This window comes from Paenibacillus sp. GXUN7292 (assembly GCF_050864975.1).
Taxonomy (GTDB): domain Bacteria; phylum Bacillota; class Bacilli; order Paenibacillales; family Paenibacillaceae; genus Pristimantibacillus.
The window spans coordinates 1-169,904 of sequence record NZ_JBOZWO010000010.1 but is presented as its reverse complement, the minus strand read 5'-3'; the positions used below and the strand labels follow the sequence as shown (position 1 = coordinate 169,904).

Sequence of the window (169,904 nt, the reverse complement as noted above, 5' to 3'; positions counted from 1 at the left end):
TTAACAAGTAAAATCGACTCTCACGAATGTTCATTCGTTCGCAGGATTTTTAACAAAGAACGCACAGAGGACCGAGTATGGCAACCAAAAGGGCTTTGACCCGTCATGTAAACGCAATCGGTCTCCACGCCTTGGTCAGGTAGAACGAAGGAATGTAAGGGCATAGACCCGTAGAGACATGGGAGGGTGAACCTCCAAGGGACAGGTGGAGAAGTGCAGTAAAGTATGCCTCTAGAAATGCATGAACGTGCGATTTCTGTTCCCGCATGCCCAATTTGTCACCGATCTTCTACAGTCCTTACGTTCTGCCGCCTTATCTGATTTCTACATCATTGAAATCCTGCGAATGAGTGAGCATTCGTGAGAAAAACCCTTAAATACGAGGGACGGTTGCCAGAGAGGCTATTTCGATTATTGTAGCTCATTTGAGATTTTAACGGTTGTCACGAGCGCTATTGTACCCTTTCCCGTGCAAAATCAGTGCTTTTTCGAGAATTAAGCGAAACAGCAACCGTTAGAAAATTTAAAATGCCATTTTTTCACGATTAGCGTTTGTGGCAACCCTTAGAAGTTCATAAATAAAAAAAGCATTGTGCTAGCCGCAGATCATCTCGATCTTGGCAGCCAGCACAATGCTCTTCATTACATTAAGTATTGGATTGGCGCTTTTCCTTCAGCCACTTGGGAGCGCCTTTATTTTTGCCTTCCTTCTTTTTCTTCTCCTTCTGCTGCGCTTTCGTCAGCGGCTTGGGAGCCGATTGCGAGCTAGTCTTATAGCTGCTGTCTGCCCTCTTATCGCCTTTGCTGCTCTTGCTAGATGAAACCGCGGCTTTCCCGGCTCCACTTTTAGCGCCTGCCCGTTTGCTGCTTGCCTCATAATCCGCTGCTGCAGTGCTTCTGCCGTCACGGTTGGAGGCTTGCTCAGCCGGCCTGCTTCTGGCAATTCCGCTACTTTTCTCTGCTGCTTGCGAAGCAGCAGCTTTGCTGGTTCTGTTAGGTGCAGCCGGCTTTCTCATTTCCTCTTGCATTTGCTCCGGTGTAATCAGCCTGCCTTTATACATCACGTATTCCTTCAGATCTATTCCGAGCTGATTGCGGAATTTCTTCATAATAAACAGCTCTTGAGGCATAACAATCGAAATAACTGTTCCCAGGCGGCCCATTCTGCCTGTCCGGCCTGCACGATGCACATAGTGATCAGCGTCGATTGCCGGTTCAAGCTGCAAGACGAGCGGCAAGCTTTCAATATCGAGGCCTCTTGCAGCTACATCTGTCGCCAGCAAGAGATGGCAGCGCCCTTCCCTGAATCTGGCCAAGGTAGCAGAACGCCTTTGTTTATCAGCATCTCCGTACAGCGACTCAACCAAAAAACCCTCGTAACGCAGCTTAGATTCCCAATTTGCAACCTGATCCGTATCATTTAAAAACAAAAGTGCCTGTTTAGGCTTCAGCAAACGAAGCAGCCTTCTGGCTGTATCTGTTTTATCACGGCGCTCGCTGACGATATAAATATTGTCTATCGTTTCTGAAACCCGATGCTCAGGCGCAACGATAATACGCTCCGGCTCTCTCATCCAGCGCTGCTCAAACCTCGCCATCTGATCCGGATAAGTAGCTGAGAAAAAGGCGATTTGACGCTCGCGCCCCATACTGAACAGTACTTCCTCTAAATCCTTCGTAGATCCCAGCTGAAAGACCTGGTCAGCTTCGTCGATAACTACACTTTTCACCTCGCTGAGCTTAAGCTTACGGGCTTTGACCAGCTCGGCAATCCGGCCAGGTGTACCGATAATAAGCTGCGGGCGCAGCTTAAGCTTCTCAATTTGGCGCTTAAGCGCAGCTCCGCCGATTAGCTGCTGCACTTTAATGCCGAGCGGCTCGCCATATGCTTCTGCCACTCTCACAAGCTGCATCGCCAGCTCTTGCGTCGGCGCTAGTATGACGCCTTGAATCGCGCTTGAAGCAGGGTCAATCGCTTGCAGCAGCGGAAGCAGAAAAGCGATTGTTTTACCTGTTCCCGTTTGCGAGCGGGCTGAAACATCCTTGCCGGCAAGCAATACGGGTATCGTAAGCTCCTGCACTTTGGTCGGCGTCACGATTTCAGCTTGCAGCAGGGCATGATTAAGCGGATCGCTTATGCCTAATTGCAGCCAAGTTTTTTCATTGCTAATGCTCATCTTATATTCCTCACTTAATCATCGCTATTTTTGATTGAACAAGCGGCCTGCAAGACGGTCGGCAAGCCTCGGGAATAATCCGTAGATTTTAATTCCAATTGCTGCAAGCAGCGGAAGATCAAGCTCAGCTCTGCCGCTGTTCATAACGGAAACGACGCGGCTTGCCACTTTATCTGTTTTCATCATAAACCATTGTACATTTTTTACATAACTGCCCTCAGGATCCGCCAGTTCAAAAAATTGTGTATCGATCGGGCCGGGATTAATAGCGGATACTTTTATGCCGCCTCCCTTCAGCTCCATGCGCAGCGCATTAGTAAAACCAAGGACAGCATGCTTGGAGGCCGAATACGCCGTTGATTTGGCGGAACCGATCTTGCCCGCCATCGACGCGATATTAATAATATGGCCGCTTCCTTGCAAGCGCATGTAGGGAACTATTATTTTGGTGCATCTGACAATGCCCAAATAATTTGTATCCATCATCTGAGCAAAGCCTTCTACAGGCATGTCCTCAAGTGATAAAAATTGACCATAGCCCGCATTGTTAAGTAATATATCAATTCGGCCATATCTTAGTATAACCGCAGTTACCACCTGCTCAATCTGCTGCATATCCGTTACATCCAGCTGAAAGATAGCATATTCGCCGTCAAGTAAAGCTGCAGCGCGCTCCAGCCGCTCACTGTGACGCCCTGTCAGAATAACGATGGCGCCTTGCCGGGAAGCTTGCAAAGCAACTGCAGCTCCTAATCCGCTGGATGCGCCTGTAATAAATACGACCTTATCCTTTAGCATCTATAATCACCCAAATTACAGTTTACTTGATTATCGCGCAAGATGAAACTACTTCATTGTGTTTTTGCACGGGCTTTCTAAGTTTATCAAAAAAAACAGACTCCAGCGGAGTCCAGGGGAATCTGTTTTTTATGAAGCTATAACGACTTGAATATCAAGGCTGCCGATGCCATCAATAATGAGCGGTATTGTTAAAGCTTTCTTCGCATGAATGCCTGCGCTTAATGCTGATTGCATGACGGTAGGCGGCGTAATATCTACTTGCACACCTTTGTTGTATAGCAGCGTGCTCGCATTTCCGCTAATCATATTCCCTAATTCGGAAATAGCGCTCCTAACCATCTCGTCAATTTCTGAAAGTGCATAACCGCCCATCATGACAGAAACAAGCTGGAGAGCTACCTTATCGCTTAGCCCAAATACAATATCTCCTTGCATCTGTCCATTCAAACCAATTTGAATCCAGGTATAGTTCTCTACAAATTTAATATCCTTTATTGCTAAAGGACCTGCAGATGGCTTTACCTGAACAACCTGTTCAATAACATCCGTAGCAGCCTCAAGAAATGGGTTAATATATTCTGCCTTCATAAAAGAAGTTTCGCTCCTTTTCGACAAAATTCGCCGCGATTCAGTTCTAGTTCTATTATACTTTATACCTTGGTCCTAGTATACTACTTTGTTCATATATATGTTTATTTACTAGTTCTTTACTCACGGGCGAATCCGTCTAAAGCAGCTAGGATATTTTACTTACTGTCTCGCTTCTTCTATATCGCAGCCTTAAAAACCGGATAGCTTCATAGATTTTCTCTTTATTCGTTTGATCAAGCTCGCTCTCTTTCCCGCCATATACCTGCTGCAGCACAGGCTTTAAATATCTGTCCCCTACAGAGGCGATCGCTTCAATAATTGCCTCCTGCTCCTCCTTAGGCACAGTATGCAGCTCCTGCTCGATAAGCGGCTCGACGCTGTAGCCTTCCTCCTCGATTTGCTCAAGACGCACTACAATTTCCCTGCGTGACAAAGACAGCTGCTGCTCCAGCTCATTCATTTTTCCACCGGCATGGATGATTTCCAATATCATTCGTTTCTGCTGCTGTTTGATCAGCTCGGACTTGTATTTTTGCTCCTTCTGCTTGAACTGCCAGCGCTCCAGCTCGCCATAATCAAGCTGCTGCTCCACCCAGTCCAAAGGGAAGCTTAACTGGCGCTCAACCTCTCGTGTAATCGCCAGTATCTCCTCGCCGTAGGCTGTTTGCTTTCCGCGTCCCCAGCCGGGCAGCTGCAGCATTTCCTCCTCAGTATGCGGAACGAAGCAGCTGATCAGGCGGAGCATTCGGTTGTTTGCGATTAAATAAGCTGACTTGCGGTCGGTTACAGCGCGTTTTCGGCGCCAATCCCTGAGCTCTCCGTAGAGCTTCTCATCACTGTGCTGCTCTGCGTAATACTGCAGCATATCATTTGTTTTGCTAGCCGATGGCCGTGCTGCATCCTCCAGCTGGCCTTTAATAACCGGCATATAGCCATCTGCCATTCGGCTTGCTGCGCCGTGACGCAAAGCTGCCAGCATCTCATCCCAGAATACGCCTGCGTACCAGCTTTCAGGCACGGCTTCCGGTTCCCCCAATTCTAGCCACTGTACATGCCAGGTTCCATCCTGCTCGCCGATCGAAAGCTGTGCGCTGCGAAGCAGCTCGCTGCCTTTCTGTTCAAATGTGTTCAAAAAAACAATTCTCATCCTAATCTCTCCTTTGTCGTTCATAATTGTTGCCTGTCATAAAATACGGCCCCAAGCGAACTTGACGCTGCAAACAAAACTAACAGAAGCGGTCCGTTATTACAGGTGTTTTCAAGGCAGCATCCAACAACAAAAAAAAGCACCTCCACTGCAGTTATGCAGTGGAGGTGCTTCCCCCGTATCACTTCTATTAGCTTTGTTGCACTAATCATATCATAGCTTAAGCAGGATCACAAGTATATGACCAGCACTCATTCATGTATAATAAAGTAAAATAGATTGGAGGTTAACCTATGCTTTTATCCGATTATGACTTTATGTCAGATACTACTGAGCAGACTACTACACGTTTTGTAACGTTTATTACCCCTGCGTTAAACCGGTTCGACCTTGCTATTATGACAACAGAACGCTTTTATGGCAAGAAGCTGATTACTAACCTGCAATCTGGCATTACTGCTATTATTGGGCCGGATGATTTGGCTGAGGAAGGTTATTTGGAGCGCGCCTATAAGCTGAATGAGGAAGAAGCAGCTGAACTTAGCCAATTTCTGTACTTAGTAGTAGGTACTGTGAATTTTACAGAGTAAGCTGGGTACACTATAGTTGAAATTTACTAAATAGTGTAGGAGGGGTTTGCTATAGACCGCAACAAAGAAACTGATCGCGATCCTGTCGAAATCGAGAACAGTGTTGAGTCGCAGCTTAGCTCTTATATACCCGAGGAGTTTCCAGAAGGGTCCTATAGCTCAAGCGCTGAGAGCAGCAAGCATTACGCAATGAATAAGCAGCTGCGCAAAGCATTTCCTGAAGTGCAGGACGAGCCTTAATTCATAAACAATTTTGACTAAAGCAGCCCCCTGCCGCAATTTTAAATGGCAGGGGGCTGCTTATACTATACGGCAGCTGGATTTAAATCAAGCTCATCCTCTTCATCTTTATTAAACGATTCGCGATCGAACTCTCCTTCGGAATTTGCAACGAGCAGCGCAGTAACCGTTGTTCCTGTTGCATTCACAGCAGTACGGCCCATATCAATTAACGCTTCCACTGCGACAACGAGCGCAATACCTTCAAGCGGCAAGCCGACAGCTGTCAATACAACCGTTGTTGAAATGGAAGCTGGTCCAGGCACGCCAGCCACTCCGATAGAAGAAATCATGCTTACAAGCACAATAATAATGTAATCCGTAACGCTAAGAGTAACACCATATACCTGAGCAACGAACACGGCTACAATAGCAGGCCATATACCGCCGCAGCCATTAAAGTTCATCGTAGCACCTAGCGGGGCGACGAAGCTTGCAATCTTCGGTGAAACACGCAAGCGCTTCGTAATTACTTCAAGATTAATCGGTAAAGTTGCAAAACTGCTGCGCGTTGTGAACGCAACTGCAATTGTAGGATAAGCCTTGCGGAAAAATTTAAATGGATTTACTTTAGCAACAAACGTTACGAGTCCGCCAAATACGATTATAAAATGAACGATAAGTGCAATATAAGTTACAGCAATCAGCATCGCAAGCGGCTCCATCGTCTCCCAGCCATATCTGGCTGCCATAACTGCAATAAGCGCATATACACCGTACGGAGTAAAGCGAAGTACGAATTTAACAACCTGATGCAAAATATCAGTAGCTGATTGAATGAATGCCTTGAAAGGCTGAACAGCTTCCGGCTTTTTCGCTCCGACCTTGACCGTCGCAACCGCTATAAACAAGGCGAAAATAAGAATGGGAACAACCTTGCCTTGAGCAGCATCATTAATCGGATTTGATGGCACCTGATCTAGAATTACTTTGAAGAAGCTCGGTATTTCTCTAGCTGTAAATTCGCCAGTTGTTGAAACCTCAAAGCCTGCAGACGGGCTAATTATTGCTGCCACTATTAAACCGATAATCGCAGCAACTGCAGTCGTACCAAGAAACCATCCGATCGTTTTAACACTTAACTTTCTTAAAAACGAAATATTCGTAATCGAGATGACACTGTTAATGACTAGAACAAATACTAATGGAATAACAATCATTCGAATCAGATTAATATAAATGGAGCCAATTGTCCCTACACCTTCCGTGTCGAGCTTGAAAATGTTAAATAAAATACCTGCTCCTAATCCAAACCCTAAAGCAAGCAACACGCGCGTGCCGAAGCCCACCCTTTTCTTTGCCATGAAATGCAATACGCCAATGAGCACTAATGTGACGAGCAAAGAAATCCAATTTGATTCTAACGCTGATAACAGGTTATTATCCATCGTGTCTCAAACCCTCCATTAATTATAATATAAAAACAATAATTCACATCTTTTTACTTGGATATAAAAATAATAACGACTTCAGACCTAATTGTCAATCGTTATTTTTATTATCGTTATATGCTTGTTTTGTTTTAAATATGCCAATTTTACAAATAGTGCAATGTTATTTCGCTGCGAACGCCGACTCTTGCATTTATTCCTGCTTGTCCAAGCCCTTTGGATATATAGTAGGCCCCCTGCTTCGAACGGTGCAAACCTTTGTAAATACCTGACGCTGCCAATTTCCCTTTAGGTTTAATCGAAAAGAGAAACGGAATATTAAATTGTTTGCCGTGAAAATGGCCTGCCATCAAATATTGATACGGGCGATCGATTGCAAGCACGGCATTAGGATCATGCGTCATTACAACAATCGGCTTTTCCTGTAGCGGCACTTCAGCAAATGCAGCAGGGATATCGCTGTGCTTGGAGCAGTAGTCATCAATGCCTACCAAATAGAATGAGCCCAGATCGACAGATTGATTGCGCAGCACATGTATGTGGTGAAGCGATAGTATAGTTAAAAGCGGCTGCAGGTCGGGCAGACGATAATCGTGATTGCCAAGCACAGCATAGGCCGGAACTTGACATGCTGCAATTTCTTCCAAATATTGATCAAGCAGCGGCAAGGATCGAACATCGCTGGTAAAATCCCCTGTCAGCAAAATATAGTCCGGTTTGCTTGAGGCAATAATCGCCTTCAATTGGGCTGCAGGTATACGGAGCTTATCAACATGGACATCGCTTATTTGCATAATCATGCTGTTAAGCCCAATCCGATTTTCAATTTTCTCTACTTTAAGCCACTTTGTAGGCAAAATAAATAGGACATATATAAAAACCGCCAAGAAGGCGGCTGCAATAAGAAATATATACAAAGCTGGTCCTTCCCCCTCGCAAATACGAATAAGTCAAGAGTATCACAACTAATAGTACGTAAACAATTGATACAGTATAAGTTTTTCACGTGACAAAAACATAATAAAGTTTATAACGATCAGCTCACAAGCCGCTCGCTCCCAATCATATCTTTGGCATAATTGTTCTATTAATTGCCCAATCGCTACTGGCTTGTCAATCGCCTGCCAAATCCGGCTTCCAATTATGCTGAAGCTGTAGCTCCGCTGGTTGTCTACATCAACCAACACGATAAACTCACCTTTAGTATTAGTAATTAAATTATCCTTAACAGAAATAATGAGCTGCATTGGTAAAAGGTCCGGCAAAGGGATATGCTTATCTAATCGTTCTGCATGCGCTGGCGTTATTTGCGTTCTCATAAGCCCTCCACCTTCATTCTTCGCTCATCATCATCTATAATTCTACATGATTTACTTCATCTCGTGCCATATCATCGTATATTTGCAAAAACGGTCTTAATTGTCGAATCGTTGCAAACTGTTATTTTTTTTGCCTGCAACTGCTTGTCCGGTAAAAAAGTTTGTATATATTTGAAAATAAAACGATTCGAGACGGGCTTGACTCATTCAATATTTGCTCGGTAGAAGGCTGTAAAAAGCTCAATAAACCATAGCATTTATGTCGAAAAGTAAGAACGGATTGAATACGGCTGTTTGGGGACTGATGCGTAGTATCTAGTGTAAGCTGGTTAAGCATGTCATGCGCAAGCCAGTTTGCTTTGCTAGAATGTATAATAAGTTTAATATCTTCATGAGGCGGGATAGAAATAAGCTGCGCCAAAAAAATGATGGTGGCTCCTCCGGCATTGCAAAGCCTGTATTTGCGCAGCAATTCAATAAGCAAAGGCCAATTAATAGATTGGTGCAGCAGTTTTTTCATATCGACAAGCATGCTGGCAATCGTCCAGTTATGTATAATGCCATTAAGCATAATATAAATGAATAAATCTTCGCGGCTCAAGGCTGCAGAAAACCAGCCCTCGCTTCCCCCGCTCCTTCTGCGCTGCCACAGCTGCTCAAAGCCGTATTCACGAATCGGCAAAGGACTCAATCTCCATTGAATAATAACAATCTGCTGCAGCTGCGGGTGAAAATAAGCGAGTCTGTACGACCTGAGCTGGCGGGAGCTCGCTGTTTTGGGCAGCTCAAGCTGTTCGTATCCGAGCTGCATTAATATGTTATTTACTTGAAGCAGATGCTCCTTTTCCACTAAATAGACGAGCTGGCTGGAGGTTTGAAAAAAAATATCAGATTGCCAGTCCTTAACGACAACCGGACCTTGCAAATAGACGCTCCTTATTTGCAGCTTTGCGAAGCCAGCGTTTATTCTGACCTGCTCCTTTTTGCGCTTACTGGCAGCTGCTAAAAACTGCTTATATTTCTGCTCAATTAATGCGAACAAAGCATCAGACACTAACTTAGGCTTCATCGAGTTCATAATATGATACAAATAAGGAACCAAATCATGCTGCTCTACAAGCTCCGCCAATGAGCTGTAATCTACCTGCTGCAGCAATTCATAATATTCGCAATCAAACTCCGAGTGAATGCTAGTTTCAATCCAGGCAAGCAGCAGTTGCATTTCGGCAGACATATGTTTTTTCGTTAATGTAATAATATTGTTCATATAACTCCCCTCGCTTCAGCTAGCAAATAACGAACCAGAATGAATCGACTTCGCTTTCCTTATTCTGAACAAGGCTTGATTAAGCTTCTAGGAGTATGGCATGCAGCTTTTTGTCGTTCTATATAAAGAACACATCATCAGATTATCAAAACCGCTATAATATGTCAATTAACAGATCAGCTATGTTAATATAGCTGTAGAATACTATAATTAGCAGCGCATTGAAAGGAGCTTTTTATGCAGAGTATTGTCATTATTGGAGCTGGCGGCCATGCTAAAGCTGTTATTCATACGATAGAAAGAGAAGGGAAGTATCATATAGCAGGCTTGCTAGATGCTAATAAGGAGCCCGGCTCGCTCGTGTATGGCTATGCCATATTAGGAGATGACACCTGGCTTGAGCAAAATGCTATTCGTGCCGGAATAATCGCTATCGGAGATAATGCTGTACGGGCTGCAGTAAGCGCAGACCTTAAATCCGATTACCCCGATTTCCAATTCATTACGGCGATCGACCCTGCCGCAATTATAGCAAGAGGCGCCGAAATCGGCGCAGGAACTGTCGTCATGGCAGGCGCCATCATCGGAAGCGATGCTGTCGTCGGGGAGCATTGTATCTTTTATGGCCATACGTGCGTAGAGCATGATTCCGTATTGGAATCTTTCGTCAGTCTCGCTCCAAAAGCCACGGCAGGTGGACAGGTACGTATAGGCGCTTGTACCGCAATTGGAATAGGCGCAACCATTATACATATGGCTACGATCGGAGAGCACACGGTTATTGGCGCCGGCGCAACTGTCGTCCGCTCCATTCCAGCATTATGTGTAGCCTATGGCACACCGGCAAGCGCCAAGCGAAGCCGGAGTGCAGGCGATAAATATTTATAGCTTACAAGCGCGCAGCCTCTTTCTCTACTATTTGCTGCAAATATGCGAGCAGCTCGGATCGAAGCTCAGGACGCTGCATTGCAAAATCAATTGTCGTTCGAATAAAGCCCAGCTTTTCTCCAACGTCATAGCGCTGGCCCTCGAACTCATATGCGAATACCGATTCTGTCGCATTTAGTGCTGCTATAGCATCCGTAAGCTGAATTTCACCGCCTGAGCCAGGCGGTTGATTTTCCAATATAGCGAATATTTCTGGCGTAAGAATATAACGACCCATTATCGCAATTTGTGAAGGAGCGGCTTCATAGCTCGGCTTCTCCACTAAATGGTGGACAAGATGAATGCGATTGTCCAGCATGGAGCCATCAATGATGCCATATCGCGATACTTCATGAGGCGCAACCTGCTGCACGCCAATGATAGATGAGTGCCGCATTTCAAATTGCTCGATCATTTGCTTTAAGCAAGGCTTTTCAGCAGCTATAATATCATCGCCCAGCAGTACTGCAAAGGGCTCATTGCCAATAAATTTGCGGGCGCACCAAATAGCGTGACCGAGTCCGCGCGGCTCCTTTTGGCGGATATAATGAATATCAACCATCTCTGAGGATTTGCGCACCTCCTGCAAAAGCTCAAACTTATTGGCTTGCTCCAGCTTATTTTCCAGCTCCCAATAGTTGTCAAAATGGTCCTCAATTGCCCGTTTGCCTTTGCCAGTCACAATAATAATATCTTCAATTCCTGATTCAATCGCCTCTTCTACAATGTATTGAATGGTTGGCTTATCAACGATAGGCAGCATTTCCTTAGGCATTGCTTTTGTTGCAGGCAAAAACCTTGTGCCTAAGCCTGCAGCAGGAATAATGGCCTTTCTTACCTTCATTCTTCTTTCACTCTCCCTTTTCAATACAGGTGCGATGACAGCATTATAACTAATATTGGATTGTATTACCATGATATATTTTTAATACTTCTCCGCTTTAAATGATAAGTAAAAGTGACTAATCCAATACTATTGACGGCTTGGTCGCCAATGCCTCCTTCCTTGCGCTTCTCCAGGAGCGTTTTGCTCCGCTGCAATCTATTCATATGCTGCAACAGCTCGTCAAAGAATCTAACAGGCTCTGCATTGCTGTTGCAGAATAGAAGAAGACCGCCGACCGCCTTCATATGAATACGCAGGCAGGAGAGACGATCTTCTTTCACTTTTACCCTATCAGCTTCAATAAGCTGTTAAATTCAAGCTCTTCAAATTTACTTTCCACATTCGCGCGATTATAGGACCAAACGCATTCCTCCAGCTGAATGGCAACCGGCACCTCGCAGCAAATCGTTGCCAGTTCTCTGGAAAGATGCAGCATGTCTAAATCAGCTTCTATCTTCTTGCGGACCGAAGCTGACAGCTGCTCCAAATTAACAAGCAGCTGGTCGATAGAGCCATGCTCCTGCACAAGCTTGATAGCTGTTTTTTCGCCAATACCGCGAACACCAGGGTAATTATCGCTTGAATCACCCATCAAGCCCTTTACGTCTATAATTTGCGCGGCTGACAGCTGTCTTTCCTCCAATAAGGATTGAGGTGTATAAACCTGATAATTGCCAATGCCCTTCTTCATAATAGCGATTGAAACATGATCGTCCACCAGCTGCAGCAAGTCGTGATCGCCTGTAACGGCGATTACTTCAGCATGCCCTTTAAATGCCGCCGCAAGCGTGCCGATGCAATCGTCGGCCTCATAATTGTCTACGCCTATATTAGGCACATTGAAGCTGGAAACCACTTCTTTAACGAGATCAAATTGCGGTATCAAATCCTCTGGTGCGGAGGGACGGTTAGCTTTATAGCCGTCAAATTGCGTCGTTCGAAACGTCGTGCTTCCCATATCCCAGCAGCATACAACATGGGTAGGCTGAAACGTTTCTACAGCATTAATAAAATACCGGACAAAGCCATGTACCGCGTTAACGGGCACACCGGCACTCGTCCTGCGAATATGTCCTGTAAAGGATGTTGCAAAATAAGCACGGAACAATATGGCCATTCCATCAATTAACAGTAGTCTATCCTTTTTCTCCAATTCTGGCTCATCTCCCTTACAATCATTATAACGTAAAATATGCTTTGCAGGGCTAGCAGCTTTCTCCCCGAATAAACTTGCCGATTCGGCTTGCAGCTTCCAGCAGCTTTTCTTCACTTTCGACGAGCGCTATACGAACATAGCCTTCGCCTGCAGATCCAAAAGCCGCTCCAGGAATAACCACAACACCCGTTCGCTTAATCATTTCCTGCGTAATAGTTCTTGAGTCCCAGTCGCCTTCAATTTCCCATTGCATTTCAGGCAGCGGCGCCCATACAAACATCGTTGCTTTCGGCTTCTCCATATACCAGCCTTCAGCACGAAGCGCTTCAATAAAAATATCACGCCTTCTCTCATACAGCAAACCGGCCTTCTGCCAGTTTTCATCTGCCATCGCTTCCTGCAGCGCTGCAACAGCCGCCTCCTGAACAGGATCAAATACGCCGTAATCAATATTCGCTTTAAGCTCTCGCAAAGCGCTTACTGCCTCTGTGTTGCCAGCTAAAAAGCCGATTCGGCAGCCAGCCATATTGAAGCTTTTGGACATGGAATGGAATTCAACCGCCTGCTCGCATGCTCCTTCCACCTGCAAAATGCTGGGCGGATTATAACCGTCAAAGCCCATTTCAGAATAGGCAAGATCATGTACTACAAGAACGTTATACTGCTTCGCTTTTTGCAGCAGCCGCTCAAAAAAAGCAAGATTAGCTACAGCAGATAACGGGTTATTCGGATAATTTAGCAAAATAAATTTAGCCCGTTTCCAATCCTGCTCAGGTATGCTATCCAAATCCGGCAAATAATCGTTTTCCTTGCGCAAGGGCATTAGTATGGCCTCTACCCCAGCCAATGCGAGCGAGGCCGCATAAATCGGATAGCCGGGATCAGGCAGCAGCGCAGCATCTCCGGAATCGCATATAGCCATCGCCAAATGTGCAAGTCCATCCTGCGAGCCCAGTAAAGTAACGAGCTCCTGCTCTGGATCTATCGTCACATCAAAGCGGTGCTTCATCCAATCCGCCGCAGCTTGACGGAAAGGCATGCCGCTTTTTATAACAGGATAGGCGTAGCTGTCCTCTCTCAGTGCAGCGTTGCTCAGTACTTGGCGCACATGGCTCGTTGGCGGCTGGTCAGGACTGCCTATGCCCAAATCTATCATGTCCTTGCCATTTGCTGCAGCTGCACGCTTCCAGTCTGCAACTTCAGCAAAAATAGATGAGCCTAGCTGTGAAAGCCGATTCGATCTCCAGCTTTTTTCCTTACCCCATTGTTTGCTCATTTCGCTCCCCAAACCTGTTCATAATTTTCTTCTTTATAGCCGACTGTAACTTTAGTCCCATCCGTCACAATCGGTCTCTTAAGCAGCATGCCGTGCTGTGAAAGCAGCTCCAGCTTCTCCTCCTCGCTCATTAACGGCAGCTTGTCCTTTAAACCAAGCTCCCGATACACCTCGCCGGATGTATTAAACCACTTTTTCATATCAAGACCGCTTAACGCAATAAGCTCCTTTAGCTCTGAAGCTGTAGGCGTCTGTTCCACAATATGGCGGGAAGCAACCTCATTTCCTTTGGCCTCCAGCGATTTCACAGCAGCACGGCATGTGCTGCACTTTGGATACTGTATAATGGTTACTTTACCAGACATCAATAGCTCCACTCCATTTCTTAACTTGCATTTCTATATCAACGTTTTCTATTCGTTACATTAAGTAGCTTTTCAAGCTGTGCCAGCTCTGTCGGCAATGGCGCTGTCCACTCCATATACTGCTTCGTAATCGGATGAGTAAAGCCCAGCTGCTCAGCATGCAGCGATTGCCTCCCCGCCGTTTCCTCCCATAGCCGATTGCCGGCCTCCATGAGTCCGTACAGCTTATCGCCGATTAATGGACAGCCAATATGCTTCATATGCACACGAATTTGATGAGTTCGGCCTGTTTCCAGCTTTAGGCGGACAGAGGAGGCTAGGGAACACCCGTCAGTGTATACAGCCGACACCTGATAATGAGTAACTGACGGATAGCCTTTCCCTGGCGGCGTTACGACGCGAAGATGCGGGTTGATCTGATCTCGGTCAATTGGCGCCTCGATTGTGCCAAGCCTGCTGGCCGGCTCGCCATATACAAAGGCCCGATATTGCTTATTCACCAATCCTGCTTGCAATTGTTCAGAAAGCTGCTGATGAACGTATGAGGTTTTCGCGATTGCAACCACTCCCGACGTTTCCTCATCAAGCCGATGGATCGGACGAAAACGCACCTTTTCCCCTCTCTGCTGCCAATGATAGACGACCCCATTGGCAAGTGTTCCGGTATAATGACCATGGGTAGGATGGACAATAATACCTGCGGGCTTGTTAATAATAAGCAAATCGTCATCCTCGAATAATATTTCCAAAGACATTGGCTGCGGGAGTATGTCATCCGACTCTTCCCTCAGCATTCTTAACTTGATAATGTCCCCTTCCGCAACTAGCGCTGTCGTATATACACGCTGTTCGTTAACGGTTAGTCCATGCTCGGTGAGCTTTACCTGTGATAATAGCTTTCGCGAAACGCCCAGCCTGCGCTCCAATACCGTTCGTACCTGCTTGCCTGCATCTTCCTTGCCGACTTCTGCAACTAAAGGCTTGTAATAAAACTGATCTATCATTTATTCTTCTTCAGCCTGAACACATCGGCGCTCCGTTCATACGCGATATCCTCTTCACCAAGCCTTGCATTGGCAATTCTCGCTGCTGCAAAGAAAAAATCAGATAGACGGTTTAAATATTTGATAACGTCTGCGGACACCCCATGCTCGGCGGCAGCCGTTACGGCGCGGCGCTCTGCCCTGCGGCACACTGTTCTGCAAATATGAAGCTGGGAGGATGGCACACTTCCTCCAGGCAAAATAAATTTTGTAATCTCTGAAGCTTCATCAGTAAGCTGATCTATCCATAGCTCCAATCTGTCAACCGATTCAGCTGCTAGCTTGGAAGGAGCGCCTTCTACTGCATAGGCAAGATCTGTTCCGCAATCAAACAGCTCGTGCTGAACGACAAGCAGCATACCTGCAAGATCCTGCAAAGAGTCATGCTGCTTCAGCAGTGCATGGGCTTGTCCTGTAAAGCTGTTCAGCTCATCAATTGTGCCATATGCCTCGACTCTGCTGTCATCCTTGCGGGTTCTGCCGCCAATTAATGAGGTTTGCCCTTTGTCTCCGCCTTTCGTATAAAGCTTCATGGATGTCCTTCCTTCCTGAAAACTTATTCATTTCCTATGTTAAATGAGTCAAGATTGACTTCAAGCACGAACAATTGCTGTTAAACAAACAGCAGGCCGGATGTATAGTCCGAACCTGCTGCTTCGACTTGAACTAGCCTTGCTTTAATTTATGCACAAATGAACCGATACGATCCAACGCCTCTACCAGCTGATTGACAGAGGTTGCATATGAGCAGCGTAAATGCCCTTCGCCGCCTAGGCCAAAAACATTGCCCGGTACTGTAGCTACGTTGGCATCCTCTAGCAGACGCTGAGCAAATTGCTCGCTATCGAGTCCGGTTGAAGCGATAGAAGGAAAAGCATAGAAGGCTCCTTCCGGCTCATGGCACTCAAGACCGATTTCACGGAAGCCGTTAACGACCAGCCTTCTTCTTTGATTATAGGACTCCATCATGCGGTCCTTTTCTTCCATTCCGTTTCTTAGTGCTTCAAGCGCAGCATACTGCCCAATAATCGGGGCGCACATTACGGTATATTGGTGAATTTTGAGCATCGCTGCAATAATATCCGGATGACCGCAAGTATATCCCATGCGCCAGCCTGTCATAGCAAAAGCTTTTGAAAATCCGCTGACTAGTATTGTACGATCCTTCATGCCAGGCATTGCAGCAAAGCTTACATGCTTTATGCCATAAGTCAGCTCTGCATAAATTTCATCGGAAATAACGATTAGGTCGTTCTCTTCGACAATTTTAGCAATCGGCAACCAATCCTCATATGTCATAATGCCGCCTGTCGGATTGCTAGGATAACTTAATATAAGTATTTTGGAGCGAGGTGTGATCGCAGCCTGCAGCTGTTCTGCCTTCAGCTTGAAATTGTCTTCTGCAAATGTCTCAATACCGACAGCTTTGCCACCGCTTAGAGAAGTAATCGGTGAGTATGAAATATAGCTGGGCTCAGGAATAAGAATTTCATCCCCCGGCTGAATCAGCGCGCGCAGTGCGAGATCAATCGCCTCGCTTCCGCCGATTGTAACGATCATCTCGTTGGCAGGATTGTATTCCAATTGAAAAGCATCGTTCAAATATTGGCCGATCTGCTCTCTTAGCTCCGGCATGCCCGCATTGGATGTATATTGCGTTTTTCCCTTTTCCAGCGCATAAACAGCTGCCTCGCGCACATTCCAGGGCGTTACGAAATCAGGCTCTCCAACGCCTAGCGTAATGACATCCTTACGTGTGCTCACCAAATCGAAAAAGCGCCGAATGCCGGATGGCTTCATATCTCTTACCAGCGGAGACAAATAGTCAGCCATCGAATTACGCTGTCTCGTTGAGAGCAATTGTTGCGTCTCATTGTTCATCTTCACCATCATCCTTTATTTTACGGCGATACCATTAAGCGCTGGTCACCTTCACGCTCTTCGAAAATGATGCCGTCCTGTTTATATTTTTTTAATATGAAAAATGTTTTGGTCGATAATACTGCTTCAAGCGGCGAAAGCTTATTGGATACGAAAGAAGCTACTTCTTTCAAGCTTTTTCCTTCTACTTCGACAAGCAGATCATAGGCCCCCGACATTAAATAAACGGATTTCACTTCAGGATATAAATAAATGCGTTCCGCAATGCCTTCAAAGCCGCGGCCGCGCTCAGGCGTAATTTGCACTTCGATTAGAGCAGTAACCTTATCATCATCAACCTTGCTCCAATTTACAACTGTCGCATATTTCACAATAATATGATCGCTTTCCAAGGCGGCTATCGCTTCCTTCACGGCTTCGGCCGTCTCGCCTAACATCGTCGCTATAAGCTCAGCGTCCCTACGGGCATCTTCTTTCAACAGCTCTAATACTTTTAACTGTAATTCGTTCATTCTAAAACTCCTTCCAGCTCGCCAATGGTTATAAAGGATATTTTACAATGAATCTGTATTTCCTGCAAAGATTATTACTGAATCATTCCAATTAGCGATTAATTATTTTGGCATTTGCTCGTAATATATGCAGGATTGAGCTAAATGCCTCCTAAATGCTTCATTTTTCATTAAAAAAAGCTATCCGGTGGCGGATAGCCTTTTTCATCATTCCTTGCTTTTTTTATTGCATGTAATTCGTTTGTGTTTGAGCTCCATTATTTTGCATCATAGCTCCGCTTGCTTGGTTCAAATGCTGCGTAATCCAATTATTCGTATTTTGCTGCGTTGTCTTGTAGGATTGAATTTGCTTATCCACCTCTTGCTTAAGAGCAGATGCGGGAGCAGCATACATATTCAGATTGGACATCGTTGTGTACAACTGGCCTTGCATCGTTAATGTGCTGTTAAGCATATCCGTAAACAATTGACGAATTACAGGACAATTCGATTCTGTTGCTGCGGTAGCATATTCACGCACTACCCGTTTCAAATCGGATAATACCGCTGATGCCAAGTCTTCCTCAGAAAGTATAGATACTGAACCCTGGTTCATTTATTTTATCCTCCTTGTTATTGTGGTTGGGCAGGCGCCATTTGCTGATGCTGCTCCAGGCACTGCAGCAGCTTGCTGTAATGATCCTGATGAGTTTGCACCATTTGCTGGCATAAGCTTTTAAGCTCTTGTTGAGTTGTGGCATTTACAATGCTTGTGCATTGCTTCATTAATAAATCTTCATTACTCATGCAATCGATAACATATTCCAATTCTTTTGATGTGATCGCGTTCACAGTCATTTCCTCCTCAGCTTTATTGAAAACATACGGAACTACCTTTGTATTATGTTCTATGCCGTTTTATTTATGTGGAATTAATCCATCCAATTCAAAACACTTGATGTTCACTTATACTTTCTTATATTTAAAAAAATATCGCATTATCCACCAGCTAATTATAGGAACAGCGCCAACTGCGAACAACAGCCACGTAATCGCTGTTGCTGAATCATTAATTGCCATTACTGCGAAATAAGCTGCCAGGCCAGTAACTCTTCCAATCATAAGCGCTGCTTCGCGGAGTACGACATATTCTTCCCTTTCCTGTACACTTTTTTCATTTTGCCCAATCATATCAAATACTTTAGACGTCATCGGGATGGAATACAATGGCATGAACAGCGATACTCCGATGCCAAATATAAGCAAGCGATTAAATGAAAGCTCCCAAAACAACGGAATAATAACGACAGTAGTCATTACTGCGCCAATAAACATTGCAGTACTGCGATACTTCTCCTTCATCCATCTGCCTGCTGCCCAAAAGCTGATAAAAGCGACAAATGAGGTAACGAGCGCATAAAAACCGACCTTGCTTTCATCAGATGTTGCCGTATACACCGTCAAGCCTACCAGAAACATGAATACACCTTCGCGGACGCCTTGGGCAGCAATAGCCGGAAACAATCTTCTCCAGTCATTTCCTTTTTGCTTTAGCTGCTGCCACCCATGCGTCCAATTATAAACACCTTTAGGCGGTCTTTTTTCGAGCCAAAAGCTCAAAATTGCACCTGCAATAAAAATAATAAGTGATACCGTAAATATAAATCGGTACCCCGCTTCTCCCTTTAGCGTCGTAATCAAAAAACCGGACAGCCAGGGAGCGATGATGCCAGCGCCTGATCCTAATAGTCCAGCCCAGCCATTATAACGATCCCGGTTTTCCGGTGATGTAATTTCAAAATATATAACATTAAATGCAAGCCAAAAAAAACCTAGCGCGATACCCTGCAAAGTGCCCAGCACAAAAATATAGTGCACAGCTTGATCGCCAAGCCACAATACGACACAATAAAATACACCGCATAACGCCATGCCAAGCCGCAGCACATTCATTTTGTTTTTTTGCTTCACCCATTTGCCCGCGATCCAAAAAGTAAAGCCGCCGCAAATATATTGCAGCAGCGTAAAAAAACCTATTACCATATAGGATTCGCTGGATTTCCACAAGTAAACGGGGATAAAGGTGCCTGATAGAGCGGTAGCAGTGACAAACATTGCTTGTACAGCTAACAACAGTATAGATTGTTTATCGAGTATTTTATTAGCCAAAACGCTTCCTCCTGACCAAGGATAAACGGCATCTCGCCCTAGAGAAGCAGGCACGTTTACCAATGAACTATAAGAACTGGTATTAGGAGACAACCTATACGTTCTTATATTTGAAAAATACGTTTTGTACTATTCCCTAAACGTCAAGGCACCATTCGACAAATTCTACACTTTAAAGATTTTCTGCAGAAAGCTTTTGAATCAATTTCAGTCTTTCTTCGGCTGCCAGCTGAGAAGACGTATGGAAGCAAGAAGGACATACATACCATATAATTTTGAATGGACTGCCTAATACACTGTCCTTTAATACAGGTGAAACAGTCGGCTCATAATCAGCACCGCCGCCAATTGACTGCCTGCCCGCTTCAATCATATATTCACGGCAGTGCGGACATTCGGGAACATCCTCCTGCTCATCGACAACGCGCTGAACGTTATGATCCATAGCAAGCGAATGACGATTGCCGCTTCTGAATCCATTATCCGACGTCCACTCATTTGCGCTGCTTGTAGACAACTCATCCTCATCCCATAAATCTTCATCTGTGAGCTGCTGCTGTTTTTTAGCTTCTTCTTCCTCATGCTCCAGATCATTGTCATCGTCTGGTTCATCTGTTAACGGCATTGTGCGGTAGTTGCCGAGCTCATTATCGCAATGCGGGCAAAAATCTTCCGGGCCCAATTCCTCATCCCAAATAATTTCTGATGAGCACCAGGGGCAAATTGTTTGTTCTTCCATATGTAATTTCCCTTTCTAGTCGATTAATTGTTCATTAAATAAATAATTCCGAATACAAAAAATAAAATAGCTACAATTAACAAGGTTACCCATAAATATTTCATAATAGCCTCCTGGATGCAAGCCAAATATTAATTGACAGTTGCCCCAATAACAAATGATATTGAAACTGAAATTATCATCGCTATAAAACCTACAGCGCGGTTATCCTTGGCAATTTCCTCATCAATATGGAAAAAAGGCATCAGAAATTCAAATAAAAAATAAGCGAGCAACAGGATGACAAACCCAAACGCAGCCCAAATAAGGCTTACATAAATAGAGTCATTCGCCGCAATCGAGAAGCGGAAAATGTTGCAGACTCCGAACATTTTCCCTCCTGTTGCCATCGCTACCGCCAAGTTCCCTTTTTTGATCTCAGCCCAGCATTTGTATTTGGTTACCATCTCAAAACAAGCAAGAAACACAATGACCGCAAGAACCGTTACGGACACGTAAAGAAAAGAAGAAGCATACTGATTGTTCAACAGCTTATCAATGATCCCGCTTCTATCCATCTAAAGTCCTCCATTTCAGCAAGCTGTTTATTTCAGCTCGACAACTGTAACGCCGACGCCACCTTCGTTAAAGGCTCCATTGCGGTAGCTTTTAACGTGGCTATGCCTGCGCAAATATTGCTGGATGCCGGTGCGCAGTACGCCTGTGCCTTTCCCATGAATAAGATGCACCAGGCCCAAACCTGACAAAAAGGCTTCATCGAGAAATCTGTCTACTTCCATAATTGCTTCTTCCAAATTTTCACCGCGCAAATCCAGCTCCAGCTTAACATCGTCATCCTTCGTACGCTTCAAGCTGGCAGCCTGCTTCTGCGGCTGCTTGACCGGCGCTGACTGCAGCAGCTCCAAATCGGCAATAGCTACCTTCATTCTCATAATCCCAAGCTGAACTGTCGCTTCGTTGCCATGAAGCTCAACAACAGAACCTTTTTGGTTCAGGCTGATCACCTTCACATCATCCCCTGCTTGAATGGCCGCCGATTTTTTATGGCCGCTTGGCTTGGCGGACAACGCATTAATTGTCGCCGGCTCAGCCTCATCCAGCTTTCGCTTCGCTTCGATCAGCTTGTGCTCTTTGACGGAAGCGCCTTCCTCAAGTGCAAGTTGACGAAGCTCGGCAATAATTTGCTCGGACTCTCGCCTTGCCTTTTTAACGATTTGTGCCGCTTCCTCCTGTGCCTTGACGAGCAGTTTTTCCTTTTGCTCCTCAAAGCGCCTTTTATCCTCTTCATGTTTTGAGCGAAGCTGCTGCACCTCCTGACGCAGCGCCTCTGCCTCGATGCGTTCATGCTCAGCTGTAATCCGGTTTTGCTCCAGAGAGGCAATCATTGATTCTACCCTCATATCCTCCTCGCTGACTTCACCGCGGGCACGATTAATAATATCATGCTGCAAGCCCAAGCGCTCTGCAATTGCAAATGCGTTGCTTCGGCCGGGGACACCAACGAGCAACCGATAGGTCGGGCTTAAGGAAGCGAGGTCAAATTCCATACTGGCATTAATAACGCCTTTGCGATTATAGGCATAAGCTTTAAGCTCGCTATAATGGGTCGTTGCAATAATGCGGCATTCCTTGGCATGAATATGCTCCAGTATAGCAATAGCTAGCGCAGACCCTTCAGCCGGATCTGTTCCTGCTCCAAGCTCATCGACTAGCACGAGGCTTTTGGACGTCATTTGATTCAAGATCCGGATAATATTAGTCATATGGCTGGAAAAGGTGCTCAAGCTTTGTTCTATACTCTGCTCATCGCCGATATCTGCATAAATCGCATCAAACACACATAATTGGCTGCCTTCCTCGGCTGGCACGAATAAGCCCGACATCGCCATTAAGCTGAGCAGTCCGACTGTTTTTAAAGTAACGGTTTTACCGCCAGTATTCGGACCGGTGACGACGATTGTAGAAAAGGAATTGCCAAGCTCTATATCAAGCGGCACAACCTTATGGATATCAATTAACGGATGACGTCCGCGGCGCAGCTTAATAAAGCCTCTGTCGTTCATTCGCGGCTGAATAGCTTTCATACGATGTGCAAGCGCTGCCTTTGCAAAAGCAAAATCAAGCTGTGCCAGCAGCTGCATATCAATGAGCAAATCCTCTTCGCATTCTGCTGCCTGCGCTGTCAGCATTTGCAATATTTTTTCAATCTCGCGTTCTTCGTTTGCCTTGAGCTCGCGCAGCCTGTTATTCATCGCTACAATAGCTTCCGGCTCAATAAACAGCGTGGCGCCCGATCCTGACTGATCGTGAACGATTCCGCCAAAGCTGGACCGGTATTCCTGCTTGACCGGAATAACAAAGCGATTGTTGCGCAGCGTTATAATTGCATCCTGCAGCATCTTCTGAACAGACGTGGAGCGAATCATCGATTCCAGCTTTTCTCTAATGCGGCCTTCGCCGGCTCTTAACTCACGCCGTATTGCTGCCAGCGCAGGACTGGCAGAATCCATTACCTCTGCTTGCTCGTCTATACAAGCATATATTGCATCCTCAAGCTGCTTGTTTTCACTAATCTGCTCCGCCAGGCCGTTTAACAATGGCAGCGGATGATCAGCATTTATATTTATAATATGACGCTTCACACGTCTTCCGCCGCGCGAGGTGTCGGCAATTTCAAGCAGCTCTGCTGCTGACAGCATTCCGCCAATCCTTGCTCTATGCAAGGATGCTTCTATATTTGTTATGCCTCCAAAAGGAGCACTGCCCTTCAAGCGGTCAGCCGCATAGGCTTCATCGGTAGCTTGCAGCATTCGCTTTACATCCTCGAGCGAGGACGAAGGCGCCAGATGCTGCACAAGCTGTTTGCCTAATATAGTCGCGGCATGCGCTTCTAATCGATTGATGATTTTGGGGTACTCCATCGTTGACAATATTTTTGAATCCACTAAAAAAACACTCCCCTCGTCTTTTATTATAGCCGATCAATCACGCTGATGCACGACATCTCATAAAGCAAGAAGAAAAACATAATGATTGTCCTGTTCTTAAAGCTGTAATTTTTCAGCGGCCTACATATTATGCTTCAAAAAAGGACATGATAGTGATGTTTAAACTTTATGCATGGACATAATTGAACAAAACAAGGAGGAACTGCAATGAATTTCTTAGGACATGTTGTACGCTTTGTCGTCGCTGCATTAGTACTTATGCTCGTTGGAATGATTGTACCTCAATTTAGCGTAGGCGGATTTTGGAGCGCGTTTTTCCTTGCGCTTGTAATTGCTGCTTTCGGCTGGATTATTGAAGGTATTTTCGGCAAGAAGGTTACTCCCTTCGGCAGAGGCATCGTTGGCTTCCTGACAAGCGCGTTAGTTATATGGCTCGCTCAATTTATCGTTGGCGGCGTAACGGTTACGTGGCTAGGCGCTATTCTTGCCGCACTTGTAATCGGCATTATCGACCTCTTTATACCGGTCAGCACTCCGTATGAAGCAGGCAGAAAAAATGATGCTCGTTCATAAGAGCAATCAACGGAACGTAACAAGCCCTTGTGGTCGCCTCGCGATCATTAAGGGCTTTTCCTTGTTTATTCAAGGATTATTCATAAGTTTGTCATAAGGCTGTCACTCATTTCCACGTTATCTATAGGTAATATCATTTACAATATAAAAGTAAAGATACTACCTTAGATAGGAAGGGGATTTTAATAATGAAAAAGTGGGCTTCATTAGTAGCGGTTGCATTGTCTTTAGTTCTTGTGCTTGCTGCCTGCGGATCAAATGATAAGGGCGGAAACTCCGACAACGGATCAACTCCAAGCAATAGCGCAGCACCAAGTGAAAACACAGCTGCAGAGGGCGGAGTTACAATTGTTGCTTCCAACTGGAAATTTGACAAAGCTGAGTACAAAATTAAAGCTGGCGAAAGCATCGATATGACAGTCGATTCTGCTGAAGGCATTCATGGCATCAAAATTTTGAAAACAGATGTGAACATCGAAAATAAGCAAACTGTTGCTGTTAAAATCGATGAGCCTGGAACATACGACATTATTTGCAACATTCCGTGCGGCGCAGGCCATGCTAAAATGAAAGCAAAATTAGTTGTTGAAGCTTAATCGCTTAAATAAATCCATAACAGCCGGTAGTACAGCTTAAACTGTACGCCGGCTTTTTTGTATTTATGTACAAATGAATCATTGTATAACGTTTGGTTATTCTAATGAAAAGCAGGAAAGGAGCAAGCAAAATGGGCAGAAGAAGAAAATATGTCGTCCCCGGTGCAGAGCAAAGCATGCAGGCCTTCAAGGCAGAGGTAATGAAGAAAGAAGGGTATAGCGTCAACCCAAACAATCCTGACGAGGTCAAATTTGAAATAGCCAATGAATTAGGCATAACTTTAAAACCTCGGGATAACGGAGATCTATCTACGGAGGAAGCAGGACATATCGGCGGAAAAATTGGCGGATCAATGGTGCGGGAATTAATCCGCATGGCACAGGATCGCTTGTCGAATCAAAAATAACGAATAAGGGACGGCCCTGCAATAGCAGATGCCGTCCCTTATTTCTTTTTCTTGATCGATGTTAAGATTTTACTGCTTGATCCAGCTCACTTAGCTTTAACCGCACCATATAGGGCGCTCGCTTACCCTGCATCCGGTTCGTGGTAGCTAACTAAGTACATTTTGTACATCTAGGTTCTCTTTTTTCGCCGAACAAACGATTCTAAATGGATTCAAGTATCCAGTTTCGTTGAATTACCCTAGATGTAGTTTTTCCCTCTAGAATTAGAAATCAGGCCGTTGAAAAACGCTAACGGAACTGAGAAACGCTATTGTACGGAAATCAGCTTATTCTAAAATCTAAAGGAACTGAGAAACCTTATTTACTCAAAATCTCTACCTAAACGGGAAAAAGATCATTTATAGCGCTCCACAGTTCCGTTACAATTTTAAAACAGCTTTTTATTGCTTAATAGAGCCTCTCAGTTCCATTACAATCTAAACAGATCCTCGCATTTATGCAAGCCAGCTCTTCATCGTTTTCTAACTTTGCTCTATCAATTCAATCCATTCATTATATTCCGTCTGCAGCTTGGAATACTCACTGCGCAGCTTTTGATGCTGCTGCTCCAGTTCCTGAGAAGACTGCTTAAGCTGTTCATATTGCTGCTTCATCTGATTATATTCCTCGAGCATCTGTTCATGCTTATGCTGTGCATCATTGTGCTGATTCATAGCCTCCTCAAGCTTGGCCGAGGCGGCAGCCGCAACTTCCAGTTGACCTGTCGCAAGACGCTCTCTGGCTGCAGTTATTTCTAATATTTCTACCAGCTCCTGCTCCTTCTGCTTCTGCTCTTGCAGCTGTCGCTGCGCTTCCTCAGCTTGTTGCTGGGCTTCATATAACCACTGCTCTGTTGCTGCGGCCTGCTGCTGAGCCTCCGCGAGCTGGCGCTCGGCTAAAGCTGATTTGCGCTGTGCCTCGGCCAGCTGCTTCTCCATTGCTTCGGATTGCTGCTGTACCTTAGCCAGCTGACGTTCAGAGGTCGTTGCCAGCTGCTTGAATTCTGACAGCTCATTCTCATTCTTTTCAGCCCGGTCGCGCGCTTCCAGCAGCTGACGCTCGAGCGCTTCAAATTGCTCCTGAGCTCGCAGCAATTGCTGCTTGCTTGCATCGGCAAGCTTGCCTGCCTCCTCAGCCTGCCGTGCGCTTAGTTCGGCTGCTTGCTCCGCTTCGGCGAAAGCAAGCTGCTGCTGCTCAGCTTCCTTTTGCTGATCATCAAGCAGCGCTTTGATTTCGTCGGCTTCCTGCTGTGCAGCAACTAGCGACTTGGCCATCAGGTCATTTTGCTCTAATGCCTTTCTCAGCTCAAGCTCCTTCTCTTCTGTATGCTGCAAAGCATCAAGCAGCTCCAGCTCGGCTGCTTCCGCCTGCTGCTTCACATCCATCAATTGATTTTTCAGCTGCTCATACTCGCGTTCCCATTCATCAGATTTCTCGGCCAGCTTAGCTTCCAGCTGCTGCTGCAAATTCTGCTGCTGCTCATCCAAGCGCGCTTGCAGCTGCTCAGCAAGCCTTTTCTTCTCCGCCTGCAGCTCAAGCTCGAGTTCCTTTTGACTTTCATGCAAGAGTCGTTCTTCATCAATCGCAGCCTGCAGCCTTTGTTTCAATTCCTCCAGCTGTTCTTGTGCAAATTCCAGCTCCGTGCGGCTGCTATCCGCCTCCTGCTGCAGCCTTGTGCTGGCCGTTCTCCAGTTTTCCTCCTGCTCAAGCGCTTGAATCAAATGCTCATCCGCAACCTCAAGACGCTGCTCAAAAGCAGCCTTTTCTTTATTCCATTCAGCCTGCAATCGGTTTAGACGCTCCTGCAGCTCTGCTGCTTCGCGTTCCCGCTCCTCCGCCAACTGTTCGCGCAGCTCCGCTAATTTGCACTCCCGCTCATTTACTAGCTCTTCTTTAACTTCCGACAATTCTCGCTCCCGCTCCTTAGCAAGAGCATCACGCACTTCCATCAGCTCGCGCTGACGCTCATGAGCAAGCTCCTCGCGAGTTTTTGCAACCTCGCGCTCCTTCTCCCGAGCCAGCTCTTCACGCACGGCTGCGATTTCACGCTCATGCTCTTTTGCCAGCTCATCCAGCACTTCAGCAATTTCACGGGCGTTATCACCAGCCATCGACTCACGCACTTCTGCTGCTTTGCGCTCACTCTCACGTACCAGCTCATCCCGCACACTTGCCAAAGCTTGCTCATGCTCTCTTGCCAGCTCGTCCCGCACACTTTGCACTACTTGCTCATGCTCTCTCGCCAGCTCATCCCGCACACTTGCCACTTCTTGCTCATGCTCTCTCGCCAGCTCATCCCGCACACTTGCCACTTCTTGCTCATGCTCTCTTGCCAGGTCATCCCGCACACTTGCTACTTCTTGCTTATGCTCTCTTGCCAGCCCTTCCCGTACGCTTGCCACAGCTTGCTCATGCTCTTTTGCCAGTTGTTCGCGTACTATCGCTATTTCTAGCTCGCGTTCCTCGGCCAGCTCTTTGCGCATCTGCGCCAGCCCCTGCTCAAGCTCCTGCTGCTTATCTTTTATCAGCTTAGCAAGCTGCTCATCATATTCTTCCTTGGCGATCGCCAGCGCAAGCTCATTTTCTTGCGCATACTGCTCCTTCAATGCCGCTTGAGCTTCCTCCGCTTGCTGACGCCTCGCTATATCACGCTGCTTCAGCTCGCTAAGCTGCCGCTCATATTCAGCAATGCTGGCTGTCTTCTCGGCTTCCAGCTGTGTCAGCAGCTCCAGCGTCTGCTCAACCTCGCCTTGCAAAGCTGCGAGCTCTCCGGAATGCTTCTCCTGTAATGAAGCGACACTCTGCGCATGCTTACTGCTTAATTGCTCGATTTGCTGCTGGTGCTCTGCGCGCACGTTTGCGAGTTGCTCCTCTAGTTGTCCCTGAAGCTTTGCAAGCTCTTCATTGGCCGTCAATAATTGAGCCGAATGCTCCTCTTTCAAAGAAAGAACAGCTTGCTCATGCTTTTCGATCAATTGCTGCAAACGCTCATCCTGCTCGGCTTCGATGCGGGCAACATTGCCGGCATGGCTTACTTTAAGCGCAGCCTCTAATTCATCAAATTCTTTGCTTTTAATAGCCAGCTGCTCAATTCTGTCTGCTTCAAGCTCTGCAAGCAATGCCAGCATTCTGTCTATTTCCGCTTGCTTCGCCTCCAGCTCGCTGTCCTTGCTGCTTGTCAGCTCCTGCAGCATACTCTCATAGGCATCAGCAGCGCTAGCCTGCTCTGTAGCAAATCGGGTTTGCTCAGCTACAAGCTCTTCTTCAAGCCTGGTCAAATCAGCGCGAAGCGCTTCAATCTGTTTATCTTTATCTGCTTTCAGCATTTGTACGGATGACTCATGCTGATTATGTAATCTTGATATTGCAGCTTCGAATTTCTTCTTTTCCTCCGCCAGCCGTTCCTCACTGGCAGCCTGTAGCGCGGCATTTTCTGTCGCCTTTTCGGCTTCTACTTGAGTCAGCAATGCTAATGCCTGCTCCAGCTCAGCAGCCATTTTTTCTCTCTCTGCCGCAGCTGCAAGCTTCAGCTCTTCTATTTGCTGCTCGAATTGGCCTGTCAGCTGCTCGGCCTGATCAGCGCGATCTTGCTCCAGCTTCGCAATATCCGTCTCAAAACGGCTTTTCATTTGAACTAAAGCAGTTTTCTTCTCAAGCTCCAGCTCTTCCTTCAGCTGCTCCAGCGCAGCTATATGCTGATCTGCCAGCTGCAGCTGGCGCTTTTGCTCCTCTTCCCATTTGGCTGTCCATGCTTCCAGCTGCGGCTGCAGCTCTGATCGAACATCGGCAGCCGTCTGCTTGACTCTTTCTTCTGCCTCCTGCCGCACCGCCTCGAGAACAAGCTTTAGATCAGCTAATTGCGCGCGCTCCTGCTCCAAAATCTTACGCACCTCATGCAGCTTGACCTCTTCCTCCTGCAAACGGGTAACGTCTCGACGCAGTCGAAATGATTCCTCTGTAATTTGAACGGCTGATAAAACAGCCAATTTGTTCATATCTAGACTTGGAAAGCTTTTTGCCAGTTTTTTCATAGACTCATCTATAGAGCTGGCTACACGCTTCATATACTCGACATTGGAATGTCCCTTTAGTTTATATTGAATGCCATATATATCAACGGTTACAACAATTTGTTCCGAATCCATACTCTTACCCTCCGTCAGAATGTTCTATTCATTCGCGATTATGCGGATTAATGCTCACAAGGAATAATAGCTCGCCAGTCTTTAAGACAGGCATGTTACCAGTAAATAGAAAAACAATAAAAGCTCTGAAAACCAAAGATAAACGGCTCCGCTGTCCTTTGGACAGCCGCGTTTACCGATGAAATATAAGAACAGATATGAATCAATTACTTAATTGGAATATCAATTAAGAAATTGATTAAGGTTACAAAAACTTATACTTTCTTATATTACAAAAAAAGCAATTCTTGCAATTAAGCGGCTCCTGCGCCTAAAAAACATGGGTAAACGGCTTATAAAAAATATAAAAAAGCCGTACCGAAGTTCACTAGGAACTAATTCGATACGGCTTAAGAAGTTTCCTGCTTATTTTCTCAATTGAGCTGCAAAAGTTTGCTCCAATTGTTGGATAACCTGTCCGTGAAGCTCCGTTACTTCCTCATCTGTTAAAGTACGCTCCTGATGTCTGTAAACTAGCGCAATAGCGACGCTTTTTTTGCCTGCGCCGAGGCGGTCTCCCTTGTACACATCAAACACATGAGCGCTTTCCAGCAGCGCGCCTGCTTGAGCCTGCGCAAGCCCGATGAGTTCCGCAGAGCTGACTGCATCATCAACAACAACTGCGATATCTCTTTGAATAGCCGGATAACGAGGCAGCGTACGATATACAATTTCATCGCCGGCCAGCTCATATATTTGCTCCAAGTCTATTTCAAGCACATACGTATCTGCCAAATCCTCTGCAAGCTGCAATGCAGGATGCAATTGTCCTACGTAACCAATCGTAACCGGCCCGCCGGCAGTTTGCAGCAATACAGCTGCCGTTCTGCCTGGATGGAAGTGCTCTGGCTGTGCTTGCGCATAGCTGATCTTATCCTGCAAGCCCAATACAGAAGCAACGGTTTCAATGATACCTTTCGCATCATAAAAATCTACCGCCGAAGCTTTGCTGTTCCATTGCGGCTGCTGACGATTGCCAGTAAGCAGCGCTGCAAAGCGATGCTTTTCAACAGGCAGTCCAGTAAGCGTTTCTTCATTAGTATGATAGACGCTGCCAATCTCGTATAGCAGAGCAGATTCATTTTTGCGGTTACGGTTATAAGCAGCGGTCTCAATCAGCTGAGCTACAAGCGTCGTTCTTAGCACGCTTCGCTCCTCACTCATTGGCATTGCCAGCTTAACAGGCTTTGTCTGTTCCGCCAGCTGCGGGAACAGCTCCGTGCGCGCAGGAGAAGTAAAGGAATAGCTGATGACTTCGAATAATCCGGCATCCGACAACCGCTTGCGCAGCTCTCTGCGCACAGCCTGCGGCTTCGTTAACGCACCAGGGATAACTTCACCGTAAATTGGCGTTGTCGGAATATTGTCATAGCCGTATAAACGCGCTATTTCCTCAATAATATCCACACTGCGAGTAATATCTCCGCGCCGCGACGGCACAGTAATTTCAAATTGCTCCGCACCGCTAAGCTTATAATCAAATTGAAGCTTGCTTAAAATCGCTTCAACCTCTGCTGCCTGCAGCGCTGTTCCCAAGTAGCTGTTTACTTGAGGCAATTGAACAATAACCGTTTTGAGCTGCAGCTCGCCGGCTTTGTCTTCAACGATTCCGCTGTTTACCGTGCCGCCTGCAAGCTCAGCGATTAAAGCAGCCGCACGATCGAGAGCAGCAATTACATTGCCGGCGTCTGCTTCCTTCTCAAAGCGGATGCTGGCTTCTGAGCGCAATCCTAGCTGACGTGAAGTTTTGCGAATAGAACTGCCTGCAAATTTTGCGGATTCCAGCAATATATTGCTCGTCGATTCCGTAACCTCTGTGCTCGCGCCGCCCATTACGCCTGCGAGGCCGATCGGGCCATTGTCATCGGCAATAAGCAGCATATGCGGCTCCAGCTTTCTCTCCTGGTCATCAAGCGTAACCAATGTCTCGCCTTCCTTGGCTAGACGCACATGAATCCGTCCGCCGGGTATGCGGTCCGCATCAAATGCATGCAGCGGCTGTCCATATTCCAGCATAACGAAATTCGTAATATCGACTACATTATTGATCGGTCTTACTCCTGCAGCCATCAGCTTGCTCTTCAGCCATTGCGGCGACTCGCCAATTGCAATGCCGCTAATATATCGCGCTGCATAGTGGGAGCACTGCTCCTTGGCATCAATACGAACTGCGATATGATCAGCAGCACGGTCTGCGCCTTCTGCCACATTCGCTTGCGGAAGCTGTACGCTGCGCCCAGTAAGCGCGCCTACTTCGTAAGCAACCCCCAGCATGCTAAGGCAATCAGAGCGGTTTGGCGTCAAATCCAGCTCAAGCACTTCGTCATTCATCGCCAGCACATCAACAATCGGCGTTCCAAGCGGCGTATGTTCCGGCAGCACCAAGATGCCTTCCTGCTGCTCCTTCGGCAGCAGCTTGTCGTTTAAGCCAAGCTCCTTGGCCGAGCAAATCATCCCCTGCGACTCAACGCCGCGCAGCTTGGCTCGTTTAATTTTGAAATCGCCAGGAAGTTTAGCGCCGACAATAGCGACAGGCACCTTCTGGCCAGCATCCACATTGGGAGCTCCGCATACAATTTGCAAAATCTCCTCAGTGCCGACATCCACCTTGCACACATTCAGCTTATCCGCATCAGGGTGCTTTTCCTTAGAAACGACATATCCGACAACTACATCAGATACACCTTTATTCAGCGGCTCAACGATATCGATCTCGATACCGCCTCTTGTCATTTGCTCAGCCAGCTCAGCAGCGCTTATTTGCTCCAAGCTAATATAATCAGACAGCCATTTATATGAAACCTTCATTGCTTTCAGTCCTCTCCTTTTCGTTACATTCGCGCAAACTGCTTCAGGAATCGCAAATCATTTGTGTAGAAATGTCTAATATCATCTATGCCGTATTTGAGCAAAGCAATACGCTCGATTCCCATGCCAAATGCGAAGCCTGTTACTACTTCCGGATCATAACCGCCCATTTCAAGCACGCGCGGATGAACCATGCCGCAGCCCAGTATTTCGATCCAGCCAGTATGCTTGCACATTCTGCAGCCATCGCCGCCGCACTGTGCACAGCTTACGTCTACCTCTGCGCTTGGCTCTGTGAACGGGAAGAAGCTTGGGCGAAGCCTGATTTTTGTTTGCGCGCCAAACATTTGTTGAGCAAACTGCAGCAATGTGCCTTTCAAATCGCTCATTCGTATATTTTTGCCAATGACAAGTCCTTCAATCTGGTTGAATTGGAAGGAATGCGTAGCATCATCATCGTCTCGGCGATACACCTTGCCAGGGCAAATGACGCGGATTGGCGTTGCGCCGTTATGCGATTGCATCGTTCTTATTTGAACCGGTGAGGTTTGCGTGCGCATTAAAATTTCGTCAGTAATGTAGAAGGAATCCTGCATATCTCTCGCCGGGTGATCCTTCGGCAAATTCAGCGCTTCAAAGTTATAATAATCGGTCTCAACCTCAGGCCCTTCCGCAATCGTATAGCCCATGCCGATAAAAATATCTTCAATTTCCTGAGCAACCTTGTTGAGCGGATGAATCGCGCCTGTAGGCAGCTGCTTGCCGGGCAAGGTTACGTCAATCGTTTCCGCCATTAGGCGATGATTCGTTTCCGCTTGCTGAAAAGCTTCCTGCTTCTCATCTATAATCGTTTCAATAGCTGTGCGGACATCGTTAGCTACACCGCCGATAATAGGACGCTCTTCAGCACTAAGTCCGCCCATCCCGCGTAAAATTTCAGTTAATGCGCCTTTTTTGCCTAAGTATTTGACCCGCAAGTCATTAAGCTCCTGCGGATTATCCACAGCATTCAATTGCTCTAGTGCTTCCGAGCGGAGCTGCTCCAATCTTTCCTTCATTACTTTCGCCTCCATGCAAAATTAATAAAAAAAAGCCCTTTCTCCACAAAGGGACGAAAGGACCGTGTTACCACCCTAATTCAGATCAATAAAGCAGAAAAAACGAGCCTTATTAAATCTCTTGAGCCCGATAACGGCGGGAAACCGTGCTTGCCCTACTAGCGCTTCAGCTGCTTTAACGCCAGCCAATCCGTTCAGGTGCCTGCTCCAGAGTGAACTTCAACAGCCTGTTGTCACAAAAACGCTCGCAATCCATGGCGTTTTCTCCCTGTGTGAAAGTGCTGCTTACTCTTCTCTTTCTTAGCATTTGCTATTGTCCATTATAAGCAATAGACCTTCAGGTTGCAACTGTCAGACGCTATTTAGTCACAAAATTGAATCAAGGTTGCAATCGTTGAGGAGCTGCTTGTGTAATGTATATAATTGTCATAGGCCTGCTGAATATTATCCAGCTTATACACATCCGTAATTAAAGCTTGAATTGAAATTCTCTTTTCGGCAAGCAGACGAATATACTCGCCAATGTTACGCCCCTCTGTCCATCGTACAAAGCCGATCGGATAATCGATATTATCCTGCTCGTAGCTTGTGTCGTAGCGGCCAGGCCCGCCAGCTCTCGATATGAGCACCTGAGCTTCCTTGCCGAACATAAGCCCCCTAGTATACTCCGTTGATAAATCTCCGACAATTACAATTTTGCCGCGGTCCCGCAGCCAAGAGAAACTGCGGTTGATCAGCACTTCGCCTGGACCGCTTGCGCACAGTATAATAGCGTCCGCACCGTGCTTGCCGACGGCTGCCGTCAGCTGCGCTTCCATTTGCTCCTGCGAGCTGTAGAAATGCGGCAAGCCCCGCTCCCTTACCATTTTGGCACGTTCTTCGTTCAAATCATAACCCGTTGTGCGAAATGCAGCAGCATTTGCAATTTGAGCAATGATATTGCCCAAAATGCCTAAACCTACTACGACAGCCGATTCGCCGAATTTCAAATCCGCAACCCGCAGCGCGTGAATAGCAATTGCGCCAAGACCAGCAAATGCTGCCTCTTTAGGGTCTACATGATCAGGCACTATGGCTGTCAGATTGACCGGTACGCTTAGCCACTGCGCATGCTGAACGTACGGTGCGCCGTAGCAGGCTACGCGTTGGCCGATTTCCAGCTCACATACGCCCTCCCCCAGCTGCTCAACAATCCCGACCGCGCTATAGCCGATTTCAGCTATATGATCGGAATTTCGTCTTATAAAAATCATCTCTGTGCCAGGGCTGATGGCCGAATATTCAACCCTAATAAGTACGTGGCCAGGGCGCGGATGCGGCTTCTCCTTATCGATGATAAGAACCTTGCCATGCTGTACTGCTACTGCTTTCATTAAATAATCCTCCCCGTTATGCTCAGCTGTTGCACTGTTTTCTATATTCGCTTGGTGAAATGCCAAAATACTTTTTGAAGGTAGTAGTAAAAGTGGAGGAATTCAAATAGCCTGTTTTTTCTCCAATTTCCGCAATCGTCAAATTCGTATCCTTCAGCAGCTCTCTTGCATGTGAAAGCCTGACTTTATTCAAATATTCCACATAGTTAACACCAAATGTTCTTTTAAAGTAGCTCGAAAAATATTTAGGCGATGTTTCTGTAACTTCAGCGATATCGTCCAAATATAAATTTTCCATATAATGCAGCTCAATATATTGGGAAATAAATGAAGGATTCAGCTTATTAGCTGTTTCCTGCTTGCTTTGCTTTGCAACAAGCTTAGCCACTTTATACAGCTCCTGTTCAATAACTACGTAATTATTAGTAATTGTCAGGCTCTCAAGAAATTTCTGCTCAATTTGCAGCAGCTCCTGTGTGTCGTTAGGCAGACTGTCAACGTGCTTCAGCATCGAGTAAAACATCGATTTGGCCAGATGGATAAATTGATGATAATTAATGTTACGGTTGCGATTCTCTTCAATAATTTCGGAAATAACATCCTTGCTTTCCTTCAGTTTACCATTTAATAAAAAATTGGAAAGCTTTTCAATCTGCTCAAAAGGATTATATACCATCCACTGATAGCGGATCTTCTCAACATCAATAACATTCGCGTTTTCCCTTACATTGCGGAACTGCATATCCAGCTTTACATCGCCGAATGCTTTTTTGCAATTGTCCACCTCAGATAAATAATTGCGGCTTACACTGGCCCATAGCGTATAGTTAGAAAGTTCATTTTTTTCGAGCTGGCCCAAAATACGTGCAAGCTGTTTAATGAATGGCTCACGATCTGTAGGCTGGTCTAAGCCAATAACAGCCAAATAACGAAAATCTTTTTCATACACAACATCCATTGCCAGCTTATTGGCAGGTAAAGCTTGGGTAAGCATTTGGGCTATTGCATCTGCAGCAAGCTGACTCTCCTCGCTGCCTGGATTTTTTTCGACATGGATAGATATTACGAGAAAATGCTTTAACTTAAAGAAACCAGGTACGTACAGCTGCATTAAACCGTCATCTATAACCTTCTGGTCATATTCGTCGAAGCTGCGCAGCAATATCGTTCTTTGAATATGCTCATCCACCTCGGCAATCTGATTCCGATACTGCTCTACCTCATGCTGCATTTTTATAATACCGCTATGAATTTTCACAAAATCATTGCCTCGGCTATTGCTGGTGCCAAATTGCTTCAAAATATTTTTTATTGGCTTATTCAAATAAACGCTCAACAATATAGAAAGCATAATGGCACTTAAAATCGAAATGATCATAATGATCCGATTGGCTGATGTAACAGATTCGATATTTTGAAATTGATAAGGCAGCTTTTCGATATAAATATAACCGTTATAATCCGACTTAAATAGATGATACTCATAGTTTTCTTTGGTCACGCTTGCTTCTTTTGCCGCGCCCAAAAGCGCTTTATCAAACAGCTCTTGAATATTCCAGTCTGACCCCGTGTCCGCTATGACTCTGCGATCCTGGTCCAGCACGACAAGCGAGCTGCCTGGAATAAGCAGGTTTTGCTGCACGTCTTTCATAAAATCGGCTTCATTAATAAGCAATATAATATTTTTATTCGACATCTTTACTTTATTGCCGCCTGTTACGATCATGAGATTGCGCTTTCCTTGCTGCACATTCGTAGAAGTGGATATGGTGAACATTTCGCTAGGAAAAACACGCAATGAATTACGTGTTTTCATGTAGCTGCGCCAATAGCTGGCATTATATACATTATGCTTGTATTTCTCGTTAAACAAATGCGAGAAGCTGCTCGTTCCTCTTGAAGTGATCGCAAGATCAATATCATCATAAAAAACAATAGCTTCTTCTATATAATCTGTTGAATTAATCAGATTGGAAATTTGATCCTGCAAGCTATAAACGCGGCTCATATCGATCTGCGTGCTGTTTTCATACTCCATATTTTCAAACGGCATGCCATGAATGGTGTGAATCATATTGTAGATCGTCCGGAAATTATTATCGAAGGTTTGAATCATATTTTGGACAGCAAGCGTGTTCACCTGCGCCATTTTATCATAAATACCGGAAATGGAATTTCTATAGACGATATAGTTGGATACGGACATGATGGAGATCACTAATAAAAAAGCAAGCAGTACTTGAAAAATCCCTCTATTTGTAAAAAGCTGTTTCATCTCCGCGTCCTCCGTTTCTCTCATGCTGTGTATCCAACTATTCTACTCTATATCCATCACTTTAGCCCTTCTCTGAACCAAGCATGACCCCTTGCGCAAAATATTTTTGAGCAAATGGATAAATCATAAGCACTGGAATCATAGAAAGTACAATCGTAGCATTTTTCTTCGCCTGCGGCGCCAGCGCAGCGGCATCGACAAGTCCGGAATTATTGCCCTCGCTAAAAATAAGCATATCTCGAAGCACGACCTGCAGCGGGAACAGATGGCTGTCCTGCAAATAAATCATCGGGATAAAGAAGCTGTTCCAATGCCCCATAAAGTAAAAGAGCCCGATTGAAGCAAGCGCAGGCTTCGACAATGGAATAACGATATTGAACAAAATCCGAAATTCAGAAGCGCCATCAATAATGGCCGCTTCACGTACCTGCGAGGACATATTTTCGTAAAAGCTTTTCAAAATAATAAGCTCCATCGTCCAAATCGCATTTGGGATAACAAGCGCCCAAAACGTGTTATAAAGGCCCAGTTCTTTTACAATAAGAAAGTTGGGAATAATCCCCGGGTTTAAAAACATCGTAAGCACGATACCCATCATCCAATATTTTCTCCAAATAAAATCAGGTTTGGATAGCGGGTATGCTGCTATTGACGTAAACAGCAGGTTAATAAATGTGCCTAGTGCTGTATAGAACACCGTATTCAAATACGCTCTTGGAATTTTAACATCTTTCAGCACCTCTGCATAAGCTCCAAAGTTAATTCCCTTAGGCAGAAGCGTCACCTTTCCTTGCACAACTTGCGCAGTCTCACTCAAGGAAACGGACGTAATATACAAAAACGGATAAACCGTTATTGCAGCAATAGCTAGAAGTATAACTGTATTAATTAAAGAAAACAGGCTGAATCTTCTTTCTCCTACCATAGTCCTCGACCTCCAAGCCTTCTGCTAATTAGGTTAGCCGTTAGAAGCATGACCATTGCGATTAAAGCTTCAAACAAACCGACGGCGGACGCATAGCTATAGTTGGATTCCAACAACCCTTTGCGGTATACGAAGGTTGAAAATACATCCGCAACCTCATATGTTGGCGGCGTATAAAGAAGCAGAACTTTTTCATAGCCGATACGAATCATAGAGCCAGTTTTCAAAATAAACATAATTAGAATAGTCGGTAAAATGCTCGGAATCGTAATATACCACATACTGCGCAATCTTGTACTGCCATCAACCTTGGCTGCTTCGTATAAAGTCGGGCTTATGCCCGCGATAGCTGCCAAGTAAATAATGGCTTCATACCCCATCGTCGCCCAAATATCCGATGCTACATAAATAGTACGGAACCACTCTGGCATAATAAGAAAATAAATTTTTTCAAAGCCGAGCGCAGCAATCAGTTTATTGATAATACCGTTGCCTGGAGACAGAAAGTCAATAATCATACTGCTTATAATAACTACCGACAAAAATGACGGCAAATACGTTAACGTTTGTACAGACTTTTTGAACCATCTTGTGCGAACTTCGTTAATAAGAACTGCCAATATAATCGGAACTGGAAAGCCGAAAATTAGTGTAAATAATCCAAGCAGCAACGTATTTTTAAATAAAAGAAAGAAATCATTGCTGGAGAAAAACTTGACAAAATGCTTCAATCCAACCCATTCACTGCCTATTATGCCTTGAAAAACACTATAATCCTTGAATGCAATAATCAATCCGTATAGCGGTCCGTAGCGGAATAATAAGTAAAAAGCTATGCAGGGAATAAAGAGAATTAGAAGCTGCCGATCGCGTTTAATATGCTTCCACGTTTTTGCCAATCGACTGCTGGATGATTTTTTGCTTACCTCTACTGTAAATTCACTGTTGAGTTGCGGCAAGTCTCTTCCCTCCTGAAAGTATAAGGAATGGCACTCGGAAATGGTTCGTCTCCAAGTGCCAATCATTATGCTATGATTTGTACTTTAAGAGAAATAATGAAGCGCTTAGTTAGCAGCGTCATAACGCTTTTGAGCATTGTTGTAAATTTCTACAATTTTGTTAGCGCCAAGCTTTTCAGCGTTTTTAATCCACTCATTCCACTCTTTTTCACCGAATGATTTTTTAAGCACATAGTTCGCATTGAATGCATTCGACTCTTTTTCAATTGTAGACTGCAATTCAGCAATTGCACTCAGCTCATCCTCGCTGAAGTTCAGTACAGGATCAAGCACTTCAAATTTGTTGCCTGCAAGCATTTTGTCTTGTGCTTCCTGCTCTTTTTCAGTGAAGTTGTAGTAAACGCTTCGTCTGTCTGGAGCAAGATACATGCCTTCAAGCCATAGGCCGTAACGGTCCTCAAGCACTTTAATGTCTACAAGAGGCACATCTGTAAGCTCAGGGTAAACCGGTTTGCCGTTTGCATCGAAATTAAATGTTTCGCCTTCAACACCTAGCGTTACCAACGCAGCGCCTGATGGGCTTGTTAGGTAATCAAGCAATTTAAGCGCTACTTCTTTATTAGCATTGTTGGCTACAGTAATGCCCCACTCTGCATCAACCTTAGGAAGCGTACGGATATTGCCTGTAGGTCCAATTGGGTTAGCATAACGCAGGTTGTAATCAGGATTTTCGGAGCTGATCTGGTTGTAGAACAGATCCAAGCGGCCGATCCAATCCCAAGTTACAAATGATTTGCCGGAAGTCATTTTGGAAGTCCAGGAATCTGGTGTGTCTGTAATAAATTCAGGGTCAAGCAAGCCTTCGTCATACAGCTTTTTCATAAAATCAAGCATATCTTTATGTTCAGGCGTAGTTGCTGCGAATTTCCACTCTTTGGAGGACTCATCATAGTAGACTGGGTAAGCTGTACCGCCAATTCCCCATCCGTAAGCCAAGTCTCTGAAAATATATTCCTTTGTTTTAGAAGCCATTGGGTAAGAGTCTGGATACAGCTCTTTCAGCTGCTTCAACACTTGATAAAACTCTTCTGTGTTTGTCCACTCCTTGATGTTGTGCTTATCTAGAATATCTTTACGGAACATCAAGCCGTGGTTTACGTCACGGTTCATATTGTAGATCGGCCAAGTGTAGATATTGCCCTTTTCATCGCCGTAGGATTTGATTACCCAAGGGTTCTCATCTACGTACAGGCGCTTGAAGTTAGGCAGCTGATCCAAGTAATCATTGATCGCAACTACAGCATTTTGTTGTCCGATTTTGTTAAGCTCAGCACGCTTAAGACCGTGGAAAATGTCTGGAAGCTTGCCGGAAGCTACTGTCATTCTTAATTTATCTTGGTAAGTAGCAGATGAATACGCTTGAATGTCTAGTTTAATACCTGTGCGTTTTTCGATTTCTTTTACAATCATTTTGTCATTTACAGGGTTGTCGCTTACAAGCATCCATGTAAGAGTAGTAGGCTTGTCAACGATTGGAAGCTTGATACCGCCTGTGTCACCATACTGGTCGCTGTTATCTGTCTCTTCGACCTTATCGGATGGCTGGGCTGAAGGTGATGCTGGAGGTGTGGAGCTTGCTTTGCCTCCCTCTCCTTCATTGTTTTTCCCGCCGCATGCCGCCAGCATTGTAACCGCTAGCACAAGTACGAGCAAGACGCTGATGATCTTTCTTGACATGTCATTTCCTCCCTATTTGTATTCAATTATTTCGTCAGCCGGCCGTTCAGATCGGCTAATTCGAATTGTAGATTCCGCATCCAAAAACGTAAAGATAGCGTTTTCACAGGCTATTCTTTTTCGCCTCAAAAAGGGATGACATTCCGTGAAAAACCAGCAGTATCAAGGGTTTAAAGCGTGTGGAATTTGCTAAACTAGTAGAAAACCATAATTATTATTTATTATTTTTCAGCTAATTACAGCTTACCTTGAAATAACAGCTCTGTCCTTGCAATATATGGATGATGCTGCTTTTTATATCGCATGCTCCATGCATCGTTTCGATTCTTAGAAGCAGCTTCTGCATCCATCATATTTCGGAAAGATAATCCTCGCAAACGTAAATTTTTTACAGTTGCGCAAAATTGAATCGAGCTGGTCACACGTTCCGCTATTCGGTAATAATTGAGACTTCTTCTGCGATTTATGGATCATTAACGGAACGACTGTCATTTTGCTGCCTCAAAACTGCGATTTTGGATGTAATAACGGAACGACTGACCAGCTGGTGAGTAATGTTTGACTCTAACGGTTGCTACAAAGGCTATTCTCGCTAAAATCGCATATTATATTTTCTAACGGTTACTATCGAGCTTAAATCCCCAATAAACTACTTATTTCTTCAGAAAAGGACGCAATAACCCTCAAGGCAACCGTTACAAGTTTAAATGAGCTAATTTCATCGAAATAGCGCAAGTGGCAACCGTTAGAAGCTAGACCTCTGGACTCCCATTATGCGAGGCACTTCTGCGAAATCGTTAGATATTGGGGCGTATCGGATTTCTGCTCATTAGTATTTTTCTGCGAACTGTTAGTTTTCAAAATGAGCTCATAATTAGCTGAGACTCGCACAGAAATCAAAAAAAGGATGCGCAATAGCATCCTTAGTATCCTTTTCTTATATAACATTCGTACTTCGGTGGTTAAACATTTCATTGAACCAACAGCGGCAACGCCAGTTCTATAGCTTATAGCCGCCAAGCTCGGCCAGCCGCTGCAGCGCAATTGCTGCGAGTAAAGCAGTTCCGTGCGCCAAGCAATCCTCATTCAAGTTATACTTCGGGTGATGAAGCCCGAATGCTTGATCAGCATTCTCGGCTGGACCGGCGCCGAGCCAGAAGAAACAGCCGGGAACCGATTGCAAATAAACTGAAAAATCTTCCCCCGCCAGCGTCGGTGCTGCTTCAACACGATTATTACGCCCAATAACTTCGTCGATGACAGTCTCCATATGCTCTAGCGGCTGCTCGTGATTAACCAGGACAGGTGTTTGCGAAATATATTTCAAATTTGCTTCGCAGCGATAGCTTGCTGCAATTTGCTTTACAATTCTTTCAATACGTTTATGCATCCCCGCCTGCACAGCTGGATCAAATGTTCTAATTGTGCCTGTCATCTCTGCATAATGAGGAATAACATTGTTGGCAATACCCGATTGTATACTGCCGATTGTAACGACAACTGGCTGAAACGGTGATATTTCTCTGCTTACAATCGTTTGGAGTCCCATAACGATAGCAGAGGCGGCTACTACGGGATCAATGCTTTGATCAGGTATAGCGCCATGTCCTCCCTTGCCCTCCAGTTTTATCTCGATCCGATCGACAGATCCCATTAAAGAACCGCTTCTTGTAGCAGCCATCCCAGCAGGCAGTGTCGGCAAATTGTGCAGTCCATAAATTTCGCTAACACCGTCAAGCGCTCCTGCAGCGATTAATGATTTGGCGCCTGCATTAATTTCTTCCGCCGCTTGAAACAGCAAGCGTATCGTACCTTTAAACGATTGCTTGGCAATAATCTTTGCTGCGCCCATGAGCATGGCAGTATGCCCATCATGGCCGCAAGCATGCATAACTCCTTTATTTTTTGAAGCAAAAGGAACCGCTGTCTCTTCTTCGATCGGCAGCGCGTCCATATCAGCGCGCAGCGCAATAACCGGACCAGCTTCCTCGCCTTTAAATTCAGCAATAAAACCGAACCCATCAGGATCGGTTTTAATGATTGCGCCGATTTGTTCGAGCTCTTGCTTTACTTTACGGGATGTTTCACTTTCCTGCAGGCTTAGCTCTGGAAACAAGTGCAGCTCGCGGCGAAATGCTACGAGCTCCTCCTGCATGGCCACCGCTTGCTGCTTTATAACGTCAAAAGACATACTATTGTATCTCCTTTCCATAAAGCCGCTTCATAATGGTTTTACCCGTTGGCGTCGCCGCCAATCCGCCTTTTGCCGTTTCTCTATATTTTTCTGGCATGGCGTTGCCTACATCACGCATCACATCAATGACCTCGTCAGAAGGGATCACGCTGCGTACGCCTGCCATCGCCATGTCCGAAGCTGTCATCGCGGTTACTGCTCCGAAGCCGTTTCGTACGATACATGGAATTTCCACGAGCCCGCCAACAGGATCACAAATTAATCCCAGCGAATTTTTAAGCGCCAGCCCAACAGCATGTATCGCCTGATTGACCGTACCGCCACGCAGCTCTGTTAATGCTCCCGCAGCCATAGCGATCGCTGAGCCAACTTCAGCCTGACAGCCTCCCTCGGCACCGGAAACGAAGGATTGATTGGCAATAACAAATCCGATCGCACCTGCGCTGAACAGTCCGGTTACCATATGCTCATCTGACCAGCCATAGCGCTGCTGCGCGCTTACAAAAACACCTGGGATAATGCCGCAGGAGCCAGCAGTAGGCGTTGCAATCACTCTTCCCATTGAAGCGTTCACTTCAGATACCGCCAGCGCATAAGCAAGTGCAGTGCTGGCTTCTTCACCAAGCGCTGTATTGCCGCTTGTTTTAAGCTCATGAACCCGCTTCGCATCTCCTCCGACAAGCCCGCTGCGGGAAGTTGTGTCTTCATTGATGCCTTTATGGACAGCTTCCTTCATCACTTCGTAATAATTGGCCATTTGCTTTATAATATCAGCCTTTTCCTTGCCCGATTCTGCTGCCTGTTCCATTATCATTAATTGGCCCATAGTCAGACTTTCTTCGGCACAAAGCTGCTCAAGCTGCCTTAAACTGGAAAATCTCATTCGATCCCCTCTTTTGCTGTCAGATCAATTAAGCGCACTTGCTGCACATTCGAAATAGACGCGATATCCTCTCTAATTGTTTGCGGTAATTGCCCATCGCATTCAATCACAGTTAATACAGCGCCGCTGCGAGATTTTCGGTCTACTTCCATAAATCCTATATTTGCTTTAGCTTCTTTCAGCTTGCTCGTTACGTCCGAAATGATGCCAGAGCGATCCTGATGAAAAATAATTAAGGTTGGATAGGCTGCAGTAAATTTAATATCGAAGTCATCGATTCCGATGACTTCGATATTTCCTCCGCCGATAGAGCAGCCTGTCATTTTAATGCTTTTGCCTTGCCGATATGCTGTAATGGAAGCTGTATTAGGATGAACCCCAGGCTTCACCGCTGTACTAAATGAGACTTCCATGCCAATTTCCTCGCTAATATCGAGCGATCTGCGCACACGGGGGTCGTCGGTATCAAAGTCTAGCAAGCCTGCAACTAATGCAAGATCAGTGCCATGCCCTTTATACGTATCAGCAAATGAGCCGTAAAGAACGATGTCTGCACGCTCCGGCAGCTCGCCCAGCAATTGCCTGGCGGTTCTTCCAAGCCTGACTGCGCCTGCAGTATGGGAGCTTGAAGGTCCAACCATGCTGGGACCGATAATGGAGAATACATCCTTGAACCTCATGTCCTAGCCTCCCAAATAATTAATCCTCAAGCCATTGCTGAAGATGTGCAGCCACAAATGAATCATCGTTCAAATGCGGGTAATCGCGGTAGACACGATCAATTTCTTCAGATTGTCCAGGCGACAGCTGCTCATGAGGATTCAAGCACCAAGTTCCCTTGAGCAAGCCTTGTCTGCGCAATACTTCATGTATGCCCGGAATACAGCCGCTGAATGCATGTGCCGGATCAAAGAAAGCAGCGTTGCAATCGGTTACCTCTATATTAGTCGTAAGCCATTTCGTTTCAATAGAGCCAAGCTGGCGGGCTTTTTTAATTTGCTCAAGCATTTCAACCGCCTTATTCGTCCACACTGCCCAATGGCCAAGCAGGCCGCCTACGATTCTTTTTTCGACAGCTGCTCCGTCTACCTGGAAGCGGTAGGTTGTGAACAGGTCTGCAACGATATTGTCGTCATTACCCGTGTAAAGCGCAATTTGATCTCTGCGGCTGGAGTTGCATACAGCGCGTACAACATCGATCGTTTGGTAACGGTTGAACGGCGCCATTTTGATCGCAACAACATTCTCAATATCGGCGAATCTACGCCAGAAATCATAAGTGAAAATACGTCCACCGACAGATGGCTGCAAATAGAAGCCAATAACCGGAATTTGCGCAGCTACTTGCTTCGTGCGTTCAAGAATAGCTTCCTCCGTCCAATCCGTTAGACCGCCCATGCTTAACAGGGCCGCATCATAGCCATGCTTAAGCGCAATCTTCACTTCATTAAGAGCCTGCTCTGTAGGGCCGCAAATGCCGGCTACCATAATAAACGGATGATCCAGCTTAGCCTTGGCGCGCTCCTCAGCAGCCATTCTAAGCACCGTCTCGAACAGATCATGCTCTTTGTCTCTAATTTCAAATTGTGTGGAATGCACGCCCACTGCGATTCCACCTGCGCCAGAAGCAAGATAATAGCGGCTCAGCGCTCTTTGATAGCGTTCATCCAGCTTGCGGTTTTCATCCAAGGCGAGCGGATGCGCCGGAATGACGATTCCGTCGTGCAGCGCTGCCAGCATTTCTGCAGAAAGTGTTGCTTGCATTAGAATTTCCCCTTTCTTTCTTGGAAGCCTGTCGGTTTATCCCAAGTTGCACCGTCGTTCTCAACCCACTCAGTAATCCAATCGATCATTTGCAGCAAGGATACTTCCGGATAGCCAAATATTTGATGAGACTTGGAAGCATTATTTAGCAATGCCAGCTCTGATTCCGTTCCTTCAAAAATCGCTTCCTTGCCCATACGCTTCGCAAACTGCTGTGCCGCCCAGCGGATCGACAATGTTTCCGGGCCTGTAATATTCATTAGCTCCGGCGGATTCGAGCAATGCGCCAGACAGCGCAGCGCCATGGAATTCGCATCTCCCTGCCAAATTACGTTGGCATGCCCCATCGCCAAATTAATAGGACGTCCTTCATGTACAGCTTTTGCAACCTCAAGCAATACGCCGTAACGCATATCGATCGCATAGTTCAAACGGTAAAATAGCATTGGCGTTTCGTTTTTGCGGCCATGATATTCAAAAATTCTTTCGCGTCCAAGCGTCGACTGCGCATATTCACCAATCGGTTCAGGAGCTACAGATTCGTTCGCGCCGCCGCTGCCATAATTCATAAACGGATAAATATTGCCGGATGAAAAAACGACGATACGCGAGTTTTTAAATTTTTCCGCAACGCGGCCTGGCAAATACGTATTCATCGCCCAAGTAAAATGCTCGCGGCCAGTCGTGCCGAATTTATTGCCTGCCATATATATAATATTCGCTACCTCTGGCAGCGCATTCAATTCTTCATCGTTAAGCAAATCGCAAGTAATAGTTTCTACTCCAGCTGCTTCTAATTCATTTCTAGCTTCCTGGCTGGAAAAGCGTGAAACACCGATAACTCTTTTGTTCAAGCCGCCTTCACGTATAGCGTTAACAGCTAATCTTGCAAGGCTAGGACCCATCTTGCCGCCTACACCCAAAATCATAATATCGCCTTCAACATCGGCCAAATCTTTAATAAGCGCTTCCGATGGCGTCGCCAGCTTCGCTTCTAGTTCTTCAACTGTTCTCATTTTCTATTTTCTCCTCCTTCAGCTTTCTTTCATTTCTATCATAACGATAGGACATATATAAAGACAAATCTTTAAATCGTCTTTAAATGGACGGAAAAAACTTCAACTTTTTTACAAGAAAGAACAGTTTGCTCTATTCGGGCAAACCTGCTGATTTATGCCAGGCGAGACAAACTATTTGCTAGTAGAGCAAGACGATTTTATTATTCGAGAAAAGAAAATCTGAATACTTGACGCGGTCTTCCGCGCGGCACCTTCTCCATCCCGGATATATCTACCAGTCCATTGTCAATCCAAAGCTGCAATAAGCGATGACTGCTTCTCACCGTAATATTGAGCAATGCTGCAAGCTCATGAACTTTATATTCATACTTGCCGAATCGTGCCATATTAGCAAGCAGCTTGCTTAAATAAGCATTCGTCATTCCCGCTTCCTCGGCACGTTTAATAAGCTCCGCATCCGTCGGAGCAAGTACAGTTTGAACGGGATCTGCCATCTCCAGCGGACCGATCCATGTTAAATCCTCACGCACGATAAAGCATGCGTTGCCCCCGGCGTCCTTGGATTTGCGCAGCGCAGATCTCGCATTAGTGCCTGCCTCATTCGCGGAAGTGCCAAAGCCGACTCCAAAGCTAAGCGATAAGCCGTGCGCCTGGCTCGCTTCCTTGGCAAGGGGAATGTTTTTGTAGCCGCCTGTTTCGCGTTCAAAAATGCCGCGGGTTGTAAAAAACAAATACTCATCTCCGCCGAGCGTCGTCAAATATCCATCCAGCGATTCAACATAATCAAGCACCATGCGATGAATTTCCAGCTTCAGCTTCTGCACCTCATGCTCATTGCTGCGCTTCATCACAAGCTTGCCGAATTCATCCACGTTAATCATGCCGACAACGATTTGCGATTCCTTGCTGCGTCTTGATTCTGTCGACAAAAGCGCGCGCTCGAGCGCTACTGTCATGTCCTGCTCCGAAGGAATAAGCCACTGGCTGGCTACACCGGCTTCTGCAAGCTGGCGGACAACCTTCTCATCGCCGGAAATAGCGATCGTGCAAGCGCCTTTTTGCGCATGCTCGTAATGAAACTGAAACAGATGCTCGTGCGAATCATGCGCGGGGCCTTTATACACATAGACAGGCAATTGCTCCAAGCCCAGCTCCTTTAAAGCGCTCATCACCATAGATTTGGTCAATGTATCAACCGATATGCCGCCGGAGAGCTTGTTTGCCTGCAGGGCGTTGAACAATGTTCTGTACAATCCGGCACCCGTCAGCGGAACATAATGAACGGGAATCGCCAGCTGCAGCTTCTCTTTCACCTTTCGATGCGATTGCGCGCCAAATAGCAGCAGCACCTCCACCTCATCCTTCATTCGCTCTGCAATGACGAGCAGCTCTTCATCATTTTTGGCGTAGGCAGAAACAGGCGCAAATGTCGGAAATGCGATTATCGTCTTTAGCAGCTTATCGACGGCGTGCCTGGCGCCAATAATTCCTATTTTTATTTGCATGACAGCTCTCCCTCTTTCTAATATTCAGCTACAGTGTACTAAAGGATGAGCAAAAGAACAATAATGGATAAGGATAAACGGCTCCGCCGTCCTTTGGGACAGGCGCGTTTACCGATAAAATATAAGAACAGATATAAGGTTTCAAAAACGTATACTTTCTTATATTTTAATAAACTATGTTATACTTACTATAAGCTTTACTAATAGCTAGCTGCTTTTCTTACCACTTTTGCAAAAATCAATACTTAACAACAAGGGGGATTTTTCGCTTATGGCAAGTCAAACAGATGAAATCGTTCAGCAATCGCTTCAGGCTCTTATGGGAGACGCATCCTTTCTCCCCAACATGACGGGACACCACCGGGAACAGGCTTTTCAGTCCCTCGCAGCAATACTGTCTACGCCAAATAAAGTACATAAAGCGTTTTTGCGCATTCCGCTTGAAAATGGCGATTTGAAGCGTATTCCGGCCTATCGCATTCAACATAACGATACACTCGGCCCCTACAAGGGCGGCGTACGTTTTCACGAGTCGGTCAATGAGCAGGAAGTTACGAATCTGGCAGCGCTTATGACACTAAAAAACGCATTGCATGAAGTTCCTTTTGGCGGCGGTAAAGGCGGCATTATTATTAATCCTCGTCATTACACCGAGAAAGAGCTTAACTTAATTTGCAAAAAATATGTGCAATACTTTAACGACATACTCGGTCCTGATAAAGACATTCCCGCTCCTGATATGGGCAGCGGCGAGCGCGAGATGGACTGGATGATGTCCGAATATAAAAGCATTAATCCAGGCAAGCCCTATCTCGGCAGCTTTACTGGTAAAAGCATCATAAGCGGAGGTTCGCTCGGAAGAAGAGAGGCAACAGGCAAAGGCGTGTATTTTACTTTCCGCTATATGCTGCATGATTTTCTGAAGGATCAGCGTGATACACTTACGGCCTCGTCCGGTTCTTTTGCTTCCTCCCTGCTGCAGCTTGCCGATCGTCCGCGCCCTCTTACGATGGCCGTACAGGGCTTCGGCAATGTTGGCGCCGCTGCTGCGATGGAAGCTTACCGTTGTCCTTATATCAATGGCAAGGTAGTAGCAGTAAGCGACCGCAATGTGACATTGTACAGCGCAGAAGGGTTGCCGATTCCAACTCTGCTTGAGTATTCCTCGCGTCATATGGGTGATTTGCCGACTACGGCCGAGGAGCTGCAGGAGCTTGGTGTTTCAGCAGAAATACTTGATCGGGAAGCTGTGCTTTATTTGGATGTAGACGTATTGTTTTTGGCTGCACTACAGGATCAGCTGCACAAGGACAACGTCGATAAAGTCCAGGCTCGCTTAATCGTTGAAGGCGCGAACGCCCCGGTTACGGGTGAGGCGGATGAGGCGCTGGCGAGCAAAGGCACCATTATCATTCCGGATATTTTAGCCAATGCCGGCGGCGTTATCGTATCCTATTTCGAATGGCTGCAAGGCAGGGAGACGCAGTTTTATAGCGAAGAGGAAGTTTACAAGCTGCTATATGCCAAAATGCAAAAAACGATGAACAGCATACTGCCAGCTTTCTTCGCCAGCCAGTTGGCACTGCGCCAAAACTGCTTCAAGCATGCCGTCATGAAGCTGTCCACAGCGTTATATCGCCAAGGGAAGCTGTTCTAATTTACTGGCTACGTTCGCATCAGACCTAGACCAAAGACCGTTTGCAGCGGTCTGATGATGTCAGAAAAGCCCCGTTTCCGGGGCTTTATTTATAGCAGCCTGAAAAAAATCGCCTATCTCGCCTGTTTCTACAGGTGAAATAGGCGAGATAGGCGATTTTTTTCTGCGGATAGAATCTTGTGCACCTGCGTAATGTACATGATTATTCATATACATTTAGCCGTTTGGACCTGGTGATGGTCGATTCTGTATGGTTTTTCATGTACAATTGTGTTTTTCGGGGCTTTTCTGTGTAATGTATATGAATTTTCATATACATTGTGACGTTTGGAGCTGGCACGGCCGATTCTGTATGAAATTTCATATACAATTGTGTTTTTCGGGGCTTTTCTGTGTAATGTATATGAAATTTCATATACATTGTGCTGTTTGGAGCTGGCGGCGGCCGATTCTGTATGGTTTTTCATGTACAATTGTGTTTTTCGAGGGTTTTCTGTGTAATGTATATGAAATTTCATATACAATTGTTTTTTTGAGGCTTTTCATATACATTGCATTGTGTTGTTTCAACGTGACGCCGACTGGATCTGTAAGAAAAACTACAGTTGGCGCAATGCACAAAATGCACTTAGCTACCACAATTGGCGCACAAAGACGGACACTTCCGCATCTCGGTTCCAAACTTGTTTAATCGATTTGTCTTAAATCAGCATTAAAGCGCACAGAACATGTCTGTGCGCTCTAAATGCCACGGTAGCTTCGGCAGCAATTTAATTACGTGTCTTTGATTGCATACTTTCTTTACTTGCGAACTACTACCTCTGGCGTAGTCAAGCGATCGTAAAATTCAACCGCTTTATCCTTGTCAGGCGAGTTGCGCAGCGCCATAGCAGAGCGCGGATGCTCGTCCAAAATACCAGTAATCATGTAAGGAATAATATAGCCCCACTCTTCTTTTTCACGAAGAGGAATCATAAATTTCTCGATCATATCCAGCACTGGACGTACATTGTACTTCGTATTTTTCAGCTCGGCTACTAGCAGCTCCGTATTGCAGTTGCCGGCAGCACGGCCCATGCCGTATACGGAAGCATCAAGCAGCTCTACTCCTTCTTCAGCAGCAATTAGCGTGTTCGCAAAGGCCAGCTGCATATTGTTATGAGCATGAACGCCTAAACGCTTATTAGGCAAATGCTCTTTAAATTTTCTAACAAGATAAGTCATGTCGCTTGGCTTCAAGCTGCCGTACGAGTCTACTACATAAACAACATCAACTACGCTATCAGCAATTTGCTGGAAAGCTTCTACTAGCTGGTTTTCCATAACGTTAGATAATGCCATTATGTTAAGCGTCGTCTCATAACCGCGATCATGGAACACCTGCACAAGCTCAAGCGCTTTATCAACATCTTGTATGTAGCAAGCTACACGAATAAGATCGATCATGCTTTCGCTGCGCGGCAAAATATCGCTCTCATCTACACGGCCGATATCTACAAGTGCAGACAGCTTCGTATTGCCTTTGTTAGGAATGACTTTTTTCAAAAAATCATCATTTAGAAAACGCCAAGGGCCTGCATCTTCCGCACCCTTCAAAAGCTTCGGCGAGTTTTTATAGCCAATCTCCATATAATCTACGCCAGCTTCATTCAGGCTATTGTACAAATGCTGAACAAACTCAACACTGAAGTCCCAATTATTGACGAGTCCGCCGTCACGAATTGTACAATCGACAATTTTACAATGATTAGTTTTCGATGACATGTAACTTAACTCCTTCGATCTGAACAAAAGTCCATTATTAAAGCCGTAAACGCTTGTAATCCATCATACTTGAAATAATGGCGGAACGCAAAGCAAAAAAAGTTAAACACTGGATGATAAAATATAGGAGATAAAAAGTAAGAAAAACATATCCTTTCCTATATTTCAAGGATAAACGGCTTCGCCGTCCTTGGGCAAGCGCGTTTACCGGTCAATTATAAGAAGAGGAATAAGGTAGTAACGTATACTTTCTTTTATTTTGAAACAGCTTCTTTAAGCTTGTTTATAGTACAATTACGGTAGGAGGTTGATACTTTGACTTTATTTTATGAGCAATTTGGCAATCCCGCCGATCCAATGTTCGTGTTTTTGCATGGTGGAGGCGTGAGCGGCTATATGTGGGAGGAACAGGTCAAGCACTTCAGCAAATCGTTTCACTGTATCGTTCCAGACTTGCCCGCACAAGGCAAAAGCCAGTCCGCAGAGCCGTTTTCTATAGCCGGAAGCGCGGCTGTCATTAATCGCTTGATCAAGCAGCTGGCTGGCGGAAAAACAGTCATTGTTACCGGTTTTTCGCTCGGTGCCCAGGTTTTAGTCGAAATGCTGGCGCAAGAGCCAAATCTTATCCACTATGCCATTATTAACAGCGCGCTCGTAAAGCCAATGCCTTCCGCCAAACTTTGGCTTAAGCCGATGCTTGCGTTAAGCTTGCCGCTTACTCGCAGCAAATTTTTTGCCAAGCTTCAAGCTAAAGAGCTGTACATACCATCTCATCAATTCGAGCTGTATTATCAAGAAAGCAAGCACACTCAGCTGAATAATCTGCTTAGCGTTATGCAGGAAAATATGAGCTTCAGCATTCCGAATGGATTTGAGAAGTCAACCGCAAAAATTCTTGTAACCGTAGGCATGCTCGAAAAAAAGATGATGCGGCAATCAGCCGAGGCGCTCGTTAAAAGCGGCAATGACTGCACTGGCATCATCTTTCCAAATATCGGCCACGGCATATCGCTAGCCAATCCGCAGCTATTCAACAGCACCATCGACCAATGGCTTGACCATAAGCCGCTTTCTCCTGAGCTTTTAGCTATTTGAGCACCGGCATGTTATGATCCTGTGGAACGGTAATGCTTGACGCCAAAGCGCCATATAAGCAAGCACGGAATTAAAAACAGCAGGCCTGCAAAAGGCAGCAGCAAAGCAAGCAGCTCGCTGCCTTCCTGCTTATCCAGTAAATACATAAGCGGCAAGTAGCTAACAGCGCCAAATGGGATGATAAAGGTAAACCATTTTGTCACCCACTTCTCATAAATATTTAGCGGATACTGCGCCATCTCTCGCCCCCCGTCGGTAAACACGTTAGCTACCTCCAGTCCCTGAATCGTCCAGAAGCAAAACGTTGCCATAATGATAAAAATACCCGCAAAAATAAATACGCCATTTACTACCATGCTGATGAGCGTTGCTATTTTAATAACACTCCAAGCAATGGGCAAGCCGCTCAGCGCCCATATCAATACAACTATGCTTTGCAGCAGGCGGCCAAATCTAGTGAATTCAAACTTCGAGCCCAGCACCTGTACAACCGTACCGCGCGGCCGTACAAGCAGCCGATCGAAGCCGCCGCCCGCAACGAGGCTGGAAAAGGCGTCGAAGCCGCGGCAGAAGCATTCTCCCAGCGAAAAAGCCAAATGAATAACCGCAAAGCATAATGCCACCTCATAGAAGCTCCAGCCCTGCAGCTGTCCAAAACGCTCAAATAGAAAATACATGCCGGCAAAAACAGTAAACGGAATAAAAAACTGGCCGATGCAAAGCAGCAAGAATGAGGTCCGATATTGCAGCTGCGATTTAAAATGAATGGCCAAATATTTAAAATATAAGTTCATTGCAGCTATCCTCCTTGTATAACGATTTGCTTAAGTGCTTTTTTCATGAGCATATAGCCAGCTGTTACAAGCAGGAGCAGCCAAACCAGCTGAATAGCTATGCCAAGCCACGCTTCCAGAACAGGGATATGCCCGGAGTACACGCGAAACGGGAAATCGGTTGTCCAGCGAAACGGTAAAAAATACGTTATTTCCCTCAGCCAGGCTGGCATAAGCGGAACCGGTATGACCAGACCCGCAAAAAATTCGCCGCCTACGGCAAACAGCAAAATCGAGCCGACCGGATTCAAGGTCCAAAATACAGAAATATAAATCAGCATCGAAATCGCTACAATGAGCAATAGCCCAGTAAACAACGCAATGATAAATACGAGCAGCTGCAAGGCTGAGGGCGGAAGAGTCATCCTGTAATGCGCCGGCAATACAAATACGATAAGCATAATGGGAATGCATCGGAGCAGTGCGCTCGCTATTCTTTGGGCAAGCAGCTTCATATACCATAATGGGTACAGATGTGCCGGACGGCAAAGCTCATATGCGATATTGCCGCTTGTAATTAGCTCGAACAACGCAGGATCACGGAACCAAAGCATGACAAATGACAAAAAAATCTGCTGCAGCCATATATAATTTACGAGCTCATTCCAGCTCATTGGCTGAGCTGCTGATGTACTGCTATAAAAGGCCGAAAAAATCATAATAAATATAAAGCCGAAAAATAGCTGTGTCGATAGCCCGGCGAGCGCAGCTGTGCGATATTGCAAACCATTTAAAAAGGTTAATCTCCAAACCGCCATATATTTATTCATATTTTATGTTCCTCATACAGCTTAATAATTAACTCATCGATCTGCTTGGCTTCAACGGCGACATCAACGACTTCAACCTTATCGGACAGCTGATTAATAAGCTGGGCCAGCGTTGCCTTCTCTGCGTTAAAGGCGTACATCGCGCGTTCCCTCGACCACATCAGCCGGCTAGCACCATTAAGATCAACCGGCTCCAAACTATCCGGCACTCTGTTGATAAAATCAACGGTTACTACTCGCTCTGAGCCATAAGTATGACGCAGCCGCTCTAATGTCCCATCGTAAAGCAGCGTTCCTTTGCCGATCATTATAATACGATGAGCCAGCGCTTCAATATCGCTCATATCATGAGTCGTTAGAATGACGGTAACACCAGTCTCCTCATTGAGCTGTTTAATAAATGACCTGACGGCTAGCTTGCTGACAGCGTCAAGGCCGATCGTAGGTTCATCGAGAAATAAAATCCGCGGACTATGAAGCAAGGATGCCGCAATTTCGCAGCGCATCCGCTGCCCAAGGCTTAGCTGGCGGACTGGCGTATGAAGCAGCTCCGCAAGCCCCAAACGCTCTGTAAGCATCGTTAAATTACTGCGGTACATCGAGTGCGGAATACGATATATATCGCGCAGCAGCTCGAAGGAATCAATAACCGGAACATCCCACCACAGCTGCGATCTCTGGCCAAAGACTGCCCCGATTTGCCCCACGTACTGCACCCTTTCCTGCCATGGTGTACAGCCCAAAATACTGCAGCTTCCACTGTCTGGAACCAATATGCCGCTCATCACTTTTATAGTCGTAGATTTTCCTGCCCCGTTAGGGCCGATATAACCGACAATTTCTCCTTCCTGCACCGTAAACGAAATATTTTTAAGCGCCTCTACTATTTTGTACTGCCGATGAAACAGCGCCTTGACTGCTTCCTTCATCCCTGCGGACCGCTGTGCGACTTTAAAACTTTTTGTAATTCCTTCCAGACGAATGACATTACTCATAAACTGCTCTCCTATCTCGTATTATGTGATACACTACTTTCATAACTTCTAAGGAATGGAGCATATTATTTTATGGCTGTTTCCAAGCAATTTCAGTTTGGCACTGCTTTCACGCAGCTGCTTCATTTTGGCTACCACCAAGCGATGAGCTGTATTTTTCCAGTCGCTATATTCGGCACCTTGGCAGTCTCCAAATGGATTGACCTGCCCTTTATCGCTCGCTATGATCTTATACTGCTCGTCCTGCTGGCTGTCCAGCTGCTCATGGTTATCAGCGGACTTGAAACGGTGGATGAGCTAAAGGTCATTTGCGTGTTTCATATCATCGGCCTTATGCTGGAACTGTACAAGGTGCATATGGGCTCCTGGGCTTATCCGGAACCGGCGCTAACCAAGCTGTATGGTGTCCCTTTGTATAGCGGCTTTATGTACGCTAGCGTTGCCAGCTTTATGTGCCAAGTATGGCGCAGATTAAAAATGGACATGACGGGCTGGCCGGGCTTAGTGATTGCCGGCTCACTGGGCGCTGCGATTTACTTCAATTTTTTTACGCATCATTTTATAGCGGATTTTCGTTGGTGGCTGACAGCGCTCGTATTTATCGTTTTTTGGAAAACAAAAATATACTATACGGTTAGACATAGAACTTACACTATGCCGCTTACGCTAGCTTTTTTACTGGTTGGATTTTTCATTTGGCTGGCTGAAAATATTGCAACCTTTCTAGGTGCCTGGCAATATCCCGATCAGCAGGTCGTTTGGAAAATTGTTGGATTTGGTAAATTAAGCTCGTGGTTTCTGCTTGTTATCATTAGCGTAATCATCGTTGCCCAGCTTAAAGTAGTGAAAGCAAGTCGAAACAAGCAGCAGCCATAGGAAAGGACAACGCGTGCTGTAATACATGCAATTGTGTTGCGGTGAGGGCGAATGGAAACGCTGCATGTCCTTGCCTGAGGACGCATTCGTTTCTCGGTGAAATATAAGAGGCAAATCTAAGCTGTAATCTTATTATTCTTATATTTTGGGTAAGTCGTAACGGACTTCAAATATTACCATAGTTGGTGCATGCTGTGCAATAGTTATTTTTAAATTGGGCAACGACAAAAAGGAGTGATGGGGAGGAATGTCGTCCTCCAAGTCCATTGGCAGATAAAGTTGATCCAGGGTATATTGAATATATAAAGAAACCGTTCCTTACGTAAATGGTGGGTCACACTTCCATTTTACCAAGAAACGGTTTCTTTTTTTCACTAAATGAAGAAGGGCCGTCCTAAGTCATTTATGACTTTTGGGACAGCCCCGTCTTCTATCCTTTTATCTTACAAGCCAGCCGCCATCAACAGCTAGAATATGGCCATTCATATAATCGGATGCCGCCGAAGCAAGGAACACGGCAGGACCGACCAAATCCTCAGAGGTTCCCCATCTGCCTGCAGGAATACGCTCGAGAATTGATTTGCTGCGAACAGGATCATTGCGCAGCGCTTCGGTGTTATCCGTGCTCATGTAGCCAGGTGCGATCGCGTTGATCTGAACGCCTTTGGAGGCCCACTCATTGGCAAGCGCCTTTGTAAGACCAGCTACGGCATGTTTGCTTGATGTATAGCCAGGAACCGTAATGCCGCCCTGGAAGGAGAGCATGGAAGCTACGTTAATAATTTTGCCAGAGCCTTGCTCAATCATGTGCTGGCCTGCCAGCTGGCAAAGCACGAATACAGAATTCAGATTAACATCAAGTACATCCTGCCAGTCCTCATAGCTATGCTTGTCCGCAGGCGTACGGCGAATGATCCCTGCATTGTTTACCAAAATATCAAGCTTGCCCAGCTCAGCAACTGTGCGTTCGATAATAACTGGAAGCTTGCTGCGGTCAGCTACATCTGTTTGTATCGTTATCGCTTTACGTCCAAGCTTAGTAATTTCGGATGCAGTCTGATCAGCAGGCGTGCTGTTGGTTACAAGCGCCACATCGGCTCCCGCCTTGGCTAGGCCAATCGCTATAGCTGCGCCAAGTCCGCGTCCTGCACCGGTTACAATGGCTGTTTTGCCAGTTAAATCAAATAAACTCATCGTTTCACGACCTTCCTTTATGTCGCCTTCCGTTTGCCTGCAGCGGAGCCAGCATCAGCTTTACTCCACTCGCTTCATATTTCGCTGCAACTTCAGGTTCGATATCTTCATCCGTTATAATCGTATCGATAGCAGCAAGCTCAGCATACGTAATAAGCGCGCCTTTATCGAATTTGCTATGATCAGCCAGGCAGTATACCTGCTTGGCGTTTTGAATATAAAGCTGTTTCAATTTCATTAATTTCTCAGTAAAAATGGTCAAGCCATATTCAAGATGTATGCCTGTTGTAGACAAAAACACCTTATGCACATTCAGCTTGGATATCCATTCCAAAGATTCCTCGCCAATAAGCAAATTATTTTGCCTGTAGCCGCCCGGCACAACAAGCCTTACCTGGTCCTTCATAGCCAGCTCGCGAATAATAAGCAAATCATTCGTCAGCACCGTTATTGGCGCATTGGGCAACAGCTTTGCCAGTTCAAGTGTCGAGCTTCCAGCATCAAGTGCAATAATGTCGTTGTCCGCAATGCAGGACAAAGCCAGAGCAGCTATAGCAGACTTCTCCTGGCTTTTTCGACTATTCGGAAATTGCAGAGGGAGAATGCTGTCTTCTCCCCCTTGATCTAGTACAGCACCGCCATGGGTCCGCTTGAGCAAGCCTTTCTCCTCAAGCTTTTCCAAATCTTCACGAATTGTTTTTTCCGTAACTTGAAACTGGTTGCTGAGCTCGGATACTTTGACTGCACCGTGCCTTTCAAGCTTCTCTATAATTTTTCGGTGACGTTCTGCAGCAAGCATCTTGCTCCTCCTCAAACCAGGCTTCTTTTATACATATATTACTTCAATTCGCTTGCTTGTACTACATCCATATCCGTAAATGTATAATTTTCCCCAGCCATGGACCAGCAGAACGTATAGTTGCTAGTGCCTACACCAGAGTGAATGGACCATGGAGGCGAAATAATCGCTTGCTCATTCGCTACAACCAAATGTCTTGTTTGTGAAGGCTCGCCCATCATATGGAATACGCGAGTATCTTCTTTCATGTCAAAGTACAAATAAGCTTCCATACGGCGGTCGTGAACATGGGAAGGCATTGTGTTCCAAACGCTTCCAGTTTGCAGGCTTGTAACGCCAAGCATCAGCTGGCAGCTTTGAATTCCGTCTGCATGAATATATTTGTACAAAATGCGCTCATTGGAAGTTTCTTGGGAACCCAGATGAGTCGGGTTAGCTTCTTCCATCGTCATTTTACGAGTTTCGATTTCTTTATGCGCAAGAGCGGAACAGAAGTAAAGCTTCGCTGGATTGGATTTGTCCTTGCTTGCAAGGGTAACCTGACGCTTGCCTTTACCTACATAAAGAACTTCAAGACGATCCAAATCATACGCTTCGCCCTCTACAGTAATAGTAGCTGGACCGCCGATGTTCAAAAATCCGATTTCACGGCGCTCAAGGAAGTATTCTGTTCTTAGTGCATCGCCTGCATCAAGCTCGATCGCTTTATTGACAGGAAGTGCTCCGCCTACAACCATACGGTCATAGTGCGTGTAAGTCATTTTCAATTGGTCCTCTACAAATACGCTTTCGATCAAAAATTCACTGCGCAGGCGCTCAGTATCATAAAGCTTTACATCAGTTGGGTTAGTAGTATGACGAATTTCCATGGATAAAATCCTCCTTAAAATGTATGAGAGCTGTTCGCTTGGAATGCTGCTCCACGTTTGTTATTGTTCGTAAAATACCATAACATACATTTTCGAACTTTAAAAGTACCTTTCGAACTTTTAGCTGAACATTAACCAAATTGTAAATATTTACATGCGTTTAACTTACTCCGAATTATTTACTTACCTAAATTAATAGTGATACTATTTAAGTTGCGTGTAATCGACTCTCATCATAGATTGCTATCTTTTTTTCATAATTTTTTACAAATTTTCAAACAACACTTTCCACATATCGCCAAAATTCTCTATTTGTTGTAAACTAGAGTGGACAGGATTTATGGTCAATAGGAGGTAACGTTATGAAACAATGCGCCTGCAAAGAAATGATAGAAAAGTTGAGAGAAATAATGGAGCTTACTTACGACGAGTACGAATCATTTACTAATCCGCATGTTCTGGCAGCCAGTCAGGAGCTTGACGATGCGCTCGTCAACTATAGAAAATGCCCTAACTTTGATTACTGCAACTCTCCTCATAAACCAATCGCACAAGAAAATTTCACGCCTTATATAACCATTAAACGAATTGCTGTATAATGCGGCCTAATGAATAACTTCTTCCTAATATCAGCTATTACTCCACAACGATCATAATCAGCACATATATTATGGTGAATTTAAATAACTTTCCTATACTCCTCTTACGCTGCAATCGCTGCATGAGAGGATTTTTATTTGTGCCCATTGAATTTTTATTAGTTTTATTGTATATTTATACAATTCCTTGAATAAATATATTTAGTGTTCCTATACGATAAAATGATGATTTGAAGGTGATCTAATGAATGAGTTGCAAAAAAAGTCCAATCTGCTCTATATAACAGAGCGCCCTTCTGTTACGATGCAAAAAGGAAAAGGCATGTATATTTGGGATACAAACGATAAGCGCTATCTCGATTTTTCAGGGGGCTGGGCCGTCAACAGCCTTGGCCATAGTCCGGACGCTGTGTCGCATGCGCTCATCTCGCAAGCGGATATGCTGATTCATGCAAGTCCAGCCTTTTACACCGAACCGCTGCTCAGCTATGCTGCCGCGCTTACTAAAGCAAGTGGAATGGATAAAGTTTTTTTCGCTTCCAGCGGCGCAGAGGCGAACGAAAGTGCCATAAAGCTGGCGCGCAAGCATGGCGCTGTTCATTTGAACGGGGCAAGCGACATTATTACGCTTACCAACAGCTTCCATGGCAGGACGCTGGCAACGATGTCTGCTACAGGCAAAGCGCACTGGCAGCAGCTTTTTGCACCCAAGGTAGATGGTTTCAAGCATGTAGAGGCCAATAATCTTGACGCATGCTTTGCGGCAGTCAATAACGAAACCTGCGCTATCATGGTAGAGCTTGTTCAAGGCGAAGGCGGTGTTCATGTGTTAAGTGAAGCCTTTGTATATGGACTGCGTAAAATATGTGATGCGTACGGCATTTTGCTTATATTCGATGAAATTCAAACGGGTATGGGGAGAACAGGAAAACTGTTTGCTCACAAGCACTACGAGATTAAGCCTGATATTATAACATTAGGAAAAGGAATAGGAGCAGGCTTTCCGCTGTCGGCTATGCTTACAATGAGCAAATACGATCTTTTTGAAGCTGGCGAGCAAGGCGGCACCTATTGCGGCTCTCCGCTCGCCTGCGCAGTAGGCGAAGCCGTTCTTAACGAGCTGCTTGAGAACAATTGGGCTCACAACGCTGCGGTTCAAGGCCAATATTTGCAGCAAGCCCTCGGCGAGCTGGCCACGCGCTATCCAATTTCTTCTGTACGTGGAAAAGGTCTGCTGCTCGCCTTTGATGTACCGCATGGCGATGCTGGCAAGCTCGTCTCCAGCTGCATGGAAAACGGCCTTATTATTAATTCGCCCAACCCTGCAACGATACGTCTCTCGCCTCCGTTAATCGTAAACCGAGAGCATATTGACGAAATGCTGCTCGTGCTTGAGCTCGCTTTCGGCAAGCTGTACACGATGGCTGCTCAACAAGGATAAGCGGCTCCGCCGTCCTTTGGACAGGCGCGTTTACCGCTGAAATATAAGAACAGATATAAGGCTACAAAAACTTATACTTTCTTAATAAAAAACAACGCTTGCCAGCATGCTCCTGCATGCGGCAAAGCGTTGTTTAACTTACAAAGCCGTTTATCCTTAGAAATCAAAATATTGTTTGGCGTTGCGATACGAAATGTTTTGAACCATCTCCCCGAGCAGCTCTATATCATATGGGGCTTCGCCATTTTCCACCCATTCCCCCAGCAAATTGCACAATATACGGCGGAAATATTCATGTCTCGTATAAGAGAGGAAGCTGCGCGAATCCGTCAGCATGCCGACGAAGCGGCTAAGCAAGCCGATATTGGCAAGCGAATTCATCTGCTCAATCATGCCAAGCTTTGTGTCATTGAACCACCACGCTGAGCCCAACTGCATCTTACCGGCTACGCCGCCGCCTTGAAAGCTGCCAATTAATGAAGCTAGCACGTCGTTATCTTTAGCATTTAATGAATACACAATCGTCTTGGCAAGAGCGCTATCCTGCTCTAGCTTATCAAGCAAGCGCGCCAGCGGATAAGAGAGCGCATTGTCATGGATCGAATCAAAGCCGGTATCTGGACCAAGCGCTGCAAGCATTCTCGTATTGTTGCTTCTGGAAGCATTGATATGAAGCTGCATAACCCAGCCCAGCTCGGCATATAAGCGGCCCATAAACAGGAACGTGTACGTTTTGTACTTTTTCTCTTCCTCCAGCGTTACCTTATTCCCCTGAAGCGCTTTGGCAAATATTGCAGCTGCCTCTTCCTTTGTCGTATCGGCATAAGCAACATAGTCGAGAGCATGATCAGATACTTTACAGCCTACCTCATGGAAAAAGCGGATACGTGCCTCAAGCGCACCTAGCAGCTCATCGTAGCTGCTAATCTCTTGGCTAGAGACAGCAGATAGCTTACCCACCCATTCACGGAATATCGGCGCATTAATTTCTAGCGCTTTGTCCGGCCGGAAGGAAGGCAGCACCAATACGTCAAAATCATCAAGCTTTTTTATAGCCATATGATATTCTAATGAATCTATCGGATCATCCGTCGTGCATATCACTTCCACACCGGACATTTTAATCAAATCGCGGGCTTTGAAATTTCCTGTAGCAAGCTTTGCGTTAACCTGCTCCCATATCGCAGGCGCATTCTTTTCATTAATAAGCTCGTATATGCCAAAAAAACGCTGCAGCTCCAGATGAGACCAATGATAAAGCGGATTGCCGAGTGTTTGAGGAACAGTCTTGGCCCAGGCAAGAAAGCGATCATAATCGGTAACGCCTTCTCCGCCTGTTACAAACCTTTCTTCTGCGCCGTTAGCGCGCATAGCTCGCCATTTGTAGTGATCGCCATACAGCCATGCCTCCGTAAGATTTGAAAAGCTGGCATTCTCATATATTTGCTGCGGGCTTAAATGGCAGTGATAATCAATAATAGGCATATCTTTTGCGTATTGATGATAAAGCTGCACTGCAACATCATTTGACAATAAAAAATTTTCATCCATAAACGGCTTCATAACATAATCCTCCTTGCGTTTTTTAGTTGTAAAATTTCACAAGGTCATCGATGCGCACTTCTCTGCCCGTCTGAATAGAGCGGTTGGCGGCAATGCCAGTCAATATAGAGCGGGCGCCGTCCACGTGATTTGCAGCGCGATTGAAGCGGTCCTCTGCCGGCTTGCCGAACAAATCATTGAGCAGCACAGGATCCCCTCCGCCATGTCCGCCTACGCCTTCCTCCACCTCTACTTCGTAAGGCGCTGCAAACATTGGGTACACTGTCATTGTTTTGCTTGTTAATGCTCCCTCAAGAGCCTTGTCGCCTCCCGAATTAACATAGGATTTTTCTATGATATTCATTTCGAGACGCCCTTTCGTGCCGTTAAATGCGATGCGATAGCCTTCCCATGGCAAATAAGCGTTCAAGGAATAAGTGAGTATCGCTTTATTTTTATATTTTACAAGAACACCCATCGTATCCTCAATATTAATGCCGTCGCCGAACACACTTTGGTCGCGGCGATAGCCGTCTTCATGCTCCGCATCATAATACATGGCTTTCAAATGCTCATTTTTATCCAAATGAAGCGCAAATGGATCCGTCTCGGCAATCGGGTTGCCTGTTGCCCGGTCATAAAATGCCGTAACTCCCCGCTCCTCTGCATTTTCTCTGCCATAAAATAATAAGTCTCCATAAGCAAAAACCGATTCCGGCTGCGAACCGATCCAAAAATTGACCAGATCAAAATGATGCGTAGATTTATGAACGAGCAAGCCGCCGCTATTGCGTTTGTTACGATGCCATCTGCGGAAATAATCAGCTCCATGCTCCGTATTCAATAGCCATTCAAAATGTACGGAAGTAACCTTGCCGATCGTCCCCTTCTCAATCAGCTCCCTTGCTTTCGTATGATGCGGCGCATAGCGGTAATTAAAGGTTACACGCACATTGCGCCCCGTACGCTCAACGGCATCCAATATATCCTGGCATTTCTCGTCATCGACCGTCATTGGCTTCTCGGTAATGACATCGCAGCCCAGCTCCATCGCACGAATGATGTACGTATGATGTGTTCTATCCATGCTGGTTACAATAACTGCATCCGGCTTTTCAACTTCAATCATGCGATCGAATTCATCTGATTTATAAGTATTTACAATATGATAATTATATTTTTGCTGTAAGATTTGATTAGCATAATCCATTCTTGTCTGGTTTATATCACAAAATGCTAACAGTTCAGAAGTTTCTTGAAATTCAGTTGCTATAGCTCCATAAAAAAATTCGGCGCGTCCGCCGCTGCCAACTAAAACATAACGTTTTTTAGCCATTACTCTTCCCCCTTGTTCATTTAACCATTATTTCTTAATCCACTTCATCATACCGCATACAAATGATATAATTCTTGTCATATCATGCTATCTTTTCCGAAAACCCCGCTTTTCTTGTCATTCACTTCAAAAGAAGGGAACAATAATATGCATACTGCAATTCAATATGTCAGATATGGCAGCCCTTATGAGCTTTTTGTAGAAAATGCGAAGCGTTCCGGCCCGTTTACAATGACCGACGAGCATTATCATCGCTACTATGAAATCTATTATTTGCATGCGGGCAATCGGCTTTACTTTATTCACGATCAAACCTATCCAGTCGAACAAGGTGATCTTGTATTTATAAACAAGCAGGTTCTGCACAAGACGCTTCAAGCTACGTCAGCTGCGCATGAAAGAACTATTATCCACTTCAACGAAGCGATTAGCGGTTCGCTATCGCAGCCGCTGCAGGAGCTTATGCTGCGACCTTTTAACCGCCATGGCTTTGTGCTTCGCCTGCCCTACCAGCAGCAGCTTGCAATCGATCAGCTTATTCGCAAAATGATTCATGAAATCGGGCAAAGGGAGCCCGGCTTTGAGCTCATCGCCAAGCTGGCTGTACAGGAGCTGCTCGTTACGACAGCGCGTAATTTGCAAGATTCACTGCTCGTGCCTGCGCAATCGGAAACGGCTATTCATGGCAAAATATTTGAGATCGTACGTCATATTAATCACCATTTTTCCGAACCTCTGCGTTTGAATGATCTGGCACAGCAATATTTTATAAGTCCCCACTATTTGAGCCGGATGTTCAAGGCCGTGACCGGCTTTGCTTTTTCAGACTATATCGTATTAACCAGAATTAAAGAAGCACAGCGGCTTTTGCAGGAAACGGCTAAAAGTATATCTGATATTGCCATCCAGACCGGGTTTGACAACTTTTCACACTTCGGCAAAAGCTTCAAGCGCGTAACACAGCTATCTCCCAGAGAGTATCGCAAGAAAATGTCGTAATATTGTATAATAATAGTCGTCATATTGCAGTTAAAATGAGTAAAGAACTATGATACATTGTATGTGATGTCATTATATTATAGTTCAACTGACACCTGTCAGAAGGAGGCTTATCGTCGTGATTCGGATAGGAAAAATTAGTTATTGGCATGTTCATGCATGGGAGTACACGAATGAGGCATTGCATCATCCAGGAACGGAGATTACTGCCGTCTGGGACGAGCTGCCTGAACGCGGACGGGAAGCAGCCGGCAAATTGGGCGTCGCTTTTTATGAGTCGCTTGATGAAATGCTTAGCAGCGATCAGATTGATGCTGTCATCGTAGACGCTCCAACCTCTATGCATGCAGAGGTTATGATCGCAGCCGCCAAAGCCGGCAAGCATATTTTCACAGAAAAAGTTATTGCACCGACCTTACAGGAAGTTAATCAGATTTTGCAGCATGTAAAAGACAATAAAGTAAAATTGACCGTTTCTTTGCCAAGGCTTAATGACAGCTATACACTTGCGATTGAGCAGGTGCTTGAGCAGCAATTGCTTGGTCAAATAACACAGGTTAGAAGCAGGCTTTCGCATAATGGTGCAACAGCCGGCTGGCTGCCAGAGCATTTCTTCAATTTGCAGCAATGCGGCGGCGGCGCTTTGATTGACCTAGGCTGTCATCCCATGTATTTAACAAGGTTATTTATGAACGAGCTGCCATTATCGGTAACTGCACAATTCGGCTATGTAAGCGGCAAAGAGGTCGAGGATAATGCTGTCGCACTGCTGCAAGGCAGATCAGGTGCGCTTGGCATTGTTGAAGCAGGCTTTGTCAATGACCACTCTCCATTTGTGATTGAAGTGCATGGCACCAAGGGCACTCTTCTCTATAATCAATCTGATGACAAGCTGCTTCTGCGCAGCTCAGCAGAAGGCGGGAGCTGGCAAGAGCAGTGGACAGAGCTGCCTCTACCGAAAAAAAGAGAAAACGCCTTTTCTCAGTGGGTGCAGCACATAGAAAATGATACGGAAGCAGAGCATAACATCGCTCTCGCCGTAGACTTGACCAAATTGATGGAAGCAGCTATAATCTCCGCGAGAGAGCAGCGTGCAGTGGCAATTGCGGAACTAAAGTCTTAATGCGGCAATATAGCAATGGAGGCGCTATAGCATGAGTCTTTTTCAATACAAGGAAATGTACGAGCGCATGGATGCGCTGGAACGGCTGGATTTGACCTTTCATTGGGGCCCGTATGATATTAGGGTGCTCCACTGTCATCTGGTTCAGTTTAGTCCCGGCAAAATTATTAATTTTCACATGCATGCAGAGTATGAATTTCATTTTATACCAGGCGGAAAAGGCACCGTCATCCTAGAAGATACGCAGTATCCGCTTGGCCCCGGCATGTTTTACTTGACCGGTCCCAATGTGCTGCATTATCAGGAAGCCGACATGCGCGAGCCGATGGAAGAGCTATGCCTCCATATTGATATTGTTAAGCGTCCCGCCAGCAAGCAAAGCTCAGAGCCAATCAGCCGCAGCAGCGATTGGGAAGAGCTTGAGGCAGTTAACTGTATCGAGAAGCTTCAATCGCTCCCCACGCAGCCCGCTATGGACAAATATATGGCAATGAGCTGCTTCGTTGAAGCTTACCGTGCCGCACAGCACAGTTATATTGGCAGCTACACTACGATAAAACAGGCAATTATTCAAATATTGCTGCGCTCTGTTAGAGCATATGAGAAGCCTGAAGAGGATTTACTTTCTATTCCTACCCGCAATATGAAGCAATATCGCTATAAGCTGGCAATCGAATATATTCGTACTAATTATGCTCAGCAAATATCGATCGACGACGTTGCGCAAAATCTTCGCTTAAGCACAAGACAGCTGCAACGGCTGTTAAAAGAGATGGAGCCGACGCAATCCTTCAGCCAAATTGTAGAGGTTATCCGTTTATCCGCTGTATGCAAGCAGCTGTTGGCCAGCGATGCTTCCATCGAAGCCATCGCCCTTCAATGCGGATTTTCCAGCGGCAACTATTTGCATTCTGTTTTCAAACAAAAATATGGCATTACACCGGCGCAATACCGGTTAGAAAATCAGCCAAGGATAAACGGCTCCGCCGTCCTGCAATTGAACGAAGGAGGCGCGTTTACCGATGAAATATAGGAACAAGTATAAGGTGAAAACTTATACTTTCCTATATTTTTAAAAACAATTAATTGGAGGTCATACTATGTCCAAAATATATCGTGTTGCTATTATCGGCTGCGGAGGCATAGCTAATGGCAAGCATATGCCAAGCTTGAGCAAGCTTAGTAATGTTCAGATGGTTGCATTTTGCGATATCGTTGAAGAACGTGCTGAAGCAGCTGCTGCCAAATATGGCGCTGAAGGTGCCAGCGTATATACAGATTACAAAGAAGTGCTTAAGGACTCTTCAATTGATATCGTTCATGTATGTACGCCTAATGATTCCCATGCTGATATTTCCATTGCTGCGCTTGAGGCTGGCAAGCATGTGATGAGCGAGAAGCCTATGGCTAAGACGGCAGAGGATGCCAAGCGCATGATGGAAACTGCCAAGCGAACAGGCAAAAAATTGACCGTAGGCTACAACAACCGCTACAGACCAGACAGCCTTCACCTTAAAGAAATTTGCAATAGTGGCGAGCTTGGCGAAATTTATTTTGCAAAAGCCCATGCAATCAGACGCCGCGCTGTACCTACCTGGGGCGTATTTCTGGACGAAGAGAAGCAAGGCGGCGGACCGCTTATCGATATCGGTACGCATGCGCTTGATCTTACGCTTTGGATGATGGATAATTATAAGCCGAAGGTTGTGCTTGGCAAAGCCCATCATAAGCTTTCACAGCGTGAGAATGCTGCCAATGCCTGGGGCCCTTGGGACCCTAGCAAATTCACAGTAGAAGACTCTGCATTCGCGATGATTCAAATGGAAAACGGAGCGACAATTATGTTGGAATCCAGCTGGGCGCTTAATTCGCTTGAGGTGGATGAAGCGAAATGCTCGCTGTCCGGTACAGAAGGCGGAGCAGATATGCGCGGCGGACTGCGTATTAATGGCGAAGAGCATAGCCGCTTATATACAAAGGAAATTGATTTGAAAGCTGGCGGTGTGGCCTTCTACGCTGGTGCCAGCGAGTCTGATGCCGATATCGAGATGAGGCTTTGGATTAAAGCGATCGATGAAGACAGTGAGCCAATCGTTACGCCAGAGCAAGCTTATGTCGTGTCTCAAATTCTTGAAGCAATTTATGAATCCTCCAAAACAGGCAAGGCTATTTACTTGTCCTAGTATAAGAAACCCGATTTACCGATTGTTAGGTTTCGGAGTTTCAGAGTTCGGAGTTCGGAGTTCGGAGTTCGGAGTTCGGAGTTCGGAGTTCGGAGTTCGGAGTTCGGAGTTCGGAGTTCGGAGTTCGGACCGTCAGGATACATCCTGACGGTCTTTTTATTGCCAAAAAAGGCTACTTCAATCGAAACACTTAAATCCAAATGCAGCATTTCGGGCTGCTGAAAAACCCTTTTTATCGTCGCGAAATGTGCCAACTAAAATAGGCGCCGACCGCTTCTGTATCTAACTAAGTACATTTTGTACATCTAGATTCTCTTTTTTCGCTGAACAAACGATTCTAAATGGATTTCATGTATCTAGTTTCGCTGAATTACCCTATATTTCACGAATTGTGCCAAACTAGATGTAGTTTTTCCCCTTAGATTCACAAAAAAGCAAAATTTATTAAAACTAAGTACAAGAAATGCAGCTATATCGCATGTGTGCCCATTCCATAAATCAGGGTTTGCCAGAGCGGAAAAAAAGAGCTAACGGCATCCACCGTCAACTCTTCCTCTTGAGAGATATTAGCCTTCTATACGTACAGCTTGCTTTTGAGCAATTAGAGATAATTCAGCCGCCTTGAACGCATGCTCCTGGGTCATAGCATGGTCCGTACCGTTTATCAAATCCAGAATCATCTCACCGAAGAATGGATAGCCCACTTTACCGCTCAGACTGATATGCTGCTCGCCCTCATGTGTAACAAGATACAGCTGATCACCTTGCTGCTCACGGCCAACATCAATATACTTGCGAAGCTCGATATAACCGTCTGTCCCCATAATAATGGTGCGGCCATCGCCCCATGTGCCAAGCCCGTTTGGCGTCAGCCAATCTACGCGAAAATAGCCGGTAGCTCCATTATTGCCCACAACTGTTATATCTCCGAAATCCTCGAGCTCAGGATACTGCTTATTATTATAGTTAGCGACTTTGCTGCCAGTAATAACAGCGTCTGTATTGCCCGTAAAGGTAAGGAACTGTTCCAGCTGGTGCGAGCCGATATCGCATAAAATACCGCCATACTTTTCCTTCTCGAAAAACCACTCCGGGCGCGATGGAGCGTTAAGCCGATGCGGACCAAGGCCAATTACTTGAACAACTCTCCCGATGACGCCCTGCTCAATAAGCTTGCCCGCATATACTGCGCTTTCTACATGAAGCCGTTCACTGTAGTAAACCATGTAGCGCTTGCCGGTTTCCGCATAAGCCGCTTTTGCTTCCTCGAGCTGCTCGAGTGTTGTGAAAGGTGCTTTATCTGTAAAATAATGCTTGCCGCTTCTCATCACTTTAACGCCTAGCGGACCGCGCTGGCTCGTTACAGCAGCAGCAGCAACAAGCTGAATTTCGTCATCCTGCAAAATCTGCTCCTCAGATTCAGCAACCGTTACCTGCGGGTATCTCGCCTTGAATGCTTCCACCTTCGACGGATCAGCATCATAAACCCACTTCAATTCAGCACCGGCTTCAATAAGCCCATTGCTCATGCCATAGATATGGCCATGATCAAGCCGCATTGCTGCAAACTTGAATTGTCCTGGCTCAACGACTTTACGAGCCGCCCCTTCCGGTGCATAGTTCATACCATCCGCCTTGCTCATACCATAGCCTCCTTTTTCTTTTTAGAGGATTCTGCTATTTTTTGCTGCAAATAGTCGTAATAAAGCTCCTCGTCTATCGGCATATCCACCCATCCGTCTGTCCATGTCGACAGCAGCATCGCATTGGAAATCATTAGCCCTTTTATACCTTCTGCACCAGGGGCAATTAAAGCCTCGCCATGCAAAATCGCATTAACAAAGTTTTGAGTAATCCCTTTATGATCAGGATTTACACCTTCTACCGGCACCTCGCATTTCCAGCATTCCGGACTTCCAAAGCTGCCAGTAAATCGCTTATTGAATTCAGATTCAGGCTCACGCAAGCGCCAGAATGTAAGCTGGTTGTTTTCAATTACAATTTTGCCTCGGTCGCCAGAAATTTCAAAACGGTTCGTGCCCGGTGCTTCGCCAGTCGTTGTAACAAATACGCCAGTAGCGCCATTTTCGTACTCAACAAAAGCGGTAACATCGTCTTCTACTTCGATATTGCGATGCTTGCCAAAATAACAGAAGGCTCTTACTCTAGTAGGCATCATTCCGATCGTCCATTGCCATAGATCAAGCTGATGCGGGTCTTGATTGAGAAGCACGCCGCCGCCTTCTCCGGCCCAGGTTGCGCGCCAGCTTCCTGAATCATAATAGCTTTGCGATCTGTACCAGTTCGTAATAATCCAGTTTGTGCGCTTAATTTCACCCAGCTCGCCGCTGTCGATTATATCTTTTAGCTTGCGGTAAAGAGGATTTGTACGCTGATTGTACATCATGCTGAACACTACATTTGATTTCTCCCAAGCTTCATTCATTTCCCGCACCTGCTTCGTATACACGCCAGCAGGCTTTTCGCACAGCACATGCAACCCGCGCTCAAAGCAAGCAATACTCAGCTCCGGATGCGAATAATGAGGTGTTGCTATAAGCACAGCATCAATTTCCTTGCTGTCCATCATTTCATAAGGATCTGTATATCTGAGTACTGCTTCGCCCAGTTCTTGCTCGGCCCACTTCAAATTTTCAGGAATGGCATCGCAGACAGCTGCTAGAGTTACACCGGATACCTCGCCTTTTATCAAATATTTAATATGTCCTTTGCCCATATTGCCAACGCCAATGATGCCTAGTCGAACGTTCTGCATGCTTCAATCTCTCCTTTTAAGCACGATAATTTTACAATGTATACGTTTATCGTATCACGTGTAAGCGGACTCAACTTCATTGGCGTTTTCTAATAATCTCTTTTATTTAACTCTGGTTGATGTATAATTAAACTACTTAGACGGGGGGCTGAATCTTGGTGTCTAACTCATTGACTCATTTTCCTTTTACGATGGGAAGCTCTGTGAATTATAATCCAGTTTTGCACTATCATACTCACTCTCAATATGAAATCTATTACTTTCATGGCGGTAAAGCGAATTATATTATTAATGATCGTATTTACGTGCTGGAGCCAGGCGATCTTTTTCTATTGCATGGCATGACGATGCACAAAGCGCATGTCGATCCGGATACCGCCTATCATCGTACAACGATTCATTTTGATCCCTACTATTTCAAAAAATTTATTCAGCCGTCTTATACGCCAGATTTATTAATTCCTTTCCGAAAGCTTCATAATGTACGCTTGCAACTGCGTGGTGAAGAGAAGCTTGCTATGGAAGCCCGCTTACTCAGTATGCTGAAGCTGTATAAAGAGCAGACCGATTATTCCTTGCAGCGCTTTCAAGCTCAAATGCTCGATTTGATGATTGTTATTCATGAGCTCTGCCAAAAGCCCCTGCAGGATATTCCAGAATTCCCTTCAGCACGCGAAGAGCATGTGCAGCGCATTATTTCTTATATCGAGCAAAACTTTCAAGAGGAGCTTACTCTAGAGCTTATTCAGTCTGAGCTTCACCTGAGCAAGTACTATTTGGCCAAAACATTTAAAGAAATTACCGGAATGACTATTTTTTATTTTTTAATGCAGCGCAGAATATATGAAGCCAAGCTGATGCTAATTGAAGACGATATGCCGATCACAGATATCGGCTATGAGGTCGGCTTTAAGCATCCATCCCACTTCAGCAGGGCGTTCAAGCAGCATACGAATAAAACGCCTGAACAGTATCGCAAGGAGAACAAACGCGTACGCTCGTCCAACAAATCCTTGCCGGCAGAGCGTGCCATATTTGAGTCATTTCCTGGACATCATACGCCATAATTAGCCGGATCCGTAAATGTTCTGAGCGTTATACTTTATTATTACCAAGGATAAACAGCTCCGCCGCCCTTCGCTAAAACGAAGGAGGCGCGTTTACCGTTGAAATATAGGAACAGGTATAAGGTGAAAACTTATACTTTCCTATATTTAAAAAAGGACTGTCTGCATCATCTCCATGATGCGGACAGTCCTTTTAAAATTTATTTATTAGCCTTGAAGAAGCAATTGCTCAGGATCCTCGAGCATTTCCTTCACAGCTACCAGGAAGCGAACTGCTTCGCTGCCATCAACGATACGATGGTCGTAGGACAATGCGATATACATCATCGGACGATTTTCCATACGCTCATCATCAATAGCGACAGGGCGAACTTGAATTTTGTGCATGCCCAGAATACCCACTTGTGGAGTGTTCAGGATTGGTGTGGATAGCAATGAGCCAAATACACCACCGTTAGTAATTGTGAAGCTGCCGCCTTGCAAATCGCTTAGTGCAAGCGTATTAGCACGAGCCTTCTTCGCAAGCTCTCCAATAGAACGTTCGATATCAGCAAATCCAAGACGATCTGCATCACGTACTACTGGAACAACCAAGCCTTCCTTCGCAGATACTGCAATACCAATATCATAGAATTTCTTCACTACGATATCTTCTCCGTCAATCTCTGCATTAAGAAGTGGGAACTGCTTCAAAGCACCAACTACAGCTTTAGTAAAGAAGGACATAAATCCTAGATTTACATCGTTCTTTTCAAAGAAAGCTTGCTTGCGACGCTTGCGCAGGTCTAGAATAGCTGTCATATCTACTTCATTAAAAGTAGTAAGCATAGCTGCTGTACGCTGAGCCTCAACTAGTCGGTTAGCAATTGTTGCACGGCGGCGCGACATGCGCTTGCGCTCTACTGGCTTGGCGTCGTTGCTTGCGCTAGCTGCTGCTGGAGCTGCAGGCGCAGAAGCTGAAGCCGCTGGTGCCGGTGCTTGTACACCATGTGTACGAACATCATCCGGATAAATTCTGCCGATTTGATCCTTGCCTTGCACCTGGTTCAAATCAATGCCTTGCTCGCGAGCAAGCTTGCGGGCAGCTGGCGTAGCATTAACGGATGCTGCTGTTGATTGTACAGGCGCAGCAACTGGTGCTGCTGCAGGGGCCGATACTGCCGCCGGAGCTGCAGTTTCAGCTGCTGAAGCCGGTGCCGCCGCCGGTGCTGGAGTTGCAGGCGCAGCAGCACCTGAACCAGCACCAATTGTACCGATTGCTTCACCTACAAGCACAACATCTCCGTCTTGCTTAGCAATGCTGGCAACAACGCCGCTGCTGTCAGCACTGATTTCAATATTTACTTTATCTGTTTCAAGCTCAAGAAGCACATCACCTTGATTAACGGTATCGCCTTCTTTGACAAACCATTTTGTAATCGTGCCTTCCGAGATCGATTCACCTAATTCTGGAACAATAATATCTGCCATGTCTGTCTACCCCCTAACCAAATTCGATTCGAATGGCTGGCCATTCAAAGCGGAAGAAATAATCGTCTGCTGTTCTACTGCATGAACCTCTTGATGGCCGCTTGCTGTACTTGAACGATCCGGACGGCCGATATAGCGAACCGGGATTTTCTCAGATACAAGCGCGCGAAGACGAGGCTCCATATAGCTCCATGAACCCATATTTTTAGGCTCTTCCTGTACCCAAACGATTTCTTCAAGCTTCGGAAACTGCTTAATAATACGATCGAGTTCAGCATGCGGGAGCGGATATAATTGCTCAACATGCGCTACACGCAGCCAGCCAAAATCCTCATCACTGCGCGAAGCGAGCGCTTCGTCAATATCAACTGTAATCTTACCTGTGCCAAGCAGCAGGCGTTTTACTTTATCTTTTGCAGCCTTCGATTCAGTCAAGCTGAATTGCGGCAATACCGGCTTGAAGCTGCCTTCACTAAACTCAACGCCGTGCGAAGCAACGCGCGGGTTGCGGATCAAGCTCTTTGGAGCCATAAGTACAAGCGGACGAACGTTCTCGCTCTTAAGCATAGCGGCTTGCTTGCGCAGCAAATGGAAATATTGCGCAGCAGTAGTCAAGTTCGCTACTGTCCAGTTATTGTCAGCTGACAGCTGCAAGAAACGCTCTAGACGCGCGCTGGAGTGCTCAGGCCCTTGGCCTTCGTAGCCGTGCGGAAGCAAGACGACAATACCTGATTTTTGCGACCATTTTGCACGGCCAGCAGAGATAAACTGGTCGAAAATTACTTGTGCAACGTTCGCAAAATCACCATATTGCGCTTCCCAGATTACAAAAGTTTCTGGCGCAAAAATATTGTATCCATATTCAAAGCCAAGCACCGCAGTTTCTGAAAGCGGGCTGTTGTATACAGCAAACGAAGCTTTCGCTTGAGGCAGTATATGCATTGGCGAAAATTTCTTGCCATTGACGGAGTCATTAAGCATAACATGACGATGAGCAAATGTACCTCGTTCGGAATCCTGACCGCTAAGTCTAATCGGAGTTCCATCCGCAAGAATCGATGCGAAGGCCAATGCTTCAGCATGCGCCCATTCTACTTTTTCGCCGTCGTTAAGCGCAGAAGCTCTGCGCTGCAAAATACGCTTCAGCTTCGGATATTCAGTGAAGCCTTCCGGACGATTAAGCAGCTCCAAATTCAGCTCGCGAAGCGTCTCAAGCGGCACTGCTGTCGATACATCCTCGGATACGATGAAGCTTGCATCCTCGCCATGATGCGGCACAGCCTTGCCTTCGTTGGACTTCAAGCTGTCGTAAGCTCCCTGCAATGTAGCTGCAGTACGCTGGCGCAGCTGCTCCACTTGAACCTCTGTCAGCGCCTTATGAGCTAACAGCTTATCGCCGTATATTGTAGCCACCGTAGGATGATTACGCACTTTAGAATACATTAGCGGCTGCGTTACATCCGGATCGTCCATTTCATTATGGCCATATCTGCGATAGCCTACCAAATCAATAACGAAGCCCTTGTTGTAGCGAATGCGATATTCGCATGCCAAACGGACAGCAGCAAGACATGCTTCCGGATCGTCTGCGTTAACGTGGACAATCGGAATATCAAAGCCTTTAGCCAAGTCAGAAGCATAGTGTGTGGAACGCGAATCTTCACTGTTAGTTGTAAAGCCTAGGCGGTTATTAGCAATAATATGCAGCGTTCCGCCATTGCGGTAGCCGTTCAGCTTGTTGAAGTTCAATGTTTCGGCAACGATGCCTTCACCGATAAATGCAGCATCACCATGCACGCAGATCGTTACTGCGCCGTTAGGATCCTGAACCGGGAAGCCTGCAGAGGATCTATCCTCTTGCGCTGCTCTTGTAAAGCCTTCAACAACCGGATTAACAAATTCAAGATGGCTAGGATTATTAGCAAGAATAACGTTTGTACGAACGGTCTCGCCTTCTTTTACAGCGCGGTCAGCACCAAGATGGTACTTCACGTCGCCAGTCCAGCCGTAGTTAATGCCCATCGAGCCTTCGGACGGCCCAAGCTCCTTGTTAGGAGAATGATGGAATTCAGAAAATATTTTTTCATACGGCTTGCCCAAAACATGCGTCAGCACGTTGAGGCGTCCGCGGTGAGCCATGCCGATCAGAATATGGTGCGCGCCATCATGGGCAACTGCGCGAACGATCTCGTCAAGAACCGGGACAAGCATGTCGACCCCTTCTATGGAGAATCGCTTTTGACCAACAAAGGTGCGATGAATGAAGCTTTCGAACTGCTCAACTTGCATTAAGCGCTCAAGCAATGCTTCTCTTTCTCTATTCGTAAGCGGAGCCGGGAATGTCGCAGATTCCGCTTGTTTATGAAGCCATGTACGTTCTTGCTCATCATGAATATGAGTAAACTCATAGGCTGCTGAGCGTGTATAAATTTTTCTCAGACGCTTTATCGCGTCCCATCCATTATTCAAGTCGCTTGGAGCGTTATCCCAAATAAGAGATGCCGGCATTGCTCTCAAGTCTTCTTCTGTAAGACCGAATGTTTCAGGTTCAAGCAAACCGGTATCCGCAGTTGGGCTTAGCTCGAGCGGATTAATGTCCGCAGCTAAATGGCCGTACCTGCGTATGTTCAGCATAAGCTGATGTGCGGCAACGACCTTCTTCAACATATTCGCGTCTAGCGATCCGCTCACTGAAGGAGCTGATGCTGCCGCTTGATTTGCGTTCTGTGCCGACGTGCTTGAAGCAGCGCCTTTAGCAGCAGACGTAATGGATGGCGGTGCTCCCCAAAGCTCAAATAGTTCTCGAACCGATGCTTCAACAGCAGACGGATCGGTCAGGTAAAGCTCATACTGCTCCTGCACATAACCAAGATTGGGACCATAGTAGTTTTTCCAAGGCGAATGATTGCGCTCTTCATTGAAGCTCATTGCAGAAAATTCCACCCTCTCTGTTCTTAACCATCCTATTATTTTCTTTGACGAATAAAATCATGCATCTTCGCCAAAACACTATGAAATACTTCATAAATATTTCATAATTAAATCATGCATAATGATATTGCATAATCTCTCTTTATTGTAGTACAATACGATGCTTGCTTCCATACTCTTATTGGCATCGGTTTCATCACTTTCTAGCATCAATCAGCTGCAAAATCCCCTTATTCCATCTCATAAATGCCGAAAATCGATCCGTTTTTCAATTTTTTCAATATCATTTCCATTTTATGTACATGATAACGTTTTAGCCTTTTGCTAGCATCGACAACTTTCTTTGTTTTCATAACTGGGAGCACCCTTTTTCCATTCTCTTTTTCGCATAGAAGTAGCAGTTTTGACCTAAGGATGAACGGCTTCGCCGTCCTTTGGACAGGGTGCGTTTACGATAAATGATAAGAAGAAGTTTATAGAAAAAACTTAATTTAAAAAAGCCCTTCGGCTGAAGGGCTTTTAAACGGATGCAAATCTATATGATGTTATTGAGCTTGTCGTTAAAGGTTGCAAAGAATAACAGTCCTGGAGCGGAGCTCGGTAAACCGTTCATTTTGTAACGAATCCTGAATACACTATTTCACATAAAATGTCCCTTTTGAAATTCTGACGCATCGTAGAGACGCTATCTGTGAACAAATGCTCATATGGGCAGCGTTTTATAGCGAATAAGTACGCTGTGATTCGTTACAAATTTAAAACATGCTTTTTTGGCATAATAGCGCTGCTGGCATTCGTTACAATTCCCAAACATTGAAACACCCTTTATTTTGCGAAATACGCCAATGCTTATTTGGGCTGCGTTTCCTCCATCAATAAGTTTGCTCAGATTCATTGCCAATCCAATAATGATGCGATTATACATTATACTTCCCAGTTTTGTTCTTGTAATTTAAGCAAAATACGTGCTGGGGCACAATAAATCAGCGCTTCGGTCGTCAAGATCGAGATCAAATCTTTGCCAGCAGCTCAACGAGCGTACGCACCATTACGCCGGTAGCTCCCTTCGGCTCCCAGCCGCGCGCCGTTTCAAGCCAGGCAGTGCCGCCAATATCGAGATGCACCCACGGCAGATTTTCAGCAAAATGCCCAATGAACAAGCCGCCCGTAATGGTGCCGGCATATCTTCCTCCGCTATTTTTCAAATCCGCAGCATCGCTTTTTATTAATTTCTTATACTCCGGGTAGGCTGGCAGCGGCCACACACGCTCTCCTGAACGTTTGGAAGCGGAAATGACGTCTACCAAAAATTGTTCGTCATTTGTAACTGCGCCAGTCGCTTCATAGCCGAGGGCAACCATTACTGCTCCGGTTAATGTCGCAACGTCAACAAGCCGGGTTGCGCCGCGCTGAATGGCCACTGTCAGTCCGTCTGCCAGCACGAGCCTGCCTTCCGCATCTGTATTCACAACCTCCACCGTATAGCCGCTTAACGTACGCAGCACATCGCCCGGCTTAAGCGCCCGGTCGGACGGCATATTTTCGGCGGCCGGAATAACAACAACGGCATTGACAGGAAATTGAAGCCTGGCGATTGCTTTAATTGCACCTAGAACTGCGGCGGCGCCCCCCATATCGGAAATCATCTCTTCCATGCCAGAGGCCGTTTTTAACGATATGCCGCCGGTATCAAAGGTAATGCCCTTGCCGACCAACCCCCATACTTCCTCGCTGTTAGGATCGCCGTTATAGTGAAGCACAATCATGCGAGGCGGATGGATGCTGCCCTGGCCAACGCCGAGCAAGCCGCCCATTCCCTGCTCTGCCGCTCCCCATTCGTCTATCACTTCAATATCAAGCTCATGCTCCTGCGCAATTTTTTCCGCTTCCAGCGCAAGCTGCTCAGGCGTAAGCTGATTGCCTGGCAAATTCGTAATATCCCGCGCATACGCTACCGCCTCAGCAATAATCTGCCCTCTTGCAACAGCTGCATCGAGGCGCAGCTTATGATACCAGGTCGGGTCGTTCTCCGACTCCCATTCGGGAGAAAGCACGACTGTCTCCAGCATGTAACGATCCTCCGGCGATTTTTTAATCGGCTGTCTCGTATGCAAGGCCAAAATAATCCCTTCCGTTACAGCCTGAGTTACATTGCTGCTGCTTTCAGCCGTAGCATCCGCGGAAAAAAGATTATCATGCAATACGACCTTGACACGCTTCGCTTTTATGTTTTTAAGCGCCCTCGCTGCTGCCGCTGCAGATTTTCTCCAGCTGTCCCCGCCTTCCTCTTGATCAACTCCAGCATATACGACATGCTTTACAGGCAGCAGGCCAAGCGTTGGCAAAGACATAATTTGCTCTGTTTTGCCTTCAAATTGTTTATTCGCATAGCTCTCTCTGAGCACATCATCCAACTGGCTTGCTACAATTTCAGATCTGGCATCCAGCTCCTGTACATCGACAAATCTGATAACAGCATCATATTGCAGCTCTTGCTCATCGCTTCTCAGCATAATTTCTATACTCATTTTTTTCATCCTCTCCAAACATTTTCACACTAGCATGGCCTTCATTCCATTCCATCACAAACCTATTCATTACAAAGTATGTTTGAAAAAAGCTAATGCATTCTCATTATAAAAATAATAGTCGAGGAAATTACCCCGACTAAATTTTAATCCTTTACGTATGTAATGGCAAATAAATTGTAAATTCTGTTCCTACTCCTTCCGTGCTATTCACTCGGATATTTCCGCCATGATTGCGAATAATGCGATAGCTTACTGAAAGCCCTAACCCAGTACCTGTTTGCTTTGTTGTAAAAAACGGATCAAACAGCTTGCTCATCGTTAATTTATCCATTCCGTAGCCATTATCTTTAATTGCAATTTCAACATATTTCCCATCACTGTTGACATAAATATTAATTTTTCCGCGGCGCCCGCTTTGCTCGCTGTTTACAGCGTCAAGCGAGTTTTTGATCATGTTTAGGATGACCTGCTTAAGCTGCTTCACATCAATAGACACATATAAGCCAGTAGCAAATTGATCAATTGAAATCTCACAGTTTTGCAAGAGCGCTTCACTTTCAATCAATATAGTAACATCTCTTAGAAGGCTCTCAATCGAAGTTTTTTGCTTCATAGGGGCAGACGGCTTGGAGGAATTCAAAAACTCGTTAATAATATCATTAGCCCGGTCAATCTCTGTTAAAATAATTCTAGCATATTCTTCCTTGCCTATCTCCAGCAGATAGGGGCGAAGCAGCTGAATAAATCCTCGAATGCTAGTAAGAGGATTGCGTATTTCATGGGCAATCGCAGCAGAAATTTTTCCGAGCATGGCGAGCTTTTCATTTTGAAAAGCACTTTGCTCAATTTGTCTGAATTCCGATACATCCTTGACGCTAATTAAAAAGCCGCCATCGAGCTGCTCTCCATACGTAATTGTGGCAAGCAGATGCTTCCCATCATTATACTGGAACTCATAGTACCGGTTTTTCTTTACCATCATCTCACGATAAATGCGTAATATCGCCCTCTTTGCCGACAAAGCCAAACTCTTATGTAATAAGATTTCCTTGATCGAACAGCCGATCAGCGTCTTTCTTGGAATGTCCAAATGTCTGGCCATTTGAACATTAATAAATGATAGGATGCCGTCACTATCAAATAGAGCTATCCCACTATCCATATGCTGCAGAACATTTTCATATTTGTTTTTCACTTTCTCAGTAGATTGATTTGAACGAAACAATAATTCTCTCATTTCATTAAATCTCACATCTGACGCCGCGTCCACCTCCCCTGCAAGCTCGTAATTTTCTCCGCTCTCGCTTGCCGAATGAGATGTCTCCATCAACTCTGTCAAAAAAACAAATGATCGATTGTACAGTTCTACGATTTCCTTGGAATCAACATTAACAGCCAAAGTCTGAAGGCAATCCTCATGCACAGATAATATTTGTTCCGGATTTATGCCTCGCAGCTGCCTGCCTATTTCATTGGCCTGGATTAACGACGTTTCCTTTCCATAGCGGATATACTCGGCTAACGCCGGGAAATAACGCTTTCTTACGATCTGCATCAACCTCTCCTCCCCGGCAATGTTCGCGCTTATGGACAATAGTAGCATCTACATATTATGATAGAGTTCATTTACAAAGTATGTCAATCGGAGATAATGTCGAATAGAAACAATTTCTTTTATACATTTATTAGGCGTTAAATGACAATTTTCGCTAAAAAATAATATAATTTTAGTCCTTTCGCCATCTATTTAATTAATATTTTCGCTACTTTACTATTAATTTATCACTTCTTGCTTATAGGACTTATCTTTTCGACAAGCTTCTTCATCTATAGTGCAGCTATATGATTATTTACCTAGAGCATAAAAGCGCAAAAAAAGTCAATCCTTTAACAGGATTAACTTTTTATGCCTTTAGTGTTTCTGCAGCAGCTTATTCCTTCTCGCATTCAATGCCCGCAGCCTTCTCTTAAGCATGTACTGCCAGCTGCTGTCCTCAATCTGATACGCAAACTGGAGCAGATCCAGCGCCATATCGATTTGACTTCGAACAACCTCCATTGCATCTTCATCTTCATGATTCACACAGTTTTCCAGCAGCTCTTCCTGCGATTGTTCTATATAATCGTTAAAATCCACTTCAACGGCCCCGTCGCCTTGCGCAAAATCCGCCAAAAGCTCGTAGTCCCCTTTCGCCAAATAATGGATGTCGACCCGTTGGCAAACTGGACAAAACAATACAGGAACATGATGAATATGCGTTTGAAGATGCTTTAATGTCCCTCTTGTGCCAAGCATGCTAGCACCGCAGCAAAAGCTCATCGAATAGCCTCCCCCGTGTTGTTTATTCCATCATATTCGTTTTGACTGCCGCACATTCCTTAATAGAACAAAAATCAGCTTGCTGAATAATGACAATGCTTAATTAGACAAAGATAATAATTGAAAAAAAAACGTACCCTTGGCTAAGCCAAAAATACGTTTCCTCTATATTAGTTATATTTGTAAAAGTTCGCTTCAACGATTATTTCTTCATTGCTGCTACGATCAAATCCCCCATAGCGGTCGTGCTGATCGCTTTGCTCTTATCAACGGCAATGTCCGTAGTACGGTGGCCTGCGTCAAGCACTTCTTTGACTGCATCCTCAATAGCCTGAGCTGCATCGTGGTAGCCAAATGTCAGTCTGAACATTAACGCTACGGAAAGGACAGTAGCGATTGGGTTGGAAATGCCTTTCCCAGCGATGTCGGGAGCGGAACCATGCACTGGCTCATACAAGCCAAAGCTTCCTTCGCCTAGAGATGCTGATGATAGCATGCCGATTGAACCAGTAAGCATTGCTGCTTCATCACTCAAAATATCTCCAAACATGTTTTCAGTTACGATAACATCGAAGCTGGACGGACGGCGCAGCAATTGCATTGCGCAGTTGTCCACAAGCACATGCTCCAGTTCAACTTCCGGATATTCAGCAGCAACACGCACAACGACTTCGCGCCATAGGCGGGATGTTTCAAGCACGTTAGCTTTATCTACAGAAGCAAGACGCTTGCCGCGTGTCATTGCAATATCGAAAGCTTGGCGTACGATACGCTCAACTTCTTTCACGTTGTATACGCAAGTATCAACAGCTTCCTCTCCGTGAGCACCCTCGCGGCGGAACTTCTCGCCGAAGTAAATACCGCCAGTAAGCTCGCGAACAACGATCAAGTCTGTGCCTTCCAGCACCTCTGGTTTAAGAGTGGAAGCTTCCTTCAAGCAATCGAATACAGTAGCTGGACGAATATTGGAGAATAGGCCCAGCTCCTTGCGGATGCCTAGAAGACCTGTTTCAGGACGAAGCTCCTTGGAGTTGTTGTCCCATTTTGGTCCGCCTACTGCGCCAAGCAATACAGCGTCTGCGCCTTTGCACAGCTCCAGCGTTTCCTGCGGAAGCGGCGTGCCTTTCTCATCGATGGCGATACCGCCGAACAAGCCATGCTCAGTCTCAAATTGATAGCCGAAGAGCTCTTCTGCTTTTTTCATTACTTTTAAAGCTTCACCGACTACTTCTGGACCGATACCATCTCCGCCTAGAACGGCGATTTTTTTCACTTCTGACATATGTGTAAACACTCCTTGGTTTCATTCTGCATCTAATATCATTTGTACCATAAATCTAGTAGGATTACAAAGATATAAAAACTATTTAGACTATAGCCTTAGCCTATAAAGCTGCCGCTGAATAATTGCCCTAAAGTAAAGGCAGCACACTCGGACCAATGCCCTCGTGCGCTGTCTTTTTTGATCTATTGCATCCGCTTAAACAAGCAGGAACGAGCAGCTTATTACTTCTTGATCCAATGCATCAATTCGCGAAGCTGTTTACCAGTTTGCTCGATTGGGTGAGCTGCTTCGTTACGGCGAGTAGCTGTAAGCATAGCACGGCCCGATTGATTTTCCAAGATGAAGTCGCGAGCAAAACGGCCAGCTTGGATATCTTCCAATACGCGCTTCATTTCTTTTTTAGTTTCTTCAGTAACGATACGAGGACCAGTTACATAGTCGCCGTACTCAGCTGTATTGGAGATGGAATCACGCATTGTCGCAAGTCCGCCTTCATACATAAGGTCAACGATCAGCTTAAGCTCATGCAAGCACTCGAAGTAAGCCATTTCAGGAGCGTAGCCAGCTTCTACTAGAGTTTCAAAACCAGCTTTAACTAGCGCAGAAGCACCGCCGCAAAGTACAGCCTGCTCACCGAACAAGTCAGTTTCTGTTTCTTCCTTGAAGGAAGTTTCGATAACGCCCGCACGAGTACAGCCGATGCCTTTTGCATAAGCAAGACCGATTTCTTTTGCTTTGCCGCTAGCATCTTGATGGATAGCAATTAGTCCAGGAACACCGAATCCTTCTTCGTATGTGCGGCGAACCATATGTCCAGGGGACTTAGGTGCTACAAGGAATACGTCAGTTTCAGCATCAGCAACGATTTGGCCGAAGTGAACGTTGAAACCATGAGAGAACATAAGAGCTGCGCCTTTTTTCATGTTAGGAGCAATTTCTTCAGCATATACTTTTGCTTGAGTTTCATCTGGAAGTAAAATTTGAATGATATCAGCAAGCTTGGTAGCCTCACCAACGGAAAGCACTTCAAAACCGTCTTTTTTAGCAACTTCTGCTGATTTGCCCGGACGAAGGCCGATAACAACTTTTACGCCGCTATCGCGAAGGTTTTGCGCTTGCGCGTGGCCTTGGCTTCCATAACCGATTACTGCAATAGTTTTACCTTGAAGTACGCCTAGATCTGCGTCTTTTTCATAATACAATGTAGCTGACATAATAATAATTTCCTCCTTTAATTTAACCCTTTTGAGCGGGTGTTCAAAAGGACCATCGCTTGATCTTCCTCTTGAATACCCGCTCAAAGCGGGATATAGAACATTATAGCTTGCTTATAATAAAATTTCACTTCTATTAATTGCAGCGGCGATTTTATCTCGCATTGCCGCGGATCAATGCCGTTACGCCTGTACGTGAAAGCTCACGGATACCATATGGCTGCAGCAGCTCAATCATCGCGTCAATTTTACTTGTATCGCCGACGACTTGAACCATAAGCGAGTTAGTGCCGATATCAACTACCGCTGCGCGGAAAGTTTCCACCACTCCTAATATTTCAGGTCTTGCCGCAGGCTCGGCACTTACTTTAATAAGTGCCAGCTCGCGCGCAACCATTGGATTAGCGCTCAAATCGATTACCTTTATAACATCTATAAGCTTGTACAGCTGCTTCGTAACTTGCTCAAGCGTATGGTCATCTCCTTCTGTAACGATGACCATGCGCGACAAGCCAGGCTCTTCGCTGGCGCCCACAGTAATGCTCTCGATATTGAAGCCGCGGCGTCCGAACAAGCCAGCTACACGCTGCAATACGCCCGGCTGATCATTGACAATGACTGCGATCGTATTTTTCTTCATTCCGCATCCCCCATGATCATTTGGTCTATTGTGCTGCCTTGGGCAACCATTGGATATACGTTCTCGTCTCTGCGGACTACGAATTCAACTACCGCCGGCCCCGAATGGCGAAGCGCTTCTTCCCAAGCCGTTCTTGCTTCCTCTTTGTTGGTAGCACGGAAGCCTTTAACGCCGTAGGCTTCAGCAAGCTTGACAAAATCCGGGCTTCCGGCAAGGTCAATATGACTGAAGCGATTTTCATGGATCAACTCCTGCCATTGACGAACCATGCCTAGCACCTGATTGTTCAAAATAACGACTTTAACCGGAATATTGTTAATCGCGCAAATCGCGAGCTCCTGCGCGCACATTTGCATACCGCCGTCACCATTAATAGAAACGACTACACGATCCGGATTAGCCATTTGTGCGCCGATCGCTGACGGGAAGCCAAAGCCCATTGTGCCAAGTCCGCCCGAGGTTACCCAGGAGCGCGGCTTATTGAACTTGTAATATTGAGCCGCCCACATTTGATGCTGACCGACATCTGTCGTTACGATAGCGTCACCGCCAGTTGTATCATGGATCATCTCCACTACCCATTGCGGTTTAAGCTCATCTTCGGAATCAATATAGCTGAATGGATACTGCGCTTTGGAAATTTGAATCTGCTCTCTCCACTCATCAGCCAGGTCAGCGCGCTTAGCCAATTTATTAACTTGCTGCAGCACCGTCTTAACATCGCCGACAATAGGAATGTCTGTTGGCACGTTTTTGCCGATTTCCGCAGGATCAATATCGATGTGAACGATTTTGGCCAGCGGAGCAAAGCCGGACAGCTTGCCTGTTACGCGGTCATCAAAACGAGCTCCGATGTTGATTAGCAAATCTGCTTTTTGTATAGATGTATTCGCTGTGTAGGTACCGTGCATGCCTGGCATGCCCAGCCACAAATCGTTGCCGCTCGGGAAGCCGCCCAAGCCGAGCAAGGTCGTTGTAATTGGAATTTGTGTTTTTGTAGCAAACTCAAGCAGCTCCTCATGCGCGCCGGAATATACAACGCCGCCTCCTGCAAGGATGAGTGGCCGTGAAGATTGCTCAATCGCTTTAATGAGCTTTTCAACCTGAAGCTTATTAGGCGATACAGTCGGATTATAACCGCGGATGTTAACATCATTGACAGGCTTGAACAGCGTTTTCGCCGCCGATACATCCTTCGGAATATCGATAAGCACCGGACCTTTGCGGCCCGTATTGGCAATATGGAAAGCTTCATGAATAACGCGCGGCAGATCCTCTACCTTGCGCACCAGATAGCTGTGCTTCGTAATCGGCATCGTAATGCCAGTAATGTCCGCTTCTTGGAAAGCATCGGATCCAATCAAATGCGACATGACATTCCCTGTAATAATAACCATTGGTACAGAATCCATATATGCCGTCGCAATACCCGTTACAAGATTTGTTGCACCTGGGCCAGATGTAGCGATACATACGCCTACCTTTCCGCTTGCGCGGGCATAGCCGTCAGCCGCATGGATAGCGCCTTGCTCATGTCTTGTAAGTACGTGATTGAAATCGGGATTACCGTGCATTGCATCGTAGATGTACAATACTGCACCGCCAGGATAACCAAATACACAATCCACACCTTCAAGCAGCAAACTGCGCAGCAATATCTCCGATCCAGATATTACTTCAGGCTTTGACATTTTTTCAATTAACTCTTCTTTCGACTTTAGCGTTACATCTTGCGTTGCCATCAGTCATCCTCCTCTCAAAGAAAAACAAAAAAACCTTCCATCCCTCAAGCTTCAATAATAAAGCTATGAGGGACGAAAGGTATGCTTCCGTGGTACCACCCAAATTCGTTACTCATCTCTCGACAAATAACCTCAGCAGGTTAGAACAAACATTATTGTTCTACCTATGGCACTTTAACGCTTGCCTTGCGATTTCCCCTAATACGCATAACTTGACATGAGATGCTTTTCAGGGAAACAGCTCCGAGGTGAGCTCGTAGAAAAGGGGTTTTGGCGATGGTTTCAGCTACTCCAGTCGCTCTCTGGTCAAAATTGCCCTTAACACTTCGTCCTCATCATTGCCGATTCACTATTGTCTACTTGCTAATAAGCAAGAGAGAATGTAATACTTTAGACCATTATATGCCGATAAAGAGCGTTCGTCAAGCTTTGCTTTGCGCTTTGCATGCTCTAATTTCTATTATATACATAATGCTCAAAATCATCCATGCCGTCAATACTTTTATAGCACGCCGTGCTTTTTTACAGGCTGGTCACAAGGATAAACGGCTCCGCCGCCCTTCGCATGAACGAAGGAGACGCGTTTACCGATGAAGTATAGGAACAGGTGTAAGGGAAAACTTATACTTTTCTATATTTTTAAACACGCTGTTCTTCCCACTTAATCAAAATCCGCCGAAGCCGCCTTTAAAGCCGGGTCCCCCAAAGCAGCCCCCGCCGAAGCCGCCACAGCCAAAGCCTCCGCAACCACAGCCTGAGAAAGCCAATGCTCCAATCGCAACAATACTGAATAACGCAAGTGCAAAAATGAATTTCGTCTGTACGGTTTTGCCGCGTGATTTTTTAATCGGAGCCACATACATTGTGTTACCTTGTATTCGTATTAGCTTGCCTCGGACGACAGATCCGTCTTGGCGCACGGCGTAGATGGATTTTCCAATCAATTTGCGTACCTGCTTTTTTGATACCTTACGCATGCATAATCCCTCCTTTTCCGTTGTTCTTCAACGTATGTACAGGAAGGGACATTTGCTTGTATGTTTGTCCGCGCACCAGCAGGAAACAATAAAAAGGGCTGTCTAATCGTCAAAAATAACGAACAGACAGCCCTTATCACAGCCTAGCAATTAGGCATTAACTTTTTCTTTTGCAACATTAGCTAGCGAGTTGAACGCGCTAATATCGTTAACGGCAAGATCAGCAAGGATTTTGCGGTTAACTTCAACGCCTGCAAGGCGAAGGCCATGCATAAATTTGCTGTAAGACAATCCGTTAATGCGGGCAGCCGCATTGATACGAACGATCCAAAGTCTGCGGAAATCGCGCTTTTTGTTGCGGCGATCGCGGTATGCATACATCAAAGATTTGTTAACTTGCTCTTTAGCTGTTTTAAACAGGCGATGCTTCGAACCGAAGTAGCCTTTAGCTAGTTTTAAAATTCTATTACGACGACGAGTGCGGACAAATCCGCCTTTAACTCTTGCCATGAAAGGAACCCTCCTGTAGGTTAATGTTACTTAACTGATTATTATTTCAAGTTAGATAGCTGTTGTTGAATGCGGCGAACGTCGCCAGCTGCCATCAAAGGCTGAGTTGCAAGAACACGCTTTTGGCGGCCAGACTTATGAGAAAGCAAGTGGTTTCTGTAAGCTTTATAGCGTTTCACTTTACCAGTACCGGTAATTTTGAAGCGGTCTTTCAGACTGCTATGAGTTTTCATCTTAGGCATCTCTCAGTGATCCTCCTTAAATTCTTCAAAAATTAGTTGCTGTTTTTTGGTGCCAAAATCATAATCATGCTCCGGCCTTCCAGCTTAGGAGCGCGCTCAACATTGCATATTTCGGCAACCTCTTTGGATAGACGCTCCAAGATGCGTTGACCGATTGCTGCGTGAGTAATCTCGCGGCCGCGGAATCGCACTGAAGCTTTTACTTTATCGCCTTCATTAAGGAACTTGACTACATTACGGAATTTCGTCTGATAGTCATGCTCCTCGATATTCGCGCGGAACCAAACTTCCTTAACGTCAACAACCTTTTGGTTTTTACGTGCTTCCTTTTCTTTCTTCTGCTGTTCATAGCGGAACTTGCCATAATCCATAATACGACAAACCGGCGGTTTAGCTGTTGGAGCTACGTTTACAAGATCCAGGTTGGCATCAGCAGCCAGCTGAAGTGCTTCGCGAAGCGGCTTAATCCCAATTTGTTCCCCTTCTGCCCCTACAAGACGTACCTCTCTAGCTCGAATTTCATCATTGATTTGATGTTCTCTGCTAATCGTGTGACACCTCCAAATAGAATAGTTACGATACAAGGATAAACGACTCATCTTCCTTCGCTTGAACGAAGGAGGCGCGTTTACCGATGAATATAGGAACGGGTATAAAGTGACAACTTATACTTTCCTATATTTTTAACAAGCCTATACGGCTTAATGTTTGCAACAAGTAAGAACGTCCCTGTCGTCCATTGCCAAGGACGTGCGGTTGCTTGGACCATTCTAACATTCCTCAAGAGCATTAGAATTCAAAAAAGCGCGAGTTCACAAGAACCCGCGCTTAATAACCGTTAATTATTATGCCTTCCTGCCAAACCAAGCTTGATGCTCAAATGGCAAAGCATATATTGTGATCGATTATCGCTAACCAGACAGCTTAGCCGAAAGGTGAGAAGCGGGTGCTTCTGCTTGTGCGTATATCCTATTCAACTGTTGTACTGGATTAATGTATCACAGTTCAACATTGATTGTCAATGCTTTTACTTTATTTTATTCAGGTGCTATAGATTACTTGCTCTGTACCTCTTCAATTCGCAGAACGCGGGTATGCTGTGTGTGGCTCCACGTTTTATTGTTCTGGGTGAAAAAGGCATAAAGCGTAATCGGCCACCATGTTATCAGGAATACCGGCAGCGTCAGCAGATGGGCATACATCCTTTTCGATTTGACACTCTCCAGCTTCAAAGCAACCGGGAACTGCAGCACTGTCGCTATTACAGCAATTGCAACGAGCCACCATGGCAAATGCTCATAAATCGATTGAATGACGTTAGGCCCCGGAATGGCGATGTCTATCCACAGCCAAATTGTCAGCAGGAAGCCAAGTAAAGTATTATATACCGAAATCGTATATATAGCTGCGTCAAATTTCGTAATATTCCGCTCTTTAATACTTGCCCAGAGCAATGGAAAAAAATAATTCCGCGCTACATTGAAATGACCCTGCATCCAGCGAAGCCGCTGCTTGGCAGACGCGCGAAGCGACACCGGCTTCTCATCGTAAACCTTGGCATCATAATTAAGGACCGGATAGATGCCGCGCTGCACGCAGCGCATGGAAAATTCCAAATCCTCTACCAGACTGGTTGCGCCCCAACCCATTTCCTTCAGCAGCTTGGAATCAAAGCACATTCCCGTACCGCCCAAAAAATTGCTCATATTAAGGTTCTTACGGGAAAGCTGCCATAATCGGTTGCAATACCAGTACGTTATGGCGTATGCGGCTGTAATCCATGAATCTTCAGGATTTTTCGTATCCAAATAGCCTTGGATCACTTGCTTGCCCTCACATAAATCATCATTCATATGGCGCAAGAAATCCTGTGCAACCAAATTGTCTGCATCAAACATTACAACGGCATCATATTGCTTCGGCATGCTCCACAATTCTTTAAGCATCCATTCAATTGCATAGCCTTTGCCGCGCTGATTCGCATTCGTGCGCACACAAGCGTTCACGCCATGCTCTCTTGTTATTTCAGCAGTACGGTCTGTACAATTATCGCAGATAACGAAGATATCGTACAGTTTGTTTGGATAATCAAGCTTTTTTAAATTTTCGATCAATGCGCCGATAACCTGCTCTTCATTATGAGCTGCAACGAGCACAGCGAATGTTTTTTTAGGAGCATGCTTTTTCCGGCTTTTGTTTTTCATCAGTCCAAACATGGATAAGCCGAACTGATATACAGCAATAAAAACGAGTAACACTTGAAGCACTACAAAAATTACTGAAAAAATCATATGGCTCTGCCCCCTAGACCCTTTCTCTGTTTGCATCATCACTCCTTCAAGAAGGAGGCGGCAATTTTTTGTACAGAGATTTTTGTTATTGTTCCCCTTGTTTACATTTCCATCACAAAAAGAAGTTGTGATCAAATTTTCCACGCAAACGACTTCTTTGTCAAAATTGGAAATTGACTTGTTTTTGTTTTTTTTGGTTAGAAAAACGCTTGCATGGCTATAAAACAAAATGCATACCCCTATTTTCTTCTTCTCAGTCTTATTCTCAACCATTTCCTGTTTTTTTAGCACTATTATCCTAAAAAAATAGCGGAGTATGATAAATCTTTAATATTGTGCTTCTTTTCTATGTTTTTTAACAATAAGTTTATACTCAACTAACCAATGCTTGATACAATATAACCATGAAGCAGCAGATTGAAACACCTTTCTGCGCAAAAGAAAAATTAATTTTATTTTATGGAAATGCATCTTAAAGGAGATGAGCGGAGCATGAACAAGTGGAGTGCTAGAATACAAGCGGGAGAACGAGGCTTATTTGCCGTTGCTCATCGTAGAAGCTCTAATCCATTCATCGATAGATGGCTGCATTTCATCACACATGCAGGCGGAGCGACATTCACTTTATCCAGTTCATTGCTCTTAGCTTGGCTGGCCCAAGACAGCTGGAGACTTTCGGCATGGCATGCTTTCGCAGCCGTTGTGCTTAGCCATCTTCCTGTATTTATAATTAAACGGGTCTTCAAACGGCTTCGGCCTTATCAGGCGCTTGAGCAAGTGTATACGGTAAGCAAGCCGCTAAAAGACCCTTCCTTCCCATCTGGACACACGACTGCGATATTTGCCTGGCTGACTCCGTTCGTGTTGGGCAGTGGTGCCGCTTGGCCGCTTGTATGGCCGCTGGCGGCGCTGCTAGGTTTATCCGTTGCCTGGTCAAGAATTTACCTGGGTCTTCATTATCCGTCGGACGTTGCAATGGGCTGTATAATTGGGGTTGGCTCCGCGATCATCGTCGTACAGTTAAGCCTCCCGTTCCCGCTTTAATTGCATCGCTGTCACTTAAAAAAGGCTGATCTGCTGTAGTTGATCTACGGCAGGTCAGCCTTTTATTACCAAATGAGTAAAAATTAATGAAATGATTGCCCTGATAATCGAACTTTTTTTCCTTTTTCTTCTAGACGAAGCACGATTTTATTTATTGTTTGCCTGGCTGTTTGGTCCCAAATATGCGCCTTTTCAAAATCCAGACATACTTTCCTGGATTCATCCGCAAAATCTATCCGCTCCAGTAAAGCATCGCTGGATACAAAAAACAGCTGCCCCTGCACGCGATAAATCAACTCATCCTTATGTTGGTCCTTATATACCTGCAATTGTGTGGCTGAGCGGTAAGCATACAGAAGCGCACTGACGATCACGCCGACCAATACGCCGATTGCCAAATTATGAGTTGCAACTACAATAGCAATTGTCAGCAGCATAATAAAGGTATGGGCTGCCGGCTTCCTTCGAATTTGCACAAAATATTTCCAGTCGAAAATTTCCATACAAACCATAATCATAACGCCTACTAATGCAGCAATTGGAATAATGTTCAAAATATCATCCAAAATAAATACGAGCAGCAGAAGCATCAAAGCCGCCACAAGCGTTGAAAGCCTTCCCCGGCCGCCTACTTTAATATTAATCGCCGATTCCGCAATCAATGCGCAGCCTGCCATTCCGCCGAAAAAGCCTGTTACCGTATTGGCGATGCCTTGCCCTCTCATTTCCTTATCCTTGCTCGTCTTTGTATCGGTCATTTCATCAATAATAGTTTGTGTAAGCAGTGTTTCAGAATAACCGACGATCGCCAGCGATAAAGCAGTAGGCAAAATAATCCATAGTGTCTCCCACGTATAAGGGATCATTGGAATATGGAAGAAAGGCACTGCGGGTTCGATCGTAGCCAAATCGCCTACCGTTTGCAAATTGCCGTTCATGAGCATCGCCGCAATCGTCATGAAAGCTACCGCTATAAGCGGTGACGGAACCGCTTTGAAAAACTTAGGAATAGTGTAGATGATGATCAATGTGCCGATGACCATCGCATACATAAGCCAGGATTGACCGTCAAAATAACGAAGCTGCGCAATAAACACCAAAATGGCCAGTGAATTAATAAATCCGGTGACGACAGAATGGGGAACGAAGCTCATCCAGCGTCCCATCTTGAGCACACCCATTAAATATTGAAGAAAGCCTGTTAAAATCGTAGCTGCAAATAAATATTCAACGCCATGCTGAGCGACTAGCGCCGTCATAAGCACCGCCATCGATCCAGCGGTGGTCGAAACCATGCCTGGCCTGCCGCCAAAAAACGAAATTAAAATCAAGATGGAAATAGAAGAAAATATGCTGATCATCGGATTCACGCCCGCGATGAAGGCAAATGCCAACGAATCTGGAATTAGCGCTAGGACAGTCGTAATGCCGGCTAATATATCGGCTCTCACATTTGAAAACCAGTTTTGCTGTATTCGGTCAAGCATCAAAAAGCTCCTTTATCTGTCTGTTATTACATAAGCTGCTTGCCCGGCATTGCAATAGCCAACCGATTCGCCAGCATAAGTAAATTCACTTAACTCTTTTTTGTGCTACAGCATTTTATTATAGCACTCTAGCAAAAAATATAAATATCCAGCATTAAATTTTTATAGAGCTGTCGCTTCTCCAGTATCAATCGTAACCATGCAAAAAGCCCCTCCTTGCAGTAGAAGCATCCAGCTTTACTGCTAAAGAAAGGCTTTGAAATTTAACAAGTACAGCTCCGAAACAGCTATGTGATTCTAATTCTAAATTATCGGTATCTGATCTTATTTGGATACGAAAGGATTGCCCGCTTCCCAAAATCGATAGGGAAGATCCTTGGCTTCGCCGCTGTTCGGAATGCCGATTCTTGGTCCAGCCGCTATCTGCTCGACAGCTCTGCCGTCTGCAATATAGAGCGGGCGCTCGCATAGACTCAAGCCATAATCCGTCATATCGATGCCCAGCGCTTTCGTTAATTTCCCTGGTCCGCTGGTCAAGTTATGAAGCTTCATGCCGAGTCCGCGCCGTTCTTCCATCAGCTCGATGCCGATATACGGCTCCACCGCCCGGATCAGCACCCCTTCCGGCGTGCCTGCCGGCTGGCATACAATATTAAGCAGGCAATGCGTATGCATCGTATGCGTGTATGCATGCCCTGGCGGACCATAAAGCACCTCGGTTCTTGCCGTTCTGCGATTGCCAAAGGCATGTGCAGCCCGATCAGTTAAACCTTTATAAGCCTCAGTCTCGACGATCCAGCCTGCTGCTATCCCCTGCTCGGTTTCCTTCACAAGCAGCATGCCCAGCAAAGCTTTGGCCATTACTATTGTTTCTCTTTGAAAAAACTCCGCCTCCACTGGCTGCAGCTGCATCCATCTCACTCCCAGAAAATTTTATTTATTATAACATTCTGGGACAAGGATTGAAATTATGGAACGAATATGCGCTGCAGCAAAGCTGCCGCTTCAGCTCTTGTTGTTATGCCGTGAGGAACGAATTTATGCTCGGTGCGGCCGTTGATCAGCTTAAGAGTTGTTGCCGCTCTTACGTAGTCAAGCGCCCATTCGGATATTTCCGCTTCATCGCTAAAAGCCGTCAGCTTGCTGCCGTCAAGCTCTCCGCCAAAGTTGATAGCATATGCGCGCATTAATATAACAACCATTTCTTCTCTTTTTATGCTGCCATTTGGATCAAATTTAGCTTCGCTCTTTCCTTTAACAAGACCCGCCGCTACTGCCTTGGCTACAGCTTCTGCATACCAGTCGTCCTTCGATATATCGGTAAATGCCAATTCCGTTCTTTCTTCAAGCTTTAGTGCTCTTACAATTAAAGAAGTAAACTCTGCTCGGGTAATCGAGCGCTCTGGCGAGAAGGTCGACAGGCTCGTGCCTGTAATCATATGCTTTGCAGCCAGCAGCTCAATAGCCTCTTTTGCCCAATGCGACTCAGCTACATCAGTAAAAAACTTATTGTATTCCAGGAATGCATACTTGCTGAAATGGTAAATACTAGCCGAAAGTACGCCATTTTGCACGGTTCCGCCTATAAATTCTAAGCTGCCATTATCTTTGATATAATAAGCTCCAGCCCGCTTCGGATTCAAGCTTGAATCCAGCTTTACATGAATAGCAAGCGGCTCCTTGAACTGCGCCAGGCTTATGCTATTTCCATCTTTGGCAACCCAGGTAAGACTAAAATCATATATGCTGCCTGCTAGCGAAGCAGAGCTGAAGCGCGCCAGCTGTTCCATCAGTTTAGCAGCCGCATCCCCGGTCAGCTTAGCTATATTCAGCTCAATTAAACTGTCTGCCAGCTTTGTGCTATCTGCTTGCTGCAGCAATTGCTCCAGCACTGACGAAGGTATATCCAACATGAAATCCTCTCTTTGCAGCTGCAAGTGTTTCGAACCAAGCACCTCGGCTGCATTTACAGGCAAAATAATTTGATTGACAGATTCAGGAACGGCAATGAGCACTGCTTGATCGCCCGAAGCTTGCTGCAACGCTTTGCTGCTTATAACAAGCTGCTCCCCATTTACATTAATGCCAGACGTGTCTATCACGATAGGAGGACCGCCTATACTTGCAGCCTCAAGCGCCGCTATCTTCGCCTCGGCAGCAGCCAACACATTTAGATTCGCTATATCTTCTTCCAAGGCGCCTAATTCGATAGCTTCCGTTACTTTCGCCCGTGCTGCAGCTACAGCCGCTTTATCTGACAGCTTGATTGCTGCAGGCAAAGCATCGATCGCTGCAATCGCTTGATCAATCGCCAGCTCAAGCTCAGTCGCTTCCCGCCAATTGATTTGGTATTTCAGCGAAGATTTTCCGTCTGGCGCAGTTACATGAATCCGAATAACGCCTTCAGCCTCACGCCGGTCATCAATGCTGACTGTCGAGCCTTCTTGCACCGATGAGGCTTCAATAACGACTGGACCTAAAGTCTTCAGCTCATAATTCAAAATACCCGGCGAAAATCCTGTCATCGTTTCCCCGTCTACAGTTATGGAGGACAATGTTGCATCCGTTTGCGGAATCGCGATTTTGGATAAGCTGACCCCTGCATCCGGTGCGTAATAAATGCTTCCATCGATACCAATCGTCATACTGTTCAAGAAATTGTCCACGATTACTTTATATTTCAATGTCTCTGGCTCGATTGCAATAATTTTGCGCGATAGCGTCGTATACAGCATGCCGTCTGGCGCCCATCTCAGATGATATGGCATCCATTTGCTAGTATTATAGGTGCTTGGACGGATCACTTTACTTTTTACAATTTCCATCGTAGACACGTCCATAGCAAAAATTGTTCCTTCAACAGCTCCCCAAAGCAGTCCATCCGGACCGAAGGACAATTCACCTATCATTTTTGGCGTTTTATCAATACCGGGAATATTCAAGGTTAGCTCTTTAATTTTTCGTTCGCCTTCCACATCCCAAACAAATAGTTTTGCTTCAGGCTCGGAAGGATCTATGCCTAGTCCTCCCCATACCGAAGTACCGCCATATAGTAACCCGTCCTTATAAGCGAGGCCAATAATGCTTTGGTTATTTACAACTTGATTGTATTGAGACCAGGTATCTGTTTGTTCATCATATATAGCCAGCGCGCCTCCCAAGACTCCGTAATCCGGCACAGTGCCTACGAATAGCTTGTTATCGCCGGACGTTATAGCAAATGGGCGGTCCTGATGCGAGATTTGATACTCCAGCTCCGGGTTTTTGTTAAGCTCGACCGGCTTTTTCGGATCAAAGCTGTACATGACAGCTGCAACATAAGTACCGTAATAAACTTTATCATTCAAAAAGCCGATTCCTTCCGGCTGGGCAAATGAAGATATATTCACATCGATTTGATTCGTAAAAGGATTATAAATGCTCATGCCGCGCTGATAACCGCCCATATACATTCTGCCGTCAATTCCCGTCTCAACGCCTTGAATGCGTACAGGCTGCGGATCAATCTCAAGCTCGATAAGGCTTACCCAATTATCAACAGGGTCATACAGCATGTATTCCCCATATTGCGTAACCATTGCAAGCACCAATTTCCCAGCCTTTTCGCCGCTTTTTGGCGTAATCCAGGACAGATCCTTGACACGCGTCGTATCCGGCAACGGAATCGAAAGTTGAATCTCGGTCGATTTCTTCGCCGCAATATCATATTTATATAGCTTTGTTAAATATTTATAGTAAATCAAATTCGGGTCTTCAGGATAAGGCTCCGAAATCATATTGCTGTATTGGAATTCACTATCAATCGTATTCGTATCCAAATCCAGCACGACCATGTTAATTGTACTTACAGATACGAACAACTTATTTCCAACTTTAAAGACATCAGCAATCGAATTTGTTTCTCCGCTGTGGCCTGGAATTTGGATTTCTGTTTTTTCACCTGTAACACGATCCACTTTAAATAATTGCACGGTCGTTCCAAGACCTGCGTAAATATACTGCTCATCTACAGCAATTCCGCGCACATATTGTTGGCCCAGCTGGACCGTTCCGTAGCTGCGGAACTTCTGGCTCGCGATATCATACTCAAACAGCTTTCCGTGCGTCTTACTGTTATAAGTGCCGCCGTAAATTTTGCCGTCTATTTCTTCAATATCCCACACCCAATTGTCAGCCGTGTTGTAGCCAAGGCTTTCCACCCGCTTCTCCGCCGGCAAATAGCGATACAGCTTGCCATCCCCTGTACCTGCAAAATAAACATTTTTATCTGAGCCGACTGTCATCGCCCACGTGGCCTCGGTATTCGGAATATCCTCTTTAAATTTCATAACTCCAGTTTCCCCGTCCAACACGTAAAAGGTTCCTGGCAAACCATTCGTCACGAAATATACTTCATTCTCGCCCTCGGCATTTGTCTGAACAGCCCCAGCTTGCCCTAAATTCACTTTAACCATGGGACCAAGATCTACTGGTGCGCCATAATTACGATCAAGGGGTTCTTCAGGAGGCAGCAGCGTAAAGGATAGATCATCGAAATATGCCTCCGTGTTGCTGACTCCGCCAGAATATAGCGCAATTTTGGCATATGCTGCTCCGGCCGGAACAGTAGAAAACATGCTCATTTCGGTCCACACTTTATTGCCGAGCGTTACAGCGCCAAACGAATCGGTTTTCGCATCCAATTGCGTACCTTGCGAAGAGTAATAATATACTTCGCCTACAATATTGTGCGACTGCTCAATCACGTAGACATACGCTGATGAATACAGTGAATACCCTTCCTTGACAGCAAATTTATCACTTATAACACGCAATCCGTCTTTATCGGAGGAATCTTTAAAATACAAGCTTTGCGGCGCGCTGCGGTAAACTTCTGTACTTAACTCAAACTGTCCATTTGTGCCGCTTCCCAGTGTCCAGCCCGGGATGCTGCCATTGTCAAGCGGCAAGTCGAAGCTCGGGTTGCTCAGTTCAGTCGGAATTTCTTCCGGCGGCGCTGGCGAGTCAATATTAACGCTGAATTCATCTACATAAAGCTTCGTTAAACTGGGAAAACCGGAATATAGGCCAACTTTGATGTAGGCAACATTGTCAGGCACTGTTCTAGTGATCGAAATTGGATGCCACGCGCCTATAGGTACATCTTTTTCTCCATATTGTACAAATTCTATTGGCTGCACATCCTTGCCTGCAGCAGTATAGTAATGAATAACAGGCTGAATTCCGTGAGTTTGATCTCCTTTAGCCGACCTGTACACATAAGCAGATGCTGTTACAGTATCACCCTCCGATACTGCTATCGGGTTGCTTAGAACGCGAAAGCTTCCTGCGGGGCTAGTACCGGAAGTTTTATCCCAAAAAAGCATGCTATAATTGCCATTTCTCTTTATTTCACTGCTAAGCTCTATTGTTCCGTAATCTGCTGTTGCCGGATCTACGCTCCAACCCGGAATTTGATCGTCTACAGGCTCCAAATCAAAATTTGGGTTCAACAATTGCGATGCAGGCATCTCTGCGGCCGTTACCGGTTTCGACCCAAAAGGGAGCGCTCCCAAAATAAGAGAAAAACAAAGAGCGATAGCCGTCCAGCATGTTAATCGATTTTTCTTCATCTCGTCACTTCCTTTTTAATTTTTAAATCACAAAATAATATGTCGTTTGCCTCCTTCATGCTTTAGTATAACAACTGTATCATATCTGTATCATATCTCTTATGATACATGACTTTAGTAAGCGCTGTCAACGCGATTTTTAAAGGAGTTTTGGACATTATAACCATTATTACTTATAATGATGTAAATAATTAACTATCGCATTACCCATTATGAAAGGAAGAATATCGTTGCAATCTAAACCCAGCCGTACTACATTTCACGATCGTTTGGAAGAAATGGTTCATTCGCTGCGCACTGAAATCGTTACAGGAAAATGGCAAGGCGGCGATTTTCTCCCATCCATCCAGCAGCTAGGCAAGCAGTACTTTTTAAGTGTCAATTCTGTCCAAAAAGGACTGGATCAGCTAGTCGAGGAATCATTAATAGAAAGACTGCCCCGAGTTGGCATCCGTGTCAAGGAACGTACTGAGCATGCCGTAACAACGATCACGCTAGGCTACTACCCTTCATTAAACAGTGACGCTGATTTTACAAGCTTAATCGAGCTCTTTCAAATCAAATACCCGCATATTCGCGTGCAAACTATACCGCTTCAATATGAGAATTATTATGATACTACTGGCTATTACTTGAAAAATGAAATAGTAGACGTACTCGCTATTAACCAAATCAATTTTCAACAATATGCCGAACAACATGATAATCTGGGTGAAATCTTTGAGCCAATATCAGCAGCTTCAAGCATCTATCCCTACTTGCCTTCCCTGTTCCAGCAAAACAATCAGCTTTATGCTCAGCCGTTCATCTTTTCACCTGTCATATTATGCTATAACAAAAAACAGCTGCAGGAACAGCTGATGCCTGAGCCTTCTCACGATTGGACTTGGGAGCAATTTATGGTGTTTATTCATGCACTCGAAAAGAAGGACCCTGCCAAGCTGGCCTTTTACTTTTATCCTGCTACAAACAACAGATGGCCTATCTTTTTACTGCAAAGCGGCATAAATTTCCAGAATGACAAGAGCGAGAGAGCAGATTTCTCAGATTCTGCCGTTATAGACAGCATTCAGACCTGCTACGATTTGATTCATCGCCATAATCTGTTCTCTAATCTGCTGATGTCTGAAAATGATATAAATGTGGAGCAGCTGTTCGCTGAACAGAAGGTATCCATTATGATGACGACCTATTTTAACTTAAATAAGATGCAGCATATTGATTTCCCGTTTGATATCGCTCCGCTGCCCTATGTTCACACGCCGCGCACCTTGCTCCTCTCGATTGGATTTGCAGCAAACCGCAAGTCCAAACAGAAGGAAGCAGCCAAAGCTTTTATTAGTTTTATGGCCTCTTACGAGGCTATGCTCCATGTACGTCAGCGTACCTATAGCATTCCCGCGCATATGCAGGCCGCAGAGTGGGAGGGCGAGGAACGAGCCTACCGGCCGCAGCAGTTTGAACTGTACCGGCAAATCAGCCATACGTTTGCTTCTTTATCCGACTTGCATTTAAAGCAGGATGAAAGCAAGCAGCTGTTAAATATAATGAACAGGTATTGGATGGGGATTGAGGGGAAAGAAACGCTTATCGCGCGATTAAAAAACGATTTAGGCGTTTATTGATGCATGATAAAAAAGGCAAACGTACAAAACTTATATAAAAAAGCTCTGTCGCATAAAAGCTGCTTTCCAGCACTTTTTACGAACAGAGCTTTTTTCGGTTGTAATTTCTTTTACAAAGCCACGGATGAATTAACCATTTACAACTTCCCCACCATTAATATGCATCACTTGACCCGACACGAAGCTGGAGTCGTCACAACCTAAATACACATAGGCTGCAGCCAGCTCATGCGGCTGTCCTGCCCGCTTCATCGGCGTATCGGACCCAAAAGTAGTGACAGCCTGCGCGTCGAAGGAGGCAGGAATAAGCGGTGTCCAGATCGGACCAGGCGCCACTCCGTTTACTCTGATGCCGGCTCCGGCCAAATTTGCTGCCAGCGCTCTAGTAAAGGATACTACAGCACCCTTCGTAGAGGAATAATCAATTAACGTTGGACTGCCCCGGTAAGCAGTTATAGAAGCTGTATTAATAATAGCAGCCCCTTGCTTCAAATGCGGCAAAGCAGCTTGAGTCAAAAAGAACATCGCAAATACATTTGTTTGAAAAGTTTTCGTTAATTGCGCAGCTGTTATATCCTCCAGCTTTTGCTGAACATGCTGCTCTGCAGCGTTATTGACTACAATATCCAGCTTGCCGAACCTGTCGACGGCCTGCTTTATAGCTTGATTGCAAAAGGCCTGATCGCCCACATCGCCGGCGAGCAATAAGCATTGCCCTCCAAGCTGGACAATCGCTGCCTCCGTCTGTTTGGCATCCTCATGCTCGTTCAAATAAACAATGCATAGCGATGCACCCTCCTTGGCGTAAGCAATGGCGACAGCGCGCCCTATGCCGCTGTCTCCTCCAGTAATAATCGCTACTTTGCCTGAAAGCTTCCCTGCAGCTTTGTAGCTTGCAGATTCGTAGACAGGCAGCGGATTCATTTGCGCCTCAATGCCGGGCTGCTGGTTTTGATGCTGCGGCGGAAATTGGGGCTGTTGAGCTTGCGAATTAGTCATAAAATCACTCCTTCTTACCTATATACCCCTACTATTTCCCAGTTAAACGACTATTACTCCTTGCACAATAAGCTGAATGTAGCAGCTTGCTTTTGAACAATCATTTCTATTAATCAACATTATCGCTATTTCCTAAAGCTCCGCGACAATAAAAAGCCTATGAGCTGCTCTGACCGATCCAGGCTGCTCATAGGCGATATAAAACCGATTGCTATTTATTTGATAATGCCAAAATAAGTGCGAAGCGCATCCTTATACTCTTCTTCCGTGCTTGGCGTAAACGTGTCAACACCTTGGTCGGTGAAAATTCGAAATTGATCGCCGGCGATCGTATTGCGTCCTTCCCTGGTTCGTACAGCTGCCATTTTAACCTGGGTAAAGATGGAATCTGGCGCATGCTCACACCAATAAGATGCCATATAATAGTCCTTCGCTAATTGAGGCTCTTCGGTAAAAGAATAGATGCGGCTCCACTGCCCGTGCTTCAGCTCGCACAATACCCAGCCAAAGTATGCGTCCCGCTCCAAACGATAGCATTCATCTCCTTGCTGGCATTCTTTTAGCTCCTCCATTAACACTGGCGTTCGGGGAACAATGCCACCTACGCCTACATCGCATAAGTACTTTTCATCATTCAATTCCACCATAATGACATGATGACGGCGCTTCGGCGGCGTATTCGGCTCGTCCCGCCAAAAACGGGCGAACAAATCCGTTACCTTATAGCCAAGCTCTCGAAGCAGCCAGCCGAATAAGGCGTTCAGCTCAAAGCAGTAGCCCCCGCGTCTGCGCACAACGATTTTGTCATATAAGTCCGAAATTTCAAGGGAAAGCGGAACGCCATCCAAAATATCCAGATTCTCGTATGGCACCGTATGAAGATGGCAATCTTGAAGCGCAAATAAAGTCGTTTCACTTCCGTCTAATGGACCCGAATAACCAATTCTTTGCAAATAAGCATCAATCTGAGGAGTAGGCTTACCTTTTTGTTCATTCATCGCATTATCTCCTTTGATTATGGCACGGCAATGGCTGCCTTTCCCACAGCTAACCAGATGTGCTTTGCTTTTTTTAATTGTTACAAAGGTCAGTGCTTGTCCTTTTCCTCGCGGTGCTTGCGCAGCGCTTCTGCCCCGATTACAGCCTCCAGACGGTAAATCGGCATGCCTTGCTCCATAAATTTCATTTCGTATTCTGTAAAAACAAGATCCTCTCGCGGACCGTCTTTATGCAGATGCAAAGAAATATTTCGCAGCACAAGCTCCAAATCAGTAAACGAGTTAAGTGAAAACTCAAACAAAGACATCGAATCGGTTTTGAAATGGATTTCTCCACGATCATTAAGAATTTGTATATATTTTTTCAAAAAGTTTTGATGCGTCAGCCTGCGTCTTGCATGCTTGCTCTTTGGCCAAGGATCGCTAAAGTTCAAATGAATGCGCTCCAGTTCACCGGGCTCGAACATCGTTTCGATATGTTCAATATTAGCACGCAGCAGCGCTAGATTTCGAGCTTCAGAAATGCCAGCCTCCTCGCGTAAAGTACGGGCCTTTTCGCTTGCGCGGCGAAGCAGCTCATCGTATATATCTACACCGATAAAATTAATATCCGGATGATTTACGCTCATTTGTGCAATAAATCTGCCTTTGCCCATGCCAAGCTCTACATAAATCGGATTGTCGTTGCCGAAAAACTCGCGCCATCTTCCTTTGTACGCACTGCCGTCGAGCACGACTAGTTCCGGTTGACTTTCCAGACTTTCGACTATACCTTTTCTACCTCTTAAACGCATACTGTTTTATTCCTCCAATTAAGATAACACTTAAGCATTCATTATAATGGCTTTCGTATAACTATTCTAGTTCTTTTCATTGTGCCTAACTACGTATCTTTTGTAAAGTTAATTTTAACCTTTATAATTTCAAAAAGAGCCGCTGCACATGGCAGCGACTCGCTACATAAATCTTATATCAAAAGCTTTCCATACGTAAATCATGATTCTGCAGCATGCCTGGAAATGTCTTCAATGGCCATCTGCAGCTTCTTGCGTGCAGAGCGCTCGATCGAGCGATCCTCTTGAAACCTGACACCAGTTAACGCCATAAGCTCCTTCTTCGTGAGCTGGATTGTTATTTGTTCCTCGCCATTAGGCACCTTAACGTAATTACCCATAGAGCATCACCTCATCCATTCATTCATATATAGATTGGAATTCGCGACTAGTAATTGGAGAGAGCTGCGAGAACTAATATTGCATTAATATACTGATATTATAGCATATGATGTAAGGGTTTTCAATTTGCCTGCCGATTCAAAAAATAATTTCGCCGCTGCAACACCACGTTTCCAATAGCATTTATACATAATTTTCGTTAAAATATATTAGGTTGGAAGTGATTATAGAAAGGTGAATCTACTGCCTCATGATTAATTTGGACGCTCCTATGCAGCCAAGCCTGTGGGGAGATAAAAGATTTCATACATGGAACTACGAAATGCGCGAGCAATTCGGCCAAAAAATATTCAAGGTCATGCTCGATGCCGGATTTACCTGCCCGAATCGGGACGGCTCCATCGCCAAAGGCGGCTGTACGTTTTGCAGCGCTCGAGGCTCAGGCGATTTTGCCGGCAGCAGACGGGATGATCTGGTCACTCAGTTCAATACGATACGCGACAGGCAGCATCAAAAATGGCCTAATGCTCAATATATCGGCTATTTTCAGGCCTATACCAATACGTATGCTCCCGTTGAGGAACTGCGTGAATATTTTGAAGTCATTCTCGATCAGCCCGGAGTAGTCGGCTTGTCAATTGCTACGCGCCCTGATTGCCTGCCTGACGATGTCGTTGATTATTTGACCGAGCTGAATGAACGTACCTACCTATGGATAGAGATGGGGCTGCAAACGATCCACGAATCGACTTCTGTTTTAATTAATCGCGCCCATGATACAGCTAGCTATGAGGACGCTGTGCGGCGTCTGCGAGAGCGTAACATACGCGTATGCACGCATATTATTTACGGCTTGCCGCAAGAGACGCATGACATGATGCTCGAAACAGGACGCGCGGTGGCGCAGATGGATGTGCAGGGCATTAAAATTCACTTGCTACATCTTATGCGCAAGACGCCTATGGTGCGCCAGTACGAAGCAGGCTTGCTGCGCTTTCTGGAGCAGGATGAGTACATTAAGCTCATTATTGACACGCTTGAAATTTTGCCGCCACACATGATTGTGCACCGCTTGACTGGCGATGCGCCTCGAGATTTGCTGATCGGCCCGATGTGGAGCATGAAAAAATGGGAAGTGCTCAACAGCATAGACGCTGAACTGAAGCGGCGCGATACTTGGCAAGGCAAGCTGTGGGCACCGCCTGCGCAAACATAAACGTATAGCACGAATTAAAGGAGACTTGCAATGGGCTTTTTATCTGTACTCAGCACTGCGCAGAAATGGATTGCAGAGCGCGCAGGTTCAGGTGATATTGTAATTGACGCTACCGCAGGCGGCGGAGTAGATACACTCGCGCTCGCGCAGCTTGTCGGCGCAAACGGCACGGTTTATGCGTTCGATATTCAACAGGAGGCGCTCGATCGCACAGCCAAACGGCTGGAGCCTTTTATTGAGCAGCAGCACATTGCCCGCCCGAAGCTTGTGCTTGACAGCCATTCCAGCATGGCTGATTATATTCCTCATATAGAGCATGGCAAAATTGCCGCTGTCATGTTTAATTTAGGCTATTTGCCTGGCGGCAATGAAACCGTCATTACCGAGCCTGCAAGCACGATTGCTGCGCTACAAGCTTCTCTGCAGCTGCTGCGCCGCGGCGGCATTATTACATGCATGCTTTACCCCGGCCATGAAGGCGGACTGGAGGAAGCGCAGGCGGTTGAAAGCTGGGCTGCTGCACTGCCTACCGATCAAGCGCAGGCTGTCATTTATCGCCAGCTGCAGCGGGCCAATTCCCCTTATCTAATTGCAATTGAACGACGCAACGCATAGCTTGGTGGAATACGAGCTAGCTTGCAGCTAATTTTCTTAATGATTGAACTAATTCAACTTACTACTTAATTATGTAAAAGGAGCGAATTTCCATGACGATTAAACCTTATCCTCTGCAATTTAAAGCTGTAATGAAAGAAAGAATATGGGGCGGAAGAGCACTGGAGCGTTTTGGGCTGGAGCTGCCAGACGGCGCTATTGGCGAAGGCTGGATGATCAGCGACCACCCTAACGGTATTACTACCGTAGCCAACGGACCGCTCGCAGGCCAAGGACTGGATCAAATTCGCGAAGCCTACGGCAAGGAATGGTTTGGCAGCAGCGGCTTTTCAGAAAAAAACGGCCGCTTCCCTCTGCTCATCAAGCTGCTCGATTGCAATGATGATCTATCTATCCAAGTACATCCGAATGATCACTATGAGCAATTGCCAGCAGGCGAGCTTGGCAAAACAGAAATGTGGTATGTGCTGGACGCCAAGCCAGGCGCCCGCATCATATATGGCCTAAAGGAAAGTATAGACCGCGCCGCATTGGAGCAAGCAATTGCCAACGGAAGCATAACCGATGTGATGAACATCGTGCCAGTTGAGGCTGGTGATGCATTTTATATCCCGGCAGGCACGGTACATGCACTTTGCTCGGGTGTCGTAGTAGCTGAAATTCAACAAAATTCGGACACAACATACCGCCTTTACGACTACAATCGCCCGGGGCTTGACGGACAGCTGCGCGAGCTGCATATTGAAGACTCGCTCAATGTTATCGCCTACAATGGTGCGGGAGCGGCTCGCATGAAGACGGCTGCTGCCCAGCCGAATAATTGGCTGACCATTGCAGCTTCCCCTTACTTTTCCGTAGATAAAGGTGTTGTCGAGGCGGCTTGGACTTTATCGACCCATGCTTCAAGCTGTGTCATCCTAATCGTAGCCGAGGGTAGCGGGCTGCTGCGCTGGCCAGACGGAGTTATTGCAGCCAAAGCTGGAGATTGCTTCCTGCTGCCGGCTACGCTTGGGCAATATGAGCTGGATGGTCATATGACTGTACTGCGAAGTATTATTCCTGACGTAAAGTAGTTGCAATATAAATATATAACAGCCAATTGGACAAATTAATGAGCCATTGCCTGCAAACAAAAACACGTTAGCGCATTACGCGCTAACGTGAGCTAGTTCAAAGTTTGCATAGTAAAATGGACGGAAAAAGGACCAATAACGGAACCAGTGTCCGCGTAACAACAAAAATAGTGTTTAGGGTAAATAGCGGAACGAGTGACCGCCAAATAAACGCAAACGTTAGCTGAGCCCCCATCAGTGTTTGAAGTCGACAACTATCTGGACAGACGATCCGCTATTGCGCCGAAATCCCCTCATATGCTCATTAAAAGTGACACACGTTCCGCTATTGCACGAAAACTACCTAGAAATGGGCGGAAAAAGGGCCGATAACGGAACCAGTGTCCGCGAAACAACAAAAATAGTGTTTTTAAGGGCAAATAGCGGAACGAGTGACCGACAAATACTAACAAACGTTCGCTGAGCCCCACTGAATTTGAAGTTAACAACTATCTGGACACACGATCCGCTATTGCTATTTTGAGGTGGTGCCGACCAATTGTATATGAATTTTCATATACAATTGTGTTTTTCGGGGCATTTCAGCGTGATGTGTATGAAATTTCATATACATTGAGCCGTTTGGAGGTGACGCAGACCGATTCTGTATGAATTTTCATATACAATTGTGTTTTTTGGGGCATTTCAGCGTGATGTGTATGAAATTTCATATACATTGAGCCGTTGACCAGCACACTTTTGTAAAGGACAGGCTGCTACCATCATGTTTGAGGTTATCCATCATGAATCAGCAGCCTTTTTCTTTCATTAAACAGCTGCCGGCTCAAGCATCTTCATAAAATATGAAGGCTTGCCTTCCTGTTCCAGCGCGTACAATACGATCAGCAGCGTATTTTTCTGTTTATCAATTTCGCCCCGCTCCAGCAAAGCCGATAAATCAAATGGCATTCTTTCAATGACTGCATGCTTGTGAAGCTGCTTTTCATTCAACTGCAAGCCGGCAAACTCAGGAGATACCTGCTCAGGGAATTGTGCAAGCTCCTTCATATATTGGCTCCACTGCGACTTCTCCATTACATATGACCACCAAGCTTTGCGCGGCTTATACTTGTGGTTCAAGAAATAATCCAGCTGCATGAGGCCCAGCGCCGCATCCGCATCAAAGCGTGCTGCCGCCTGCGGCAGCAAACGTTCAGGCGCAAACATAGGGGTTTCCTCATTAATTGCTGCAAGCCCATCAGTCTCTTGCGGCAAGGTTTGCAAAAACAGCCATAGACGAGAGAATAAATCTTCCAGCTGGTGGCCGATTTTTTGCCACCCCTGGCTCTCCCAGTAATCGCCGAACAGCTGGAAGAAGTCAAAAGGAGAATCGAATACTTGGTTGACTAAATAGTGAAGCGTATGATCCATCCGATGTGCGTTCCAATATTTCTCCAGCACGTCCTCAACCCGTTTTATACGAACGATATCGCTAAACGGCATTAAGTCATTGCCAAGCATTTCATAGGGCGCTTGATCCATGTACACATAGCCCCACTTGTCTGCGTCTTTGCGCAGCCCCGTACCGCGCAGCATTTTTAAAAAGCCAAGCTGCAGCTCCTCAGGGCGAAGGGCAAACACATCGTTGAACGTGCCGCGGAACGTATCGTAGTTCTCAAGAGGCAAGCCGGCGATTAGATCCAAATGCTGATCGATTTTCCCCGAATCTCTTACCTTTGTAACCGTACGCACCAGCTTGTTCCAATTTTGCCTTCTCTGTACAGCCAGATTGGTAGGGTCATTCGTCGATTGAACACCTATTTCAAAACGGAAAATGCCCGGAGGAGCATGCTCTGCCAAATAATCAAGCACCTCTGGCCGCATAATATCTGCCGTAATCTCAAACTGAAATACACAGCCTTGATGATTTTCAATTAAAAATTTAAACATTTCGAGCGCATAGTCGCGCTTAATGTTAAACGTTCTATCCACAAACTTAATAAGCTTCGCGCCATTTTCAATCAAATACAACAGATCGGCCTTCGTTCTTTCTATATCAAAATAACGTACGCCAACCTCGATGCTGGAAAGGCAAAATTGACAGCTGAACGGACAGCCGCGGCTCGTTTCAAAATAAACAACTCTGCTTCCCAAATTTTCCAAATCCTCTTTAAAGCGATACGGCGATGGCAAATCATTCAAATTCAGCTTCGGCCTTGGAGGTGTAATATAAATCTCAGCCTGATGCTCCAGCTGCTTGCGATAAGCGATGCCGAATACCATATGATACTTATTGTCGCCTTCAATTTCGGTAAGCAAATGATTTAATGTTTCTTCGCCCTCGCCAATGATAATAAAATCAACCTCTGGCAATCGTTCCATCCAATATTCCGTATCATAGCTTACTTCAGGGCCGCCCAAAATAATTTTTATCTCCGGCTTGATTTTACGCAGCATATTAATGACGGTTATCGTCTCTTCAATATTCCATATATAGCAAGAGAAGCCGATCACATCAGGATTGCGGGAAAATAAATCGGAAACGATATTCATCGCAGGATCCTTTATCGTATACTCGGCTATTTCTATATTGAATTGATGGTCGCTGTAAGCCTTCAAACAGCGAAGCGCCAACGAGGTATGAATAAACTTAGCATTCAATGTTGATAAAACAACCTTCATAGTTATTGCCCTCACTAATCCTTGTATATAATTACTTTCATATCATTACATTGTACCGAATTATAGGACAAAAAAGAAGAGGCGCCTCATTCGCCCTTTCATCGAATTAAGCACCCCTTATGTTTGCTACCTCATCTGAATATACATTTGATCCTTAAGCTGCATGTCTATAACCGAATAACGAACTTTCCACGTTTCATTGCTCTGTGAAGCAACTTCCTGATCAGCAAGGCCGCGCGGTTTGAAACCGTAGCTGCGCTCGAAGTAGATCTTCATCTGAATGGTATCCTTTGGCAGCATGCGATGAAGCTCATGTCCCAGTTGGATCGACCATAGTTTAAGCTCTTCCTTAGCTGCACTTCCATAGTATAAATAAAACAATGGATCAATATCAGCTGTCAATACGATCCAGCCTTCATGATCACGCTGTGCCTGCCAATTGGAAAACTTGGCTGTGCCATGAGAAGTATTGACGGAAGCGTAGTGTTCCTTCAAAATCGCTTCCAGCTCAGATAAAGGCTTGCCTTCCAGCGAAGCTGGCAAGGTATGCTTCAAATACGCCGCTTTTTTCAAATCATTTTCTGTTATGCCCAGATAAAGTACAATAGCATGATAGCCTGACACTGCAAAATTCAAATCAGCTTGTGTATTTGGGTAGCCGGATGATGTTATGCCCACGACCTCGCCATACTCATCAAACAATGCGCCGCCTGAGCTTCCATGATCAATTGGTGCACTCATTTGAATCAAGCGTGCTCCATCCTCGTAAAAAACATTGCTTACAAGCCCTTCAGATATCGTATTCTGTACACCTAGCGGACTGCCAAGCGCAAACACCTTGTCGCCCTTATTCATATTAAAGCCATATGCAAGCTCTGCCGGCATTAAATCCATATCACTATCCTCAGTCAGCAAAATAGCAAGGTCTGCCTTTTTATCAGATGCTACAACGCCTTTAATTTTATACTCATCTCCATAAATGCTGTATGCTGTAGCTGTAGAAACATCCTTCATTACATGATAGTTGGTAACGATCAAATTGCTATCAATAACGACGCCGCTTCCCTGGCTGTTATTCGTCATAATCATCACGACGCTCTCGTCGTAAATATCGGCAATTTCCTTGGCACTCAGCTTGGGACGGCTCTGCTGCACCTCTTCCCAGTCCTGCGGTTCCTGCTCTATAGCATATTCTGCAGTTATAATTGTAATAGCATTTTTAGCGCTGTTCCAGGATACCTCGGCATAATAGATTTCTGCTAATGCTCGAATCGGAGTATATAGCACATTATTTTTCTTAAAAGCAGCTCCATCCAGCTTCACTTTTTTGCCGTTAACGAGCGCTTCCTTCTGGCCAAGCTTGAAGCTCGTAGTTATGTTTCCTTTTTTCGTAATGACTGTTTGGGTCGAATCTACTATGCTATATGTAAGTTTTAATGCGTCGGAAAGCTCTTTGATAGGTGCATAGGTAACACCGTTTTCCTTAATGATGGGAGCACTAAGCTTCTGCTGATTGCCATCGACCACTAAATTTAAAGCAAAATTATTAACTGCCGGAGCTGTAGATACGGACGAAGATCGGCTTGTGCTGGCAGCTGCAGCGTCCGCAGCAGCAAGAGAGGAAGTTGGCAATAAGAGCATTCCTAAAATAACCGTTGAGCTTAGAACCCTTACAACAATGTTTCTTTTCATATTTTTCCTGTTCTCCCATCTATTATCTCTCATTCTTTAATACTATCACTAACCAAATCTATCTGTCTATCAAATGTTAATATTGTGCAGACAGAAATAAACCAGCAAGGATAAACGGCTTCGACGTCCTTTGAAATGGCGCATTTACCGGAGAATTATTGAACTAGCTTATCATAAATCTTATTTTTATACATTCAAATATTCATTCAAAAATATACATTCAAAAAGGCATAGCCTGTGCATGCAGACTATGCCTTTGCCTTCCGGCTTTATGTTAAAGGCTTTATCATTCGAATATAAGATTTCCCGCTCACTTGCATTGTACCATCTTCTTGATAGCCTTGTTTTTTATAAAGCTCATATGCTCGATCATTTGCCGGCTCAACTATTAACGACAGCCTGTCGAATTGCTGCTGGTAGCCGATCTGTTCGAATGCAGCCATCAGCTCCTTGGCAATGCCGCGACCTTGCATATTACGGTCAACTGCTATTGAGTCCAGATAGAAATCACCTGGCAGCGCCTCCGTCACGAGAGCTTCCTTCTGCTCACTGGCTCCGATCTTATCTAAATAATGAGCGATCGGTTGATCCAGCAAAGCTGCCTGATCCCCAGCATAACAAAGCAGCATGCCTGCAACCCGGCCATCCTCCTTGCTTACAAGCACATGCTTGTAGCTTAACCGGTTATCCTCCAGCAAATAAAATTGCTTAAGCGTGCGATATACTTCCTCGGAATCCTCGGTGCCTGACAGCGTATATGCAATATTGCCTATTGCAGCCAGCAGCAGCGGCATAACCGCATCTGCATCCTGCTTGCTTGCAAATTGTATCATATCGCTTACTCCGCTTCTGGCGAGAAGGAACGGCCAGCAAATTCACTGTCCAGCATATAAAAGGCGTTGCTGTCTTTGTCAATCCGCTTCAGCTTGTTAATAATGCTGTCAAACAAAGCTTCTTCTTCAACCTGCTCGTCAATAAACCATTTTAAGAAGTTAATCGTCGCGTGCTCGCGATCGTTCATGGCAAGGTCAGACAATTGGTAAAAGCGGGCCGTATTCGTTTGCTCATGAGCATAGCCTTGCTCAAAAGCATCCAGCACGGAGCTGTATTCATTATTCGGCTCTCCCAATGCCTGCAGCGTTGCTCTGCGGCCGCGATCATTCAAAAACTTATATATCTTCATTGCATGAAATCTTTCTTCCTCTGCCTGTACAATAAAGAAGTTGGCAAAGCCGTCAAGGCTATCCGCTGAGCAATACGCAGCCATGGCAAGATACACATGCGCGGAATAAAATTCAAAATTCATCTGATCGTTTAATGCTTTAGCCAATGTATCATTCATGTCTGTGCACCTCTATTTTTTATTTTTGTTATCTAATAATTATTTTAACATAAAAACAAAGGACGGCAAATGCTGTCATAAAGTGTTGAATCCGCTCGACACATGCTCGATACATGCTCGACGTATGCTAGATCATATGCTCGACATATAGCCCCATGATTTTAATTAAACCAACCTGAATGGAAACAACACCGAAAAAATTGGTGTACTATCGCATCATTATTGATTGGCAATGAGTCTGAGCAACCTTATTAGCTGTGAAAGCTTATTAGCTGTGAACGCCATAGCTGACCTTTTTCATAGCCTGATGAAATCGACTCCATCGTTAACGGTACGACTATAAACATAAAATCAATCTATCGAAAACCTCAACAATTACTTTGCAGCAATGATAAACTCTATTTTGTGAACCGAGCACTCACGCACTAAACTAACTTTGCACTCGCGCGCTATGGCTAACTACATTTCCTGTACTTAGTTTTAAGAAATTTGGCGGTTTTGTGATTCTAAGGGGAAAAACTGCAGTTAGTTTTGCGTGTTTCGCAAAATATAGAGAAATTCATTACAACTAGATACATGAAATACATTTAGTATTATTTATTCGGCAAAATAAGTGAATCTAGATGCATAAAATGTACTTAGCTCCACGAGCACTTACCCATACTTCAACAGCATTATTGGATTAGCATCAAATCAGGGCGGGCTTATTGGCTGCGGGACGCTGCATAACTGAGCATTGATCAAAAAGAGCGCCTGCCCTCTATAAGGCTGTGAGGCGCTCTCCTTCCATTTTCGGCACGTTAATTAGTGTTAGTTAGTGTTAGTCAGTGCTCGGCTGCTAACCGGCAATCAGCTGCTGCAGCTTCTCTTGTCCGGCTTGCAGCTGGCTGTCTTCATGCTTCAGCTTCTCGCGCAGCAGCTCCAGTATGCGATAACCCGTCTTATCATTGAACGCTCCAGTAATCTCCAACTGCTGATCGCGTTGAAATTTTTTCAAAGCTGCTGCAGTGCTGGAATCAAATACACCGAGCTGCTCGATCGGGCCATAACCAAGCTCAAGCAGCATTTGCTGCAGAGTTTTCACATCATCGCCGTAGCTGCCATCCTTCATCTCGGTACCTATTGCAAGCGGCCTTAAATTCGCATATTCAGGAAGCCCCACTTCAATATCGGGATGAACGCCTTCCTTGTTGATCCATGTGCCTGCTGGCGTCTTCCACTGCGCTTCCGTCAAGCTTAACACGGACCCATCAGGGAAAGGCCTGAATTGCTGCACTACACCCTTGCCATACGTTTTTTTACCGATAATTATAGCATCCGCCGATTCCTTTAATGCCGATGAAAGCACCTCGCTGGCACTGGCCGATTGTTCATTCACCAGCACTACAATCGGTATTGTCCATTCCGATTGCTGTCTGGACTTGAAGGTTACTGTGCTTCTTTCGTTTTTGTAGACGACATTCAAAATCGTTTTACCGTTTGGAATAAGCATATCCGCAATCTCAATCGTCGTATGAAGCAAGCCTCCAGGATTGGACCGAAGATCCAGAAGCAGTCCTTTCAGCTCGCCTTCTTTTTTCAGCTTTTCAATTTCAGTTTTAAACTCTTCAGCCGTTTCATTAGCAAAGCGGCTGATCGTAACATGCCCGATATTTCCTTCCAGCATTTCGGAAGTAACGGTATGTACAGGTATCGCAGCACGCTTTAGCGATATTTCAAGCGGCTCGGCTTCTCCAGGACGGCTGAAGCGAAGCGTCAGCTTCGTATTTTCCTCCCCGCGGATCATACTGAGCAGCTCTTGAAAAGATTTGCCTTGAATATCCGTCCCGTCAACAGCCAAAATCATATCGCCGGGCTGCAGGCCGCCACGCTCAGCAGGAGTATCCTTGATAACCGAGGTGATAACGAAATCTCCTTCCTCCTGCCTCATTTCTGCTCCGATGCCATAAAATTTATCTTCAAAGGATTGGGTGTAAGCCTCGCCCGCCTTGCCGACCATATACTGGGAATAAGGATCGTTAAGCGAGGCCAGCATCCCTTCAGCCGCTCCATTAATGAGCTGTCTCGGCTCAGCCCCCTCTAAAAAATCGTCCAAAATTTTGTTATAGGAAACAGAAAGCTGCCGGAATTCCGGCTCCTTAATAATCGGATAGCGGGCGCTTAGCCAAAGCACCCCTATAGTAAAGCCTATAACCAGCATCGCTATCGCCCCTAAAAATAAAGCATAGGGGGAAAGCGGCTTGCGGTTGTTTGAAAATGATTGATTCATGCCTCCATCTCCTTGTATGTATGATTCTAATTGGCTACAATTAGCGATATAGTTATTTGGCTATCAGAAGGGAGCTTTACCACTACCATGTATAAGCTTATTGCAATGGATGTAGATGACACTCTGCTATCCGACCAGTTAACGGTATCCGAGGAAACAAAAGCAGCTTTGAAAGCTGCCATCGATCTTGGCGTAACTGTCACGCTAGCAACAGGACGCATGTATGCGTCCGCCGTACAAATCGCCAAACAAATTAATCTCAATGTTCCTATTATTACGTATCAGGGCTCACTCGTCAAAACACTTCTTGAAGGAAAAGTACTGTACGAAAGATACGTTCCAACTAAAGCAGCCGTACAAATCCAGCAATACTGCCTGCAGCACGGCCTTCATCTGCAATTATACGTTGATGATTTGCTATATGGCATGGAAGATAACGAAATTATTAAAGAATATTCGGATCGCAGCAAAATTCCTTTTATTATCGAGCCTGATTTCAATAAATTGATTGACAAGCCATTAGGCAAAATGCTCATTATCGATGACCCAGTAAAGCTGGACCGGGTAGAGTCAGAGCTTAAGGCACTTGTCGGCGAGGAAGCTCATATTACAAAATCAAAGCCTCATTACCTAGAGATTACTCATAAAGAAGGTACGAAGGGGCATGCACTCCGCTACATGGCTGAGCATCTTGGCTGCTCCATGCAAGAGACGATCGCGATCGGGGATTCCTGGAACGATCATGAAATGATAGAAGCAGCAGGACTAGGCGTCGCTATGGGCAATGCAACCGATAAGCTTAAAGCGATTGCGGACTATGTTACTTTATCGAATAATGAAGACGGCGTACGGCATGTTATTGAAAAGTTTGTGCTAAATCGATAATCCTATTCCTGATTAAAAATAAAAAAACTAATATAACTAAAACTTAAACCGGCTTTTATCAAATAAAGCCTCCGCAAAGATGAAATATTCATCCTGCCGGAGGCTTCTTTTGCTCAAAAATTAATTAAACTGCTTTTATATCGCGCTTGCACTCGCCATTCTCGCATTCTTTAAACGTTCCGATAAAATCGAGGCGATGATCATGCACTTTAAAGCCGAACTCCTCCTCAAGCCGCTGCTCAAGGCTGCCCAGCCAATCTTCCTTGATTTCCTCTAAAGCTCCGCAAAGCTCACAGATTAAATGGTGGTGCATATGCTCATGATCTTCCCCTCGGAGATCGAATCGAGCTACGCCATCGCCGAAGTTCATTTTTGCTACAATATGCAGCTCAGCGAGCAATTCCAATGTGCGGTAAACCGTCGCCAAACCAATCTCCGGAAACTTTTCTTTAACCAGCATATAGACATCTTCCGCGCTTAAATGATCCTTTTCATGCTCCAATAAAACACGTACAATAATTTCTCGCTGCGTCGTTAATTTATAGCCATTCTCCATGAGACTTCGTTTTACTTTATCAATTTCTGTCGTAATACTCATTGAATAGATCCCCCCTTATCCGTCAGATCATTTTATTTTTATAATGATTCTAATCTAATGTTATGTTATTTCATCAAAATGCGCAACCAACAGTTTGTGAAATCATTTGGAATTATCTAAAATATTAAAATGAAAAGCAATTGCCCCGCAGTAGTTTCCACCTATTCTTCTCCTTACGCACCTTCCATCAGCATGACCTTATCGCCAAATACGAGCTTTTTTACAAAACCAAAAAAACAGGGCACCTCGTTAAGGCACCCTGCCTATTCTGAATGTTAATTACTATATGAAAAAGTTACTCGCCTTCTATAAAATAAAGCTGTTCGCCGGTCGTAATATCTGCCTGGCCTTGCGTTAAATCCGTCATCCAAGCGACAAAGCGTTCGGCCTCATCTATTTCGGGCAAGCAGCGTACTCGCACACGATCTGTGAACTGCGCCTCGCCGACTCTCGTCCCCCGGTTGTGCAGTTCATTTTCTAATCGGCCATACCATGTATAGTCAACATCCACAAATACTTCCTGATGCAGCACGTATACAATTTCTTCTGCCGCCTCAATACCGGCAACAGCCCCATCCGTATATGCCCGCACAAGACCTCCAGCCCCTAGCATAATGCCGCCAAAATAGCGGGTAACGACTACAGCGACATTTTTGAGCCCTTTATTCTTAATCACTTCAAGAATCGGCTTGCCTGCTGTCCCGCTGGGCTCTCCATCATCTGAGGCTTTCTGGAATTGATCGCGTTCACCTACTACGTAAGCTGAGCAATTATGAGTTGCCGTTCGATGTTGCCGCTTAATCTCCTCGATAAAAGCGACAGCCTCCTCTTCTGTTGAAACAGGCTTGGCATAACCTATAAAACGAGAACGCTTAATAACAATTTCTTGACTAGCTTCACTTCTTACCGTCGCGTAACGTTTCAGCATAAGCCAGCTTCCCCTGCCTTAATAATCGTTTTATAAGCAATAAATATTATAGGCGAGCTTCAAGTTCAGCTTTTTCCTTCTCAAAACCAGGCTTGCCAAGCAGCGCAAACATATTTTTCTTGTATGCCTCAACACCAGGCTGATCGAACGGATTAACGCCAAGCAGATAGCCGCTAAGCGCACATGCCTTTTCGAAGAAGTATACGAGATAACCAAATGTGTAAGGCGTCATATTGTCAATATTTACGATCAAGTTCGGAACCTGTCCGTCCTGATGCGCAAGCAATGTGCCTTCAAACGCTTTTTTATTAACAAAGTCCATCGTTTTACCGGTCAAGAAATTAAGACCGTCTAGATCATCCGCATCGTGCTCAATCGTAATATGTTCAGCAACCTCACCCACTTGAATAACCGTTTCAAATATGTTGCGGCTTCCCTCTTGAACGAATTGGCCCATAGAATGCAGGTCAGTTGAGAAATCGACGGATGCTGGATAGATGCCTTTGAAATCTTTGCCTTCGCTCTCGCCGAACAATTGCTTCCACCATTCGGATACAAAATGCAGGTTAGGCTCATAGTTGACAAGAATTTCGATCGCTTTGCCTTTGCGATACAGCGAGTTGCGAACAGCTGCGTATTGATACGCTTCATTCTCAGCAAGATTAGGATTCGCATATTCCTTGGAAGCTTCAGCAGCACCTTGCATCATCGCATCGATATCGATGCCGGCAACAGCAATTGGCAGCAAGCCTACAGCAGTTAGCACCGAATAACGGCCGCCAACATCATCTGGAATGATGAAGGACTCGTAACCTTCCTCTGTGGAAAGCTTTTTCAATGCGCCTTTAGCAGCATCGGTTGTAGCATAAATACGCTTGCGAGCTTCTTCTTTGCCATATTTCTTCTCAAGCTCTGCACGGAAAATACGGAATGCGATAGCTGGTTCTGTTGTCGTTCCGGACTTGGAAATGACATTGATCGACCAGTCGCGTCCTTCAAGCAGCTGGAGCAAATGAGTCACATAAGTTGAGCTGATATTGTTGCCCGCAAATAGAACCTGAGGTGTTTTGCGTTGTTCCTTCGTTTGAATATTATAGAAAGAATGGGACAGCATCTCGATCGCAGCGCGAGCGCCCAAGTAAGAGCCGCCAATTCCGATTACGATAAGAACCTCGGAATCCGATTTAATTTTATCTGCTGCCTTCTTAATACGTGCAAATTCTTCCTTATCATAATTAGTTGGAAGATCAATCCAACCAAGATAATCTGAGCCTGCTCCTGTGCCGTTATGTAGCTGGTCATGCGCAAGACGAACGGAGTCTTTCAAATAATCTACTTCATGCTGTCCTACGAAGGACAATGCTTTACTGTAATCAAAATGAACTGCTTTAGTCATTGTAGTAAATACCCCCTTAGTAACTTTTAATAAGAATATCGAATTTAATCAGTAAAAACAAGCATGAAAAACGGTAAAAGTATTTAAAAATTGTTCTTTTCTGTGACAACGACTGCATAATTATGCATTTTTCACTATTTTCATGCTTGATTTATGAGCTTGTTAATGGCTTTCCGAATTTAATAGTACGGCGAAATCATCAAATAAACCAAAACGCCAGTAATGCTGACATACAGCCAGATAGGCATCGTCCAGCGCGCAATTTTGCGATGCTTGTCAACTTGGTTGGCAAGACCGCGGAATAACGATAGCAGAGCTAGAGGAACAACTACAATTGCGAGCAAAATGTGGGTGAGCAAAATAAAAAAATAAATGCCGCGCAAAATCCCCTCTCCGCCATAAGGCGTCGACTCGGACAAGAAATGGTAGGTTACATATGAAGCTAGAAACAGTGTGGTCGTTACGAACGCAGCTAATATAAACGTACGGTGCATTCGTATATTTTTTTTCATAATTGCCACTAACGCTGTCAGCAAGAACAAAAACGTAAAGCTATTGAATATAGCATTTAGCAGCGGCAAAACTTGAATATCGAATCCAACCTCGCCTTTGTAGGCTGGCAGGAAAAACAATACCGCAACAATACTGACGAGCACAACTGACAAAATCGCGACAATTGGCGTATAGTTTCTTTCCTTCATTAATGAATTTCCTCCAATCAAATGCTAAAACTTTTCTCCCTCCTAACTTTAGCGCAAGGAAATGGCAAGTACAATTGCTTTTCCGCCAATATTGTCACAATACAATGTCAAATTACATCGTGCTCTATTTTTAATGATTTCATGCATAGAAATAGAGCCTGTCGAGAAACAGCTATTGTTTATGTATGCATACCTTTGCAATTTAAACTTGTAACGGATCACAGAGTCCTTATTAGCTATAAAAGCTGCCCAAATGAGCATTTGTTCACAGATAGCGCCTCTGTGTTTCGATTAATTGTGAATAGGGCAACAAGCAATAGAAAGGAGTGCCACTGCGATCAAGATTGGGATTCCGACCGCTGTTGTAGTCCAATTTTTTTGGATAAATAACCCTTGAAAAGGATAAAATTGACCTACAAAGGCGGACGCTGCCGCTTCTCCATTCCCATTCTTGCTCTCCGTTCCCCTTTCTCATTGCTTATCAATCGTTGCCCGCCATTAATCGACACCTACTACCCATTACTTTGATAAGAAACTATCAATTACTCCGATCCCTTGCAAAAGCAAGTACAACAGCAACCTCTGTTTTGTTGAACGGTTATTTTCGTGCCAATGCCTAAGTGCATTTCCTGTGTTTAGTTTTATGAAATCTGGCTTTTTTGTAATTCTAAGGGGAAAAACTGCCTTTAGTTTGGCGGAATTCGCAGGATATAGGGTGATTCAATAAAACTAGATACATGAAATACATCTAGAACCGTTTATTCGGCAAAAAATGAGAATCTAGATGCACAAAATGTAGTTACCGCGAGATACGACCCAACATGCAAAAAGGCCAATCAGCCTTCAAGCTGATTGGCCATTATTTTGCGGAAATACTGCATTTCTACGGGCAGAATACTTTATTACAGCATTGCTTTTACTTTGCTCACAACATTTTCAACTGTAAATCCATATTCCTTAATTACGCGATCGCCAGGCGCTGAAGCTCCAAAGCGGTCAATCGCCAGTATATCGCCTTGCTCGCCTGTGTAACGCTCCCAGCCAAATGGATGAGCCATTTCAATTGCAAGACGGGCTTTAACATCAGGAAGAATAACAGATTGCTTGTATTCTTTCGACTGTTTTTCGAACAAATCCCAGCTCGGCATGCTGACTACGCGTACCTGAATGCCTTCTTCAGCCAGAGCTTTCTGAGCAGCTACAGCCAACTGCACCTCAGAGCCGGAAGCAAGCAGCTGTGCCTGTGGCTTTCCATTAGCCGCATCAGAAATGACATATGCGCCGCGCTTTACGTTTTCACGAACGCCTTGCACTGTGCCTTCAAGAACAGGCAGGTTTTGACGTGTCAAAACAAGCGCCACCGGATTTGCTTTATTTTCAACCGCGTAAGCCCAGGCTGCAGAAGTTTCGTTTGCATCAGCTGGACGAATAACGGTCAGATCCGGAATAATGCGGATCGATGCAAGCTGCTCAATCGGCTCATGAGTAGGCCCATCCTCGCCTACAGCGATACTGTCATGCGTCAGAACATAAACAACCGGCAGCTTCATAAGCGCTGCAAGACGTATAGCAGGACGCAAGTAATCAGTAAATACGAAGAAGGTGCCGCCAAATACTTTAAGGCCGGTATGCAGGCTCATGCCGTTCATAGCCGCTGCCATTCCGAACTCGCGAACGCCAAAGTATACGTTTCTGCCTGCATAGCTGCCAGGCTTGAATTGCTCCATGCCTTTAAGATTTGTCATCGTGGAGCTTTCAAGGTCAGCGGAGCCGCCAATAATGGCAGGTACATTTTTGGCAAGGGCGTTAAGCGCATGGCCAGAGGCAACGCGTGTAGACATTGCATTGCTGCCCGCTTCATACGACGGCAGATCAGCGTCCCAGCCCTCAGGCAAATCGCCTGAAGTTGCTAGCTCAAATTGCGCAGCTAGAGCAGGATAAGCTTCCTTGTAGGAAGCAAACATCGCGTTCCAGTCCGCATTCGCTTTTTCGCCAGCTGCCTTTACCTCGGCAAAATGAGCGCGAACTTCATCCGGAACATGGAAATGATGCTCTTCATTCCAGCCATAGAATTGCTTAGTAAGCTTAGTCTCCTCTGTTCCAAGCGGAGAACCGTGCGTTCCAGCGCTTCCGCCTTTGCCGCCTTTGTTCGGACTTCCGTAGCCAATCATCGTTTTCACTTCAATAAGCGTAGGCTTTCTTGTTTCTGCCTGAGCTTCTGTTACAGCTTGTGCAATAGCTTGAAGATCATTGCCGTCTTCTACGCGAAGCACTTGCCAGCCATAACCCTCGAAGCGCCTTTGAACCGTTTCCGAATAAGACAAATTCAGCGCGCCGTCAAGCGAAATATCATTGGAATCATAAAGTACGATTAATTTGCCAAGCTCCAAATGTCCTGCAAGAGAAGCCGCTTCATGAGAAATGCCCTCCATCAAGTCGCCGTCGCCGCAGATCGAATAAGTAAAATGATTAATAACATTATAGTTCTCTTTGTTATATACCGTGCTCATATGCGCTTCCGCCATTGCCATACCGACAGCCATAGCAATTCCTTGTCCTAATGGGCCAGTTGTTGCATCGACCCCAGCGGTATGTCCGAATTCCGGATGGCCTGGTGTTAATGAACCCCACTGGCGGAAGTTTTGCAGCTCCTCAATCGGCAGGTCATAGCCGGAAAGATGCAGCAAGCTGTACAACAACATAGAGCCATGTCCAGCAGACAAGACGAAGCGATCGCGGTTAACCCATGCCGGATTGGACGGATTGTGCACCATCGTTTTGGCGAACAGCTGGTAGCCCATAGGCGCTGCTCCCATAGGCATACCTGGATGGCCCGATTTTGCCTTCTCTATAGAATCAATCGCTAAAGTCCGAATCGTAGCAATGGAAAGTTGATCAATTGTCAATGAAATTCCTCCTCAATCATATTAAGAAATGTAAACTGGCATATTTCAAAAAGTATTTCCTTTTGGAGTCTTCTCTATTAATTAAAAACAACCGTCTTGTTCTGATGCACGAGCACTCTGTCCTCGATATGCCATTTTACTGCCCGGGCAAGCACAACCTTTTCAATCGTTCTGCCGATGCGCTTTAGCTCATTGACATTGTGCCTGTGCGTCACACGCTGTACGTCCTGCTCAATAATCGGTCCCCCGTCAAGCTCTTCAGTTACGTAATGAGCCGTTGCGCCGATAATCTTAACGCCGCGCTGATAAGCTTGGGCATACGGCTTACCGCCTACAAAAGCAGGAAGGAAGGAATGATGAATATTTATAATCCGATTTGGAAACTGCTCGATAAACTTAGGAGAAACGATCTGCATATAGCGGGCAAGTACGATCATATCCGCTTTATCGCCGACAGCCTCCAGTTGCTTTCGCTCTGCCTCCGCCTTTGTTTCTGGTGTAACTGGAATATGATGATAAGGAATGCCAAACGATTCAACCTGTTCCTTCATATCCAGATGATTGCTTATTACCATAGCAATTTCTGCATTCAGCTCGCCTGATTTCCATTGCCATAGCAGCTCAAGCAAGCAATGATCCTCCTTGGATACAAAAATCGCAATACGCTTTTTACGGCTGGCGCGAAAAGTATGCCATTTCATTTCAAACCGGTCGGCTACGCGCGGAAAATCCTCTACAATGATCGGCAGCTCGCGGTCCATATCGTTCAGCTCAAACTCGAAGCGGATAAAAAACATGCCGCCTTCCGGGTCCATCGTATATTGGTCGGACTGAACAATATTAGCTCCATGCTCATGTAAAAATTGGGATACCGCCGCGACGATTCCCGGTCGATCCGGGCATGAAATCAGCATGCGAGCACGATTTGCACGCTGATCCTCTGCCAAAACTGATTTAGATTGCAATGACATTTAGCTTCTACTTCCTTTTCATAAATAATAGTCTTTCTTTTTCAAAGGTATATGCAGGAAAGGCTTAACCCGACCTAGTCACGCATACAACTAAGCCAGCAGCTGCTTGCCAGCAAACCAAGCAGTGATACGCTGATTCACCTGCTCCTCCGTGAGCTCTGCAGACAAAGCTCTCCCTTCCAATACGAGATCGTACAGTCTTTCCATCGGCTCTCTCGGATCTGCCTTTTTAGCCTTTGCATCATTCTTCAATACATCCCATACGGAAAGCACGTATAAGCGAGGATCTACTTCCGATTTTTCAAAGAAGTAATGAAGTCTCTCCACATCCTCTAGGAAGTGGCCGCCCAGCCGATCCTCTACATTGTTGCGCAGCAGAGCAATTTCAGCTTCATACATAGGCCGCTGCTTTTTGGCATCCTTGCCAATCCAAGGCGTTTCAAGAATAAACGGACGTCCTTGAAGACGCTCATGGTGAACAATATTTTTGATAGCCTCTTGCCCGATCCATCCTGAACCAAGCGGCGCATGGCGGTCCTTGCCGGCTCCGCGGCTATTTTTGCTATCGTTAATATGAACAACAGCTACGCGATCCAAGCCGACTAGACGGTCAAATTGATCCAGCACGCCATCCAAGTCGCCGATGAGATCATAGCCGGCATCGTGCATATGACAGGTGTCCATACATACCGTAAGACGGTCATTGTATTGCACTTTATCTATTATCGCAGCAATCTCTTCAAAGCTGCGTCCTATTTCCGTGCCTTTTCCAGCCATCGTCTCCAAAGCAATATTAACATTTGTTTCCTTAGTGCCGGCTAAAACCTCGTTAAGCCCTTCCGCTATACGCGAAATCCCGTATTCAGCATCCTTATCCGTATACGCGCCTGGATGCAGCACAATATTGCGAACGCCGATATGATGCGTACGACGGATTTCCTCCTGCAAAAAGTTAACTGCCAGCTCGAAGGTGTCTTCCTTATAGGAGCCAAGATTAATAATGTAAGGAGCATGCACAACGATTTCGTTAATGCCTGCTTGTTCCATTAAAGCCTTGCCTTCCTCAATATATAACGAATCAATTGGCTTGCGCCTAGTATTTTGCGGCGCTCCTGTATAGATCATAAATGTACTTGAGCCGTATGACATTGCCTCTTGAGTCGCAGTGAGCAAACCCTTGTCCGAAAACGATACATGGGAACCTAGCTTTATCATAAAAAACGCCCCTTTCATTAATCACACCTTATTTTACAGGGAATGTCGAAATAAATCTAGTAAGTTAAATTTAATGCAAACAACACCTCTAAATGTTAAAAAAAGCTATTATATCAAGGTTTCGATAAATTTTATTGTTTTTCAAAGAATGCAATACAATGCAAGGAAATGAACCTAATTGGGGCTAGATTGGGGCTAATATTAAAAAGTGGGTAGACGCTTTTATTAGATAATCTATTAAAACGATACATTCGTATGTAATGAAGAAGAGCCGCAGGGATGCATTCCCTTTAATACAAAATACCGTCTTGCGTCTCGTCCTCATTTACCTTAATATTACTGTTTTTCAGCTCTCGTCTTAAAGCATAGTAATCATCTGAAATCCTAAACATGATGACTTCTAAGCAGCGGATAATAACTCCCTTTAAGGTTATTTTAGAAAGCCCAATATCTTCAATTGATTTCTGGGTCATAGTTATTAACTGAGGGAACATAATTTCTCTGGTGTTGGTCTGCCTGTTGGCTTATTATCATGCCGCCGATCATATCCCTCCTGATGTTCGGTCAAAAGCATTTTTCCGCCCCAACGATTGTTTCCATCCAGTTTAGTCATTTCGGTCATCTTGATATCACCCACGAACATTCGTTCTTATATTAATATGTACCAAACAACGTTCGATATGCAATAGTAAATAGCCTCATAGGAACTGTCGTGGGCGGAAGCGCATATACTTATGATAAACTAACGTCAGGAGGAAACAACCTTGTATCAAGTACCTTCTTACTGGGAAAACTTATACTATATGCGGGTCGATTTTGTACCTATCTGGAGTACTAGTTATCCTAATGCAGTACAAATGATAAAGGAAGCAGTGCAAGGAGAGCGTAACGATGAGTTGTTCTATGATGAATTGATCAATTTGGCTCCCTCAAAAGAGCAAGTGGCCATTATTGAGAGTATCCGTAACGATGAGCGTAATCACAATAAAATGTTCAGAGGAATGTATAGGGCTTTGACAGGACAGGAAATTGCAGGCATCAGCAGCGAGCAATATAAGAGGGTGCAATCCTATGGAGAAGGTCTACAGCGTGCCTTAATGGGGGAGTTGGGTGCAGTGGAAAGATACCGCAACATCTGGTTTGGATTGCCTAATGGAATCTATAAAGATACGGTGTTCGGTATCATTTTGGATGAGCTCAAGCACGCTGCGAAATATAATTATCTAATTACGTTGAATCTCAGGTAGCAATACCGAAGGTCAATGCTATTCAACATCAATTGGATGCCGAATATTATCATTATAATCATCTAAATAAAGTTGACCGTTGCTACCTTTAACTGCGTAGAATACGTCCTCTACCTTTTTACCACGTGCCTTTAGCTGGGATATAATCCAGGATTCCGAAATTTTGTTGGAGTTTAAATTGCCATGCAAAAGCTTACCGTCGATTATAAGCTCAATTGGGAATTGTATGGTATTACCTACATTCAACTTTAGGTCTTTTAAAGTCACTGCTTGCAATTCCTTTTTCTTTTGAACAGATACTTCTCCGTTAATCTCAAAGAGGGCGTACTCCACTTCTTCTATATTAAAAATGTCTTTCTGGCGAAGTTGTTGGTTTAAAGAATCTAGTGTCAAATTATTTTTTTTTAAATTATCTTCCAGAATAAGCCCTCCTTCTATAAGAACGGTGGGCGTTCCTTCTGTCCACATCTTAAACTTTCTGAATTTCAAAAAAAGTTTGGACAAAACATAAGAAGTAATCGTAAAGACTGACAAAGCTATTAACAAATGAACAACTTCTATCTTTTCGTTAAATGCAAAGTTCGCTGCCATAGCTCCCAATATAACTGCTGTTACGAATTCGTGAAAGTTCATATTAGAGAGAGTTTGCTTACCTAATACTCTGGCAATTATTATTAGGATAAAGAATGCTGAAATACTTCTGATCAAAATAATGATATGGTCCATGCAAAAATCTCCCTTTTTTAAATTACGTATTCAGTATATAGGGTAACCGCTAGTGAAAATTAATATACAAAAAGGTCCACTGATCTTTTATTATATTTGTCCTTCTACAAGCAAACAGCAGGTATAATTGCATTCACAGTGTCTACTGAGCGATAGAAGGGTTTCTACAGAGTTTCAAAGTCAATCATTACTGGCGAAAACATTATTTATGTTTACTTGAAGTCATTGATTAAAGCTTGCGTGAGATTTCGGATTTATAACAAGAGTGGAATGCTGCAGGAGCCGAAGTTTGTCAATTTTGTTCAGTAGTTCAGTTAAACAAAAGACTATTACCAAAATGAATAAACTTTGGCTTGTAACCAAAAATATATTTTAGAATATATTGACTATAGAAACTCCCTCACATTAACTTGACCATCTACTTTGAACAAGTGTAGTTGGTCCTTTTTGTTATTTAATGAATATATTGATAGGGTGATAACCCTCCTGATCACAATAAGTTTTTGGCTATGGCTATCTATCTGTTTAGAAATAGATAGCCATTTTTAACGAAAAAAAGCCTGCTAACAAGTTACGGTCGGCAGGCTTTGTTTTATTTAATATCTACAAATTTATTACGTCCATTGCCAAAGCCTTGAGCGCGAAGCGATACAGCGTTATTCGCCATCCCTCTTTTGTCATGGTAGGCTCATTGATAAGCCCGCCTAGATCGCCACTGCCAAACTCCTGTACAAACCACGCAGGCGCTTCTATGCGTCCTGTAGCGGCTGCCAGTGCATTTGCTTGGGCTTCAATCCTTGTGTTTTGCTCGCGTACCTGCTTTTTCCGTCATGCTTTTTTACTTTTTAAGATGGCGTGAATCCAATGAACAAGCTTATTTGCACATGCAACCAGAGCTACTTTATGTGGCTTTCCTTCGGCTCTCTTGCGATCATAAAACTCTTTGATCCGCATATTGCGAGAACGGATAAGTCCGCACTGGACAGCCATAACCAGCGCATAACGAAGCTGCCGAGAACCACGTTTGGTGATTCGATTTCGGGTTGCTGTAAACTTACCTGAAGCGAATACACTGGGATCAATGCCTGCAAAGGCGACTAGTTGCTTTGGATGATCAAATCGGTCTATTTCTCCTACTTCCAATAAAATTGTTGCCGCAATTTTATGGCCAATACCCGGAATTGACTGAATTAAATCATACTATTCGATTTCTTCAGCCAGGGCATTTATGTTCTGTTCCAACTCAGCAAGATGCTCTTGGTACTGAAGAATCAGGGTTATAAGAACTTTTAAGTTGATTAAGTGGCTGATGTTCATAGTGTGCTCGAATGGATTTTGTTTTGCTGCATCAAGCAGTCGCTTTACTCGCTCGTTAATCCAATCCTCTGAACGACCTCGTCTCGTTGATAGCATTTCTTTGATTTTAGCTTTAAGTGTTTCTTCGTCCGTTTGCAAAACCCAATACGAGGTTGGAAATTCACTTAAAAATCGTAATGAAACGACTGAATACATAACTCCGAAGACACCTTTGTAAGCTGGGAAAACCTGATCCAGAACAGCTTGGAATTGTAATTTAGTCTGCACACACATCTTTGAAAGAGACTCATATTGTCTCGTAAGAAAGCGAAGATTGAGCAGTTGCACACCTCTTTTCTTAAAGATTCAAACTCTTCTTTGTAAAACAACTCTCCCAAAAGATAAGCATCAGCAGCATCCGTTTTCACTTTACGAAGGTTGGACTTCCTAAGCCAATTTGAAATGAGCGGATTAATGACAATGTACAGATAGTGATGCTCTTCTAGGAATTGAACAACGGGGCTTTGGTAATGCCCAGTGGCTTCTAGGATAAGCATAGGACGCTGTCTAGACGCATGTTCAACTTCTTGTATGACTTGAAGCAGTTTCTCCAGTCCATCTCGAGTATGAGTGAAATGGAAAGTGCTCTTGTACGGTTTTCCACGCTCTGAGAAGGCTAGTCCATGACTTTCTTCTTTAGAAATATCTAGACCGAAAACTGGATTCATTCAATCTCTACCTGTACGATTAGATTTACCGGCAGCCCCTAAGGGTTCTTGTCGCTCCATAGCATCGCTTGTTATACGGGATCTCGTGTCCCAACCAGCCTCAATCATGGTCATGACAGGTAGGGGTGAACATTATAGCGCTCGGGATCAAGTCCCACGGGCAGAAACGTTCGACCCGGCTATCTTTATCCTCATATCAAATGAAAATAGGATCAACCAGAAAGAACTGGTTGACCCTATAATACGAATCGACTCTTCTGTTGGCTTGCTCATGCTTTCCCCTCCCTGTATTGATGCCTGGACAGCAAACTATTGAAATAATCTTACTTGCAATTCTGACATCTCAATGTCGCATCATCAAGACTGGACCGCCAGTCATGCCCACCTAATGGATCTGTATCCCCTGAGAAGGCTTCGGATGTAATACGCTTAACCAACTTTTCAAAAGCATCTAGGTCAGTCAGTACGAGATAATGAATTCGTTCCAATGCCGACCGCAGCCTTGCAGCTTCTCCCGCATAATCACACGCTCTAGCGTATTGAGAATCATATATGTTTTTAAGGCACAGATTATCTTCTTCAAGGTGTTTTATCTTTTCTTCTAGCTTGCTGATGTAGTCACTCATATAAGGACACCTCTTTCTTTACCATTCCGCTAGCAGCTATATTCTGCAAATATCTCAATTGCTGATTTGCATAGTGCAGACAATCGCTGTCAACCAGTCGTTTACTCACATCCTGTAACACAGTAAGAGGATAGTCATATTTGGATAGCAGTTGGTTTATGTCCTGAGATACTTGCTCATGGGTTATATTGTCACTCATACAGCACCATCCTCACTATCAGATTCGACCTTTTCAACATCGACAACCTTATAAAATGTTGGTTCGTAATTGTGTCTCTCAATCCAATCTGTAATGACTTCACATAGCTTCTATTCAAGCTCTTTGTCATGCTCTTGCTCGGTATCCATCAAGTAATCTTCTGCCCAATGCCCGCATTCGTCGATCATACTTTCGTTGATGCGCTCAAAAATTGCCGATACATCAACCGTCACTCCTAAGCCCGGGTGCTCAATGCGTCCAATATAAAATGAATCGCCATCATAATATTCCTTGCCTGTAGCAATAGCTTCTTCCTTTGTGTCGTATTCATCATTGCAAAAGTTCTCTTCGTCGCTGCTGAATGTCCATTTTCCATTAGTACTCATATAGGCGATTCCTCCCTTGATTTCTCGTCATACCGTGAACAAATAGTACATATATTAATGCATGAAAAACTGGAGGGGATACATTTGGATGTCAATAAGAATTTACGTGATATCGAAATTGCCAAGTTGGCTTTTATAGGAGCTTCCATCGCCACATTAGGAGATGGAATCGCCGCTTTAGCTGCTGGATTGGCGTTAGACGCATTACAACAGGATAATCAAGTCCAAAACAATAGTCGGAATGCACCAGATGAAAGTTCAATTCAGATACAAATTGATTACTTTATAGATGAGCTAATTAAGATTAGAAATAATGTCGGGTGAATAGACCACCATGGTCTATTTCCCCTTTCATATTGTGTCTACTCTGCTTCCAGCAGCTCAGGATTGTCATGGATGTTTCCGATCTTTTCTCCATGAGTTGACCAACCTAATTCAATATGGTCATCATCACCAGCAAATGCATTAGGATGCCTAAAATAAAACTTGGCTTTGTCAGGATTCCATGAAACAATATATTTGACTCCGTGGTATAACCATATATCCGACTTAATTAATTGCTGTCTGTTCATATTCCTTTAGCCCCGAATACTGCCCACCCAAACCCCATTACTGCTGAACGCTCTTACGTTCAATTCTTCTTCTATACGCATAATCCAGCAATTAGAGAAAACTTCATTGTTTCCGTATTTCACAGCACTCTTCATACGTATAAGGTTTCCATATGCCCAACCTTCACCGTCTATCCGCTTACCTCTGTATTCACGCATTGTTATTCCTCCCCTATAAGAATCCTAAAATGACAAAACCCTCTTTTACATAAGCTGGATCATTCAACATGTATCCAACATCCTTTACTATTTTCTTACCTGTAAGCTCTTGCTTGTCCGCATCGTATTCATGCAATATCAACGTATCTCCGACAGAATAGTTCCTATCGTTAAATCTAACCTCGAAGCTTTTAAAGCCACTCTCAACGGCGTTAAAGTATGGTTGCACTGTTTTTAAATAGTGAGTCCGGTTCATTCCGTTCCCTCCCATGTATCAAACTACTCCCACATGTCCTTTGCGTAATCGTATTGCTCTTGAGTGACCTCTATGTTGACTGGTTCGTAGGCTCCGCATACACCTTCAAAATCAAGTGAGATAAAAGCATTTTCTCCGTATTTTTCAATCATGAATTTTTTGTGCGCTGCATGTGCCTTCCTTTCGTTTTCAAAATCTTCTGATGTTGGCGGCTGCAAATCCTCTCTGACGATCATATAAGCGTTCTGGATGTCGTCTAGCTATACGTCTAGGTTTTCATCCTCCCAATCCCCTACATCAGCACATGCCACCAAGTAGCGTTCTTGATTGTATTTATTTCTTAATACCATAACTGGAATCATCTTAAGCCCTCCCATGTATTTAGTGATATAAACTGATATACTTAACATAAATTAGTAAAAAGAGGTGATTTCAAGGATGAAGTCAAAAAAAGAATCAAATACCTGGCTTGTACTGGATTTATTAATTGAGGTACTAGTTTACTTCCCAAGACTATTCATCAATTTAATTAAGTGGATATTTTAGCTCTGTTACCAGAGTGTTAGCTGCCTACTATACTCTGCTGCCCAATTTCCTCAACAGCCAAATTCGCAAATATTTTAAGACTAAACACTTTAGTGCGCCCATTTACCAGCACCGCCACCTTATCCCTTTCAATGCTCTCCACCTTGCGGATAATAGACTTTGCGTATGCTGAGTTCTTAGGCATTAATCTGTATAGCTTGCCTGCTTGCATTTGATCAGGTTTCATGTGTTCGCCCTCTTTTATTTATTACCGCGACCCAGCACTAAAGCCTAACCTTGTAGCTGTACACGTATATATGGCTTATAGCATCTAACCATTTGGACAAATCATCAGGTATTTTTGCTTTTGGATTATTATTAAGCATGAGTTTCTTCAAACTGCAATAGATCGATATACAGCAAAATACGGCTTATATGTACGAGTCGACGAAAAATACACCATTTGTTTTGAACCGTTACGAGTAATTGAATATTTTGTATAGAGCCTTAACGTTCCAGCCGCAAGGCTGTTTACTGGTACACAAAAACCGAACATACATTCTGTATAGGAGGTGATTTTAGTATTATCCGTCCCCAGGAAAGCGTCTACCCACGCATAAAAGGATGGATGAAAATGTCAAATAAAAAAGTAAGTGATGAAGTTGAAAAGTATCAATTGAAAAATGGCGACATTAGATATCGCTACAGACACAAGTATTATGATAGTAATGGCACTCGAAGAGAAAAAAAAGAAAGTAGTTTTGCAAGCAAAAAAGAAGCCGAATTAGCCTTATTGCAAGTTAAAGCAGATATTTTGAATGGTAATATTAAAAAAGTAGAAAACAGTAAATTGACAGTCTCACAATGGCTGGATGCTTGGTATGAGATGTATAGTCATGGTTGGGAGATCACCACACGACACGAACGCAAGCGAATTATCAAAAAATACATGAAGCCTTTACTAGGGAAATACAATTTGATTGAATTGGACAGATCCACCTACGTGAGGGAGTATATCAAACCACTATTGAAAAAACTCAAACCCAGCACCGTTTCGACATATCACAATTATTTTAAAATAGCTGTTAACGCTGCGCTAGAAGAAGAAATACTCGTTCGTAATCGGTTTAAAAAAGTGAGCATTGAGCAAAATGAGCAGCGGAAAAACTTCCTTACATCTCATGAATTAAATATACTGCTTGATACTACGAAAAAATATAGTCACATTACTGGCTACACACTGACCTTGCTACTTGCATATACCGGCCTACGGATCGGCGAAGCGTTGGGGCTAAAATGGGCTGATATGAATTTTAAAACAAAAGAAATAACTGTTAATTGTACTAGGGATTGCAAAGGCGAGAGATCTCCAAAAACAAAAAACAGTTACCGCACCATTCCAGTTGATCCGTTATTAATCAATCAACTTTCAACTTATCAAAAATGGTGTATGGAAATAAAGTTCAGATACGGTTCTAGATTGGATAAGAAATCAGATTATGTATTTATATCTCAAAGAGGGGCAGCCGAAATCTATACTGAAGTGGCAAAAATTGTCCTGCGTAATACTTACAAAAAGTTGAAAGAAGAAAACATTAATATCACTCGCATCTCGCCACACGGGTTAAGACATACACACGCAACCATATTAATTAACAACGGCGTACCTCCTAAAACCATAGCAGATCGACTAGGAAACACTGTCGAAATGGTTTACAAAGTTTATGGGCATTCCTTTAAAGAAATGGAGAATAAAGCAGTGACTGTTTTTTCCGATAGCCTAATTGGGGCTAAAACTGGGGCTGATTAAGCATTCAGCCCTCCGCGCCCTTATGTATCAAGGGAATTTTGAGGGAATGTCGAAATAAATCTAGGAATACGTTATAATTCATTTGAGAGGTGAACATAACGTATGAGCGGAGCTCCAAATTGGTTTATGTATTTTATCGTTTTCTGGGCTGTAGTCATGGTTGTAGCGATGTCCATAGGCGGCTTTTTTATGTTCAGAAAATTTTTAAAGGTACTGCCGATGCGCGACGGCAAATCCAAGCTGGATTGGCAAAATTATTGGGTGGAACGAAGCCGCAGCATGTGGAATGACGATTCCAAGCAAATGCTGGACAAGCTCGTTTCTCCAGTTCCAACGCCTTTCAGAGATATTGCCAAACATTCTATAGCAGCAAAAATCGGTCAGGTTGCTATCGATCATGGCGCTACCACCGTGACGCGCGAGCATTGTATTGAAGGCTATATCCGAGCTACTCCAAAAAGAGATTATCGCAGTTTAATTACATTTTTGGAGAAAGAAGGCATCGACTACAAAAACTATGAGCATCTATTTAATAAATAGCCTGTCTGCAGGCAGGCTTGCAGCATTTTAAGGGTTGCCACAAACACTATTCATGTGAAAAGGCTGTACTTTTTTTGTAACGGTTGCTATCATGTTTAATCAAGTCTTAAACGTTGATTTCCTTCGTAAATGGTGAAATAAAGATTATGACGAAGGTGTCGATTAATGGTGGGCAACTATTAAAAGCAATAAGAAAGGGGAAACGGAGAGCAAGAATGGGAATGGAGAAGCGGTAGCGTCCGCCTTTGTAGGCCAATTTTGTCCATTATAGGGGTTATTTAATCAGAAATATTGAACTACAACAGCGGTCGGAATCCCATTTTTGATCGCAGTGCCCCCTTTCTATTGCTTGTTGCTCTACCCACAATTAATCGTCAGTCTCATGAAATCCGTTACATATTCGAATCGGCAAAACAGGCGAAAGAGTACCGCTGACAACTGTTTTGCGGTCTTAACAGGGAAATGTCGTCCAGCCTTGCGAGAGGGTTCCAAAATCCACTTTTGGGTCGCCCTCTTATTTTTTTGCAACCAATTAGTGGTTTAAAACGTCTTATATATGTAGGAGGTGTTCATCTATGAACTCATCAAGATTGAAAAAACGCTCGCAGGCAGCAGCAGCAGGTGCACTTGTGCTTGCTATGATGATTACCGCTTCGGCATGCGGCGACAGCAAACAGGTACCGAACAATGCTTCCAACCTTTCTTCACCACAAGTTGAGCAATCGCCGCAAGGCAGCGGCATTATAGACTCTGGCACAGCTGAGAAGGAAAATAATGATAATCAAGCTGCTAATGGCGGACAAACAGGCAGTCAATCATCAGGAGAGGCTGGCTCTGGCAGCAATTCAAGTGCAAATGAGACAGATCAAGAGCAGGTCCATACCGCTAGCGGGCAATATGTCGGCTTGCAGGATTCCAATCAAATAGAAATTATTACTGACAATGGCGCAGAAGCATTCCGGTTAACGGATGAAGTGCGTCCGGCGATTGAGACGCTGGAGCCAGATGCCAAGGTAGAAATAACATACACGATTGAAATTATTGAAAAAGATACGGGCTTAAAGCATTTATGGCTTCAATCTGTTAAAGTTATAGAGTAACTACAATTACTTGAACATTATTGCTTTATATAGAAGGAGCGAGATCGATGCGCGTTGCTATAGCAGGCGGAAGCGGATTTATTGGTCAAGCGCTCGCCAAAGCGCTGCTGGAGAGAAATAATGAAGTTATTATAATATCCCGGCATAAGGACAGCTGTGACACTCATGAGAAGCTGCAGTCCGTTACATGGATGGAGCTTGCCGCCAACCACGACAAGCTCGAAGGTATGGATGCGGTAGTCAATCTGGCAGGCGAATCCATCAATCAGCGCTGGACCGCTAATGCAAAGCAGCGCATCGTTCAATCAAGATTATGGTCGGCAGCCCAGCTTGCCGGCCTTTTTGACATGCTCCACACGCCGCCGCCGCTCATCATTAACGCGTCTGGCATTTCGGCATATGGTGATGCTGCTCTAATGACATGCGATGAAAACAGTCCGACTGCTGACAGCGATTTTCTGTCTAAAGTAGTGAAGAGCTGGGAGCAGGCTGCCGATTCGATTCCAGCTCAGCGACTGATCAAGCTGCGTATCGGCGTCGTGCTGTCGCTTGAAGGCGGTGCGTTTCCATTGATGGCGCTGCCGTACCGCTTGTTTGGCGGAGGGCGCATAGGGAAAGGTACACAAGGCATTTCGTGGATTCACCTGGATGACCTTGTGCGACTTATTATTTTTTGTTTGGAGCAGCCTGACCTAAGCGGAGTTGTCAACGCTTCCGCTCCTGAGCCTGTTGCCAATGATCAATTTGGCAGAGCGATTGGGCGCGCAATGAAGAGACCGCACTGGCTGCCAGTTCCTGCTCCTGCCTTTAGGCTGCTGCTTGGCGAAATGGCTGATTTGCTGCTGACTGGTCAAAGAGCAGTGCCTCGAAAAGCACTGAAGCATGGCTTTCAATTTCTTTATCCAACCGTTGATTCGGCCATGCAGCAGCTATTCAAAAATAATAATGCAAAATAATTAACCAGTTTTCAGCTCGTATACAGGGCCGTTTTTACCGGCCAGCTGAATTTGATCGCCATACTCAAGCTTATATTGTTTGTAAGGAATCATCTGCTCGCCATTTAGCATGCTGCCGTTGCGCGAGCCAAGATCCTTTGCACAATATCCGTCGGTATGGCGTTCTATTTCGATATGCAGTCGAGAAATGCCTTCAGCAGCTTCAACATAGGAAGCCGGTCCGCCGTTTCGGCCAATTCTGAAGCTCGGCTGAATGAGCTCGACCCGCTCCTCCTTCCCTCCCCATACCCGCTTCAGCCAAGACATCGTCGCAGCACCAGCATGCGGCCTGTCTTCCCGCGCCAGTAGAACGGTAGGTTCAGATATACTGGACTTGCCGGACAGTACTTCCATTGCAGGCTGCTGCAGCTTGCCGGCCGCCTCTGTTTCTATGAACACCTGCTGCAACGGCTCTACCACTTGCTGCCGGCTATTTACTTTTTTGGCTTCACTGAAGCCGCTTTTATCAAAATGCCAGCTATTATTTCTCAGTTCTCCAGAATGCAGCTCAAATTCTGTTGACAGCTTGACGCCTGCTGCATGCCGATCCGTATTCATTGTTCCGTAATGGTGTTCGAATTCGTCTCCGGTCGGCTCAATAAACATTCTGCTGTTTCGTTTGCTTATAAAAATAGCAAGCCCGAATAATAACAGCGTAGCAGCTCCGCTTATCAAAAGCTTTTGCTGGTTCGGATCGTTCAAATAGACGAAGCGCCAAACAAGCGCACTGCAAAGCAGCGCTGCCAGCAATGCCATCCTCATCCCCGTTTTGCCAAGCTTTTTAACAGCTTCCTGCTTCTCCTGCTCGCTCTCTGACTCCCCAATTTCATGTGCTTTTCCTTGTTCTTTTTCGAGATCAGGAGCCATCTGCTCATTATCTGTTTCATAATAAAATAGTGAAGCCTGCGGCTCTGGCTGCTTATTATTTTGGGCATAGGTATAAAACTGTTTTTCTTCATCAGGCTTAGCATATGCAGTCCTAATTTCTCCTGCAATACCTGTCGAGCTCATGGCCTCTTCCCTTATAGCTGCTAAACCATTTCCGTCCACCGCACTATGTTGTAATTTCTCACTTTCTGCTTTTGCACCGATTAAATCGAGCAAAGCAGCGCGCAGCTCTTCAATCGGCCAATGGCTTACATTCATAAGATGCAAAAGCCTTTTTAAGCCGCTGCCGTCTATTTTATCCACATAGGATGTCCAGCGTACAATAGTCGCAAGCAAATCCGTATGCCTGGAAACAGCTTCTTCCCCGGAGAGAGGCAAATAGGCAAGCTTAATATCCTGCCAACTGCCGCCTACAAATATAAATTGATCCTGCAGCAAGCACCCTTCAAAGCGGAGCATGTATTCCTCGCATTGAATCAGCGCGTCAACCAGACCCAGCACTAGCACGTAATAATTGTGCATAGTGAGCGGCTCCCGCTGCAGTCTGTGAGAAAGCATCGTTACCTCTGTCAACGAAAAGCGAAACGTGCAATTGCCGTCAATTTCAAGCCAGTCCACAGGCAAAAGATGAGGCACAGTGCTTGACCGAAGCATCTGCAGCTCCAATTCATCCAGCTCTGTCCGCTTTATTCCCCCTTCACGATCTATAATCATTTCATGCCCGCGATTCATACAAAAATCAACTTTAAGAGATCTCATTGCTAACCTCCCATGCTCATTCACCTGTGCTTATGATCAAAACCAAACTGTAGCGAAGGCTGGCGCAACTGCCAGCATAAAAGGAAATTTCCGGCCCGATTGCGCCCAGTAAAGCCAATGTTTTTTTTCAGTCTGCATACTTGCTGCAGCAATTGCTGCCGAATAAGCTTTTCGAATAAATCCGCTCTGAAAAATGAGCAATACGATGCCGATAAGTCCGGCATATATGATGGAATACATAGTAAGCTGCAATACCGGCAAGACGCCGCTCCATAAACCGATTACCGCGAATAGCTTTACATCGCCAGCCCCTATCCCTTTTAAAACATAAATAAGAAATAAAGGAATAAAGCCGCAAAGCATGCCTGTTAATGCTGGCCATAAAGCAGACACACCATGCCATACAACCTGATAAATGACACCGCCTATTAAAAAGCAAACTATTAATCGATTTGGTATAAGCTGTCTGCGGATATCGGTATATAGCGCTATACCAATAAGCAGCCCTATCGCCGCTGTCTCGATGTAAACTCACCTCCTAGTTTAAGAAGCTTTTGCTATTTTTTCTACGGAGAAAAATTTATGATCCCTTGCTCCTTCCCGGCTAAGTGACGCAGCCGATACTTCCCACAAGCCCGGCGTCGTATTGCCGGATACATGCCATGTCCAGCTTACCATTCCAGATGCGTCGGCATGAGCCTCCCCTAGATGCTTCGCCTTGCTTAACCCGCTCTTATAAAGCACTTCCAATGAAACAGCTTCTCCCGGATTCGCCAGAACGGTCACAGTAGCCTTGCGGCCGGGCCGAACCGGTGACGGCTCGATGGAAATAATCGATAGCTGCTGTCCTGTTACTGCCGTGCCAGTGTTGGCAGCTGCTGTGTCAGGAATCCATACTCTTTCTGCCGCGCCGGCATGAAGGATAATAGGAAGCTGCAGCAAAGGGACTTTGATCGGATATTGGTACGATACTGTCAAACTCAACTCTGCATGCTGCTTATTTTTATAATCAGGTATGCTGAGCTGAGCCAGCACAATTCTTTCCGCCGTAAGAAATCTGGCATCAGCATGCTGCCGTACAAGCGGTTCAACGGCAAATCTCCCGAGCTCTGTCGCAGCCATATTAATTGCAGGCTGCCAATCTCCTTTTAACGCAGAGGACAGCACCGTTCCAGAAGGGTCCGGCAGCCATTTTGCCGCTGCTGAAGCCAATTCTCTCAAGTGCTGCTCCCCGTCCATGCCCAGCACTGTGTCCGAAGACTTTGCTGATTGTTCAGACTGCTGGGCTAACTGCTGCAGCGCTTGATCAACCGGATACCAATGCGCCGCGACGGCTCGTACTGTTTGTGCTGCAGAGGCATGCAGCGCCAGCTGGACAGCATTTAAATGAATAAAGATAATAAGAGCAAGCATGAATAACATCAGTACCGGCATAACTATTGCCGCCTCTAAAACAATTGAAGCTCTTTCCTCGCGAAAGTCAGCAAAACGCAATCGTTTTTTAATAAGACCATCCAATCGTTTTGCTCGTCTCATATCGTTTACCAGCAACCCTTCCATGCTTCGAGCCTACATGAAGTATCGTTTTCATTAATGAAGGAATAAACCAAAGCTCCATTGACAACACCGCTTCAGCAGTAATTCCGCTAGGCACCTTCGCGAGTGTCAAGCCTGTGCTTTGCTCGATCACAGCAATCATTCTGCCGAGACGTTCCTGCTCCTTGCCGCCATGAAGCAGCATAAACAGTCTGATGTAATCAACATAGCTAAACTCCACAGGCGCATACTTGGACAGGGGTGCCTTTCCTTTATTTATTAAGGAGGATATATCCTCAACAGTCCTATCAATGGCATATATTAGTGCTGCTGACAAAATAAGCAGCGGATGCCCGAGCGACCGTTTTTCAAGCAGCCCTTCCATTAAGCGAACAGCTAGCCTGACCGCTACGATCTCTCCATAAGCGGCTGCAATATTAGACAACGGCTTATGCATGCCATAAAGCACATACTCAAGCTCCTGTTGTTGAAAATCAGCTGCTTCTGACAATGCGCTGGTATCCTTGCTATTCAAATAGGCAGCCAGCTGCTGCGGTTGAAACGCGTTGTAATAATGAACCGCATACTCGCCGTAATAAAAATGATCCCTTGCATTCAGCAGCATATCGCCGAGACCGCTGAACATGCCTCCGGAAACTTCTGTTGAATGATCAACTGCATCGTAGGCATCTCCATAATCTTTACTGAAATTTTCACTTGCCTGATCCGTAAGCTCATTAAAACGCATATTATTTCGGTAGCTTTCCTCCGCCGCCTTAAACTGCTCCTTTTGTTCATCCGAAGGCTGGAATGCTTTTAAACCGTCCAATAAATGCTTCAGCTGCTTCCACTTGCTATTTGCTTCTTCTTCATTTTTTCGCAGCTGTCGTTTTACATTTTGTTCTGCCTCATCCTTTTTCCTTTCCTCAATTACTTGACCAGGGGCATCATACAGACGGCTGTATATATTCATTTTCTTTTGCAGCGCTGCTGATGTTTGAGAAAGCTGCGACAGGCTGGACAGCTGGACAGGTCTTGCAAGAGCAGCTTCAGCTTGAGCTGCAAAGGTTAATCCGGCAGCGGACGCCTGCCGCAATGCGTCTTGCTGCTCCAGCAGCTCTGCTTTATACTCCTCAAACCACTGATCTGTCTTTATTAGCTGCTCGCCGCTTTCACGAAGCTCCATTAGCAGACTGGACTCATCATCAAGCTCAGCGCCTTGCCCGTCAGCAACTTCATGCTGCGCGACTACTTCATACCCTGCTGACAAAACCGAATCCGCCTCATCCCGTACGGCTTTCATCTGCTCATTAATCTGCCATGCTGTCTCAAGCTCATGAGCTGCATCCTGAATAAGCGATTCATGCTTGCCGGCAATAAAGCCGGCAGAACTATTCAAGGCTGCCGACACATTATGTACGAGCCTTTCATAGCGTGCTGTTTCTTCCAAATATGGAATGACGATCTGCTGCTCAGAATCTGGATCGCCGGCAGCCTGTTTTTGTGCCTCCAACACGGCCTGCGCTTGTGCTTGCAGCTGCTCAAAGTACGGAGTATAACCATCGATTATCGCTGAGATGGTATCATCGGAATTTTGTCTTTGAGCATGCCTGCCAGAGGCCAGCGAAGCAAGATCGCTTGACGCAGCTGCATTCGCAGCCTGCTCCTGCAGGTCTAGCACGCGCTGCAAGCTGTTTTCACGTTTTTCATACAACCGCCGCAAAGAATTAAGTGAATTCACGGCAGCTGCTGATTGTTTCATCGAATTGGCTAACGGTACAAATTTTGAAATAACCTCTATTGTAAAATCAATTGGCGCCTTATATTTCATTTCCTCCAGCACCTGCCTGCCGAACACCGCATGCTGCCCAAGCTGTTGATTAGCAGATATATTGAACTGCTCCAGCTTTACGTTAATCAGCTTGAACGATTGCCTGCCAATCGACTGCGCTTCGTTATTTTTGAGAAACACCTGTTCAAATATTTGCTCAGGCGGTGTTCCTCCTCTTCCAAATAAGCCATAGCGTTCAAACAATTGTTTGTCATAAGCTGACAATACAGAACGCACGCCGCTCCGCAGCGAGTCTTCCGCTTGTTTTTGAAATACAGCAATTCTTGCATAATCAATTAGAAATGAAAAAAACAATAGCAAGGAGGCCATTACGATGGCCGCAAAAACAGTAATGGCTCCATCGCTTCGGAATAATAGCTTGACTAGCCGGCACTGGCTCATCTTCTACCTCCAATTTTTTCCCGCTAAGCGGTTAATGATGCCCTGTACATTTTTGTCGGACCAATCCTGCTCCTTCTCCTTGCGGGACTGCTTCAGTTTATTTGTATAGTAAGCAAAAAGATGAACATTGCGAATAAATTCAGTAGGATCTACAATAACTGCTCTTTGCGCATAGCTTTCAATAGAGCCACGCGCTTTTTTATTCACCGTCACCTTAATTGCTGGTGATAATATTTGCTGGTCATGCTCAATTTCTCCCGACAAGCCAAGCCCCTTTTCGCTTAGCCAGCTCGCAGCCCGCTGCAGCTTTTTGTCTGCCAGGCTATTATGCTCCGCTGTTTCATAGGCAGGAATGGCAACTTGCTGCTTGGGTCCTATCCCGCTCCATTGAAACAATGCGCCGAGCACACCGTTGGCAGCAAGCTTGCTGTATAGCGGATCGTATTGGGGCTCCAGTAAAATTCCGCTGTAATAATCGCGATTGCTATTGTCCCAGCCAAAAGCTGCCCTCTCAGCTGCAGTAGCGACTGAATAATAGGCAGCTACTGTTTGATACATATAGGAGCCTGCCGCAATAAATAATAAAATAATGCCGAGTAAAAGAGGTACGACGAGCGCTGCTTCGATCGAATAGCTTCCTCTTTCCTCTCCCCACCATTTGCCGAAAGACGACTTAGTTAAAAATACTGTCTGCCTTATCATCCGCTTTGCTCATCAGCCTCTCCAGCAGCTCAATAATCCAATCCTTAAACAGCAGCGCAATCAGAATAATGACAGCAATAATTAAAATAACCTCAATTGTACCCATCGCTTCTTCCTCTTTCATAAAGCGTGCAGCTAAGTTCCCAGCCTTCATCTCTAATCAGTCCTTTGCCTATAATTTAATTTCAAAAACATATAACGAAGTCACATTATCATTATGGCAGGCGCAGCAATTAATACGATCAAAATAAGCAGGATGCCCACCAGAGGAAAAACGAGCTTGGAGGATGCCTCCTCCCCTCTCATTCTGGCAATGCTTTTTCTTCTTTCCCATAAGCTGTACGATAGCTCGCGCAGAGCAAGAACAAGCTGATCGCCGCCGCGCTTATAATTAAGCAGCAGCACGGTCGTAAATATAGATACCTCCTGAACAGCGCAATTTCGATTGAATCGCTCAAGAGCATTGCTGAAGGATTGCCCGTTTTGCAGGGCTTGCGCTGCAAGCCGCCATTCTTTCACAAGCGCTTCGCTAGTGCAGGCTTGGGCTGAATGAGCAGAACGCTGCGAGCTGAAGGCGATTTTTATAAATGCCCGCTGCAGATTTTCTCCTGCTCCTACTAGCAGCTGCAATCTGCTCAGCATATCGGGCAACGCTAAAATAATTTGATTTTTGCGTTTAACGACTTTACTTTTGGCATCTATATATGGCTTTATTGCAAGCACAACAGCTAACACAAGCCCTATGACAAGCAATAGCGCCTCTGCAGTGATTACACTAAGCCAGACACTGCACATGCAGGCAAGATAACCTGCACCGGCATATTTTGCCGTCAAAGCCTTTGTCTCGTCATAACTCCAGTCTGCTCCTTCTAAAATCATTTGCTGCGTGTGTAATATGCCAAGCGGAAGAGAGAACTGCTCAAATATCCGCCATCGCTCCATCAGCCGTTTAAACGGCTCGACTATTAAGCTTTTTTTTAGTGCGTCTTGATCAAGCTTTTTAGCATATGTTCGAAAAATAGCCGGCAAGCTTCTGCCGAGGAGGATGAGCCAGCCAATCAAGAGTGAGCATGCTGCAACTAGGCATATTAGAACCAACTTCATTCTCTCCCGTTCATTTTTATACTGATATTTGCATCAATTTATTCATAAGCCAAAAGCAGCCTATCAGCAGCAGCAATGCAGCTGTTAATAACAAATAACCCATACCGCTATATAGGGGAGCCATGTAATCAGGCGCAGCTAATTGAAGAAAAGCTAAAAATACAAACGGGACAGCCATCATCATTCGCCCTTCAAGCTTTTTTTGTGCGATCAGAACTGCTATTTCCTGCTCAGTAGAAAGCTTCTCATTAATAATCAGGGCTGTTCGCTTCATAACCTCTACCATATTCCCGCCGGAGCGCTTGCACGTCGCCAACGCCTCGGATAGCTGCTCGATTTCATCAATATGAGAACGGGCTGCAATATCGCCAAAAGCTGCCTCAATAGTTTCTGCATGATCGAGCTTATGAACTAATCCCGTAAACTCTCGAATAATCGGCGAAGCGGGGTCAGGATAAAGCAGCACCAGATCGTCGAGTGCAAAGCGGATCGCATTTTCCAACGATTTGCCGGCAGCCAATGAGGACGTGAGCGCCTGCAGCGCTTCCTTAAATTGCAGCCGCAGCTGCTCCTTTCGCCGCCTCATCAGCAGCTGCCTGCTCCATCTTGGGGTTAATACAGCTGTAAGGGATAAAAACAACGACAGCAATACAGAATGATAAAACAAATAAGTGGCTGCAAAAAGCAAGCTAAAGCCAGCTGCAAGTGAAATAACCCACTGCTTAACCGATAAGTGATATTCGTTATAATTAATAAATAATCGCTTGCTGCTTTTGTTTTGATTCCGATAGGCGATATCTAAGCCAAGCCATTGCAGCTGTTCTTGCCACTTCCTGCTTATCTTCTGTTGGCTATTATGTGCTTTTGGCAAATTGACTGCACTCCCTTCCAGCCAAATACAGCTTTTCAGTATGGATCAGGCCATAAGGCGTAGCTAACAGACGACCCTGAAAACTCCCGTCTTGCTCCGCCTCCTCCACAAATTGATATAACGGCTGCAGTTTAATTTCTCCCTGCTCCATTCCGATCACTTCACAAATTTCTGATACCTTTCTTGAGCCATCCCGATATCGTGTTAAATGAATGACGATGTCGATGGCGGATGCTATTTGCTTGCGAATAACGGGCAGCGGCAATTGTGCGGCGCTCAGCACCATCGTCTCCAGCCGCGACATCATATCCTGCGCACTATTGCCATGGCCTGTCGATAAAGAACCTGCATGACCAGTATTTAAGGCCTGGAGCATATCGAGTGCCTCCTCCCCTCGAACCTCTCCCACGATAATACGGTTCGGCCTCATCCGCAGTGCTGCTCGTATTAAATCTTTAATGGCAATTTCACCCTTGCCCTCAGTATTGGCATTGCGCGTTTCCAAAGTGACTACATTGTGAAGTGACTTTAGCTGTAACTCAGCTGAATCCTCAATCGTGATGACTCGCTCACTGTTAGGAATATACTGCGACAACACATTTAGAAAAGTCGTTTTGCCAGTGCCCGTTCCACCGCTAATAAATATGTTGTACTGCGCTTCAATTAATACACGCAACAGCTCGGCCGCCTCGTTCGATATGGAACCAAAAGCGATGAGATGCTCCATCGTAAGCGGCTTGTCCGGAAATTTGCGGATCGTCATGCAAGGCCCCTTCAAAGCGACTGGGGGCAGAACGACATGAACGCGCGACCCATCCTTAAGCCTGGCATCAACAATCGGCGATGATTCGTTGACTACACGATTGACGCTCGAGACGATAGCTTGAATTAAATCCTCAAGCCTCTCCTTGCTTTCGAAGCGCTGCTGCAGCTTTATTAAGACGCCATTGCGTTCTACGAAAATTTCTTCATGATGATTAATCATAATTTCAGTAATAGATTCGTCTTCCATTAACGGCTGCAGCAAATCCAAGCCCCGGAAGGAATGAAATAGCAGATGAATAGCTTCAATTTTTTGCCGGGCGCTAAGTTTATGCTCTCTATTGCTGTATTGCAATACAACAGCTTCTATTAAGGACATAAGCTCCTTATCATCCATCGAGTCCGCTTGATGAATCTGCTCTCGTATAATGCAACGCAGCTGTTTTAGTTCCGGCTCATCCATTGCTTGTCGATGCGATAGCTGAGCTCCCTCTCCCTGCATTCTATCGTGCAGCATATTCGCTGCTCCTTTGAATAATCTGCTGCAGCAGACGGTCAGCGGCGGCGCGAAAGTCAGCTGAACTGAGCAGCCTGGCTTCTCCTTGAACCCTCCAAGCCTCTACATCTGGAAATATAATATTATGAGGTGCCAAAAAGCTAGCAGCAAGCTGTGCTGAATGCTTAGCCCAATGCGATTGGCGGGGTGATGTGCCGTTAAAAACAATTTCCAGCTTGGAAGGCAGCGATCCGAACTGTTCAGGCCAGTTTCTCATCATATATTGCATTGCAAGCAGCTGCTTGCTCAGCACAGTCTGGTCGCCATTTACTACCCAGACTATGACATCTGCCCTATCCAACATTGCCATTTGCAGCTGCCCTAAACCGCTGTCCAAATCTATTACAATAACATCATAATGTCCGCAGCCAGCAGCCAGCTCTACAATTGCAGCAGCCTCTTCCCCGCTTAAAGCATCCCAGTCCTCATCCAGCTCAAACGGCAGGACAAAATCGGCCTGCAGCAGCTTATGGCGCTTACGCTGCTCCAGCCACTGGCTGCTTTGCAGCCCTCCTCTTTTAACGCTGTACAACAGCTCAGACATGCCGCTCTGCTTTTGCTCATCCTGCCGAGGGGTTTCACCGCCAAGCCATAATTCAAAGCAATTCCAACGCTCCATATTCAAATAAAATACTCGGCTATGCCGAACACCCGCAGCATGGGCAAGATGAAGGGCTATGGCTGTTTTTCCAATATTTCCGGAAACGGAATACACGACAATGACCTGCGCGCCCGCTTTGCCTTGCACCGAGGATAATTTAACGTGTTCGCTGGCACCAGTAAGCTCACTGTATATCTCCAATGCTTTTTGCAGCAATTGCGGCAGTGGCTGATACTTCAATAAGCATGGCCATGTCTTCAACTTGCCTCGCTCTTGCTCGGCTAGCACAGCTGCTGGCAAATGCGGATACGCATCAGCTATTTGCTTCAAAATACTCGCTCCTGCAATAAGGTAATCTATTCTTCCTCCTTTCTTGATATAGCTCATACATGCCTCAGCGCTAGTAAAAACGATTATTGTCCAATTGGAATGAATAGGATGGCGCCGAAAATAAGCGGAAAATTTTAATAAATAGGCTTCATCCTCCAAAGCAAGCGCAAGCTGCTTCAGCATATTTCTCCCTCCCTTTAATTTGCACCAAGGATAAACGGCTCCGCCGTCCTTTGGAAAGGCGCGTTTACCGATGAATGACAAGAACAAGTTTAAGAAAAATTTGTTCTTATCAATGCAAAAAAGCACCGCAATGGGCGCAGCAAGCTGCTGCCCATACGGTGCTTCCGTCTAAATTTTATATAAGACTAACTTTAGTTCAAATTACCACATATGACCATTTCAAGTCAACTATTTAGCCAAAAAACAGTTTTATTTCACGTTCAGCATTTTCATCCGAGTCAGAGCCATGAACGATATTGCTGGCTACATCCGTTGCATAATCGCCGCGAATTGTGCCTGCTGCAGCTTCTACTGGATTCGTTGCGCCAATAATCGATCTTGCATTTTTAATAGCTTCGTTGCAGCTTAGCTCCATTGCAAATACGGGGCCTGAAGTAATGAAGTCTACTAATTCGCCAAAAAATGGCTTTTGATTCAAATGAGCATAATGCTTCTCGGCAAGCTCCTTGCTGACATGCATTAATTGCGCTCTTTCGAGCACAAAGCCTTTTTCCTCAAATCTTGCAACGATACGACCTACTAGACCTCTTGCAACTCCATCCGGTTTAACCATGACAAATGTCTTACTCATTTTCATCCCTCCGTATTTATCGTTATTGCCAACTATTTATTAATCCATTCCATAATAATGCCCGCTGTTTCCTCGATTGCCCGATTTGTAACATCTATAACCGGGCACTGCAGCTGTTCCATAATAGAAGCTGCATATTCCAGTTCCTCCCTGATGCGATCCGATGATGCATATTGCGAAGTGCCGGGCAGGCCCAGCGTCTTTAAACGCTCAGAACGAATTTCCACCAAATGCTCCGCCTGCATCGTAAGACCGACGATCAGTCTATCAGGCCCTTGTCTTAGCTCCTCAGGCGGATTAACCTCCGGCATAAGAGGCAAATTGGCCGTTTTTATTCCTTTATGAGACAAAAATATACTTAAAGGGGTTTTCGATGTGCGCGAAACGCCAATCAGCACAACCTGTGCTTGAAGCAAGCCGCGAACATCCTTGCCGTCATCATAACGAACAGCAAAATCGATGGCATCCATACGGCGGTAATAGGCATCGTCGATTGAATGGAGCAGCCCCGGCATACGCTTAGGGAAGCTGCCAAATGTATCGATATACGCTTGCATCATAGGTCCCATTACATCGACAGCCCTTACATTGTGACGCAGCGCCTCCTCCTTCATCAGCTCTCTAAGCTCCGGTTGAACGAGTGTATAGCTAATGAATCCGCCTGATTTGGCGGCTTCATGCACGATACGCGTAATTTCCTCCTCGGAACGCAAATTGCCGTATCTTTTAACTTTCACCTGCTCAGAAGTAAATTGCCGGAGCGTAGCTTTAGCAACTGCTTCAGCCGTTTCACCGACTGCATCGGAGCATACATAAATCGTTCGCTGTGTCATAAACCAGGCTCCCCCAATTCTTCTGCTGTTGCAATATCCGCAATTAGACGAATAATATTTGACTTAGAAACCCAGCCAGTTACCTCAGGATCATGCCCATCCTCGCTGCGCATATGAACAACCGGCAGGCAATCGAGCTGATGCTGCGCCATTTTGCGTATTGCAACCATAACCGAATCATCAGGTGAAAGCGTAACAATATTCGGGTAACGAGTCATAACCATGCTTACAGGAATCGCCGCGGCTCCTGGATTGCCCAGTGTAATTTTCAATAAATCCTTAGGCGTCACTATACCGGCAAAGCGTTTATTTTCCGTAATAACAAGCAACGTATCTGCATTTTCTGTAAAAAGAGTAACAACGGCATCATGAACAGATAGGCTGTCCGGCACATTGACCGGTACACCTTGCACATCCCTTACTTTTACGCTGTTAAACTTGTCCATCGGGTGATTGTTGGATCGATATGCGCTTCCTAGAAAATATCCGACCTTTGGCTTGGCATCCAGCATCCCTAACATAACTAGCAAGGACAAATCAGAACGGAGCGTCGGACGGCTGACACCCAAATATTCTGCCAATTGCTCGCCTGTTACCGGCGAATGCTTTTTGACCAGCTCAATAAGCTCTAATTGCCGAGTTGATAGTTGAATCATATGACCTCCTCACCGTTATATGACTCACATATATGTAATAATCACATAATTTACCCATATAACATATCACATTAAAATTTATTACACAATATATAGAATTTTTATGGACAGTACATTTCCTTTACTATAGCTCATCGCTGATCCGTTAAAGCCAAAAACGCATCGACATCCTGTCTTACCAGATCGACTGCAGCTTGCCAAAACTGCTTCTGCTCCAAATCAACCTCCAAATGCTTTTTAGCCAGTTCCTCAACCTTCATACTGCCTGTATCTCTAAGCAATGCGACATAACGGCTCGAAAAAGCCTCTCCTTCCTGCTTGGCAATTGCATAAATTCCTGCACTAAACAGGAAGCCAAACGTGTACGGGAAATTATAGAAAGGTACATCGGTTAAATAAAAATGCAGCTTGGAAGCCCAGAAGTGAGGATGAAGCTCTCCCAGCATATCACTGTATGCCTCTCGCTGTGCTTCTTCCATTAAAGCATTCAGCTCATCGCTGGATACAATTCCTTGCTTCCGGCGCTCATAAAATCTCGTTTCAAATAAAAAGCGTGCATGTATGTTCATATAAAATGCAACCGCTCGTTGTATCTTATCCTCTAGCAGACCGAGCTGCTCTTCTTTGTCCGTCGCAGCCTGATAAGCGCCTTCGGATACGATCAGCTCCGCAAAGGTTGAAGCCGTCTCTGCTACATTCATCGCATATTCCTGAGCCAGCGGCTGCAAATCGTTCATAACATGCTGATGATAGGCATGGCCCAGCTCATGGGCAAGTGTAGAAATATTAGAAGCAGAGCCTGAATAAGTCATAAAAATACGGGTTTCACCGCTTTTCGGAAGCGACGTGCAGAAGCCTCCCGGACGCTTGCCTGCCCGATCCTCTGCCTCGATCCATCGCTTACGGATTGCCATATCGGCGAATTCTGCCAGCTCAGAGCTGAAGCCTCTGAATTGCTGTACGATAAATGCTGCCGCTTCCTCATAAGGGACTGTCCGCGCAGCCTTGCCGAGCGGCGCCTCCACATCGTGCCAATCCAGCTTATCTACACCAAGCAACGAGGCTTTGCGCTGCAAATAAGGAATAAGCAGCTTTTTGCCTTCAACTACAGCATCCCACATCGCATTCAACGTTTTTTCGCTCATTCTGCACATTTGCAGCGGCTCCTTAAGTGCCGACTGCCACCCACGCTTATTGTACAGCTTCAAGCGAAAGCCGGATATGCGATTTATCACTTCCGCGCAAAGCTCAGCCTGCTCTCCCCACACCTTTTCCCATTCCGCAAAAGCTGCTGCTCGAAGGTCGCGATCCGGTTCAGATAGCCGATTTTGCATCTGGCCTGCGGATAGCAGCTCTGCAGTTCCATCCGCTGCAACAGCCTGGAATTTGGCACGGCCGACAATCGTGTGATAGAAGTCGCCCCAGCCATGATAGCCGTCAACAGCCAAATCTTCCACTAGCGCCTCCATTGCAGGTGCCAGCTTTTCCTTCATTAGCTTCCTTCTCTCATCCAGTTGAAAGCTTACCTCATTCATAGCTTCAATTTGAAGCAGCTGCTCCCATTCCGATTCTTGAAGGGAAGCGAGCAGCTCATCATAGCTGGTCAGCAGGCCGTTAAACTGTGCAGATATTGTTTTAACACGGTCATTCAGCGCGATCGCCTTTGCGTCGCCTACATTTTGCGCCATTAAGCAGCCGACAAAAGAGTCAGATTGACGAAGCGCGAGCAAAATTTGCTGTACAAGCTCAGTAATGGATACAATTACTGCTTGTTTGTTGTCTGCGCTGCCTGCGGACTGAATAAGCCGGCTCATCTCCGCAAGATTGCGCTCCATACCGGCAAGCTCCTCTTGAAATTGTGCCGAAGACGAACCGCCGGCATAAATACTTTCCAAATCCCATGTCAGTGATAACTTTTCCATTCCTATCGCTCCTTTTATTTTAAGTAGTCACTCCGCTTTCTAGAGCGCTTCTCACGAGAGTGTCGATTCATTGTGGATAGGGCAACAAGCAAACGAAAGGGAGGTTACTACGAACAAGTTTGGGATTCCGACCGCTGTTGTAGTCCAATTTTTTTGATAAAATAACCCCTGTAAAGGATAAAATTGGCCTACAAAGGCGGACGCTGCCGCTTCTCCATTCCCAATCTTGCTCTTCGTTCCCCTTTCTTTTTGCTTATCAATTTGAACTGCGCACAATACTATTTTCTTGTTTCTTGCTAAAAAGTGCAAAAAGGATCGCTGCCCCGATGCTTTTAAAAGCAAATACTGCAGAACGATCCCGATACTACATTATACAAAGTTTACTATAACCTACCACGTTTTATCAGCTTATCGCATGAATCGACTATGAGTTTGATCGGGCTGCCTGCATGTACTCCTTCAGGCCGGTCACAATCGCTTTGGCTATTTCATTCTGGACCTCTTCCTTCAGCAGCTGAGCCTCATTTTGCGGATTGGTCAAATAGCCGAGCTCAAGCAGCACCGAAGGCATCGGAGCATCTTTAATAATAAAGAAGTCCTCTACCTTTACACCACGATCACGAAATCCTGTAGCCTTCACTGCATGCTTATGTATAACCTCTGCTAACGTGCGGGACTGCTCTGTGAAATAATAGGTTTCAGTTCCTGATACTTTAGCGTCTGTATACGTATTGCCATGGATAGAAAGAAGCAGATCAGCGCCCTTGTCGATGGCAATTTTAACCCTCTCCCGATCGACTGACGAAATAAAGCTGTCATCGCTTCTTGTCATATAAGCTTCTATAAGCTCTTCCTTTTCAAGCAGCTTCATAAGCTTTTTGGATAGCTGCAGCGTAAAATCTTTTTCATAGGCGCCGCTGGCGCCGGTAGCCCCTTTATCCCTGCCTCCATGGCCAGGGTCAATCACTATCGTATACATCTTGGGCCCTTTATGCCCCTCCTCACGCGCTGCCCCTTTCTTCTGGTCAGCTGCCTTGGGACTGCCGCATGAATAAAGAATTGCTGCTGCTGCTGCAAAAATAATCATCAACAGAATGGTTTTTCTCACCAGTCTCTCTCCTCTCCGCTCCCCATCGGTCATTACAAGGACAGTACAGCTGCTTCTATTTTTCAATTTCACCGAGAAAATGCACGCCCTGCGCCAAGGACGCCGAAAGCGTTTCTTCTTGGTCTATCTAGCTGAAGCCCTGTCCGTGTTACAGCCAAGAATACTAGAGAGAGTTAAAGATAAACTAAAGATTGCCTCAAATTTATTTAAAAAATGCATAAAACAAGCAATTATTTATTGTCTTATGATGACTTGACTGTTGTTTTAAGGAGAGTTATGCTCAAAACATTCATTCTATTGATGTTCATATGTTTATCGTGTATTAAAAATGGAGGTATGTTGATATGTCTAAACCATTGCAAATATCCGCAGAAACTGCGCAAATGCTCGCCAAACAGCTAGGTATGCCAATCGAGCATATCATGCATATGCCTAAGCATATTCTCGTTCAGAAGCTTACTGAGCTTGCTAGCCAGCAGGCAAAAAGCTCCGACGAGGAGAGCAAATCATGATTCCTTTCGAAAAAGCTTGGCCCTATGAAACGATTATGGGCGATATTTACGCAGCCGCCTGCCCGTTTTGCCAAAGCGAAAATGTGCTGCTGCCGCTTAAGCCGGCAGCCCTCCGCGACATTCAGGAAGGTAAAAAAAAGCTGCTGGTCTTTCCATGCTGCCACAGCAAAGTGACGGTTCTTGACGCTGACAGAGATTATTTGCTTACGGATACGAAGCTGCGATAGCAGCTTCGTTATCCTATTGAAGCTATGTATTCAGCTATTTTTATTTCATATGTTCAAGCCTTTTTCTATTATTGACTAATCTGCTTCCTCTAAACCTCTATCAGCCATTCCTTGCAAACGTCTTTCCTCATAATCAAGCCTAAGCTGCTGCCACTGGGCGCGCGCGGCTTGAATCATTGCTGCATCCATAATTTTTTTGTCATTAACAATACGTGAAAACCATCTTACAGCTTCGTTGTCATTTCCGATTCTGCGGTTCAAATCGCCAATAATAAACATCAGCTTTGCATTGCTTAGCGAGGCTGCCTCCAGCTCGAACACTTTAATATAAGATTGCAAGGCAAAGCCCAAGAAGCGCTTTTCCTGCTCGGTATCCTGCTGGTACCGATAAAGCCAGGCAATATGATGTAAAATGGCAGCGATGTTGCGGTCGGGCGCCTTGGTCGCCTGCGCTGAAATCAACGCCAGCTTGTAGCAGACAAGCGCATCCTGCAGCGTACGTTTGCCGCCGTAGCTCTGCATCTTCCAGCTGCTGCCCACCTGCTCAAAATATTGCCGTTTCTGCTGATCGCTCAATTGCTCAAAGCCATTCTCGGTGGAAGCGAACCCGCATTGCGGGCATACCCGAACAACATAGTAATCCGGATTAATTTCGTCGCGATAATGACCGCAAAAATCGGAGTCCATGCTTATTGCTTTTTTAAAGCTTGGCCTAACTCTAGAAGTGGTAAAATCCATTTCGCAGCAAATGCACGTAATTGTGGACTCGTACAGCGGCTCCATTTTTTATGTCTCCTCCTCAGTTGTATTTACAAAATGAAAAGCTGGCCCCGCCAAGCGGTTTAATATAATTTCGCTCAGCTCAGGACTAATTCCTGTTTCACGCAGCGCTTCACTCATGCAAAATAACCAAGCCTCCGCCCGCTGAGGCGTTACAGGGAACGGCAAATGCCTCGCTCTCATCATGGGATGCCCAACAGCATCAGAATATAGAGATGGCCCGCCAAAAAACTGCGTCAAAAACATATGCTGCTTTTCCATAACAGGCAAAATATTTTCTGGAAACAATGGGCCGAGCAGCGGATGGGCTTGTACCTTCGGATAAAAGGCTTCTACGATTTCGCGTAACTTATCCGCACCGCCAAGAGCTTCATAAATGGTCTCTTTTTTATTTATCATCCTATTCAACTCCATTAAAATATTACAAATATTATAGCATAGAACGTCTAATTGTTCTGTGACCTTCATGTGACTGTAGTATGGATTGGCCTTTTTAAACATATAGGTAGAAGTATAGGTTGTACAACTATATGTTTAGGAGGGCTCAAATTGCTCCGAACCCTTGTTCATCCCCTGTCCCTTACAGCTGCCGGCGCATTATTTTTAACCTTGCTTATGGCTGTATTCCCAAATGAGGCTCTGCAGTCCTCACTGCGCGGCTTATCCATTTGGTGGCATGTATTATTTCCTTCCTTATTCCCTTTCTTTGTCATTTCTGAAGTGATGCTCGGAATAGGCATCGTTCATTTTTTTGGCAAGCTGCTTGATCCTTTTATGAAACCATTTTTTCGCGTGCCTGGCATAGGAGGCTTCGTCTTTGCGATGGGCAATATTTCCGGATATCCCGTCGGCGCCAAGCTCACATCGCAGCTGCGCGAGCAAAATTTAATAAGCCGTGTGGAAGGAGAGCGGCTTGTCGCCTTCACTACTTCTTCCGATCCGATCTTTCTCATTGGAGCAGTTTCAGTCGGTTTTTTTCAAAATGTTGCGGTTGCACCGGTGCTTGCAGCTGCCCATTACGGCGGCGGCTTACTGATTGGCCTGATTATGCGATTCTACGGCAGAAAAGAAGATCAGGTGCAGGATAGCTTTATAAGCGGTCATCAAAAGACAGCTGTTAGCCGCAGCGTAAAACGCAGCAGGCTTAATCAGGCTCTAAGAGCGATGCATGAGGCGAGACTGCTCGATGGACGCACTCTTAGCCGGCTTATTCAGGATGCGATTCAAACCGCGTTAAAGCTTATGATCGTCGTTGGCGGCCTAGTCGTGTTCTTTTCAGTCATACTAGAGATGCTTATTCATACAGGTTTTTTAGAAGGAATTTCAGCCTGCCTTCGGTTTATTTTTGAGCTGTGCGGCATGCCTGCGCCGCTTGCAGATGCAATTATATTCGGATTATTCGAGGTTACATTAGGCGCGCGCAGTGCAGGAACGGCAAGCAGCGTACTGATGCATCAGGTCGCGATTGCAGCCTGGGTGCTATCCTGGGGCGGATTATCTGTCCATGCGCAAATTGCAAGCTTGCTTAGCAAGACAGATTTGCGTTACAGACCTTTATTGCTTGCAAGACTGCTTCATTCCTTTATCGCTTTTATACTTGTTTACATGCTTTGGGGCTGGCTTGGCGTATAAGCATTGTATTTAAAGTGCAATTCCATTATCATTTACATAGCACGATGAATCTGCTTGCCGCTTTATATCGCTGCATAGATATTCGTTACAGTTATAAGAAAGATACGTTTGGAAGGGGATTATCATTGAAATACGCAGTTATTGATCGAGGCGATCCGTTGTCAAAATCACTCGTCCAACAATTTCATCAGCTTGCTGAGCAGCACAAGTTCGTCAGGAATGATGAAGAGCCTGATATCGTATTGTCCATCGGCGGGGACGGGACTTTATTGCAAGCCTTTCATACCTATGTCGATCGCATTGAACAGGTTGCTTTTATCGGGGTGCATACCGGTCATCTTGGCTTCTATGCAGATTGGAATTCAGAGGAGCTTGAGGAGCTTGTGCGCTTTATGGCAAGCAATACGCCTAGTATTGTACGCTATCCGCTGCTGCAAATCGAGGTTCAGCTGCATGAGCAGACGCTCACCTATTTGGCGTTGAATGAATTTACGCTAAAAGGTGTCGATCAGACATTAGTTGCACAAATCAACATTAATGATGAGCTGTTTGAAATGTTCAGAGGTGACGGCATTGTCATTTCCACTCCGTCAGGCAGTACCGCATATAATAAAAGTGTAGGCGGAGCTATCGTGCATCCGTCCTTTGAAGCTTTGCAAATTGCTGAGATCGCATCTATTAATAACCGTGTATTCCGTACACTAGGATCATCCGTTCTGCTTCCGCGCCATCATCATTGTGATATTATTTCAAGGAAGTCTCAAAGGCTTCAGCTGAGCATCGATCATCTTAGCATAACACATGAGGACGTTCAATCTATCCGCTGCAGCGTTGCAGGCCGCAAGGTTTGCTTTGCAAGATACAGGCCGTTTCCATTCTGGAATCGCGTACGCGAGGCCTTTCTTGGATATGATGTCAGATAGCCGCTACCAAGGACAAGGATAAAGAACTCGCAGTCCTTCGCTTAAACGATATTTTAAAAATAGAAGGACCGGTTCGATTGCGCGAGGCAATGGAGCCGGTCCTTTCATTATGGCTGTTCGACTGCAGCGGCAGCTTCGCTGGCTGCTGCAGATTTTGATCCTTTTTTGAAGCGCTGCCCTTTGCGGTAATAAAATTCCCGCTTTTGCTTGGACGGCTCTCCCTTGGCATGCTGATTGCGCGAACGGGAACCGTTCGAAGAGCTGTCGCCGTCATTTTTTTTGCGCTTTTCTTCTTGAGCCGGCGCAGATTGCGGTTTGTCCGCCTGCTCCGCCCTTGCATGATTGCCGCTGGCGGCTCTTTCGTGCTCGTCCGATAAATCGACAGCCGCATATTCCTCATCCAACTCTTCTTGCACGTCTGCATCCTGTTTGCTGCTATGCTTTTTCTCTAAAATAAAATAAGCACAGCCAAAGTTGCAGTATTCATTAATATAATCCGAAATGCTCGAATAGACATTATCCTTTGTAGCTTTTTGGGTACTGTCTCGAAAAAAGCCCTTTAACCGAAGCTGGTTATAGCCCCAATCTCCGATAATGTAATCGTAACGGTCAAGCACCTCGCTGTAACGATCGCGAAATGCCTCCAAATTCCAGCCGTTTCTATTCTCATGTAAAAGCTCAAAGGATTTATTACCGATATGAATCAACGCCATCTCTTCACCTCGCATCAGCTTCATCGAATGAAGCTATCCACTTTAAGGATAGCTATAATGGAGAAACCTTATTGCTTTGCTGCCATTAATGCTTCGTTCTCCTCAGCTGCAATAGCTGCATGTGCAGAATCAGTCTGCTCATGAGCATGATAGGAGCTGCGCACAAGCGGACCTGACTCAACGTGACGGAAGCCGCGCTTCAGCCCTTCTTCCTTCAGCTTTGCAAATTCATCCGGATGTACATAGCGCTCTACGGCCAAATGCTTCGGAGTAGGCTGCAAATATTGTCCCAACGTTAAAATGTTGCAATCAACCGCACGCAAATCATCCATCGCTTGCAAAATCTCATCCCATTCCTCGCCCACACCTAGCATAATGCTTGATTTGGTTGGAATTCTTGGCTTCATTTCTTTGGCGCGCTTCAACAGCTCAAGCGAACGCTCATACTTAGCTTTCGCACGAACACGGTCAGATAATCTCTCTACCGTCTCGATATTATGATTCAAAATATCCGGGTTGGCATCCATTACGATTTGAAGAGCATCCCAATTGCCTTGAAAATCAGGAATCAGCACTTCTACACGGCAAAACGGCATACGCTTGCGAATCGCTCTTATCGTCGCAGCAAAAATAGAAGCTCCTCCATCTGCCAAGTCATCCCGCGCAACGGAAGTAACTACGCAGTGCTGCAAGCCCATCTGCTCGGCAGCTTCTGCAACGCGCTCCGGCTCCTGCAAATCGAGCTCAGTCGGCATTCCAGTATTAACAGCGCAGAAACGGCATGCTCTTGTACAAATATCGCCAAGAATCATAAAGGTTGCTGTACGATTCGCCCAGCATTCATATATATTCGGACAACGCGCTTCCTCACAAACCGTATGTAAGGTTTTGGAACGCATCATATCTTTTATTTCAGCATAGTGACCATCGGTAGTCAGCTTTATACGAAGCCAATCAGGCTTTTGCAATTTTTCTCGTTTTTTCATTGGACATGACCTGCTTTCACATTCAAATGAGAATCCATCTGCATCCTTCTCGTCAGATTAAAAAATAATAACCTCGTATATTATAACATGTTTCAGAAATAAATAGCACAAACGATATTTTATAATTTATTGTGCCGATTTAAGAGTAGAAAAATGTTCATGTGGAAACCTATACACACAAGGATAAGGAAAGGATGAGTGAGGATTGTTCACATTCGCATATAAAACTTTTATTATTGCAATTGCTTTAATGATAACTGCTGCAGCTGATCATGCAGCTGCAATGCCGATCGAATCGACCGCTGCCAGCTCCGAAGCTGTGCCGCAACACGAGCTGTACAACCAGCGAATGCTGCTCTATGAACAGCTGAGTGCTGTTACACTTATTCCATGGTATTGGCTTGCAGCTATCGATCAATATGAAAGAACCTTAACCAAAGCTTTGCCGAAGGCAAGACCTGCCTTAGGCTCATTGACCGGTATTTATATTGACGAGCAAAAATGGAGCGGCTGGCTGAATCCTGATCCGAGCGACCAGGTGCCCTTATCTATCAAATGGTTTAGAGGGGTAGGACAGGATGGGGACGGCAATGGCCTTGCAGAAAGAAACAGCGATACGGATCTGCTCTATTCCCTGTCACAGGCTGTATCTGTATACGGAAGTAATGAAGAGGATCTTTCCAATGGCATATGGAATTACTATCGCAACAGCCGCTCCGTACAGCGTATTCAGCAGTTTGCTGCTATTTACAAACATTATGGCAAGCTTGACCTGCATAAGCATGCTTTTCCGCTGCCTGTAAAAGCGGTTTATTCCTATAGAGACACCTGGGGTTTCAAGCGCAGCTGGGGCGGACGCCGCATACATGAGGGCACAGACATTTTCGCTCCGCATGGCACGCCCGTCAGAAGCACCACCTACGGCATTATTGAAATAAAGGGCTGGAACAAATTCGGCGGCTGGAGAATCGGCATTCGCGATTTGAACAACCATTATCACTATTTCGCCCACTTGAGCGGCTTTGACAAAAAGCTGCGTGAAGGTGATATTGTCGAGCCGGGCCAGGTTATTGGCTGGGTAGGCAGCTCCGGCTACGGCAAAAAGGGAACTCAAGGCAAGTTCCCGCCGCATCTTCATTATGGCATTTATAGCGACCGCGGCTCGGTCGAATGGTCGTTCGATCCCTATCCGCTGCTGCGCCGCTGGGAGCAGGCTGATTTTAAGAAATAACAGAGCAGCCTGCTCTATCCGCTACTTGACTGAGCCTTGCGGGGCAGTATTGCCTTCGATTGGCTCAGTCAAAACTGGCGCCGCTGCTTCCTCCTCCTCTGTTTGCGCCGATATGCCTGCTCCGGGAGCTAATGGAACAGATATGCTCGGCGCTTGCGGGGCAGACTCTCCAATCGGCTTGCCCGTATTATCGTAGTAATACATCGGCACGTCTCCTACAACGAGCAAATAAGAGATCGGAATATCTGTCTCGACAAGCTCGGGCTCCGTATCAAACGGAATAATAATCGTAACCTCAGCAATTACTTTAATATAGACTTCTACAAGAATCATATTAATGCCGGCATTTTTTTGGCGTGTGTTAAGCTCTACCTTGACTGCTCCTACAGGCTCAAAGCGTACGGGCACCCTCGGCCCGAACGATGATATGATGGCACTGTTAAGGGCATGGCCGATCGGAATATGCTCGGGAATATTTTGAATATCCTTTAAGGTCGTTTGCACAGTATCAATGGTAGCTGAAGTGATCCGCATATGTTCACCATAATTGAGCATAAAACCAGATATTTTTCCCTTGTCATTCATTTTCCAATCAATCAGCTTCTCCGAGTTCGAGCTTCGGGCAACCTGATCGGTAATCGCTTTGTTTATCGCTTGAGTCGCGATTTGCTTCACTCTCACTTTTGCAATAACCATAAGCGGCGGCCGTAAATTTCGTTCTATAAAAATAAATGACGGGATTGAGAATAACAACATAAATGCAAGAAGAAACAGCAGTACACGGCGTTTTTTCAACCTGCCCTTGGGACGCTGTTGTCCGGTCGCTTGCTTACTCCAGCTTACTGCTGCTTTTTTTCTGCCCCTTCTAATCATGGCAAATGAAAAGATTGGCGCCCTGCTTCCCCATTTTGGCTTAGCAGCGTGCCGGCGTGGTCCGCTGTTAGAAGAAGCTGCCGGAGAGCCCCATTTCATCGTCTTTATTTTTTTAGATGACTGGCTTCTCCAGACTGATCGCTGCCTGCCCCATTGAACCGGGAAGCGCCATCCTCTTCTCCCCCATTTGGCCATTCCTTTCACCTCGCTCCTATCCTGTCCTCTTCTATATACATGCTATGCCGCCGCCGCAAAAAAAAGAAGAAAACGAGCCGCGTGGGCCAAGTTTTCTTCTGCCAGATAAGCTATAATAAACAAAGCAACTAATAAGCAAGGAGAGCTGAATATGTCTATTAACCGCCGAATTGTAACGGATCGCGATTTTGAGGAAGCTGTGCAAAGGCAGCAAAGCATACGTGTTTTTCAAAATGATCATATCATAGATAATAAAACGCTTATCATCCGCTTTGACGAGCAGCTGGTCGTCACACAATCGGATTACAGCGATGTAACTTATCACAATCGCAATGAATGTGAATTTTTTGTATTAAGGCGCTAGCTGGATAATGGAATTCCGATAAGAACAAGTTTATTGTGAAAACTTATAAACTCTTATAATTACAAAAAAGCCGTCCATGAGAACGGCTCTTTAGCGTTACAAACTAATCCATTGCTCTTTAATTCTACGGGCATAACTGATTACATAATTAGCCAATCGTGCAACAGCATGCTCCTGGACTAGCGTTGAATCTTGAACAGCTGCCTCTAATTTCTCCTCGATTTGCTGCAGCATAGCTATTACTGCCTCTTTATGCTGTTTGCCGTTCCTAATCTGCAACGGATCTGTCGCTCTTGCAGGAAATAAAACGACATTCCAGCTGGTTACAGCTGCCAGCTCTTCTTCAATGGCCTCCATCAGGCGTCTTGCTGATGCACGCTCGTGCTTCGGATAATAGCTATAGTAGTTATCCATTATTTGCTCATAATCACGAATCCAAAACGCTTGAGCAAATACATAGCTGTTCAGCCCGCTTGCTCTTTTCCATGAATAATCATCTTCTCCTCGATATGGCACTACCAGATTCGTCATGCCGTGCAGCTCATACTGCGAATAGTAAGTGACATCCTCTATAATACGGCGGGACAAATTCGGAAAAAGATTCGTAAGCATATAATGATCGCTGTAATATTCAAAAATCGTAAGCTTACGCTCCTTGTTGCTTACAGCAGCTGCCCACTGCTTAAGTGCCGCTTCTGCCCGTTTATCCTCTACCTTCGGGCTATCCACATAACCGAAGCGGTAATCCCTGCCCCAATAGGCATACAAAGTATCAATCGAAGCGGAGTTATCCCCTGAAAGCTCCAGCATATGCCAGGCAAGCCCTGCATTATAGGCGATATGCTCTACTGAAAGGCTTAAGCCTGCTCTTGCCAGCTCATCTTTCAAAAGCTCCGTGAACTCGATATATGGCCTGACGAAATCGCTAGATTGTTTGGCTGCAATATCCTCAGGCCAAAGTGAAATTGTTGTCAGATTAGGAACAGTCCGGCAGTATGCGATAATTTTATGAATGAGTGGAAGCTGCCAGTCTTTGTTCTCAAAATCAAACTGCTCCTTTGCTGTATATGGATGATTCGCTGTCTCCTGCGGATGATCGGCTTCTTCCGTATTCAGCTTTTGCAAAAACTTCATGCTGTGTCCGCCGAGTGTAACTTGAATGCCGCGCTTTCTAATTTCAGGCGCAATATGCTCCTTAACCTGGTCCCACAGTGAAAATGTGAAAAACATTTCGTTAATCTTATTTTGGCCAAACCAATGAATCATTGCTTTCAAATAAGACTGATCATTGATCGTCTCAAATACAAAGCCTCTGCGTTCCATTGCCGGAGAAAAAATATGGATCTCATTCACTGTGTAGGCTCTAGTGCTAGCGTCCTCTGGATCGCTAAATTCGTTCAAAGATTCGTCCCCAAGCAAAGGATAAACAGCATGCAGCCCCCATACATCCTGGGCGTATTGATAGACGCCGAACAGGACTGCACGATCACCGTTCCCAGCAATAATAATCTGTTCTTCCTTCTCTATGATAAAAAATGAATCGCTATAAATAGCTTTGAATTGCTTGTTTGCCAGATCCAGCAAATCGGCTTCGGCATGGCGAAGCTGCTCCCAGGTACATAACCAAACAGCCTTGCCAACTGCTCTGCTGCTGAGCTTTCGCAAACGCTCCCACTCTTGCTGGGCAAATGCAAGCACCGTCTCATTGTTTACATTGCTATTACTGTAATCTGCAGCCATTTTTACTCCCTCCGCATATTTACTTTAGAACGGCATTGCCTTCCAGCAGCTTTTGCTGCAGCTCAGCTACAGGCACGTCGATTGCCCGGCATTGATGTTTTACAGCAAGCGCCGCAGCAGCTCCTGCTGCCTGCCCAATTGCCATGCAGCTTGGCGTCAGTCGAGTTGTTGCCTGCGCTTCATGCGTTGTCGATATACATCTGCCTGCCAGCAGCAAATTATCAATTTCAAGCGGTACGATGCTTCGATATGGAATATCGTATGCGCCGCCTTCTCGAATGAAGTTTGCGGTTACGCCCTTGCCTTCCGGATTATGGATATCGATAGGATAGCCGCTGCGTGCAATCACATCGTCAAATCTGCGAGCATCCAGCACATCCAGCCCATTAAGCACATAGTGGCCGATAATGCGTCTTGTTTCTCTTACGCCGATTTGTGAGCCTACCGCTGTTACGACTGCCTTTTCAAAGCCAGGGATATGCTCCTGGAAGAAGCTTTCAAGCTGCAGCACCTGCTTTCTTCCTTCAATCTCCGCCTTCGTCAAGTCTTCGCTGCTTGTTGGGTCAAGCCCCGAAATACGTGAGACGTTAACAAGCACTTCATCCTCATTAGGGCCGCTAAAGAACAAAACGCCGTCACGCTGGATAGGCAAATCTGCTGCCTGCCATTTGTCATAAAAGCCCATAACGCCTGTTAACGGCAAATGATCAAGCTCTGCAATTAATGACTTGTTGTAAAATTGCGAAGGATTATCCTGCATGTACTGCTTGACCTTCTGCAAATCTACACCCTTCATGCGGAATTTCATCGTCATAGGCTGAACCTTATGCGCATCATTGCCCTGCTCCCAAGGAGCGCCTGCCATATAAGCAGCGTCGCCATCGCCGGTTGCATCCACATAAGCCTTTGCCCGCAATTGTGAAATGCCGCTTTTATTATAAACCTGTACGTAGTCTATTCTATTATTTTCCGACTTAACGTCAATGATTGACGTATGCAGCAGCAGCTCTACTCCCGCTTCTTGCAGCATGTCGAATACTAAAACCTTATACACTTCTGGATGGTACGGCGTGAGCGTATGCGTAAAACCTACCGTATCGCGCAAATGGCCCGGTGAAGCGCCAAGCGCCATCAGGCGGTCTACAATTTCCTGCGCTATCCCTTTAATGACATGTTCGCCAGCCGCAGAATGAAAGGTCATCCACGGGTAAACCATCGCTGCTGTAGACATCCCGCCGAGAAATCCGTAACGCTCAACCAGTATCGTTTTGGCTCCGCTCCGCGCAGAGCTGATCGCAGCCGCTATTCCAGCCGGCCCGCCGCCCAATACAGCGACATCATATATTTTTTCTGTAAAGAACTGTGTGCTCACATTTTTTTCAGTCATCTCAACATCATCCCTTCTTTTTTTGGAGCGCTCCCAAAATGCTGGTAAAATGGCAGATAGCCCGTTAAGCTATCTGCTTGCACAATTATGTCGTTTCACGGACAATCAGATCGCAATCGATCATTACCGTCCGCGCTTCATCCGCAGCCATATTTCCTTTTAGCATATCGAGCAGCATGCGCATTGCCTCTTCGCCGAGCTTGCGTTTATCCTGTCTGACCGTTGTTAGTGCAGGAGAATAGTAAACTGCGGCTTGCACATCATCAAAACCAACTACAGCTACCTGCTGCGGAATGTTTATTCCCCGCTGCTGCAATACCTCCATAGCGCCAAACGCCATCAGGTCATTGGCCGCAAATACACCGTCGAATGGAAGGCCTTCTTCAATCAGCTTACGCATCTGCAAAGCCGCATCCTTCTGCCTGGCATGGCCTTCAATAACCAGCTCGGGACGGACCTCAAGCCCCGCCTCGGCAAGCGCTTGGCAATATCCCATATAGCGTGCATTTTCATGATACATATTCGCCAAACCATGAATATATACGAGATTGCGCTTGCCCTTCTCGATCAGATGCTTCGTAGCCGAGTATGCCCCGCTATAATAATTGGAGGTTACACAAGCAAGAGGGAGCTTGACAAAATCACGCTTGCCGATAAGCACAAACGGAATTTGCTGCTGCCTGTAGAAAAGCAAATGCTCCTCTAGAATATGCTCTCCCATAATAACGAGCCCGTCCACCTTGCGTCGGGTAGCTACACGCTTCCAATATTGCTCGTCAGATGAGCTGCGATTGGCGAATAACAACAAGTCATAATCGTTCGCTGCCGAATCCGCTTGAATCGCTTGAAGCACTTCATAAAAAATATGGTGGGTCAAATAGTCCGGATTGTCACTGAATGCAATGACGCCGATATTGCCCGTTGTTCCGCCTGCCAGGCTGCGCGCCTGCGGATGCGGAACATACCCGTTTTCATCAATAATTTGCTGTACCCTCTGGCGGACCTGCGGCTTTACCCCTGGCGACTGATTGACCACTCGGGATACTGTTCCGCGCGACACGCCGGCAAGCTTTGCAATGGTTTCTAGTGTATGCTTCATCTTTTTACCGCCTATTGTGAGAGCGCTCAAATTCGTGCTATAGTTTATTATGAGATAAGATAGATAGACTGTCAATTAACTAGATACAGCAACATTTTAGGAGGATTGGAAACCAATGAAGGCTGATCAAATAGAAGTGCGCTCTATACATAATGAAGACGAATATGAGCAGGTCATGCAAATACTCGATAAAGCGTTTGCTGTCGGCAGACAATTTTTCCACACGCGCATGTCCAATGATTCTGCTTATGATGCTTCTACGACCTGGATTGTTAAAAAAGGCGACAGCGTCACTTCTACGATTCAAGTGTTCCCTGTTCATTGCCGGATCGGGGATCAAGCTGTAAAAGTAGGCGGCCTCGGCAGCGTTGCTACCGATGAAGCTTTCCGAGGGCAAGGCCATAGTCAAAGCATATTGCGCGGCCTGACGGACTGGATGGAAGAAGAGCAATATGATCTTTCACTGCTGTACACAGGCATTACGCCATTTTATGAAAAATTCGGTTGGAATGTTGTTCCGCAGCCGCAGTACCAGCTGAATGCTGAACAGTTGTCAGCCTTGGCATCATCCAATCCTTCAGGCTCTTATACCATTATTCCTTTTGACAGCTCCTATACAAATGATATTGCGTCGATCTACGAGCGATATAACCATAATCGTACGAATACGGCAATCCGATCTGAAGCTTACTGGAACGATTTGCAGAAATGGCCTAGATGGCAAGCAAACGATAAGCTCATTGCTTTACATGATGGCAAGCCAGTCGCTTACGGCGTCATCTCGGCACTCGTTAATGACAGCTATTGCTTCCTTGATGAGCTTTGCTATTTGGATGGCCATGAGGCAGCCGTGCTTCCGCTGCTGCAGCAGCTGCTTCAAACACGCAACGGCTTAAAAGAGCTTTTTGCCTACCTGCCCGATGATCATGTGTTTGCAGACTTCATTTTGAAATCAGGCGGACAGTGTACGATGTACGGCAGTGTAATGTGGAAGGTCATTCGCTTTTTGCCTATGCTGGCCAAGCTGCAGGATCGATTGCAGCAAAGGCTTGTCAGCAGCAGCTATGCAGATAAAGAGCTTTCCATTAAGTTAGTCTGTGCGCAGCATAAGGCTTATTTCCATTACGCTGATCATAAGCTGGCGATCGAGGCCGAAGAGGATATAGAACGGACTTATTTGACAATCGAGCTTAGCCAATCGCTATTTGTTGGCGCCTTGCTATTGGGCATCGACTTCATGATTGAAGAGCAAAGCAGCGGTAAAGATCCGCTCAGCAAGCAAATGGCCGATGCATTGTCCGCTGAAGCTCGGGAAATATTGCAAATACTGTTCCCTCATCAAGCGTCCACTTACTATAATTTAGACCGCTTCTAGGGTAAAAAACACTAATTACAAATTGAAGAAATACACTTTCTGTAGTTGCTCACAAAGAATCGGCTTGGTCACACGTTCCGTTATTTGCTTTAAAACCGCCTTTTTTTTAATTTCCCGGACACACATTCGGCTATTCGGCTCTAGATTGGGCTTTTCCGTGATTTATTGGTCAATAACGGAACGTCTGTCACTTTACCACCTCGAAAATGCGATTGGGCTCAATAACGGAACGACTGACCAGATCGGAAAGCTGATGCCACTATTCGCGCTAGATAGGGACTTTTTCCGCGATTTATTGGTCAATATCAGCTGCCTTATGGCAATCTTCAGTGCTGCCTTAAAATAATAAAAAAGCCTGCAATGGCTGGCCGATTGAAATTTTTCAATGCCGGAGCTGCAGGCTTTTTATTATGATCGATAAAATTATAGCGGTAAACGTAAAATCGCTTTATTTTCAAGGCCGCGAATAAAAGGGGTCCATTCTTCCGTCTCTGGCGTTATTTGCAGCGTATCCTCCACCATCTGCAGCTTAGCATCAATAGCATCGATAAAGTGCAGCGCAACCGCCTCCGGCAATTGGGGCTGTACCGGACTGCCCCACTCTCCTAAATTATGATGGGATAGTACTAAGTGCTGAAGAGCCATCACAACATTCGACTCAAGGTCCAAATCCAGCTTAATTGCGGCTTCTGTAATCCAGTTCGAAGCCATGCTAATATGCCCCAGCAGCTTGCCTGAATTGCTGTAATCGGTAACGATGCCGTACTCCGATACCATCTCCGCAGGCTTTGCAATATCGTGGAGAATGATGCCTGCCCGCACAAGATCGCTGTTGAGAAAAGGCCGCTGCTTGCAGATAAACTCCCCCAGTTCAAGCATACGGACGATATGGTAGGCTAGACCGCCATAATAGGCATGATGATGCGTCTTGGCAGCTGGCGAAGCCAGCATCTGACCCTTAACTTTATTAAAGCAATAGGCAGTAATTGCCTTCATTTCAGGATGGGCAATGCTGTCAATCGTATTCATAATAATCGGCAATAATTGCTCCGAGCTAACAGGCGCTGAACGGATAAAGTCCGTAATCGTTACGCCATCCTCAGCATTCGCCTTGCGCATCCTGACAATTTTAGCCTGCAGCTTATCGCGATATGTATGAACCGCTCCCTGTACCTTTACGACAGTCATAGGCAAAAAGGTTTCAATATCCGTTTTGCTCGCATCCCATAGCTTTGCGGAAATTTGCGAGCTGCTGTCTGCCAGCACGATGTCCAAATAATCCTTTGGAACAGCGCCGTTCGTCTGCTTCACGTCCACCTCTTTTAAAATATAAAAACCGATAAAATCTTCACCATCAATAAATTGCTTGATTTGCATAGCTGACCCTCATTTCTATTAACACGAACGCTTTATGTCCATTATATTAAACTTGCTTTATATCGATTACTATACACGATAACTATATTGGTGTCGAAGCAGAAAAGTATTATTTTCACATACCGCCTGCGAATTATTTACTTATTCACCCCGTCTACAAACCGTGCAGCTTTTTGAATTGCTCCGGGCTCATGCCTGTGTAACGCTTAAAGACAACGCTAAAATAACTCGCATTATCAAAACCGGCCTCCTGAGCGATTTCGTACAGCTTCTTGCTGCGTTTGCTGAACATCAGCTTTTTGCTCACATTGATGCGCTCCTGATTAATATATTCCATCGGCCTTATCGATAACGTCTTTTGAAACAGGCGGCATATATATTGCGGCGATAAAGCTGCAGCTTCTGCAATTTCTTGCAGCGACAGCGCCTTGTGCAAATGATTTTGAATGTAAAGCAAAGCGGGCCGAATCTTATCCTCATCCCGCGCTTCCCCGGCCGGCATAATTAATTGCCGCTTCAAATCGAGCAGCAAATTGTACATTAGCTTGGAGCGTTCAAACTCCGTGCTGCTGTCCTCATCATCAAGCGCAAGCATCGCTTCTATCGAGGCTAGTAAATTGACATCCTTCAGTTGGCTGACGCCGGAGCCTGTAATTCTCGCAAATGCTAAAAGCTGACTGGCTTCCCGTCCATTAAACGAAACCCATGCAACCTCCCATTGATTGCTGACCGGCACATAACGATGCGGAACATCGGGAAATAAAAAGAAAACATCTCCTGGCCCTACTACTGTTTCATAATTGTTATACATCAGTTCTCCCTTGCCGCTAAGCACCTGATGAATTTGAAAATCAGGAAACCCGGCTTCACGGCTTGTTTCCTCCTGATGCTCCCAGTATCCCACGGTCGTTACATACAGTGGTAGAAGCAGCGCGTCCGTGAGCCTCGCGAATATCAGTTTACTCCCCATCACCAGCCACCTTGTTTCAAATTTTGATAGAAATAAGCAATATCCTTTATTTCCTTAAGGTTTAAATCAACCTATACTGACAATATAAGAATAACATATAAAGGAGCTGCAATGATGCGAAAAAAATTTACATATCAGCCTCCAGCCAACGGATATCCGGAATGGAACAATAATCCTGACATTTTTCAGCTTAACCGCTTGCCGGCACATGTGCATATGATGCATTTTGCAACTGAAGCCGAAGCTTTAATAAATGACCACACTTCCTCATCCTTTTATAAAAGCTTGAACGGCAGCTGGAAGTTCTCCTTTGCCGAAACACCTGAACAGCGTATTAAACATTTCTACACAGCCGATTATGATGCCAGCAGCTGGGACAATATCGAGGTTCCTTCGCACTGGCAGCTGCGAGGATATGATTATCCGCAGTATACGAATGTCAAATATCCCTGGTCTGTGCTAGAGCCTGAACTAAGAGCGCCCTTCGCGCCTGCCAAGTACAACCCGGTCGGCTCTTATATTACGAGCTTCACTGTTCCACAGGAGTGGAGCGGCATGCCTGTCTTTATTAGCCTGCAAGGCGTTGAATCAGCCTTCTATATTTGGGTGAACGGCGATTTGGTCGGCTATAGCGAGGATACGTTCACGCCCGCTGATTTTGATTTGACGCCGTATTTGATACCGGGTGAAAACAAGCTGGCGGTAGAAGTATACCGCTGGTGCGATGCCAGTTGGCTTGAGGATCAGGACTTCTGGAGAATGAGCGGGATATTCCGCGACGTTTATTTGTACGCCGCTCCGCCTGTTCATATTGCTGACTTTTCTGTGCAAGGCTTGCTTGATGACGACTATAGGCACGGTGAGCTAAAGATTCAGGCTGTCCTTGAAAATTATAATGAAGCTGCAGTCCATCCAATGCAGTTGACTGCGAGCCTGTATCAAAATGGCAGGCTGCTGCAAGAAAAGTCAATTTCCATTACAGAGCTGGTGCAAAGCAGAACAGCCTGCAGCTTTGAAATGCACGTTGACAATCCGCTGCACTGGAGCGCTGAGTCTCCTAACCTGTATACTGTCGTCTTGTCGCTGCGCAGCGGCGAAGGCAATTGCCTGGACGCCGTTTGCTGCCGTACCGGCTTTCGACGCTTCGAAATTAAAGACGGGCTGATGAAAATTAACGGCAAGCGCATTGTATTCAAGGGCGTTAACCGCCACGAATTTTCCAGCAGCAAAGGCAGAGCGATCGGCAAAGCAGAAATGATCCGCGATATCGAGCTGATGAAAGCTTATAATATCAACGCAGTGCGAACATCGCATTATCCGAATCAATCCGCCTGGTATGAGCTATGTGATGAATACGGGTTGTATGTCATCGATGAAGCTAATTTGGAGACTCATGATACATGGCAATACGGGCAAGGAACAGTAAACGAGACAAACGTGCCGGGCAACAATCCTGCCTGGACAGAAAATGTGCTCGATCGCTGCAACTCCATGCTTCAGCGTGACAAAAACCATCCGTCCATCATTATATGGTCGCTTGGCAATGAATCGTTTGGCGGTACGAACTTTATCGCCATGTATGATTTTCTTAAAAATGCAGATTCTACTCGCCTTGTGCACTATGAAGGCGTCTTCCACGCAAGAGAATCTGAGGCTGCAAGTGATATTGAATCGACGATGTACATTAAACCTTGGGCGGTAGAGGCCTACGCGAAAAACAATCCAAAAAAACCATATATTATTTGCGAATACAGCCATGCGATGGGCAACTCCTGCGGCGGGCTCCATCTATACTGGGAGCTGTTTGAGCGTTACGACATTTTACAGGGCGCATTTATTTGGGACTGGATTGATCAAGCCATTTTAACGAAAACAGACGACGGTGTTGACTACTTAGCTTATGGCGGTGATTTTGGCGAAACGCCGCATGACGGCAACTTTTGCGGGAACGGGCTGATTTTTGCAGACCGCACAGTTACGCCTAAGCTTGAGGAAGTAAAGCGCTGCTACCAAAATGTAAAATTTGAAGCTGTTGATTTGGAAAAGGGTACGATTCGGCTTACTAACCGATTCCTGTTCACGAACCTGAACCATTACTCGCTTCGGTGGACCGTTACTCTTAACGGGGCAGCAAGCGAAAGCGGCATTATGCCGATAGCTCTTGAGGCAGGCGAAAGCATGGAATTAACGATTCCTTACTCCACGCTGCAAGCACCGCGCTTGCAGGAAGTCATTTTGACTCTATCTTTAATAAGAAATGAAGCAGCAGCATGGGCGCCTGCCGGTCATGAGGAAGCATGGGAGCAGTTTATTATTACTCCTTACTTTGCATCAAAGCTGCATGCTCTAGCAACGCAAAATGATTCATTGGTAGTCAACACCCACAATGACGGGCTGCAAATAGAAGGCAGCAACTTCTCTATTTTATTCAACCGCAGCAGTGGCGATTTAATTTCTTATTTGGCGGATGGGAAGGAATTTCTGCTCGAGCCGGCAAGACCAAACTTCTGGCGGGCGTCGACAGATAATGATCGCGGCAATAAGCTTCCAGAGCGCAGCGAGGTATGGAAGAACGCACATGACAAGCGCAGTTTAATACATTTCGACTGGAAGCAGGTAAGCGGCTTCGTTGTCATTACCGTGAAATATGCAATCGCGACAACTCCGGTCTCAAGCCTGCTGCTGGAATATCGCATTCAAGCGGATGGAACGATCCATGTTCATGAGCAATTCAATCCTGGCGAAGGCTTGCCCGAGATCCCTGAAATCGGCCTGCTGTTCGTGCTGGATCAGCGTCTCGATACGATTGCGTGGTACGGGCGAGGTCCTCATGAAAACTATTGGGATCGTAAAACAAGTGCTAAGGTCGGCCAATATAGCGGAACCGTCAAGGAGCAGTTCACCCCTTATTTGCGACCGCAGGAATGCGGCAATAAAACCGATGTGCGCTTTGGCAGCTTAACCGAAGGTTTGGATGGCGCGGGGCTTCGCTTCGAAGGCGATAACCTGATCGAAGTATGCGTGCTGCCTTGGACACCTGAAGAGCTTGAAGCAAGCGATCATACGTATAAGCTGCCGCAAAGCGATAAGAGTGTTCTGCGCATTAACTATAAGCAAATGGGCGTAGGCGGAGATGACAGCTGGGGCGCCCGGACGCATGAAGCTTTTATTTTGCCTTCAAACCGTACGTATAGCTTCGGATTTACGATTGGCAAGAAGTAAGCGTTTGGAGTGTTTGGAGTGTTTGGAGTGTTTGGAGTGTTTGTAATGTTTGTAATGTTTGTAATGTTTGGAGTGCTTGGAGTGCTTGGAGAGATGGATACTCCTGCAAAAGCGCAGCATTTTTAGGTGCGAACTCACTTTTCAGGCCGAAATGCTTCATACTTTACGATGGCAATCTCTATCTTGTGGAATGAGTA

General features: G+C 45.4%; 152 protein-coding genes, 1 pseudogene and 1 other annotated feature. Of the genes and pseudogenes, 35 read left to right on the top strand and 118 right to left on the bottom strand.

Going from position 1 to position 169,904, the window contains the following annotated elements:
* Nucleotides 1-647: 647 nt before the first annotated feature.
* The 4 genes from ACRRU2_RS11300 to ACRRU2_RS11285 all read right to left on the bottom strand — a co-directional run bounded on the left by ACRRU2_RS11300 (nt 648) and on the right by ACRRU2_RS11285 (nt 4,716).
* Entirely contained in the window at nt 648-2,177 is a 1,530-nt protein-coding gene (locus ACRRU2_RS11300) for a DEAD/DEAH box helicase (RefSeq protein ID WP_432501595.1), read from the bottom strand.
* A gap of 24 nt (nt 2,178-2,201) precedes the next feature.
* Nucleotides 2,202-2,975, bottom strand: coding sequence for an SDR family NAD(P)-dependent oxidoreductase (locus tag ACRRU2_RS11295; RefSeq protein ID WP_331697134.1), 774 nt, complete (start codon nt 2,973-2,975; stop codon nt 2,202-2,204).
* Nucleotides 2,976-3,104: 129 nt separating this feature from the next.
* Nucleotides 3,105-3,566, bottom strand: a complete 462-nt coding sequence (locus ACRRU2_RS11290) for a chemotaxis protein CheX (protein WP_331697135.1) — start codon at nt 3,564-3,566, stop codon at nt 3,105-3,107.
* Nucleotides 3,567-3,714: 148 nt separating this feature from the next.
* Nucleotides 3,715-4,716, bottom strand: a complete 1,002-nt coding sequence (locus tag ACRRU2_RS11285; RefSeq protein WP_331697136.1) for an HRDC domain-containing protein — start codon at nt 4,714-4,716, stop codon at nt 3,715-3,717.
* Between the two features lie 293 nt (nt 4,717-5,009).
* Between ACRRU2_RS11285 and ACRRU2_RS11280 the strand changes: the two genes are divergently transcribed.
* Nucleotides 5,010-5,306 carry a DUF3055 domain-containing protein gene (locus ACRRU2_RS11280; RefSeq protein ID WP_331697137.1) on the top strand — a complete coding sequence of 99 codons (297 nt, stop codon included), beginning with the start codon at nt 5,010-5,012 and terminating at the stop codon, nt 5,304-5,306.
* Between the two features lie 305 nt (nt 5,307-5,611).
* On the opposite strand, the gene ACRRU2_RS11275 is transcribed toward ACRRU2_RS11280, so the two are convergent.
* The 4 genes from ACRRU2_RS11275 to ACRRU2_RS11260 all read right to left on the bottom strand — a co-directional run bounded on the left by ACRRU2_RS11275 (nt 5,612) and on the right by ACRRU2_RS11260 (nt 9,562).
* Entirely contained in the window at nt 5,612-6,973 is a 1,362-nt protein-coding gene (locus ACRRU2_RS11275) for a dicarboxylate/amino acid:cation symporter (protein WP_331697138.1), read from the bottom strand.
* A 149-nt stretch (nt 6,974-7,122) separates the two neighbouring features.
* Nucleotides 7,123-7,893, bottom strand: a complete 771-nt coding sequence (locus tag ACRRU2_RS11270; protein WP_331697139.1) for a metallophosphoesterase — start codon at nt 7,891-7,893, stop codon at nt 7,123-7,125.
* 48 nt (nt 7,894-7,941) lie between these two features.
* Nucleotides 7,942-8,295, bottom strand: coding sequence for a PqqD family peptide modification chaperone (locus ACRRU2_RS11265; RefSeq protein WP_331697140.1), 354 nt, complete (start codon nt 8,293-8,295; stop codon nt 7,942-7,944).
* Nucleotides 8,296-8,416: 121 nt separating this feature from the next.
* Nucleotides 8,417-9,562: a nucleotidyltransferase family protein gene (locus ACRRU2_RS11260; protein WP_432501590.1), complete on the bottom strand. Its 1,146-nt coding sequence runs from the start codon at nt 9,560-9,562 to the stop codon at nt 8,417-8,419.
* A 237-nt stretch (nt 9,563-9,799) separates the two neighbouring features.
* On the opposite strand from ACRRU2_RS11260, the gene ACRRU2_RS11255 reads away from it, so the two are divergent.
* On the top strand, nt 9,800-10,450 hold the full coding sequence (locus ACRRU2_RS11255; protein WP_331697142.1) for an acetyltransferase: 651 nt from the start codon (nt 9,800-9,802) through the stop codon (nt 10,448-10,450).
* Between the two features lies 1 nt (nt 10,451).
* On the opposite strand, the gene galU is transcribed toward ACRRU2_RS11255, so the two are convergent.
* From galU to ACRRU2_RS11180, 15 genes are all read right to left on the bottom strand, one after another.
* Nucleotides 10,452-11,333, bottom strand: coding sequence for a UTP--glucose-1-phosphate uridylyltransferase GalU (gene galU / locus ACRRU2_RS11250; protein ID WP_432501588.1), 882 nt, complete (start codon nt 11,331-11,333; stop codon nt 10,452-10,454).
* 65 nt (nt 11,334-11,398) lie between these two features.
* A complete protein-coding gene (locus ACRRU2_RS11245) occupies nt 11,399-11,656 on the bottom strand; it encodes a hypothetical protein (protein WP_432501586.1) in 258 nt (85 codons plus the stop codon).
* Between the two features lie 2 nt (nt 11,657-11,658).
* Nucleotides 11,659-12,528: a 5'-3' exonuclease gene (locus tag ACRRU2_RS11240; protein WP_331697328.1), complete on the bottom strand. Its 870-nt coding sequence runs from the start codon at nt 12,526-12,528 to the stop codon at nt 11,659-11,661.
* Nucleotides 12,529-12,580: 52 nt separating this feature from the next.
* Nucleotides 12,581-13,807: an aminotransferase class I/II-fold pyridoxal phosphate-dependent enzyme gene (locus ACRRU2_RS11235; RefSeq protein WP_331697145.1), complete on the bottom strand. Its 1,227-nt coding sequence runs from the start codon at nt 13,805-13,807 to the stop codon at nt 12,581-12,583.
* On the bottom strand, nt 13,804-14,172 hold the full coding sequence (locus ACRRU2_RS11230) for an arsenate reductase family protein (RefSeq protein WP_432501583.1): 369 nt from the start codon (nt 14,170-14,172) through the stop codon (nt 13,804-13,806). Before ACRRU2_RS11230 ends, ACRRU2_RS11235 begins: the two co-directional genes overlap by 4 nt.
* A gap of 38 nt (nt 14,173-14,210) precedes the next feature.
* Nucleotides 14,211-15,176 carry an RluA family pseudouridine synthase gene (locus tag ACRRU2_RS11225; protein WP_432501581.1) on the bottom strand — a complete coding sequence of 322 codons (966 nt, stop codon included), beginning with the start codon at nt 15,174-15,176 and terminating at the stop codon, nt 14,211-14,213.
* The gene (locus ACRRU2_RS11220) at nt 15,173-15,748 is read right to left on the bottom strand and encodes a cob(I)yrinic acid a,c-diamide adenosyltransferase (protein ID WP_432501579.1); all 576 of its coding nucleotides are present in this window, start codon (nt 15,746-15,748) and stop codon (nt 15,173-15,175) included. The genes ACRRU2_RS11225 and ACRRU2_RS11220 overlap by 4 nt, the downstream gene beginning before the upstream one ends.
* 133 nt (nt 15,749-15,881) lie before the next feature.
* Nucleotides 15,882-17,096 (bottom strand): aminotransferase class I/II-fold pyridoxal phosphate-dependent enzyme, encoded by a 1,215-nt coding sequence (locus ACRRU2_RS11215; protein ID WP_331697149.1) that lies wholly within the window; start codon nt 17,094-17,096, stop codon nt 15,882-15,884.
* Nucleotides 17,097-17,116: 20 nt separating this feature from the next.
* Nucleotides 17,117-17,608: an Lrp/AsnC family transcriptional regulator gene (locus ACRRU2_RS11210; RefSeq protein ID WP_331697150.1), complete on the bottom strand. Its 492-nt coding sequence runs from the start codon at nt 17,606-17,608 to the stop codon at nt 17,117-17,119.
* Between the two features lie 223 nt (nt 17,609-17,831).
* On the bottom strand, nt 17,832-18,203 hold the full coding sequence (locus ACRRU2_RS11205; protein ID WP_331697151.1) for a spore coat protein: 372 nt from the start codon (nt 18,201-18,203) through the stop codon (nt 17,832-17,834).
* Between the two features lie 17 nt (nt 18,204-18,220).
* Nucleotides 18,221-18,439 carry a hypothetical protein gene (locus ACRRU2_RS11200; RefSeq protein ID WP_331697152.1) on the bottom strand — a complete coding sequence of 73 codons (219 nt, stop codon included), beginning with the start codon at nt 18,437-18,439 and terminating at the stop codon, nt 18,221-18,223.
* 114 nt (nt 18,440-18,553) lie between these two features.
* Nucleotides 18,554-19,756, bottom strand: a complete 1,203-nt coding sequence (locus tag ACRRU2_RS11195) for an MFS transporter (protein WP_331697153.1) — start codon at nt 19,754-19,756, stop codon at nt 18,554-18,556.
* A 172-nt stretch (nt 19,757-19,928) separates the two neighbouring features.
* Nucleotides 19,929-20,495, bottom strand: a complete 567-nt coding sequence (locus ACRRU2_RS11190; RefSeq protein ID WP_331697154.1) for a hypothetical protein — start codon at nt 20,493-20,495, stop codon at nt 19,929-19,931.
* A 131-nt stretch (nt 20,496-20,626) separates the two neighbouring features.
* Nucleotides 20,627-21,052 (bottom strand): DUF350 domain-containing protein, encoded by a 426-nt coding sequence (locus ACRRU2_RS11185; RefSeq protein ID WP_331697155.1) that lies wholly within the window; start codon nt 21,050-21,052, stop codon nt 20,627-20,629.
* A gap of 27 nt (nt 21,053-21,079) precedes the next feature.
* Complete coding sequence (locus tag ACRRU2_RS11180) at nt 21,080-23,440, bottom strand: endonuclease MutS2 (protein ID WP_331697156.1); 2,361 nt, start codon at nt 23,438-23,440, stop codon at nt 21,080-21,082.
* Between the two features lie 210 nt (nt 23,441-23,650).
* Here ACRRU2_RS11180 and ACRRU2_RS11175 point away from each other — a divergent pair, with 210 nt between their 5' ends.
* The 3 genes from ACRRU2_RS11175 (at nt 23,651) to ACRRU2_RS11165 (ending at nt 25,019) form a co-directional block, all read left to right on the top strand.
* Nucleotides 23,651-24,016 carry a phage holin family protein gene (locus ACRRU2_RS11175; RefSeq protein WP_331697157.1) on the top strand — a complete coding sequence of 122 codons (366 nt, stop codon included), beginning with the start codon at nt 23,651-23,653 and terminating at the stop codon, nt 24,014-24,016.
* Nucleotides 24,017-24,204: 188 nt separating this feature from the next.
* Nucleotides 24,205-24,612, top strand: coding sequence for a cytochrome C oxidase subunit II (locus tag ACRRU2_RS11170; RefSeq protein WP_331697158.1), 408 nt, complete (start codon nt 24,205-24,207; stop codon nt 24,610-24,612).
* Between the two features lie 131 nt (nt 24,613-24,743).
* Entirely contained in the window at nt 24,744-25,019 is a 276-nt protein-coding gene (locus tag ACRRU2_RS11165) for an alpha/beta-type small acid-soluble spore protein (protein ID WP_331697159.1), read from the top strand.
* Nucleotides 25,020-25,541: 522 nt separating this feature from the next.
* Here ACRRU2_RS11165 and zapA read toward each other — a convergent pair.
* The 14 genes from zapA to ACRRU2_RS11095 form a co-directional block, all read right to left on the bottom strand.
* Nucleotides 25,542-29,204 (bottom strand): cell division protein ZapA, encoded by a 3,663-nt coding sequence (zapA, locus tag ACRRU2_RS11160; RefSeq protein WP_432501573.1) that lies wholly within the window; start codon nt 29,202-29,204, stop codon nt 25,542-25,544.
* 405 nt (nt 29,205-29,609) lie between these two features.
* Nucleotides 29,610-32,051 (bottom strand): phenylalanine--tRNA ligase subunit beta, encoded by a 2,442-nt coding sequence (gene pheT / locus ACRRU2_RS11155; protein ID WP_432501571.1) that lies wholly within the window; start codon nt 32,049-32,051, stop codon nt 29,610-29,612.
* Between the two features lie 23 nt (nt 32,052-32,074).
* The gene (pheS, locus tag ACRRU2_RS11150) at nt 32,075-33,109 is read right to left on the bottom strand and encodes a phenylalanine--tRNA ligase subunit alpha (RefSeq protein WP_331697163.1); all 1,035 of its coding nucleotides are present in this window, start codon (nt 33,107-33,109) and stop codon (nt 32,075-32,077) included.
* A 362-nt stretch (nt 33,110-33,471) separates the two neighbouring features.
* On the bottom strand, nt 33,472-34,482 hold the full coding sequence (locus ACRRU2_RS11145; protein ID WP_331697164.1) for a zinc-dependent alcohol dehydrogenase: 1,011 nt from the start codon (nt 34,480-34,482) through the stop codon (nt 33,472-33,474).
* Between the two features lie 22 nt (nt 34,483-34,504).
* Nucleotides 34,505-36,757 carry a helix-turn-helix transcriptional regulator gene (locus tag ACRRU2_RS11140; protein ID WP_432501568.1) on the bottom strand — a complete coding sequence of 751 codons (2,253 nt, stop codon included), beginning with the start codon at nt 36,755-36,757 and terminating at the stop codon, nt 34,505-34,507.
* A 61-nt stretch (nt 36,758-36,818) separates the two neighbouring features.
* Nucleotides 36,819-37,682, bottom strand: coding sequence for a carbohydrate ABC transporter permease (locus ACRRU2_RS11135; RefSeq protein WP_331697166.1), 864 nt, complete (start codon nt 37,680-37,682; stop codon nt 36,819-36,821).
* Complete coding sequence (locus ACRRU2_RS11130; RefSeq protein ID WP_331697329.1) at nt 37,676-38,581, bottom strand: ABC transporter permease; 906 nt, start codon at nt 38,579-38,581, stop codon at nt 37,676-37,678. Before ACRRU2_RS11130 ends, ACRRU2_RS11135 begins: the two co-directional genes overlap by 7 nt.
* Nucleotides 38,582-38,746: 165 nt before the next feature.
* Nucleotides 38,747-40,378, bottom strand: a complete 1,632-nt coding sequence (locus tag ACRRU2_RS11125) for an extracellular solute-binding protein (RefSeq protein WP_331697167.1) — start codon at nt 40,376-40,378, stop codon at nt 38,747-38,749.
* 1,000 nt (nt 40,379-41,378) lie between these two features.
* Nucleotides 41,379-42,569, bottom strand: coding sequence for a M20 metallopeptidase family protein (locus tag ACRRU2_RS11120; RefSeq protein WP_432501565.1), 1,191 nt, complete (start codon nt 42,567-42,569; stop codon nt 41,379-41,381).
* A 1-nt stretch (nt 42,570) separates the two neighbouring features.
* Nucleotides 42,571-43,455, bottom strand: coding sequence for an L-serine ammonia-lyase, iron-sulfur-dependent, subunit alpha (gene sdaAA / locus ACRRU2_RS11115; RefSeq protein WP_432501563.1), 885 nt, complete (start codon nt 43,453-43,455; stop codon nt 42,571-42,573).
* Nucleotides 43,452-44,135 carry an L-serine ammonia-lyase, iron-sulfur-dependent subunit beta gene (gene sdaAB / locus ACRRU2_RS11110; RefSeq protein ID WP_432501560.1) on the bottom strand — a complete coding sequence of 228 codons (684 nt, stop codon included), beginning with the start codon at nt 44,133-44,135 and terminating at the stop codon, nt 43,452-43,454. The genes sdaAA and sdaAB overlap by 4 nt, the downstream gene beginning before the upstream one ends.
* 19 nt (nt 44,136-44,154) lie before the next feature.
* The gene (locus tag ACRRU2_RS11105) at nt 44,155-45,219 is read right to left on the bottom strand and encodes a dihydrodipicolinate synthase family protein (protein ID WP_432501557.1); all 1,065 of its coding nucleotides are present in this window, start codon (nt 45,217-45,219) and stop codon (nt 44,155-44,157) included.
* Complete coding sequence (locus ACRRU2_RS11100; RefSeq protein ID WP_432501555.1) at nt 45,219-46,235, bottom strand: NAD-dependent epimerase/dehydratase family protein; 1,017 nt, start codon at nt 46,233-46,235, stop codon at nt 45,219-45,221. The genes ACRRU2_RS11105 and ACRRU2_RS11100 overlap by 1 nt, the downstream gene beginning before the upstream one ends.
* A 203-nt stretch (nt 46,236-46,438) precedes the next feature.
* Nucleotides 46,439-47,743, bottom strand: a complete 1,305-nt coding sequence (locus ACRRU2_RS11095; protein ID WP_331697173.1) for a hypothetical protein — start codon at nt 47,741-47,743, stop codon at nt 46,439-46,441.
* Nucleotides 47,744-48,014: 271 nt separating this feature from the next.
* Between ACRRU2_RS11095 and ACRRU2_RS11090 the strand changes: the two genes are divergently transcribed.
* The gene (locus ACRRU2_RS11090) at nt 48,015-49,400 is read left to right on the top strand and encodes a Glu/Leu/Phe/Val family dehydrogenase (protein ID WP_331697174.1); all 1,386 of its coding nucleotides are present in this window, start codon (nt 48,015-48,017) and stop codon (nt 49,398-49,400) included.
* An 801-nt stretch (nt 49,401-50,201) separates the two neighbouring features.
* Here ACRRU2_RS11090 and ACRRU2_RS11085 read toward each other — a convergent pair.
* On the bottom strand, nt 50,202-51,164 hold the full coding sequence (locus ACRRU2_RS11085) for an aldolase catalytic domain-containing protein (protein WP_331697175.1): 963 nt from the start codon (nt 51,162-51,164) through the stop codon (nt 50,202-50,204).
* 315 nt (nt 51,165-51,479) lie between these two features.
* Between ACRRU2_RS11085 and ACRRU2_RS11080 the strand changes: the two genes are divergently transcribed.
* On the top strand, nt 51,480-52,259 hold the full coding sequence (locus ACRRU2_RS11080; protein ID WP_331697176.1) for an alpha/beta fold hydrolase: 780 nt from the start codon (nt 51,480-51,482) through the stop codon (nt 52,257-52,259).
* Between the two features lie 11 nt (nt 52,260-52,270).
* Here the strand turns inward: ACRRU2_RS11080 and ACRRU2_RS11075 are convergent, their stop codons facing one another.
* From ACRRU2_RS11075 to ACRRU2_RS11065, 3 genes are read right to left on the bottom strand one after another with little or no spacing between them, the layout of a single operon-like run.
* Nucleotides 52,271-53,053 (bottom strand): ABC transporter permease, encoded by a 783-nt coding sequence (locus ACRRU2_RS11075; protein ID WP_331697177.1) that lies wholly within the window; start codon nt 53,051-53,053, stop codon nt 52,271-52,273.
* A gap of 5 nt (nt 53,054-53,058) precedes the next feature.
* A complete protein-coding gene (locus tag ACRRU2_RS11070) occupies nt 53,059-53,862 on the bottom strand; it encodes an ABC transporter permease (RefSeq protein WP_331697178.1) in 804 nt (267 codons plus the stop codon).
* Nucleotides 53,859-54,857, bottom strand: a complete 999-nt coding sequence (locus ACRRU2_RS11065; protein WP_432501551.1) for an ABC transporter ATP-binding protein — start codon at nt 54,855-54,857, stop codon at nt 53,859-53,861. The genes ACRRU2_RS11070 and ACRRU2_RS11065 overlap by 4 nt, the downstream gene beginning before the upstream one ends.
* A 72-nt stretch (nt 54,858-54,929) precedes the next feature.
* Between ACRRU2_RS11065 and ACRRU2_RS11060 the strand changes: the two genes are divergently transcribed.
* Nucleotides 54,930-55,733 carry a DUF817 domain-containing protein gene (locus ACRRU2_RS11060; protein WP_331697180.1) on the top strand — a complete coding sequence of 268 codons (804 nt, stop codon included), beginning with the start codon at nt 54,930-54,932 and terminating at the stop codon, nt 55,731-55,733.
* A 438-nt stretch (nt 55,734-56,171) separates the two neighbouring features.
* On the opposite strand, the gene kduD is transcribed toward ACRRU2_RS11060, so the two are convergent.
* Genes kduD through kduI form a run of 3 tightly spaced genes read right to left on the bottom strand, consistent with a single transcriptional unit; the run spans nt 56,172 to nt 58,595 of the window.
* A complete protein-coding gene (gene kduD / locus ACRRU2_RS11055) occupies nt 56,172-56,927 on the bottom strand; it encodes a 2-dehydro-3-deoxy-D-gluconate 5-dehydrogenase KduD (protein WP_331697181.1) in 756 nt (251 codons plus the stop codon).
* Between the two features lie 4 nt (nt 56,928-56,931).
* The gene (locus ACRRU2_RS11050; protein ID WP_331697182.1) at nt 56,932-57,726 is read right to left on the bottom strand and encodes a DeoR/GlpR family DNA-binding transcription regulator; all 795 of its coding nucleotides are present in this window, start codon (nt 57,724-57,726) and stop codon (nt 56,932-56,934) included.
* 38 nt (nt 57,727-57,764) lie between these two features.
* On the bottom strand, nt 57,765-58,595 hold the full coding sequence (kduI, locus tag ACRRU2_RS11045; RefSeq protein WP_331697183.1) for a 5-dehydro-4-deoxy-D-glucuronate isomerase: 831 nt from the start codon (nt 58,593-58,595) through the stop codon (nt 57,765-57,767).
* A 362-nt stretch (nt 58,596-58,957) separates the two neighbouring features.
* Here kduI and ACRRU2_RS11040 point away from each other — a divergent pair, with 362 nt between their 5' ends.
* Both ACRRU2_RS11040 and ACRRU2_RS11035 read left to right on the top strand, forming a co-directional pair.
* Nucleotides 58,958-59,194, top strand: coding sequence for an aspartyl-phosphate phosphatase Spo0E family protein (locus ACRRU2_RS11040; protein WP_331697184.1), 237 nt, complete (start codon nt 58,958-58,960; stop codon nt 59,192-59,194).
* 244 nt (nt 59,195-59,438) lie between these two features.
* Nucleotides 59,439-60,635 (top strand): aspartate aminotransferase family protein, encoded by a 1,197-nt coding sequence (locus ACRRU2_RS11035; RefSeq protein ID WP_432501547.1) that lies wholly within the window; start codon nt 59,439-59,441, stop codon nt 60,633-60,635.
* 156 nt (nt 60,636-60,791) lie between these two features.
* On the opposite strand, the gene uxaC is transcribed toward ACRRU2_RS11035, so the two are convergent.
* Together uxaC and ACRRU2_RS11025 are read right to left on the bottom strand one after the other, a co-directional pair.
* Complete coding sequence (gene uxaC, locus ACRRU2_RS11030; RefSeq protein ID WP_331697186.1) at nt 60,792-62,198, bottom strand: glucuronate isomerase; 1,407 nt, start codon at nt 62,196-62,198, stop codon at nt 60,792-60,794.
* Between the two features lie 22 nt (nt 62,199-62,220).
* The gene (locus ACRRU2_RS11025; RefSeq protein WP_331697187.1) at nt 62,221-63,513 is read right to left on the bottom strand and encodes a Gfo/Idh/MocA family protein; all 1,293 of its coding nucleotides are present in this window, start codon (nt 63,511-63,513) and stop codon (nt 62,221-62,223) included.
* Between the two features lie 147 nt (nt 63,514-63,660).
* Between ACRRU2_RS11025 and ACRRU2_RS11020 the strand changes: the two genes are divergently transcribed.
* The 4 genes from ACRRU2_RS11020 (at nt 63,661) to ACRRU2_RS11005 (ending at nt 67,818) form a co-directional block, all read left to right on the top strand.
* Nucleotides 63,661-64,512 carry a helix-turn-helix domain-containing protein gene (locus tag ACRRU2_RS11020; protein ID WP_432501542.1) on the top strand — a complete coding sequence of 284 codons (852 nt, stop codon included), beginning with the start codon at nt 63,661-63,663 and terminating at the stop codon, nt 64,510-64,512.
* 118 nt (nt 64,513-64,630) lie between these two features.
* A complete protein-coding gene (locus ACRRU2_RS11015; protein ID WP_331697189.1) occupies nt 64,631-65,635 on the top strand; it encodes a Gfo/Idh/MocA family protein in 1,005 nt (334 codons plus the stop codon).
* Between the two features lie 31 nt (nt 65,636-65,666).
* Nucleotides 65,667-66,668, top strand: a complete 1,002-nt coding sequence (locus ACRRU2_RS11010) for an AraC family transcriptional regulator (RefSeq protein ID WP_432501540.1) — start codon at nt 65,667-65,669, stop codon at nt 66,666-66,668.
* 67 nt (nt 66,669-66,735) lie between these two features.
* Nucleotides 66,736-67,818 (top strand): Gfo/Idh/MocA family protein, encoded by a 1,083-nt coding sequence (locus ACRRU2_RS11005; RefSeq protein WP_331697191.1) that lies wholly within the window; start codon nt 66,736-66,738, stop codon nt 67,816-67,818.
* Nucleotides 67,819-68,384: 566 nt separating this feature from the next.
* Here the strand turns inward: ACRRU2_RS11005 and ACRRU2_RS11000 are convergent.
* On the bottom strand, nt 68,385-69,461 hold the full coding sequence (locus ACRRU2_RS11000; protein ID WP_432501536.1) for a Gfo/Idh/MocA family protein: 1,077 nt from the start codon (nt 69,459-69,461) through the stop codon (nt 68,385-68,387).
* The gene (locus tag ACRRU2_RS10995; protein ID WP_432501534.1) at nt 69,458-70,594 is read right to left on the bottom strand and encodes a Gfo/Idh/MocA family protein; all 1,137 of its coding nucleotides are present in this window, start codon (nt 70,592-70,594) and stop codon (nt 69,458-69,460) included. Before ACRRU2_RS10995 ends, ACRRU2_RS11000 begins: the two co-directional genes overlap by 4 nt.
* Before the next feature lie 158 nt (nt 70,595-70,752).
* Here ACRRU2_RS10995 and ACRRU2_RS10990 point away from each other — a divergent pair, with 158 nt between their 5' ends.
* Entirely contained in the window at nt 70,753-71,661 is a 909-nt protein-coding gene (locus tag ACRRU2_RS10990) for an AraC family transcriptional regulator (RefSeq protein WP_432501531.1), read from the top strand.
* Nucleotides 71,662-71,868: 207 nt separating this feature from the next.
* Here the strand turns inward: ACRRU2_RS10990 and odhB are convergent, their stop codons facing one another.
* The 16 genes from odhB to ACRRU2_RS10910 all read right to left on the bottom strand — a co-directional run bounded on the left by odhB (nt 71,869) and on the right by ACRRU2_RS10910 (nt 89,811).
* Nucleotides 71,869-73,131 carry a 2-oxoglutarate dehydrogenase complex dihydrolipoyllysine-residue succinyltransferase gene (gene odhB, locus ACRRU2_RS10985; RefSeq protein WP_432501529.1) on the bottom strand — a complete coding sequence of 421 codons (1,263 nt, stop codon included), beginning with the start codon at nt 73,129-73,131 and terminating at the stop codon, nt 71,869-71,871.
* Nucleotides 73,132-73,137: 6 nt separating this feature from the next.
* On the bottom strand, nt 73,138-76,059 hold the full coding sequence (locus ACRRU2_RS10980; protein ID WP_432501526.1) for a 2-oxoglutarate dehydrogenase E1 component: 2,922 nt from the start codon (nt 76,057-76,059) through the stop codon (nt 73,138-73,140).
* A 93-nt stretch (nt 76,060-76,152) separates the two neighbouring features.
* Complete coding sequence (locus ACRRU2_RS10975; RefSeq protein WP_331697197.1) at nt 76,153-76,275, bottom strand: hypothetical protein; 123 nt, start codon at nt 76,273-76,275, stop codon at nt 76,153-76,155.
* 17 nt (nt 76,276-76,292) lie between these two features.
* A complete protein-coding gene (locus ACRRU2_RS10970) occupies nt 76,293-76,415 on the bottom strand; it encodes a hypothetical protein (protein ID WP_331697198.1) in 123 nt (40 codons plus the stop codon).
* A 657-nt stretch (nt 76,416-77,072) separates the two neighbouring features.
* Nucleotides 77,073-78,590, bottom strand: coding sequence for a leucyl aminopeptidase (locus ACRRU2_RS10965; protein WP_331697199.1), 1,518 nt, complete (start codon nt 78,588-78,590; stop codon nt 77,073-77,075).
* Nucleotides 78,591-78,744: 154 nt separating this feature from the next.
* Nucleotides 78,745-80,148, bottom strand: coding sequence for an ATP-binding protein (locus ACRRU2_RS10960; protein ID WP_432501523.1), 1,404 nt, complete (start codon nt 80,146-80,148; stop codon nt 78,745-78,747).
* A gap of 357 nt (nt 80,149-80,505) precedes the next feature.
* Nucleotides 80,506-80,913 (bottom strand): hypothetical protein, encoded by a 408-nt coding sequence (locus ACRRU2_RS10955; RefSeq protein ID WP_331697201.1) that lies wholly within the window; start codon nt 80,911-80,913, stop codon nt 80,506-80,508.
* Nucleotides 80,914-81,115: 202 nt separating this feature from the next.
* Complete coding sequence (gene leuB / locus ACRRU2_RS10950; RefSeq protein ID WP_432501520.1) at nt 81,116-82,195, bottom strand: 3-isopropylmalate dehydrogenase; 1,080 nt, start codon at nt 82,193-82,195, stop codon at nt 81,116-81,118.
* 224 nt (nt 82,196-82,419) lie between these two features.
* A complete protein-coding gene (ilvC, locus tag ACRRU2_RS10945) occupies nt 82,420-83,412 on the bottom strand; it encodes a ketol-acid reductoisomerase (protein ID WP_331697203.1) in 993 nt (330 codons plus the stop codon).
* A 154-nt stretch (nt 83,413-83,566) separates the two neighbouring features.
* Nucleotides 83,567-84,052 (bottom strand): acetolactate synthase small subunit, encoded by a 486-nt coding sequence (gene ilvN / locus ACRRU2_RS10940; RefSeq protein ID WP_331697204.1) that lies wholly within the window; start codon nt 84,050-84,052, stop codon nt 83,567-83,569.
* A complete protein-coding gene (ilvB, locus tag ACRRU2_RS10935) occupies nt 84,049-85,794 on the bottom strand; it encodes a biosynthetic-type acetolactate synthase large subunit (protein WP_432501517.1) in 1,746 nt (581 codons plus the stop codon). Before ilvB ends, ilvN begins: the two co-directional genes overlap by 4 nt.
* A 665-nt stretch (nt 85,795-86,459) precedes the next feature.
* Nucleotides 86,460-86,771, bottom strand: coding sequence for a hypothetical protein (locus tag ACRRU2_RS10930; protein WP_432501515.1), 312 nt, complete (start codon nt 86,769-86,771; stop codon nt 86,460-86,462).
* 150 nt (nt 86,772-86,921) lie between these two features.
* The gene (gene rplT / locus ACRRU2_RS10925; RefSeq protein WP_331697207.1) at nt 86,922-87,281 is read right to left on the bottom strand and encodes a 50S ribosomal protein L20; all 360 of its coding nucleotides are present in this window, start codon (nt 87,279-87,281) and stop codon (nt 86,922-86,924) included.
* 41 nt (nt 87,282-87,322) lie between these two features.
* A complete protein-coding gene (gene rpmI / locus ACRRU2_RS10920; protein ID WP_331697208.1) occupies nt 87,323-87,523 on the bottom strand; it encodes a 50S ribosomal protein L35 in 201 nt (66 codons plus the stop codon).
* A 32-nt stretch (nt 87,524-87,555) separates the two neighbouring features.
* Entirely contained in the window at nt 87,556-88,122 is a 567-nt protein-coding gene (infC, locus tag ACRRU2_RS10915) for a translation initiation factor IF-3 (protein ID WP_331697209.1), read from the bottom strand.
* 193 nt (nt 88,123-88,315) lie between these two features.
* Nucleotides 88,316-88,487: a sequence feature (ribosomal protein L20 leader region), on the bottom strand.
* 91 nt (nt 88,488-88,578) lie between these two features.
* Nucleotides 88,579-89,811, bottom strand: a complete 1,233-nt coding sequence (locus tag ACRRU2_RS10910; protein WP_432501610.1) for a glycosyltransferase family 2 protein — start codon at nt 89,809-89,811, stop codon at nt 88,579-88,581.
* A 495-nt stretch (nt 89,812-90,306) separates the two neighbouring features.
* Between ACRRU2_RS10910 and ACRRU2_RS10905 the strand changes: the two genes are divergently transcribed.
* Entirely contained in the window at nt 90,307-90,858 is a 552-nt protein-coding gene (locus ACRRU2_RS10905) for a phosphatase PAP2 family protein (protein WP_331697210.1), read from the top strand.
* 83 nt (nt 90,859-90,941) lie between these two features.
* Here ACRRU2_RS10905 and ACRRU2_RS10900 read toward each other — a convergent pair whose 3' ends face one another.
* From ACRRU2_RS10900 to ACRRU2_RS10890, 3 genes are all read right to left on the bottom strand, one after another.
* Nucleotides 90,942-92,345 carry a SulP family inorganic anion transporter gene (locus ACRRU2_RS10900; protein WP_432501511.1) on the bottom strand — a complete coding sequence of 468 codons (1,404 nt, stop codon included), beginning with the start codon at nt 92,343-92,345 and terminating at the stop codon, nt 90,942-90,944.
* Nucleotides 92,346-92,669: 324 nt separating this feature from the next.
* Nucleotides 92,670-93,257, bottom strand: coding sequence for a DNA-3-methyladenine glycosylase (locus ACRRU2_RS10895; protein ID WP_432501508.1), 588 nt, complete (start codon nt 93,255-93,257; stop codon nt 92,670-92,672).
* A gap of 56 nt (nt 93,258-93,313) precedes the next feature.
* On the bottom strand, nt 93,314-97,957 hold the full coding sequence (locus ACRRU2_RS10890) for an S-layer homology domain-containing protein (protein ID WP_432501505.1): 4,644 nt from the start codon (nt 97,955-97,957) through the stop codon (nt 93,314-93,316).
* 230 nt (nt 97,958-98,187) lie between these two features.
* Here ACRRU2_RS10890 and ACRRU2_RS10885 point away from each other — a divergent pair, with 230 nt between their 5' ends.
* Nucleotides 98,188-99,582 (top strand): extracellular solute-binding protein, encoded by a 1,395-nt coding sequence (locus ACRRU2_RS10885; protein WP_432501503.1) that lies wholly within the window; start codon nt 98,188-98,190, stop codon nt 99,580-99,582.
* Nucleotides 99,583-99,711: 129 nt separating this feature from the next.
* On the opposite strand, the gene ACRRU2_RS10880 is transcribed toward ACRRU2_RS10885, so the two are convergent.
* The 4 genes from ACRRU2_RS10880 to ACRRU2_RS10865 all read right to left on the bottom strand — a co-directional run bounded on the left by ACRRU2_RS10880 (nt 99,712) and on the right by ACRRU2_RS10865 (nt 102,753).
* Nucleotides 99,712-100,581, bottom strand: a complete 870-nt coding sequence (locus tag ACRRU2_RS10880; RefSeq protein ID WP_432501500.1) for an SDR family oxidoreductase — start codon at nt 100,579-100,581, stop codon at nt 99,712-99,714.
* A gap of 215 nt (nt 100,582-100,796) precedes the next feature.
* Nucleotides 100,797-101,579 carry an arylamine N-acetyltransferase family protein gene (locus ACRRU2_RS10875; RefSeq protein WP_432501497.1) on the bottom strand — a complete coding sequence of 261 codons (783 nt, stop codon included), beginning with the start codon at nt 101,577-101,579 and terminating at the stop codon, nt 100,797-100,799.
* An 89-nt stretch (nt 101,580-101,668) separates the two neighbouring features.
* Complete coding sequence (trmB, locus tag ACRRU2_RS10870) at nt 101,669-102,373, bottom strand: tRNA (guanosine(46)-N7)-methyltransferase TrmB (protein ID WP_331697217.1); 705 nt, start codon at nt 102,371-102,373, stop codon at nt 101,669-101,671.
* Nucleotides 102,374-102,573: 200 nt separating this feature from the next.
* Nucleotides 102,574-102,753, bottom strand: coding sequence for a hypothetical protein (locus tag ACRRU2_RS10865; RefSeq protein WP_432501495.1), 180 nt, complete (start codon nt 102,751-102,753; stop codon nt 102,574-102,576).
* A 251-nt stretch (nt 102,754-103,004) separates the two neighbouring features.
* On the opposite strand from ACRRU2_RS10865, the gene ACRRU2_RS10860 reads away from it, so the two are divergent.
* The 3 genes from ACRRU2_RS10860 (at nt 103,005) to ACRRU2_RS10850 (ending at nt 105,658) form a co-directional block, all read left to right on the top strand.
* Nucleotides 103,005-103,970 carry a TIGR01212 family radical SAM protein gene (locus ACRRU2_RS10860; RefSeq protein WP_432501493.1) on the top strand — a complete coding sequence of 322 codons (966 nt, stop codon included), beginning with the start codon at nt 103,005-103,007 and terminating at the stop codon, nt 103,968-103,970.
* A gap of 30 nt (nt 103,971-104,000) precedes the next feature.
* On the top strand, nt 104,001-104,585 hold the full coding sequence (locus ACRRU2_RS10855) for a class I SAM-dependent methyltransferase (protein ID WP_432501492.1): 585 nt from the start codon (nt 104,001-104,003) through the stop codon (nt 104,583-104,585).
* A 92-nt stretch (nt 104,586-104,677) separates the two neighbouring features.
* On the top strand, nt 104,678-105,658 hold the full coding sequence (locus ACRRU2_RS10850; RefSeq protein ID WP_432501490.1) for a type I phosphomannose isomerase catalytic subunit: 981 nt from the start codon (nt 104,678-104,680) through the stop codon (nt 105,656-105,658).
* Nucleotides 105,659-106,465: 807 nt separating this feature from the next.
* Here ACRRU2_RS10850 and ACRRU2_RS10845 read toward each other — a convergent pair.
* From ACRRU2_RS10845 to ACRRU2_RS10825, 5 genes are all read right to left on the bottom strand, one after another.
* Entirely contained in the window at nt 106,466-108,319 is a 1,854-nt protein-coding gene (locus tag ACRRU2_RS10845) for a B12-binding domain-containing radical SAM protein (RefSeq protein WP_432501488.1), read from the bottom strand.
* Between the two features lie 126 nt (nt 108,320-108,445).
* Complete coding sequence (locus tag ACRRU2_RS10840; protein WP_432501486.1) at nt 108,446-110,011, bottom strand: trypsin-like peptidase domain-containing protein; 1,566 nt, start codon at nt 110,009-110,011, stop codon at nt 108,446-108,448.
* A gap of 269 nt (nt 110,012-110,280) precedes the next feature.
* A complete protein-coding gene (locus tag ACRRU2_RS10835; RefSeq protein WP_331697224.1) occupies nt 110,281-110,844 on the bottom strand; it encodes a GNAT family N-acetyltransferase in 564 nt (187 codons plus the stop codon).
* 5 nt (nt 110,845-110,849) lie between these two features.
* A complete protein-coding gene (locus ACRRU2_RS10830; protein ID WP_331697225.1) occupies nt 110,850-111,353 on the bottom strand; it encodes a ferritin in 504 nt (167 codons plus the stop codon).
* An 838-nt stretch (nt 111,354-112,191) separates the two neighbouring features.
* The gene (locus ACRRU2_RS10825; protein ID WP_432501483.1) at nt 112,192-113,622 is read right to left on the bottom strand and encodes a S41 family peptidase; all 1,431 of its coding nucleotides are present in this window, start codon (nt 113,620-113,622) and stop codon (nt 112,192-112,194) included.
* 87 nt (nt 113,623-113,709) lie between these two features.
* On the opposite strand from ACRRU2_RS10825, the gene ACRRU2_RS10820 reads away from it, so the two are divergent.
* A complete protein-coding gene (locus ACRRU2_RS10820; protein ID WP_331697227.1) occupies nt 113,710-114,507 on the top strand; it encodes a Cof-type HAD-IIB family hydrolase in 798 nt (265 codons plus the stop codon).
* Nucleotides 114,508-114,631: 124 nt separating this feature from the next.
* Here the strand turns inward: ACRRU2_RS10820 and ACRRU2_RS10815 are convergent, their stop codons facing one another.
* From ACRRU2_RS10815 to ACRRU2_RS10785, 7 genes are all read right to left on the bottom strand, one after another.
* The gene (locus ACRRU2_RS10815; protein ID WP_331697228.1) at nt 114,632-115,105 is read right to left on the bottom strand and encodes a Fur family transcriptional regulator; all 474 of its coding nucleotides are present in this window, start codon (nt 115,103-115,105) and stop codon (nt 114,632-114,634) included.
* Between the two features lie 295 nt (nt 115,106-115,400).
* Nucleotides 115,401-116,033 carry a YigZ family protein gene (locus tag ACRRU2_RS10810; RefSeq protein ID WP_331697229.1) on the bottom strand — a complete coding sequence of 211 codons (633 nt, stop codon included), beginning with the start codon at nt 116,031-116,033 and terminating at the stop codon, nt 115,401-115,403.
* Between the two features lie 46 nt (nt 116,034-116,079).
* Nucleotides 116,080-117,429 carry a glucose-6-phosphate isomerase gene (locus tag ACRRU2_RS10805; protein WP_331697230.1) on the bottom strand — a complete coding sequence of 450 codons (1,350 nt, stop codon included), beginning with the start codon at nt 117,427-117,429 and terminating at the stop codon, nt 116,080-116,082.
* Between the two features lie 179 nt (nt 117,430-117,608).
* Nucleotides 117,609-118,130, bottom strand: a complete 522-nt coding sequence (locus ACRRU2_RS10800; RefSeq protein WP_331697231.1) for a DUF420 domain-containing protein — start codon at nt 118,128-118,130, stop codon at nt 117,609-117,611.
* Between the two features lie 902 nt (nt 118,131-119,032).
* Nucleotides 119,033-121,042 (bottom strand): transketolase, encoded by a 2,010-nt coding sequence (gene tkt, locus ACRRU2_RS10795; protein ID WP_432501608.1) that lies wholly within the window; start codon nt 121,040-121,042, stop codon nt 119,033-119,035.
* A gap of 71 nt (nt 121,043-121,113) precedes the next feature.
* Nucleotides 121,114-122,007 carry a formyltetrahydrofolate deformylase gene (purU, locus tag ACRRU2_RS10790; RefSeq protein ID WP_331697232.1) on the bottom strand — a complete coding sequence of 298 codons (894 nt, stop codon included), beginning with the start codon at nt 122,005-122,007 and terminating at the stop codon, nt 121,114-121,116.
* Between the two features lie 90 nt (nt 122,008-122,097).
* On the bottom strand, nt 122,098-123,222 hold the full coding sequence (locus ACRRU2_RS10785) for a deoxyribonuclease IV (RefSeq protein WP_432501478.1): 1,125 nt from the start codon (nt 123,220-123,222) through the stop codon (nt 122,098-122,100).
* 803 nt (nt 123,223-124,025) lie between these two features.
* On the opposite strand from ACRRU2_RS10785, the gene ACRRU2_RS10780 reads away from it, so the two are divergent.
* Entirely contained in the window at nt 124,026-124,469 is a 444-nt protein-coding gene (locus ACRRU2_RS10780; RefSeq protein ID WP_432501605.1) for a ferritin-like domain-containing protein, read from the top strand.
* Nucleotides 124,470-124,487: 18 nt separating this feature from the next.
* Here the strand turns inward: ACRRU2_RS10780 and ACRRU2_RS10775 are convergent, their stop codons facing one another.
* The 5 genes and pseudogenes from ACRRU2_RS10775 to ACRRU2_RS10755 form a co-directional block, all read right to left on the bottom strand.
* Entirely contained in the window at nt 124,488-125,195 is a 708-nt protein-coding gene (locus ACRRU2_RS10775) for a DUF421 domain-containing protein (protein WP_432501475.1), read from the bottom strand.
* A gap of 828 nt (nt 125,196-126,023) precedes the next feature.
* A pseudogene (locus ACRRU2_RS10770) lies at nt 126,024-127,219 on the bottom strand (IS110 family transposase).
* Nucleotides 127,220-127,542: 323 nt separating this feature from the next.
* Nucleotides 127,543-127,845 (bottom strand): hypothetical protein, encoded by a 303-nt coding sequence (locus tag ACRRU2_RS10765; protein ID WP_432501473.1) that lies wholly within the window; start codon nt 127,843-127,845, stop codon nt 127,543-127,545.
* The gene (locus tag ACRRU2_RS10760) at nt 127,838-128,044 is read right to left on the bottom strand and encodes a DUF6877 family protein (protein ID WP_432501471.1); all 207 of its coding nucleotides are present in this window, start codon (nt 128,042-128,044) and stop codon (nt 127,838-127,840) included. The genes ACRRU2_RS10765 and ACRRU2_RS10760 overlap by 8 nt, the downstream gene beginning before the upstream one ends.
* Before the next feature lie 110 nt (nt 128,045-128,154).
* On the bottom strand, nt 128,155-128,430 hold the full coding sequence (locus ACRRU2_RS10755) for a hypothetical protein (protein WP_432501469.1): 276 nt from the start codon (nt 128,428-128,430) through the stop codon (nt 128,155-128,157).
* Between the two features lie 84 nt (nt 128,431-128,514).
* Between ACRRU2_RS10755 and ACRRU2_RS10750 the strand changes: the two genes are divergently transcribed.
* On the top strand, nt 128,515-128,754 hold the full coding sequence (locus ACRRU2_RS10750; RefSeq protein WP_432501467.1) for a translation initiation factor 2: 240 nt from the start codon (nt 128,515-128,517) through the stop codon (nt 128,752-128,754).
* A 38-nt stretch (nt 128,755-128,792) separates the two neighbouring features.
* On the opposite strand, the gene ACRRU2_RS10745 is transcribed toward ACRRU2_RS10750, so the two are convergent.
* The 5 genes from ACRRU2_RS10745 to ACRRU2_RS10725 all read right to left on the bottom strand — a co-directional run bounded on the left by ACRRU2_RS10745 (nt 128,793) and on the right by ACRRU2_RS10725 (nt 130,228).
* Nucleotides 128,793-129,002: a hypothetical protein gene (locus ACRRU2_RS10745; RefSeq protein WP_432501465.1), complete on the bottom strand. Its 210-nt coding sequence runs from the start codon at nt 129,000-129,002 to the stop codon at nt 128,793-128,795.
* Nucleotides 129,003-129,008: 6 nt separating this feature from the next.
* Nucleotides 129,009-129,200 (bottom strand): hypothetical protein, encoded by a 192-nt coding sequence (locus ACRRU2_RS10740; RefSeq protein WP_432501463.1) that lies wholly within the window; start codon nt 129,198-129,200, stop codon nt 129,009-129,011.
* 13 nt (nt 129,201-129,213) lie between these two features.
* The gene (locus ACRRU2_RS10735) at nt 129,214-129,456 is read right to left on the bottom strand and encodes a DUF3850 domain-containing protein (RefSeq protein WP_432501460.1); all 243 of its coding nucleotides are present in this window, start codon (nt 129,454-129,456) and stop codon (nt 129,214-129,216) included.
* 23 nt (nt 129,457-129,479) lie between these two features.
* Complete coding sequence (locus ACRRU2_RS10730) at nt 129,480-129,674, bottom strand: hypothetical protein (protein WP_432501458.1); 195 nt, start codon at nt 129,672-129,674, stop codon at nt 129,480-129,482.
* Between the two features lie 344 nt (nt 129,675-130,018).
* Complete coding sequence (locus tag ACRRU2_RS10725) at nt 130,019-130,228, bottom strand: hypothetical protein (RefSeq protein ID WP_432501455.1); 210 nt, start codon at nt 130,226-130,228, stop codon at nt 130,019-130,021.
* 387 nt (nt 130,229-130,615) lie between these two features.
* Between ACRRU2_RS10725 and ACRRU2_RS10720 the strand changes: the two genes are divergently transcribed.
* The 4 genes from ACRRU2_RS10720 to ACRRU2_RS10705 all read left to right on the top strand — a co-directional run bounded on the left by ACRRU2_RS10720 (nt 130,616) and on the right by ACRRU2_RS10705 (nt 134,387).
* A complete protein-coding gene (locus tag ACRRU2_RS10720; protein WP_432501453.1) occupies nt 130,616-131,791 on the top strand; it encodes a tyrosine-type recombinase/integrase in 1,176 nt (391 codons plus the stop codon).
* Nucleotides 131,792-131,893: 102 nt separating this feature from the next.
* Nucleotides 131,894-132,331, top strand: a complete 438-nt coding sequence (locus tag ACRRU2_RS10715; RefSeq protein WP_331697234.1) for a DUF2621 domain-containing protein — start codon at nt 131,894-131,896, stop codon at nt 132,329-132,331.
* 575 nt (nt 132,332-132,906) lie between these two features.
* Nucleotides 132,907-133,431 (top strand): hypothetical protein, encoded by a 525-nt coding sequence (locus ACRRU2_RS10710; RefSeq protein WP_432501451.1) that lies wholly within the window; start codon nt 132,907-132,909, stop codon nt 133,429-133,431.
* Between the two features lie 47 nt (nt 133,432-133,478).
* Nucleotides 133,479-134,387 (top strand): TIGR01777 family oxidoreductase, encoded by a 909-nt coding sequence (locus tag ACRRU2_RS10705; RefSeq protein WP_432501449.1) that lies wholly within the window; start codon nt 133,479-133,481, stop codon nt 134,385-134,387.
* On the opposite strand, the gene ACRRU2_RS10700 is transcribed toward ACRRU2_RS10705, so the two are convergent.
* From ACRRU2_RS10700 to ACRRU2_RS10630, 15 genes are all read right to left on the bottom strand, one after another.
* Nucleotides 134,388-136,073 (bottom strand): DUF6382 domain-containing protein, encoded by a 1,686-nt coding sequence (locus tag ACRRU2_RS10700; protein WP_432501447.1) that lies wholly within the window; start codon nt 136,071-136,073, stop codon nt 134,388-134,390.
* Between the two features lie 36 nt (nt 136,074-136,109).
* Nucleotides 136,110-136,565 carry an A24 family peptidase gene (locus ACRRU2_RS10695; protein ID WP_432501602.1) on the bottom strand — a complete coding sequence of 152 codons (456 nt, stop codon included), beginning with the start codon at nt 136,563-136,565 and terminating at the stop codon, nt 136,110-136,112.
* 51 nt (nt 136,566-136,616) lie between these two features.
* Nucleotides 136,617-137,609 (bottom strand): TadE/TadG family type IV pilus assembly protein, encoded by a 993-nt coding sequence (locus ACRRU2_RS10690; RefSeq protein ID WP_432501444.1) that lies wholly within the window; start codon nt 137,607-137,609, stop codon nt 136,617-136,619.
* Nucleotides 137,575-139,842 (bottom strand): TadE/TadG family type IV pilus assembly protein, encoded by a 2,268-nt coding sequence (locus ACRRU2_RS10685; protein ID WP_432501442.1) that lies wholly within the window; start codon nt 139,840-139,842, stop codon nt 137,575-137,577. Before ACRRU2_RS10685 ends, ACRRU2_RS10690 begins: the two co-directional genes overlap by 35 nt.
* A gap of 3 nt (nt 139,843-139,845) precedes the next feature.
* The gene (locus tag ACRRU2_RS10680; protein WP_331697240.1) at nt 139,846-140,544 is read right to left on the bottom strand and encodes a hypothetical protein; all 699 of its coding nucleotides are present in this window, start codon (nt 140,542-140,544) and stop codon (nt 139,846-139,848) included.
* Complete coding sequence (locus tag ACRRU2_RS10675) at nt 140,516-140,698, bottom strand: Flp1 family type IVb pilin (protein WP_432501439.1); 183 nt, start codon at nt 140,696-140,698, stop codon at nt 140,516-140,518. The genes ACRRU2_RS10680 and ACRRU2_RS10675 overlap by 29 nt, the downstream gene beginning before the upstream one ends.
* 50 nt (nt 140,699-140,748) lie before the next feature.
* Nucleotides 140,749-141,642 (bottom strand): type II secretion system F family protein, encoded by an 894-nt coding sequence (locus tag ACRRU2_RS10670; protein ID WP_432501437.1) that lies wholly within the window; start codon nt 141,640-141,642, stop codon nt 140,749-140,751.
* A 22-nt stretch (nt 141,643-141,664) separates the two neighbouring features.
* Complete coding sequence (locus ACRRU2_RS10665) at nt 141,665-142,519, bottom strand: type II secretion system F family protein (RefSeq protein ID WP_331697243.1); 855 nt, start codon at nt 142,517-142,519, stop codon at nt 141,665-141,667.
* The gene (locus ACRRU2_RS10660) at nt 142,503-143,744 is read right to left on the bottom strand and encodes a CpaF family protein (RefSeq protein WP_331697333.1); all 1,242 of its coding nucleotides are present in this window, start codon (nt 143,742-143,744) and stop codon (nt 142,503-142,505) included. Before ACRRU2_RS10660 ends, ACRRU2_RS10665 begins: the two co-directional genes overlap by 17 nt.
* Before the next feature lie 40 nt (nt 143,745-143,784).
* Nucleotides 143,785-144,951, bottom strand: a complete 1,167-nt coding sequence (locus ACRRU2_RS10655; RefSeq protein WP_432501434.1) for a hypothetical protein — start codon at nt 144,949-144,951, stop codon at nt 143,785-143,787.
* A gap of 232 nt (nt 144,952-145,183) precedes the next feature.
* Nucleotides 145,184-145,582, bottom strand: coding sequence for a nucleoside-diphosphate kinase (gene ndk / locus ACRRU2_RS10650; protein ID WP_331697245.1), 399 nt, complete (start codon nt 145,580-145,582; stop codon nt 145,184-145,186).
* A 32-nt stretch (nt 145,583-145,614) separates the two neighbouring features.
* Nucleotides 145,615-146,415: a pyruvate, water dikinase regulatory protein gene (locus ACRRU2_RS10645; protein ID WP_331697246.1), complete on the bottom strand. Its 801-nt coding sequence runs from the start codon at nt 146,413-146,415 to the stop codon at nt 145,615-145,617.
* Entirely contained in the window at nt 146,412-147,071 is a 660-nt protein-coding gene (locus ACRRU2_RS10640; RefSeq protein WP_331697247.1) for a helix-turn-helix transcriptional regulator, read from the bottom strand. The genes ACRRU2_RS10645 and ACRRU2_RS10640 overlap by 4 nt, the downstream gene beginning before the upstream one ends.
* A gap of 131 nt (nt 147,072-147,202) precedes the next feature.
* Nucleotides 147,203-148,993 carry a M3 family oligoendopeptidase gene (locus ACRRU2_RS10635; RefSeq protein ID WP_432501430.1) on the bottom strand — a complete coding sequence of 597 codons (1,791 nt, stop codon included), beginning with the start codon at nt 148,991-148,993 and terminating at the stop codon, nt 147,203-147,205.
* 424 nt (nt 148,994-149,417) lie between these two features.
* Entirely contained in the window at nt 149,418-150,101 is a 684-nt protein-coding gene (locus ACRRU2_RS10630) for an N-acetylmuramoyl-L-alanine amidase family protein (RefSeq protein WP_432501427.1), read from the bottom strand.
* A gap of 344 nt (nt 150,102-150,445) precedes the next feature.
* Here ACRRU2_RS10630 and ACRRU2_RS10625 point away from each other — a divergent pair, with 344 nt between their 5' ends.
* Together ACRRU2_RS10625 and ACRRU2_RS10620 are read left to right on the top strand one after the other, a co-directional pair.
* Nucleotides 150,446-150,613, top strand: coding sequence for a YycC family protein (locus ACRRU2_RS10625; RefSeq protein WP_331697250.1), 168 nt, complete (start codon nt 150,446-150,448; stop codon nt 150,611-150,613).
* The gene (locus ACRRU2_RS10620; protein ID WP_331697251.1) at nt 150,610-150,840 is read left to right on the top strand and encodes a hypothetical protein; all 231 of its coding nucleotides are present in this window, start codon (nt 150,610-150,612) and stop codon (nt 150,838-150,840) included. Before ACRRU2_RS10625 ends, ACRRU2_RS10620 begins: the two co-directional genes overlap by 4 nt.
* A 75-nt stretch (nt 150,841-150,915) precedes the next feature.
* Here the strand turns inward: ACRRU2_RS10620 and ACRRU2_RS10615 are convergent, their stop codons facing one another.
* Both ACRRU2_RS10615 and ACRRU2_RS10610 read right to left on the bottom strand, forming a co-directional pair.
* Nucleotides 150,916-151,623, bottom strand: a complete 708-nt coding sequence (locus ACRRU2_RS10615; RefSeq protein WP_331697252.1) for a DUF2225 domain-containing protein — start codon at nt 151,621-151,623, stop codon at nt 150,916-150,918.
* A gap of 3 nt (nt 151,624-151,626) precedes the next feature.
* Nucleotides 151,627-152,019, bottom strand: a complete 393-nt coding sequence (locus ACRRU2_RS10610; RefSeq protein WP_331697253.1) for a globin — start codon at nt 152,017-152,019, stop codon at nt 151,627-151,629.
* A gap of 150 nt (nt 152,020-152,169) precedes the next feature.
* Here ACRRU2_RS10610 and ylbJ point away from each other — a divergent pair, with 150 nt between their 5' ends.
* Together ylbJ and ACRRU2_RS10600 are read left to right on the top strand one after the other, a co-directional pair.
* The gene (ylbJ, locus tag ACRRU2_RS10605; protein ID WP_432501423.1) at nt 152,170-153,252 is read left to right on the top strand and encodes a sporulation integral membrane protein YlbJ; all 1,083 of its coding nucleotides are present in this window, start codon (nt 152,170-152,172) and stop codon (nt 153,250-153,252) included.
* A 125-nt stretch (nt 153,253-153,377) separates the two neighbouring features.
* The gene (locus tag ACRRU2_RS10600) at nt 153,378-154,175 is read left to right on the top strand and encodes an NAD kinase (RefSeq protein WP_331697255.1); all 798 of its coding nucleotides are present in this window, start codon (nt 153,378-153,380) and stop codon (nt 154,173-154,175) included.
* Between the two features lie 107 nt (nt 154,176-154,282).
* Here ACRRU2_RS10600 and ACRRU2_RS10595 read toward each other — a convergent pair whose 3' ends face one another.
* Both ACRRU2_RS10595 and lipA read right to left on the bottom strand, forming a co-directional pair.
* On the bottom strand, nt 154,283-154,912 hold the full coding sequence (locus ACRRU2_RS10595) for a YutD family protein (protein WP_432501421.1): 630 nt from the start codon (nt 154,910-154,912) through the stop codon (nt 154,283-154,285).
* A gap of 44 nt (nt 154,913-154,956) precedes the next feature.
* Nucleotides 154,957-155,874 (bottom strand): lipoyl synthase, encoded by a 918-nt coding sequence (gene lipA / locus ACRRU2_RS10590; protein ID WP_331697257.1) that lies wholly within the window; start codon nt 155,872-155,874, stop codon nt 154,957-154,959.
* Nucleotides 155,875-156,124: 250 nt separating this feature from the next.
* On the opposite strand from lipA, the gene ACRRU2_RS10585 reads away from it, so the two are divergent.
* Entirely contained in the window at nt 156,125-157,105 is a 981-nt protein-coding gene (locus tag ACRRU2_RS10585; RefSeq protein WP_432501599.1) for a M23 family metallopeptidase, read from the top strand.
* 21 nt (nt 157,106-157,126) lie between these two features.
* On the opposite strand, the gene yunB is transcribed toward ACRRU2_RS10585, so the two are convergent.
* On the bottom strand, nt 157,127-158,173 hold the full coding sequence (gene yunB / locus ACRRU2_RS10580) for a sporulation protein YunB (protein ID WP_432501418.1): 1,047 nt from the start codon (nt 158,171-158,173) through the stop codon (nt 157,127-157,129).
* A gap of 151 nt (nt 158,174-158,324) precedes the next feature.
* On the opposite strand from yunB, the gene ACRRU2_RS10575 reads away from it, so the two are divergent.
* A complete protein-coding gene (locus ACRRU2_RS10575; RefSeq protein WP_331697260.1) occupies nt 158,325-158,537 on the top strand; it encodes a hypothetical protein in 213 nt (70 codons plus the stop codon).
* 96 nt (nt 158,538-158,633) lie between these two features.
* Here ACRRU2_RS10575 and ACRRU2_RS10570 read toward each other — a convergent pair whose 3' ends face one another.
* The 3 genes from ACRRU2_RS10570 to ACRRU2_RS10560 form a co-directional block, all read right to left on the bottom strand.
* Nucleotides 158,634-160,277, bottom strand: a complete 1,644-nt coding sequence (locus ACRRU2_RS10570; RefSeq protein ID WP_432501416.1) for a hypothetical protein — start codon at nt 160,275-160,277, stop codon at nt 158,634-158,636.
* Nucleotides 160,278-160,296: 19 nt separating this feature from the next.
* Nucleotides 160,297-161,664 (bottom strand): FAD-dependent oxidoreductase, encoded by a 1,368-nt coding sequence (locus tag ACRRU2_RS10565; protein ID WP_331697262.1) that lies wholly within the window; start codon nt 161,662-161,664, stop codon nt 160,297-160,299.
* Nucleotides 161,665-161,749: 85 nt separating this feature from the next.
* Nucleotides 161,750-162,763 carry a LacI family DNA-binding transcriptional regulator gene (locus tag ACRRU2_RS10560; RefSeq protein ID WP_432501414.1) on the bottom strand — a complete coding sequence of 338 codons (1,014 nt, stop codon included), beginning with the start codon at nt 162,761-162,763 and terminating at the stop codon, nt 161,750-161,752.
* A gap of 115 nt (nt 162,764-162,878) precedes the next feature.
* Here ACRRU2_RS10560 and ACRRU2_RS10555 point away from each other — a divergent pair, with 115 nt between their 5' ends.
* Nucleotides 162,879-164,138: a GNAT family N-acetyltransferase gene (locus ACRRU2_RS10555; protein ID WP_331697264.1), complete on the top strand. Its 1,260-nt coding sequence runs from the start codon at nt 162,879-162,881 to the stop codon at nt 164,136-164,138.
* 423 nt (nt 164,139-164,561) lie between these two features.
* On the opposite strand, the gene ACRRU2_RS10550 is transcribed toward ACRRU2_RS10555, so the two are convergent.
* Nucleotides 164,562-165,515, bottom strand: a complete 954-nt coding sequence (locus tag ACRRU2_RS10550) for a 3'-5' exoribonuclease YhaM family protein (protein ID WP_331697265.1) — start codon at nt 165,513-165,515, stop codon at nt 164,562-164,564.
* 154 nt (nt 165,516-165,669) lie between these two features.
* Nucleotides 165,670-166,485 (bottom strand): AraC family ligand binding domain-containing protein, encoded by an 816-nt coding sequence (locus ACRRU2_RS10545; protein ID WP_432501411.1) that lies wholly within the window; start codon nt 166,483-166,485, stop codon nt 165,670-165,672.
* 114 nt (nt 166,486-166,599) lie between these two features.
* Between ACRRU2_RS10545 and ACRRU2_RS10540 the strand changes: the two genes are divergently transcribed.
* Entirely contained in the window at nt 166,600-169,707 is a 3,108-nt protein-coding gene (locus ACRRU2_RS10540) for a glycoside hydrolase family 2 TIM barrel-domain containing protein (RefSeq protein ID WP_432501597.1), read from the top strand.
* Nucleotides 169,708-169,904 lie beyond the last annotated feature (197 nt).

Excerpts from the sequence above, each read along its gene's own strand:
- ACRRU2_RS11300 (WP_432501595.1), bottom strand. The coding sequence starts at position 2,177 with ATGAGCATTAGCAATGAAAAAACTTGGCTGCAATTAGGCATAAGCGAT.
- ACRRU2_RS11295 (WP_331697134.1), bottom strand. The coding sequence starts at position 2,975 with ATGCTAAAGGATAAGGTCGTATTTATTACAGGCGCATCCAGCGGATTA.
- ACRRU2_RS11290 (WP_331697135.1), bottom strand. The coding sequence starts at position 3,566 with ATGAAGGCAGAATATATTAACCCATTTCTTGAGGCTGCTACGGATGTT.
- ACRRU2_RS11285 (WP_331697136.1), bottom strand. The coding sequence starts at position 4,716 with ATGAGAATTGTTTTTTTGAACACATTTGAACAGAAAGGCAGCGAGCTG.
- ACRRU2_RS11280 (WP_331697137.1), top strand. The coding sequence starts at position 5,010 with ATGCTTTTATCCGATTATGACTTTATGTCAGATACTACTGAGCAGACT.
- ACRRU2_RS11275 (WP_331697138.1), bottom strand. The coding sequence starts at position 6,973 with ATGGATAATAACCTGTTATCAGCGTTAGAATCAAATTGGATTTCTTTG.
- ACRRU2_RS11265 (WP_331697140.1), bottom strand. The coding sequence starts at position 8,295 with ATGAGAACGCAAATAACGCCAGCGCATGCAGAACGATTAGATAAGCAT.
- ACRRU2_RS11260 (WP_432501590.1), bottom strand. The coding sequence starts at position 9,562 with ATGAACAATATTATTACATTAACGAAAAAACATATGTCTGCCGAAATG.
- ACRRU2_RS11255 (WP_331697142.1), top strand. The coding sequence starts at position 9,800 with ATGCAGAGTATTGTCATTATTGGAGCTGGCGGCCATGCTAAAGCTGTT.
- galU (WP_432501588.1), bottom strand. The coding sequence starts at position 11,333 with ATGAAGGTAAGAAAGGCCATTATTCCTGCTGCAGGCTTAGGCACAAGG.
- ACRRU2_RS11235 (WP_331697145.1), bottom strand. The coding sequence starts at position 13,807 with ATGAGCAAACAATGGGGTAAGGAAAAAAGCTGGAGATCGAATCGGCTT.
- ACRRU2_RS11230 (WP_432501583.1), bottom strand. The coding sequence starts at position 14,172 with ATGTCTGGTAAAGTAACCATTATACAGTATCCAAAGTGCAGCACATGC.
- ACRRU2_RS11225 (WP_432501581.1), bottom strand. The coding sequence starts at position 15,176 with ATGATAGATCAGTTTTATTACAAGCCTTTAGTTGCAGAAGTCGGCAAG.
- ACRRU2_RS11220 (WP_432501579.1), bottom strand. The coding sequence starts at position 15,748 with ATGAAGCTTTATACGAAAGGCGGAGACAAAGGGCAAACCTCATTAATT.
- ACRRU2_RS11215 (WP_331697149.1), bottom strand. The coding sequence starts at position 17,096 with ATGAACAATGAGACGCAACAATTGCTCTCAACGAGACAGCGTAATTCG.
- ACRRU2_RS11210 (WP_331697150.1), bottom strand. The coding sequence starts at position 17,608 with ATGAACGAATTACAGTTAAAAGTATTAGAGCTGTTGAAAGAAGATGCC.
- ACRRU2_RS11205 (WP_331697151.1), bottom strand. The coding sequence starts at position 18,203 with ATGAACCAGGGTTCAGTATCTATACTTTCTGAGGAAGACTTGGCATCA.
- ACRRU2_RS11190 (WP_331697154.1), bottom strand. The coding sequence starts at position 20,495 with ATGGAAGAACAAACAATTTGCCCCTGGTGCTCATCAGAAATTATTTGG.
- ACRRU2_RS11185 (WP_331697155.1), bottom strand. The coding sequence starts at position 21,052 with ATGGATAGAAGCGGGATCATTGATAAGCTGTTGAACAATCAGTATGCT.
- ACRRU2_RS11175 (WP_331697157.1), top strand. The coding sequence starts at position 23,651 with ATGAATTTCTTAGGACATGTTGTACGCTTTGTCGTCGCTGCATTAGTA.
- ACRRU2_RS11170 (WP_331697158.1), top strand. The coding sequence starts at position 24,205 with ATGAAAAAGTGGGCTTCATTAGTAGCGGTTGCATTGTCTTTAGTTCTT.
- ACRRU2_RS11165 (WP_331697159.1), top strand. The coding sequence starts at position 24,744 with ATGGGCAGAAGAAGAAAATATGTCGTCCCCGGTGCAGAGCAAAGCATG.
- zapA (WP_432501573.1), bottom strand. The coding sequence starts at position 29,204 with ATGGATTCGGAACAAATTGTTGTAACCGTTGATATATATGGCATTCAA.
- pheT (WP_432501571.1), bottom strand. The coding sequence starts at position 32,051 with ATGAAGGTTTCATATAAATGGCTGTCTGATTATATTAGCTTGGAGCAA.
- pheS (WP_331697163.1), bottom strand. The coding sequence starts at position 33,109 with ATGAAGGAAAGATTGGAGCAGCTCCGCTCGGAAGCACTAGAGCAATTG.
- ACRRU2_RS11145 (WP_331697164.1), bottom strand. The coding sequence starts at position 34,482 with ATGAAAGCAGTAGCAGTACAGCATGGCAAGGTTCTTATCATCGATAAG.
- ACRRU2_RS11140 (WP_432501568.1), bottom strand. The coding sequence starts at position 36,757 with ATGAAACAGCTTTTTACAAATAGAGGGATTTTTCAAGTACTGCTTGCT.
- ACRRU2_RS11135 (WP_331697166.1), bottom strand. The coding sequence starts at position 37,682 with ATGGTAGGAGAAAGAAGATTCAGCCTGTTTTCTTTAATTAATACAGTT.
- ACRRU2_RS11125 (WP_331697167.1), bottom strand. The coding sequence starts at position 40,378 with ATGTCAAGAAAGATCATCAGCGTCTTGCTCGTACTTGTGCTAGCGGTT.
- ACRRU2_RS11120 (WP_432501565.1), bottom strand. The coding sequence starts at position 42,569 with ATGTCTTTTGACGTTATAAAGCAGCAAGCGGTGGCCATGCAGGAGGAG.
- sdaAA (WP_432501563.1), bottom strand. The coding sequence starts at position 43,455 with ATGAGATTTTCCAGTTTAAGGCAGCTTGAGCAGCTTTGTGCCGAAGAA.
- sdaAB (WP_432501560.1), bottom strand. The coding sequence starts at position 44,135 with ATGAGGTTCAAGGATGTATTCTCCATTATCGGTCCCAGCATGGTTGGA.
- ACRRU2_RS11105 (WP_432501557.1), bottom strand. The coding sequence starts at position 45,219 with ATGCAAGCAACACTTTCTGCAGAAATGCTGGCAGCGCTGCACGACGGA.
- ACRRU2_RS11100 (WP_432501555.1), bottom strand. The coding sequence starts at position 46,235 with ATGAGAACAGTTGAAGAACTAGAAGCGAAGCTGGCGACGCCATCGGAA.
- ACRRU2_RS11095 (WP_331697173.1), bottom strand. The coding sequence starts at position 47,743 with ATGCAAATAAAAATAGGAATTATTGGCGCCAGGCACGCCGTCGATAAG.
- ACRRU2_RS11090 (WP_331697174.1), top strand. The coding sequence starts at position 48,015 with ATGGCAAGTCAAACAGATGAAATCGTTCAGCAATCGCTTCAGGCTCTT.
- ACRRU2_RS11085 (WP_331697175.1), bottom strand. The coding sequence starts at position 51,164 with ATGTCATCGAAAACTAATCATTGTAAAATTGTCGATTGTACAATTCGT.
- ACRRU2_RS11075 (WP_331697177.1), bottom strand. The coding sequence starts at position 53,053 with ATGAACTTATATTTTAAATATTTGGCCATTCATTTTAAATCGCAGCTG.
- ACRRU2_RS11070 (WP_331697178.1), bottom strand. The coding sequence starts at position 53,862 with ATGAATAAATATATGGCGGTTTGGAGATTAACCTTTTTAAATGGTTTG.
- ACRRU2_RS11065 (WP_432501551.1), bottom strand. The coding sequence starts at position 54,857 with ATGAGTAATGTCATTCGTCTGGAAGGAATTACAAAAAGTTTTAAAGTC.
- ACRRU2_RS11060 (WP_331697180.1), top strand. The coding sequence starts at position 54,930 with ATGGCTGTTTCCAAGCAATTTCAGTTTGGCACTGCTTTCACGCAGCTG.
- kduD (WP_331697181.1), bottom strand. The coding sequence starts at position 56,927 with ATGAGTTTATTTGATTTAACTGGCAAAACAGCCATTGTAACCGGTGCA.
- ACRRU2_RS11050 (WP_331697182.1), bottom strand. The coding sequence starts at position 57,726 with ATGCTTGCTGCAGAACGTCACCGAAAAATTATAGAGAAGCTTGAAAGG.
- kduI (WP_331697183.1), bottom strand. The coding sequence starts at position 58,595 with ATGGAAATTCGTCATACTACTAACCCAACTGATGTAAAGCTTTATGAT.
- ACRRU2_RS11040 (WP_331697184.1), top strand. The coding sequence starts at position 58,958 with ATGAAACAATGCGCCTGCAAAGAAATGATAGAAAAGTTGAGAGAAATA.
- ACRRU2_RS11035 (WP_432501547.1), top strand. The coding sequence starts at position 59,439 with ATGAATGAGTTGCAAAAAAAGTCCAATCTGCTCTATATAACAGAGCGC.
- uxaC (WP_331697186.1), bottom strand. The coding sequence starts at position 62,198 with ATGAAGCCGTTTATGGATGAAAATTTTTTATTGTCAAATGATGTTGCA.
- ACRRU2_RS11025 (WP_331697187.1), bottom strand. The coding sequence starts at position 63,513 with ATGGCTAAAAAACGTTATGTTTTAGTTGGCAGCGGCGGACGCGCCGAA.
- ACRRU2_RS11020 (WP_432501542.1), top strand. The coding sequence starts at position 63,661 with ATGCATACTGCAATTCAATATGTCAGATATGGCAGCCCTTATGAGCTT.
- ACRRU2_RS11010 (WP_432501540.1), top strand. The coding sequence starts at position 65,667 with ATGAGTCTTTTTCAATACAAGGAAATGTACGAGCGCATGGATGCGCTG.
- ACRRU2_RS11005 (WP_331697191.1), top strand. The coding sequence starts at position 66,736 with ATGTCCAAAATATATCGTGTTGCTATTATCGGCTGCGGAGGCATAGCT.
- ACRRU2_RS11000 (WP_432501536.1), bottom strand. The coding sequence starts at position 69,461 with ATGAGCAAGGCGGATGGTATGAACTATGCACCGGAAGGGGCGGCTCGT.
- ACRRU2_RS10995 (WP_432501534.1), bottom strand. The coding sequence starts at position 70,594 with ATGCAGAACGTTCGACTAGGCATCATTGGCGTTGGCAATATGGGCAAA.
- odhB (WP_432501529.1), bottom strand. The coding sequence starts at position 73,131 with ATGGCAGATATTATTGTTCCAGAATTAGGTGAATCGATCTCGGAAGGC.
- ACRRU2_RS10980 (WP_432501526.1), bottom strand. The coding sequence starts at position 76,059 with ATGAGCTTCAATGAAGAGCGCAATCATTCGCCTTGGAAAAACTACTAT.
- ACRRU2_RS10970 (WP_331697198.1), bottom strand. The coding sequence starts at position 76,415 with ATGAAAACAAAGAAAGTTGTCGATGCTAGCAAAAGGCTAAAACGTTAT.
- ACRRU2_RS10965 (WP_331697199.1), bottom strand. The coding sequence starts at position 78,590 with ATGAGTATAGAAATTATGCTGAGAAGCGATGAGCAAGAGCTGCAATAT.
- ACRRU2_RS10960 (WP_432501523.1), bottom strand. The coding sequence starts at position 80,148 with ATGCAGATCGTAAGAAAGCGTTATTTCCCGGCGTTAGCCGAGTATATC.
- ACRRU2_RS10955 (WP_331697201.1), bottom strand. The coding sequence starts at position 80,913 with ATGAGCTTTTGCTGCGGTGCTAGCATGCTTGGCACAAGAGGGACATTA.
- leuB (WP_432501520.1), bottom strand. The coding sequence starts at position 82,195 with ATGTCAGAAGTGAAAAAAATCGCCGTTCTAGGCGGAGATGGTATCGGT.
- ilvC (WP_331697203.1), bottom strand. The coding sequence starts at position 83,412 with ATGTCAGCTACATTGTATTATGAAAAAGACGCAGATCTAGGCGTACTT.
- ilvN (WP_331697204.1), bottom strand. The coding sequence starts at position 84,052 with ATGAAGAAAAATACGATCGCAGTCATTGTCAATGATCAGCCGGGCGTA.
- ilvB (WP_432501517.1), bottom strand. The coding sequence starts at position 85,794 with ATGGCAACGCAAGATGTAACGCTAAAGTCGAAAGAAGAGTTAATTGAA.
- ACRRU2_RS10930 (WP_432501515.1), bottom strand. The coding sequence starts at position 86,771 with ATGCGTAAGGTATCAAAAAAGCAGGTACGCAAATTGATTGGAAAATCC.
- rplT (WP_331697207.1), bottom strand. The coding sequence starts at position 87,281 with ATGGCAAGAGTTAAAGGCGGATTTGTCCGCACTCGTCGTCGTAATAGA.
- rpmI (WP_331697208.1), bottom strand. The coding sequence starts at position 87,523 with ATGCCTAAGATGAAAACTCATAGCAGTCTGAAAGACCGCTTCAAAATT.
- infC (WP_331697209.1), bottom strand. The coding sequence starts at position 88,122 with ATGAGTCGTTTATCCTTGTATCGTAACTATTCTATTTGGAGGTGTCAC.
- ACRRU2_RS10905 (WP_331697210.1), top strand. The coding sequence starts at position 90,307 with ATGAACAAGTGGAGTGCTAGAATACAAGCGGGAGAACGAGGCTTATTT.
- ACRRU2_RS10900 (WP_432501511.1), bottom strand. The coding sequence starts at position 92,345 with ATGCTTGACCGAATACAGCAAAACTGGTTTTCAAATGTGAGAGCCGAT.
- ACRRU2_RS10895 (WP_432501508.1), bottom strand. The coding sequence starts at position 93,257 with ATGCAGCTGCAGCCAGTGGAGGCGGAGTTTTTTCAAAGAGAAACAATA.
- ACRRU2_RS10890 (WP_432501505.1), bottom strand. The coding sequence starts at position 97,957 with ATGAAGAAAAATCGATTAACATGCTGGACGGCTATCGCTCTTTGTTTT.
- ACRRU2_RS10880 (WP_432501500.1), bottom strand. The coding sequence starts at position 100,581 with ATGACTAATTCGCAAGCTCAACAGCCCCAATTTCCGCCGCAGCATCAA.
- ACRRU2_RS10875 (WP_432501497.1), bottom strand. The coding sequence starts at position 101,579 with ATGAATGAACAAAAAGGTAAGCCTACTCCTCAGATTGATGCTTATTTG.
- trmB (WP_331697217.1), bottom strand. The coding sequence starts at position 102,373 with ATGCGTTTAAGAGGTAGAAAAGGTATAGTCGAAAGTCTGGAAAGTCAA.
- ACRRU2_RS10865 (WP_432501495.1), bottom strand. The coding sequence starts at position 102,753 with ATGGGTAATTACGTTAAGGTGCCTAATGGCGAGGAACAAATAACAATC.
- ACRRU2_RS10860 (WP_432501493.1), top strand. The coding sequence starts at position 103,005 with ATGATTAATTTGGACGCTCCTATGCAGCCAAGCCTGTGGGGAGATAAA.
- ACRRU2_RS10855 (WP_432501492.1), top strand. The coding sequence starts at position 104,001 with ATGGGCTTTTTATCTGTACTCAGCACTGCGCAGAAATGGATTGCAGAG.
- ACRRU2_RS10850 (WP_432501490.1), top strand. The coding sequence starts at position 104,678 with ATGACGATTAAACCTTATCCTCTGCAATTTAAAGCTGTAATGAAAGAA.
- ACRRU2_RS10845 (WP_432501488.1), bottom strand. The coding sequence starts at position 108,319 with ATGAAGGTTGTTTTATCAACATTGAATGCTAAGTTTATTCATACCTCG.
- ACRRU2_RS10840 (WP_432501486.1), bottom strand. The coding sequence starts at position 110,011 with ATGAAAAGAAACATTGTTGTAAGGGTTCTAAGCTCAACGGTTATTTTA.
- ACRRU2_RS10835 (WP_331697224.1), bottom strand. The coding sequence starts at position 110,844 with ATGATACAATTTGCAAGCAAGCAGGATGCAGATGCGGTTATGCCGCTG.
- ACRRU2_RS10830 (WP_331697225.1), bottom strand. The coding sequence starts at position 111,353 with ATGAATGATACATTGGCTAAAGCATTAAACGATCAGATGAATTTTGAA.
- ACRRU2_RS10825 (WP_432501483.1), bottom strand. The coding sequence starts at position 113,622 with ATGAATCAATCATTTTCAAACAACCGCAAGCCGCTTTCCCCCTATGCT.
- ACRRU2_RS10820 (WP_331697227.1), top strand. The coding sequence starts at position 113,710 with ATGTATAAGCTTATTGCAATGGATGTAGATGACACTCTGCTATCCGAC.
- ACRRU2_RS10815 (WP_331697228.1), bottom strand. The coding sequence starts at position 115,105 with ATGAGTATTACGACAGAAATTGATAAAGTAAAACGAAGTCTCATGGAG.
- ACRRU2_RS10810 (WP_331697229.1), bottom strand. The coding sequence starts at position 116,033 with ATGCTGAAACGTTACGCGACGGTAAGAAGTGAAGCTAGTCAAGAAATT.
- ACRRU2_RS10805 (WP_331697230.1), bottom strand. The coding sequence starts at position 117,429 with ATGACTAAAGCAGTTCATTTTGATTACAGTAAAGCATTGTCCTTCGTA.
- ACRRU2_RS10800 (WP_331697231.1), bottom strand. The coding sequence starts at position 118,130 with ATGAAGGAAAGAAACTATACGCCAATTGTCGCGATTTTGTCAGTTGTG.
- purU (WP_331697232.1), bottom strand. The coding sequence starts at position 122,007 with ATGTCATTGCAATCTAAATCAGTTTTGGCAGAGGATCAGCGTGCAAAT.
- ACRRU2_RS10785 (WP_432501478.1), bottom strand. The coding sequence starts at position 123,222 with ATGATAAAGCTAGGTTCCCATGTATCGTTTTCGGACAAGGGTTTGCTC.
- ACRRU2_RS10780 (WP_432501605.1), top strand. The coding sequence starts at position 124,026 with ATGCGGGTCGATTTTGTACCTATCTGGAGTACTAGTTATCCTAATGCA.
- ACRRU2_RS10775 (WP_432501475.1), bottom strand. The coding sequence starts at position 125,195 with ATGGACCATATCATTATTTTGATCAGAAGTATTTCAGCATTCTTTATC.
- ACRRU2_RS10765 (WP_432501473.1), bottom strand. The coding sequence starts at position 127,845 with ATGAGTGACTACATCAGCAAGCTAGAAGAAAAGATAAAACACCTTGAA.
- ACRRU2_RS10760 (WP_432501471.1), bottom strand. The coding sequence starts at position 128,044 with ATGAGTGACAATATAACCCATGAGCAAGTATCTCAGGACATAAACCAA.
- ACRRU2_RS10755 (WP_432501469.1), bottom strand. The coding sequence starts at position 128,430 with ATGAGTACTAATGGAAAATGGACATTCAGCAGCGACGAAGAGAACTTT.
- ACRRU2_RS10745 (WP_432501465.1), bottom strand. The coding sequence starts at position 129,002 with ATGAACAGACAGCAATTAATTAAGTCGGATATATGGTTATACCACGGA.
- ACRRU2_RS10740 (WP_432501463.1), bottom strand. The coding sequence starts at position 129,200 with ATGCGTGAATACAGAGGTAAGCGGATAGACGGTGAAGGTTGGGCATAT.
- ACRRU2_RS10735 (WP_432501460.1), bottom strand. The coding sequence starts at position 129,456 with ATGAACCGGACTCACTATTTAAAAACAGTGCAACCATACTTTAACGCC.
- ACRRU2_RS10725 (WP_432501455.1), bottom strand. The coding sequence starts at position 130,228 with ATGAAACCTGATCAAATGCAAGCAGGCAAGCTATACAGATTAATGCCT.
- ACRRU2_RS10720 (WP_432501453.1), top strand. The coding sequence starts at position 130,616 with ATGTCAAATAAAAAAGTAAGTGATGAAGTTGAAAAGTATCAATTGAAA.
- ACRRU2_RS10715 (WP_331697234.1), top strand. The coding sequence starts at position 131,894 with ATGAGCGGAGCTCCAAATTGGTTTATGTATTTTATCGTTTTCTGGGCT.
- ACRRU2_RS10710 (WP_432501451.1), top strand. The coding sequence starts at position 132,907 with ATGAACTCATCAAGATTGAAAAAACGCTCGCAGGCAGCAGCAGCAGGT.
- ACRRU2_RS10705 (WP_432501449.1), top strand. The coding sequence starts at position 133,479 with ATGCGCGTTGCTATAGCAGGCGGAAGCGGATTTATTGGTCAAGCGCTC.
- ACRRU2_RS10700 (WP_432501447.1), bottom strand. The coding sequence starts at position 136,073 with ATGAGATCTCTTAAAGTTGATTTTTGTATGAATCGCGGGCATGAAATG.
- ACRRU2_RS10690 (WP_432501444.1), bottom strand. The coding sequence starts at position 137,609 with ATGAGACGAGCAAAACGATTGGATGGTCTTATTAAAAAACGATTGCGT.
- ACRRU2_RS10685 (WP_432501442.1), bottom strand. The coding sequence starts at position 139,842 with ATGAGCCAGTGCCGGCTAGTCAAGCTATTATTCCGAAGCGATGGAGCC.
- ACRRU2_RS10680 (WP_331697240.1), bottom strand. The coding sequence starts at position 140,544 with ATGATAAGGCAGACAGTATTTTTAACTAAGTCGTCTTTCGGCAAATGG.
- ACRRU2_RS10675 (WP_432501439.1), bottom strand. The coding sequence starts at position 140,698 with ATGAAGGCTGGGAACTTAGCTGCACGCTTTATGAAAGAGGAAGAAGCG.
- ACRRU2_RS10660 (WP_331697333.1), bottom strand. The coding sequence starts at position 143,744 with ATGGATGAGCCGGAACTAAAACAGCTGCGTTGCATTATACGAGAGCAG.
- ACRRU2_RS10655 (WP_432501434.1), bottom strand. The coding sequence starts at position 144,951 with ATGCTGAAGCAGCTTGCGCTTGCTTTGGAGGATGAAGCCTATTTATTA.
- ndk (WP_331697245.1), bottom strand. The coding sequence starts at position 145,582 with ATGAGTAAGACATTTGTCATGGTTAAACCGGATGGAGTTGCAAGAGGT.
- ACRRU2_RS10645 (WP_331697246.1), bottom strand. The coding sequence starts at position 146,415 with ATGACACAGCGAACGATTTATGTATGCTCCGATGCAGTCGGTGAAACG.
- ACRRU2_RS10640 (WP_331697247.1), bottom strand. The coding sequence starts at position 147,071 with ATGATTCAACTATCAACTCGGCAATTAGAGCTTATTGAGCTGGTCAAA.
- ACRRU2_RS10635 (WP_432501430.1), bottom strand. The coding sequence starts at position 148,993 with ATGGAAAAGTTATCACTGACATGGGATTTGGAAAGTATTTATGCCGGC.
- ACRRU2_RS10625 (WP_331697250.1), top strand. The coding sequence starts at position 150,446 with ATGTCTAAACCATTGCAAATATCCGCAGAAACTGCGCAAATGCTCGCC.
- ACRRU2_RS10620 (WP_331697251.1), top strand. The coding sequence starts at position 150,610 with ATGATTCCTTTCGAAAAAGCTTGGCCCTATGAAACGATTATGGGCGAT.
- ACRRU2_RS10615 (WP_331697252.1), bottom strand. The coding sequence starts at position 151,623 with ATGGAGCCGCTGTACGAGTCCACAATTACGTGCATTTGCTGCGAAATG.
- ACRRU2_RS10610 (WP_331697253.1), bottom strand. The coding sequence starts at position 152,019 with ATGATAAATAAAAAAGAGACCATTTATGAAGCTCTTGGCGGTGCGGAT.
- ACRRU2_RS10595 (WP_432501421.1), bottom strand. The coding sequence starts at position 154,912 with ATGAAGCTGATGCGAGGTGAAGAGATGGCGTTGATTCATATCGGTAAT.
- lipA (WP_331697257.1), bottom strand. The coding sequence starts at position 155,874 with ATGAAAAAACGAGAAAAATTGCAAAAGCCTGATTGGCTTCGTATAAAG.
- ACRRU2_RS10585 (WP_432501599.1), top strand. The coding sequence starts at position 156,125 with ATGATAACTGCTGCAGCTGATCATGCAGCTGCAATGCCGATCGAATCG.
- yunB (WP_432501418.1), bottom strand. The coding sequence starts at position 158,173 with ATGGCCAAATGGGGGAGAAGAGGATGGCGCTTCCCGGTTCAATGGGGC.
- ACRRU2_RS10575 (WP_331697260.1), top strand. The coding sequence starts at position 158,325 with ATGTCTATTAACCGCCGAATTGTAACGGATCGCGATTTTGAGGAAGCT.
- ACRRU2_RS10570 (WP_432501416.1), bottom strand. The coding sequence starts at position 160,277 with ATGGCTGCAGATTACAGTAATAGCAATGTAAACAATGAGACGGTGCTT.
- ACRRU2_RS10565 (WP_331697262.1), bottom strand. The coding sequence starts at position 161,664 with ATGACTGAAAAAAATGTGAGCACACAGTTCTTTACAGAAAAAATATAT.
- ACRRU2_RS10560 (WP_432501414.1), bottom strand. The coding sequence starts at position 162,763 with ATGAAGCATACACTAGAAACCATTGCAAAGCTTGCCGGCGTGTCGCGC.
- ACRRU2_RS10555 (WP_331697264.1), top strand. The coding sequence starts at position 162,879 with ATGAAGGCTGATCAAATAGAAGTGCGCTCTATACATAATGAAGACGAA.
- ACRRU2_RS10550 (WP_331697265.1), bottom strand. The coding sequence starts at position 165,515 with ATGCAAATCAAGCAATTTATTGATGGTGAAGATTTTATCGGTTTTTAT.
- ACRRU2_RS10545 (WP_432501411.1), bottom strand. The coding sequence starts at position 166,485 with ATGGGGAGTAAACTGATATTCGCGAGGCTCACGGACGCGCTGCTTCTA.
- ACRRU2_RS10540 (WP_432501597.1), top strand. The coding sequence starts at position 166,600 with ATGCGAAAAAAATTTACATATCAGCCTCCAGCCAACGGATATCCGGAA.